This is a genomic window from Pseudomonas sp. AAC, assembly GCF_000725445.1.
Lineage (GTDB): Bacteria > Pseudomonadota > Gammaproteobacteria > Pseudomonadales > Pseudomonadaceae > Pseudomonas > Pseudomonas citronellolis.
This window is the reverse complement of sequence record NZ_KL647097.1, coordinates 458,925-684,376: the sequence shown is the minus strand read 5'-3', so window position 1 is coordinate 684,376 and position 225,452 is coordinate 458,925. Positions and strand designations below refer to the sequence as shown.

The window sequence follows — 225,452 nt, the reverse complement described above, 5'->3', positions numbered from 1 at the left end:
CACCTTGAACAGCCCATCCAGCGCCTGCTCGGTGACATAGCCCTCGACATTCGCATCCTTGGCATCGACCACGCCAAAGGCCGCGGCCTGGCTGGCGAAGGCGTTGTACTGCTTGGCCAGGCCGACCTTGTCGGTGGCCTGCTTGACGATCGGCAGGAAGCGCTGGCGCAGCTGATCGCGGCTGCTGCGTTCCAGGTACTGGGTGGCGGAATCGTCGCCGCCGGCGAGGATGCCCTTGGCGTCCTGCACGGTCATCTTCTTCACCGCATCCACCAGCAGCGCCTGGGCCTGCGGCACGGCGGTCTCGGCAGCCTGGTTCATACTGGCTTCCAGCTGGTCGACCTGGGCGCCCATGCCGAACTGCTTCATCACCTTGGCGGCCTTGCCCAGCTTGCCCGGCAGCTCGATGCGTACGGCCGGATCGTTAGTGAAGCCGCCGGGCTTGCCCAACTGCTTGACCGCGATCTGCGCTCCCTGGCTGAGGGCATCCTTGAGGCCGCCGCTGGCGTCGGTCTGGCTGAGATTGGCGAGGGACAGGGCGAAGGCATTGGCAGACAACAGAGCGCCGGCCAGCAGGGCGGTGAAACGCAGCATCGGGATTCCTTGTGGGGCAGGGCGGAACCTTCGCCGAGCGTCTCGGCGAAGGAAGAAGGGGCAAGCTTAGCGAGGCCGGGCCGGCAACGGAACCCGGCCAGAAGAGGAGGGAAGTATCAGCGCACCGCGTCGACGCGGATGCGCAGCGGCTGAGGATCGCTGCCGTCGAGCTTGACGCTGTGGCGTTCGGTGCTGATGAACAGCAGCTTCCCGGCATTCTCGATACGCGCGCTGACCGCATAGCTGTGGCCGGGCTGGACCCGCTGCGGGTCGTAATCGAGCTTGAAGGCCACCGGCACCTGCTGCCCGCCGGGCAGCGTCTGCGAAGCCAGCTCCACGGCCGGCGCATCGGCCAGGGAAATATCCTGCAGGCTCACCGAAACCTGCGCTCCCGGCGGCAACGCAATGCGCTGCAGGTAGAACACCTCGCCACTGAGCGAAGCGCTCTGCGAAGGCGAATTCGAAGCGCAGGCGGCAAGCACGCCGGTCATGAACAGGAGGGGGAGGGCGGTGAGCTTCATCGACGGATTCCTTCCGGATAGAACGGGCGTCATCCGACACAGCTTAGGCGCAAAGGTTGCGAGAGGGGTTGTAAGCGGAGGTTTCGCTGATCTGCAGCAAGCAGCCCCGCCGTTGCGGCGGGGCTGGGGGCTTACTCGGTGATCTTGCTGAAGCTGCCGTCGAACATATCGACGTTGCGCCCGTCGGTGAGGGTATACAGCGAGTAGCTGCGGCCCAGGCGGGCGCCACCGTCACGGGTCAGCGGGGCCCAGGCCAGGTTGGCACGGCGCATGGTCGAGCTGCTCATGATCTCGTCGAAGGGGATGGACACGTAGATGCCCTTGTCGAAGCTACCTTCGCCGTACTCTTCCTTGGAGGCGGTGGTGAGCGTCACCCAGCCACCGAAGCGCACGCCGTTGCTGAACTCGCGCGACAGGTCGATGGTGGTGCCCCAGTCGCGGGCCAGGTAGCGGCCCACGCTGACTGCGGCCAGCACGTCCTGGAAGTCGGTTTTCAGGTAACCGGTGACATGGCCGGTGAGCACCTTGTAGTCGCGCAGGCCGAAGTCCTGCTCGAAATCGCGCTGGCGCACGTAGTTGAGGTCGCCACCGATGGCCCAGCGTTCGCCCAGCGGGCGATACAGCAACTCGCCGCCGACGCCGGCGAACATCGACTCCAGGTAGCCGCCGTAGACCATGCCGTACATGTCCTCGTCCAGACGCTTGACCTTGTTCAACTGGAAGGTCGGCATGGTTACGTCGGAGGTGGTCCAGTACTCGCGCAGGTAGGTGCGCACGCGTGGCAGGTTGGACGGCGCGTCGTACTTGAACTTGTCGAAGTTGTTCAGCAGGTTGGCGCTGAGCGAACCGCTCCACCAGGTGTCCGGGGTGAAGCGGTACTCGCCGTTCAGGTCCGCGGTGAACTGGTAGAGCAGGAAGCCGTCGGGTCCGCCGACGTTCTGCTTGTAGCCCAGGCCGAGGCCGTAGCTGAACGGATCCGGCTTCTGTGTGTAAAGCACCTTCTCCTGGTGCGGCAGCGGCCAGTTGCTTTCGGTGCCACGGCGCAGGTCGTCCAGCGGGCGGTCGTTGTTCACCACCTCGCGGAAGGTCTCACGCGGCACGCTGGTCTCGGTGACCGGCATGTCGTAGCGCTTGTCCACCACGGTGAAGTACTTGATGTCGTCATCCACGCTGTTGTCGAGGATGCGCGCCGCGCGCCCTACCGCCTTGGGCGGGTAGAGGTAGCGGGTCTGCTCGCCGTAGACGACGATTTCCTTGTCGCGCTGGGTGATGCGCTCGACCTTGTAGCCGGCGTTGTTCTGCAGGCGCCTGGATACGTTCGCCCAGTCCACCTGATCCGGATGCAGGTCCGGCGCCTTGGCCGGCAGCGGCTCGGCCGGCGGGTCGAAAGTCTTGGCCGGTGCCGAGCGGGAAGCGAAGTTGGTATGCAGGGTGATGCCGAACATGGCGGTGTTGCCACGTTCCCAGCCGGCGGTCAGGTCTACGGAGTCGCTGGCTTTGAAGACGAAGCCGAGGTTGATCGGGGAGCTTTGGTCCTGGTTGTTGTCCTTGGGTTCTTTCTTGTAGTCGTTGCCGTCGTATTCCAGTTTCACCGACAGACGATCCCAGGGCGTTTGCCAGAGCACGCCGCCGAACAGCGACGGAGAACCGCGGAAATAGGAGCTGGTACTGAAGTCACCGGTGCCGGTGGCTTCCGGGCGGGTGTCGTACTTGTCGTCGATCCAGCCCAGCGGGTTGTCGAAGTCGCCCCGGTTGCCCAGGTAGCCCCAGGCTACGCCCAGGCTGAGATCGAAGTTGCCGAAGCGTTTGTTGCCAACGAAGTATTCGCTGGAGAACAGGCCGGTACCACCGATGTCCTGCGCACCCAGGGCCACTTCCGGCAACCAGCGGCTTTCCTGGAGCAGGCGGAGCTTGGCGTCGACCGCCTTGTCCTTGTAGCTCTGGTCGCCGCTGAGGCTTTCCGGGCCATAGTTGCGGTTGCTGATGGAGGTATAGCGGAACGAGGTTTCCAGCCAGTCGAAGGGCTGCAGCGAGAAGCTGTAGCGCGAATAGGGATCGACGCGGTTGGCCGTGATGGCGACCTCACCAGCTTTGGCCATGCGTGCGGTCGGTGTTTGCAACAAGCCCATCACGCCGAAGTCGTTGCGGCTGTAGTAAGGCTCCGCGTGGGCCATGGTCCATGGCAGCAGCAGGCAAAGGGAATAGCGGAGCTTCATTGCGCCACCTCGGACAACGGTTGGGTGGCGATGAACCTGGCCATTTCTTCATTCAACTGCGGGACGGGGCTATCCGGCCCGGCCGCCTTGATCGGTACCAGGATGGTCGCACCCGGCGCAGCGGGCTGGCCTTCCTGGAGGTTCCACAGGGCGATGCCGAGGCGAGTGACCTGGCCGTCCGGCTGGATCAGATAGACATAGTCGGGATCGGCTTCCGGCAGCGACGGGCACGCAGCGGAATAGTCGCGTGCCTGCTGCATCGGCACGTGGGTGAAGTAGCAGTCGGCCGCCACGGCACCCAGCACACGTACTGCACTCGGCCGGGCCGGGAAAATGAAAATGTCGCCAGGAAACACCAGGCTGTTCTGCGCCGGGGTGACTTCAACCTCGACAGGGTCCAGCAGGTGCAGGCGTCGACCGCTGACCGGCAGGCTGGCCACCTGGTCATAGAGGCGCTTGGCAAGGGTGGAAAGCGCGGGCTGATCGTCCAGCAGGGCTTTCTGTTGCAGCATGGACAGATCGAACAGAATGCCGGCCTTCAGGCGTTTCTGCTCCGGCACAAGCTTCGATTGCAGCCACGCGGCGCCCAGCCAATAACCTTCGGCATCGACCTGGGCGGCACGGAAGACGTCGCCAAGGCGAGTAGTCGCGGTAATGGCCACGGGACCGGACCTGGCAGCGTCGCCGCGAACTTCGACGGAATCGCCGGCCATGGCCGGGCCGGCCAGCAGCAGTGCGGCCAGGGCGAGAAGGCGAATGCTCATTTGCCTGCCCCCCGGTACGGACGCAACTGGGTGATCGCAACCTGCAGGTCGGGCGTGACCTGTTGCAGGCTCTGCATCACGAAGCCGTCCTTGGGGTCGACCCAGTATTTGTTCGTGGCGCTGAAGCCCAGCAGGGGAGCGCGGATGTCTTCATCGACGCGCAACAGGTCGTAGTCGCGCTCGAGGATGCTCACGCGCTCCAGGCCGACCTTGTGGAAACTGCTCTGCACCGGAATCCCCAGGCGATAGCCGCTCGCCAGATCGATCCAGCGCTCGCTGCGCTGCCCATCCGCCAACTTGTGCAGGCCGGTGTGGAAGGGCGAGTTGGTCCCAAGGCGCGTGCCGGCGAGGTTGTCACCGAAGCCGGTGGTGCGCACCACCAGGCCATCCCGCATCATCAGTACCTGATGGGTAGAGGCGAGCCAGAACTGCAGGTCGCCCTGCCGGCGTACCAGCGCCATCACGGCTTCGCCGCCCTGGGTCTGCAGCTTGATCTGGTAATAGGGCACCGCATCCACCTGGGCCTGGGTCAGCTCAAGCGGCTTCGGGCCCTGGGTGGCGGCGCGCAAGGTGTCCCACGACGCCTGCATCAGCGGGTTGCAGGCGGATAGCGACAAGGCCGCCCCGGCCAGGGCGGCGAATTGGAGGAGTTTCACGTCGGTTGACCTGAGCTCGGTGGGTTATTCGTCGTTCAGGTCGTTCTTGATGTTGGCACCCGTACCAAGGATGGTGGTGGACGGTACCAACTGGCTGATGAAGCGGTTCCAGCGGGTGACGCCAGCAGGACCGACATAGACCACGTCCTGCGGCTCCAGGTTGAAGCGCTGGGCGAGGATGAAGGCGGTGGGCGATTGGGCGTCCAGTTGGAAGACTTTGGCAGGTTCGCGCTCCAGGTCTTCAACGCCGCGAATCACGTAGACGGCCTTGCCGTTGGAACTGGCCTGGTTCAGGCCACCGACGCTGCCCAGGGCATCGGCCAGGTTCAGGTACTTGGTCTTGTAGGTGATGGCGCGTGGGCTGTTCACTTCACCCATCAGGTAGACCTTCTTGCGGTCGTTGTAGGGCAGGTAGATCTGGTCGCCATCCTTCAGGTAGACGCTGTAGAGCTGGCTCTGCTGCTGGTCGTTGAGTGCGTCCAGGTTGAGCTTGTACTCGCGGCCATCGCGCTTGAGGACCATGTTGGAGAGGTCGGCGGAGCCGGTGTTCACACCTGCGGTGCTGACCGCCTCCATCAGGCTGAGCGGGGTAGCGGTAATGGCCTGCGGGCCGGCTTTTCCGAAGGCGCCGCTGAGGATCACCTTCTGGCTGGAGAAACGCATGATCGCCAGGTCGACTTGTGGGCTTTCCACATACTGGGACAGGCGGCTGGATATCTCCGAGCGCACCTCCTCGATGGTCCGACCTGCGACCTTGACGGTGCCGATGTAGGGATAGAACAGGGTGCCGTCAGGACGAACCAGACGACCGTTGGCATCGATTTGCTGCTGCTGGCCGGAAGGCGCAGTCAGTTCCGGATGATCCCAGACGGTTATGTAGAGGACATCGGTCGGCCCGATGCGGTAGTCCTGTGGATGGTAGGCCAGCAATTCGGCCGGCACTTGGCTCCCAGTCTCCGTCGCGGCATTCACCGCCAGCAGCTTGGGGGTGATCTGCACCAGCTCGACGCGGCTGCTCTCGGCGGAGTCATCGCGAACGATGCGGCTGGTGTCCATATTCTGGCCAGGGGCGAACATGCAGCCCTGGAGCGAAAGAGCGGCGACAACGGCAACGGATAAAGAGCGAATCATGGGAAGGAACTACGCAGCAAGCCGAGACGGCAGCGCCCGGTGAGTCGGGAGCCGTGACGGAGTTGATAGGAAACGGAATGAGGTGAGCCCTGCCGCCACAATGGAGTAGCGACAGGGCTCAGCGGCTACAGACTGTTATCAGTTAGTGCCGGTGGTACCGGTGGTGCCGGTGGTACCAGTGGTGCCCGGGGTGCCGTCATGGCCACCGCCGCCGCCGCTATTGGAAGCGGCAACGCCAGCTGCCACTACGGCAGCACCGATACCAATGGCGCCACCTACGGTGACACCGCCGGCAACCGGGGTGGACAGGGTCAGCGGCTCGGAAGAAGCCGGCGCGTCGGCCGGTGCTTCTGCCGCCAACAGCGACGTGCTCAAGGTCGCCAGGGCGGCGAACGTCAGCAGTTTTTTCACGTTAAGACTCCTTGTGGGGTCGTTCCTTCAGAAAGAAGGAAGGTTAAGGCTGGCACGAGGCCAGTGCAAGCAGAAAAGCCCCCGGCTCCAATAGGTATTCCTGTATCCCTCGGCCGGTACCCAGTCCATCCCTTCCACTGGAGATGGAAAGGGATACGACTGATTACTTGAATACCTATGACGGAACTCCGGCACTTTTCAGCTTTTAGTGTTCTCAATAGGCGTTCTTGTGGACGAACCCTTTAAACACCGTGAGAAAGACGATCTTCAGGTCCAACCAGAGGGACCAGTTGTGGATGTAGGCGAGGTCGTGTTCTACCCGTTTTTGCATCTTGTCCAGAGTGTCGGTTTCGCCGCGCCAACCATTGATTTGGGCCCAGCCGGTAATACCAGGCTTTACTTTGTGGCGAAGCATGTAGCTATTAATTTGACCGCGATAATGCTCATTATGAGCAACTGCATGCGGCCGAGGGCCGACTATAGACATATCTCCCAAGAGCACGTTGATGAACTGAGGGAGTTCATCGAGTGACGTTTTTCGCAGGAACGCACCTACTGGCGTTATGCGGGCGTCACCGCGCGTAGCCTGCACAACATCGGCGCCATTCTCCATCACATGCATGCTTCGGAACTTCCATACTTCAATTGATCTGCCGTCAATACCGTAGCGTTTCTGGCGAAAGAATACGGGGCCGGGTGAGGTGAGTTTGATCATGGCAGATATGAGTAGCATGGGAAGGGCTATCAATCCTAAGATAAGCAGAGATAGTGTGATATCTTCGAGGCGTTTGACCATGATGTTTGCTCCTGTCATTGGGCTGTCGAAGATACTGATGGTTGGTACGCCGTTAATATTCTGGCTACGCGCATGTAGTAGTTCGAAGACGAATACATCAGGAACGATATAGACAGAGGTTGTAGTATCACTGAGTTGATTCACAAGCCACTTGATGCGTGCTTCACTACGCATGGGTAGTGTAATATATATGCGATCGATCTGGCCTGCCTTAGCTTGTTCCACAAGTGTATCAAGCGAACCAGAAACAGGCAGCCTGACTTTGCTATTAGCTAGCCGTATAGGGTCTTTCCGTTTGTCATCAAAAAAACCTAGTAGATCGAGCCCCATCCAAGGTGCGCTCGCTAGATTTCTTGCAAGTCTCTGTCCCAGTGGACCCGCGCCGGCGATAGCGACTGAGCGAGTATTAAAGCCTTTTCGACGAAGAGCGTTTAGGGAAATTCTTAAAAGAACACGGTATCCGCAGAGAAATAATAATGCCAAAGTAAACCATTCAAGCATGGCAGTGTCTTCAAGAGCTGGCAGGCTTATAAAAAAATATTCACATAGGAAGACACAAACGAAGCTGACGGCCCAGATTCCACTGATCTTACGAAGCTCTTCTCGAATTCGCTCTCCTCTCCAAGAACCATAGACTTGACCTAGGTCACTCAGGACATAAAAAACCACTAAAGCAAGAAGAGCTGCAATTAGGTGTTCCTCGAAGAGTGTGCTGTTTCTCCATGCAAAGACACATGCCATGCCTGCAAATATTACTAGTAGGTCGAGAAGTCTCTGCAGAACGGATATGCTGGCTTGGTGAGAACGGAGAATTCCGCGATCCATGCTGTTCATGCTTTCTCCTAGTGTAATATTTAGTTTGAGATGACTGAGCTGATGAGTTTGTTTAGCTTTTGTGTGAAGGTTTGCGGGGTATAGTTTCTAATATATGTGTCGAGTGCGCATTGACGAAGGCGTAAGAGTTCGAGGTTGGCGGCTTGAGTAATGGCACACTTCAGATTCTCTGCGGAAAGATCAAAGATAATTCCGTTAATGTTGTGTTGAACAATGTTTGGAAGGGCCCCACGATTACTTGCAATTACAGGGGTTGCGTTTCGAAATGCTTCAATGACGCAGATTCCAAATCCCTCATTCCTTGAAGGGACAACAAGGAAGTCGGCTTTAGCGTAAAACTCGTCTATATGGTCATTCCTGACCCACCCGTGAAAATTTATCTTGGGCTGTAAATCAATGGGGATAGGAGTTACAAGATCGTTTAATACAGCCTCCCCAATGACATCAATCACGAAATCCACCTCCCTCTCAGTGTTGAGAAGGCTAAGGGCTTTTATTAGTATGTCGAAACCTTTTGCCTTGTCGAAACGTCCTACATAGAGTAAGTGAAGTTTCTGTGGGGTTTGGCTCTTTCTGCGCCAAATAGCGTCAAGATTGAGTTTGGATTCTTCGGCGCAGTTTTCGATAAGATACATTTTCTGGCCAAATTTCATCTGGCGAGACTTGATATCTTCGTTCTTGGAAATATTGATGATGGCATCCGTTCGCTTAGAAAAGAGCCTCTCAATTGGTGTAATTATTCTCTTTTTCCAAGCTGCTTGGTCTCTCAAACTCGCCCAACCGTGGGAGCAATACATGAAAACGGGCTTGTGTCGCGTAATTTTCAACGCAATGGCAGTTGCGAGTCCTGCAAAAGTACTATGGGCAAAAATCAAGGGTGGATTGTATGTGTTGATGTGTTGCCTAATTGCTAGGACTAATTTGACGAAGCCCAATGGCTTGCGGCTTCCCTCATGAGTAAATATTTTTGTATTAGAGTTGGAGCGCAGTTCGCTCCGCTGGTGTTGAGGGATTAGATAAGTATTTTGAAACTCTAGGTTCTGGCTGTAGGATTCAAAAACATTTAAGTAGGTGGCTATTCCTCCCTTTATAGTTTCTGCAATATGGGTGACGCTAATGGCTGCTCTATTTTTTGTGATGGGTTCTTTTGTCATGGTAATTAAGTAAGAAAAGCAGAATTGGAAGTGTTGGTGTTAAATGTTTAACGTAGGAGCCGTAATCTGGTTCGAATATAGCTTGTACTGCCACTATTGCTAGTGCCAGAGAATAGCTGGATTGTAATTTTAATGAGCGACTAAATGAGTCGCTTTTTATTTGTTTTCTCAAGTTTTTTATTGTGATTATTGAAATGCTTGAAATAGCTGCGAAGGAGAGGAAGTGCAGTACTTTTCCGGTAATTGCTAATGGGGTAGGGAATAGGAATGTTATTAGCTGGATGAAAGTATTGATAGTGTCCAGCACCGGCCCGTCACCGGGGATTAGAGGAGTAATCAGTGTCTCCGCATCCATTGAGCCTATGCGATCTTCGTTGGCGGAAAGTCGATGTTGTCCAATTTCCTGGCCGTAAACTATTGGAAAAAGAATGGCTAGAATTATGTAAAGAATAAAGATTGCTGAGATTGCCAAAGAGAATCTTCTGGTTTTGCTAAGTATGATCAGGTTAGATATGAATAGGCAAATAGTGATAATCCAGTAAAGACGAAAATAGATGGCATACCCAATGGCGAGTAATAGCCAAAGAATGATGCCTTTTTTGGATCCGTTTAAAAGTAAAAAGCTGAGGGAAAGGAGTAGGACTATTGACTCTTTGCTGTATTGGGATAGATAGACGGCTGCACTTATGGATGAGTAGGCTGCGATTAATAAAATCCCTGTTGCATTTCCTGTTTTTAGTTTTCTTAAGATCAGAGCTATGGCTATTATATATATGGCTGGGAATAGGGTTTTATTGGTTGTCGATTTTTCGCTCAAGCCAAGTGACTTGTAAAAGAAGGCGGTGTTGTTGTAAGAGTCACCGATCTTCAGGCTGCTAGAACTATTCTTTGCACTGTCAATTGTTGTGCTGTCGTAAAAATATTTTTCGGGAAAGATATCTCGGGATAGGAGCGCCGTACTTAATGCTATTGCCAATACGGCTATTATTCCAAGAAATACTAACGTAGTCTTTATATTCAAGGAATTGTTCATGTCTCTGTCAGCCGCAGGCATATTTCATAGGTACGGCGCGAGGCTTGTCCGTCGTTGAATACGTGATATCTTCGGAAAAGTTCTGATGAACTCTGAAGGCCTTTTGGAGAAGAATATTTCTCAGTAACTAGAGTATCTATCAAAGACCGCCAGTCCGACGACCAGTTAGCACAGGTAAATGTGTCGTAACTTTCATACAGCCCCTGTTTTTGTACGTAGTCATCGGTATCCTGTGCTAAGAAGTAAATCGGGCGTTTGGTTATGCTGAAGTCAATGGCAATCGAGGAGTAATCAGTAATTAAAGAGCCAAATAGATAAAGATAGTTGTAAATATCTTGGTAATCTTTTTGTAAGAATTTTATGATACGCTCATGTTTAACTTTAAGAAGATGGTTATTTTCATCTCTAGGGTGTGGGCGTAAAATTAAATATTTATCATGGCACTCTAGAAAGTCAATTAAATGCAAAATTTCTTGTTGATTGGTTGTAGGAGGGTGCCCAGGGCGCCAAGTGGGCGCGTAAAGTATTAGCTTTTCTGGTCCCAGACTCTTTAATAACGATAGTGGTAAAGAGTTGTCGGAAGACGACTCTGTGATGCTGCTAAATATCTTATCAGTTCGAGGTTCACCTGTTATTTGGGCAACTCCAGTTCTAAGCCTAAAAGCTTTCTCTATGCGTTTTTTTGAAAGCTCTGATGAAACAGGAAAAAGCTGTATACGCTTGGTGAACAGGTGTTTGGCAATATTTTTTAGCTGGTTAAGACCCACCTTGCTACCCAGTTGAGGTGAGTCGAAGTATATAGTTTTAAGTGGTGTTCCATGCCAAACATTAATTATTTTTGAACGAAAAATTGCAGTTCCGTTTAGGTCATTAAATCCATAGGCGATGAACGCGAGGTTTGCCCGAAGGCAGTACCAGTAGCCTTTGATAGACTTCAGTTTGTAGTGTTCGTGACCGTAGGCTTCAAGAAGCGTCTTCTCACTTTTGGAACGATAGAGCCAAATATTCCGGGTTTTTTTCTCTCTATCAGCTATCTTGATTATGGCTGCGCACCCCTCTGCATAACCCCTGACACAACCAAATACCCATAGGTTTTTATCTTTAGGTATAAAGTGACAAAGTGATAGGAGGGCAGCTTGTTCAAACGCAACTTTTAGCTTGTTGAGCACTAGAATATAACTCACGGTCTTTCTCAAGAATTGATCTTCTGGTGTGCTGCTGATTTCAGGAAATATATTCGTAGCGTCAGGACCGTAGCCTCTGTTACCAAGATGGCAGCGGCAGTGCTAAGGGCGTTCAAGTTGTTGGTTGTATAGAGCCCCAGCAGAATCATAATGTTTAGGCCGGAAGCTATGATGACACTTGAGTTGGCCTTGTTTAGCGCACCAACCGCTGATAATGCAGGATAACCAAATGCAACAGCGAGGTAACTAAGTACTGTGGCCGCGAGAAAAACAATGAAGGTCATGCTCGCGCTGGTGAATTCGACACCAAAGATTGTTGTCAGTATCTCTGTGGAGTAAATGGATGCGACTAATGCAGATAGAGCTATTATCGAACCTGAAATTCCAGTGATCTTATAGAAAACCTTCCAGTTCCTGTTCTTGGCCATATATGGGTAAAGAACTTGATTTACTGGTAGAGCAGCACCTATTTTATATATTTGTTGGCATGCGTAGAATTGAGCTGCTTGTTGCTGGCCGGAGATGCCGACTAGTACTGCTGCCGCTGATGTATAGGTTGCGACTGCTATTCTTGATGCAAAAAAGGGAATAGCTTCGCGAAATTCGTTATAAACAGCATGCAGCCTTGGCCTTGAAAATTTGAATCCTCGTTTAAGGGCAGCCTTGATCGATAGAACAGCGGCCAGAGTTTGGGCCAGTCCCCACATCAGTATTACGATATAGGCATCTTCTTTGGAACGTACCAGCAGAATCACGGAGAGCAGGTAAGCGACCTTTGTGATGAGCATGTAAGATGTAATGGTCTTCATCTCCTCTAGGCCAAGAAATAACCAAGAGGTCTGATAGCTCTGTCCGATGATGGCTATTGCGGCGAGAGTGAAAAGCTCCCAGTGCTGCCTGTAGTCTGTTACAAGCAAAGGAAAGGCTGCGGTTATTCCAACGGCTAGTAAGGTAATGGGGATTTTTCCAATTACTACGCTACCTATTATTTTGTTTAAGGTGCAGGTGTCTTGCTTGTTTTGCGCAATTTTGTGAGTGGTGGAGAGTGTGTAGCCGAAGTCCGTAATGACCAGTGATAATTGAATGAGTGATAAGGCTACGGCAGTGGCTCCAAATGTTTCTATACCAAGTTTGGTGTTAAGGAAAGGAACGAGAAGTAAAGGGATGAAGTTTGATAGCTGCGTAACACCTGCCGCAAGCGTATTCAAGAATAGTCTGTGTCGAACGGTTCGAAGAATGATTTGATGCATTGGCGTCTCGAATCAGCCAAGGCTTTCGATGATTGAAGAGATTGTATCTAAAGAGTTTTTAATTTCTGATATGTGATTCTTGTTTAGTGCGGATAATGCATTCTTAATTTCAGTGCTGGAAACACCTTCTGTACGCGGTAGATATATAACTTCACATTTCGTCTTGAGGTGATCAAATTTTCCCTGCCAATCATGTCCCATGCCAAAAATTGTAGCCTTGTATCTTTCTATGTCGCTTTCCTTCTGCTCCCAACTTTTTTCGGCAAAAGCGAAGTCGACATGCTTTATAGAGCTGACAATCTCAAATCTGTCTTGAAATGGAATGATGGTTCGCTTTCCCTTAGCTTTGTTGAACTCGTCGGTAGAGACACCTACGACCAGACTGTCTCCCAGTTCTCTAAGTCTTTTTAGGAGTTTAAGGTGCCCGTTATGGAAGAGGTCAAAGGTTCCATAAGTAATTACTACACGTCGCATTAGGGCTTCCTTATTCAACAGATCTGCCTAGCAGCGTTTTGGCACGCTACCGCCCCAGGATTTTTGGTCGGATTTCCTGAGGACACAAAATGGCGGCGGGAAAGAGCATGCTCTGCTTTGCCTTTAACTGCAGAGATGCATAACAAAGGGATGTTTGCAGGGATTGCAGACCATCCGTGATTTCTAGTTTGACCTCTTTCTAGTATTTGTCCTCTTTGCTAGCTATCTACGGCATGAGTGTCAGCTAACTAAAAGTGCTTCCAAGATTATTAATTATTCGACAGTCTCGGGGGTCAGTATTTTTTGATAATTCTTTAGTTGATGGTCGCGGATCAGGCTTCTTTTTTTCTAAGTCGCTCAATAGGAAGGTTGATGGTGAGTTCTCTCTGCAAGATTTTGAGCAAAAGCAATACTCGATTATCGCCATCCTTACTCAGGAGTATAGCTTCCAGCTGTTGCAGGTTCGGATCATCTATCAGAACTTGGTCGCCCGGTGAAAGTGCAGGTAGCACTGATGCTTTTCTATTGACCAATTCGCTGATGACAATATCAGGTACCGGCGTAGGGTTTCCGCCGAAACTGACAATCTGATTCACTCCGCGGGTAGAGCGAATGGGCAACCAACTGTCTTCCACTTTATCCAGATGGATAAAGAGATAGCCCGGAAAAAGAGGTTCGCTAAGCTGCTGCAGCAGTCCTTTGTGCAGACGCTCGATCTGATGCATTGGGAGTAGGCACTCGTATCCCTGGCGTTCCAGATGCTCCAATGCTCTTGGGGCCTGGCGTGGCTTGCACTGCACCAGATACCAGCGTTTTCCGGTTGCGTCCGGCATGATTCCCTCGTTGCAGGACTGACTGCTCCTGCGGCATTCCAAAGTCCGTTATGCGGACGGATATATGGATAAGGCCTTCCCTGGCCTCTCCTCGATCAGGCTTTGTCCGACTTGTACTCGTAGTGGTAGTAGCCGTAGCCGCCATAGCCGTAATAGGCCGAGGCGCGCTTCTCCACACCATTGAAGATGGCGCCTTTGAGTTCAATACCGTTCTGCGCGAAGCGGCGGATGGTCAATTCGATCTCCCGCGCCGGGTTCAGGCCGAAGCGGGTGACGATCAGGCTGGTGCCGGACTGGCGGCCAACGATGGCAGCGTCGGTCACTGCAAGCAGCGGCGGGGTATCCAGGATCACCAGGTCGAACTGCCGGCTGGCTTCTTCGAGGAAGGCCGTGAAGTTGGGGTGCATCAGCAGTTCGGATGGGTTCGGCGGAATCTGGCCGCGCGGGATGAAGTGGAAGCCCTCGATTTCGGTGGTGCGTACGGCAGCGCTGAAGTCGCAACGCTTGACCAGGATGTCGGAGAGACCATTCTCTTCGCCGCTGTTGAGCACCTTGTGCAGGTAGCCCTTGCGCATATCCACGTCCACCAGCAGTACGCGCTGGCCGGTCTGGGCAATGACGGCTGCAAGGTTGGAGGAAACGAAGGTCTTGCCCACCGCCGGGCTGGGGCCGGAAATCATCAGGCGGTTGTTGCCGGCTTCCAGCATGGCGAAATGCAGGCTGGTGCGCAGGCTACGCAGGGATTCGATGGCGAGGTCGGTAGGGTGGCTCATGGCGAGCAGTGGAGCCGCTTTGGCGGCACGTCCACGGCCTTTATCCCGCTTGTCTTCCTCTGCCTTCTGCAGAACGCTGTAAGGAATCGAGGCATAGACCGGCAAACCAAGCTGCTCGATGGCATCCGGTGTTTCGATACCGCGATTCAGTGCCTTGCGTAGCAGGACCAGGCCGACGGCAAAGAACAGGCCCAGCAGCGTGGCTACCAGGACAATCATGGCTTTCTTGGGCTTGACCGGCTTGGTGATATCCACATCCGCAGTATCGATGATGCGCACGTTACCTACGGCGCCGGCACGCATCACGTCCAGTTCCTGTGCCTTGTTCAGCAGTTGCGTGTAGATGGCGGTACTGACTTGTACGTCGCGAGTCAGACGCAGCAGTTCCTGCTGGGTTTCCGGCAGGCCTTCTACCCTGTGCGACAGGCCATTCTGCTTGGAGGTAAGTTCACCGATCTGTTTCTGCAGGGCCTGGTAGGCCGGATGCTGGCGGGTGAACTTGCGGTCCATTTCTGCTTGCTGCAGCTTGAGCTCGGAAATGCTGGTATCCAGGGCGACTATCTGGTCGAGCAGAGCCTTGGTTTCCAGGCTTATGTCAGCCGACTTGGCGCGAGTCTGATAAGCGCTCAGGGCATCTTCGGCCCTTTCCAACTCGCGGCGCACATCGGGCAGTTGGCCGCGCAGGAATTCCAGGCTGGAGGCTGCTTCGGCAGAGGCGCGCTCAACGTTCTGCCGTACATAGAGCTTGCTGATCTCATCCAGAACCTGGAGGGCGCGCGCCGGCTCGTCGTTTTCCAGCGACAGGCTGATGATGCCGGACTCCTTGCCAGTCTCGGCGACGTTCAGGTTGTCCTGGTAGCGCAGGATGGTGGTCAGACGGCGCTCACGCACTACGTCGAAATGGGTGCCCGGATTGGCGTGCAGGGATTCGACCTGGATTTTCACGCCGTGCTGGTCATAGGCTTCACCCACCTTGCCTTCGACCAGAACATTGTCATCATCGTCCAGCAGGGTGTAGGAACCATTCTCGCCTGCGATCAGCGTGAGGTCCTTTTCCAGCAAAGCAGTCGGCACATCGAGCTGGAAGACCTTCAGTTCCTCACCACCCCAGCCGAAACGGCTCAGGCCGAACATCGGCGCCGCGACTTCATCCGGGGTTTCCGGACTGAAGTGTCGAGCCAGGAAGCCACCAATCAGCGGGAAGCGCGACGGCTCCACCACGATATTCAGCTTGAGGTTATCCACCGCCTTGCCGATGACCGCACGCGAAGTCAGCAGTTGAATCTCGGTAATAGCCTCCGACTGTGCCCCCAGCAAATCCCCCATATCCGACAACCCCGGAATGGTCGGCTTCTTCGGCTCCACCTGCACGATCGCATCCGATCGGTAGATCGGCGTCGCCAGCAGCGCATAAGCAACGCCCACGGCCATGAAGCCCGCGGTGATGCCGGCGATCAGCCATTTGTGGTCGATCAGGGTGCCGAGCAGACCTAGCAGGTCGATCTCGTCATCGTCTTTGTCGTGAATGGCTACCGCGGGTTGCTGTTGCATGGGGGCTTCTTTTACTTCTTTGTCAGTGAGGCTTAGCGGGTCGGGCGAATGCGTTTGGCCCAGGCGTCGACGCCTTGTTCGATCAGCGCGTAGGCGTGTTCGAACACGGCTGTGCTCTGGCGGTAGGGGTCGGGGATTTCGCGATCGTCCTGCCACTTGCCAAGCAGGAAGGTCTTGCCGCGGGCTTCCGGGGCGATCTGGCTGACGCCTTGCAGGTGGCGCTTTTCCATGACCAGGACGAGGTCGGATTCGCGCAGCAGGCTGGAGGTCAGTTGGCGGGCACGGTGTTCGTGCGGCTGCTCGCCGTGTTGCTGGAGGATGGCGAGAGCGTGGCTTTCGATGGGCTTGTCGACCAGGGCGCCGAGGCCGGCGGAGCTCACCTGGATATCGCTGCCGGCCAGGCGCTGGCGCAGCAGATGTTCTGCGGTAGGACTACGGCAAATGTTACCGACGCAGACGACCAATATCCTTTTGAACACGGGGAACTTTCCTTGATCCTACAGATGCGCATGTATGAAAGCGGGGAAATGTAAGAGTCGCGGCACCTTGAGTCAAGGCTCACAACCCTTCTGTGACGGGCTTCAGACTTTTGAAAATGGCGAATTGCCATGGGTACGCGGGTTTGGCGGGGGCCGACCGCTTGTCGTCTGGCGGCCCCGGGGATTGGAAGATCAGGGGGCGGGGGCTGGGGTTTCTTCCTGGGACGGGCGTTCGAGCGCGACCTGCCGAATCGACAACCGGATCTCCGCCGGCAGCACACGCTTGGCCGCGCCTTCGACCACTTCGCCCAGTTTCTCGTGGTAGCTCAGCTTGCCTTCTTCATCCTTGCGCAGCACACGCTGGTCGAGCAGGGCCTGGATGAAGTTGCGGAACAGTGTCTTGTCGAAGAACTCCGGGGCGTTCAGGCCGTGGAGGATGGACAGGCGCTGGGCCATGACGGTGCACAGGTTCTCCAGTTCCTCGGCGCTGAGCTGGCGTTGCCCGGCGTTGAGCAGCAGGGCGATGGCCATGTAGAAGCGCTGCAGGGTCTGGGTGATGGCGCGGGCGAGCAGGGTCAGCAGCACGTATTCGCGCGAGCTGGGCGCCGGGCGCACGTAGGCGTCGCCGTCCTGTTTCAGCAGGTTTTGTTCCACCAGCGCGGCCAGCCATTGGTCGACCACGGCGTCAAGCTGGTCCAGGTCCCAGCGGATGAACAGTTCCTGTTGCAGGAAGGGGTAGAGCGCGCGGGTGTAGGTGAGCAGTTGTTCGCGGCTGATCCGCGCGTTGCTCTGGAAGAAGCTGGCGATCAGCGCCGGCAGGGCGAATACATGCAGGACGTTGTTGCGGTAGTAGGTCATGAGGACGGCGTTCTGCTCGTCCAGGTAGAGGATGCGGCCCAGGGCGTCCTTCTGTTCGGCGAGCAGGTTCATGCTCTTCACGTATTCGATCAGCGCCTTGCCGTCGCCGTCGGGCAGGGTGGCGCTGGGCGAGTAGGGCACCTTGCGCAGCAGCGCCAGGTACAGGTCCAGCACGCGTTCCAGGGCGCGTTCGTCCAGGGCCAGGCGGCTGGTGGAGAGCAGCGCCAGGGCCACCAGGTTGACCGGGTTGATCGCCGCAGCGTCGTTGAGGTGACGGGCCACTTCGCGGGCCAGTTGGTTGGTGGCGTCCGGTAGCCAGGCCGGGCGGTATTCCGGGCCGAGTTCCTGCTTGCGCCAGCCGGGCTCGTGCTGTTCGAGGAAGCTGTCCAGGTGGATCGGCTCGCCGAAGTTCACCCACACCTGGCCGAAGCGCTGGCGCAGCGCGCCCACCACCTTGAACAGGTCGAAGATGGATTCCTTCTTCTTCGCCGCGCCGCGCAGCTCGCCCAGGTAGGTGCGGCCTTCCAGAACGCGTTCGTAGCCGATGTACACCGGCACGAAGACGATCGGCCGGCGCGAGTCGCGCAGGAAGCTGCGCAGGGTGATGGCGAGCATGCCGGTGCGCGGGTGCAGCATGCGCCCGGTGCGCGAGCGGCCGCCCTCGACGAAGTATTCGGTGGAGAAGCCGCGGCTGAACAGGGTGTGCAGGTATTCGTTGAACACCGCGGTGTACAGCTGGTTGCCCTTGAAGCTGCGGCGCATGAAGAAGGCCCCGCCGCGGCGCAGGATGGAGCCGACCACCGGCATGTTGAGGTTGATGCCGGCGGCGATGTGCGGCGGCGTCAGGCCGTTGCGGAACAGCAGGTAGGACAGCAGCAGGTAGTCTATGTGGCTGCGGTGGCAGGGCACGTAGACGATCTCGTGGCCCTGGGCGACGTCCTGCACGCGCTCGATGTGGTTGACCCGCACGCCTTCGTAGAGCTTGTTCCAGAACCAGGTGAGGGTGACTTCGAGGAAGCGGATCACCGGGTAGGACACGTCCGCGGCGATCTCGTTGGCGTAGCGCAGGGCCAGGGCCTCGGCCTTTTCCGTGGAGATGTGCTGTGTCTCGACCTCTTCCTGGATGGCCTGGCGCACCAGGGGCGCGCGCAGCAGGCCCTTGACCAGGGTGCGGCGGTGCGAGAGGTCCGGGCCGATGACCGCGGTCTTCTGGTTGCGGAAGTGCACCCGCAGGATGCGCTGGACCATGCGCTGGGTGCGCTCCTGGCCCTTGCCCTGGTCGACCAGCTCGCGCAGGTGGATGGGCGCGGAGAACTGCACGCGCGTCTTGCGCCCGAGGATGAGGATGCGCGCCAGCTTGCGCAGGCGCCCGGTCACCGCCCAGTTGTCGGCGAACAGCAGCTTCCAGGCGCTTTTCTCGCTGTCCGGCGACTGCCCCCAGAACACGCTGACCGGGACGATCTGCGCGTCGTCCACGCCGTTCTGGCCGATGGCCGCGAGCATGCGCATCAGCGCCGGCGGCGCGCCGCGCTTGTCCTGGCGGCCGAGCCAGTCGGGCTCCGGCGTCAGGTAGAAGAAGGCCGCCGGCTCGATGCTGCTGCCCACCGCCACCGGCATCACCGGGCGCGGCAGGCCGGCCTTGCGGCACTCCGTGTCGACTACCGCCAGGTCGCTCACCGAAGGCTGCTGCAGCACGTAGAGCACCGGCTTGCTGCGGTCGATCTTCAGGCTCAGGGACGACTGGTTGATGGTTTCCGAGCGCACCCAGAGGTAGAGCAGGCGGCGCAGGACGCCAAAGCCGAAGCGGCGGAACGGGTAACGGGGCATACGGGCTCGCAGGCAGTTGAACGGGGCTCGGCGGCGACCAAGCGGACGCTAGTGTGCCGCAACGCTACGGCAGGCAAAAGGGTGGGACGGCAGCCTGGAAGCATGCTATGACCTCCGCTCGGCTGCTTTCGATGTAGGAATAGGACCGCATTCCTAAATAAATTTTCATGCACGGCAGTGTACTTTTTCGTCACAGTCTCCACCTTGCACTGCCGTCCGTCGGTTCATATATTCCCGGCGGCATTTTGTGGGAGCTCGTCTGCCCCGTGTGTTCCGAGTTCGCGGCGGGCTCTTGGCGCAACGGTGAGAGAAATGATCGAAATAAGCAGACTCACGAAGCGATTCGCGCAGCACACCGCGGTGGACGACCTGTCGTTCAGTGTGCAACCGGGGGAAGTCCTGGGCTTTCTCGGCCCCAACGGCGCCGGCAAGTCCACCACCATGAAGATGCTCACCGGGTTCCTCGCGCCCACCTCGGGCACCGCGAGCATCCACGGTTTCGACATCCAGACGCAGACCCTCCAGGCCCAGCGCCTGATCGGCTACCTGCCCGAGGGCGCGCCCTGCTACGGCGACATGCGCGTGCGCGGCTTCCTCGAATTCATCGCCGAGGTGCGCGGCTACCGCGGCGCGCAGAAGCGCGAGCGGGTAGCGCGGGTGGTCGAGCAGCTGGAGCTGGAGAGTGTCCGCGAGCAGTCCATCGAGACCCTCTCCAAGGGCTTCAAGCGCCGCGTCGGCGTGGCCCAGGCGATCCTCCACGACCCGCGGGTGCTGATCCTCGACGAGCCCACCGACGGCCTGGACCCGAACCAGAAGCATCAGGTCCGCGAGCTGATCCGCGGCCTGGCCCGCGAGCGCATCGTCATCATCTCCACCCACATCCTCGAAGAGGTCACCGCGGTCTGCACCCGCGCGGTAGTGATCGCCAACGGCCGTCTGCTGGCCGACGGCACGCCCTTCGAGCTGGAAAGCCGCTCGCGCTACCACCAGGCGGTGACCCTGGTCGCCGACGGTGAGCTGGACCGCGCGGCCCTGGCCGCATTGCCGGGCGTGGCGGCGCTGGAAGAGAACCCGCTGGAGCACAGCCTGACGCTGCTGGCCAAGCCCGGCGAGGTGATCTTCCCGCAGGTGAATGCGCTGATCGCCGAGCGTGGCTGGCGCATCCGCGAACTGGATGTGGAGCGCGGCCGCCTCGACGAGGTGTTCCGCAGCTTGACCAGGGGGGAAGCGGCATGAAGCAGTTGCCGGTGGTCTTCAGGCGCGAGCTGGCGAGCTACTTCGCCACCCCGCTGGCCTACGTGTTCATCGTCATCTTCCTGGTGCTGTCCGGGGTTTTCACTTTCTACCTGGGCAATTTCTACGAGCGTAACCAGGCGGATCTGACGGCCTTCTTCAACTTCCATCCCTGGCTCTACCTGTTCCTCATCCCGGCGCTGGCCATGCGCCTGTGGGCCGAGGAGCGCAAGTCCGGCTCCATCGAGCTGCTGATGACCCTGCCGATCACCCGCTTCGAGGCGGTCACCGGCAAGTTCCTCGCCGCCTGGGTGTTCGCCGGCATCGCCCTGCTGCTGACCTTCCCCATGGTGCTCACGGTCAACTACCTGGGCGAGCCGGACAACGGCGCCATCCTCGCCGGCTACCTCGGCAGCTGGCTGCTGGCCGGCGGCTACCTGGCCATCGGCTCGTGCATGTCGGCGCTGGCGAAGAACCAGGTGATCGCCTTCATCCTCGCCGTGGTGATGTGCTTCGTGTTCATCGTCAGCGGCTTCCCCCTGGTGCTCGACGCCTTCAATGCCTGGGCGCCGCAGTGGCTGCTGGACGCGGTGGCCTCGATGAGCTTCCTGACGCGTTTCGATGCGATCAGCAAGGGCGTCATCGACCTGCGCGACCTGCTGTTCTTCGCCAGCCTGATCGTCGCCTGGCTCGCCGCCACGGCGGTGGTGGTCGACCTGAAGAAAGCCGATTGAGGAAGCCCGCATGAAGAAACTGATGTATTCCGCCGCCGGGCTGCTGGTCATCGCCTTGCTGTTCCTGGCTTTCAACCTGGTGTCCGGGCTGGCCTTCACCGGCGCGCGCCTGGACCTGACGCAGCAGAAGCTCTACACCATCTCCGATGGCACCAGGAAGGTGCTGGGCTCCATTGGCGAGCCGATCAACCTGTACTTCTTCTTCTCCGACAAGGGCAGCAAGGACCTGGTCCCGCTGCGCAACTACGCCAAGCGCGTGGAGGAACTGCTCAAGGCCTACGAGCGCGAGGCCGACGGCAAGATCCGCCTGCACGTCATCGACCCGCAGCCGTTCTCCGAGGAGGAGGACAAGGCCGCCGAGTTCGGCCTGCAGGCGGTGCCGCTGAACCAGGGCGGCGACACCCTGTACTTCGGCCTGGCCGGCACCGACGCGCTGGACAACATCCAGGTGATCCCGTTCTTCCAGCCGGACCACGAGGCGTTCCTGGAGTACGACCTCAGCCGCCTGGTCAACGCCCTGGCGCATCCCAAGCGGCCGGTGGTGGGCGTGCTCAGCACCCTGCAGATGACCGGCGGCTTCGACATGCAGACGCAGCAGCCCAGCTCGCCCTGGATGCTGCTCGACGAGGTGCGCCAGCAGTTCGACCTGAAGAGCCTCAAGCCCGACGTCGACGCCATTCCGGACGACGTCAGCGTGCTGCTGCTGGTGCACCCCAAGCACCTGCCGCAGCAGACGCTCTACGCCATCGACCAGTTCGTGCTGCGCGGCGGCAAGCTGCTGGCCTTCGTCGATCCCTTCAGCGAGGCCGACAAGTCCTCGCCCATGGCCGCGCTGGATGGCCCCGGCGACCAGGCCTCCGACCTCGAACCGCTGTTCAAGGCCTGGGGCGTGCAACTGCTGCCGGGCAAGGTGCTCGGCGACGCCAGCTACGCCATGTCGGTGAGCATGGGCCAGGGCCAGCGCGCGGCGCACCACCCGGCCTGGCTGAACCTCGACGCCAAGGCGCTGGACGCCAACGACGTGGCCACCGCCGGGCTGGAGAACCTGACCCTGGCCACCGCCGGCATCCTCGAACCGCTCAAGGACGCGAAGACGCACTTCACGCCGCTGATCCAGAGTTCGGCGCAGGCGATGCCCTTCGACGCCCAGCGCTTCGCCACCCTGCGCGACCCCGGCGAGCTGATGGCCCAGCTCAAGCCCACCGGCCAGCGTTACGTCATGGCCGCGCGCATCCAGGGCCCGGCGCAGAGCGCCTTTCCCAATGGCATCGAGGGCCGCAAGGACGGCCTGAAGAGCGCCAACAGCATCAACGTCATCGCCGTGGCCGACACCGACCTGCTCACCGACCGCATGTGGGTGCAGGTGCAGGACTTCTTCGGCCAGCGCGTGCCGCAGCCCTGGGCCGACAACGCCAGCTTCGTGATCAACGCGCTGGACAACCTGGCCGGCTCCGACGCGCTGATCAGCGTGCGCTCGCGCGGCCGCTTCAGCCGCCCGTTCACCGTGGTGGACGAACTGCAGCGCCAGGCCGAGACGCGCTTCCGCGAGAAGGCCGACGCGCTCAAGCAGCGCCTGGCCGACACCGAGCAGAAGCTCGCCGCGCTGCAGAATCCCGACCCGGGCAAGGCCCTGGAGCTGACGCCGGAGCAGCAGAGCGCGATGCAGCAGTTCATCCAGGAGCGCGTGCGCATCCGCAAGGAGCTGCGCGACGTGCAGTTCCAGCTCAACGCGGATATCGAGTCCCTCGGCCGCACCCTGAAGATCGTCAACATCGCCGCCGTGCCGCTGCTGCTGACCCTGGGCGTGCTCGCCCTGTGGTGGTGGCGCCGCCGGCGCCAGGCCTGAGGAGGCGGCCATGCAACGCAAGAGTCTGATCCTGCTGGTGGTCCTGGTGGTGGCGCTCGGCGGCCTCTTTGCCTGGCTGCAGCGCGAGCCAGCCCGCCTGGCGCCGCCGGCGGAGGTGCGCTATTTCCCGGGCCTGGATGTGCAGCAGGTGAGCGCGGTGACGGTACGCCGCCCCGGCCAGCCGGACATCCGCGTGGCGCGCCAGGACGGTCGCTGGGTGATGCCGGCCAAGGCCGGCTACCCGGCGGCCGGGCGCCTGGTCGGCGACCTGCTGCACGACCTGGCGCAGGCGCGCAAGGTCGAGGCCAAGACCCGCGAACCGGGCAACTTCGCCCAGCTTGGCGTCGCCGACCAGGGCGAGGGCGCCGGCGTGCGCCTGAGCCTGGAGCGCAGCGGCGGAGCGCCGCTGGAGCTGCTGGTGGGCAAGGCCGCGCAGCAGGGCGGGCGCCTGGTGCGCCAGCCCGGCGACGAGCAGGTCTGGCTGATCGACAAGGACCTGCGTCTGCCGCCCGACGAGTTGGACTGGCTGGACCGGCGTATCACCAGCATCCCCTTCGAGAAGGTCGCCGAGGTGTCGGTGAGCTACCCCGGCGGGGAAACCCTGACGGTGTTCCGCGACAAGGCCGGCGAGCCCAACCTGCGGGTACGCCAGCTGCCCAGGGACGCCAAGCTGGCCTACGAGTCCATCGCCAACGGCATGGCCACGCCCTTCGGCGCCCTGACCTTCAGCGAAACGGCGCCGCTGGACCAGGTGCAGTTCAAGGGGCCGGCGCGCCTGAGCCTGACGCTCAAGACCCTCGATGGCGCCAGCCTGAGCGGGCGCGTGCTGGAGCAGGGCGGGCAGAACTGGCTGCTGCTGGACCGCATCGAGGGCTTCGCCGACGGCCAGATCCAGGCGCGCAAGGGCTGGGCCTACCGCATCGAAGCCAACCAGTACGAGGCGCTTGCCCGGCACCTGGCGGATTTCACCGCGAAGAAACCTTGAGGTATTTCAAAGGCCGGCCGGGCGAAGTTCCGGTCGGCAACTTTCACCATGGGCGTGCGGAAATGTGCGCTACAGCACGCCGACAATGACAAAACTTACAACTCCGTTACATCGTCCAAGTGCACCAGAATGGCCTTGGAAGCCCCGTAAAATGGCACTTTGGCCGCATCGGTCACGGTGCTGGCACTGAGGCGAAAAAGTGCTTTCCAGCTGTAACTTTTGATTTATATACTCGGGAGCGCGGTCGTCATTGGGGCGTTATTCGAATTGCCCATCCAGCGGCTAAGGCCCTGGACGGTCAACGCGGACAACCCTCCGCCTGTCGAGCCGTTGCAGTCCTCATTCCCGGGGGCCACCCAAAAATAATAGCGAGTTGGAGAGTGTGGTAATGGCTGATCGTGAGGTCGGAACCGTCAAGTGGTTCAATGACGCCAAGGGTTATGGATTCATTCAACGCGACAGCGGTCCGGACGTTTTCGTCCACTACCGCGCCATTCGTGGCGAAGGTCACCGCTCCCTGGTCGAAGGCCAGAAAGTGGAGTTCTCGGTGATCCAGGGTCAGAAAGGCCTGCAGGCGGAAGACGTCTCCAAGGTCTGAGAACCCGTTTACGATCTGCTGCGCGTCGGCATAACTGCGTTGAAAACAGGCGAGTAATGCTCATTTAGCTAGCTAAACTGCGCTTCCTCGCCTGTTTGACTCGCTGCGCTCGCCCTTCGGGCCAGCCTTCGGCTGTTACTCCCGTTGGTCGTTGCGCCTTGTTCTGCTCTAGCTCGCGAGATCGTAAACAGGCTCTGAGCCCCCGAAGACAAAGGCCCGTCGCGAGACGGGCCTTCGTTTTCCAGCCGGCGCCTGGCGCCCGGCTCTTCAGCAACGACGCCGTGCATCGCGCCAGCGTCGTTTTCGTGCTTCAGGCGGTTCGCCAGGTGATCTCGGCGACGCCCTCGGCGGTCACCTTCAGCCAGCGGTCGGCGTCTTCCTCGCCCTGTTCTTCGCTCCAGCCACCCGGTGCGCAGCGCACCTCCACGCCCAGCGCGGCGTTGGCCGCCCTGGCGCAGGCCAGGTCGTCGTCCCAAGGCGTGGCGTCGCTGTCGATGAACAGGCTGTGCCACTTGCCCACCGCCTGCGGCAGCCAGGTCAGCGGGATCATCCCGTTCGGGCTGTCGGCCAGGCACTTGAAGGTCTCGCCCTGGCGCCGCCATTCGCTGCAGGGGCCCAGCGCCTCGGCCAGCCAGGCGCCGACGGCGGCCTGGTCGGCGTCCTTCAGGTAGATCTCGATATCCGGTTGGCGCATGGGCGTCCTCGTCAGGGTTTTTGGCGTTCCAGCCAATCGTAGCGCACCGCCACAGTGACCTCGAAGGGCTCGGCGAGGATGCGCTCGCGGCGCTGCGGGTTGACCCGCCAGCCGTGGGGCGTCATCGCCAGCAGGGTTTCGCGGGCTTCGCGGCTGTCCAGGGCCAGGCGGAAATTCAGGCTTTCCGTATGGGCCAGGGCCAGGCTTGGCGGCAGGTCGGCCAGGTGCTTGTCGTCGACGTACTCGCGCACCTCGTCGTACAGGCGCTGGCGCAGTTCCAGCAGGTGGTCGCGGCCCGGGCCCAGGCGCAGCACGCCGCCGCCGGGGGCCAGCAGGCGCGCGGCCTCGTTCCAGTCGATGGGGCTGAATACGCTGGCCAGCAACTGGCAACTGGCGTCTGCCAGCGGCACCCGGGCCATGCTGGCGACCATCCAGGTCAGCTGCGGGGCGCGGCGGCAGGCGGCTTTCACCGCCTCGCGGGAGATGTCCAGGGCGTAGCCGTCGCTGGCGGGCAGGGCCTCGGCGAGCTGGGCGGTGTAGTAGCCCTCGCCGCAGCCGATGTCGAGCCAGCGCGCCGGCGCGCGTTCGGCGGCCAGCTCGGCCAGGCGCCGGGCCAGCGGGGCGTAGTGGCCGGCGCCGAGGAACTGGCGGCGGGCCTCGACCATGGCGGCGTTGTCGCCCGGGTCGCGGCTTTTCTTGTGCTGCACGGGCAGCAGGTTCAGGTAGCCCTGGCGCGCGCGGTCGAAGCTGTGCCCGGCGGGGCACTTCACGCCGTTGTCGTGGCGCTCCAGGCTCGCCTGGCAGATCGGGCAGGTGAGCATCAGTCCTTGCGCTCCGTGCGCAGCGGGCTCAGCACGGTGAGCAGCGGCAGGCTGCGCTGGCGCAGGTTGAGCTGGTAGCTGCGCAGGGCGTAGCGCCGCTCGGCGGCCGGGGCCGGCGGTGGGATGTCGGGTTGGGTGGCGGCCAGGCAGAAGCCTTTCTTCACGTCTTTCATGCCAGCAGCCGCACCAGAGTCTGGTAGTAGATTTCGCTCAGCAGGTCGAGGTCGCTGGCCAGCACCCGCTCGTTGACCTGGTGGATGGTGGCGTTGACCGGGCCCAGCTCGACCACCTGGGTGCCCAGGGTGGCGATGAAGCGCCCGTCCGAGGTGCCGCCGGAGGTCGAGGGAGTGGTCTGCCGGCCGGTCACCGCCTGGATGCTGGCGGCCACGGCGTCGAGCAGCTCGCCCGGCTCGGTGAGGAACGGCAGGCCGGACAGCGCCCAGTCGATGTGCCAGTCCAGGCCGTGCTTGTCGAGGATGGCGGCGACGCGCTGCTGCAGCCCCTCCGGGGTGGACTCGGTGGAGAAGCGGAAGTTGAACACCACCACCAGCTCGCCGGGGATGACGTTGGTGGCGCCGGTGCCGCCGTTGATGTTGGAGATCTGGAAGCTGGTCGGCGGGAAGAAGGCGTTGCCGTCGTCCCAGTGCTCGGCGGCCAGCTCGGCCAGGGCCGGGGCGGCCAGGTGGATGGGGTTCTTCGCCAGGTGCGGGTAGGCCACGTGGCCCTGCACGCCGCGCACCTTGAGGGTGGCGCCGAGGGAGCCGCGGCGGCCGTTCTTGACCACGTCGCCGACCAGGGCGGTGCTCGACGGCTCGCCGACGATGCACCAGTCCAGGCGTTCGTTGCGCGCGCGCAGGCGCTCGACCACGGCCTTGGTGCCGTGCTGCGCCGGGCCTTCCTCGTCGCTGGTGATCAGGTAGGCGATGCTGCCGCGGTGGTCCGGGTGCTCGGCGACGAAGCGCTCGGTGGCGATGATCATGGCCGCCAGGCTGCCCTTCATGTCCGCCGCACCGCGCCCGCAGAGCATGCCGTCGACGTCGATCAGGGCGTCGAACGGCAGGTGCTGCCAGGCCTGCGCGGGGCCGGTGGGGACCACGTCGGTGTGCCCGGCGAAGCACAGCACCGGGCCTTCGCCGCCATCGCGGCCGGCGCGGCGGGCCCAGAAGTTGTCCACTTCTTCGATGCGCATCGGCTCCAGGTCGAAGCCGCAGGCGGCCAGGCGCTGCATCATCAACTGCTGGCAGTCGGCATCGACGGGGGTGACGGAGGGCCGGCGGATCAGCTCGCAGGCGAGGGCCAGGGTCGGCGACAGGGACATGGGCAAGGCATCCAGGGTGAAACGGAAAAGGCGCACATCTTAAAGCAAAAGCGCGGGGACAGCGCGTCGTCTGGTCGCAGCGGGGCGCGACTGTCTTGCCGACTGCGCCGGGGTGCTTTCGTAGGATGGGTTGAGCCTGCGAAACCCATGCTGCCGCGGTGATGGGTATCGCTTCGCTCAACCCATCCTACGTCAGGAGACTCCCGCGTGTCGGAAGCCACCTGTGTAGGATCTCATCCGCGAACTGCGCCGGGGTGTCCGGCTATCGCGGACAAGGTCCGCTCCTACCGTATGAGCGAGCATGGCTTTTCGTAGGATGGTGTTGAGCGAAGCGATACCCATCGCCATGACCGCATGGGTATCGCCAAGGCTCAACCCATCCTACGAAAAGCGCCTGGCCGTTCAGCCCACCTGCTCGGACCCGCTCAGCGCCTCTTCCTCGCGCGGGCGCGGCAGCGAAGAGAGCAGGGCCATTCCGAGCTCAACTGTAGGAGCGGGCCCTGCCCGCGATTTCGCGCGCAGGGCGCGCTCCTACAAGGAGCACGGTGCGTGGGATGGCGTAGGAGCGAGCATGGCTTTTCGTAGGATGGCGTTGAGCGAAGCGATACCCATCGCCATGACCGCATGGGTATCGCCAAGGCTCAACCCATCCTACGAAAGCCTGGCCGTTCAGCCCACCTGCTCGGAGCCGCTCAGCGCCTCTTCCTCGCGCGGGCGCGGCAGCGAGGAGAGCAGGGCCATGATCAGCGCCGCCAGGTACGGCAGTGACTGCACCAGCAGCATCACCACCCAGAACATCAGGTCCGGGCTGGGCACGCCCTGCACCAGCACGATGCCCAGGGCGGCGCCCCACAGCAGGAGCATGATGAAGACTTCCTCGCGGGCCTCCGCCAGGGCCACCAGCAGGCCGTGGCTGGAGCGCATTTTCGGCGTGCGGAAGAACGGGATGGAGCGGGTGACGAAGCCGTACAGCACCGCCTTGGCGATGGTGTGCGACAGCGACAGCCCGGCCAGCGCAGCGAACAGCGCGTCGCGCAGGTTCACGCCCACGGTGCGGCGGTAGAGGAAGAGGATCTTGCCGACCTTGAAGGCGAACAGCGTCAGCGGCAGGATCGCGAAGATCAGCAGCGGCGGGTCGACGCGCTTGGGCACGATGATCATCGCCGCCGACCAGAGCAGCGCGCCGAGGGTGAAGAAGATGTTCATGCCGTCGGCGATCCACGGCAGCCAGCCGGCGACGAAGTGGTAGCGCTGGCCGCCGGTCAGCTTGCTGCCGTCCGGGCCGCGGCCGCGCAGCAGGGCGTCGGTGTGGCGCTTCATGATCTGGATGGCGCCGTAGGCCCAGCGGAAGCGCTGCTTCTTGAAGTCGATGAAGGTGTCGGGCATCAGGCCCTTGCCGTAGCTGCGCTCGAAGTAGGCCGCCGAGAGGCCGCGCTCGAACACCCGCAGGCCCAGCTCGGCGTCCTCGGTGATGCACCATTCGGCCCACTTCAGCTCGTCCAGCACCTGGCGCCGGACCATGGTCATGGTGCCGTGCTCGATGATCGCGTCGCGGTCGTTGCGGGTGACCATGCCGATGTGGAAGAAGCCCTTGTACTCGGCGTAGCACAGGCGCTTGAAGGCGCTCTCGTGCTGGTCGCGGTAGTCCTGCGGCGACTGCACCACGGCGATCTGCGCGTCGGCGAAGTGCGGCACCATGTGCTTGAGCCAGTCCGGCTCGACGCAGTAGTCGGAGTCGATCACCGCGATGACTTCGGCGTCGGGCGCGACGAACTGCAGCGCGTAGTTCAGCGCGCCGCCCTTGAAGCCGGCCAGGGGCGCCACGTGGAAGAAGCGGAAGCGCGGGCCGAGCAGTTCGCAATGGGCTTGCACCGGCTCCCACACGGCCGGGTCCTTGGTGTTGTTGTCGATCACCAGGACTTCGAAGTCCGGGTAGTCGAGCCTGGCCAGGGCGTTCAGCGTCTCCTTGAGCATCTCCGGCGGCTCGTTGTAGCAGGGCACGTGGATGGAGACCTTGGGCCGGTAGGCGTCGGCCGCGGTGACCGGCAGGAACAGGCGGCGGCGCTTGCGCGTCCACACGGCCTCGGCCAGCTCGTGGGCCTCGGTGAACAGCACTATCACCACGCCTAGCGCGCCTATGCCCAGCAATACGCCGACGGTGATGCTGAACCAGGTGCTGTACTGCTGGCTGTAGTCGTAGCCGATCCACACCAGGATGGACGCGCAGACGAACGAGACCACGGCGAGGAAGGTCCGTCCGCGCTGGCGCAGGGCGCTGCTGTCGATCAGCAGCAGGGTGAAGGTGAGCAGCGCGAGCACCACCGAGGCGATGGCCAGCACGCGCCACTTGGGAATGGCCACCACCGGGCCCTGGAAGTTGAACTTGGGCTGGCGCGCGGCGTTGAACACGCCCCAGTAGGCGCCCACCGAGCCTTCGTCGGTGTACTTCCACGGCTGGTCGAAGGCCTCGACCACGAAGTAGTTGTAGCCCTTCTTGTTCAGCGCGTTGGTCAGTTCGCGCAGGTAGATGGCCTGGTCGGCCTGGGTGGCTGTGGCGCCGCCGCGCATGCGGCCATTGCTGGGCCAGCCGACCTCAGCCAGCAACAGCGGCTTTTTCGGAAACTTCAGGCGCAGGTCGCGGGCGCGCTCGAGGACGAACTGCACCGAGTCCTGCATGGGCACGAACTCCCAGTAGGGCAGCACGTGGGCGGCGATCAGGTCGACGTGCTGGGCCAGTTCCGGGTACTTCTCATAGATGTGCCACTGCTCGGCGGTGGTCACCGGCACCTTCACCGCGGCGCGGACGCGGTCGATGTAACCGATCAACTGGTCCTTGGTGACCTCGCGGCGGAACAGCGCCTCGTTGCCGACTATCACCCGCACCACGCTGCGCGAGCGGTTGGCGATCTCGATGCCGCGGGCGATCTCCGCCTCGTTCTCGGCCTCGTCGGCGCTGATCCAGATGCCCAGGCTGACGCGCATCCCGTACTCCTCGGCGAGGAAGGGGATGTCGGAAAGGCTGCCCTTGGTCGAGTAGGTGCGGATGTTCTCGGTCATCCGCGAGACCAGTTCCAGGTCCGAGCGGATCTGCTCGTCGCTGGGGAAGCGGCCGCTCTGCGGGCTCTGGTCCAGGCGGAAGGGCGAGAAGGAGAAGCCGGAGATGCTTTCCGGCCAGTCCGGCGCGCTCACCGGGCGGTTGTACAGGGCCCAGACGCCGGTGAGCAGGGCGGCCAGGGCGACCAGCACGACCAGGTTGAGGCCGAATTTGCGTGATGGCATGGAGCGATCGGGTTCCTGTCGGTGTTTCGGGGCCGGGAACGGGTCGGCGCGCATCCTACCCCGCACCCCCCTGGGTGTATAGCTCCCGTCCGACGCCGCGGGGGCGGCATAGAATGTCCCTGGTGGCCGGTTATGGCCTTGCCGGGCGTCAATTCGGCCGGCCCTGGCGCCCGCCTTCCTATAGAATACCGGGCGTTTTTTGCGGAGACACTGTGATGGTAGTGGACGATCAGCGTTTCGGTGGCATCGCCCGCCTGTACGGCACCCAGGGCCTGGAGCGCCTGGCCGCGGCCCACGTGGCGGTGGTCGGCATCGGCGGCGTCGGCTCCTGGGTGGCCGAGGCCCTGGCGCGCAGCGGCGTCGGCGAGATTTCCCTGTTCGACCTGGACGACGTCTGCGTGACCAACACCAACCGCCAGGTCCACGCCCTGGAAGGCGCCGTGGGCAAGCCCAAGGTAGAGGTGATGGCAGAGCGCATCCGCGCCATCAACCCGGCGTGCAAGGTCCACGCGGTGGCGGACTTCGTCACCCGCGAGAGCATGGCCGACTGCATCACCACCGACATGGACTTCGTCATCGACTGCATCGACAGCGTGCCGGCCAAGGCGGCGCTGATCGCCTGGTGCAAGCGGCGCAAGATCCAGATCGTCACCACCGGCGGCGCCGGTGGCCAGGTCGACCCGACGCAGGTGCAGGTGGCCGACCTGAACAAGACCTTCAACGACCCGCTGGCGGCCAAGGTGCGCTCGCTGCTGCGCCGCGACTACAACTTCTCGCGCACGCCGGGGCGGCATTACAGCGTGCCCTGCGTGTTCTCCACCGAGCAACTGCGTTACCCAAAGCCGGACGGCAGCGTGTGCCAGGCCAAGGGCTTCGTCGGCGAAGGGGTGAAGCTGGACTGCGCGGGTGGTTTCGGGGCGGTGATGATGGTTACGGCCACCTTTGGCATGGCTGCGGCGGCCAGGGCTGTGGATAAGTTGGTGGCGGGGGCGCGGCGGCCTTCGGAGCGTAGCGCGGCTGGGAATCCCTCTTAACGCGAACGGCGCTCACCTGTTATCGAGGTGTTTGCTGTTACTCCGCTCCCTCTCCCTAACCCTCTCCCTGAAGGGAGAGGGGACCGTTGGGCAGCGCTGGGTGTTCTGGAGTTAGCCGGCAACATCGAAGGTTTCCAGCTGAAACCATTCTTTCTCTCGGCACGGACTAGCCCCCTCTCCCTTCAGGGAGAGGGCTGGGGAGAGGGGGCGGACTTCGATATCGCTCCGGAGTTGAGCTTGACTCCGTTGTTCGCGAGCAAGCTCGCTCCTACGAAACGAGTTCGCGCATGCGTTGCAGCACCGCATTCAGACCATTGCTGCGCGAGGGCGACAACTGTCGGCCCAGGCCCAGGTCGTTGAACCACTGCCCCAGGTCCAGTTGCGCCAGTTCATCCCCCGGCAGCCCCTGCACCCGCACCAGCAGCAGCGCGATCAATCCGCGCAGCAGGCGTGCGTCGCTGGTGGCGCGGAAGTGCCAGGCGCCGTCGCGCTGTTCGGCCACCAGCCAGACCAGGCTTTCGCAGCCATGGATGCGGTTGGCCTCGCTGCGTTCCGACTCGTCCAGCGGCTCCAGCCTGTCGCCCCATTGCATCAGCAGGCGCGCGCGCTGTTCCCAGGAGGCTTGCCCGGCGAAGGCTTCCAGCGCCTGGCGGGCGGCTTCGGGCAGGCTCATCGCAGCAGTTCCAGGGCGCCGTCGAGGGCGCGGAAGAAGCGCTCCAGGTCGGCGCCGTCGTTGTACAGGGCCAGGGACACGCGGATGGCGCCGGGCAGGCCCAGGCGCTTGAGCAGCGGCATGGCGCAGTGGTGCCCGGCGCGCACCGCCACGCCCTGTTCGGTGAGCAGGTGGGCGAGGTCGGCGCTGTGCACGTCCCGCACCACGAAGCTGGCCAGCGCCGCCTGGGGTTCGCCCAGCAGGCGCACGCCGTCGCGGGCGCGCAGCCCGGCCAGCAGCTGTGCGTGCAGCAGGGCCTCGTGGGCGGCCATTTCCGCAGCGTCCTGGCGGGTCAGCCAGTCGAGGCTGGCGCCCAGGCCGATCACCGCGCCTATGGCCGGAGTGCCGGCTTCGAAGCCCAGCGGCGCCGGGCGGAAGTGGGCGCTCTGGTAATCGGCGTTCTGCACCATCTCGCCGCCGAACTGCCAGTGGCGCAGGCGCGTCAGCGCTTCCGCGCGGCCCCAGAGCAGGCCCAGGCCCTCGGGGCCGTAGAGCTTGTGGCTGGAGAACACGTAGAAATCGCAGCCCAGGGCGGACAGGCTGTGCCGGCCATGGACCACGCCCTGGGCGCCGTCCACCACGCTCAGCGCGCCTTGCGCGCGGGCCAGGGCCAGCAGCTCCGGCAGTGGCTGCCAGGTGCCGAGCACGTTGGACAACTGGCTCACGGCGAGCAGGCGGGTGCGCGGGCCGATCAGTTGCGTGGCGGCCTCCAGGCCGATGACCCCGCGGTCGTCCAGCGGCAGCACCACCAGCTTCGCTCCGCGGCGCAGCGCCAGTTGCTGCCAGGGCAATAGGTTGGCGTGGTGCTCCAGGGCGCTGATGGCGATCTCGTCGCCTTCGCCGAACAGCGGCTCCAGGCCGTAGGCCAGCAGGTTCAGGGCCTCGGTGGCGCCGTGGGTGAACACGAGCTGTTCCGGGCTGCCGGCGTCCAGCCATTGTGCCAGGCGTGTGCGTGTCGCCTCGAAGGCGCGGGTGGCGCGCTCGCCGGGCAGGTGCTGGGCACGATGGACGTTGGCCGCGCCGCTGGCGTAGTAGCCGGCCAGGGCGTCGAGCATGGCCTGGGGCTTCTGCGCGGTGGCGGCGCTGTCGAGGTAGGTCTGCTCCTCGGCTGCCAGCGCGGCGAGGGCAGGGAACGCGGAGCGCCAGGGGGAAAGAAGCATGGCTGTAAGCCTGAAGCTGGAAGCTGGAAGCTGGAAGTGCCTTGTGCAGCCCGCTTCCGGCTTTTGGCTTCCAGCTTCCAGCTCTGACTTAGTTATGCGCGTGCAGCGCTTCGTTCAGCTCGATGGCGGTCTTGTTGGTCTTGCATTCCACCGCACCGGTCTGCGAGTTGCGGCGGAACAGCAGGTCCGGCTGGCCGGCCAGGTCGCGGCCCTTGACCACCTTGACCAGGTTGTTCTGGTCGTCCAGCAGCGCCACCTTGGTGCCGGCGGTGACGTACAGGCCGGCTTCGACGATGTTGCGGTCGCCCAGCGGGATGCCGATGCCGGCGTTGGCGCCGATCAGGCAGCCTTCGCCGACGCTGATGACGATGTTGCCGCCGCCGGACAGGGTGCCCATGGTCGAGCAGCCGCCGCCCAGGTCCGAGCCCTTGCCGACGAACACGCCGGCGGAGACGCGGCCTTCGATCATGCCCGGGCCGGCGGTGCCGGCGTTGAAGTTGACGAAGCCTTCGTGCATCACGGTGGTGCCTTCGCCGATGTAGGCGCCCAGGCGCACGCGGGCGGTGTCGGCGATGCGCACGCCGGCCGGGACCACGTAGTCGGTCATTTTCGGGAACTTGTCCACCGAGAAGACTTCCAGCAGCTTGCCCTTCAGGCGCGCTTCGAGTTGCAGCTCGGCCAGCTCGGCCAGGTCGACGGCGCCGATGTTGGTCCAGGCCACGTTCGGCAGCAGCGGGAAGATGCCCGACAGGTTGACGCCATGGGGCTTGACCAGACGGTGCGAGAGCAGGTGCAGCTTCAGGTAGGCCTCGGGGGTGGAGGCGGGGGCGGCGTCTTCGGCCAGCAGGGTGGCGACCAGCGGCTTCTGGCTTTCGGCCAGGCGGTTGAGCAGGGCGGCCTGGGCCGGGGCGATGGTCTTCAGCGCGTCGGCCAGCTGGTAGGCCTGCTGGTTGCTGAAGGCGATGGCCTGGTTGCCGTTCTCGTAGCCGAGGATCGGCGCGACGGCGGCGACCAGCTCGGCGGCCGGGTTCAGCAGCGGTTGCGCGTAGAAGACTTCCAGCCAGGCGTCCTGGCGGTTCTGGGTGCCGACGCCGAAGGCCAGGCTGAACAGGGATTGGGACATGTGCGGTTCCTCGAAAAAACGGTGAAAAAGTGTCAGGCCAGCGCGGCGGCGTAGGCGTCGGGCTTGAAGCCGACCAGGGTGCGGTCGCCAAGGTCCAGCACCGGACGCTTGATCATCGACGGCTGGGCGAGCATCAGCTCGATCGCGCGGGACTCGTCGAGGTCGGCTTTCTGCGCCTCGTCGAGCTTGCGGAAGGTGGTGCCGGCGCGGTTCAGGACCGTCTGCCAGCCGTGCTCGGCACACCATTGCTCAAGGTGCGCGCGGTCTATTCCGCTAGTCTTGTAGTCGTGGAAGGCATAGTCGACGCCGTGTTCCTCAAGCCAGGTGCGGGCTTTCTTCATGGTGTCGCAGGCCTTGATTCCGTAGATGGTCCGCTGGGTCATGGGCGGCGCTCCTCGTCGTTCCTTTGGCAAGCGCGGGATTATGCCATTTTCCCGCGAACTTGCGGGGGCGGGGAGGGCGGGACGATTCTTTTGCGATTGCAATAGTCTATTGCTCGCCCGAGGGCTGATGGAGAGCGTCTCTGGATGTTCCAATGGGGCGCCGCGAACTGGCGACTGGGAGATCGTCGATGCAAACCGTGTATACCGTGCTCATCCTGCTGCTGGTGGTCGGGGGCACGCGCCTGCTGGCGCAATTGCTGCCCTTGCCGCTGCCGCTGATCCAGATCGCCTCGGGGGCGGTCCTGGCCTGGCCCAGCCTGGGGTTGCACGTGGCGCTGGACCCGGAGCTGTTCATGTTCCTGTTCATTCCGCCGCTGTTGTTCGCCGATGGCTGGCGCATGCCCAAGGGCGAGTTCTGGCAGATGCGCTGGCCGATCCTGACCATGGCCTTCGCCCTGGTGCTGTTCACCGTGGCTGGCGGTGGCGCCTTCATCCACCTGCTGATTCCCGAGATTCCCTGGGCCGCCGCCTTCGCCCTGGCCGCGGTGCTGTCGCCCACCGACGCCCTGGCGGTGTCGGCGATCGCCCAGAACCGCCTGCCGCGGCGGCTGATGCACGTGCTGCAGGGCGAGGCGCTGATGAACGACGCCTCGGGCCTGGTGGCCTTCAAGTTCGCCGTGGCCGCGGCCATGACCGGCGCCTTCTCGCTGCTCGACGCCAGCCTGAGCTTCCTCCTGGTGGCGATTGGCGGCCTGGCCTGCGGCGTGGTGCTGAGCTGGCTGCTGGGGCGCATCCGCGGCTGGATGATCCGCCGCGGCTGGGACGACCCGGCCACCCACGTGGTGCTCATGCTGCTGCTGCCCTTCGCCGTCTACATGGTCGCCGAGGAACTGGGCGTCTCCGGCATCCTCGCGGCGGTGGCGGCGGGCATGATGCAGAGCTGGACCGACCTGCTGCCGCGGCAGACCCACACCCGCGTGCTCAACCGCAGCGTCTGGTCGATGCTGGAGTTCGCCTTCAACGGCGTGGTGTTCCTGCTGCTGGGCCTGCAACTGCCGGACATCCTCAAGTCGGTGACGCACCATGCCGGCGACAGCCTGTGGCGGTCCTCGCTGCTGCTGTTCTACGTGCTGGCGGTGTACGCCGTGCTGATCCTGCTGCGCTTCGCCTGGGTCTGGTGCTACTGGAAGCTGTCGCTGCGCTTCGAGCGCTGGTGGGGCATCGAGCTGGGCGGCAAGCCCGGCGAGCCGGTGCTGCGGCTGTCGGCGATCTCGGCGCTGGGCGGGGTGCGCGGGGCGGTGACCCTGGCCGGCGTGCTGTCGGTGCCGCTGCTGCTGGGCAGCGGCAAGGCCTTCCCGCAGCGCGACCTGATCATCTTCATCGCCGCCGGGGTGATCCTGGTGTCGCTGCTGGCGGCCACCCTGGGCCTGCCGGCCTTGCTCAAGGGGCTGCCGGTGGCCAGCAACGACCAGTCCGAACTGGAGTACCGCTCGGTATGGCGGCGCACCGCGGTGGCGGCCATCCGCATGCTGGAGAAGGAGGAAATGCCGGCCGGCGAGAAGGTGGATGCCGAGGAGGCCGCGCGGCTGGCGGAGGTGAAGGCGCGGCTGATGGCCGAGTACCGCCAGCAGCTCGACCCGGCGCCGGACAGCGCCGAGGCGCGGGAGCGGGCGCGCAGCCTGGAACTGGCCGACCAGGCCCTGCGCATCAAGGCGCTGCGCACCCAGCGCCTGGAGCTGTACCAACTGCGCCGGGAGAACCTGGTGGACGACGAGACCATGCGCAAGGTGCTCGGCGACCTGGACTCCCAGGAGGCCTGGCTGACCAGCAAGGCGGGGCGGTGGGTGTAGAGCGGCTACAGGCGGCTCCGAGGTTGACCTCGGCGCGGGCTGAGGCCCAGGTGAAACGGCGGATAACCGCGAACGGTTATTCGCCCTACGTTGCTGGCGGGCTTGGTGTAGGGCGCATAACGCCTACGGCGTTATCCGCCGTTTGGTCTTGGCTGCAGGCGGCTCCGAGATTGATCTGGGCGTGGCTTTGGCCTGGGTGAAACGGCGGATAACCGCGAACGGTTATTCGCCCTACGTTGCCGGTGGGCTTGGCGTAGGGCGCATAACGCCTACGGCGTTATCCGCCGTTTGGCCTTGGCTGCAGGCGGCTCCGAGGTTGATCTGGGCGCGGGCTTTGGTCTGGGTGAAGCGGCGGATAACCGCGAACGGTTATTCGCCCTACGTCGCGGGTGGGCTTGGTGTAGGGCGCATAACGCCTACGGCGTTATCCGCCGTTTGGCCTTGGCTGCAGGCGGCTCCGAGGTTGATCTGGGCGCGGGCTTTGGCCTGGGTGAAGCGGCGGATAACCGCGAACGGTTATTCGCCCTACGTTGCCGGTGGGTTTGGTGTAGGGCGCATAACGCCTACGGCGTTATCCGCCGTTTGGCCTTGGCTACGGGCGGCTCCGGGTTTGATCTGGGCTGGCCTGGACGAAGCGCTTGATGCGTTCGGCCGCTTCCACGCATTCCGCCAGCGGCGCGACCAGGGCCATGCGCACGCGGTTGGCGCCGGGGTTCTCGCCGTTCACTTCGCGGGACAGGTAGGAGCCCGGCACCACGGTGACGTGCTGCTGGTCGAACAGGCTGCGGCAGAACTCGGTGTCGGCGATGGGCGTCTTCGCCCACAGGTAGAAGCTGCCGTCCGGGCGCTGCACGTCGAGCACGCCGGCGAGGATGTCCAGCACCGCGGCGAACTTCTCGCGGTACAGGTCGCGGTTGGCGCGCACATGGTCTTCATCCTGCCAGGCGGCGATGCTGGCCAGTTGGGTCTGCACCGGCATGGCGCAGCCGTGGTAGGTGCGGTACAGCAGGAATTTCTTCAGCACCTCGGCGTCGCCGGCGACGAAGCCCGAGCGCAGGCCCGGCAGGTTGGAGCGCTTGGACAGGCTGTGGAACACCACGCAACGCCTGAAGTCCGAGCGGCCCAGTTCGGCACAGGCGCTGAGCAGGCCGGGCGGCGGGTTCTGCTCGTCGAAGTACAGCTCGCTGTAGCACTCGTCGGCGGCGATCAGGAAGTCGTGCTTGTCGGCCAGGGCGATCAGCTTCTTCAATTCGGCGAGGGGGACAAGCGCGCCGGTGGGGTTGCCCGGGGAGCAGAGGAAAAGAATCTGGCAGCGCTGCCAGACGTCCGCCGGCACCGCGTCGAAGTCCGGATTGAAGCCGTTCCCGGCGCGGCAGGCCAGGTAGTGCGGCTGCGCGCCGGCCAGCAGGGCCGCGCCTTCGTAGATCTGGTAGAAGGGGTTGGGGCTGATCACCAGGCCGTTCTTGCTGCGGTCGACCACCGCCTGGGTGAAGGCGAACAGCGCCTCGCGGGTGCCGTTCACCGGCAGCACGTGGCGGGCGGCGTCCAGCCAGCCTGCGGGGACGCCGAAGCGGCGCTCGCACCAGGCGGCGATGGTTTCGCGCAGCGCCGGCAGGCCCAGGGTAGTCGGGTACACCGCCAGTTGGTCGAGGCTGTCGGCCAGGGCCTTGGCGACGAATTCCGGCGAGCGGTGCTTGGGCTCGCCGATGGACAGCGCGATGTGCGCAAGCCCGGCCGGCGGCTGGGCGCCGGCGAGCAGGGCGCGGAGCTTCTCGAAGGGGTAGGGCTGGAGCAGGTCGAGGTCTGGGTTCATGTGAATCGCTCGTCAGATGCTGATGCGGACCGGAACGGTTTCCTGGCCGTTGGCCTGTGAAAGCTGCTCGACCAGGGCCGCCTGCAGTCGCTTGCACAGGTCCGGGTCGGAGAGTGGCTGGTTGTGCGCGTCGGTGACGTAGAACACGTCTTCCACGCGCTCGCCGAGGGTGGCGATCTTGGCGTTGCGCACCGACAGGTCGAAGTCCAGGAACAGCCCGCCGATGCGCGCCAGCAGGCCCGGGCGGTCGGGGGCGATGACCTCGAGCACGCTGACCTGGCGCGAGGCGTCGGTGGAAATGGTCACCAGCGGCGCGAAGGCGAAGTGCTTGAGCTGCCGGGGCACGCGGCGCTGGATGATGTTCGGGTAGTCGTCGGGGTTCTTCAGCGCGTCCACCAGGCCCTGGCGGATTTCGGCGATGCGCTGGGGATTGTCGCCGATCGAGCCGCCATCGGCGTCGAGCACTATGTAGGTGTCGAGGGTGAACAGGCTGGTGGAGGTGATGATCCGCGCGTCCTGGATGTTCAGGTTGAGCTGGTCCATCGCCGCCACGGTCACGGCGAAGAAGTCGTGCTGGTCGGCGGCGTAGATGAAGATCTGCGTGCCGCCCTCGAACTCGCGCTGGGTGGTTTCCTTGATCAGCACCAGCGGCGTGCCGTCGTCCGGGTGCTGGAGGATGGCCTCGGTGTGCCAGGCCACGTCGGCGGCGCTGTGGCGCAGGAAGTAGTCGTCGCCCAGCTGGCTCCAGAGCTGCTCGGCGTCGTCCTGGTCGATGCCGTCGCGCACCAGGATGTCGATGGCCGCGCTCTGCGTCTGGCGGATCTGCTCCTCGCGGTCCAGCGGGTTCTCCAGGCCGCGGCGCAGGGCGCGCTTGGTCTCGGTGTAGAGCTGGCGCAGCAGGCTGGCGCGCCAGGAGTTCCACAGGCTCGGGTTGGTGGCGTTGATGTCGGCCACGGTGAGCACGTAGAGGTAGTCCAGGCGCGTCTGGTCGCCGACCAGTTGGGCGAAGTCGAAGATCACCTGCGGGTCGGAGAGGTCCTTGCGCTGCGCGGTGGTGGACATCACCAGGTGGTTCTGCACCAGCCAGCTGACCAGTTGGGTGTCCCACTGCGGCAACTGGTGGCGCTGGCAGAACAGCTCGGCGTCCACCGCGCCCAGCTCGGAATGGTCGCCGCCACGGCCCTTGGCGATGTCGTGGTAGAGCCCGGCGAGGTAGATCAGCTCCGGCTTGGGCAGGCGCTCCATGATCTTGCTGGCCAGCGGGTACTTCTCGGCCATGTCCGGGCGCTGCAGCTTGCGCAGGTGCTTGATCAGGTTGAGGGTGTGGGCGTCCACCGTATAGATGTGGAACAGGTCGTGCTGCATCTGCCCGATGATCAGGCCGAACTCCGGCAGGTAGCGGCCGAGGATGCCGTAGCGGTTCATCCGCCGCAGGTTGCGATGGATGCCTTCGCGGCACTTGAACAGCTCGATGAACAGGCTGGTGTTGCGGATGTCGTGGCGGAAGTCGTCGTCGATCAGGTGCCGGCTGTCGCGCAGCAGGCGGATGGTGTCGGCGCGCACGCCCTTGATCGCCGGGTGCTGGGCCATCAGCACGAAGATTTCCAGGAGGGCGAAGGGGGTACGCCTGAAGACGTTGGCGTTGGTCACTTCCAGGTAGCCGTCGCGGACCTGGAAGCGGCTGTTCAGCGGCGTCACCTGGCCGCCTTCGCCGGCGCGCAGGATGACTTCCTCGAAGTGCTGCATGATCAGGTCGTTCAGCTCGGAGACCGCCATCACCACCCGGTAGTACTTCTGCATGAAGCGCTCGACGGCCAGCTTGGCGTCGTTGTCCTGGTAGCCGAGCATCCCGGCGATGCGCCGCTGGTGGTCGAACAGCAGGCGGTCCTCGGCGCGCCCGGCGAGCATGTGCAGGGCGTAGCGGACCTTCCAGAGGAATTCCTGGCAGGAGGCCAGCACGCTGGACTCGCTTTCCACCAGGAAGCCTTCCTTGACCAGCGCGTGCAGGTTGAGGCTGCCGAAGTGGCGGCGGGCGACCCAGAGGATGGTCTGGATGTCGCGCAGCCCGCCTGGCGAGCCCTTCACGTTGGGCTCCAGGTTGTATTCGGTGTCGTTGTATTTGGTGTGGCGGTGGATCTGTTCCTTGCGCTTGGCCAGGAAGAACTGGCCGCTGGGCCACATCTGGCTGCTGGCCGTGGCTTCGAGCATGCGCTGGCGCAGGTGGTCGGGGCCGGAGATGGTCCGGCACTCCATCAGGTTGGTCACCACTGTCAGGTCGGCGCGCGCTTCCTCGGCGCACTCGGCCACCGAGCGCACGCTCTGGCCGACTTCCAGGCCGATGTCCCAGAGCAGGGTGAGGAAGCCCTCGATGGGCTCGCGGAAGACCTCCTGGTCCTCGCTGTCGAGCAGCACCAGGATGTCGATGTCCGAGTGCGGGTGCAGCTCGCCGCGGCCGTAGCCGCCCACCGCCACCAGGGCGATGTCGGCGTCCTCGCACCAGGCGAAGCGCTGCCAGGCCTGCTGCAGGATCTGGTCGACGAACCAGGCGCGGTCCTCGATCAGCCGGCGGATGTCACGGCCGCCGTTGAAGCGCGCGTCCAGCACCTCGTTGGCCTGGCGGATGGCCTTCTTGAAGGCGGGGATGGGGCTGGATTTGAGGGCCAGTTCCGCCTGGAACTGCCCAGGGTCGAACAACTCGGGATCCACCTGCGGCATGGCGGCCTTCCTGATTCTGGGATGGGGGAGGGCAGGGGCAAGTCATCGTCCGGGCCTGGGGCGCGTGGCGCCAGGCCCGGCGAGGGTGCCGGGCCGGGATTTCTATGTTCTACCCAGCCGTCGGCGAGATTGCAACGCCGCTCACGCGCCGGTGCGCGGGAAGCTCTCGTCGTTGCGCAGGGTGAGGATCTCGTAGCCGTCGGCGGTCACCAGCACGGTGTGCTCCCACTGGGCGGAGAGCTTGCGGTCCTTGGTGATGGCGGTCCAGCCGTCGCCCAGCAGGCGGGTTTCCGGGCGGCCCTGGTTGATCATCGGCTCGATGGTGAAGATCATCCCTTCCTTGAGTTCCAGGCCGGTGCCGGCGCGGCCGTAGTGCAGCACCTGGGGCTCCTCGTGGAACACCTTGCCGATGCCGTGGCCGCAGTACTCGCGGACCACCGAGAAGCCGTTCTTCTCGGCGTACTTCTGGATCACCTCGCCGATGTCGCCCAGGCGCGCGCCGGGCTTGACCACGGAAATGCCCTTGTACATGCATTCCTGGGTGATCTGGCACAGACGGTCGGCCCACTCCGGGGTCTTGCCCACCAGGAACATCTTGCTGGTGTCACCGTGGTAGCCGTCCTTGATGACGGTGATGTCGATGTTGACGATGTCGCCTTCCTTGAGCGGCTTCTCGTTGGGGATGCCGTGGCAGACGACGTGGTTGATCGAGGTGCAGATGGACTTGGGAAAACCCTTGTAGTTCAGGGGCGCGGGGATGGCCTGCTGGACGTTGACTATATAGTCGTGGCAGATGCGGTCCAGTTCGTCGGTGGTGACCCCGGGCTTGACGTGGTCGCCGATCATTTCCAGCACCTCGGCGGCCAGGCGGCCGGCGATGCGCATTTTCTCGATGTCTTCGGGCGTCTTGATGGTGACGGTCATAGAATTCTCGGACGCGGGCGGAAAAAGGCAATGGTAACAGTTTCGCAGGCGGCAGGCTGCCATGGAAGCTGGAAGCTGGAAGCTGGAAGCTGGAAGCTGGAAGCTGGAAGCTGGAGCGAAGAGCGGCGGTGCGTCGATCGCCTCTCGTCCGGCTTCCAGCTTCTAGCCTCCAGCGGCTTTGTGTGATATAAAGCGCCCCGCTTTTGCAGGCTATGGCCTGTTCAAGCCTAACCCACACATGCATCGACACGATGACCTGGGTGCCCTGCGACGCGTTCGGGGGTTGGTCATTGGGATGCATGGAGGCCCAACCCGACTTATCGAGGAACTATCATGTCCCAAGTCAACATGCGCGATATGCTGAAGGCCGGTGTGCACTTCGGCCACCAGACCCGTTACTGGAACCCGAAAATGGGCAAGTTCATTTTCGGCGCGCGCAACAAGATCCACATCATCAACCTGGAAAAGACCCTGCCGCTGTTCAACGAGGCCCTGACCTTCGTTGAGCGCCTGGCCCAGGGCAAGAACAAGATTCTGTTCGTCGGCACCAAGCGTTCCGCCGGCAAGATCGTTCGCGAAGAAGCCGCCCGTTGCGGCATGCCTTACGTCGACCACCGTTGGCTGGGCGGCATGCTCACCAACTACAAGACCATCCGCCAGTCGATCAAGCGCCTGCGCGAGCTGGAAACCCAGCAGCAGGACGGCACCTTCGACAAGCTGACCAAGAAAGAAGCCCTGATGCGCACCCGTGATCTGGAAAAACTGGATCGCAGCCTGGGCGGCATCAAGGACATGGGCGGCCTGCCGGACGCGCTGTTCGTGATCGACGTCGACCACGAGCGCATCGCCATCACCGAAGCCAACAAGCTGGGCATCCCGGTCATCGGCATCGTCGATACCAACAGCAGCCCGGACGGCGTCGACTACGTCATCCCCGGTAACGACGACGCCATCCGCGCCGTTCAGCTGTACCTGGGTTCGATGGCCGAAGCCGTACTGCGCGGCCGTCAGAACGCCCAGGGCGGTGCTGACGAGTTCGTCGAAGAAGCGCCGGCCGAATCCGCCGAAGGCTGATTCCGGGACGTCCAGACGTCCAGCGGTGCGCAAAAAGGGGGCCTGGCCCCCTTTTTGCCACTCCCGAATTCCGCCCGGCCCGCCGGGCGATCTGGTTTTGAGAACCAACTCAAGAGGATTTGCAAATGGCAGAGATCACTGCAGCACTGGTTAAAGAACTGCGCGAGCGTACCGGCCAGGGCATGATGGAGTGCAAGAAGGCCCTGGTTGCCGCCGAAGGCGACATCGAGAAGGCCATCGACGACATGCGCGCTTCGGGCGCCATCAAGGCTGCCAAGAAGGCCGGCAACATCGCCGCCGAAGGTTCCATCGCGGTGAAAGTGGCCGACGACGCCAAGGCCGCCACCATCATCGAAGTCAACTCGCAGACCGACTTCCTGGCCCTGCAGGACGACTTCAAGAACTTCGTCGCTGCCAGCCTGGACAAGGCTTTCGCCCAGAAGCTGAGCGACGCCGCTCCGCTGATCGCCGAGCAGGAGTCCGCCCGTGAGGCCCTGGTCGCCAAGTGCGGCGAGAACGTCAACATCCGTCGTCTGGCCCGCGCCGAAGGCGACGTGGTCGGCGCCTACCTGCACGGTCACCGCATCGGCGTACTGGTCACCCTGAAAGGCGGCAACGCCGAACTGGCCCGTGACATCGCCATGCACGTCGCCGCCAGCAACCCGCAGTTCCTGGATCCGTCGCAGGTTTCCGAAGAAGCCGTGGCCAAGGAAAAGGAAATCTTCCTGGCGCTGAACGCCGACAAGATCGCCGGCAAGCCGGAAAACATCGTCGAGAACATGGTCAAGGGCCGCATCAACAAGTTCCTCGCCGAAGCCAGCCTGGTCGAGCAGCCGTTCGTCAAGGATCCGGAAGTCAAGGTCGGTGAACTGGCCAAGAAAGCCGGCGCCGAGATCGTCTCCTTCGTTCGCTTCGAAGTGGGCGAGGGCATCGAGAAGGCCGAGGCCGACTTCGCTGCCGAGGTTGCTGCTCAAGTAGCTGCATCCAAGCAATAAGACGGTTTCCACCGTCGCCCCGGAAGAGGCTGCCCGCTCGCGCGTGCGGCCTCTTCGTCAAAGTGGGGAGACCATTCGGGGCGGTCTCCGCGGCTTCGCACCGTTCGTCGGTTCGCGGCGCTGCTAGCCTGGTAGGGCCAGGCTTCCCCGACAGGCGCCCGGTCAGGCGCCACGCATTCCACATCGCCGCAGGAGAAAAAGGTCATGGCTCAGCAGCTGAGCGCACGTCAACCTCGCTATAAACGCATTCTTCTAAAACTGAGCGGCGAAGCCCTGATGGGCAGCGAAGAGTTCGGTATCGACCCCAAGGTCCTGGACCGCATGGCCCTGGAGATCGGCCAACTGGTCGGCATCGGCGTGCAGGTCGGCCTGGTCATCGGCGGCGGCAACCTGTTCCGTGGCGCGGCCCTGTCGGCGGCCGGCATGGACCGCGTCACCGGCGACCACATGGGCATGCTGGCCACCGTGATGAACGGCCTGGCCATGCGCGACGCCCTGGAGCGCTCGAACATCACCGCCATCGTCATGTCGGCCATCAGCATGGTCGGCGTCACCGACCACTACGACCGCCGCAAGGCCATGCGCCACCTCGCCAGCGGCGAAGTGGTGATCTTCTCCGCCGGTACCGGCAACCCCTTCTTCACCACCGACTCGGCCGCCTGCCTGCGCGCCATCGAAATCGATGCCGACGTGGTGCTGAAGGCGACCAAGGTCGATGGTGTGTACACTGCCGATCCGTTCAAGGACCCGAACGCCGAGAAGTTCGAGCGCCTGACCTACGATGAAGTGCTCGACCGCAAGCTGGGCGTGATGGACCTGACTGCCATCTGCCTGTGCCGCGACCAGAAAATGCCGCTGCGGGTGTTCAACATGAACAAGCCGGGCGCGCTGCTGAATATTGTTGTTGGTGGTGCCGAGGGCACCCTGATCGAGGAGGATTGACATGATCAACGAGATCAAGAAAGAAGCGCAGGAGCGCATGGGCAAGACCCTGGAGGCCCTGGGCCATGCCTTCGCCAAGATCCGCACCGGCCGTGCGCACCCGAGCATCCTGGACAGCGTCATGGTGTCCTACTACGGCTCCGACACCCCGCTGCGCCAGGTCGCCAACGTCACCGTCGAGGATTCCCGCACCCTGGCCCTGAACGTGTTCGACAAGAGCATGATCCAGGCGGTCGAGAAGGCCATCATGACCTCCGACCTGGGCCTGAACCCGGCCACCGCCGGCACCACCATCCGCGTCCCCATGCCGGCCCTGACCGAGGAAACCCGCAAGGGCTTCACCAAGCAGGCCCGCGCCGAGGCCGAGCAGGCCCGCGTCTCCGTGCGCAACATCCGCCGCGACGCCCTGGCCCAGCTCAAGGACCTGCAGAAGGAAAAGGAAATCAGCGAGGACGAAGAGCGTCGCGCCGGGGACGAGGTGCAGAAGCTTACCGACAGGTTCGTCGCTGAGATCGACAAGGCCCTCGAGGCCAAGGAAGCGGATCTGATGGCCGTCTGACGGCCAGGTTGCAGTCATGGACAAGACCAAGCAGGTGGCCGCGGTGCCACGTCACGTGGCCATCATCATGGACGGCAACAACCGCTGGGCGAAGAAGCGCCTGCTGCCCGGCGTTGCCGGGCACAAGGCCGGCGTCAGCGCGGTGCGTGCGGTGGTCAAGACCTGCGCCGAGGCCGGTGTCGAGGTCCTGACGCTGTTCGCCTTCTCCAGCGAGAACTGGCAGCGCCCGGTCGACGAGGTCGGTGCGCTCATGGAGCTGTTCCTCATGGCCCTGCGCCGCGAGGTGCGCAAGCTCGACGAGAACGGCATCCGCCTGCGCATCATCGGTGATCGCAGCCGCTTCCAGGCGGAGCTGCAGGCCGCCATGCGCGAAGCGGAGAACCTCACCGCCGGCAACAAGGGGCTGCTGCTGCAGGTGGCGGCCAACTACGGCGGCCAGTGGGACATCACCCAGGCCGCCCAGCGCCTGGCCCGCGAAGTGCAGGCCGGGCACCTGGCGCCGGACGACATCACCCCCGAGCTGATCCAGGGTTGCCTGACCACCGGCGACCAGCCGTTGCCGGACCTGTGCATCCGCACCGGCGGCGAGCACCGCATCAGCAACTTCCTGTTGTGGCAGCTGGCCTACGCCGAGCTGTACTTCTCCGATCTCTACTGGCCGGACTTCAAGAGCGCGGCGATGCGCGAAGCGCTGGCCGACTATGCCACCCGCCAGCGTCGCTTCGGCAAGACCAGCGAGCAGGTGCAGGCCGAGGCCCCCCCGTCATGCTGAAACAACGGATCATCACGGCGCTGGTGCTGCTGCCCATAGCGCTGGGTGGTTTCTTCCTCCTCGATGGCCTCGCCTTCGCGCTGTTCATCGGCCTGGTGGTGACCCTCGGCGCCTGGGAATGGGCGCGCCTGGCCGGCTACAACGAGCAGCCGGCCCGCGTCGGCTATGCCGGTGTGGTCGCGCTGCTGATGCTGCTGCTGTACTGGCTGCCGCAGCTGGCCGGGGCCGTGCTGTTGCTGGCGGTGCTCTGGTGGCTGCTGGCGACCGTGATGGTGCTCACCTACCCGGACAGCGCCTCCAGCTGGGGCGGCCGCTGGCGCCGCTTGCTGATCGGCCTGCTGATCCTGCTGCCGGCCTGGCAGGGGTTGGTGGTGCTCAAGCAGTGGCCGCTGGCCAACTGGCTGATAGTCGCGGTCATGGTGCTGGTCTGGGCCGCCGACATCGGCGCCTATTTCTCCGGCAAGGCCTTCGGCAAGCGCAAGCTGGCGCCGCGGGTCAGCCCCGGCAAGAGCTGGGAAGGCTTCTACGGCGGCCTGGCGCTGAGCCTGGCGATCACCTTCGCGGTGGCCATCTACCGTGACTGGTCGGTGCGCGAACTGCTGCTGGCGCTGCCCTGCGCAGCCGTGGTGGTGGCGCTGTCGGTGGTCGGCGACCTGACCGAGAGCATGTTCAAGCGCGAGTCGGGCCTGAAGGACAGCAGCAACCTGCTGCCGGGCCATGGCGGCGTCCTCGACCGCATCGACAGCCTGACCGCGGCCATCCCGGTCTTCACCGTGCTGCTCTGGGCCACCGGCTGGGGCACGCCATGAGCGCGCCGCAGCAGGTCTGCGTGCTGGGGGCCACCGGCTCCATCGGCCTGAGCACCCTGGACGTCCTCGCGCGGCATCCGCAGCGCTACAGCGTCTTCGCCATCACCGGGCATTCCCGTCTCGCCGAGCTGGAGGCCCTGTGCCTGGTTCATCGGCCGCGTTTCGCGGTGGTCGCCAGCGACGAGCAGGCCCGCCATCTGCGGGGCGCCCTGCAGGCCGAAGGCCTGGCCACTCGCGTACTGGTGGGCGAGCCGGGGTTGTGCGAGGTCGCCGGCCATCCCGAAGTGGACGTGGTCATGGCCGCCATCGTCGGTGCCGCCGGCCTCAAGCCGACCCTGGCGGCGGTGCAGGCCGGCAAGCGCGTGCTGCTGGCCAACAAGGAGGCGCTGGTGATGTCCGGCGCCCTGTTCATGCACGAAGTGCAGGCCCATGGCGCGGTGCTGCTGCCGATCGACAGCGAGCACAATGCCATCTTCCAGTGCATGCCTGGCGACTACGCCCGGGGCCTGGGCCAGGTCGGCGTGCGACGCATCCTGCTGACCGCCTCCGGCGGCCCGTTCCGCGAGACGCCGCTGGATCAACTGTCGGAAGTTTCCCCGGAGCAGGCCTGTGCCCACCCCAACTGGTCCATGGGACGGAAGATTTCCGTCGACTCGGCCAGCATGATGAACAAGGGCCTGGAGCTGATCGAGGCCTGCTGGCTGTTCGATGCCCCGCCGTCGAAGGTGGAGGTGGTGATCCACCCGCAGAGCGTGATCCATTCCCTGGTCGACTACGTGGATGGCTCGGTGCTCGCCCAGCTGGGCAACCCCGACATGCGCACACCCATCGCCCACGCCCTGGCCTGGCCCGAGCGCATCGACTCCGGGGTATCGCCGCTGGACCTGTTCGGCATCGCCCGCCTGGACTTCCAGGCCCCCGACGAGCAGCGCTTCCCCTGCCTGCGCCTGGCGCGCCAGGCGGCCGAGGCGGGCGGCAGCGCGCCGGCGATGCTCAATGCCGCCAACGAGGTGGCGGTGGCCGCATTCCTCGAACGGCGCATCCGTTTCACCGAGATCGCGGTTATCATCGACGAGGTGCTGAACCGCGAGGCCGCCACGCCGGTCGAAAGCCTCGACGTGGTGCTGGAGGCCGACCGCCGTGCGCGCGAGGCCGCGCAGGCCTGGTTGCATGGGCGTGGTCGCTAGGCCCTGAGCCCTGGAGGTAGAGATGAGCGCACTTTACATGGTCGTCGGGCTGATCATCGCCCTTGGCGTCCTGGTGACATTCCACGAGTTCGGTCACTTCTGGGTGGCGCGCCGCTGTGGGGTCAGGGTGCTGCGCTTCTCGGTGGGCTTCGGCACGCCCCTGGTGCGCTGGCACGACCGCCACGGCACCGAATTCGTGGTGGCCGCCATTCCCCTGGGCGGCTACGTGAAGATGCTCGACGAGCGCGAGGGCGAGGTGCCCCTCGACCAGCTCGACCAGGCCTTCAACCGCAAGACGGTATTCCAGCGCATCGCCATAGTCGCGGCGGGCCCTGTGGCCAACTTCCTGCTGGCCATCCTGTTCTTCTGGATCCTCGCCATGCTGGGCACCCAGCAGGTGCGCCCGGTCATCGGCTCCATCGTGCCCGACAGCCCGGCGGCGCTGGGCGGCCTGGCCGCCGGCCAGGAAGTGCTGGCGGTGGATGGCGAGCCGGTGGACGGCTGGGCGGCGGTCAACCTGCGCCTGGTGCGGCGCCTGGGCGAGACCGGCGAGCTGAGCGTCAGCGTGCGCGAGCCGGGCTCCTCGGCGCAGAGCCTGCACCAGTTGCCGATCAAGGCCTGGCTGAAGAGCGCGGACAACCCCGATCCCATCGGCGGCCTGGGCATCCAGCCGTGGCGCCCGGCCATGCCGCCGGTTATCGCCGAGCTGGACCCGCAGGGCCCCGGCAAGGCCGCGGGCCTGGCCATCGGCGACCGGCTGCTGCGGGTGGACGGCCAGGCGGTGGACGACTGGCAGCAGGTGGTCGACAAGGTACGCGCCCGTCCGGAGCAGTCGGTGAGCATCGCCCTGCTGCGCGACGGCCAGGAGCGCGAGCTGACCCTGAAACTGGCGGCGAAAGGCGAGGGCAAGGCCCGTGCCGGTTACCTGGGGGCCGGTGTGGCCGGTGGCCAGTGGCCGGCGGAAATGCTCCGCGAAGTCAGCTTCGGTCCGGTCGCCGCGGTGGGCGAAGCGCTCTCCCGAACCTGGTCGATGAGTCTGCTAACCCTGGATTCTCTAAAGAAAATGGTGCTGGGCCAGCTCTCGGTAAAAAACTTGAGCGGGCCGATAACCATTGCTAAAGTGGCGGGCGCTTCGGCCCAGTCCGGCGTAGGGGATTTTCTGCATTTCCTCGCCTATCTGAGCATAAGTTTGGGGGTTCTCAACCTGTTGCCGATACCCGTCCTCGATGGCGGGCATCTGTTGTTCTACCTGGTCGAGTGGGTGCGTGGCCGCCCATTGTCAGAGCGGGTCCAGGCTTGGGGGATGCAGATCGGCATCAGCCTGGTCGTTGGGGTCATGTTGCTGGCCCTGGTCAACGATCTGAGTCGACTGTAGCTGCCATTGGGTTTCGGATCTGCCGCCTCACGCGGCAGATTCTTTATTTGTCAGTTGGAAAAAAAAGGACTCCATGAAACGCTTTCTGTTACCCGCGGCTCTTTCCGCGTTGATGATCGCCCAGGTTCACGCAGAGTCCTTCACAGTTTCCGACATCCGCGTCAACGGCCTGCAGCGCGTATCCGCGGGTAGCGTGTTCGCCGCCCTGCCGCTGAACGTCGGCGACCAGATCGATGACCGCCGTCTGGTCGAGGCGACCCGCTCGCTGTTCAAGACCGGCTTCTTCCAGGATATCCACCTCGGCCGCGATGGCAACGTACTGGTCATCGACGTGGTCGAGCGCCCGTCCATCTCCAGCATCGAGATCGAAGGCAACAAGGCCATCAGCACCGAAGACCTGATGAAGGGCCTCAAGCAGTCCGGCCTGGCCGAAGGCGAAATCTTCCAGCGCGCCACCCTCGAAGGCGTGCGCAACGAGCTGCAGCGCCAGTACGTGGCCCAGGGCCGCTACTCGGCCAACATCGAGACCCAGGTCACTCCGCAGCCGCGCAACCGCGTGGCGCTGAAGATCACCGTCAACGAAGGCACGGTCGCAGCTATCGCCCACGTCAACGTGGTCGGCAACACCGTGTTCTCCGACGAGGACCTGACCGGCCTGTTCGAGCTGAAGGAAACCAACTGGCTGTCCTTCTTCAAGAACGACGACAAGTATTCCCGCGAGAAGCTCTCCGGCGACCTGGAACGTCTGCGCTCCTACTACCTGGACCGCGGCTACATCCACATGGACATCGCTTCCACCCAGGTTTCCATCACGCCGGACAAGAAGCACGTCTACATCACCGTCAACATCAACGAGGGCGAGAAGTACAAGGTCCGCGACGTGAAGCTGACCGGCGACCTCAAGGTGCCGGAAGAGGAAATCAAGAAGCTGATGCTGGTCGAGCCGGGCCAGGTGTTCTCGCGCAAGGTGATGACCTCCACCTCCGACCTGATCACCCGCCGCCTGGGCAACGAGGGCTACACCTTCGCCAACGTCAACGGCGTGCCGGAAGCCCATGACGACGACAAGACCGTGTCCATCACCTACGTGGTCGACCCGGGCAAGCGCGCCTACGTCAACCGCATCAACTTCCGCGGCAACACCAAGACCGAAGACCAGGTGCTGCGCCGCGAGATGCGCCAGATGGAAGGCGGCTGGGCTTCCACCTACCTGATCGACCAGTCCAAGCAGCGCCTGGAGCGCCTGGGCTACTTCAAGACGGTCAACGTCGAGACCCCGGCCGTTCCGGGCACCGACGACCAGGTGGACGTCAACTACAGCGTGGAAGAGCAGCCCTCCGGCTCCATCACCGCCAGCATCGGCTTCGCCCAGGATGCCGGCCTGATCCTCGGCGGCTCGATCAGCCAGAACAACTTCCTGGGTACCGGCAACAAGGTCAGCATCGGCCTGACCAAGTCCGACTACCAGACCCGCTACAACTTCGGCTTCGTCGACCCCTACTGGACCGTCGACGGCGTGAGCCTGGGCTACAACGCCTTCTACCGCAAGACCGACTACGACAAGCTCGACGTCGACGTCTCCGACTACTCGGTGAACAGCCTCGGCGCCGGCGTCAGCATCGGCTACCCGATCAGCGAGACCTCGCGCCTGACCTACGGCCTGACCGTGCAGCGCGACACCATCGACACCGGCGCCTACACCGTCGACGAGATCTTCGACTTCCTCGAGAAGGAAGGCGACAACTTCACCAACTTCAAGGCCTCCATCGGCTGGTCCGAGTCCACCCTGAACAAGGGCGTGCTGGCCACCCGCGGCCACTCGCAAAGCCTGGTGCTGGAATCGACCATCCCCGGCAGCGACCTGTCGTTCTACAAGCTGGACTATCGCGGCCAGATCTTCGCGCCGCTGTCCGACACCTACACCATGCGCTTCCACACCGAGCTGGGCTACGGCGACGGCTACGGCTCCACCGAGCGCCTGCCGTTCTACGAGAACTACTACGCCGGCGGCTTCAACTCGGTGCGCGGCTTCAAGGACAGCTCCCTCGGCCCGCGCAGTACGCCGAGCCGTGTCGTTGACCCGGCCACTGGCGCCGTGGTATCCGGGCCCGACGGCAAGGGCCGCTACACCGACCCGGACCAGGACCCGCAGGCCTTCGGTGGTAACGTGATGATCACCGGCGGCGCCGAACTGCTGTTCCCGCTGCCCTTCGTCAAGGACCAGAGCCAGCTGCGTACCGTACTGTTCTGGGACGTGGGCAACGTGTTCGATTCCGACTGCCCGCTGTCCACCACCCAGGGTTGCGACGGTATCAAGCTGAACGACATGGCCATGTCCGTGGGTGTCGGTCTGACCTGGATCACCGCGCTCGGCCCGCTGAGCTTCAGCCTCGGTACCCCGATCAAGAAGCCGGACAACGCGGAAACCCAGATCTTCCAGTTCTCCCTGGGGCAGACCTTCTGATTCGCCATCTTGTTGTATAGACAACCTAGCTTTGTGCAGGAGTGCAATGTGCGTAAGTTGACCCAGTTCGTCCTGATCACCGCCGCCCTGATGGCGAGCCCCGCGTTCGCCGACATGAAGATCGCGGTGCTCAACTACCAGATGGCGCTCCTCGAGTCCGATGCGGCCAAGCAGTACGCCGTCGATGCCGAGAAGAAATTCGGCCCGCAGCTGAGCAAGCTGCGCGCCCTGGAAAGCGACGCCAAGGCCCTGCAGGACAAGCTGGTCAATGGCGGCAGCAAGCTGTCCAAGTCCGAGCGCGACAAGGCCGAGGACGACTTCAAGCAGAAGGCCCGCGACTTCCAGTTCCAGTCCAAGGAGCTGAACGAAGCCAAGGCCTCCGCCGACCGCGAAATGCTCAAGAAGCTCAAGCCGAAGCTGGACCAGGCCGTCGAGGAAACCATCAAGAAGGGCGGCTACGACCTGGTGGTCGAGCGCGGCGCGGTGGTCGACGTCAAACCCCAGTACGACATCACCCGCCAGGTCATCGAGCGGATGAACCAGCTGCGCTGATGATGAGCCCGCGGTCCCATACCCTCGCCGAACTGGCCGCTCAGCTCCAGGCGGAGCTGCGTGGCGACCCGGCCGTGGTCATCCACGGCCTGGCTACCCTGCAGGATGCCGGCCCGGAGCAACTGAGCTTCCTGGCCAACCCGCAGTACCGCAAGTTCCTGGCCGACAGCCGGGCCGGCGCGGTGCTGCTCACCGCCGCCGACGCCGAAGGCTTCACCGGCAACGCGCTGGTGGTGCCCGACCCCTACCTGGCCTACGCCGGGCTGTCGCACCAGTTCGATCCCAAGCCCAGGGCGCCTGCCGGCATCCATCCCACCGCGGTGGTCGATGCCAGCGCCAGCGTCGATCCCACGGCCAGCATCGGCCCCTACGTGGTGATCGAGGCCGGCGCGCAGATCGGCGCCGGCGTCACGCTCGGCGCCCACTGCTTCGTCGGTGCGCGCAGCGTGATCGGCGAGGGCGGCTGGCTGGCCCCGCGCGTGACCCTCTACCACGACGTGCGCATCGGCAAGCGCGTGGTGATCCAGTCCGGCGCGGTGCTCGGCGGCGAAGGCTTCGGCTTCGCCAAGCAGCAGGGCGCCTGGCAGAAGATCGCGCAGATCGGCGGCGTCACCATTGGCGACGACGTCGAGATCGGCGCCAACACCACCATCGACCGTGGTGCGCTGTCCGATACCCTGGTTGGCAACGGCGTCAAGCTGGACAACCAGATCATGATCGCGCACAACGTGCAGATCGGCGATCACACCGCCATGGCCGGCTGCTGCGGGATTTCCGGCAGCGCCAAGATCGGCAGGCATTGCATGCTCGCCGGCGGCGTCGGCCTGGTCGGGCACATCGAGATCTGCGACAACGTCTTCGTCACCGGCATGACCATGGTCACCCGCTCGATCACCGAGCCGGGCGCCTACTCATCCGGCACGGCCATGCAGCCCGCCGCTGAATGGAAGAAGAGCGCTGCCCGTATTCGCCAGTTGGACGACATGGCCCGTCGTCTGCAACAGCTGGAAAAGCGCCTGGCCGCCGTGACCCCGAGCGGAGACACTCCATCTGATGCGTGAGTCACGCATTTTTTGGCGTTTCCCTTTTCTGAACAGGCTCCCCTGAACATGATGGACATCAACGAGATTCGCGAATACCTGCCTCATCGCTACCCCTTCCTGCTGGTGGACCGGGTGGTAGAGCTGGACATCGAAGGCAAGCGCATTCGCGCCTACAAGAATGTCAGCATCAACGAGCCGTTCTTCAATGGCCACTTCCCGCAGCACCCGATCATGCCCGGCGTGCTGATCATCGAGGCCATGGCCCAGGCGGCCGGCATCCTCGGCTTCAAGATGCTCGACGTGAAGCCGGCCGACGGCACCCTGTACTACTTCGTCGGCTCCGACAAGCTGCGCTTCCGCCAGCCGGTGCTGCCGGGCGACCAGCTGAACTTGCATGCCCAGTTCATCAGCGTGAAGCGCGGCATCTGGAAGTTCGACTGCCACGCCACCGTCGATGACAAGCCGGTGTGCTCGGCCGAAATCATCTGTGCGGAACGCAAACTATGAGTTTGATCGATCCTCGCGCCATCATCGATCCGCGGGCAAAGCTGGCCGACGACGTAGAGGTGGGCCCCTGGTCCATCGTCGGGCCGGATGTGGAAATCGGCGAAGGTACGGTGATCGGTCCGCACGTGGTGCTCAAGGGCCCCACGAAGATCGGCAGACACAACCGGATTTTCCAGTTCTCCAGCGTCGGCGAGGACACTCCCGACCTGAAGTACAAGGGCGAGCCGACTCGCCTGGTGATCGGCGACCACAACGTGATCCGCGAGGGTGTGACCATCCACCGCGGCACCGTCCAGGACCGCTCGGAAACCACCATCGGCGACCACAACCTGTTCATGGCCTACGTTCACGTCGGCCATGACAGCGTGATCGGCAACCACTGCATCCTGGTCAACAACACCGCCCTGGCCGGCCACGTGCACGTGGACGACTGGGCGATCCTCTCCGGCTACACCCTGGTGCACCAGTTCTGCCGCATCGGCGCCCACAGCTTCTCCGGCATGGGCACCGCCATCGGCAAGGACGTGCCGGCCTACGTGACCGTCTTCGGCAACCCCGCCGAGGCGCGCAGCATGAACTTCGAGGGCATGCGCCGCCGCGGCTTCAGCGCCGAGGCCATCCACGCCCTGCGCCGGGCCTACAAGGTGGTGTACCGCCAGGGCCTGACAGTGGAAGAGGCGCTCGCCGAGCTGGCCGAATCCGCCGCGCAGTTCCCGGAAGTCGCGGTGTTCTGCGACTCCATCCAGAGCGCCACCCGCGGCATCACCCGCTGACCATGGCTGCGGGCACCGGCAAGCTGCGCGTCGCCCTGGTGGCGGGCGAGGCCTCGGGGGACATCCTTGGCGCCGGCCTGATGCAGGCCCTGCGCGAACGCCACCCCGAGGTCGAGTTCATCGGCGTGGGCGGTGCGCGCATGCAGGCCCAGGGCCTGGTCTCGGAATTCCCCATGGAGCGCCTGGCGGTCATGGGCCTGGTCGAGGTCCTCGGCCGCCTGCGCGAGCTGCTGCGCCGGCGCAAGGAGCTGATCCGCAACCTGATACTCGCGCGCCCCGACGTCTTCATCGGCATCGACGCGCCGGACTTCAACCTCGGGCTGGAGCTGCAACTGCGCCGCGCCGGCATCCGCACCGTGCACTACGTCAGCCCCTCGGTCTGGGCCTGGCGGCAGAAGCGCGTGCTGAAGATCAAGCAGGCCTGCGACCTGATGCTGGCGCTGTTCCCCTTCGAGGCGAAGTTCTACGAAGAGCACGGCGTGCCGGTGCGCTTCGTCGGCCATCCGCTGGCCAACACCATCCCCCTGGAAGCCGACCGCGCCGCCGCGCGCGCGCAGCTCGGCCTGCCGGCCGACGCCCAGGTGGTGGCGCTGCTGCCGGGCAGCCGCGGCGGCGAGGTGGGCAAGCTCGGCGCGCTGTTCCTGGATACCGCCGAACGCCTGCTGCAGCAGCGCCCGGGCCTGCGCTTCGTGCTGCCCTGCGCCAGCCCCGAGCGGCGCGCACAGCTGGAGCAGATGCTGCAGGGCCGCCAGTTGCCGCTGCAACTGCTCGACGGCCAGTCCCACGAGGCCCTGGCCGCCTGCGACGCGGTGCTGATCGCCTCCGGCACCGCGACCCTGGAGGCGCTGCTGTACAAGCGGCCGATGGTGGTCGCCTACAAGGTCGCGCCGCTGACCTATGCCATCCTCAAGCGCCTGGTGAAGAGCCCCTACATCTCGCTGCCGAACCTGCTCGCCGGGCGCCTGCTGGCCCCCGAGCTGATCCAGGACGCGGCGACCCCCGAGGCCCTGGCGCAACACCTGTTGCCGCTGCTGGACGACGGCAGCGCGCAGACCGAATCCTTCGACGCCATCCACCGCGCCCTGCGCCAGGATGCGTCCGCGCAGGCCGCCGAAGCGGTGCTCGCCCTGGTGGAGAAACGCTGATGCAGATGGGCCTGGATTTCGACCTGGTCGAGGAACTGGTGGCCGGGGTCGACGAGGTGGGCCGCGGCCCGCTCTGCGGCCCGGTGGTCACCGCCGCGGTGATCCTCGACCCGGCGCGGCCGATCATCGGCCTGAACGACTCGAAGAAGCTCAGCGAGGCGCGCCGCGAGGCGCTGTTCGACGAGATCCGCGAGAAGGCCCTGGCCTGGTTCATCGCCCGCGCCGAGGTCGAGGAGATCGACCGGCTGAACATCCTCCACGCCACCATGCTGGCCATGCAGCGCGCGGTGGAGGGCCTGAGCGTCACCCCGAAACTGGCGCTGATCGACGGCAACCGCTGCCCGAAACTCAGGGTGCCGGCGGCCCCGGTGGTGCAGGGCGATGCCAAGGTGCCGGCCATCGCCGCCGCCTCCATCCTGGCCAAGGTCTCCCGCGACCGCGAGATGCAGGAAATGGAAGCCCTCTACCCGGGCTACGGCATCGGCGGGCACAAGGGCTACCCGACCCCGGTGCACCTGGAAGCCCTCAAGCGCCTGGGCCCGACGCCCATCCACCGACGCTCCTTCGCCCCGGTGCGCGCGCTGCTGGAAAGCCCGTCCGGCATCCTCTGAGCGCCGCAGGGCGGCAGTGGCGATCTGAAGCCTGTAGCTTTGCGGAGCGGGCCGGTACAATCGGCCGCTTATCGTTTCCGCGTTGCATAGGACCACCATGACCGCCTCCTTCGTCCACCTGCGTCTGCACTCCGAGTACTCCCTGGTCGACGGCCTGGTCAGGGTCAAACCGTTGTGCAAGGCAGTGGCCGGCGCCGGCATGCCGGCGGTGGCGATCACCGACCAGAGCAACATGTGCTCGCTGGTGAAGTTCTACAAGACCGCCATGGGCGCCGGCATCAAGCCGATCTGCGGCGCCGACATCTGGCTGGCCAGCCGCGACGAGGACGGCCCGCTCAGCCGCCTGAGCCTGCTGGTGATGAACGCCAAGGGCTACCGCAACCTCACCGAGCTGATCTCCCGCGGCTGGCAGGAAGGCCAGCGCAACGGCGAGATCATCATCGAGCGCGACTGGGTGAAAGAGGCCGCCGAAGGCCTGATCGCGCTGTCCGCGGCCAAGGAAGGGGAGATCGGCCATGCCCTGCTCGACGGCGAGGACGCCCTGGCCGACTCGCTGCTGGCCGAGTGGATGGAAGTCTTCCCCGACCGTTTCTACCTGGAAGTGCAGCGCACCGCGCGGGTCAACGACGAGGAACACCTGCACGCCGCCGTGGCGCTGGCCGAGCGCAGCGGCGCGCCGCTGGTGGCCACCAACGACGTGCGCTTCATCAAGCAGGAAGACTTCGAGGCCCACGAGACCCGCGTGTGCATCGGCGAAGGCCGCGCCCTGGACGACCCGCGCCGCTCGCGCAACTACTCCGACCAGCAGTACCTGAAATCGCCGGCGGAAATGGCCGAGCTGTTCAGCGACCTGCCCGAGGCCCTGGAAAACACCGTCGAGATCGCCAAGCGCTGCAACATCGAAGTGCAGCTGGGCAAGTACTTCCTGCCCAACTTCCCGATTCCCATCGAAGGCATGGACATCAACGACTACCTGCGCCATGTCTCCTACGAAGGGCTGGAGGAGCGCCTGGCGGTGCTGCTGCCCAAGGACACGCCGAACTACGAGGAAAAGCGCCAGGTCTACGTCGATCGCCTGGAGTTCGAGTTGGGCACCATCATCCAGATGGGCTTCCCCGGCTACTTCCTGATCGTGATGGACTTCATCAAGTGGGCCAAGAACAACGGCGTGCCGGTGGGCCCCGGCCGGGGCTCGGGCGCAGGCAGCCTGGTTGCCTACGTGCTGAAGATCACCGACCTCGACCCGCTGGCCTACGACCTGCTGTTCGAACGCTTCCTCAACCCCGAACGTATCTCCATGCCCGACTTCGACGTGGACTTCTGCATGGAAGGCCGCGACCGGGTGATCGACTACGTGGCCGACGCCTACGGGCGCAACGCGGTGAGCCAGATCATCACCTTCGGCTCCATGGCCGCCAAGGCGGTGGTGCGCGACGTGGCGCGGGTGCAGGGCAAGTCCTACGGCCTGGCCGACAAGCTGTCGAAGATGATCCCCTTCGAAGTCGGCATGACCCTGGACAAGGCCTTCGAGCAGGAGGAAATGCTCCGCGACTTCCTTAAGTCCGACGAGGAAGCCCAGGAAATCTGGGACATGGCCCTGAAGCTGGAAGGCGTCACCCGCGGCACCGGCAAGCACGCCGGCGGCGTGGTGATCGCGCCGACCAAGCTCACCGACTTCTCGCCCATCGCCTGCGACGAAGAGGGCGGCGGCCTGGTGACCCAGTTCGACAAGGACGACGTGGAAGCCGCCGGCCTGGTGAAGTTCGACTTCCTCGGCCTGCGCACCCTGACCATCATCAAGTGGGCGATGGAGATCATCCATCGCATCCAGCGCAAGGCCGGCGACGAGAACCTGGTCGACATCGACCGCATCCCGCTGGACGACAAGAAGACCTACGACCTGTTGCAGAAGGCCGAGACCACCGCGGTGTTCCAGCTGGAATCGCGCGGCATGAAGGAGCTGATCAAGAAGCTCAAGCCGGACTGCCTGGAAGACCTCATCGCACTGGTGGCGCTGTTCCGCCCCGGCCCGCTGCAGTCGGGCATGGTGGACGACTTCATCAACCGTAAGCACGGCCGCGAGGAAATCTCCTACCCGCACCCGGACTACCAGTATGCGGGCCTGGAGCCGGTGCTCAAGCCCACCTACGGCATCATCCTGTACCAGGAACAGGTGATGCAGATCGCCCAGGTGATGGCCGGCTACACCCTCGGCGGCGCGGACATGCTGCGCCGCGCCATGGGCAAGAAGAAGCCCGAGGAGATGGCCAAGCAGCGCGGCGGCTTCATCGAAGGCTGCGCCAACAACGGCATCGACAAGGACCTGGCGGGCAACATCTTCGACCTGGTGGAAAAGTTCGCCGGCTACGGCTTCAACAAGTCGCACTCGGCCGCCTACGGCCTGGTCTCCTACCAGACCGCCTGGCTGAAGACGCACTGGGCCGCGCCCTTCATGGCCGCGGTACTCACCGCGGATATGCAGAACACCGACAAGGTGGTGACGCTGATCGAAGAATGCCGGCACATGAAGCTGCGCATCGTCGCCCCGGACGTGAACAACTCCGAGTTCCGTTTCACCGTCGACGACGACAACCAGATCGTCTACGGCCTGGGCGCGATCAAGGGTGTCGGCGAAGGCCCGGTGGAAGCCATCACCGAATGCCGCGCCGAGGGCGGGCCGTTCAAGGACCTGTTCGATTTCTGCGACCGCATCGACCTCAAGCGCATCAACAAGCGCACCCTCGATGCGCTGATCCGCGCCGGCGCGCTGGACCGTCTGGGCCCGTATTTCCACGAAGAGCCCAAGGCCTACCTGGCCGATATCGACCGCAACCGCGCGGTGCTGCTGGCGTCCATGGAGGAAGCCATCAAGGCCGCCGAGCAGACCTCGCGCAGCCATGACAGCGGCCACATGGACCTGTTCGGCGGGCTGTTCGCCGAGCCGGAGGCCGACGTTTACGCCAACCACCGCAAGGCCAAGGAACTGACCCTCAAGGAACGCCTGAAAGGCGAGAAGGATACCCTTGGCCTGTACCTCACCGGCCACCCGATCGACGAATACGAAGGCGAGGTGCGCCGCTTCGCCCGCCAGCGCATCGTCGAACTGAAGCCGGCGCGCGACACCCAGACCGTCGCCGGGCTGATCGTCAACCTGCGGGTGATGAAGAACAAGCGCGGTGACAAGATGGGCTTCGTCACCCTCGACGACCGCTCCGGGCGCATCGAGGCCTCGCTGTTCGCCGAGGCCTTCGCCGCCAACCAGGGCCTGCTGCAGACCGACGCCATGGTGGTGATCGAGGGCGAGGTCAGCCAGGACGACTTCTCCGGCGGCCTGCGCCTGCGCGCCAAGCGCGTGATGGGCCTGGAGGAGGCGCGCACCGCGCTGGCCGAGAGCCTGCGGCTGAAGGTCGCCGCGGATGCGCTCAAGGGCGACCGCCTGCGCTGGCTGGCCGAGCTGTGCGGCCGCCACCGCGGCAACTGCCCGGTCACCGTCGACTACAGTTCCAGCGACGCCCGCGCCCTGCTGCAGTTCGGCGAAGACTGGCGCATCGACCCGGCCGATGCGCTGATTCAGGCATTGCGTGACCAGTTCGGACGCGACAACGTCTTCCTCAACTACCGCTAGCGTGGCCGGTGGCCGAACGCCGCCCGCCCGCCAGTCTCGACCCTGGGCGCCCGATACCGTAAGGTAGGGCGCCATACGGACCAGGCCCTGCCGCCATTCAGCACGACGGATAGCCCATGAACCCGAACTTCCTCGATTTCGAACAGCCGATCGCCGACATGCAAGCCAAGATCGAAGAGCTGCGTCTGGTCGGCAACGACAACTCCATCAACATCAGCGATGAAATCGCCCGCCTGGAAGACAAGAGCCGCGCGCTGACCGAGAACATCTTCGGCAACCTGAGCAGCTGGCAGATCGCCCAGCTCGCGCGCCACCCGCGCCGGCCCTACACCCTGGACTACATCGAGCACATCTTCACCGAGTTCGAAGAACTGCACGGCGACCGCCACTTCGCCGACGACGCCGCCATCGTCGGCGGCGTCGCCCGCCTGGACGAGCAGCCGGTGATGGTCATCGGCCACCAGAAGGGCCGCGAAGTGCGCGAGAAGGTGCGCCGCAACTTCGGCATGCCGCGTCCGGAAGGCTACCGCAAGGCCTGCCGCCTGATGGAAATGGCCGAACGCTTCAAGATGCCGATCCTGACCTTCATCGACACTCCCGGCGCCTACCCGGGCATCGACGCCGAAGAGCGCGGCCAGAGCGAGGCCATCGCCTGGAACCTGCGCGTGATGGCGCGCCTGAAGACGCCGATCATCGCCACCGTCATCGGCGAGGGCGGCTCCGGCGGCGCCCTGGCCATCGGCGTCTGCGACAACCTGAACATGCTGCAGTACTCCACCTACGCGGTGATCTCCCCGGAAGGCTGCGCCTCGATCCTCTGGCGCACCGCCGAAAAGGCCCCGGAAGCCGCCGAAGCCATGGGCATCACCGCGGCGCGCCTGAAGGACCTGGGCATCGTCGACACCGTGATCCCCGAACCGCTGGGCAGCGCCCACCGCGACCCGGCCGCTGCAGCGGAAAGCATCCGCAACGCGCTCAAGTCGCAGCTGGGCATGCTCAAGGGCCTGAGCACCCAGGAGCTGCTGGCGCGCCGCTACGAGCGGCTGATGAGCTACGGGATCGCTTGAGGGCGGCTGGAAGCTGGAAGCTGGAAGCTGAAGGCAAGAGCGAAAAGCCCGCCTCCCTCACGCTCTTCGGCTTCCAGCTTCCAGCTTCCAGCCCCCTGTCCCCTCTATGCCCCTACCATCCCGCCTGCTCTCCGCCCTGGCCCCCTGGCGCCAGGCCCCGGCGTGGCGGGTAGGCTTCTCCGGTGGGTTGGATTCCTCCGTGCTGTTGCACCTGCTGGTACAACTGACCAAGACTGAATCCCTGCCGCCTCTGTCCGCCATCCATGTCCACCACGGCCTGCAGGCCGCGGCCGACGCCTGGCCGGCGCACTGCGAGGCGTTCTGCCGCGAGCTGGGCGTTCCTCTGCTGGTCGAACGGGTAACGGTACCGACGGGCGCGAGCCTGGAGCAGGCCGCGCGTCGTGCACGCTACGAGGCTTTTGCGAAACACCTGAAAACGGGCGACTGCCTGCTGGCCGCCCAGCACCGCGACGACCAGGCCGAGACCCTGCTGTTCCGCCTGCTGCGCGGCGCCGGTGTGCGTGGCCTGGCCGGCATTCCCGCAGCCCGGCCGCTGGGGCGAGGCATGCTGCTGCGGCCCTTGCTGGACGTCTCCCGCGCCGAACTCGAAGCCTACGCTCGCGAGCATGGCCTGCGCTGGATCGAAGACCCGTCCAACACCGATACCGCCTTCGCCCGCAACTACCTGCGCCAGCGCGTGCTGCCGCTGCTCGCCGAGCGCTGGCCGCGGGCTGTGGATAACATCGCCCGCAGCGCCGCGCACCTGGCCGAGGCCGAGGCGCTGCTGGCCGAACTGGCGCAGCAGGACCTGGCGGCGGCGCTGCCCGGCAACGACTTCGACTGGCTGCATGTACCTTCGCTGGCCCTCGCGCCGCTGCTGGCGCTTGGCGAAAGCCGCCAGCGCAACGCCCTGCGCCACTGGCTGGCGCCCTTCACGCCGATGCCGGACAGCGCCCACTGGGCCGGCTGGCAGGCCCTGCGCGATGCCGCCGGGGATGCCGCGCCGGTCTGGCGCCTGGGCGGCGGCGAGCTGCAGCGCAGCGGCGGGCGGCTCTGGTGGCTGTCGGGCGCCTGGCTGCAGGCGCCGGCGTGCGAGCTGCCCTGGGACGACCCGTCGCAGCCCCTGGCGCTGCCCGGCAATGGCCTTCTGCACCTGGAAGGTGCACCGCCCGTCGGGCCGCTGCGGGTGACCTGCCGGCGCGGCGGCGAGCAGCTGGAACTGGCCCAACGCGGCCACCGCGACCTCAAGCGGCTGCTCAACGAAAGCGCCGTGCCGGCCTTCGTCCGGCCGCGGCTGCCGCTGCTCTGGCGCGGCGGGCAACTGCTCGGCGTGGCCAACCTGCCGGCGCTGCGCCAGGCCGGCGAGACGGGCTGGCGCCTGCGCTGGACAGCCCCGACGAATGACCCGGGTTTGAGCTGAAAGGGCCTTTCCGGTAGACTACGCTCCCGTCTTGTACCGCTCCCGTCGATTCCCACGGAATCGGCGGGAGTTCGCTATTGAGCGCGGCATGCGCCGCGGTTTGGGCCGCGGCCCATTCATTCGCTTCCCCGGCGGCCCAGCCGCCTAAACGCTGACATTCAGGGCTTTTCATGACGCGCTACATCTTCGTCACGGGTGGTGTTGTTTCTTCATTGGGGAAAGGCATCGCCTCGGCTTCCTTGGCTGCCATTCTGGAAGCGCGTGGCTTGAAGATCACGATGCTCAAGCTGGACCCCTACATCAACGTCGATCCGGGCACCATGAGCCCGTTCCAGCACGGTGAGGTGTTCGTCACCCACGATGGCGCCGAGACCGACCTCGACCTGGGCCATTACGAGCGCTTCGTGCGCACCACCATGACCCAGAACAACAACTTCACCACCGGCCGCGTCTACATGGACGTGCTGCGCAAGGAGCGCCGCGGCGACTACCTGGGCGCCACCGTGCAGGTGATCCCGCACATCACCGACGAGATCAAGCGGCGCATCATCAAGGGCGCCGGCGATGCCGACGTGGCCCTGGTGGAAGTCGGCGGCACCGTCGGCGACATCGAGTCGCAGCCGTTCCTCGAGGCGATCCGCCAGCTGCGCGTGGAAATCGGCTCGCGCCGCGCCATGCTGATGCACCTGACACTGGTCCCGTACATCGCCACCGCCGGCGAGACCAAGACCAAGCCGACCCAGCACTCGGTCAAGGAGCTGCGCTCCATCGGCCTGCAGCCGGACGTGCTGGTCTGCCGCTCCGACCACCCGGTGGACGTCTCCTCGCGCCGCAAGATCGCCCTGTTCACCAACGTCGAAGAGCGCGCGGTCATCTCCCTGGAAGACGTCGACACCATCTACCGCATTCCGTCGGTGCTGCATGCCCAGGGCCTGGACGACATCGTCGTCGAGCGCTTCGGCCTGGAGTGCGGCCCGGCCGACCTGTCCGAGTGGGACCGGGTGGTCGACGCCAAGCTCAACCCCGAGCGTGAAGTCACCATCGCCATGGTCGGCAAGTACATGGAACTGCTCGACGCCTACAAGTCGCTGATCGAGGCCATGACCCACGCCGGCATCCAGAGCCGCACCAAGGTCAACCTGCGCTACATCGACTCCGAGGACATCGAGCAGCAGGGCACCGGCCTGCTCGACGGCGCCGACGCCATCCTGGTCCCGGGCGGCTTCGGCCTGCGCGGCGTGGAAGGCAAGATCACCGCCGTGCAGTACGCCCGCGAGAACAAGGTCCCCTACCTGGGCATCTGCCTGGGCATGCAGGTGGCGGTCATCGAATACGCCCGCAACGTGCTGGGCTGGAAGGACGCCAACTCCACCGAATTCGACAAGTCCAGCGGCCACCCGGTGGTCGGCCTGATCACCGAATGGCAGGACTCCACCGGCGCCACCGAAGTGCGCACCGAGGCCTCCGACCTGGGCGGCACCATGCGCCTGGGCGCCCAAGAATGCCAGCTCGAAGCCGGCACCCTGGTGCACGACTGCTACGGCAAGGACGTGATCGTCGAACGTCACCGCCACCGCTACGAAGTGAACAACAACCTGCTGCCGCAACTGCAGGAAGCCGGCCTGAAGATTTCCGGCCGCTCCGGCGACGGCGCCCTGGTGGAAGTGGTCGAGTCCCCGGACCATCCGTGGTTCGTCGCCTGCCAGTTCCACCCGGAGTTCACCTCCACTCCGCGTGATGGCCACCCGCTGTTCAGCGGCTTCGTCAACGCCGCCCTGAAGCAAGCCGGGAAGGCCTGAACATGAGCCAGAAGATCATCCGCGTCGGCGACATCCAGATCGGCAACGAGCTGCCCTTCGTGCTGTTCGGCGGCATGAACGTGCTGGAGTCGCGCGACCTGGCCATGCAGGTCTGCGAGGAATACGTGCGGGTCACCGAGAAGCTCGGCATCCCCTACGTGTTCAAGGCCAGCTTCGACAAGGCCAACCGCTCGTCCATCAACTCGTACCGCGGTCCGGGGCTGGAAGAGGGGCTGAAGATCTTCGAAGAGATCAAGAAGACCTTCAAGGTGCCGGTCATCACCGACGTCCACGAGCCCTTCCAGGCCGCCCCGGTGGCCGAGGTCTGCGACATCATCCAACTGCCGGCGTTCCTGTCCCGGCAGACCGACCTGGTGGTGGCCATGGCCAGGACCGGCGCGGTGATCAACATCAAGAAGGCCCAGTTCCTCGCGCCCCAGGAGATGAAACACATCCTGACCAAGTGCGAGGAAGCCGGTAACGACCAACTGATCCTCTGCGAGCGTGGCTCCTCCTTCGGTTACAACAACCTGGTGGTGGACATGCTCGGCTTCGGCATCATGAAGCAGTTCCAGTACCCGGTGTTCTTCGACGTGACCCACGCCCTGCAGATGCCGGGCGGCCGCGCCGACTCCGCCGGCGGCCGCCGCGCCCAGGTCACCGACCTGGCCAAGGCCGGCATGAGCCAGGGCCTGGCCGGCCTGTTCCTCGAGGCCCACCCGGACCCCGAGCACGCCAAGTGCGACGGCCCGTGCGCCCTGCGCTTGAACAAGCTCGAGCCTTTCCTGTCCCAGCTCAAGCAGCTGGACGACCTGGTGAAGAGTTTCCCCACCATCGAGACCGCCTGAGAACCTGACAATGTCTGCCTGCGCTTGCCCATGCTGCGTTGGAAACAATCGAAAAGATGCTCATTTACTCTATGTAAACTGCGCTTTTTCGCTTGCTTCCGCCTTGCCTGAGCTGCGCTCGGCGAGACCTTGAACAGGTTCTAAAGTCTCACCAGCCGCCCCGTTTATCTATCTTCGGAGTGTTATCAAGAATGGCAAAGATCGTCGACATCAAGGGCCGTGAGGTCCTGGACTCCCGCGGCAACCCGACCGTTGAAGCGGACGTGATCCTGGACAACGGCATCGTCGGCAGCGCCTGCGCCCCGTCCGGTGCTTCCACCGGTTCCCGCGAGGCACTCGAACTGCGCGATGGCGACAAGAGCCGTTACCTGGGCAAGGGCGTGCTGAAGGCCGTGGCCAACATCAACGGCCCGATCCGCGACCTGCTGCTGGGCAAGGACCCGGTCGAGCAGCGGGCGCTGGACCAGGCGATGATCGAACTCGACGGCACCGACAACAAGGCCAAGCTGGGCGCCAACGCCATCCTGGCCGTGTCCCTGGCCGCCGCCAAGGCCGCCGCGCAGGCCAAGGGCGTGCCGCTGTACGCGCACATCGCCGACCTGAACGGCACCCCGGGCGTGTACTCCATGCCGGTGCCGATGATGAACATCATCAACGGCGGCGAGCATGCCGACAACAACGTCGACATCCAGGAGTTCATGGTCCAGCCGGTAGGCGCCAAGACCTTCGCCGACGCGTTGCGCATGGGCGCCGAGATCTTCCACCACCTCAAGGCCGTGCTGAAGGCCCGTGGCCTGAGCACCTCGGTGGGCGACGAAGGCGGTTTCGCACCGAACCTGGCTTCCAACGAAGACGCCCTGGCCGCCATCGCCGAAGCCGTGGCCAACGCCGGCTACAAGCTGGGTGACGACGTGACCCTGGCCCTGGACTGCGCCTCCAGCGAATTCTTCAAGGACGGCAAGTACGACCTCGAAGGCGAAGGCAAGGTGTTCGACGCCGCCGGCTTCGCCGATTACCTGGCCGGCCTGGCCGAGCGCTTCCCGATCATCTCCATCGAAGACGGCATGGACGAGTCCGACTGGGCCGGCTGGAAAGTCCTCACCGACAAGATCGGCGGCAAGGTGCAACTGGTCGGCGACGACCTGTTCGTGACCAACACCAAGATCCTCAAGGAAGGCATCGAGAAGGGCATCGGCAACTCCATCCTGATCAAGTTCAACCAGATCGGCTCGCTGACCGAGACCCTCGAAGCCATCCAGATGGCCAAGGCTGCCGGCTACACCGCGGTGATCTCGCACCGCAGCGGCGAAACCGAGGACAGCACCATCGCCGACCTGGCCGTAGGCACCGCCGCCGGCCAGATCAAGACCGGTTCGCTGTGCCGTTCCGACCGCGTGTCCAAGTACAACCAGCTGCTGCGCATCGAAGAGCAGCTGGGCGCCAAGGCGCCGTACCGTGGCCGCGCGGAATTCCGCGGCTGAGGCTAGTCTGGTACGGTGAAGGGGTGGCGCGAGCCACCCCTTCGCACATGGAGTCCACAATTGCGTCTGAGTAAGCTGCGCAGCCCCTACTGGCTGTTCCTCGTCCTGCTCCTGGGCCTCGCCGGCCTGCAGTATCGCCTGTGGGTAGGGGACGGCAGCCTGGCGCAAGTGCGCGAGCTGGAGAAGCAGATCGCCGACCAGCAGGGCGAGAACCAGCGCCTGCTCGAGCGCAACCGCATCCTCGAGGCCGAGGTGGCGGAACTGAAGAAAGGCACCGAGACGGTCGAGGAGCGTGCCCGCCACGAACTCGGCATGGTCAAGGACAAGGAAACCCTCTACCAGCTGGCGCAATGAAATTCCGCGACATCTCCCTGCCGGCCTTCTGGGCCGTGATCCCCGCCGCGGGCATCGGTTCGCGGATGCGCGCCGACCGCCCCAAGCAATACCTCGACCTCGCCGGCCGCAGCATTCTCGAACATACCCTCGACTGCTTCCTCGGCCACCCCATGCTCAAGGGCCTGGTGGTCTGCCTGGCGCCTGACGATCCCTGGTGGCCGAACCTGCCCTGTGCCGCCGACCCGCGCATCCTGCGTGCCGAAGGCGGCCGCGAGCGCGCGGACTCCGTACTCAACGGCCTGCTGCTGCTCAACGAACGGGGCGCCGCCAGCGACGACTGGGTGCTGGTGCACGACGCGGCGCGACCGAACCTGAGCCGCGGCGACCTGGACCGGCTGCTCGGCGAACTGGACAACGACCCGGTGGGCGGCCTGCTCGGCGTGCCGGCGCGGGACACGCTCAAGCGCGTCGGCGCCGATGGCCGGGTGCTGGAAACCGTCGACCGCAGCGTGGTCTGGCAGGCCTACACGCCGCAGATGTTCCACCTCGGCGCCCTGCACCGCGCCCTGGCCGATGCCCTGGTGGCGGGGGCGGCGATCACCGACGAGGCCTCGGCGATGGAGTGGGCCGGCAACGCGCCGAAGATGGTCGAAGGCCGCGCCGACAACATCAAGGTCACCACCCCGGAAGACCTGCAGCGGCTGCAACGGACTTTCGGAAAACGCTGAAACCATGAAGCGCCTTGCGAGGTTCCTGCCCAGGCTCGAAGGCGACTTGCACCGCATCCTGCGCTGGGCCGGCGACGGCTGGCGCATGCCCTGGCTGTGCCTGGGCCTGGCGCTGCTGGGTACCTGCACCGCCGCCTACCCGATCACCTCTGTGGTGGTGCCGGCGGTCCTGGTGGCGCCACGGCGCTGGGGCGGCATAGCACTGAGCGCCGCCTTGGGCAGCGCGCTGGGGGCGCTGCTGCTGGTGATCGTCCTGCACCACATGGGCTGGGCCAGCCTGTACGCCCATTTCCCGCAATTGCTGCAGGACCCAAGCTGGGCGCAGGTGATGGACTGGACCCGCCGCTACGGCCTGCTGGCGCTGTTCCTGGTGTCCATCTCGCCGCTGCCGCAGACGCCGGCGTTGGTGGTGCTGTCCAACGTGCCGCTGCACTATCCCGGCGTGCTGCTGGCGATCTTCACCGGCAAGTTGCTCAAGTACCTGGCATTCGCCTGGGTCGGCTCGCGCTTCCCCGGGCACATCCACGATTTCCTGCACCGCCACGGCCGCAATACCGGCCGTGGCGATTCGGCCTAGGCGGGCCTTGCCCGCGATTTCGCGCGCAGGGCGCGCTCCTACAAGGTGGGGTTGTGCGTAGGAGCAATTGTTTATTGGGTTCCCGCGAACGCGGGAACCCAATAAACAACGTAGGAGCGGTGTGGGCGCTTTTCGTAGGAGCGAGCTTGCTCGCGAATGAGCCCGCAGCGGAGTCCGTTCGCGAGCAAGCTCGCTCCTACGAGAAACCCCGCCCGCATGGGGATCGCCAGGGCTCACCCCAACAACGGCACCTCGATGAGAAAACGGAACAGCGCCCCATGCTGTTCCACCGCCAGGCAGTTGTAACCGTGGCGCTTTGTATCCTCGGGGATGCCGTGCACCGACTGCGAGCAGTCGGTGACCACTTCCAGCAGGTCGCCCGGCTTCAGCGTCTCCAGGGTTTCCAGGGTGGCGATGGCGTTGTACGGGCAGTGCTCGCCGCGCAGGTCAAGCGACAGCGTCGGCGTCTTGTTCGCGCTCATTGGCGGGTTTCCTCGAATGGGTGAAACGGTTGGCGTTCAACTGTACCAGCAGCATGCACAGCGCCAGGCCGGCGAAGGTCAGCAGCAGGCCGCCGCCGGGACCGAACATCTGCAGCAGGTTGAGCTTGGGATAGGGTAGGGCCAGGGCGCTGCCCAGCGCATCCCAGTACACCGCCACCAGGGTGCCGCCGATGACGTTGCCGACGCCGACCACCCAGAAATGCACCTGGCCTTCCATCGAGCGGTACATCCAGCCGGTCTCGCAGCCGCCGGCGAGGACGATGCCGATGCCGAACAGCACGCCGCCGATCACCGCGTTGGGGCCCATCCAGAAGGTCTTCGGCGCCACGCCCAGGTGGATCGCCGCGAAGGTGCCGACGCAGGCCGCGGCCATGCCCAGCAGGATGCCGAAGGCGGCCTTGGTCCGGCCGGTGGTCCAGAGGTCGCGGGCGGCGCTGGTGAAGCAGATCTGCGCGCGTTCGATCAGGCCGCCGAACAGCAGGCCGAACAGGGTGGCCAGGCCCAGCACCAGCGACACCTCGAAGCGCCAGGCGGCGAACAGCGCGGCCACGGCCAGCACCGCCAGGCCCAGGCGCCACTGCACTTTCGCGCGGCGGGCGAGGCTGGCCGCGTCGGGCAGGCTGGCGGCCTTGCCGGTGACCTTCAGCGGCGTGCGCAGGAACGGCAGCAGGCTCAGCTTCACGCCGAACCAGGCGCCGATCACGGTGGAAAGCATGAAGGCCCAGGCATGCACCGAGAACATCGGGATGCCGGTGAAGAACGCCGCCAGGTTGCAGCCCATGGCCAGGCGCGCGCCGAAGCCGGCGATGATGCCGCCCACCAGGCCCTGCAGCAGGCGGCGTCGGCTGGTCGGCCAGCGCAGGCTGACGTTGCCGGCCCAGAGCGCGCAGCACAGCGCGCCGAGGAACATGCCGATGATCATCACCCCGTCGATGCGGTCCAGCGGCGTGCCCTGCAGGCCGATGATCTTGAAGTAGCTCCAGTCCTGCACCGGCACGCCGAACCAGGACAGCACGTGGCCGCCCCAGCGGGTGAACTCCCCGGTGACGGCCCAGAAGGTCCCGGTCAGGGCGAAGTAGTAGGCAGAGGCGACGCCGAGCGCGACCAGGGTCGGCAGCGGTGACCAGAAGCGCAGCAGGTAGCGCTCGCGGAAGGCAGAAAGAGCGGACATGGCGGCATCCTTGGCAGGGTAGCGTGGTAAACCGGTAATTCTAACCGAATCGCCGGAAACCACCCTGTTTCAGGACAACCCCGGATGCGTCCGCTGCAGGCCGTCCTTGAGGAAGTCCACCAGTTGCCGCACCTTCGGCGACAGATGCCGCTGCTGTGGGTACAGCGCCCAGACCGCGGTGTTCGGCGGCTGGTGTTCCTCCAGCAGGGAAACCAGCCGCCCGCTGCGCAGGTGCTCCAGCACGTAGTAGTCCGGCAACTGGCACAGGCCGAAGCCGCGCAGCGCGGCGTCGAGCACCGCCTGGCCGCTGTTGCAGCGCCAGTTGCCCTGCACGCGGTGCTGCGTCTCGCGGCTGTCCTCGAGGAAGGTCCAGATGTCGCTGCTGCCCACCAGGCAGTTGTGCTGCGCCAATTCTGCCGGCGAACGCGGCGCGCCGTGGCGCTCCAGGTAGCCGGGCGTGGCGCACAGGTACATCAGCCGCGGCGCCAGGCGCGTGGCCACCAGGCGCGAGTCGCTCAGGCGGCCGAGGCGGATGGCCAGGTCGAAGCCCTCGTGGAGCAGGTCGAGCTGGCGGTTGGACAGCTCGATGTCCACCCGCAGCTGCGGGTAGTCGGCCATGAAGGCGTTCACCAGCGGCACCACGAAGCGCTCGCCGTAGGCCACCGCGCAGGTCATGCGCAGCAGGCCCTTGGGCTCGGCGGAGAGGTCGCTGACCGCGCGCAGCGCCTCGTCGCGGGCGTCCTGCAGGCGCTGGCAGTGTTGCAGGAAGGTCTGCCCGGCTTCGCTCAGCGACACGCGGCGGGTGCTGCGGTAGAGCAGACGGGTCTGCAGGCGTTCCTCCAGGCGGGCGATCTGCCGGCTGACGTGGGAGGAGGACACGCCCAGGCGTTCGGCGGCGGCGGTGAACTGCCCGGTTTCCGCCACCGCGACGAATTCGTCGAGGCCTTCCCAGCGATTCATCTGGATTGTCCCTGTATGGCAATAAAGTTTTGATTATTGCCTGATTATTTCTTTCCAGGCACTTTTCTACACTTCCAAGGCTGTGCCCCGCGTTTTTCGCCGGGCCACCCGGTTTCCGCCGGCATCCATCGCCGGCCGCTTCCGCCCCGAAGGCGGAGGCCCATGCATCAACCCGCCAGGAGTTCCGAGATGATCAAGTCCCGTGCCGCCGTCGCCTTCGCCCCCAACCAGCCGCTGCAGGTGGTCGAGGTGGACGTGGCGCCGCCGAAGAAGGGCGAGGTGCTGGTACGCATCGTCGCCACCGGGGTCTGCCACACCGACGCCTACACCCTGTCCGGCGAGGATTCCGAAGGCGTCTTCCCGTGCATCCTCGGTCACGAGGGTGGCGGCATCGTCGAAGCGGTGGGCGAGGGCGTGACCTCGCTGCAGGTTGGCGACCACGTGATCCCGCTGTATACCGCCGAATGCCGCGAGTGCAAATTCTGCAAATCCGGCAAGACCAATCTCTGCCAGGCCGTGCGCGCCACCCAGGGCAAGGGCCTGATGCCCGACGGCACCAGCCGCTTCTCCTACAACGGCCAGCCGATCTACCACTACATGGGCTGCTCGACCTTCTCCGAGTACACCGTGCTGCCGGAAATCTCCCTGGCCAAGATTCCCAAGGACGCCCCGCTGGAGAAGGTCTGCCTGCTCGGCTGCGGCGTCACCACCGGCATCGGCGCCGTGCTCAACACCGCCAAGGTGGAAGAGGGCGCCACCGTGGCGATCTTCGGCCTGGGCGGCATTGGCCTGGCGGCGATCATCGGCGCCAGGATGGCCAAGGCCTCGCGGATCATCGCCGTCGACATCAACCCGGCCAAGTTCGACATCGCCAGGGAACTGGGCGCCACCGACTTCGTCAATCCGAAGGACCACCAGAAGCCGATCCAGGACGTCATCGTCGAGATGACCGACGGCGGCGTGGACTACTCCTTCGAGTGCGTCGGCAACGTGCAGCTGATGCGCGCGGCGCTGGAGTGCTGCCACAAGGGCTGGGGCGAGTCGACCATCATCGGCGTCGCCGGCGCCGGCCAGGAGATCAGCACCCGGCCGTTCCAGCTGGTCACCGGGCGCGTCTGGCGCGGTTCGGCGTTCGGCGGCGTGCGCGGCCGCACCGAGCTGCCCAGCTACGTGGAGAAGGCGCAGAAGGGCGAAATCCCGCTGGACACCTTCATCACCCACACCATGGGCCTGGACAAGATCAACGAGGCCTTCGACCTGATGCACGAAGGCAAGAGCATCCGCTCGGTCATCCATTACTGAAAAGCCGACGAGAGCGCTGGAGGCTGAAGGCTATACGTAGCGCTTTTTCGTCCAGCCTCCAGCGCTTTCCTCGTCCTTACACGGAGCTTTTTATGGAAATCGTCGAGGCCTTCGACCTGATGCACGAAGGCAAGAGCATCCACTTGGTCATCCATTACTGAAAAGCCGACGGGAGCGCTGGAGGCTGAAGGCTATACGTAGCGCTTTTTCGTCCAGCCTCCAGCGTTTTCCTCGTCCTTACACGGAGCTTTTTATGGAAATCGTCGAGGCCTTCGACCTGATGCACGAAGGCAAGAGCATCCACTTGGTCATCCATTACTGAAAAGCCGACGAGAGCGCTGGAGGCTGAAGGCTATACGTAGCGCTTTTTCGTCCAGCCTCCAGCGCTTTCCTCGTCTTTACACGGAGCTTTTTATGGAAATCGTCTCCAGCACCAAGAGCTTCGGCGGCTGGCACCAGCGCTACCGCCACCGTTCCCAGGCGCTCGGCTGCGACATGGTGTTCGCCATCTACCTGCCGCCCCAGGCCGAGCCCGAGGCCGGACTGCCGGTGCTCTACTGGCTGTCGGGGCTGACCTGCACCGACGAGAACTTCATGCAGAAGGCCGGCGCCCAGCGTCTGGCCGCCGAACTGGGCCTGGTGATAGTGGCGCCGGACACCAGCCCGCGTGGCGCGGACGTGCCGGGCGACCCGGAGGGCGCCTGGGACTTCGGCCTGGGCGCCGGCTTCTACCTCAACGCCACCCAGGAACCCTGGGCGCGCAACTACCGCATGCACGACTACGTGGTGCACGAGTTGCCGGCGCTGATCGAGGATAACTTCCCGGTCTCCAGCCGCCGCGGCATCGCCGGGCACTCCATGGGTGGCCACGGCGCGCTGGTCTGCGCGCTGCGCAATCCGGGGCGCTACCAGTCGCTGTCGGCCTTCGCGCCCATCGCTCATCCCAGCGACTGCCCCTGGGGGCAGAAGGCCTTCGGCCGCTACCTGGGCGAAGACCGCAGCGCCTGGGCCGAGTGGGATGCCTGCGAACTGCTGGCCAGCGCGAGCGAGCGCCTGCCGATCCTGGTCGACCAGGGCGAGCGCGACGACTTCCTCGCCACCCAGCTCAAGCCCGAGGCCCTGCGCCAGGCGGCGGAAGCGGCGGGGCACCCGCTGGAGCTGCGCCTGCACCCGGGCTACGACCACAGCTACTACTTCATCGCCAGCTTCATCGACGACCACCTGCGCCACCACGCGCGGGCGCTGTCCTGAAGGCGTCGCGGCTTTCCGGTAGAATCGACGCCCTGACTGACTCAGGGCGTTTTTCTATGCGTATCGGCCATGGCTACGACGTACACCGCTTCGGCGAGGGCGACTTCATCACCCTCGGCGGCGTGCGCATCCCCCACAAGTTCGGGCTCATCGCCCACTCCGACGGCGACGTGCTGCTGCACGCGCTGAGCGACGCGCTGCTCGGCGCCTGCGCCCTGGGGGACATCGGCAAGCACTTCCCCGATACCGATCCGCGTTTCAAGGGCGCCGACAGCCGCGCGCTGCTGCGCCACGTGGTGGCCCTGGTGCACGGGAAGGGCTACGTGATCGGCAACGTCGACGCCACCATCATCGCCCAGGCGCCGAAGATGGCGCCGCACATCGAAGCCATGCGCGGCAGCATCGCCGAGGACCTGCAGGTCGACCTCGACCAGGTCAACGTCAAGGCCACCACCACCGAGAAGCTCGGCTTCACCGGGCGCGAGGAAGGCATTGCGGTGCACGCCGTCGCCCTGCTGGCCCGCCCATGACCGAGCTGGAACTGCTGGGCCCGCGCGCCCATGGCGAACCCTGCGGGCAGGCGGTGCTCAAGGCGGTGGCCGAGGACTTCCAGGTCGACGAGGTGCTGGACATCCCGCTGTCTGGCGAAGGCGAACACCTCTGGCTATGGGTGGAGAAGCGCGGGCTGAACACCGAGGATGCCGCGCGCCGCCTGGCCCGTGCGGCTGGAGTGTCGCAGCGGCTGATCAGCTATGCCGGGCTCAAGGATCGCCAGGCCCTGACGCGCCAGTGGTTCAGCCTGCACCTGCCGGGCAAGGCCGACCCCGACCTGACCGCGGCCGAGGACGACGCCCTGCGCATCCTCAAGCGCACCCGCCACCAGCGCAAGCTGCAGCGTGGCGCCCACGCGGCCAACGGCTTCACCCTGCGCCTGACGCAACTGCAAGGCGAGCACCAGGCGCTCGACGAGCGGCTGCGACGTATCGCCGCCGAGGGCGTGCCCAACTATTTCGGCAGCCAGCGCTTCGGCTTCGACGGCGGCAACGTCGTGGACGCCCGCAGCTGTGCCGAGCGCGGCATCCTGCCGGAGCAGCGCAACCTGCGCTCGCGCCTGCTCTCGGCCGGACGCAGCTACCTGTTCAACCAGGTGCTGGCGCGGCGGGTGACGGACGGTAGCTGGAACCACGCCCAGGTCGGCGACCTGCTGGCCTTCACCGACAGCCGCAGTTTCTTCCCGGCGGGCGAGGCGGAATGCGCCGACCCGCGCCTGGCCGAACTCGACCTGCACCCCACCGGACCGCTCTGGGGCAAGGGCGCCTCGCCGGCCGGCGGCGCCAGCGGCGAGCTGGAAAATGCCGTGGGCGCCGCCGAAGTGGCGCTTTGCCAGTGGCTGGGCAATGCTGACCTGGCGCACGAACGGCGCATCCTGCGCCTCCCCATCCAGGCCCTGGCATGGCATTATCCGGCCCCTGACATTCTGCAACTGGAATTCGTCCTGCCGGCAGGCTGCTTCGCCACCGTCGTCGTGCGCGAGCTGGTCGAGCTGGTACCGGCAGGGCAGACGGAAAACCCATGCGCATACTGATTGCCAACGACGACGGGGTGAACGCACCCGGTATCGCCGCGCTTTACGACGCGCTGAGCGAACATGCCGAATGCGTGGTGGTCGCTCCCGAACAGGACCGCAGCGGCGCCAGCAGCTCGCTGACCCTGGACCGGCCGCTGCACGCGCAGCGCCTGAGCAATGGATTCATCGGCGTCGACGGTACGCCGACCGACTGCGTGCACCTGGGCCTCAACGGCCTGCTGGACACCTTGCCGGACATGGTCGTCTCGGGTATCAACCTGGGCGCCAACCTGGGCGATGACGTGCTCTATTCCGGCACCGTGGCCGCCGCCATCGAGGGCCGCTTCCTGGAGCGGCCGGCGTTCGCCTTCTCGCTGCTCTCGCGGCAGCCGGACAACCTCTACAGCGCCATGCACTTCGCCCGCCTGCTGGTGCAGAACCACGAGCGGCTCGAACTGCCGCCGCGCACCGTACTCAACGTCAACATCCCGAACCTGCCGCTGGAACGCATCCGCGGCGTCCAGCTGACCCGCCTGGGCCACCGCAAGCGCGCCGCGGCGCCGGTCAAGGTGGTCAATCCGCGCGGGCGCGAAGGCTACTGGATCGCGGCGGCGGGCGACGTCGAGGACGGCGGCGAGGGCACTGACTTCCATGCGGTGATGCAGGGCTACGTCTCGGTCACGCCGCTGCAACTGGACCGAACCTTCCGCGAGGCGTTCAATGGACTGCAGGACTGGATCGGAGGGCTGGACCATGGCCGATGAACTGAGCCGCCGCGGCATCGGCATGACCTCCCAGCGCACCCGCGAAAGGCTGATCCAGCGCCTGTACGAGGAAGGCCTATCCAACGCCCGGGTGCTCGAGGTGATCCGCCGCACGCCGCGCCACCTGTTCGTCGACGAGGCGCTGTCGCACCGCGCCTACGAGGACACCGCGCTGCCCATCGGCCACAATCAGACCATCTCGCAACCCTTCATGGTGGCGCGGATGACCGAGCTGCTGCTGGCCGCCGGCCCCCTGGACAAGGTGCTGGAGATCGGCACCGGCTCCGGCTACCAGACCGCGGTGCTGGCGCAACTGGTCGAGCGGGTGTTCTCCGTCGAGCGGATTCAGGCCCTGCAGGACCGCGCCAAGGAGCGCCTTGCGGAGCTAAACCTGAGAAATGTTGTCTTTCGCTGGGGGGATGGCTGGGAAGGCTGGTCGGCGCTGGCACCGTACAACGGTATCATCGTCACCGCGGCAGCCGCCGAGGTCCCGCAGGCGCTGCTCGACCAGTTGGCGCCGGGCGGGCGCCTGGTGATCCCGGTGGGCAGCGGCGAAGTGCAGCAACTGATGCTGATCGAGCGCACCGGCGACGGATTCGACCGGCGCGTGCTGGATTCGGTGCGCTTCGTTCCCCTGCTCAACGGCCCCCTGGGCTGAACGGCGGCGGGAGCGCCGTCGCGCGGCCAGGGGAAGCATAACGGCGAGATGCAGGGCACATATTCGATGGATAAGGGGGAAGGGGTGAGCCCTATCGCGGCCCAGAAGCAATGGATCTGGATTCGGAGCGGCGTTCGCTTGCTGCTGGCGGCAGCATTCTGTTCCCTGCTCGCGGCCTGCGCATCCTCCTCCGGGGGCAAGGTCAAGGTGGTCGACCGCAACCAGGCCGAGCGCACGCCGGCGACCACCAGCGGGCAGTACGTGGTGCGCCGCGGCGACACTCTGTACTCGATCGCCTTCCGCTACGGCTGGGACTGGAAGGCCTTGGCCGCGCACAACAACATCCCGCCGCCCTACACCATCCGCCCGGGGCAGGCCATTCGTTTCGGCGGCGCCGGCTCCAGCACGTCGGCACAGCCCGTCGTCGCCAAAACCACGCCGTCCGTCGCGCCGGTAGTGGTCGGCAAGCCCGCCGCCGGTTCTCCGGCACCGGCCAAGCCCGCTCCCGCGGCTACCGTCAGCAATTCGACACCCCCCGCCAGCACTGCCCCTTCGCAGGCTTCCGGCAAGGGTGTGGAGGGCTGGATGTGGCCGACCAGTGGCACTTTGATAGGCCGCTTTGCATCAAACGGGAGTTTGAATAAAGGGATTGATATAGCCGGGCAATTGGGCCAGCCTGTCCTGGCTGCGTCGAATGGCACGGTTGTGTACGCCGGTAGTGGTTTGCGGGGCTACGGCGAACTCGTGATCATCAAGCACAGCGATACCTACGTGAGTGCCTACGGCCACAACCGCAGGCTGCTCGTTCGGGAAGGGCAACAGGTCAAGGTCGGGCAGAGCATTGCCGAGATGGGCTCCACGGGCACGGACCGGGTGAAGCTGCACTTCGAGATTCGCCGTCAGGGCAAACCCGTGGACCCCTTGCAATACCTGCCTCCTCGTTGATCGACCGCCGCATCCCGCGTGGGTGAGCGGGCTTGGACGTCCCAAGGATATGGATTCGTCCGGGCTTGTTGTCGAACTCAGCAAGGGATAACGACATGGCACTCAAAAAAGAAGGGCCGGAGTTTGACGTGGATGACGAGCTGCTGTTGCTGGAGCCCGCCATCACATTCGACGAGTCACTTGCCGAAGAGCAGGTCTCACTTCAGGTCACCGGCAAGGCCAGCTCGCTGTCATCGAAGCAGCACAAGCACATCGATTACAGCCGAGCCCTGGATGCCACTCAGCTCTACCTCAACGAAATCGGTTTTTCCCCACTGCTGACTCCCGAGGAGGAGGTCCACTTCGCGCGGCTCGCGCAAAGGGGCGATCCCGCCGGGCGTCGGCGCATGATCGAAAGCAACCTGCGCCTGGTGGTGAAGATCGCCCGGCGCTACGTCAACCGCGGCCTGTCCCTGCTCGACCTGATCGAGGAAGGCAACCTGGGGTTGATCCGGGCGGTGGAGAAGTTCGATCCGGAACGGGGTTTCCGCTTCTCCACCTACGCGACATGGTGGATTCGCCAGACCATCGAACGGGCCATCATGAACCAGACCCGCACCATCCGCCTGCCGATCCACGTGGTCAAGGAACTCAACGTCTACCTGCGCGCGGCCCGCGAGCTGACGCACAAGCTGGACCACGAGCCGTCCCCCGAGGAAATCGCCAACCTGCTGGAGAAGCCGGTCGACGAGGTCAAGCGCATGCTCGGCCTCAACGAGCGGGTGACTTCGGTGGACGTGTCCCTCGGCCCGGATTCGGACAAGACGCTGCTCGACACCCTGACCGACGATCGTCCCACCGACCCCTGCGAACTGCTGCAGGATGACGATCTGAGCCAGAGCATCGACCAGTGGCTGTCCGAGTTGACCGACAAGCAGCGCGAGGTGGTGATCCGCCGCTTCGGCCTGCGCGGCCACGAAAGCAGCACCCTGGAAGAGGTCGGCCAGGAAATCGGCCTGACCCGCGAGCGGGTGCGGCAGATCCAGGTCGAGGCGCTCAAGCGCCTGCGGGAGATCCTGGAGAAGAACGGCCTGTCGAGCGACGCGCTGTTCCAGTAAGGCGCCGCCCGTAACGAAAAAGCCCGGAGCGTTGGTTGCCGGGCTTTTTTTCGCCTGTGCCAATTGTGGGAGCGGGCCTTGCCGCGAATGGGGTTTGCCGATGGTTGTTGTGCCGGGTTCCAAGAGCGCCCTCTCCCCAACCCTCTCCCGCAAGCGGGAGAGGGGGCCTTTCGTGCCACCGGGGCGTCCGGCGTGGTCGGTGTATCCAATCGCGGACATACAGGTAGCCGGGAAGCACGGCATTCCTCCCCCGTAGGAGCGGACCTTGTCCGCGATGGCCGGACGTATCGGCGCGATTCGCGGATGAGATCCGCTCCTACAGTTCCAGGAAAGCCCCGTAGGATGGGTTGAGCGAAGCGATACCCATCACCATGGCCCGATGGGTTTCGCAAGCTCAACCCATCCTACGCACCTCGACGCAGACAGTTGCTCCTACGCCCGAGCTTCGAGCTTGCGAAACCCATGCGGTTGCGCTGATGGGTATCGCTTCGCTCAACACCATCCTACGAAAAGCCATGCTCGCTCGTGCGGTAGGAGCGGACTCCCCGGCCGCTCGAACCAGGCGAGACAGCAGTTTTTGAGTTTGGTTTTGTAAGCCATCGCTTACACGTGCTGTGAGCCTTTGACGATTCGGCTTGCCGGCAAGGGGCCCTTTTCTTCAGTCTTTATAAATAACCAATTGAATTTAAAAGGCTTTATTTTCGACTGCACTAATCCTGGTCCTTCCGGGGTGCGACCCGCAGCCGCTTGCCGCTTTTGTACGGAAAGCTAATATCACTCTTGCGTACAGGGAATGACGCAGGCCGACAGGGATGCCGGTCAGGACGTCGCGGGATGCGATTCATCAGGATGATGGGGTAGGGAAAAAAGGGCGGGCCATCCCGCCCCTTTTTTTGCCCGCGAAAAAGTGCCGTCACAGATGGCACAAGGCCCGCGCGAGGCGGGCCTTGGAGCTTGGAGGATGCGATCAGCGCTCCAGGTGCTTGAGCTTGTCGGCGACGCCGTCCCACTCTTCCGCATCCGGCAACGGGTCCTTCTTCTCGGTGATGTTCGGCCAGACCTCGGCCAGATCCTTGTTCAGCTCGATGAACTCCTGCATGTTCTCCGGGACCTCGTCCTCGGAGAAGATCGCCTGTGCCGGGCATTCCGGTTCGCACAGGGCGCAGTCGATGCACTCATCCGGGTGAATCACCAGGAAGTTCGGGCCTTCGTAGAAGCAGTCCACCGGGCAGACTTCCACGCAGTCGGTGTATTTGCACTTGATGCAGTTGTCGGTGACGACGAAGGTCATTTTCTAATTCTCTCCTCAGGCGGGCGGCTAAGCGCGCGCGATTCTAGCAGCTTGTTCCGCTGTCCGTCAGATTCGCGTCTTCCATGCATATAACAAATCGAGCGCCTGGCGCGGTGTCAGGTCATCGGGTTTGATGCGTGCAAGCTCGTCGATCAGCGGGTGCGGCAGGCTGGCGAACAGGTCGCTCTGCATCGGCGCGGCGGGCTGGCCGGCCTCCTGGCGCGGCGCCTCGTGGGGCAGGCTGGTGGTTTCCAGGCGCGCCAGGTGCTCGCGGGCGCGCAGGATCACCGGGCCGGGCACGCCGGCCAGTTGCGCCACCGCCAGGCCGTAGCTCTGGCTCGCCGGGCCGGGCAGCACGTGGTGCAGGAAGACGATGCGCTCGTTGTGCTCGGTGGCGTTCAGGTGCACGTTGGCCACCACCGGTTCGCTTTCCGGCAGCACGGTCAGCTCGAAATAGTGGGTGGCGAACAGGGTGAAGGCGCGCAGGTGCGCCAGGTGCTCGGCGGCGGACCAGGCCAGCGACAGGCCGTCGAAGGTGCTGGTGCCGCGGCCCACTTCGTCCATCAGTACCAGGCTGCGGTCGGTGGCGTTGTGCAGGATGTTGGCGGTTTCGCTCATCTCCACCATGAAGGTGGAACGGCCGCCGGCGAGGTCGTCGGACGAGCCGATACGGGTGAAGATGCGGTCCACCAGCGACAACTCGCAGCGCGCCGCCGGGACGAAACTGCCGATGTGCGCCAGCAGCACGATCAGCGCCGTTTGCCGCATATAGGTAGATTTACCGCCCATGTTCGGGCCAGTAATCACCAGCATGCGGGTGTCTTCGTCGAGCTTCAGGTCGTTGGCCACGAAGGGCGTATCCAGCACCTGCTCCACCACCGGGTGGCGGCCCTGCTCGATGAGGATGCCCGACTCCTCGACGAAGCGCGGGCGGTTCAGGTCGAGGTTCAGCGCGCGCTCGGCCAGGTTCGCCAGCACGTCCAGCTCGGCCAGGGCGGCGGCGGTGTCCTGCAGCGGCGCCAACTGGGCGATCAGCAGCTCCACCAGCTCCTCGTAGAGCTGCTTCTCGCGGGCCAGGGCGCGGCTCTGGGCGGACAGCGCCTTGTCCTCGAAGGCCTTCAGCTCCGGGGTTATGAAGCGTTCGGCGCCCTTCAGCGTCTGGCGCCGCTGGTAATCGGCCGGCGCCTGCTCGGCCTGCATGCGCGGCAGCTCGATGTAGTAGCCATGGATGCGGTTGTAGCCGACCTTCAGACCCGACAGTCCGGTGCGTTCCTTCTCGCGGATCTCCAGGTCCATCAGGTACTGGCCGGCGTTCTCGCTGAGCGTCTGCAGTTCGTCCAGCTCGGCGTCGTAGCCGCGCTTGATGACGCCGCCGTCGCGGATCACCGCCGGCGGGTTGTCGATGATCGCGCGCGCCAGCAGGTCGGCCAGTTCCGGGTAGGTGCGGATGCTGGCGGCCAGTTCGCCCAGGTGCGGGGCTTCCAGCTCGGTCATGCCGCGTTGCAGCTCCGGCAGGGCGGCCAGGGCGTCGCGCAGGCGCGCCAGGTCGCGCGGGCGGGCGTTGCGCAGACCGATACGGGCGAGGATGCGCTCGACATCGCCGATTTCCTTCAGCTGTGGCTGAAGGTTCTCGAAACGGTAGCGCTCCAGCAGGCAGGCGATGGATTCCTGGCGGGCTTCCAGCACGGCGCGGTCGCGTAGCGGGCGGTTCAGCCAGCGTGTCAGCAGGCGGCTGCCCATGGCGGTCTGGCAGCGGTCCACCACCGATTGCAGGGTGTTGTCGCGGCCGCCGGAGAGGTTGGTGTCCAGCTCCAGGTTGCGGCGGCTGGCGCCGTCGAGGATGACGGTGTCGTCCAGGCGCTCGTGGCGCAGGCTGCGTAGGTGCGGCAGGGCGGTGCGCTGGGTTTCCTTGGCGTAGGCCAGCAGGCAGCCGGCGGCGCCGATGGCCAGGGTCAGGTCCTGGCAGCCGAAGCCCTTCAGGTCCTGGGTGGCGAACTGTTGGCAGAGGCTCTTGAACGCCGAGTCGCGGTCGAAGTCCCAGGGCGCGCGACGCCGCACGCCACGGCGCTTCTCCGCCGGCAGGCCGGCGGGCCAGTCATCGGGGATCAGCAGTTCCGCGGGGTTCAGGCGCTCCAGCTCGGCCAGCAGGGTTTCCCAGCCGCGGATTTCCTGGACGCTGAAGCGGCCGCTGGTGATGTCCAGCACCGCCAGGCCGAACAACCGCTCGTCGCCCAGCAGGGCGGCCAGCAGGTTGTCGCGGCGTTCGTCCAGCAGCGCCTCGTCGCTGACCGTGCCGGGGGTGAGGATGCGCACCACCTGGCGTTCCACCGGGCCCTTGCTGGTGGCCGGGTCGCCGATCTGCTCGCAGATCGCCACCGACTCGCCGAGCTTGACCAGCTTGGCCAGGTAGCCCTCCACGGCGTGGAAGGGAATGCCGGCCATGGGAATCGGCGTGCCGGCGGACTGGCCGCGGGTGGTGAGGGTGATGTCGAGCAGCTTGGCGGCCTTCTTCGCGTCCTCGTAGAACAGCTCGTAGAAGTCGCCCATGCGGTAGAACAGCAGTTGTTCCGGATGCTGTCTCTTCAGCTTCCAGTATTGCTGCATCATCGGGGTGTGGGCGGAAAGGTCGCTTTGGCTCATGACTTTGGGCGGTCCGTCTTCTATATGCAAAAGCGCCTAGTGTACGGTATCCGGCCTGGCGGCTTAAGCATCGGAGTACGCAATGAGCATCAGCGACGAGGGCATCACCGACCTGGCCGCGCGCCTGGGCGCGCAATTGCAGCGGCTTGGGGCGCGGGTCAGCACCGCCGAGTCCTGCACCGGCGGCGGCATCGCCGAGGCGATCACGCGGATCGCCGGCAGCTCGGCCTGGTTCGACGCCGGCTACGTCACCTATTCCAATGCGCAGAAGACCGCGCAGCTGGGCGTGCCTGACGAACTTTTCCCACAGGTTGGCGCAGTCAGCCGGGAAGTGGTCGAGGCCATGGCCCGCGGCGCACAGGCGCGCAGCGGCGCGCGTTTCACTGTGGCGGTCAGCGGCATCGCCGGTCCGGACGGTGGTTCGCCAGAGAAGCCTGTAGGAACCGTCTGGTTGTGCTGGGCCGATGGCGAACAATGCTACCCGCAGTGCTTCCATTTTCCCGGCGACCGCCTCGCGGTGCGCCGGCAGGCGGTGGCGACCGCTCTGGACGGGGTGTTGCGACTGGCCGTCGGGGAAAATCCCGTTCGGGGGTAGGCGAGCGCCTTGCCCTGTGAAATAATACTGTCTACTTATACAGTTGTTCGTGGCCCATCCCGGCCGCCTGACTTCGCGAGGACTTCAATGGACGACAACAAGAAGCGCGCCCTGGCCGCGGCCCTGGGACAGATCGAACGCCAATTCGGCAAGGGCGCGGTCATGCGCATGGGCGACCACGAGCGCCAGGCCATCCCGGCCATCTCCACCGGCTCCCTCGGCCTGGACATCGCCCTGGGCATCGGCGGCCTGCCGAAAGGCCGGATCGTCGAGATCTACGGCCCGGAATCCTCGGGCAAGACCACCCTGACCCTCTCGGTCATCGCCGAAGCCCAGCGCCAGGGCGCCACCTGTGCCTTCGTCGACGCCGAGCACGCGCTGGACCCGGACTACGCCGGCAAGCTGGGCGTCAACGTCGACGACCTGCTGGTCTCGCAGCCGGACACCGGCGAGCAGGCCCTGGAAATCACCGACATGCTGGTGCGCTCCAACGCGGTGGACGTGATCATCGTCGACTCCGTGGCGGCGCTGGTGCCCAAGGCCGAGATCGAAGGCGAGATGGGCGATGCCCACGTCGGCCTGCAGGCCCGCCTGATGTCCCAGGCGCTGCGCAAGATCACCGGCAACATCAAGAACGCCAACTGCCTGGTCATCTTCATCAACCAGATCCGCATGAAGATCGGCGTGATGTTCGGCAACCCGGAGACCACCACCGGCGGCAACGCCCTGAAGTTCTACGCCTCCGTGCGCCTGGACATCCGCCGTACCGGCGCGGTGAAGGAAGGCGACGAGGTGGTCGGCAGCGAAACCCGCGTCAAGGTGGTGAAGAACAAGGTCGCCCCGCCGTTCCGCCAGGCCGAGTTCCAGATCCTCTACGGCAAGGGCATCTACCGCACCGGCGAGATCATCGACCTGGGCGTGCAGCTGGGCCTGGTGGAGAAATCCGGCGCCTGGTACAGCTACCAGGGCAGCAAGATCGGCCAGGGCAAGGCCAACGCCGCCAAGTACCTGGAAGAGAACGGGGAAATCTGCGCGGTGCTGGACAAGGCCATCCGCGAGCAACTGCTGAACAACCAGCCGGCGCCGACCAAGGCCGAGCTGGCTGCAGCCGAAGCTGCCGAGGCCGCTGAAGCCGACCTCGACTACTGATCCCGCCGATGCCGACCGTGCTCGATACGCCCGTCGCCGTGCGGCGGGCCGCCATGGACCTCCTGGCGCGACGCGAGCACGGTCGCGCCGAGCTCGTCCGCAAGTTGCGCCAGCGCGGCGCGCCTGCGGAACTTATCGAGCCCGCCCTCGACCGCCTGGCCGAGGAAGGGCTGCTCAACGAATCCCGTTACCTGGAAGCCTTCATCGCCAGCAAGGCGCGCAGCGGCTATGGCCCCTTGCGCATCCGCGAGGAACTGAGCCAGCGCGGCCTGCCCCGTGGCGAGATCGAAAAGGCCCTGGGCGAGGCGGATGTCGATTGGCGAGCGCAATTGCAGGATGTGTGGCGACGCAAGTTCCCCCGCCTGCCCCAGGACGCCAGGGAGCGTGCCCAGCAGGGGCGTTTCCTCGCCTACCGGGGGTTTTCCATGGAAGCCATCAACCGCCTGTTCAGCGGGCGGGGCGGGGACGATTGAGTCCCGGGCCGGCACCAGTGACCGGCCTGTCGGCCGGATCGCGGACGGAGTCCGCTCCTACGCCATTCACATACCACGTTCCCCTGGCTGGTCCGCGATAGCTGGCGGTATCGGCGTGGTTCGTGGATAAGATCCGTTTGTACAGATGCGGGCACGGCTTATCGTAGGAGCGAGCTTGCTCGCGAATAAACCCTGCAGTGGAGTTTGTTCGCGAGCAAGCTCGCTCCTACAGAGAACACCCCGGCGTGGTTGGCAAGACAGTTGCCCCTACGCCATTCCATACACCGTTTTCCCGGAATCACGCGCCAGCGTTATTCGTCGATTCGGTGTCACGTCGGGCCAACGGCGTATAACCGCGAACGGTTATACGCCCTACGGTTGGACATGGGGGCCTTGTCCACCGCACCGAGGCGCTTTTCGTAGGATGGGTTGAGCTTGCGATACCCATCGGGCCATGGTGATGGGTATCGCTTCGTTCAACCCATCCCACGGGGGCCGGAGAGCGTAGGAGCGGACTCCGTCCGTGATAGCCGGACGTCCCGGCGCGGATCGCGGATAAGATCCGCGCCTACGCCACCCACCCGCGCCATCCCATGTAGGAGCGCGCCCTGCGCGCGAATCGCGGGCAGGGCCCGCTTACAGGTGCAGTGGCCTATGCCGGAACGGGGCAGGCTTCGGTCCAGTTCTGCTTGTCGTTGATGAAGTTCACCAGCTCGCGCAGGCGGCCGTGGTCGCGGCCGTTGAAGGCGAAGGCCAGGCGGGTGAGCTGGGTGAATTCCGGCTCGTCCTTTTCCAGTTCGCCGCAGGCCTGCTGGTGGAAGCCGTCGTGCAGGCAGAGGTTGCCGAACTCCTCGTGCAGGCGCTGCATGGCCTGGTCGCTGAGGCGGTGGTTGAGGCGGATGACGAAGTTGTCCTTGAGCCAGCGGCTGGAGTGGAAGTTGCTGTAGAAGTGGGCGATCTCCCCCACCGCGTCCTCCACCGAGCGGGCCAGTTTCATCAGGTGCATGTCGCTGGGCAGGATGTAGCGGTTGTCCAGCAGTTGCTCCTGCATGAACTGCAGCGCCTGCTCCCAGTAATGCCCGCCGGGCTGGTCGAGCAGCACCACCGGCACCAGCGGGCTCTTGCCGGTCTGGATCAGCGTCAGCACTTCCAGCGCCTCGTCCAGGGTGCCGAAGCCGCCGGGGCAGAGCACCAGGGCGTCGGCTTCCTTGACGAAGAACAGCTTGCGCAAGAAGAAGAAGTGGAACGACAGCAGGTTGTTGGTGCCGGCCACCGTGTGGTTGGCCTGCTGCTCGAAGGGCAGGGTGATGTTGAAGCCCAGGCTGTTCTCCAGCCCCGCGCCTTCGTGGGCGGCGGCCATGATACCGCCGCCGGCGCCGGTGACGACCATCAGGTCGTAGCGCGCCAGGGTGCGCCCCAGGTCCCGGGCCAGGGCGTACAGCGGGTGGTCCGGGGGCGTGCGCGCCGAGCCGAACACCGTGACCTTGCGCCGGCGCTTGAACTGCTCGAGGGTGGCGAAGGCGTGCTCCATCTCGCGCAACGTCTGCAGCATGATCTTGGCGTCCCAGCGGTTGCGGTCGGCCTGGGCCATGCGCGCCACGGTGAAGAGCATCTCGCGGTACAGCGGCAGGTTCGGGCTGTCGCCCGGCGCGGCGAGGGCGGCCAGCTCCTCGACCTTTTGCGTCAGGTCGGTGCCGCTGGTCTGGAAGTGCCGGGAAAGGTAGTCCTCGGGTTCATAGGGCATGGGGATACTCCTTGTTCTTCAACCCCTTGTCGTAGGCGTGCGCCAGTCTGACATGCCGCCGATGACAGTCGGCGATGACCCTGTTTCAGATTGCGATACGGTCCCCCTGTTCGGGAATGTTGGCTTTCCAGTCGAGGCGTTCGAGCAGTGCGGCCTGCAGGGCATCCATCTTTTCCCGCTCGCCATGTATCAGGTATAGCTCGGGTTTGTTCTCGAAGTGGCCAACCCACTGAATCAATTGCGATTGTCCGGCATGGGCGGAGAAGCCGCCGAGGGTGTGGACCTTCGCCCGCACGGCGATGCGCTGGCGTAGCACGCGCACGCTCTCGGCGCCGTCGACGATGGCGCGGCCCAGGGTGCCCTTGGCCTGGAAGCCGGGGAAGACGATGTGGCATTCCTCGCGCCAGAGGTTGTGCTTGAAGTGGTGAACGATGCGCCCGCCGGTGCACATGCCGCTGCCGGCGATGATGATGGCGCCGCTCTTGATGCGGTTGATCGCCATGGAGTCTTCCGGCGTCTGCGTGGTGCGCAGCAGCGGCAGCCATTCGGACAGCTTCACGGTGCCGGTGCCGCGGATGTATTCGCGGTCGCTGTCGGAGAACTCGCCGGAGTGGCGCAGGTAGATATCGTTGGCCCGCGCGGCCATGGGGCTGTCGAGAAAGACCATCTGCTGCGGCAGGCGGCCTTCCTGGTAGAAGCGCCCGAGGTAGAACAGCAGGTCCTGGGTGCGGCCGACGGCGAAGGCGGGGATCAGCACGTTGCCGCCGTCCTTCTGCGCCTGTTCGAGGATGTCCGCCAGTTCCAGCAGCGTCTCGTTGTTGTCGCGGTGGTCGCGGTCGCCGTAGGTGGATTCCAGCAGCACCACGTCGGCGCGGCTCAGTGGCGTCGGCGTGCGCATCAGCGGCGAGCAGGTGTTGCCCAGGTCGCCGGAGAACACCAGGCGGCGCGTCAGGCCCTGCTCGTGGATCTCGATCTCGACGATGGCCGAGCCGAGGATGTGCCCGGCGTTGTGGAAGGTCACGCGGATGCCGGGCGCCACTTCCACGGTGCTGCCGTAGCTGACGCTGCGGCGCAGCTTCAGGGCTTTCTCGGTGTCTTCCACGGTGTAGATCGGGGTGACCGGCGGCTTGTTCAGGCGGGCTCGCCACTTGCTCTCCCACTCGGCGTCCTTTTCCTGGATGTTGGCCGAATCCATCAGCATCAGTTCCAGCAGCTCGCAGCAGGACTCGGTGGCATAGATCGGCCCCTTGTAGCCTTCCTTCGCCAGGCGCGGCAGCAGCCCGCTGTGGTCGATGTGGGCATGGGAGATGACCACCGCGTTCAGGCTCTTCGGGTCGAAGGGGAAGGGCGTGCGGTTGCCGGCCTCGTTGTCGCGGGTGCTCTTGCCGTTGCTGCGGCCCTGGCGCATGCCGCACTCGAGCAGCACGCGCGCGCCGTCCCGGGTTTCCAGCAGGTAGCAGGAGCCGGTGACTTCCTGGGCTGCGCCGATGAAGGTGAGTAGGGCCATGGGGCCTCCTTAGCAGGATTCGGTATTTCAGACTCGCGTAGCTGGAACGAAATGGCGTTGATACAGGTCAGCGCCCCTCCCATCCGGCGACCTAGACTTCCCCCATAGCCCCAGGGAGAACGTCGAGCATGTCGCAGATACTGCCCAGTCCGGACGAACTGGCCGCGCACGCGGCGGAGCAGCCGGCATTCGCCGAATGGCTGAGCGGATACGGTCCGCTTGAGCATAGCGCGCTGACCCAGGCTGCGGTCTTCCGCGTGGCTCATCAATTGGTCCAGGCCGGCCTGCAGCCGGACCTGGCGAGCGTCTACCGGATGTTCCGCGCGCTGGACCGGCTGACCTGCGCCGGGCTCTGGCTGGTGGTGCACATGACCTACGCGCGCCGTGTGCACCTGGATGGTACGCCGCTGCAGGCCGAGGACTTCAAGGCCAGCCCCGAGGGCCACACCGGCGGCGCCCTGAACATGGTGCCGGCCTACGCCGGCTACCTGGCGCTCAATGCCCTGACCGGCACCACCCGCGGCTGGCTGATGGGGCAGGGGCACTGCGTGGCGGCCATCGAGGCGCTCAACGTGCTGACCGCCAACCTGCACCCCGAGCAGGCGCGGCGCTACAGCATCGACGCCGCCGGCCTGGAGCGCCTGGTGCAGGATTTCTACAGCTACGCCCAGGCGCCGGACGGCAGCGTTGCCGCGCCCCTGGGCAGCCACGTCAACCCGCATACCGCCGGCGGCATCGCCGAAGGCGGCTACCTGGGCTTCGCCGAACTGCAGTACGCGCACCTGCCGCTGCCCGGCGAGACCCTGGTGGCCTTCCTCTCCGACGGCGCCGCCGAGGAGCAGCGCGGCAGCGACTGGATGCCCCGCTGGTGGCGCGCCGAGGACTGCGGCGTGGCCCTGCCGGTGATGATCGCCAATGGCCGGCGCATCGAGCAGCGCACCCAACTGGGCACCCGCGAGGGTCTGGAGGGCTTCAAGCACCACCTGAGCGGCTGTGGCTTCGACCCGCTGAGTTTCGACGGCCGCGACCCGGCCGCCTTCGTCTGCGCCCTGTGGGAGATGGAGCAGCGCCTGGCGCATCGCGTGCACGAGAAGAACAGCGGCATCCTGCAGTACCCGCTGCCGATTCCCTACGGCATCGCCGAGACGGTCAAGGGCTTCGGCTTCTACGGCGCCGGCAGCAACGCCGCGCACAATCTGCCTCTGCCGGGCAACCCCCACGACGACGCGAACGCCCGTGAGCTGTTCAACCAGCATGCGGCGCGGCTGTGGGTGCCGGAAGCGGAGCTGGACGCCGCCTGCGCGCTGTTCACCGCGAGCCGCCAGGGGCGCCTGCTGGAGCGTGACAACCCGCTGGCGGTGCGGCGGCCCATCGAGCCCAGCCTGCCGGAGCTGCACTACCGCAACGACCAGTGTTCGCCGATGCTGGCGCTGGACCGCTTCTTCAGCGAGCTGTGCGCGGCGAACCCGGACCTGCGGGCCCGCGTCGGCAACCCCGACGAGCTGGCCAGCAACCGCCTGGGCGGCGTGCTCAAGGCGCTGAAGCACCGCGTCTGCCAGCCGGAGAACGTGCTGGAGGCCATCGACGGGCGGGTCATCACCGCGCTCAACGAGGAGGCCGTGGTCTCCGCCTGCCTGGCCAACCAGGGCGGGCTCAACCTGGTGGCCAGCTACGAGGCGTTCTGCGTGAAGATGCTCGGCGCGGTGCGCCAGACGCTGATCTTCGCCCGCCTGCAGAAGGAGGCCGGGCGCCCGGCCGGCTGGCTCGGCTGGCCGCTGGTGGCCACCTCGCACACCTGGGAGAACGGCAAGAACCAGCAATCGCACCAGGACACCACCTTCTGCGAAAGCCTGCTGGGCGAGATGAGCGACATGGTGCGGGTGCTGTTCCCCGCCGACCACAACAGCCTGCTGGCGCTGCTGCCGCAGATCTACCGCAGCCGTGGGCAGCTCGCCTGCGTAGTAGCGCCCAAGCGCGAGCGGCCGAACCTGTTCGACCGGGCCCAGGCGGAACAACTGGCGCGCGATGGCGCCATCGTGGTGGAAGAACATCCCGGCAGCGATCCGCTGCTGCTGATCGCCAACGGCAGCTACCAGCTCGGCGAGATGCGCCGCGCCGTGGAGCGCCTGGCCGAGGCCGGCTACCCGTACCGCCTGGTCTACCTGCAGGAGCCCGGGCGCTTCCGCGCGCCGAGGGACAACTGGGAACTGGCGGCGGTGGCCGACGAGACGCTGATCGAGCAACTGTTCCCGGACGCCTACGGGCGCCGCGTGCTGCTCACCCACATGCGCCCGGAAGTGGCGCGCGGGCATCTCTGGCCGATCCTGCCGGATGCGCTGCGCAGCTCGGTGCTGGGCTACCGCAACCGCGGCGGGACCCTCGACGAGCCCGGCATGCTGTTCGCCAACCGGGCCTGCTGGGGCGATGTGCTGGCAGCCTGCGCGCGCCTGCTGGAAGTACCGCGCAGCGCGCTGCTGACCGCCGAGGAGGTCGCGGCGCTGGCCGGCAAGGGGGACCCGCGGGTCCTGCGCTGAAACGCTGAGGCGCCTCAGCGCTTCAGCGGCTTGACCAGGGAATCCAGGCCCTCGACCTTCAGCTCCAGCACTATCTGCATCAGGCGGCCCAGCTCGCCCTTGGGAAAGCTGTCATTGCGCTGGAACCACAGCAGGTACTCTTCCGGCAGGTCCACCAGCATGCGCCCCTGGTACTTGCCGAAAGGCATCGGCGTGCGGGCGATCTTCAGCAGGTTGAGCTTTTCCGACTCCAGCATGGCGCCGGCTTCACTTCTGCAGCTTGATGCGGCAGCTGCCGGCATCGAAGCGCTCGACGGCCACCGGGGCGTTGCTGTGGTACTCGGTGAAGTCGTAGGTGAGCACCGCGCCCTGGGCCAGCAACTGGCGGTAGCCGGTGTTGCTGCACACGCTGTCGCCCAGTTGGCTGCGCACGCTCTCGGGGTTGGCGCGCATCTTCGCGGCGTGGCTGGCGCGCACGCTGAGGTGGTTGATCAACTGGTTGCCCTCGACGGTATAGCCCTGGTCGAGGATGTCCTCGTTGATCGCGCGCGGAGTGCCTTCGCTGCTTTCCTTGGCGACTTTCTCCAGTGTCTTGGCCAGTTCGAAGTCCTTGAGCGACGCGGCGTGGGCCGCGGGCAGGACGAGGCAGAGGGCGAGGGCGGTTAGGCGCAGCATGGGCTTCTCCTGAAACGGGTGCGTATTCGACCGCGCGACGCCGGCACGGTTCGCCGGCGCCGCAAATCCCCCATTGTCCCTGAAAACCGCCCGGCTGCCGAGCGGCCTTGGCGCGCAGGGGCTCTGTTACAATCGCCGCCCGCCGAGACTGCCCACCCGAGCCACCGATGTCGCCCGTCCATCCCGCCACCAAGAACCATGCCGTCGCCCGCCTGCGCGCCGAGCGCCTGGCCCGTTGCGTGAAGCCCTTCGTGGCCCGCGGCTCGCGTTCGCCGCGCTGCGCCGGCTGCCGCCTGCGCCCGGACTACTGCATGTGCGCCTGGCAGCCGCAGGTGCAGGCCAACGCCGGCATGTGCCTGGTGATGTTCGACACCGAGCCGCTGAAGCCGAGCAACACCGGCTGGCTGATCGCCGAGACGGTGCCGGACACCTGGGCCTTCGGCTGGTCGCGGATCGAGGTCGACCCGGCCCTGCTGGCGCTGCTGGACGATCCGCAGTGGCAGCCCTACGTGGTGTTTCCGGGGGAGTTCGTCGCCGCCGAGCGGGTGGTGGAGAAGGTCGCGCCGCAGCCCGGCAAGCGCCCGCTGTTCATCCTGCTGGACGCCACCTGGAACGAGGCGCGCAAGATGTTCCGCAAGAGCCCCTACCTGGACCGCTTCCCGGTGCTGAGCATCACCCCGGACGCGTTGTCGCGCTACCGCCTGCGCCGCTCCAAGTTCGACGAGCACCTGTGCACCGCGGAAGTGGCGGCGCTGTGCCTGGGCCTGTCTGGCGACCAGCGCGCGGGGGATGCGCTGGATGCCTACCTGGACGTGTTCAGCGAGCGCTACCTGGGCGCCAAGCACCAGCGCGGTCTGGACGAGCAGAGCCCGGCGCACCAGGCCCTGCGGCCCTACACCGCGCTCTAGGGTTCAGGCCGCCGCGGCCTTCTTCTGCGGCCACAGCTGGGCCACCAGCATGCCGGCGAGCATCAGCGCGCAGCCGAAGTAACCGCGCGCGTGCAGGCTCTCGTCGAGGAAGATCGCCCCGGCGATGGCGGCGAATACCGCTTCCAGCGAGAGGATGATCGCAGCGTGGGAGGCGATGGCGTGCTTCTGCGCGATCACCTGCAGGGTGAAGCCGGTGCCGACGCCGAGCAGGCCGCCGTAGAGCAGCGCCGGGCCGGCCTGGACGATGGCGTCCCAGTGGATTTCCTCGAACACCAGCGCCAGCGCCATGCTCACCACCGAGCAGGTGACGAACTGCAGGAAGGCCAGGCGGATGGCGTCGTAGCGGCTGGCGAACAGGCCCACCAGCAACACGTGGCAGCCCCACACCAGCGCGCCGGTCAGTTGCAGCCAGTCGCCGGAGGCCACCTTGAAGCCCGGGCCGATGCTCAGCATGGCCATGCCCACCACCGCCAGCGCCGCGCCGAGCCAGGTGCCCGTGCCGGTGCGGTGGCCCAGCAGCAGGCCCAGCAGCGGCACGATGATCACGTACAGGCCGGTGATGAAGCCGGAGTTGGTCACGCTGGTGAACAGCAGGCCGACCTGCTGCAGGTTGATGCCCAGGGTCAGCGCGGTGCCGATGGCCAGGCCCGCCAGCAGCAGGCCGCGGTTGAACGGCTGGGCCCCGCGCCTGGCCGACCAGGCCAGCAGCGGCAGCAGCATCAGCGCGCCGAGGGCGAAGCGCAGGCCGGTATAGAGGAAGGGTCCGATGGCATCCATCCCCAGGCGCTGCGCGACGAAGGACACGCCCCAGATCATGGCGGTGACCAGCATCAGGATATCGGCGCGCAGGGCATGGCTCTTCATGGTGTTCTCGGCAGGCAAAAAAAGAGCGCAACTCTGCCGCAAGCCGGGGACTTTGAAAAGCTGTCCATTCCGTCAGCGGGTGCGCCGGGAGTCGCCCGCATCTGCATTCTCGGCAGGCATCGGCCGATGCATTTGCGTACAATGCGCCAATCAGGTCACGACCTTTCCCATGCTGGCCCCGCCGTTATCCGCGGCCGGGATCGAGCCTGGCCATCAAGGAACTTACATGGCTTCCTATGAAATCCTGATCGCTGACGATCATCCGCTGTTCCGCAGTGCCCTGCACCAGGCCCTCACCTTGGGCCTGGGCCCCGAAGCGAAACTGGTGGAGGCGGCGAGCATCGCCGAGCTGGAAGCCAGGCTCAACGAGAAGGCCGACTGGGACCTGGTCCTGCTGGACCTGAACATGCCCGGCGCCTACGGCTTTTCCGGCCTGGTGCTGCTGCGCGGGCAGTACCCGCAGATCCCGGTGGTGATGATCTCGGCCCAGGAGGACGCCGCCGTGGTGCAGCGCTCCCGCGAGTTCGGCGCCAGCGGCTTCATCCCCAAGTCCAGCGAGATGGCCACCCTGCAGCAGGCGGTGCGCGCGGTGCTCGACGGCGACGTCTGGTGGCCGCCGCAGGCCGACGCGGTGACCGAGCTGAGCGAGGAAGTGCGCGCCGCCAGCGCCGGCCTGGCGAGCCTGACGCCGCAGCAGTTCCGCGTGCTGACCATGGTCTGCGAGGGCCTGCTGAACAAGCAGATCGCCTTCGAACTGAGCGTTTCCGAGGCCACCGTCAAAGCCCACGTCACGGCGATCTTCCGCAAGCTCAACGTGCGCACCCGCACCCAGGCGGCGCTGTTGCTGCAACAGATGGAAACGGTTCCGGGCGCCTGATCGGCCGCCCGTGACCTCGGTTTCACACTTTCCTACGGCACCTGGTTTAGAGTGCCGCGTCTTTTTTCGCAGAGAGCCCTTCGTGACTTCTTCCCCCTTCAAGGGCCAGACCGGCCTGAAGCGCATCCTCAACGCCGCCGGCTATTCCATGGCCGGTTTCGTCGCCGCCTTCCGTGGCGAGGCGGCCTTCCGCCAACTGGTGCTGATCAACGTCATCCTCGTCCCGCTGGCGTTCTTCTGCGACGTCAGCCGCGGCGAGCGCGCGCTGATGATCGCCGTGTGCCTGCTGGCGCTGATCGTCGAGCTGCTCAACTCGGCGGTGGAAGCGGTGGTCGACCGCGTCTCCCTGGAGCGCCACCCGCTGTCGAAGAACGCCAAGGACATGGGCAGCGCCGCGCAGTTCGTCGCGCTGAGCATCATCACCGTGACCTGGGCGGTGATCCTGCTGGGCTGAGCCCATGGGAGCAGGCGCGTAGGGCGTATGACCGTTCGCGGTCATACGCCGCTACACCGACCTCGTGCCCGGCTCCTTGGTCGAGCCCGGAGTGCCCTGAAACAGGCACTTCGTGGCCAAACCCGGAGCGCGCCTGAAGCCAAGGCCAAACGGCGGATAACGTCGAACGTTATCCGCCCTACGCTCTACAAAGTGCGGAGAAATGCCGTCGTAGGATGGGTTGAGCGAAGCGATACCCATCACCACGGCAGCATGGGTTTCGCAGGCTCAACCCATCCTACGAAGAGCGTCCCGGCGTGGTCGACAAGACCGCCTCAGGGAATCATCGGCAGCACGATCTCGTCGCTGCGGCTGATGCCCGCCGTCTCGCTGCGGCACAGGTCGAGGAATTCGCGCATGGTCGCGGTCTGGTACTTCTGCCGGTGCCAGATGAAGTAGAACTGCCGGCGCAGGTCCAGCTGCGGGGTGTCCACCGGCACCAGGCTGCCGCGGCGGAAGGCGTCGCGCAGGGCCAGGCGCGAGATGCAGCCGATGCCCAGGCCCGACTCCACGGCGCGCTTGATCGCCTCGGTGTGCTCCAGCTCCAGGCGGATGTTCAGCGGCTCGATGTGATGGCGCATGGCCTGGTCGAAGGTCAGGCGGGTGCCCGAACCCTGCTCGCGGAGAATCCAGGCCTCGCTGCTGAGCCGATGCAGGTCCACGGGCCCGGCGTTGGCCAGCGGGTGCTGCGGCGCGCAGAACACCACCAGCTCGTCCTCCATCCACGGCTGCACCTCGATGTCCGGGTGCTGGCAGTCGCCCTCGATCAGGCCCAGGTCCAGCTCGTAGTGGGCGATGCGCTGCACCACGTGGGCGGTGTTGTGCACGTGCAGGCGCACCCGGCAGTCCGGCTGGCGCTGCATGAAGGTGCCGATCAGCAGGGTGGCCAGGTAGTTGCCGATGGTCAGGGTGGCGCCCAGGTCCAGGGAGCCGAAGGCGCTCTTGCCGTTGAGCAGCGTCTCGATCTCGCTGCCGCGGTCCAGCAGCGCCACCGCCTGGGGCAGCAACTGGCGGCCCAGGGCGTTCAAGGTCAGGCGCTTGCCGGCGCGGTCGAACAGCTTGCAGTCGAACTGCCGCTCCAGCTCGCCCAGGGCCGTGCTGGTGGCCGACTGCGACATCGACAGCGCCTCGGCGGCGCGCGACACGCTTTCCTGCTGGGCCACGGCGACGAAGACTTCCATCTGGCGCAGGGTGAATTTCATCGGTTCGGGTGGCTCCGTGGCGGGCGAGGGGCGCGACATTCGGTCGCCCCAGGCGGGGCGGCAGGGGGCGTAAGCTGGCGCGCGCTGGCCGCCAGGCGTCCCTTATCTGCGTTTTGGATTAGCAATATCCAGATAATTTATTTTGCGGATATTCTCGCCCCCTATAAAATGTCGCGCAATCGCGCTACGTCCGGGATCTGCTGGGGTGCGCCACGAATCTCTAGGAGTCCTTGATGAGCAACCTGTACACCGAGCGCGTTCTCAGCGTGCACCACTGGAACGACACCCTCTTCAGCTTCAAGACCACCCGTAATCCGGGCCTGCGCTTCAAGACCGGCCAGTTCGTGATGATCGGCCTGGAGGTCAACGGCCGCCCGCTGATGCGCGCCTACTCCATCGCCAGCCCGAACTACGAGGAGCACCTGGAGTTCTTCAGCATCAAGGTCCCGGACGGCCCGCTGACCTCGCGCCTGCAGCACCTGAAGGAAGGCGACGAGCTGATGGTCAGCCGCAAGCCCACCGGCACCCTGGTGCTGGACGACCTCAAGCCCGGCAAACACCTGTACCTGCTGAGCACCGGTACCGGCATGGCGCCGTTCCTGAGCGTCATCCAGGACCCGGAAGTCTACGAGAAGTTCGACAAGGTCATCCTGGTCCACGGCGTGCGCTGGGTCAGCGAGCTGGCCTACGCCGACTTCATCACCAAGGTCCTGCCGGAGCACGAGTACTTTGGCGACATGGTGAAAGAGAAGCTGATCTACTACCCCCTGGTCACCCGTGAAGAGTTCCGCAACATGGGCCGCCAGACCGACCTGATGCGCAGCGGCAAGCTGTTCGCCGACATCGGCCTGCCGCCGATGAACCCGCAGGACGACCGCGCCATGATCTGCGGCAGCCCGAGCATGCTGGACGAGACCAGCGAAGTGCTGAACGGCTTCGGCCTGCAGATCTCCCCGCGCATGGGCGAGCCGGGCGACTACCTGATCGAGCGCGCCTTCGTCGAGAAATAAGCGCAGCCCGCTGAAAGAGCCCGCCACCCGGCGGGCTTTTTCGTTCATGGCGGACATGGGGAAATGCCGTGCGTAGGAGCGGGCCCTGCCCGCGAATCGCGCGCAGGGCGCGCTCCTACAAGGTGAGGTGGCGAAACGCTGGCGTAGGATGGGTTGAGCGAAGCGATACCCATCACCACGGTCCGATGGGTATCGCAAGCTCAACCCATCCTACGAAAAGCGCCTCGGCGCGCCGTACAAATTTATCCGCGATTAGAGGGGGCGGGTTGCACATCCAGTACCCGGATCACCCCCGCCTCGGGGTAATGCCAATGCACGTCCAGGTCCCACAGCCGCGCGCCGTAGCGGCGTTCCGGGGTGGGTTGCTGGTAGGCCGGGCGCGGGTCCTGGGCCAGGCACTGTTCGACCAGCTCGACCACCGGCTCGCCCAGGCGCAGGGCCTGCTCCCGGGCCTGGGCCAGGGCGGTGTCGCTCCACTGCACCGGGATCGGCGCCGGCGGCGCCTCGGCGATGGCGTTGCGCGCGTCGGCCACGGCGTCGGCATAGGGCACGTAGGGCTTGATGTCGAGCACCGGGGTGCCGTCCAGCAGGTCGATGCCGGACAACCACAGGCGCCCGGGCTCGACCTTCTCCAGGCGCACCACCGACTGGCCGATGCCGTTGGGCCGGTGCGTGGCGCGGGTGGCGAATACGCCCAGGGAGCGGTTGCCGCCCAGGCGCGGCGGGCGCACCTTGAGCCGCGGCTTGTCTTCCAGGGCCTGGTGGAAGAGGAACAGCAGCCAGACGTGGCTGACCTGCTCCAGGCCCTCCACCGCCTCGCCGCCGTCGAACGGCGGCAGCAGCTCCAGCACGCCGCGCGCCGCCGGGGCCAGCTGCGGCTGGCGCGGGATGGCGAACTTCTCCTTGAAGCAGGAACGGATATGGCCGATGGGGAAGACGGAGTAGGACATGGCGGCACGCGCATGGAGCAGGGGCCGCCATGTTACCCGATCGGCACTGCAAACCCCGCCGCTTGCGTCATCGCCGGCGCCTGCGCAGCAACAGCCAGCCGTAGAAGGTGTCCAGGTCTGGTTTCGCTCCTCACCCCAGTCCTCTCCCGGAGGGAGAGGGAGCCGTTCGTGCCACCGGGGCCTCCGGCGTGGCCGATGAATCCAATCGCGGACAAAGTCACGTTCCAGGAAGCACGGCTTTTCGTAGGATGGTGTTGAGCGAAGCGATACCCATCAGCGCCACCGCATGGGTTTCGCAAGCTCAACCCATCCTACGAAGGGCACCTCGGCGCAAGACAAGTGCGTGGGCAGCCAGATCCAGGGCATGGCCGCCCGCGGCTCAGCGCCTGTCGCGCCGGACCAGGCCCTTGAGGAAATTGCGCAGCAACTGGTCGCCACAGGGACGGTAGTTACTGTGGCCGGGGGCGCGGAACAGCGCGTTGAGTTCCCCCTTGGTCATCACCAGCCCGGCGTCGTCGAGGATCGCCAGCAGGTCGTGGTCGCGCAGTTCGAAGGCCACCCGCAACTTCTTCAACACCAGATTGTTGGTCAGCGGCAGTTCCAGCGGCGGCAGCGGCCGGCTGTCGTCGCGGCCGCGGCGGTGGATGATCAGGCCGTCGAGAAAGCGCGCCAGCACTTCGTCCGGGCACTCCCGGTAACCGGGTTCGTCCTCGCGGGCCAGCAGCGCGGCGACTTCGGCCTCGTCCAGCGCCAATCCGGCCAGGCCGGCGATGGCGGCGACCTCGCGGTCGGCGATGTCGAGGCTGTAGCGCAGGCTGCGCAGGATGTCGTTGTTGAGCATCGGTAGTGTCCCGGTTGAAAGAAAAAGCCCCGCAAGGCGGGGCTTTCGGCGACTCAGGCCAGCTCGGCCCAGAGATCGTACTCGTCGGCGTCGGTGATGCGCACGCGCACCTTGTCGCCCGGCTTCACGTCGAAGGTATCGATGTAGACGGCGCCGTCGATCTCCGGGGCGTCGGCCCAGGAACGGCCCACCGCGCCTTCGGCGTCCACTTCGTCGATCAGCACTTCGATTTCCTTGCCCACCTTCAGTTGCAGGCGCGCGGCGGAAATCGCCTGCTGGTGCTCCATGAAGCGCTCCCAGCGCTCCTGCTTGACGTCATCGGGCACCGACTCCAGGCCCAGGTCGTTGGCCGGGGCGCCTTCCACCGGGGAGTACTGGAAGCAGCCGACGCGGTCGAGCTGGGCTTCGGTCAGCCAGTCGAGCAGGTACTGGAAGTCTTCCTCGGTCTCGCCGGGGAAGCCGACGATGAAGGTCGAGCGGATGGTCAGCTCGGGGCAGAGCTCGCGCCACTTCTTGATGCGCGCCAGGGTCTTGTCCTCGAAGGCCGGGCGCTTCATGGACTTGAGCACTTTCGGGCTGGCGTGCTGGAAGGGGATGTCCAGGTAGGGCAGCAGCTTGCCCTGGGCCATCAGCGGGATGACGTCGTCGACGTTGGGGTAGGGGTAGACGTAGTGCAGGCGCACCCACACGCCCATGCTCGACAGCGCTTCGCACAGCTCCAGCATGCGCGTCTTCACCGGCTGGCCGTCCCAGAAGTCCAGCTTGTACTTCAGGTCCACGCCGTAGGCGCTGGTGTCCTGGGAGATCACCAGCAGTTCCTTGACGCCGGCCTTGACCAGGCGCTGGGCCTCGCTGAGCACGTCGCCCACCGGGCGGCTGACCAGCTTGCCGCGCATCGACGGGATGATGCAGAAGCTGCAGCTGTGGTTGCAGCCCTCGGAAATCTTCAGGTAGGCGTAGTGGCGCGGGGTGAGCTTGATGCCCTGCGGTGGCACCAGGTCGATCAGCGGGTTGTGCTCGGCCTTGGGCGGCACCACCTCGTGCACGGCGCTGACCACCTGTTCGTACTGCTGCGGACCGGTGACGGCCAGCACACTGGGGTGCACGTCGCGGATGCTGTCCTCGGCCACGCCCATGCAGCCGGTGACGATGACCTTGCCGTTCTCGGCGATGGCTTCGCCGATGGCGTCCAGGGATTCGGCCTTGGCGCTGTCGATGAAGCCGCAGGTGTTCACCACAACGACGTCGGCGTCCTCGTAGGTGGGCACGATCTCGTAGCCCTCCATGCGCAGCTGGGTGAGGATGCGTTCGGAGTCGACCGTTGCCTTGGGGCAACCGAGGCTGACGAAACCGACTTTGGGCGTTGCGGTGGACATGGGCGGCTAACCTCTAAGGGCGCGCTGGCGGCGCCTCTGATCAAAAAGTGCGCAATTCTAGCGGCAGCCCGCGCGCTTGACCAGCCTCCGTGAGACAAGCTGCCGCAGCGGCCGGCGAAAGCGCCGGCAGACACAGGGTAAGGGCGGCAAACACCTTCTATAGTCACTCAGATCAGGTTTTCGTGGCTCTTGCATCGCGGGGCCCGTCGGCGCAGGATGCGCCGAATTTTTCCTAGAGGAATTTTGTTACATGTCCAACGCCAGCGCTGGAACCGCGGAGCAGCAGGAAAACCATTCAAGCTCCGCCCTGGGCATGATGGTGGCCGCAGTGGGCGTCTGCTACGGCGACATCGGCACCAGCCCGCTGTACACGCTCAAGGAAGTCTTCGTCGGCGGCTACGGCGTGCAGGTGGGGCACGACGCCATCCTCGGCATCCTCTCGCTGATCTTCTGGTCGCTGGTCTGGGTGGTCTCGATCAAGTACGTGATCTTCGTCCTGCGCGCCGACAACCAGGGCGAGGGCGGGGTGATGGCGCTGACCGCGCTGGCGCGCCGCGCCGCCCACGACTATCCGCGGCTGAGCTCGGTGCTGGTGGTGCTGGGCCTGTTCGGCGCCTCGCTGTTCTATGGCGACAGCATGATCACCCCGGCGATCTCGGTGCTCTCGGCGATCGAGGGCCTGGAGATCGCCTTCGACGGCCTGGAGCACTGGGTGGTGCCGCTGGCGCTGGTCGTGCTGGTCGGCCTGTTCCTCATCCAGCGCCATGGCACGGCGCGCATAGGCATCCTGTTCGGCCCGGTGATGGTGATCTGGTTCGTGGTGCTGGGCGCGCTCGGCCTGTACGGCATCTACCAGCACCCGGTGGTGCTGAACGCGATGAACCCGTACTGGGCGGCGAACTTCTTCATCGTCCACCCGGGCATCGGCGTGGCCATCCTCGGCGCCACCGTGCTGGCGCTGACCGGCGCCGAGGCGCTGTACGCGGACATGGGCCACTTCGGCCGCAAGCCGATTTCCCGCGCCTGGTTCGCCCTGGTGCTGCCGGGCCTGGTGCTGAACTACTTCGGCCAGGGCGCGATGATCCTCTACAACCCGGAAGCCGCGCGCAACCCCTTCTACCTGCTGGCGCCGTCCTGGGCGCTGCTGCCGATGGTGGCGCTGTCCACCGTGGCCACGGTGATCGCCTCCCAGGCGGTGATTTCCGGGGCCTTCTCGCTGACCCGCCAGGCCATCCAGCTGGGCTTCGTGCCGCGCATGTTCGTGCAGCACACCTCCAGCCAGGAGCAGGGGCAGATCTACATCGCCGGGGTGAACTGGGCGCTGATGGTCGGCGTGGTGCTGCTGGTGCTGGGCTTCGAGTCCTCCGCGGCGCTGGCCTCGGCCTACGGCGTGGCGGTGACCGGGACCATGCTGGTGACCACCCTGCTGATGGGCGTGGTGCTCTGGCTGCACTGGAAGTGGCCGCTGTGGCTGGCCATTCCGTTCTTCTGCATGATGCTGCTGGTGGACGTGCTGTTCTTCTCGGCCAACCTGCCGAAGGTGGTGCAGGGCGGCGCCTTCCCGGTGGTGGCCGGTATTGCCCTGTTCATCCTGATGACCACCTGGAAGCGCGGCCGCCAGTTGCTGGTGGAGCGCCTGGACGAAGGCTCGCTGCCGCTGCCGCTGTTCATCGCCAGCATCCGCTCGCAGCCGCCGCACCGGGTGCAGGGCACCGCCGTGTTCCTCACCGCGCGCTCCGACGCCGTGCCCCACGCGCTGTTGCACAACCTGCTGCACAACCAGGTGCTGCACGAGCAGGTGGTGCTGCTCACGGTGGTCAACGAAGACAGCCCGCGGGTCGCCACCGACCGCCGCTTCGAGGTGGACGCCTATGGCGAGGGCTTCTTCCGCGTGCTGCTGCACTTCGGCTTCATGGAGGACCCGGACATCCCGGCGGCGCTGAAGTACTGCCACCTCAACGAGCTGGACTTCAGCCCCATGCGCACCACCTACTTCCTCAGCCGCGAGACGGTCATCCCGTCCCGGCGCATCGGCATGGCGCGCTGGCGCGAGGGGCTGTTCGCCTTCCTGCTGAAGAACGCCAACGGCAACCTGCGCTACTTCAACCTGCCGTTGAACCGGGTGATCGAGCTGGGGACGCAGGTGGAGATCTGACCGGCTTTATCGGGAAGACAAAGCGCGCCTTCGGGCGCGCTTTTTCGTTCTGGGGCCTCGCCAATCGACCGTGCATGGGATCGGCCGATCGCGGACGGAGTCCGCTGCTGCCGCATGAGCGAGCATGGCTTTTCGTAGGATGGTGTTGAGCGAAGCGATACCCATCAGCGCAACCGCATGGGTTTCGCAGGCTCAACCCATCCTACGGGACTCCGTCCGCGATTCGCGCGCAGGTGCGGGATGGCGCGGTTACTCCGGCCGCGCCTCGCCGGCGCCGGGCAGCATGCGCACCAGGGTGTTGTCGCGGCTGATGAAGTGATGGAACAGCGCGGCGATGGCGTGCAGGCCGATCAGGAAGTAGCCGATGTTGCCGACGGTCTCGTGCACGGCCTTGACCTGCTTGGCCAGGTCCGGGTTCTCCGCCACCAGCGGCGGCAGTTGCAGGCCCCAGAAGGGGATCGGCTTGCCGGCGGCGCTGAGGATGGTCCAGCCGGCCAGCGGCAGGCCGATCATCATCGCGTAGAGCGCCACGTGCACGGTCTTGGCCAGCAGCATCTGCCAGGCCGGCGGGGCGGGCACGATCGGCGGGGTGGGGTAGATGAAACGGCCGATCAGGCGCAGCCAGACCAGGCAGAACACGCTCAGGCCGAGCATGAAGTGCCACTGGCTGAGCAGGGCGCGGGTGTCGCTGCCCTTGGGGTAGTTGCCCTTGAGTTCGATGCAGGTGTAGACGCCGGCGATCAGCACCAGCATCAGCCAGTGCAGGGCGATGGACAGGCTGCCGTAGCGGCGCGGGTAGGGGGGCTGGCTCATGGAAACTCCTTCTCTTCAGGCTGTCCCGCTCGTGGCGGCGGGTCGGGGCAGCTTGCGTCCGCAGCCTGAAGCCAGGCTGAAGACGCAGCCAATGCCTGAAGTGTAAGCCAGCCTTCGGCTCAGGACTCGTTCGGCGGCACCTGGCGCGCGCGAATGGCGTTGACCAGGCGCTTGGCCAGGGCCGGGTAGTTCTCGTCGAAGTGATGGCCGCCGGGCAGTTCGAGGTTCTCGCCGATGGCCTGGGGCTGGGTGCAGCCGCTCTCGTCCTTCTCGTCGATGCCGTACACGCAGAGCACCTTGGGCCCGGGCATGCGCGCCAGTTCCGGGCCGGTGGCGGCTTCCTGGCCGGCCTTGCCCAGCCAGCCCTGCACTTCGATCTCGAAGCTGCCGCTGCGCGCCAGGGCCAGCAGCAGCACGGCGCTGACCTGCTGCTTGTCGGCCTCGGGCAGGCGATTGTAGATGGCCGGCAGCACGTCGGCGCCGAAGGAATAGCCGGCCAGCACGAAGTGGGTGGCGCCCCATTTCTCGCGGTAGTGCTGCATCAGCAGGGCGAGGTCGGCGGCGCTCTGCTCGGGGCTCTTGTGCTCCCAGAAGTAGCGCAGCGCGTCGATGCCCACCACCGGGTAGCCCAGCTCGGCCATCTGCCCGGCGACGTCGCGGTCCAGGTCGCGCCAGCCGCCGTCGCCGGAATAGAACAGGGTGACGGTGGGCGACGGCTTGGCGGCCGGCACCTCGACCACCGGGAAGTCGTCGCCGCTGCCCTGGATCAGGCGCTTGAGCTGGTCGTCGAGGACCACCGGCAGGCTGTCGTAGTAGTTGGCGATGACGGTCTCGGCGTTCTGCTGGCTGCGGGCGAAGCGCGCGGTCCCGTCGTCCGGGTTGTCGTTCCAGGCCGCGGTCCAGTGGCCGTGGGGGGCGCTCTGCGGCAGCTTGGGCGCGGCGCAGTCGGGCTTGTCGAGGGCGAAGCCGACCGACAGGGCCTTGGCCTTGTCGCTGTTCTGCCCGGCCAGCCAGCGCCAGGCCCAGGCGCCGCCCTGGTGCACGCCGGCGACCAGGGTGGGCTGGGCGTCGAGCAGGTTCAGTGCGGCCTGCACGCGGTGCTGCTGGGCCACGCAATCGTTGTCCGGGAAGAGGAACTGCACCACCCGGGCGCCGTTGTCGTGGGCCAGGGCCAGCAGCTGGGCGTCGTCCAGCTTGTTGTCCTGGGGCACCGCCAGCAGCACGGTGGCAGTTGGGTGGCGGGCGGGAATGGCCAGGCTCACCGGGCTACCGTCGGGCAGCTTGCCGTGCTCCAGGCGCGCCTGGGACAGCGGGTGGAACCACAGCGCCACGGCTGCGGCAGCAGCGACGACTATCAGCAGCAGGACGATGGCCAACAGGCGCCAGCGACGTTTCGACATATCAGCGTTTCACCAGTCCGGACAGGCCGCCCGCGATCAGGGCGGCGGTATCGGCCAGCGCCACCAGCGGATCCAGTCCGGCGGGCACGGCCAGGTAGCGGGGTTCCCAGTCGGGCTGGAACTTGTCCTTGAAGCGACGCAGCCCCTGGAAGTTGTAGAACTGTTCGCCGCGGTGGAACACCAGCGCGCCCAGGCGCTGGGCCAGCGGCGCGCCGCGGCGCGGCTGCAGCCCCGAGAGCGGCACCATGCCGAGGCTGAAGCGGGCGTAGCCGTGTTCCTTGTAGTGCAGGATCAGGCCGAGCATGAGGAATTCCATGGTCATCTTCGGCGCGTCCGGCACCACGCGCATCAGGTCCAGGCTGGCCAGCCCGTGGCTGGCGGTTTCCAGCAGGTTGACGAAGGCCACCGCGCGGCCCTGGTGGCGTACCACGGCGACGCGGAAGTAGCGCAGGTATTCGGGAGTGAAGCGGCCCAGGGAGAAGCCTTTCTCGCGGGTGGCCTTGCCGCCCAGCCAGGCGTCGGAAATCGCCCGCAGCTCGTCCAGCGGCGCCTGCCCGGCTTCGTGGAACTCGATGGCCAGGCCGTCGCGCTGGCCGCGGTTCCAGGTGTAGCGCAGGTCCTTCATGTCCTTGCCCTTGGCTTCCAGGTCGAAGCGCTGCAGGTCCACGCGCGCTTCCTCGCCGAGCTTGAGGGCGGTCAGGCCGATGTCCATGTAGAACGGCAGGTTCTCCGCGCGCACCTGGTAGAACACCGGGCGCGCGTGGTGCAGGTCGCAGAGGTCGCGGAACTGCCAGATCAGCTCGGCGCGGGCCTGGGTCGGGCCGATAGGGTCGTACAGCGCCACCAGGCTGCGGCCGCGGCGGGCGTACATGAGGAAGGCGTCCTGGCTGGGGTGGAACAGCAGGGCCTTGTCGCCGGAGAGCGCCAGGCCGCCGTCGGGCTGCTCGGAGCGGGCGAGGATGGCGGCGGCGCGGTCCAGTTCCTCGGCGCTCGGCTCGTGGATCGCTGGCGGCGAGGTGCGCAGCAGCCAGGTCAGGCCCACCGCGGCCAGCAGCAGGCAACTGCCCAGCAGGGCGCGCAGGCCGCGCGGGGCGTCGGCGTCGAGGGCGAACTGCCACCACAGCTCGTGGCTGTAGGGCACGTCCTGGTAGGCGAACAGGAACAGCCAGATGGAGCTGGCCAGCACGCAGCCGGCGGCGGCCAGGTACAGCGGTGAGAAGGGCACTTCCATCAGCCGGCTGCGGCGGTAGAAGGAGCGGCGGAAGATCGCCAGGAGCAAGGCGGTGACGCCGAGGATCGACGCTTCCTCCCAGTCCACGCCCTTGAGCAGCGACAGCACCGCGCCGCTGAGCAGCAGCACCAGGGTGATCGCCCAGGCCGCCGACAGGCGCCGGCGCAGGCCCTGGGCCAGCAGCAGGCAGAGCACGCCGATCAGGCTGGCGGCGAAGTGCGAGGCGTCCACCAGGCGGTGCGGGACCAGGAAGTCCAGCTCCTCCAGGCGGGTGTCGATGGACGGGGTGGCGCCGGAGAACAGCAGGACGATGCCGGAAATGAACACCAGCACCGCCAGCACCGGCGCGGCCAGGCCGGAGGCCACGCGCATCGCCTGGCGCGCCAGGAGCATGCGCCGCGCCTCGACCACCAGCAGCAGCAGGCAGGCCAGCAGCAGCGGCAGCACCACGTAGATCAGGCGGTACATCAGCAGCGCGGCGGCCAGCGGAGCGGCGCCGATCTGCCCGGAGAAGGCCGCCAGCAGGATCGCCTCGAACACCCCGACGCCACCGGGCACGTGGCTGAGCACGCCGGCGGCCAGGGCGATCATGTAGACCAGCAGGAAGGCGCCGAACGGCGGCGCCTCGGGCAGCAGCAGGTAGAGCACGGTGGCGGCGGCGGCCACGTCCAGCGCGGTGATCAGCAGCTGCAGCAGCGACAGGCGCAGGCCCGGCAGGCGCACCGAGCGGCGGCCGATGCGGATCAGCTGGCTGTCCGGCGACGGCTGTTCCGGCTCGCGGCGCCGCTCCATGCCGATCACCAGCAGCACGCAGAAGGCCAGGATCGCTACCGCCAGGGCCGCCACCAGCCACTGCGGCAGGCGTAGCGCCAGGGCCGCGTCGGGCAGGTCGCTGAGCGCCGCCATGGCCGCCAGCACCGGCAGCGCGCAGCCCAGGGACAGGCTGGCGAACAGCGTCATGCGCGCCACTTCCATGGCGTTCAGCCCGGCGCGGGCATACAGGCGGTAACGCACCGAGCCGCCGGAGAGCATCGACAGGCCCACCGCATTGCCGATGGCGAAGGCGCTGAAGCCGCCGGTGAGCAGCGTCGGCAGCGGCAGCTTCACCCCGGCGAAGCGGGTGGCCGACCATTCGTAGCCGAGCAGGCAGACGAAGCCGGCCACGGTGGCGGCCAGGGCGCCGAGCAGGGCGTTGCCGGGGATGTCCAGCAGGGCGTCGTGCAGGGAATAGGGGTCGATGTCGCGCAGCAGGTGGTAGCAGGCCACCAGCGCCAGGGCGAACAGCAACAGGGTGACGCCGACGCCGATGGCCTGGCGATGGGCGCCGAGCCGCTCGAACAGGCGGGAGCGGGAAGGAGCGCTGGCAGTTTCCGGAGTCTCAGGCGCGGTGGAGTCGACGCGCATCGGGCACCTCAATGGCTGTTGCGCGACAGGTGGGGGCACCCGCGCGAATTCCCAAGTCCATGGGAACAAATGACTGCAATTATGGGGGCCGCGGCCTGGATCAGGCTCGGTCTTTTTCCGCTGTAACGAAAAAAGCCACTCCGCAGAGTGGCTTTTTTCTATGTTGGTTGCGGGAGCTGGATTTGAACCAACGACCTTCGGGTTATGAGCCCGACGAGCTACCAGACTGCTCCATCCCGCGCCGGCCATTCTACTCGGGATGAACACCCTGTCAATCGATTTCTGCTTTCCGATCAATTATTTAAATTGAGCGCAAACGAAAAAGGCCACTCCGAAGAGTGGCCTTTTTCTATGTTGGTTGCGGGAGCTGGATTTGAACCAACGACCTTCGGGTTATGAGCCCGACGAGCTACCAGACTGCTCCATCCCGCGGCGGCCATTCTACTCAGGACGGCTACCCTGTCAACCGTTTTTTCAGAAAAACTGGTTTTTCTTCAGATGCTTAGCGAAGCGGGGCCGCAGCGGGCGGGCGGCGCAGGCGTTCGCGCCGTTTTGCATTACCATGGAAGCCTTCAGCTAATGCGCAGGAACGGACGGGGCATCCCCTCCGAGTTCCGGCGCTATCCCCTCCGAGCAGGTTCCGCGTTGAGTTCCCGGCAGCGAAAGATCATCCACATCGATTGCGACTGCTTCTATGCCGCCATCGAGATGCGCGACGACCCGAGCCTTGCGGGCAAGCCGCTGGCCGTGGGCGGCTCGCCGGACAAGCGCGGGGTGGTCGCCACCTGCAACTACGAGGCGCGCGTCTACGGCCTGCACTCGGCCATGGCCATGCGCACCGCGGTCAAGCTGTGCCCGGACCTGACCATCGTGCGCCCGCGCATGGACGTCTATAGAGGCGTGTCGCGGGAAATCCACGGGATCTTCCGCGACTACACCGACCTCATCGAGCCGCTGTCCCTGGACGAGGCCTACCTCGACGTCAGCGACTGCCAGCAGTTTTCCGGCAGCGCCACGCTGATCGCCCAGGACATCCGCCGGCGCGTCTGGTCGTCGCTGGGCATCACGGTGTCCGCCGGGGTGGCGCCGAACAAGTTCCTGGCCAAGATCGCCAGCGACTGGCGCAAGCCCAACGGCCTGTTCGTGGTCACCCCGGAGCAGGTCGAGGACTTCGTCGCCGAGCTGCCGGTGAAGAAGCTCCACGGCGTGGGCAAGGTCACCGCCGAGAAGCTGGCGCGCCTGGGCGTGCAGGACTGCCGGCAACTGCGCGACTGGTCGCGCCTGGCGCTGGTGCGCGAGTTCGGCGGCTTCGGCGAGCGTCTGTGGAACCTCGCCCGCGGCATTGACGAGCGCCCGGTGCAGGTGGATAGCCGGCGCCAGTCGATCAGCGTGGAGAACACCTTCGACCGCGACCTGCCCGACGTCGACGCCTGCCTGGCCGAGCTGCCCGGCCTGCTCGACGAACTGCAACGACGGATGCAGCGCCTGGACGCCAGCTACCGGCCGGGCAAGCCCTTCGTCAAACTGAAGTTCCACGACTTCACCCAGACCACCCTGGAGCAGGCCAACGCCAGCCGCGACCTGGACAGCTACCGGCTGCTGCTGGCCCAGGCCTTCCAGCGTGGCGAGCGGCCGGTGCGGCTGATCGGCGTGGGCGTGCGCCTGGTCGACCTGCGTGGCAGGGCCGAGCAGCTGAACCTGTTCTGAGCGTTGTCGGCGCCGGATAAAAGTCCGATCATGCGCAGCGCGTAGCCAGGGCCCCGAGCATGCGAATCCACGTCACCTTCACCGACCGCGTCGGCATCACCCAGGAAGTCCTGGCGCTGCTGGGCGCGCGCAACCTGAATCTGGACGCGGTGGAGATGGTGCCGCCGAACGTCTATATAGATGCCCCCGAGCTGCGCCAGGAAGTGCTCCACGAATTGCACGGCGCGTTGCTGCGGGTACGCGGCGTGCTCTCGGTGCAGATCGTCGACATGCTCCCCGGCCAGCGCCGCAGCCTGCACCTGGACGCGCTACTGGCGGCCATGGGCGACCCGGTGCTGGCGGTGGACGCCCAGGCCCGGGTGCTCCTCGCCAACCCGCGGCTCATCGACCTGTGCGGCCGCCAGCCGGCCGGCGAGTCGCTGTCCACCCTGTTCGACGAGCCGGGCCTGGCCGAGCACCTGATGGAGAAGGGCTTCCGCCTGCCGATGCACGAGGTCAGCCTCGGTGGCCAGCCGCTGCTGCTGGACGCCACGCCGATCCGCGGCACCGGCGATGCGCTGGATGGCGGCCTGCTGACGCTCTACCCGCCGAGCCGCATCGGCGAACGTCTGTCGCTGCTGCATCACGACCACGCCGAGGGCCTGCAGGGCCTGATCGGCCGTTCCGCGCCGCTGATGCAATTGAAGGCGCGGGTGCGCAAGGTCGCCGGGCTGGACGCGCCGCTGCTGATCCAGGGCGAGACCGGCACCGGCAAGGAACTGGTGGCGCGTGCCTGCCATGCCTTGAGCGCGCGCCGCGAGGAGCCCTTCCTGGCGCTGAACTGCGCGGCGCTGCCGGAAAGCCTGGCCGAGAGCGAGCTGTTCGGCTATGCCTCCGGAGCCTTCACCGGCGCCCAGCGCGGCGGCAAGCCGGGCCTGCTGGAGCTGGCCGACCGTGGCACTGTGTTCCTCGACGAAGTGGGCGAGATGTCGCCCTACCTGCAGGCCAAGCTGCTGCGCTTCCTCAGCGACGGTTGCTTCCGCCGCATCGGCGGCGAGCGCGAGGTGCGGGTGAATGTGCGGGTGCTCTGCGCCACCCACCGCAACCTGGCGAAGATGGTCGGCGAGGGCAGCTTCCGCGAAGACCTCTACTACCGCCTCAACGTGCTCAACCTGCAGGTGCCGCCGCTGCGCGAGCGCGGCCAGGACATCCTGCTGCTGGCCGAGCACTTCCTGCGCCTGGCCTGCACGCAGATCCAGCGCCCGCCGTGCCGCCTGGCGCCGGAAACCCATCCGCTGCTGCTGGGCAACCGCTGGGCCGGCAACGTGCGCCAGTTGCAGAACAAGATCTTCCGCGCCGCGGCCATCGGCGAGGGCGAGGTGATCGGCGTCGAGGACCTGGAAGTGGCCGGCACCGAGCTGGACACCCGCCAGGCCGCCGACGAGGAAGTCACCAGCCTGGAGGAGGCCGTACAGCAGTTCGAGAAGTCGCTGCTGCAACGGCTCTACGCGGCCTACCCCTCGACGCGTCAACTGGCCGCGCGGCTGCGCACCTCGCACACCGCCATCGGCCAGCGCCTGCGCAAGTACGGGATCGGCGAGCGCTGAGAGTGGAACGATTTCGCTCCGGTGGAGCGTTTTCGTTCCATTTGGCGGCGACCGCGCCAGCCGGGGCCCTGATGCGCTAAAGGCCAGGAGACTGGTTGGTTTTTGTGGAATGATTTCGTTCCAAAGGCTGGATCGCACCTGGCGGTTATATTAATCAACTAATTGATTTATAAGTGTTTTGTTGGTTTTGGCATCACCCTTGCTCTCGTGCCGGGAAAAATCGCGAGCCACCCGACGGCTCGATTCGAGACCAAGAGGACGACCCATGACCACCCTGCGCTTCACACCCGACCATGAATGGCTGCGCCTCGAAGCTTCCGGCGAAGTGACCGTCGGCGTCACCGACTATGCCCAGGAGGCCCTGGGCGACGTGGTCTACGTCCAGCTGCCGGAGCTCGGCCGCCATGAGCAGGGCGCCGAAGTGGCGGTGCTGGAGTCGGTGAAGGCCGCCAGCAACATCGTCATGCCGCTGGCCGGCGAGGTCACCGAGGTCAACCCCGCGCTGATCGACGGCCCGGAGCTGGTCAACCAGGCGCCGCTGGCCGACGGCTGGTTCTTCCGCATCCGCCTGGATGACGCCGCCGCCCTCGACACCCTGATGGACCAGGCCGGCTACGAAGCCTACCTGTCCGCCCGCGCCTGAACCGGGGAGCCCGCATGAGCAAGGTCCAACTGAGCACCCGCAACGAATTCATCGCCCGCCACATCGGCCCGCGCGAGGCCGACACCCAGGCCATGCTCGAACTGGTCGGCTACGCCAGCCTCGACGCCCTGACCGACAGCGTCATCCCCAACAGCATCAAGGGCACCAGCGTGCTCGACGGCAGCGCGGGGCAGGGCGAGGCCCAGGCCCTGGCCGACCTGCGCGCCATCGCCGCGCAGAACCAGCTGCTACGCAACCACATCGGCCAGGGCTACTACCCCTGCCACACCCCGGCGCCGATCCTGCGCAACCTCCTGGAAAACCCGGCCTGGTACACCGCCTACACCCCCTACCAGCCGGAAATCTCCCAGGGCCGCCTGGAAGCGCTGCTGAACTTCCAGACGCTGATCGGCGACCTCACCGGCATGCAGATCGCCAACGCCTCGCTGCTGGACGAAGCCACCGCCGCCGCCGAGGCCATGACCTTCTGCAAGCGCCTGTCGAAGAACAAGGCCGCCCAGGCCTTCTTCGCCTCCGCGCACTGCCACCCGCAGACCCTCGACGTGCTGCGCACCCGCGCCGAGCCGCTGGGCATCGAAGTGGTGGTCGGCGACGAAGCCGCGCTGCAGGACTTTTCCGCCTACTTCGGCGTGCTGCTGCAATACCCGGCCAGCACCGGCGCGGTCATCGACTACCGCGAGCTGATCGAGCGCGCCCACGCCGCCGGCACCCTGGTAGCCGTGGCCGCCGACCTGCTGGCGCTGACCCTGCTCACCCCGCCGGGCGAATTCGGCGCCGACGTGGTCCTCGGCAGCGCCCAGCGCTTCGGCGTGCCGCTGGGCTTCGGCGGCCCGCACGCGGCCTACTTCGCCACCCGCGACGCCTTCAAGCGCGACATGCCCGGCCGCCTGGTCGGCATCTCCATCGACCGCTTCGGCAACCCGGCGCTGCGCCTGGCCATGCAGACCCGCGAGCAGCACATCCGCCGCGAGAAGGCCACCAGCAACATCTGCACCGCCCAGGTGCTGCTGGCCAACATCGCCAGCATGTACGCGGTCTACCATGGCCCGCAGGGCCTGAGCGATATCGCCCGGCGCGTGCACCGGCTGACCGCCATCCTCGCCGCCGGCCTGGCGCAGCTGGGCCACAAGGTCGAGCAGGAATACTTCTTCGACACCCTGAGCGTCGCCACCGCGCGCCCGGCCGCCGAAGTCCACGCCGCCGCCCAGGCCGCCGGCATCAACCTGCGGGTGATCGACGACGGCCGCGTCGGCGTCTCACTCGACGAGACCTGCGAGCAGGCCGCCGTCGAAGCCCTGTGGGCGGTGTTCGCCGCCGGCCAGGCGCTGCCGGACTTCGCCGCCCTGGCCGCCAGTGTCGGCGACCAGCTGCCGCAAGCGCTGCTGCGCACCTCGGCCTTCCTGCGCCACGAAGTGTTCAACCGCTACCACTCGGAAACCGAGCTGATGCGCTACCTGCGCAAGCTGGCCGACAAGGACCTGGCGCTGGACCGCAGCATGATCCCGCTGGGCTCCTGCACCATGAAGCTGAACGCCGCCAGCGAGATGATCCCGATCACCTGGGCCGAGTTCGGCAACCTGCACCCCTTCGCCCCGGCCGAGCAGGCCGCCGGCTACCGGGCCATGACCGCGGAACTGGAGGCCATGCTCTGCGCCGCCACCGGCTACGACGCCGTGTCGCTGCAGCCCAACGCCGGCTCCCAGGGCGAATACGCCGGCCTGCTGGCCATCCGCGCCTACCACGCCAGCCGTGGCGAAGGGCACCGCGACATCTGCCTGATCCCGTCCTCGGCCCACGGCACCAACCCGGCCACCGCCCAGATGGCCGGCCTGCGCGTGGTGGTCACCGCCTGCGACGCGCGCGGCAACGTCGACCTGGCCGACCTCAAGGCCAAGGCCGAGGAACACCGCGAGCGCCTGGCGGCGATCATGATCACCTACCCGTCGACCCATGGCGTGTTCGAGGAAGCGGTGCGCGACATTTGCGCCATCGTCCACGACAACGGCGGCCAGGTGTACATCGACGGCGCCAACATGAACGCCATGGTCGGCCTGTGCGCGCCGGGCAGGTTCGGCGGCGACGTCTCGCACCTGAACCTGCACAAGACCTTCTGCATCCCCCACGGCGGCGGCGGCCCGGGCGTCGGCCCGATCGGCGTGAAGGCGCACCTGGCGCCCTTCCTGCCCGGCCACGGCGAGCAGCTGGAGCGCAAGCAGGGCGCGGTGAGCGCGGCGCCCTTCGGCAGCGCCAGCATCCTGCCGATCACCTGGATGTACATCCGCATGATGGGCGGGCAGGGCCTCAAGCGCGCGTCCCAGGCGGCCATCCTCGGCGCCAACTACATCGCCCGCCGCCTGGAAGAGCACTACCCGGTGCTCTATACCGGTGAGAACGGCCTGGTGGCCCACGAGTGCATCCTCGACCTGCGCCCGCTCAAGGAAACCAGCGGGATCAACGTCGACGACGTGGCCAAGCGCCTGATCGACTTCGGCTTCCACGCCCCGACCATGTCCTTCCCGGTGGCCGGCACGCTGATGGTGGAGCCCACCGAGAGCGAGTCGAAAGAGGAGCTGGACCGCTTCTGCGACGCCATGATCCGCATCCGCGAGGAAATCCGCGCGGTGGAACGCGGCGAGCTGGACAAGGACGACAACCCGCTGAAGAACGCTCCGCACACCGCGGCGGAGCTGGTTGGCGAGTGGTCGCACCCCTACAGCCGCGAGCAGGCGGTGTACCCGCTGGCGAGCCTGGTGGACGGCAAGTACTGGCCGCCGGTGGGCCGCGTGGACAACGTCTACGGCGACCGCAACCTGGCCTGCTCCTGCCCGTCGATCGCCGACTACCAGGACGCGTGAACCCTTAAGTCCCTGTGCCCGCTCCTGCGGGCGCCGTGGCCGCGGTGGGCGCCGGATGCGCCGGCGCGGCCTTTTTTTCGCCAAGGAGACGCCATGAGCCTCGCCAAGACGCCGCTGTACGACCTGCACCTGGAACTGGGTGCGAAGATGGTTCCCTTCGCCGGCTACGAGATGCCGGTGCAATATCCGCTGGGCGTGCTCAAGGAGCACCTGCACACCCGCGCCCGGGCCGGCCTGTTCGACGTGTCGCACATGGGCCAGCTGCGCCTGCGCGGCGCCGACGCCGCTGCTGCGCTGGAAAGCCTGGTGCCGGTGGACATCCTCGACCTGCCGCTCGGCCAGCAGCGCTACGCGCTGTTCACCAACGCCGAGGGCGGCATCCTCGACGACCTGATGGTGGCCAACGCCGGCGACCACCTGTTCCTGGTGGTCAACGCCGCCTGCAAGGACCAGGACCTGGCGCACCTGCGCCAGCACATCGGCGCGCGCTGCGAGATCGAGTCGCTGTTCGACAGCCACGCCCTGCTGGCCCTGCAAGGCCCGGCCGCGGCCGAGGTGCTGGCGCGCTTCGCCCCGGCGGTGAAGGACCTGACCTTCATGCAGGTGGCGAGCGTCGAGCTGCTGGGCGCGCAATGCAACGTCAGCCGCTCCGGCTACACCGGCGAGGACGGCTACGAGATTTCCGTGCCCGTGGCCCAGGCCGAAGCCCTGGCCCGCGCGCTGCTGGCCGAGGAAGAAGTGCAGCCGATCGGCCTTGGCGCGCGCGACTCGCTGCGCCTGGAAGCCGGCCTGTGCCTGTATGGCCACGACATGGACAGCGCCACCACCCCGGTGGAAGCGAGCCTGGGCTGGGCCATCTCCAAGGTGCGCCGCGCCGATGGCGAGCGTGCCGGTGGCTTCCCCGGCGCCGAGCGCATCTTCGCCCAGCAGCGCGAAGGCGTGGCCAGCAAGCGCGTCGGCCTGCTGCCGCAGGAGCGGGTGCCGGTGCGCGAGGGTGCGGAGATAGTCGACGCGCAAGGTGCGGTGATCGGCAAGGTCAGCAGCGGCGGCTTCGGCCCGAGCCTGGGCGCGCCGGTGGCCATGGGCTACGTGGCCAGCGCCCATGCCGCGCTGGACAGCGAAGTGTTCGCCATGGTGCGCGGCAAGCGCGTGCCGATGAAGGTGGCGCGCACGCCGTTCGTGCCGCAGCGGTATTACCGCGGTTGAGGAGCATTGCGGACGGAGTCCGCTCCTACGAAAAGCGGGGTAGGGCGTATGACCGTTCGCGGTTATACGCCGTAGTTCCGAGCGCCATGGTCATGCGGGTGCGAAATGAAGCGTCCGAACGGCGGATAACGCCGCAGGCGTTATGCGCCCTACGGTCGATGTGTCCGACCTCAAGGCTCTTTCGCGAAGATAAAAAAAGGCCGCTTTCCCCTGCCTGAGTTGAAGAAAGCGACCTGGAAGAACGGATGTTTCGGTGGGGTATTACATGAAGATCCGCGCGGAGCCTCTCAGCGCGCCGTGATCACCGATAGCTTGGTGATCCCGGCCTTTTCGATCGAGGCCATGGCCTTGGCCACCTGGCCGTAGTTCACGCCCTCGTCGGCCTGCAGCTGCACGCGCAGTTCAGGTTCCTTGGCCTTGGCGGCCTCCAGGCTGCCCTGCAGCAGCTCGGGCTGGATTTCGTCCTTGTTGATGAACCACTTGCCGGCGCCGTCGATGCTCACCACCAGCGGATCCTTCTGTTCCGGCGGGGCCACCGATTCGGTCTTGGGCAGGTTGATCGGGATGGCGTTGGTCAGCAGCGGCGCGGTGACGATGAACACCACCAGCAGCACCAGCATCACGTCCACCAGCGGGGTGACGTTGATCTCGGAAAGAACCTCGTCGCTGTCCTGGGTCGAGAAGGCCATGTCAGCTCGCCTCCTTCACGTTCTTGCCGGCCACCGGCTTGCGGGCCGTGGCGGGGTGCACGATGACGCGGAAGGCGCTCTTCTGGGCGAGGCTGTAGAAGTCGTGGGCGAAGTCGTCGAGGTCGGCCGCGGTGAGCTTCAGGCGGCGCAGGAAGTAGTTGTAGACCAGCACCGCGGGCACGGCGACGGCGATGCCCACGCCGGTGGCGATCAGTGCCGAGCCGATCGGGCCGGCCACGGTTTCCAGGCTCGCCGAGCCCGCGGCGCTGATGCCCTTGAGCGCTTCCATGATGCCCCACACGGTGCCGAACAGGCCGATGAAGGGCGAGGTGGAGCCGATCGAGGCGAGCACCGCCAAGCCCGATTCCAGGGAGCGGCGCTCGCGCTGGATCTGCTGGCGCAGGGCGCGTTCCAGGCGGTCCTGGTGGTTGATCGACTGGGCCAGGTCATGCTGGTTGCCGTCCGGCACCTGGATGGCGGCGAAGCCGGCCTGGGCCACGCGGGCGCCGGCGCCGGGCTGGCCGGCGGACTGCTCGCCGGCCGATTCGAGGCTGGTGGCGCCCCAGAACTGCTTCTGGAAGCGGCGGTCCTGGGACTTCTGCCGGCCGAACTGGATGCCCTTGACCAGGGCCAGGCTCCAGGTGAGGACGGAGAAGCCGGCCAGCAGCCAGATCACCGCGCCTTCGACGGATTCCACGGGGTTGAGGGGCAGACTCATGGGGTTCTCTCCTGTGCGAACGGGTCGCAGATCAATTCAGTTTGAAGTCGATGGGCACGCTGACCCAGCCGTCCTGGGCCACGTCGCCGCGTTTGGCGGGTACGAACTTCCAGCGCTGCACGGCCTTGATCGCCGCCTGGTCGAGGGCCTCGCGGCCGCTGGAGGTCTGCACCTGGATTTCGCTCGGGCCGCCGCTGGCCAGCACGTGGACGCGCAGCAGCACCGTGCCTTCCCAGCCGCGGCGCTGCGCCAGGGCCGGGTATTCCGGCGCCGGGTTGTGCAGGTAGCCGGCGTGGGCCGAGGGCGGCGTGACCGGGGCCGGCGCCGGTGGAGCCGGGGGCGCGGGCGGTGCCGGCGGGGTTTCCGCCTTGGGCGGCGCGGGCGGCTGTTCCACCGGCTTGGGTTTGGGCTTGGCCACCGGTTTCGGCTTGGGCTTGGGGATCGGCTTGGGCGGCGGCGGTTTCACCGCGTTCTCGTCCACCACGGGCGGCGGCGGTTCCTCCACCACCGGCGGCGTCGGCTCGGGTGGCGGCGGTTCCACCACCGGCGGGGTGGGAGCGCTGAATTCGATGGTCATGGGCGGTACCTGCGGCGGCACCTCGGGCAGCCTGGGCGTGGGCTGCTGGCTCAGCCAGTAGGCCACGGAGCCATGCAGGGTCAGGACCAGCAGGCCGAGCAGCAGCGCTTCGCGGCGGCCCAGCACACTGTGTTTCGCCGGCACGTGGCGCACCAGCTGCAGGGGCGGGCGCAGCGGCCGGCCCAGCTCGACCATATCGCCACCGGGCGCGTGGCGCAGGAGCGGGTCCTGCGCGACGGCGGGCTGGGGGTTGGCCATGGACGATCTCCTCGGGTTTCTAGCGAAAGCGCGGCACCGTGGAGGCACCGGGTACGGGCTGGATGATTGAGGGAACGCCTTAGCTATTAAAGTAATTGTTTGCCTTATTTAAATTTCCTTAAGGAATAAGTGATTCGTGCGGATCGCTGCAGGCGGCGTGGCACTAGGGCTTGGCCGATCCGCTGGAAGCCTTCATGCCTTTGCGGCATGAAAAATATGCCCGCAGGGCTGGGCGCCGAAGCCCGTTCCAGAGCCTTCGCGACAGGGCGTCGCCAGGTGCCCCGAAACCATCGCCGTTGCCGAGTTCCATACCCAGGCCCGCGCCAGCCCGCGGCCGCCTGGCGCTTGCCTCCCGGCGGCTTTCCCCGCAAGATCGCGCGCTCGCTTTCGCGGCGATGTAAAATCGCCCCCACAGCTGGTCGTACCCCCGCAGGTGCAGTGAAGACATGACGCAGATATCCGAACGCCTCCTGGTCCAGGCCCACCTCGCCGCCAAGCAGCCCCGTGTGCTGAGCGCGCAGGAAGAGGCCGAGTACCGCGCGGCCATCGCCGCCGAGCTGAAGGCGCAGAACGCCGTGCTGGTGGCGCACTACTATTGCGACCCGGTGATCCAGGCCCTGGCCGAGGAGACCGGCGGTTGCGTCTCCGACTCCCTGGAGATGGCCCGCTTCGGCAACCAGCACCCGGCGCAGACCGTGGTGGTGGCCGGAGTGCGCTTCATGGGCGAGACGGCGAAGATCCTCAACCCCGAGAAGCGCGTGCTGATGCCGACCCTCGAGGCCACCTGCTCGCTGGACCTGGGCTGCCCGGTGGAGGAGTTCTCGGCCTTCTGCGACCAGCACCCGGAACGCACCGTGGTGGTGTACGCGAACACCTCGGCGGCAGTGAAGGCGCGCGCCGACTGGGTGGTGACCTCCAGCTGCGCGGTGGAGATCGTCGAGCACCTGATGGACAACGGCGAGCCGATCCTCTGGGCCCCCGACCAGCACCTGGGCCGCTACATCCAGCGCGAGACCGGCGCCGACATGCTGCTCTGGGACGGCGCCTGCATCGTCCACGAGGAGTTCAAGGCCAAGCAGCTGGAAGACCTTAAGGCGCTGTACCCGGACGCGGCCATCCTGGTCCACCCGGAATCGCCTGAGGCGGTGGTAGAGCTGGCTGACGCGGTGGGTTCCACCAGCCAGTTGATCAAGGCCGCGCAGACCCTGCCGAACAAGCGCTTCATCGTCGCCACCGACCGCGGCATCTTCTACAAGATGCAGCAGCTGTGCCCGGACAAGGAGTTCATCGAGGCCCCCACCGCCGGCAACGGCGCGGCCTGCCGCAGCTGCGCGCACTGCCCGTGGATGGCCATGAACACCCTGGAGCGCACCCTGGCCTGCCTGAAGGAAGGCAGCGGCGAGATCTTCGTCGACCCGGCGCTGATCCCGCGGGCCATCCGCCCGCTCAAGCGCATGCTGGAGTTCACCCAGGCGGCGAGGCTGAAGGTGGCGGGCAACGCCTGAGCCTTCCAGCGGGAATGGCGCGGGTGGGGCGTAGGGCGAATAACCGTTCGCGGTTATCCGCCGTTGGCCGGAACATCGGTGCCCGAGGGCAATGGCGCGGGTGGGGTTGCGTAGGAGCGGATCTCATCCGCGAATCGCGCCGGGACCTCCGGCTATCGCGGACAAGGTCCGCTCCTACGACTGTGCTTTCCTGGAATCCCGTAGGATGGGTTGAGCGAAGCGATACCCATCACCCCGACCGCATGGGTTTCGTAAACTCAACCCATCCTACGAAGAGCACCTCGGCGCAGCCGGCAGACAGTAGCTCCTACGGTGCCAGGAAGCACAGCTTTTCGTAGGATGGCGTTGAGCGAAGCGATACCCATCATCCCGACCGCATGGGTTTCGCAAGCTCAACCCATCCTACGAAAAGCACATCGGCGCAGCCGGCAAGACAGTCGCTTCTCGGCCGCCAGGCCGGTTAACCGCGCATCATCTCCTTGAGGATCTTCTCCTGCTCGCGGAACGCCTGCTGGCGCGCGTCCAGCTTGGCGGCCAGGGTGAAGTTGCCGCCGGCGCGGCGCTTGGCGAAGTCCAGCTGCTCGATGGCCGAGGGGTAGTCGCCGGTCAGCGCCAGGTACTCGGCGCGGGCCTGGTGCACGCCGATGGCGTTGCCGTCGATGGTGCGGGCGTCGGCCAGGCGGCTCCAGACGTCCGGGTCCAGCGGGCGGTCCTGGGTCAGCTTGATCAGGATCTTCTCGGCGTCGGCGGCCTTGTTCTGCTTGAGCAGGATGTCGGCCTGGGCCTGGACCAGCGGGTAGTTGCCGGGGTACTGGCCGAGCAGGCGCTGGACCCGGGCGAGAGCGTCGCCGAGCTTGTTCGAGGTGATGTCCAGGTCGACCTGGGCCAGGTTGTAGGCCACGTCGTTGGGCGCCTTGGCCAGCAGCGGCTGGAGGGTGGCGCGGGCGTCGTTGAGCTGGCCGACGCGGATCTGCGACAGCGCCAGGCCGTAGCGCGCGGCGTCGAGCTTGGGATTGTCGTCGAGCATGGCGCGGAAGCGCTTGCCGGCGATGCCCGGGGTTTCCTCGAAGAGCAGCTGTACGCGGGCGCGCATCTGCTGGTAGCGCAGCGAGTCTTCCTTGCCGCCCTGCGGGTACTGCTCGGCGCGGTTGCGGGTGTCGGCGATACGCGAGTCGGTCACCGGGTGGGTGAGCAGGAACTCCGGCGGCCTGGCGTCGTAGCGGTACTGCCGCGCCAGGCGCTCGAACATGGTCGGCATGGAGCGCGGGTCGTAGCCGGCGCGGACCATGTTGGTCACCCCGACGCGGTCGGCTTCCTGTTCGTTCTGCCGGGAGAAGCGCAGCTGGTTCTGGATCGCCGCCGCCTGGGTCGAGGCGATGGCGGCGATGCCGGCATCCCCGGCGCCCGCCGCCGCGGCCACGATGCCGGCGAGCATCGCCGCCATCACCGGCAGCTGCATCTGCTTCTGCGCTTCCAGGCCGCGGGCGAAGTGGCGCTGGATCAGGTGGCCGAGTTCGTGGGCCAGCACCGCGGCGTACTCGCCTTCGGTCTGGGCGTAGAGGAACAGGCCGCCGTTGACGCCGATGACGCCGCCGGGGGCGGCGAAGGCGTTGATCTGCGGGTCCTTGATCAGGATGAAGGCCAGGCGGTGGTCCTGCAGGTCGCTGGTTTCCGCCAGGCGGTAGACACTGCTTTCGACGAAGTCCTTGAGCTGGGTGTCGTTGATCGAGTCGACCTGGTTGCGCAGCATGCTCAGCCAGGCGCGGCCGAGCTGGAACTCCTGTTCCGGCGAGACGATGGACGAGCTGGCGTCGCCCAGGGCGGGCAGGTCGTCGGCCAGGGTGGGCATGGCCAACAGGCAGGCAAGCGACAGCAGGGCGGGGCGCAGTACTTTCATGTACAGGGAGCTCGTTCCGGGAAAGGCTCTACTTTAGCCGCAGGTCGTCGCCCATGCCTAGGTCGGGGCGGCGCCCGGCGGCCGTCTGTGCGAAGGCCGTCCAACCCTTGTAGGCCGCGCGCCTGAAGGATCGCTTAAGGCCGCGTGCATGCCGGCCCCTGGCGGCTTTTCCAACGGATTCGGTATTCTTGGGCGCCCATCTCGGAGTGCGTCGCCATGCCACCTGTCTCGTCCGCCGAAATTCCTTGTGACGCGGAACTGGACGCCAGCGGTCTCAATTGTCCCTTGCCCCTGCTCAAGGCCAAGCTGGAGCTCAACCGCCTGGCCAGTGGCCAGGTGCTCAAGGTGACGGCCACCGATGCCGGCTCGCAGCGCGATTTCCGCGCCTTCGCCCAGCTGGCCGGGCACCAGTTGCTGCATGAAGAGGTCGAAGACGGCCTGTACCGCTACTGGTTGCGCAAGAAGTAACCCGCCCCCGGACGCCCGGGACGGCGTCCTCATCGATCGCAGGAACCCCGATGCTCAAAGTTCTGCAAGGCTGGATGCAGCGCTACTTTTCCGACGAGGAAGCAGTGGTGCTGGCGGTCATCCTGGCCCTTGGCTTCACCGTCATCCTGGCCTTCGGCAGCATGCTCGCGCCGGTGCTCGCGGCCATGGTCATCGCCTTCCTGATCAAGGGCCTGCAGGGCCACCTGGAGCGCCTGCGGGTGCCGCGGCTGTTCGCCCTGTGGCTGGTCTACGCGCTGTTCCTGGGCATGCTCGCGCTGTTCCTGCTGGTGCTGGTGCCGCTGATCTGGAAGCAGCTGTTCACCCTGCTCAACGAGTTGCCGCGGATGTTCGGCGAATGGCAGTCGGTGCTGCTGATGCTGCCCGAGCGCTACCCGGCGATGGTCACCGAGGAGCAGGTGCTGCGCCTGATCGAGACCGCGCGCAACGAACTCGGCCAGCTCGGCCAGTGGGCGCTGACCTTCTCCCTGTCGGGCCTGCCGGTGCTGGTCAACGTGATGATCTACCTGGTGCTGGTGCCGATCCTGGTGTTCTTCTTCCTCAAGGACCGCCGGCGCTTCTACAACTGGTTCCGCAGCTACCTGCCGCGCGAGCGCGGGCTGATGAAGCAGGTGTGGGCGGAGATGGACAAGCAGATCGCCAACTACATCCGCGGCAAGGTGATCGAGATCATCATCACCGGCGGCGTCACCTACGTGGCCTTCGTCGCCCTGGGGCTGAACTACGCGGCGCTGCTGGCCCTGCTGGTCGGCCTGTCGGTGGTGGTGCCCTACATAGGCGCGGTGGTGGTGACCGTGCCGGTGGCGCTGATCGCGCTGTTCCAGTGGGGCTGGAGCGACCAGTTCATCTACCTGATGGCTGCCCACGCGATCATCCAGGCGCTGGATGGCAACGTGCTGGTGCCGCTGCTGTTCTCCGAGGCGGTGAACCTGCATCCGGTAGCGATCATTTGCGCGGTGCTGCTGTTCGGCGGGCTGTGGGGGTTCTGGGGGGTGTTCTTCGCCATTCCCCTGGCCACCCTGGTCAAGGCGGTGCTCGATGCCTGGCCGCGGCAGCCGGAGGCGCAGCCTCAGGTCAGTCCGATGATGTGAGCGTTTGGCTGAGCGGGGGAGCCCAGGCCGCTCCGTCCTACATCGCGGACGGAGTCCGCTCCTACAGTTACAGGGAAGCGCGGGCGTAGGAGCGGATTCCGTCCGCGATTGGATTCTCCGGCCGTGCCGGCCGCCCCGGTGGCACGAACAGCTCCCTCTCCTGGTGTGGAGAGGGATTTCCTGGCAGCGGGCTCAGGCCTTGGCCAGCTCCTGGGCAGCGGCAAGAACCTCGTCGACATGGCCAGGCACCTTGACCCCGCGCCACTCACGACGCAGCACGCCCTTGGCGTCGATCAGGAAGGTGCTGCGGTCCACGCCCATGTATTCCTTGCCGTAGAGCTTCTTCAGCTTGATCACGTCGAACAGCTGGCACAGCGCCTCGTCCTTGTCGCTGATCAGCTCGAAGGGGAAGCACTGCTTGGCCTTGAAGTTCTCATGGGACTTCAGGCCGTCGCGGGAGACGCCGAAGATCACGGTGTTGGCCTTGGCGAAGGCCTCGATCTTGTCGCGGAAGCCCTGGCCTTCGGTGGTGCAGCCCGGGGTGCTGTCCTTGGGGTAGAAGTACAGCACCACCTGCTGGCCTTTCAGGGCCGAGAGTTGCACCTGCTGGCCACTGGTGGCCGGGGCCTGGAAATCGGCGACGGGTTTGTCGAGTTCGACGGCCATGGAGCTCTCCTTGGAAATATCGGCCTTGGAAATATCGGCCTTGGAAATACTGGCGACTTACGGGTGCTGCGGGCGCCAGGGTTCGATCAGCGCGTCCAGGTTCAGGGCGTCGGCGAAGTCGAGGAACTGGTCGCGCAGCCAGCTGATCTGGGTGCCGGCCGGCAGCGTCACGGTGATGGTGGCGTTGAGCATGCTGGTGTTGGTGTGCGGCGCCTGGTAGGTGTCGCAGGTCAGGTTCTCCAGCTCGATGTTGTGGTCGATGAAGAACTGGCACAGCTCGTTGAGGATGTCCGGGCGGTACACCGCGCTGACGTACGCCACGTAGGGCAGGGCCTGGGCGCGGGTGACGTGGGCGTTGCTGCGGGTCAGGCTGAGGGTGAAGGCATGGCGCTTGGCCAGCGCCGGCAGGCCGCCCTCGAGGCGGGCCAGGGCGTCCCAGCTGCCGGACACCTGGAGCACCAGCGCGCTGAACTCGCCGTGGCGGGTCAGGCGGCTGCTGACGACCGAGCAGCGGTTGTCCACGCAGGTGCGGCAGAGCACGCTGGTCAGCTCCATGGGGTTGGGCCCCAGGGCACTGATCAGCAGGAATTGTTCACGGGGGTGGGAGGCGGACATGCAGCTTTCCTGGGATGGGCGGCCAAGAGGGCCGCGTCGACAAAGGGGGAAGGGTAGCGAAAAGCGGCCGCCAGGGGAATGTCCGGCGTGCGCCGGGCGCCGCGCTCAGCTTGTGCAAGGCAGGTGGCACCAGTACCATTACGGCTTTCTTTTTCCGGCAGGAGCGGTTGCATGATTGCGGGCAGTATGGTGGCGCTGGTCACCCCCTTCGATGCTCAGGGTCGACTGGACTGGGACAGCCTCGCCAAGCTGGTGGACTTCCACCTGCAGGAAGGCACCAACGCCATAGTCGCCGTCGGCACCACCGGTGAATCGGCGACCCTCGACGTCGCCGAGCACCTGGAAGTCATCCGCCGCGTGGTCGACCAGGTCAAGGGCCGCATCCCGGTGATCGCCGGTACCGGCGCCAACTCCACTCGCGAGGCGGTCGAACTGACCGAAGCGGCCAAGAGCGGCGGCGCCGACGCTTGCCTGCTGGTCACCCCGTACTACAACAAGCCGACCCAGGAAGGCCTGTACCAGCACTTCCGCCACATCGCCGAAGCCGTGGCCATCCCGCAGATCCTCTACAACGTCCCCGGCCGCACCGCCTGCGACATGCTGCCGGAGACCATCGAGCGCCTGTCCAAGGTGCCGAACATCATCGGCATCAAGGAAGCCACCGGCGACCTGCAGCGCGGCAAGGAAGTGCTCGAGCGCGTCGGCAAGGACTTCCTGGTCTACTCCGGCGACGACGCCACCGCCGTCGAGCTGATGCTGATGGGCGGCAAGGGCAACATCTCGGTGACCGCCAACGTCGCCCCGCGCGCCATGAGCGAGCTGTGCGCCGCCGCCATGCGCGGTGACGCCGCCGCCGCGCGCGCCATCAATGACCGCCTGATGCCGCTGCACAAGGCGTTGTTCATCGAATCCAACCCCATTCCGGTGAAATGGGCCCTGCACGAGATGGGCCTGATCCCCGAGGGCATCCGCCTGCCCCTGACCTGGCTCAGCCCGCGTTGCCACGAGCCGCTGCGTCAGGCCATGCGCCAGACCGGCGTGCTGGCCTGAGGAGCATCGCATGAAGCGACTGGCAGGACTGACCGCGCTCGCCCTGGTCATCGGCAACACCTCCGGCTGCGGCTGGCTGTGGGGCAAGGATGGCTACTTCCGTGACCGCGGCACCGACTATCTGGATTCCCGGCAGACCGGGCCGATGAAGGTGCCCGAAGGGCTGCAGAGCAAGCAGCTCGACCCGCTGCTGCCGATTCCCATGAACATCGCCGACAGCCACGAGAAGGCGGGCGAGTTCGAAGTGCCGCGCCCGCTGCCCCTGGCCAACGCCGGCAGCTCCAGCGACTACAGCCTGCAGAAGAGCGGCGACTCGCGCTGGCTGATCGCTCAGCGCCCGCCGGCGGAAGTCTGGCCGGTGGCCCACCAGTTCTTCCAGGACAACGGCTTCTCCTTCGCCGACGAGCGTCCGCAGACCGGTGAGTTCTCCACCAACTGGCAGCCGCTGACGCAGCTCTCCGCGCCCCTGGCCCGCCGCCTGGGCAGCCGCGTCGCCGGCGTCGACCCCAGCAGCGAGGCGCGCGTGCGCGTGCGCATCGAGCCGGGCGTGCAGACCAACACCAGCGAAGTCTACGTCCTCAGCGAAACCCGTCCGGCCGGCAGCAGCGCCAGCGCCGACTGGCCGGGCAAGCCGGTGGTCCCGGCGCTGGACGCCGCGCTGCTCGACGAAATGCTCGCCAACATGTCCACCAGCGCCGAGAAGGGCGGTTCGGTGTCCCTGCTGGCCGCGCACTCCACCTACGACACCCCCGGCAGCGTGACCCTGGAGAAGGACGGTAACGGCAACCCGATGCTGACCCTCGACTCCGACTTCGACCGCGCCTGGGTCAGCGTCGGCCGCGCCCTGGAACGCGCCGACATCCGCGTCGACGACCTCAACCGCAGCCTGGGCGTTTACTACGTGAACGTCGCCGAGGGCGCGAAGAAGCTCGAGGAAGCGAAGAAGCCCGGCTTCTTCAGCCGCCTGTTCGGCGCCAGCGAAGAGAAGGCCAAGGCCGAGGAAGACGCCAAGGCGCAGCGCTACCAGGTGCGCCTGACCACCGTGAGCAACACGGTGCAGGTCACCCTCGACAAGGACATCAACACCTCCGCGCCGACCGACGTCGCGCAGAGCGTCCTGGAAAAACTTCAAGAGAGCATGCGCAATGCGTTTCGCGGTACTGGGGAGCGGAAGCCGGGGCAATTCGGCCTTGGTGAGCAGTTCTGACACCCGGGTACTGATCGATTGCGGCTTTGCGCTGCGTGAAACCATCAAGCGTCTGGCTCGCCTGGGTGTGCACCCCGGCGAGCTGGACGCCATCCTGGTGACCCACGAGCATTCCGATCATGTCCACGGCGTCGAGCTGCTGGCCCGGCACTACGGCATTCCCGTGTACCTCAGTGACGGCACCCTGCGCGGGCTGCGCAAGCCGCTGCAGCCGGCGGGCCTGCTCAAGGCCGGCCAGCGCCTGGAGCTGAAGGGCCTGGAAGTGACCGCGGTGGGCGTGGCCCACGATGCCCGCGAGCCCCTGCAATACGTGATTTCCGATGGCCGGCGGCGTTTCGGCCAGCTCACCGACCTGGGCAGCGTCACCGCCGAGGTGCTGGAATGCTATCGTGGCCTGGATGCCCTGGTAGTGGAGGCCAACCACGACAGCGACATGCTGGCGCGCGGCCCCTATCCCTACCCGCTGAAGGTCCGCGTGGGCGGCCAGTGGGGACACCTGAACAACCGTCAGTCCGCGCAGTTCGTCGCGGAACTGGGCTGGGAAGGGCTGCAGCACCTGGTGCTGGCCCACCTCAGCGAAAAGAACAACACGCCGCAGCTGGCCCGGCAATGTTTCGTCGACACCCTCGGGTGCGACCCGGACTGGCTGCAGGTAGCCGATCAGCATTCGGGGCTGGACTGGCGCGAAATCGCCTGACCCCCTACCAACCTAGCAAGCGGAGCCCATCATGGAAAAACGCGAAGAACTCTATCGCGGCAAGGCCAAATCGGTTTACACCACCGACGACCCCGACCGCCTCGTCCTGCTGTTCCGCAACGACACCTCGGCGTTCGACGGCAAGCGCATCGAACAGCTGGACCGCAAGGGCATGGTGAACAACAAGTTCAACGCCTTCATCATGCAGAAGCTGGAAGCGGCGGGCATCCCGACCCAGTTCGACAAGCTGCTGGCCGACAACGAAGTGCTGGTGAAGAAGCTGGCGATGATCCCGGTCGAGTGCGTGGTGCGCAACTACGCCGCCGGCAGCCTGGTGCGCCGCCTGGGCGTGGAAGAGGGCCTGCAGCTCAACCCGCCGACCTTCGAGCTGTTCCTGAAGAACGACGCCCTGGGCGACCCCTTCATCAACGAATCCCACGTCCAGGCCTTCGGCTGGGCGACCCTGGAACAGCTGGCGCAGATGAAGGCCTACTCCTTCAAGGTCAACGAAGTGCTGAGCAAGCTGTTCGACGACGCCGGCCTGCTGCTGGTGGACTTCAAGCTGGAATTCGGCGTGTTCCACGGCCAGATCGTCCTCGGCGACGAATTCAGCCCCGACGGCTGCCGCCTGTGGGACAAGGAAACCCGCAAGAAGATGGACAAGGACCGCTTCCGCCAGGGCCTGGGCGGTGTGATCGAGGCCTACGAGGAAGTGGCGCAGCGCCTGGGCGTACCGCTCTGACCTGTTCCAGGCGCGCAAGCATCTGATAGCACGCGAAAATTTCTCAAAAGAAGGCTTCGCGTTCGCCGATCAAGCTGATATGATGCGCGCCGCACGGAGAGATGCCGGAGTGGTCGAACGGGACGGATTCGAAATCCGTTGAGTCAGCAATGGCTCCTAGGGTTCAAATCCCTATCTCTCCGCCATTACAGATAGCCAAAGCCCCTGAAATGCCTAGCGTTTCAGGGGCTTTGTCTTTTCTGCGCCAGGGCAGTCGAAACCTCCGACGCAAGCCTGCTTCCGTTCCGTCAATGACTGCAGCAGAATGCCGGGAACATGGATGCCCGGGAAGCAGCGGATGCGTACCAACTACGTACTGATCGACTACGAAAGCATTCCAGTCCGGTCGCTCGACCTGCTGCAGGACGCGCATTTTCGCCTGCGGGTCTTTCTCGGCCCGAACAACTCCAGGCTGCCCACCGAACTGGTCGTCGCCATCCAGCGCCTGGGTGAGCGGGCGGACTACATCCAGCTCGAAGCCGCCGGCCCCAACGCCCTCGACTTCCATATCGCCTACTACCTGGGGCGCTTCGCCCTGGAGGATCCCACGGCTTTCTTCCACGTGATTTCGGCCGACAAGGGCTTCGATCCCCTGCTCAGGCACCTGAAGGGCAAGGGTATCTTCGCAATGCGTTCCGAAAGCATCGAGGCCATGCCCTGCTTCAAGGATTTGCCTGCACTGCAGGCGACGCTGGCAGCCAGCGCGGCAAGCGCGAACGATGCCAAGCCGGCCAGCCAGGCATCTTCCAAGCCTGCTTCCGAGAGCGATGCCCATCTGAAGACCGTCATGGCCGACCTTGTTCGTCGGAAGGCTTCGAAGCCGGCTTCGGTCAAGACGCTGACCAGCACGATTCGAGCGACGCTTGGCAAGGACACTCCACTGGCCGAGGCTGAGCGCGTTTACCAGCTCTTGTGCAAGCGTGGCCTTGTGAAGGTGAAAGGGCAGAAGGTCACCTATTCGCTGCCGGAGCGTGTCTAGGGATGGTTTCCATACACTGCGAATCTGGAGCTTGCGCATCCATGGGGATCAAGCCGAACGGGAGGGCGCTCTAGACGCTTGAGTTCTATGCGGGATGTAGGCGCCGCGATCAGGCAAAGCCCTGCAGATAGTCAAAGCTCCTGGAGCGCCCAGCGCTCCAGGAGCTTTGTCCTTTCTGCGTCTACCTCAATCCTGCCCCTTCCACGCCCCCGAAGTCGCCGCGGCGCGGAACTTGGCGCGATTGGCCGGGGTGTCGGCCGGTTCCGATTCGCCGAAGATCGCTTTCATCCAGTGGCCGTCGGTGGGGTTGGGGAAGAGGATGAAGCGCTCGCCGAACTGGGCGCGGTCCTCGTCGAGCAGGGCGGCGCGTTGCCTGGCGTCGTCGATGTAGTAGCGGCGTTTGAAGTCGTTGAGGTTGTCGCCCAGCATCAGCAGCACGTCGTAGCGTTCGGCGATGGCTTTCTGCGCGGGTTCCTTGTTGGAGCTTTCGCGCAGGATGGTGACGTGTTCCTTGTCGGCGAAAGGCACTTTCAGGCTGCGCAGGTTGTTCAGGGCGTATTCGTCGGTCCTGTCGCCCTGGTCGCGGCTGGAGACGTAGAAGATTTCCACGCCCCGGGACTTGGCGTAGTCGAGGAAGTCCAGCGCGCCGGGCGTCAGGGTGGGGCCGTTGGCGGCTACCCAGCGGTCCCAGAGGGCGTCGTCGAAGAAGTCCTTGCCCTGGCTGAGCAGGGCGCCCCAATAGCTGTTGCTGCTGAGGATGGTGTCGTCGAGGTCGCTGATGATCGCCGGTGGCCTGGCGCCGGGCTTGCGTTCGGCCAGGGCCTGGTCCAGGCGCAGCTTGGCCAGGTTGAAGCCCTGGTAGTAGAGGGCGCGGTATTCGGCGGCCGTCTGCCGCCAGGCGACGGCGGCGGTCAGCAGGTTGGGCGAGGCGGTGTCGGTTTTCGCAGTGTCGGCCAGTGCCAGTTGGAAGGGCGCGGCGAGGACGAGCAGGGCGGCAGCGATTGTCGTTCTTGGATTGGGCATGGGTGACGATCCTTGTGGCTTGTGTGCCATGGCGGCGGGGGTGGAGTTCTCATACCCCAGGCGGGGGCGGGCCTCAATCGGGGCGACGCATATCCGTAAGGAGTTGGCGTGCTTGCGGAAGGATCGGACCCGGTCGCGGGGGATGGCCTACAGACTCGTTCCGCCATGGGATTGGCGCTGTAGCCGGGCGATGGCGTGGGCGGGAGGTAATGTCGAATTGCCGCCAATCCGCGTAGGCGCTTTCCTGCCGATCTGCTAGCTTGCTCTATCGGATGCCTGGATCAGGATGATGTATGGGGGCTGTGGTCGGTAAGGGGTTGTCTTTCGCCAGGCGCATCTACGTGCCGCGCATGGTCGGGTTGGGCATCGGCTTCTTCTGCGTGGCGGCGGCGCTGGAGCCGTTGCAGCGGCCGGGTTGGGCCTGGGCTCTGCTGGTGGCCAACGGCTTTCTCTGGCCGCACCTGGCCTACCAGTTGGCGCGCCTGTCGCGGGCGCCGTACCAGGCGGAGCGGCGCAACCTGCTGCTGGATTCGCTGTTCGGCGGCTTCTGGGCCGGGGCCATGCAGCTCAACCCGCTGCCGAGCGTGACCATCCTGTCGATGATGGCGATGGACAACATCGCCGCCGGCGGCCTGCGCTTCTTCCTGCTGGGCAGCGTGGCGCAGCTGCTGGGCGTGCTTTCGGCATCGCCTTCACCGCCGTGGCCACGCCGCTGCAGGTGTATGCCTGCCTGCCGATGCTGGTGGTCTACCCGCTGGCGGTGGGCGGCGTGAGCTACAGCCTGGCCAGGCGCCTGTCCGAGCACAAGCAGGCGCTGCGCGCGGTCAGCCGCACCGACAGCCTCACCGGGCTGCTCAACCACGGTTCCTGGATGGACCAGCTGGAGAACGAATTCCAGAAGTGCCGCCAGCAGCACACCCGGGCCAGCGTGGCGCTGATCGACATCGACCACTTCAAGGGCATCAACGACCGCTTCGGCCATGTGCTGGGCGACATGGTTATCACCGAGCTCAGCCACCTGCTCACCCACTCGTTGCGTGAAACCGACACCCCGGGGCGCTATGGCGGCGACGAGTTCTGCGTGATCCTGCCCGGCACCACCCAGACGCTGGCGGTGGAGATCATGGAGCGCTTGCGCCAGAGCTTCGCGGAAAAGCACTACCAGTTGGCGACGGACCTGTCCGTCGGCCTGAGCATCGGCGTGGCGTCCTACAGCCCCTACCAGGTGGATGCCAGCGCCTGGCTGAGCGACGCGGACAAGGCGCTGTACCGGGCCAAGCACCAGGGCCGCAACCAGGTGGTGGGCGCCGGGCCTCAGCCGCAGTAGCCGTCCATCTTCAGCCGGTTCTTCTCGCTGGGGTCGGCCTGGTACTGCTGGCGCCAGAACTGGCAGGGCGCGCTGTTGAAGCGCTGTTCCCGCTCGCTCTGTTCGAGTTGCCGGCCCTGTTCGGCCTGGGCCTTGCGCTGGTTCTCCAGGTACTGCTGGAACATCGCCGCGTTGGCATCCGGGATGGGCGCCGGAGCGCTGGCCGGCGCCGGCGACAGGCCGGCGGGCAACGGCAGGGGCGCGCCGGGCCAGAAGCGCAGGAGCAGGACGCAGCTCAGGGCCACGGCGACGAAGCCCAGCCAGATGCCGGCGGCGATGCCGAGGGCGAGTTTGCAGAGACTGATGCTGGGCGAGGACATGGCGGCTCATCGTTGGGCGAAAATGCAATGGATAACCCAATTCCGCCGCCGGAGAAAGCCTGGGCGCGGCGCCCGGCGCCGCGCCTGAACACTCAGCCCTGCGGCTGTTCGAAGGCCTCTAGCGCGCGCAGCGAGTAGACGTAGGCGGCGCCGGCGTTCATGGCGATCGCCGTGGCCAGCGCCTGGGCTACTTCGGCCTCGCTGGCGCCGGCCTTGCGCGCAGCCTCGGCGTGCACGCCGATGCAGCCGTCGCAGCGGGTGGTGATGGCCACCGCCAGGGAGATCAGCTCGCGGGTCTTGGCGTCCAGCGCGTCGCCGTCCGCGGCGGCGGCATCCAGCGCCTGGTAGGCGGCGATCATCTTCGGATGTTTCTTACCCAATGAGCCGAAGGCCTTCTTCACCGCGGGAACGTATTCGGACCAGTTGAACAGCATGGCGGCATCTCCTTTTCGGGTTGACGGCCATGCAGCTTAGTCCGGGATTCGCCGGTCTGCGGGCGGGGCGCTCAGAGCGTCGCGACGATCTCGTAGGCCTGGCGCGCCGAGCCCAGGCCGACCTCGATCTCGTCGCCGGGGTGGCGGCCGAGCAGGGCGCCGCCCAACGGCGAGCGCGGGGTGATGACCAGGACCTCGTGGCCGTCCAGTTCGATCTTCAGACCGGCGGCGTCCGGACCCAGGAACAGCCAGCGACGGCGGTCCTCATGGTCTGCCAGTTCGACCAGGGCGCTGGTCTGGATGCCCAGGTCGGCGTCGAAGTCGCGCAGCACCAGCCCCTGGAACGAGGCGAGCGCCTGGCGGATCTCCTCCACCCGGCGCGATTGCCCGGCGGCCAGGTAGGCCGCTTCCAGGCCGAGGGTGTCGTACTTGTTCTCGGCGATGTTTTCCTCGTGGGTGGCGGCCTCGTGGGCGGTGCGCGCGGCGCGGACGGCGACATCGAGGTCGGCGTCGAGGCGCTGGAGGATCAACTGGTGGGCGCGTTGCTTGTCCATGGTGACGGCTGCCTGGGCATGAAGGGGCCTATCCTAGGGCCTTTGCCTGGCATCGGCGAATGGTCTTTCAAGTTTTTCCTACGGCAGTCGATAGAGCGGCAGAACACCCGGAAAAAGGAACCTCGGGCATGAACCTTTCCCTGACGCCCTCCAGCCAGACCTTCGCCGGCTCGTTGCGGATAGCGACCAGTGGCGATGCCAGCACGGCGGCCGATGCCGTCCAGGATGATGGTGCCGTAACCACCCGTGGCACGACGGCTGAAAACCAGGGCGCGGCCGGCGCCGGTGTCGAAAGCGGCGGCAGCTCCAGCGTCGCCGTCGAGCAGTTGCAGAAGCGCCTGCAGCAGTTGCAGAAGCAGTTGCAGCAGGAGCAGCAGGAACTGGCGGCCGCGCAGGAGCGGCAATATTCCTCGGAAAACGAGCGCACCGCGATCATCATGGCCCTGCAAAGCCGCATCGCCAGCACCAGCGCCGCCATGCAGGCCACGGCGGCGGCGCTGGCCGAGGCGATCCGCAATGGCGGCGGTGGCGCCGGTGCCTTGCTCAGCACCAGCGCCTGAGGCGCCTCAATAGCCGGCCAGGATGTTGACGATCACCCCGGTGGCGATGGCCACCAGCACGTAGTCGCCGTTGACGTACAGCCAGCGATGGTCGCGCGGCGGCGCGTAGAGGTGACGGGCGCGCCAGTCGGTGACCCAGTAGCGGTCGCTGCGGTAGACCGGCTGCACCACCACGCCGCGGCGCCATTCGCGATGCGGCACCGGCATGCCGGCCTGCGGGCGGAAGTGCGGGTCGCGGTAGTAGCGCGGATCGGCGTGGCCCGTGCGGCCCTGGTAGTGGCCGCCCTGGTGGCCTTTCTGCTGCTGGTATTGCTGGTGCTGCTGCGGGCGATTGTCCGGGCGGTTCGGGCCGTGGTCCGTGCCGGGGCCCGGCTGGGCGAAACTCGCCAGCGGGCTGCCGAGCATCAGGGCGGCACAGAGCAGGGCGACGGTCTTCTTCATGGTGTTCTCCTGGCGCGGCCGGCGGTTGCGGCGCGCGCTGCTATCGGTCGATCCCGGCACCGGGCGCAGCCGGTTCGGGTACTTCATGAGACCGTGCGTCCAGGTCAAGAAACGCCAATGTGGAGTAAAGGTCCGGTAAAGAATTCGTCGCTTTCGTCAGGGCGCTGATACATGGCCGCCCGAACCGCGTCCGGCGCTCTGCCGGAAAAGGGGAAGTGCTTTGTGCGGTTTTCACATTTGATGGTATGTTTGCATCAAATGCACGAAAGAGGTACGGCATGAGCGCACTGATCCGGGAAACTCCGTCGGCTGATCTGGTCCTGGCCAAGGCGGTACTGGCTGCCCGTGAGCAACTGGGCATGACGCAGCAGGAGCTGGCCGCCATCGTCGGCGTCGACCGCAGCGCGGTGAGCCGCTGGAAGAGCGGCGGCCTGCGGGTGGGCAGCAAGACCGGCGAGCTGGCGCTGCTGCTGGTGCGGGTATACCGCGCGCTCTTCGCCCTGTTCGGCGGCAACCTGGAGGACATGCGCCACTTCCTGCGCACCCCCAACCGCCACCTGAGCGGTGTGCCGCTGCAGCGGATGGAGCAGGTGCAGGGCCTGGTGCAGGTGGTCGAGTACCTCGACGCCATCCGGGGCAAGATCTGAATGGCCCTCGACGCCGGCGCCGAACTGTGGCGCGAATGCCGGGGCGAGCAGGTCATAGCCCCGCTGCGGGGCAAGCTGGTGCGCCTGGTGGAGAGCCAGGAGCAGGTCGCGACCCTGCAACTGGTGGATACCCTGGAGGAGCAGGCCCTGCTGGAAGAGCTGATCGAGACCAGCAAGCCGCACCTGCCGCCGTCCACCGAAACCCTGCACTACCTGCTCAAGACGCCGTTCCGCTACCCGCCGCTGCGCTGGGGCTCGCGCTTCGGCCGCCGCCACGAACCCAGCCTGTTCTACGCCGCGTTGCGCCTGGAGACGGCCATGGCCGAGGCGGCCTATTACCGCTTCGTGCTCTGGGAGGGGATGGCCAGCCCGCCGCCCAGCGGGCGCATCCTTTCCGAGCACGCTTCTTTCGAGGCGCGTTTCCAGGTGCAACGGGGCATACGCCTGCAGGCGCCGCCCTTCGACAGCTATGCCGAGCGCCTGCAGGACCCGCGGGACTACCGCCTGACCCAGGCGCTGGGCAGCGCCATGCGCGCTGCCGCGGTGGAGGCCTTCGAATACCGCTCGGCGCGCTGCCCGGAAGGTGGGCTGAATGCCGCGCTCTTCGTGCCTTCGGCCTTCGTCGACAAGCGCCCGCGCAACCTCATGCCCTGGCTGTGCGAGACCACCGCCGACTACGTGGCCTTCAAGCATGCCCAGGTGCCGGGGGCGCCGCGGCTGTTCCCGCGCGCGGGATTCCTGGTCGAGGGCGACCTGCCGCATCCGGCGTGACCGTCCGTCGTCCTGCCCGCGCGGGGTGGGGCGAACGCGCTAGCTTATTGCGCTGGCCAAGCAACGGAGTGCGCCATGGACATTCGCCTGGAAGCCCATCCCCATGACCGCCGCCAGTGGCGCGTCTACCTCAACCAGTACTTCTTCCAGTACCCCGACAAGCCCACCGCGCAACGCATGTACGAGCGCGTGCTGGAGTCGTTGGGCCAGGCCGCGCCTGTTGCCGGGGCGGGCAATATTCCTAGCCAGGAACGTCGGCGCAGAGCCCGCGAATGCGTCTGATTCGCTGCTGAAGCTTGCCTGAAAATCCCTTCGGATTGCCCTGAAATGAGGCGGTCCGCCCCTGTCCGGCGCGGACTTGTGCACAATGTTGGTGGCTGTTGTCAAGCACCGGAAACATTCCTCCGTAAGCGCTTGATTTTTCGTTGAGCGTTTGTAAATTATTGATTTTTAATGGCTTTATTTATTGGTGAAAAAAGCACCAATCTAAGCGGCAGCCCCAGCGGGCAAGGCGTATAAGACGTTTTCATCACCTTATCCACGCAGTTATCCACAGCTTCTGTGGATTGTCCCAAGCGCTTGCTTTCCTTCCGCGTTGTCAAGAGCCCTGACGGCAAAAGCCGCACTGAATTCCTATTCGCGGCTGCTACCATGGCGCGAATTTTCCTGCGACCACCCGCCCTGGAGCGCCCATGCCCGTCGACTTGCCCAACCTGCTGATCGGACTGCTGGCCGCCACGCTGCCGCTGGGCTGGTTGGCCTGGCACCTGCGCGAGCGCGCGGCGCGGCAGGAGAGCGAACTGGCGCTGTTGCGCGAACGCCTGACCACCGCGCAATTGGCCCAGGATGGCCTGGGCGCGCAACTGGAGGCCGAGCGCGAAGCCTTCCAGCGCCTGAGCGGCCGCCACGGCGAGCTGGCCGGCGAGGCCGCGGCCTTGCGCCGCGAGGTGGACCTGGGCCGCGCCGAGCGCGAGCGCCAGCAGCAGGCCGAGCGCAGTTGGCAGGCCGAGCGCGAGAGCCGCGAGGAGGAACTGCGCCGGCTGTCCGCCGAACGCGCCGCGCTGGCCGCCGAACTGCGCGAGCAGCAGGAAGGCCACCAGCAGCGCCTGGGCGACCTGCAGGCGGCGCGGGACGAGCTGCGCGCGCAGTTCGCCGAGCTGGCCGGGAAGATCTTCGAGGAGCGCGAGCAACGCTTCGCCGAGGCCAGCCAGCAGCGCCTGGGGCAGTTGCTCGACCCGCTGAAGGAGCGCATCCAGGCCTTCGAGAAACGCGTGGAAGAGAGTTATCAACAGGAAGCCCGCGAGCGCTTCTCCCTGGGCAAGGAACTGGAGCGCCTGCAGCAGCTCAACCTGCGCCTGGGCGAGGAGGCGACCAACCTGACCCGCGCGCTCAAGGGCCAGAAGACCCAGGGCAACTGGGGCGAGCTGGTGCTGGAGCGTGTGCTGGAACACGCCGGCCTGGAGAAGGGCCGCGAGTACGAGACCCAGGTCAGCCTGCGCGCGGCGGACGGCGAGCGCTTCCAGCCCGACGTGCTGATCCGCCTGCCCGGCGACAAGCAGGTCGTGGTGGATGCGAAGGTCAGCCTCACCGCCTACCAGCAGTTCGTCGCCAGTGACGACGAGGTGATCCGCCAGCAGGCGCTGAAGCAGCACGTGCTGTCCCTGCGCAACCACGTGAAGGGCCTCTCCGGCAAGGACTACCGGCGCCTGGAGGGCCTGCACAGCCTGGACTTCGTGCTGCTGTTCATGCCGGTGGAGGCGGCCTTCTCGGTGGCCCTGCAGGCCGAGCCGAACCTGTTCCAGGAGGCCTTCGAGCGCAACATCGTGATCGTCAGCCCGACCACCCTGCTGGCCACCCTGCGGGTGATCGACAGCCTCTGGCGTCAGGAGCGGCAGACGCAGAACGCCCGCGAGATCGCCGAGCGCGCCGGCGCGCTGTACGACAAGTTCGTGCTCTTCGTCCAGGACCTGGACGAGATGGGCTCGCGCCTGCAGCAGCTGGACAAGGCCTACGCGGCGGCGCGCAACAAGCTCTGCGAGGGCCGCGGCAACCTGATCAGCCGTGCGGAACAGGTCAAGCTGCTCGGCGCGCGGGCCAGCAAGAGCTTGCCGGGCGACTGGCTGGAGCGGGCGTTGGGTGATGAGCCGCAGGTTCTGGAAGAGGACAAATAGTCCTAGGCTGTGGCGCGGGGATTGAGTCCGCTCCCTCTCCCCAGCCCTCTCCCTGAAGGGAGAGGGGGCTAGTCCGTGCCGAGAGAAGGAATGGCTCCAGCCGGTAACCCTCGGTGTTGACGGCTAACTCCAGAACACCCAACTCTGCCCAACGGTCCCCTCTCCCTGAAGGGAGAGGGGGCTTGTCCGTGCCGAGAGAAGGAATGGCTCCAGCCGGTAACCCTCGGTGTTGACGGCTAACTCCAGAACACCCAACTCTGCCCAACGGTCCCCTCTCCCTTCAGGGAGAGGGTTAGGGAGAGGGTGCTCTTGCTCTTACCCGGAACTCCCCTCAACCCCGCGCCGCCCGACTCGCCGCCGGCGAGCGCGCCAGGTAGTCCAGGGCCTCCTGGGTGTTGGCCTCGTGGTCCGGGTGGTACCAGGGCTTGAAGTAGCGCAGGAAGCTTCCGGCCAGCGAGGCTCGCCGCGGCAGCAGGCCGCGCTTTTCGCTGTCGCGCCAGATGCGCCAGAAGGGCCGCGGCCTGCCCAGGCTCGGGTCCTGGCGGGCTAGGGTGCGGGTGCCGAAGGCGAACAGCCAGATGATCAGCGGCCAGACCACGAACATCCACAGCTGGCGGCTGATGAAGCTGCCGCCCAGGTGCACGTGCAGGTCGTGGGCGACGTTGCGGTGCTCCACTTCCTCGGCGCCGTGCCAGCGGAACAGGTCCAGCAGCACCGGGTCGGAGCCGGCGCGGTCCAGCGCCTCGGCTTCCAGCACCCATTTGCCAAGCACACAGGTGAAGTGCTCGACCGCCGCGACTATGGCGCAGCGCTGGCCGATCCACCAGCGGCGCAGCCAGGGCGTTCTGTTGAACAACTGCAGCCCCAGCGGGGTGTCGCTAAGCAACTGCTCGAACAGGTAGTCCATGGCCTTCAGGTAGCGGCTGGAGTCGATGCCGTGCACCGTCAGGTAGCGCTCCACGGCGCCGGAGTGGGCGCGGGCGTGCATCGCTTCCTGGCGGATGAAGCCCTGCACGTCGTCGCGCATGCGCGCGTCCTTCACGAAGGGCAGGGCCTTGTTGTACAGGCGGCAGAACCACAGCTCGCCGGCCGGCAGCATCATGTGGATGACGTTGATGACGTGGGAGGCCTCGGCCTGCCCGGGGATCCAGTGCAGCGGCGAGGCGCTGTAGTCGAACTGCACCTTGCGTTGCACCAGGCGGTGATGATGGTCGGTCATGGTTGGCCTCGGGAAGTCAGGTCGAAACGGGCGAACAGGCGCGACAGGCCGGGCAGCAGGCGCCACTGCCAGCGCGCCAGGTGCACCTCGGCGCCGGCGGCGACCACCGGTTGGTTGCGCTGCACGGCCTGGACGATCTTCTCGCCCACCCTGTCCGGGCTCAGCCGGCGCCGGCGGTAGAAGCGCTGCACCTTGGCGCGGCGGCGGGCCTGTTGCTCCTCGCTGAGGCCGGCGAAGCGGGTGGCCTGGACGATGCCGGTGTCGACGAAGCCGGGGCAGGCGGCGCTGACGCCGATGCCGTGCCCGGCCAGTTCGGCGCGCAGGCATTCGCTGAGCATCAGCACCGCCGCCTTGCTGGTGGCGTAGGCCGGGTAGTTGCGCGAGGGCGCGAAGGCCACGCCGGAGGCGACGTTGACCAGGTGCCCGGGCTTGCCGGCCTCGACCATCTGCCGGCCGAACAGGCGGCAGCCGTCGATGACGCTCCACAGGTTGACGCGCAGCAGGCGCTCCCAGTCCTGCGCGCTGGTGTCGAGCATGGCGCCGGCCAGGCCGATGCCGGCGTTGCTGACCACCACGTCGGGCACGCCCAGGCTGCTTTTCACCCAGGTGGCGAAGCGCTCCATGGCGGCGCTGTCGCCGACGTCCACGCAATAGCTGAAGGCCGTGGCGCCACGGCTGCGGGCCTGGGCGGCGCTGGCTTCGGCGGCGGCCGGGTCGATGTCCGCGGCGAGCACGCTGGCGCCCTGTTCGGCGAAGCGCAGTAGCGTGGAGCGGCCGATGCCGCCGCCGGCGCCGGTGACCACCACCAGCTTGCCGGCGAAGGGCCCGGCGCCGGGTTTCTGCTGGGCGCGCTGCAGCGGCTGGCTGGCCTCGCCGCCGTCGATGTGGCGGGCGAATTCGTCGATCCAGCCGGCCAGCTGTTCCGGCTCGGCGAGCAGTTGCCAGTGCCCGGCGGTCACCTCGCGGCGCCACAGCCGCGGCGCCCACAGCGAGAGCTGCTGGAACAGCTGCTGGCCGACGTAGCGGTCGCGGGTCGGCACCACCAGTTGCACCGGCACCTCGGTATGGCGCTTGCGCGGCTTGAAGATCGAACCGATGAAGTTGGCCCGGTACAGCTTCACGCCGTGCTCGCCGTCGCTGGCCTGGTGCGGGTTGCGCCCGGGGTTGCGGATGCCCTCGACCTTGCGCAGGTACTGCGGCCACAGGTGCGCGGCGCCCAGGCGCCAGGACAACGCCGGCAGCAGCGGCAGGTGGAAGTAGTAGATGTACCAGGAGTGCAGCAGCTGGCTGAGCATCTGCAGCAGCGCGGCCGGGCGCCTGCGTCGCAGGCGGTCGCGCATCCAGTGGCCGACGTGGTCCAGGCAGGGCCCGGAGATGCTGGTGTAGGAAGCGATGCGTTCGCGCAACGCCGGGTCGGTGACGCTCTCCCAGGTCTGGATCGAGCCCCAGTCGTGGGCCACCAGGTGCACCGCGCGTTCGGGGCTGACGGCGTCGAGCACGGCTTTCAGGTCCTGGCTGAGCAGTTCCAGGCGGTAGTCGCGGGTGCGCCGCGGCTTGTCCGAGGCGCCGGCGCCGCGCACGTCGTAGGCCACCACCTGGTAGCGGCCGAGCAGGCGGGCGATCAGCGGCAGCCAGACCTCGTGGTTGTCCGGGTAGCCGTGGACGAACAGCAGCATCGGCTTGTTCGCATCGCCCCAGCGGTACACCGCCAGGCGCACCGCGCCGGATTGCACGTCGAGGCGTTCGGCCGGCGGCAGGCCGGGGTTTTCGAGCATGGCGTTCATGCGGCCTCCCGTGCAGGCGGCGGGAGCGGATGGACGGACGGGGTGCCTCGGGGCATGACGTTCTCCAGGCCATTGTTGTTGTACGGAGCGACCATGACATTGGTCGATGTCACGATGGATGCTGACCCATTCGCCCCGCCCGCGCCATGCCCGGCGGCGCTGTTACCAATGCGGGCAGCGGCGCGCAGCCCAGTCGCCATGCGGGTTTGGCGGAAAGGGCAGGGTACGCGGGGCGATGAAGTCCCGCCTTTGGTTGGGCGTTGTGACGGGCTTCGCAAGCGCTTGGGTATCGATGCCTTGCGGTTGTGGCCGGCGCCGGGCGCTGGCTATGATCGCCGCCATGAGCACGCCCCTGAGCCTTCTGCAGCGCCTGCTCCAGCGCCCCGAGCAAAGCCCGGCGGAGATGGAGGACGAGCGCGAATTCAGCGTCGACGAGCTGGCCCGCGAGGCCGGCAGCACGGTGCGCAACATCCGCGCCTACCAGGACCGCGGCCTGCTGCCGCCGCCCGAGCGGCGCGGCCGCAGCGGCGTGTACTTCGCCAGCCACCTGCGCCGCCTGCGCCTGATCGGCGGCCTGCTGGAGCGCGGCTACGGCCTGTCGAACATCAAGGAGCTGCTGGAAAGCTGGGAGCGCGGCCACGACCTCGACCACGTGCTGGGCCTGGACCAGGCCATCCTCGGCGCCTGGAACCTGGAGACGCCGGGGCAGATCGGCTTCGACGAACTGCAGGCGATCTTCGGCGACGAACTCGACGACGAGGTCATCGACCGCGCCCTGCAGCAGGGCCTGCTGCAATTCGACGGCGAGCGCATCAGCATTCCCAGCCCGCGGTTGTTCAACGCCGGCGTCGAGCTGTACCGCTCGGGCATTCCCCTGGCCGCGCTGCTGGAGCACCTGGCGGTGCTGCGCGGCGACACCGAGCACCTGGCCGCCGGCATCGTGCGCCTGGTGGTCACCCACCTGGTGGACAAGCGCGGCGCCGAGCTGCTGCCCGGCGCGGCCGACCTGGAGCAACTGGCCGAGGTGTTCATGCGCCTGCGTCCGCTGGCCGAGCAGGTGGTGCTGGTGGAGCTGGCGCGGGGCCTGAAGCGGTCGGCCAACGAGATGCTCGGTGAGCGCGTGGGGGAGATCCTCCGCCAGTTCGAGCAGCCGCGCTGACGCCGCTTCTGCAAGGTGCTTTTCGTAGGATGGGTTGAGCTTGCGAAACCCATGCGGTCATGGCGATGGGTATCGCTTCGCTCCACCCATCCTACGGGCGTTGCATTGGCTCGTCTGATCTACACGAAGAGCAGCGTCAGCGCCCCCGCGGCGAGGCCGGCGACCATCACCGGTACGCAGCGCAGGGCCAGCCGGGCGCCGCCGACCAGGGCGATCAGGACGGCCTTGACCAGGCTGTTGCTGACCACGGCGAGGACGATGCCATGCCCGGCCACTTCGGCGTCCAGCCCGCCCAGGGCGTTGCTGGCCAGGGACAGGGTGATGGCGTCGACGTCGGCCAGGCCCGAGAGCAGCGCCACCAGGTACACGCCGACGTCGCCCAGGTAGCGGTGCCCGGCCTCGACCAGGAACAGGATCAGCGCCAGCAGGGCGGCGAAGCGCAGGGCCGGGCCCAGTTCGAAGGGGTTCTTCAGCGGCGGTTCGCTGGTGGCGGGCGTCTCGTCCCGGCTGGCGCGCTGCCAATACAGCAGCGCGCCGCCGGCATAGACCAGGGTGGCGACGATCAGCGGCGGCAGCAGGTCCGGCAGCAGCTCGACGTTGACCAGGCCGACCTCCAGGGCCACCCGCGGGAACATCAGCGCCGAGGTGGCCAGCAGGCCGGCGGCCAGCAGCGGTTGCAGGCGGCGTTGCCCGTGCATGCCGGCGAGGGTGAGGGTCATCGCCGTGGACGACACCAGGCCGCCGAGCAGCGCGGTGATCAGCAGGCCGTGGCGGGTGCCGGTGAGGCGCACGGCGACGTAGGCGGCGAAGCCCAGGCCGGCGATCAGCACCACCATCCACCAGCTGGCGTAGGGGTTGAACACCTGCCAGGGACCGTAGCCCTGGTTGGGCAGCACCGGCAGCATCACCACCGAGATGAACAGCAGCTTGAAGGCCGCCGAGAGTTCGCGGGCGTCCAGGTGCTTCAGCGCGGCATGCAGGGATTCCTTCAGGCTCAGCAGCAGAGCCACCACCACGCCGCCGCCGGCGGCCAGCAGGCGGCTGTCGGCCACCGCCAGGCTGCCCAGCAGGAAGGTGGCGAGCAGGGCGACCTCGCTGGTCATGCCCTGGTCGCCGCTGCGGCCCACGTCGGCCAGGTAGCCGGCCACCGCCAGCAGGCCCACCAGCAGCGCCATCACCGCCCAGGCCCAGACGCCGAAGTGCCCGGCCAGCAGCGCGCTCAAGCCGCCCAGCAGGCCGGCCAGGGTGAAGGTGCGGATGCCGGCGACCTGGCGGATGTCCTCGAAGTCGCGCTCGCGCCAGCCGCGCTCGGTGCCGACCAGCAGGCCGATGGCCAGGGCGGTGGTGAGGTCGAGGACGAGTTCCATGTGGTCCAGCATCGCGGGGCGGCTCCGTGCGGGGATGCTGGGAGTCTAGAAGCTGACGGCGTGGAGGGGATGTTCCAGGTCAAGGTGGGGGATTTCATTCGTGATTCGCGGCGGGACGTCCGGCTATCGCGGACAAGGTTCCGGTGGGCATGGCTCCTACGAAGAGCTTCGCGGTGTAGCCGGCAAGACAGTTGCTCCTACGTCATGCCACCTCCGGACCCATTTGTAGGAGCGGGCCCTGCCCGCGATTCGCGTGCAGGGCGCGCTCCTACAAGGGCGTGGCGCGGCTGGGGTGGCGTAGGCGGATCTCATCCGCGAATTGCGCCGGTGGTTCCGGCTATCGCGGACAAGGTCCTACCCCTCAGACAGGCACAAGACCCGTAGGATGGTGTTGAGCGAAGCGATACCCATCAGCGCAACCGCATGGGTTTCGCAAGCTCAACCCATCCTACGCAAAGCACTCTGGTGCGGCTTGCAAGACAGTTGCTCCTACGGGGGAGGAATACCGTGCCTCCCGGAACCGTAGGGCGGATAACCGTTCGCGGTTATCCGCCGATACGCCGGGGCCACAGCCAACGCCAAGGTCAACCCCGGAGCCGCCGGCAAGCAAGGCCAGGCGGCGGATAACGCCGTAGGCGTTATGCGCCCTACGACGTCGCCTCAGCGCAAGCTCAGGTGCCGGCTCAGCAGCGCCCGTAGCGCCGCCGGCTTCACCGGCTTGGCGAGGAATTCCAGGCCGGCGGCGTGGATCTGCGCCACCAGCTCGGGGCGGGCGTCGGCGCTGATCACCACGCCGGGCACCGGCTCGCCCAGTCGCGTGCGCAGCCAGGCCATCAGTTCGGCGCCGGTCTCGCCGTTGTCCAGGTGGTAGTCGATCAGCGCCAGTTCCGGGCGCGCGTCGCTGTCCAGCAGTTGCTCGCACTCGGCCTTGCTGCGCGCGGTGAGCACGCGGCAGCCCCAGCGGCTGAGCAGGCTGTTCATGCCGACCAGGATGCTGTCCTCGTTGTCCACGCACAGCACCTGGGCGCCGTTGAGCTCGGTGGGCACCTCGGCCTTGTGGCCGTTGAGCTCGGCCGGCGCCGGTTGCCGCGCCAGCGGCACGCTGACGCTGAACACGCTGCCCTTGCCCGGCCAGGAGCGCACCTGCAGGCGGTGGCCGAGCACCTTGCACAGCCGGTCGGCGATCGCAAGACCCAGGCCCAGGCCCTTCTCGGCGCGGGTCTGGTGGCTGTCCAGGCGCTTGAATTCCTCGAAGATCACGCTGAGCTTGTCCTCGGGGATGCCTGGGCCGCGGTCCCACACTTCCAGGCGTAGGTGCCCGTCCTCGCGGCGCACGCCCAGCAGCACGCGGCCCTTGGCGTAGCGGAAGGCGTTGGTCAGGAAGTTCTGCAGCACCCGACGCAGCAGCTTGATGTCGCTGTCCACCCGCAGCTTGCTGCCGCGCAGGTGGAAGTCGATGCCCTGTTCCTGGGCCAGGGCGCGGAACTCGGCGCCCAGCGGGTCGAGCAGGGCGCTGAGCGGGAAGGCCGCGCGCTCGGCGCTGACGCGGCCGCTTTCCAGGCGCGAGATGTCCAGCAGGTCGGTGATCAGGTCCTCGGCCGAACGCAGCGAGGAGTCCAGGTGGCGCACCAGGTCGCTGGCCTCGCCGGGCAGTTCGCTCTGCGCCAGCGCCGCGGAGAACAGCCGCGCGGCGTTCAGCGGCTGCATCAGGTCGTGGCTGACCGCGGCGAGGAAGCGCGTCTTCGACTGGTTGGCGGCCTCGGCGGTGCCCTTGGCCTCGGTCAGTGCCTGGTTCAGCTGGGAGAGTTCCTGGGTGCGTTCCTCGACGCGCTGCTCCAGGCTCTCGTTGGCTTCCTTGAGGCCGTGCTCGGCGTCGCGGAACGCGGTGATGTCGGTGAAGCTCATGACGAAGCCGCCGCCGGGCATGGGGTTGCCGATCAGCTCGATGACGCGGCCGTTGGGGAACAGCCGCTCTGAGGTGTGCGGGGTGCCCTGGCGCATCCAGTACAGGCGCTTGGCCACGTGCAGGTCGGGGTCGCCGGGCCCGCACAGGCCGCGCTCGGCGTTGTAGCGGATGATGTCGGCGATCGGCCGGCCGACGTGGATCAGCCCCTCGGGGTAGTCGAACAGCTCGATGTAGCGGTGGTTCCAGGCCACCAGGCGCAGCGACTGGTCGACCACGCTGATGCCCTGGGTGATGTTCTCGATGGCGCCCTGCAGCAGCGCGCGGTTGAATTGCAGCACCTCGGAGGCTTCGTCGGCGATCTTCACCACGTCCTCCACCTGCATCTCGCGGCCCTCGATGGCGGCCTTCACCACCGCGCGCGCCGAGGAGGCGCCGAGCACGCCGGCGAGCAGGCGCTCGGTGTGGGCGATCCACTCGTCGTTGGCGTTCTGGCTGGGCACGAAGCCCTTGCCCTGGCGGTAGGCGAAGCGGATGAAGCTCTGCCGCGCGCGCTCCTCGCCGACGAAGCGCGCGGCGAGCATCAGCAGGTCTTCCAGTTGCACCGCCAGCATCGAGCGCGAGCTGAGCCGCTGGGAGATTTCCTGGCCGATGAAGCGGCTGGCCTGCCAGTGCTCGGAGACGCGGGTGCGGGAGAACACCGAGACCAGGCCGAACAGGGCGAAGTTGCCGATCAACGAGAGCAGCACGCCGAGGGTCAGCGGCTCGATGTTGATGCCGAAGGGGTGGGTGGCCAGCCAGGTCAGCCCGGGGAAGTGCTCCAGCGGCCAGCCCAGGCTGCGGGCGATCACCGGCAGCACCAGGGTATAGGCCCAGAGCGCGGCGCCGGCGGCGAGGCCGGCGAACACGCCGCGGCGGTTGGCCTGCTTCCAGTACAGCGCGCCGATCATCGCCGGGCCCAGCTGGGCGATGGCGGCGAAGGCGATCTGGCCGATGGTCGCCAGGCTCGCGGTGGAGCCCAGCAGGCGGTAGCTGACGTAGGCCAGCAGGAGGATCAGCGCGATGCTCACCCGGCGCACGGTCAGCAGCCAGTGGCGGAACACCTCGAACGGCTGCTCGGCGTCGGTGCCCTTGCGGCGCAGCAGCCAGGGCAGCAGCATGTCGTTGGAGACCATGGTGGACAGCGCCACGCTGGCCACGATGACCATGCCGGTGGCCGCCGAGGCGCCGCCGATGAAGGCCAGCAGCGCCAGCGCCGGGTGCGCCTCGGCCAGCGGCAGGCTGATCACGAAGGAGTCGGGGATGACCCCGGCCGGCAGCTGCATCTGCCCGGCCAGGGCGATGGGCACCACGAACAGCGCGGCCAGCACCAGGTAGGCGGGGAACACCCAGCGCGCCAGGTTGAGGTCGCGCGGCTCGATGTTCTCCACCACCAGCACGTGGAACTGCCGCGGCAGGCACATGATGGCGGTCATGGCCACGCCGGTCTGCAGCAGCATGGCCGGCCAGTGCACGGTCTCCTGCCAGTATTCGGCCAGCTGCGGGGCTTCGCGGGCCTTGTCGAACAGGTCGCCGAAGCCGTCGTAGAGGCCGAAGGTGACGAAGATGCCGACGGCGAGGAAGGCGGTGAGCTTGACCAGCGACTCGAAGGCGATGGCCAGCACCATGCCGCGGTGGTGCTCGGTGACGTCAAGGCTGCGGGTGCCGAAGACGATGGTGAACAGCGCCAGCACCAGCGAGACGATCAGCGCCGTGTCCTGGGCGCGGCTGCCGCCGGAGTCGGCGCCGGCGCCGATCAGGAGGTTCACGCCCAGCACGATGCCCTTGAGCTGCAGGGCGATGTAGGGCAGCACGCAGACCACGCAGATCAGCGCCACCACCACCGCCAGGGCCTGGGACTTGCCGTAGCGCGCGGCGATGAAGTCGGCGATGGAGGTGATGTTCTCCTGCTTGCTGATCATGATCATCTTCTGCAGCACCCAGGGCGCGAAGAGCATCAGCAATACCGGGCCGAGGTAGATCGGCAGGAACGACCAGAGCTGGCCGGCGGCCTGGCCGACGGCGCCGAAGAAGGTCCAACTGGTGCAGTACACCGCCAGCGACAGGCTGTAGACCCAGGCGCGCAGGCGCGGCGACAGGGGCGCGCGGCGGCGGTCGCCATAGAAGGCGATGGCGAACAGGATGGCCATGTAGAGAAGGGCGACCGTGGCGATCAGCCCACTGGACAACGACATGCGAACTCCGACAAATCGACTCGCTCCCCCGCAGGAGCTGCTGGGATGCAGTTTCGCACCAAAGTCCGATGCTGTCAGAACCCCTGCGACCAAGGTCTCAGAGGCCGCTTGCCGCACTGGGAAAGCGCTGGTAGCTTTGCCGGCCTTTTCGCCCGGCCCCCGCCCGTCGCGCCCTGGCGCGGCTGTGGCACTATTGCCGGGCGCCGGGTTCCGATAGGAGCCGGCGGAAAGTCGAGGTACGAGGAGGGGCCATGTTCAGACCGTCACCCATCACCCTGCAGCGCGGTGCGCTGCGCCTGGAGCCCATGGTCGAGGCCGACGTGCCGGACTTGGTGGCGCTGGCCGAGGCCAATCGCGAGGCGCTGAAGTTCATGAGCGCGCCGCAGCGCCCGGACTGGTACCGCAACAGCCTCGCCGAGCAGCGCGAGGGCCGCGCCCTGCCGCTGGTGGTGCGCCTGGGCAACCAGTTGGTGGGCACCACCCGCTTCATGGATTTCCTTCCGGCGCTGCCGGCCTGCGAGATCGGTGGCACCTGGCTGGATGCGGCGCAGCACGGCACCGGGCTGAACGCCAGCATCAAGTACCTGATGCTGCGCCAGGCCTTCGACAACTGGAAGATGGTCCGCGTGCAGCTGAAGACCGCCGCCAGCAACCTGCGCTCGCAGCGCGCCATCGAGAAGCTCGGCGCGGTGCGCGAGGGCGTGCTGCGCAACCACCGGCGCCTGGCCGGCGGGCGCCTGGACGACAGCGTGCTCTACAGCATCACCGACCTGGAGTGGCCGCAGGTGAAGGCCGCCCTGGAAGCCGGCTTCATCGGCTGAGGCCCCGGCATGCCCCTCGACAGCGCCCAGGGCGAGCGCACGCGCTTCTGGCGGGCCCAGGAACTGGGCGGGCTGGAGTTGCTGCACGCGCGCTTCATCGAGCAGCGCTTCGCCCCCCACGTCCACGAAGGCTTCGCCCTGGTGCTGATCGAGCAGGGCGCCCAGCGCTTCCGCCACCGCGGCGCCGAGCACCTGGCGCCCAGCGGCAGCCTGGTGCTGATCAATCCCGACGAGGTGCACACCGGCTCCAAGGCCCACGAGGCGGGCTGGCTGTACCGTGGTTTCTATCCGGAGATCGGGCAGGTCGGCAGCGTGCTCGACGAGCTGGAACTGGGTGGCCGCGGCCTGCCAACCTTCGACGCCAGCGTGTTGCACGATCCCGAGCTGAGCCGTGCCTTCCTGCACGTGCACCGCCTGCTGGAGTCCAATGCCAGCAGCCTGGAGCGCCAGACCTGCTGGCGCGAGGCATTGCTGTTGCTGTTCCAGCGCCATGCGCGGGTGCCCGAGGCGCGGCCGGCCGGCCAGGAACCCCAGGCGGTGGCCCGCGCCCGCGAGCTGCTGGCGGCCCGGCTGGTCGAGCCGCCGTCGCTGGAAGAACTGGCGGCGGCGGTGAACCTGTCGCCCTTCCACTTCGCCCGGGTGTTCCGCAAGGCCACCGGCCTGCCGCCCCACGCCTGGATCAAGCAACGCCGCCTGGAACAGGCCCGCGCCCTGCTCAAGGGCGGCTGCGCGCCAGCCTCGGTGGCGGCGCAACTGGGCTACGCCGACCAGAGTCACCTGAGTCGCCAGTTCAAGCAGGCCTACGGCGTGGCGCCGGGCGAATACCGCCAGGCTTGCGGACGCTCCGGCCTGCCACCCGGCAACCTGTAGGAGCGGGCCCTGCCCGCGATTCGCGCGCAGGGCGCGCTCCTACATGGAATGGTGCGGGTGGGGCGGCGTAGGAGCGGATCTCATCCGCGAATCGCGCCGGTGGTTCCGGCTATCGCGGACAAGGTCCGCTCCTACGGGGGAGGAATACCGTGCAACCTGTAGGAGCGGGCCCTGCCCGCGATTCGCGCGCAGGGCGCGCTCCTACATGGGGCCGGTGTGGGTGGGGCAGCCCCGTAGGATGGGTTGAGCGAAGCGATACCCATCGCCATGACCGCATGGGTTTCGCAAGCTCAACCCATCCTACGAAGCGCACCTCGGTGCAGTCGGAAACAACGAGCGCACTCTGTCCGCGATTTCGCCCCGGCCTGTCCGGTCATGCGAGAGGCAATTCGGAATTTTTGCCCGTGGATGTGGCCAGAGGCATCGCAGTTGCAGTCAAATCTGCGACGGACGCCGCGGCGTTCTCCCGGCCCGCTTTCGGGGTCGCCTGACCAGGTACACACGGACGATGAGCCAACACTCGCAATTCGCCCTGCTGGGCTCCCGGCGCTTTTTGCCGTTCATCATCACCCAGTTGCTCGGCGCCTTCAACGACAACATCTTCAAGCAATCGCTGATCCTGGCTATCCTCTACCACCTGAGCGTCGGCGGTGACCGCAACCTGCTGGTCAACCTCTGCGCCCTGCTGTTCATCCTGCCGTTCTTCCTGTTCTCCGCCCTGGGCGGGCAGTTCGGCGAGAAGTTCAACAAGGACGCGCTGATGCGCGCCCTGAAGCTGGCCGAGGTGGTCATCATGCTGGTCGGCGCCGCGGGCTTCCTGCTCGGCAGCCTGCCGCTGCTGTTCCTCGCGCTGTTCGCCATGGGCACCCACTCGGCGCTGTTCGGCCCGGTGAAGTACTCGATCCTGCCGCAGCACCTGCGCGACGACGAGCTGGTCGGCGGCAACGCCCTGGTGGAGATGGGCACCTTCCTGGCCATCCTCGCCGGCACCATCGGCGCCGGCGTGCTGATGTCGCGCCAGGCCTACGCCCCGGCGGTGGGCATCGCCGTGGTGCTGGTGGCTATCTGCGGCTTCCTGGCCAGCCGCGGCATTCCCCGCGCCGCCGCCGCGCTGCCGCAGCTGCAGCTGGACTGGAACATCTTCAAGCAGTCCTGGGCCATCCTGCGCCTGGGCCTCGGCCAGCGCCCGGCGGTGTCGCGCTCGCTGGTGGGCAACTCCTGGTTCTGGTTCCTCGGCGCCGTCTACCTGACGCAGATCCCCACCTACGCCAAGGAGCTGCTGCACGGCGACGAGAGCGTGGTGACGCTGATCCTCACCGTATTCTCGGTGGGCATCGCCCTGGGCTCGATGCTTTGCGAGAAGCTCTCGGGCAAGAAGGTGGAGATCGGCCTGGTGCCCTTCGGCTCCATCGGCCTGAGCCTGTTCGGCATCCTGCTGTGGTGGCACAGCGGCGGCTTCCCCGTCGGCGCCGCGCCATTCACCTGGCTGGAAGTGCTGGAGCACCCGCAGAGCTGGGCGGTGCTCGGCGACATCCTCGGCATCGGCATCTTCGGCGGCTTCTACATAGTGCCGCTGTACGCCCTGATCCAGGCGCGCACCGAGGAGGACAAGCGGGCCCGGGTGATCGCCGCGAACAACATCCTCAACGCGCTGTTCATGGTGGTTGCCGCCGTCGTCTCGATCCTGCTGCTGTCGGTGGCCAGGCTGAGCATCCCGCAGCTGTTCCTGGTGCTGTCGCTGATGAACGTCGCGGTGAACGTGTACATCTTCAAGATCGTGCCCGAGTTCACCATGCGCTTCCTGGTCTGGCTGCTCAGCCACTCCATGTACCGCGTCGACCACCAGAACCTCGAGGCCATCCCCGACGAGGGGCCGGTGGTGCTGGTGTGCAACCACGTGTCCTTCGTCGACGCGCTGCTCATCGCCGGCTCCATCCGCCGCCCGGTGCGCTTCGTGATGTACTACAAGATCTTCCGCCTGCCGGTGCTCAACTTCATCTTCCGCACCGCCGGCGCCGTGCCCATCGCCGCGCGCCACGAGGACGAGCGCATCTACGAGGAGGCCTTCCGCCGCGTGGCGCAGTACCTGAAGGACGGCGAGGTGGTGTGCATCTTCCCCGAGGGCAAGCTGACCGCCGACGGCGAGATGAACGAGTTCCGCGGCGGGGTGGAGCGGATCATCGAGGAAACCCCGGTGCCGGTGATCCCCATGGCGCTGCAGGGCCTGTGGGGCAGCTTCTTCAGCCGCGACCCGGACAAGGGCTTCTTCCGCCGCTTCTGGTCGCGCGTGCGCCTGGTGGCGGGGCAGCCGCTGCCGCCGCAGGAGGCCGGGCGCCTGCACCTGCAGGCGCAGGTGGCGGACCTGCGCGGCAACGCCCGCTGAAACGAAAAAGCCCCGGCAGAGCCGGGGCTTTTTCACAGGGGCGCGAGGTTCAGATGACCTGAACTTCGTCCGCCTGCAGGCCTTTCTGGCCTTCTACAACGATGAAGGAGACCTTCTGGCCTTCCTGCAGCGACTTGAAGCCATTGCCCTGGATGGAACGGAAGTGAACGAACAGGTCGCCACCGTTTTCCTGGGTGATGAAGCCAAAGCCCTTGGCATCGTTGAACCATTTGACGGTGCCGGTCTGACGATTCGACATGGAGTTACACCTTGAACGTTGTGGTTTGCTGCACGGCGTTACCGCCGCCTGTTCTGAGTTGCAAGGTGTGGGCCGGGCCGAACGAAGAGCGTCGCCGCCTTCAGGTCATCAGCCGTGACGATCCTGGCAAGCACAGTTGCCGCAGCATACCGGGACTTTTCCGGGAAAGCGACAGGACGGACGTGCCGATTTCAATGGCTTAACTTCAGCCCGACCAGGCCGCAGAGGATCAGCGCGATGCTGAGCAGGCGCAGCGGGGCGACGGATTCGCCGAACAGCAGGATGCCGAGGGTCACCGTGCCCAGCGCGCCGATGCCGGTCCAGATGGCGTAGGCGGTGCCCAGCGGCAGGTGTTTCATGGCCAGGCCCAGCAGGCCTATGCTGGCGGCCATGGCCAGCGCGGTCAGCACGCTGGGCCACAGGCGGGTGAAACCTTCGGTGTATTTCAGACCGACGGCCCAGGCCACTTCGAACAGGCCGGCGAGGAAAAGGATGAACCAGGACATGGGGACCTCCGAGGGTAGTCGATGGCAGGGCCGTCCCCGTCGGTGCACCAGGCGGTGGTGAGGTCGTCCTCACGATGTGCAGTATTTTGCACAATCTGGCCCGGACGGCAACCTGTGCAGGCGCCGCCCGGGCCAGCAGGTTTCAGGAGGTCTGTTCGGGCTTGTCCGTCAAGCGGCGGAACCAGCTCGACAGGGTGGCCCCGGAGATGTTGTGCCAGACGCTGAACAACGCGCTGGGCACCGCCGCCAGCGGCGAGAAGTGCGCGCTGGCCAGGGCCGCGCCAAGCCCGGAGTTCTGCATGCCGACTTCCAGGGCCAGCGACTTGCGCTGCGCCAGGGGCAGGCCGAAGACGCGCCCGGCGAGGTAGCCGAGGAGGAAGCCGAAGCCGTTGTGCAGGATCACCACGGCCATGATCAGCAGGCCGGACTCGGCGATCTTCGCCTGGCTGGCCGCCACCACCGCCGCGACTATCACCACGATGCACACCACCGAGACCAGCGGCAGCACTTCCACCACCTTGCCCACCCGTGCGCCGAACAGGCGCTGGGCGACCACGCCGAGGGCGATGGGCAGCAGCACCACCTGCAGGATCGACCAGAACAGCTCGGCGAAGGACACCGGCAGCCAGGCCGAGGCCAGCAGCCAGATCAGCGCCGGCGTCAGCAGCGGGGCGAGCAGGGTGGTCACCGCGGCGATGGCCACCGACAGCGCCAGGTCGCCGCGGGCGAGCCAGGTCATGACGTTGGAGGCGGTGCCGCTGGGGCAGCAGCCGACCAGGATCACGCCCACGGCGATCTCCGGCGGCAGGTGCAGCAGCTGGCACAGCAGCCAGGCCACGCCGGGCATGATGACGAAGTGGGCGACCACGCCCAGGCACACGCGCCAGGGGTGCCGCGCCACTTCGGCGAAGTCTTCCAGCTTCAGCGTCAGGCCCATGCCGAACATGACGATGCCGAGCATCGGCACTATCGCCGGCGCCAGCGGGCGGAACCACTGCGGCGCGAGGAAGGCCAGCACGGCGAACAGCAGTACCCAGAGGGCGAAGGTGTTGCCGACGAAGCGGCTCAGCAAGGCGATGGCGCGCATGGACGGTGATCCTTGTCGTTATTGTCGGGCCGGCGCCATATAGGGCGCCGACCTTCTGAAGAACCTGTTCACGATCTCGCGAGCTAGAGCAGAACAAGGCGCAACGACCAACGGGAGTAACAGCCGAAGGCTGGCCCGAAGGGCGAGCGCAGCGAGTCAAACAGGCGAGGGAGGCACCGGGCTCGCGTTCGAGTTTAGTCCGCTAAATGAGCATCACTCGCCTGTTTTCAACGCAGTTATGCCGACGCGCAGCAGATCGTGGGCTGGTTCTTAGATGCCCTGGGGGATTTCCTCGCCACCGAGCGCTTCGAACAGCGCCGGCAGGAACTGGCCGAAGGTCAGCATCATCAGGATGAAGCTGGCGTCGAGCTGGCCGAGGGCGTCGTCGCCGCCGTCCTTCTCGGCCTGCTCCTGCAGCAGTTCCTCGAAGCGCAGGCGCTTGATCGCCAGCTTGTCGTCGAGCACGAAGCTGAGCTTGTCCGACCAGGCCAGCGCCAGCTGGGTGACCAGCTTGCCGGAGGACAGGTGCAGCTGGATCTCGTCGCTGGTCAGGTCCTGGCGCTTGCAGCGCACCACGCCGCCGTCCTCGTGGGTGTCGCGCAGTTCGCACTCGTCGAGCACGAAGAAGTCGCCGGCGGCCTCCTGGGTCTTCACCCAGTCGGTGAGGGTGGCGCTGGGCGCGACCTTGACGCTGAGCGGGCGCACCGGCAGCGAGCCGAGGGCCTCGCGCAGGGTGGAGAGCAGGTCCTCGGCCTTCTTCGCGCTGGCGGTATCGACCAGGATCAGGCCCAGCTCCGGGGCGATCGCCGCGAAGGTCGAGGAGCGGCGGATGAAGGCGCGCGGCAGCAGGCTCTGGACGATCTCGTCCTTGAGCTGGTCGCGTTCCTTCTTGTAGACCTTGCGCATCTGCGCGGTCTCGATTTCGTCCACCTTGTCCTTCAGCGCGTCGCGCACCACGCTGCCGGGGAGGATGCGTTCCTCCTTGCGCGCGCTGATCAGGTAGAAGCCCTGGCTGACGTGGGCCAGGGGCGCGTCGGGGCCCTTGCCGAAGGGCGCGGTGAAGCCGTAGGTGGTCAGTTCCTGGCTGGCGCAGGGGCGCGCCGGCTTGCTGGCCAGGGCTTTCTCGAGGGCATCGGCATCGATCTGCAGATCCTGGGTGAGGCGGTAGACGAGCAGGTTACGGAACCACATGAGGGTCAAACTCCCGGACACAAAGGACTGCATTATTCCCACAGCGGCGGTCCAGGCCAAGCCCATGGCGTTTCGCCGGCGTTTTCCTAAGCCTTTGGAACGGCAGAAAAAATTTTTCACGCGGGGGCTTGCCAGGGTGCGAATGCCTCCGTAGAATGCGCCCCACTTCGAGAGTGAAGGGTGATTAGCTCAGCTGGGAGAGCATCTGCCTTACAAGCAGAGGGTCGGCGGTTCGATCCCGTCATCACCCACCAAACTCGAGGTCCGACGCAGCGGTAGTTCAGTCGGTTAGAATACCGGCCTGTCACGCCGGGGGTCGCGGGTTCGAGTCCCGTCCGCTGCGCCATATTCCAAGCCCTCAGGCAGAAATGCCTGGGGGCTTTGTCTTTTCCGGCTCCGGAAACGACCCGCGTGCGACGCCGTTCGCAACGCCTATCCCGTTAATTTTTCTATAAGTTTGCCGTGGGAACTTATCCCCCGGCAGTGGTTCCTATTGCCCATAGCCATTGGCCGCGGCGCCCTGATAAGCTCGCGGTTTCATCGAAATGCCAGCATGGCAATCAGACAAGGAATCAGCATGAAACAACATCGGTTGGCGGCAGCGATCGCACTGGTCGGCCTGGTTCTCGCGGGCTGCGATCAGCAGGCTGCCAATGTGGAGCTCAAGACGTCGGCGCAGAAGGCCTCCTACGGCATCGGCCTGAACATGGGCAAGAGCCTGGCCCAGGAAGGCATGAACGATCTGGACTCCAAGGCCGTCGCCCAGGGCATCGAAGATGCCATCGGCAAGAAGCCGCAGCGCGTCACCGATGAAGAGCTGACCCAGGCGTTCACCGACCTGCAGAAGCGTTCCGAGGAGCGCATGGCCAAGCTGAGCGAGGAAACCCTCAAGGCCGGCAAGAAGTTCCTCGAGGACAACGGCAAGCGCGAAGGCGTGGTCACCACCAAGTCCGGCCTGCAGTACGAAGTGGTGAAGAAGGCCGACGGCCCGCAGCCCAAGGCCACCGACGTGGTCACCGTGCACTACGAGGGCAAGCTGACCGACGGCACCGTGTTCGACAGCTCCATCCAGCGCGGCAGCCCCATCGACCTGCCGGTCAACGGCGTGATCCCGGGCTGGGTCGAAGCCCTGCAACTGATGCACGTGGGCGAGAAGATCAAGCTGTTCATCCCCAGCGAACTGGCCTACGGCTCGCAGAGCCCGAGCCCGACCATCCCGGCCAACTCGGTGCTGGTGTTCGACCTGGAACTGCTGGGCATCAAGGATGCCAACCAGGCCGGCGGCGAGCAGCCGCAAGCCCCGGCGCAGAACTGAGTACATTCGTACCAAGAGGACGCCCCGCCCGTGCGGGGCGTTCCTGTTTCTGCAGGAAGATGGCGCTGCTCCGCGGCTGACCAGTCGGTCGGAAAGGGCGTAGTCTGGTGCGGGATGTTACCCTTATGCACATATATGTCGCAGCCGTGGTTACGGCCGGTGCTTGACAGCGAAGGGTGATATCGAATAGCCGCAACTGTATGATTTTTATAAGGTTTCCTGAGCTGAACAAAAAATCGCCGATCTGTCTGTAGGCCGCTGGCGACGGGCTTTCCGGCGTGGAGACCGGATACTTTCAACAGAGTTATCCACAGGAAAGGTGGATAACCCAAACGTCCCCCGGCGACACCGCCGGAACGAGGTGCCCGATGAAGAAACCCGCCGGTTTCGACCGTTATCTGGCCCTGGCCGAACGCTTTCTCGCCCGGGGCCGGGTACCGGCGCTGCTGTTCGCCGTGGCGCGCAAGAGCGCGCGCCTGAAGCTGGTCAAGGCCGACCTGCGCCTGCTGCAGGAACTCGCCCTGGCCACCGTGCGCGGGCAGTATCGCCAGCTCAACCCCAGGGCGCTGCTGGCCGTGGTGGCGGCGCTGCTGTATTTCCTCTCGCCGCTGGACATGATTCCCGACTGGCTGCCCGGCGTGGGCCTGCTGGACGACCTGGCGGTGCTGGCCTGGGTGGTGCGCCACTGGCAGGCCGAGCTGGATGCCTTCAAGCTCTGGCGCGACGCGCAGAGCCGCGAGACGCGCCAGTCCCTGGCGCTGCTGCCGGGGCCGGAGCGGCCGGCGCGCGGCTGAGTTGCCGTCCACGCGAACCGTGCGCGGCGTTGCGATGCCGTGCGCGATGATGCGCCCGATGAGGCCGAGCGGCGTTTCATGGGCGATACTGTGAAGGGTCGGAATGCCGGGCAGGCGCCAGTGGTTGCCGTCATTGCCCGTTGAAATGCCGGCATGCAAGGAGTGTTGTCGATGAATGTGCAAGTGATCACACGAGACGGCGAAGCGGAGTACGCCGTGCTTCCCTGGGCCGACTACCAGGCGCTGCTGGCCGCTGCCGGCGCCCGCGCCGCCCCGCCAGCGGCAGCCGTCGTCACGGCGGCGGCGCCGACCGCCTCCTGGCGCGAACTGCGCGAGGCGCGTGGCCTGTCCCTGGAGAGCGTGGCTCGCGAGGTGGGGATCAGCCCGTCCTACCTGGGGATGATCGAAAGCGGCGAGCGCGAGGTCAGCGAAGCCATCGAGCACGGCCTGCGTCGCGCACTGGGAGCGAAGTCGGAGTCGGCATCTTGAGCGTGCATATCAGCCGCAAGCATTGGCAGGGCTTGCTGGACGAGCTGGAAGACGCGCGCCGCCAGCGCCACCTGTTGACCTACCGGGCACTGATCGAGCGCCTGCAACTGCCGACCCCGGCGATGACCACCCTGACCGCGGCCCTGGAACACCTGGCGCAGCTCGATGCCCGCGCCGGCCGGCCGCTGCGTAGTTCGCTGGTGATCAGCCAGGGCGCCAGCCGCCTGCCGCGCACCGGGTTCTTCGAGTGCGTGGAGCGCCTGGGGCGCTTCTCCGGCGCTTCTGACGGCCCGGCGGCGGCGGGCTGGCATGCCGCCGAGGTGGTGCGGGTGTTCGAATTCGACTATCCGGAAGAGCCGTGAGCCGCGAGTTCGTCTGGCGCCTGCGCGCCCGCCTGTCCTACGCCATGGCGCGACGCCTGATGGGCTGGCCCTGGCTGGTCCGCCAGCCGCGCGCCTGGCAGTGGATGCAGGGGCAGTTCTCGCGCATGGCCAACCTCGGCGACGTGGCGGCGCAGAGCTTCTACGGCCACCTGCTGCTGTTCCGTGGCCAGGGCTTCGGCGCCCGCGAGGAGGGCCTGCGCTTGCTCGCCCTGGCGGCCGCCGGCGGTGATGCCAAGGCTGCCTACCAACTGGGCGTGCAGGCCCTGCAGGGCAGCGCGCAGCGGCAGCCGGACGGTGCCGCTGCTGCGCGTCATTGGGCCCAGGCCGCCGAGGCCGGTCATCCGCTGGCCGCGCGGCGCCTGGCCGAGCTCTATCGCGACGGGGCCGAAGGCCTCGCCGCCGATGCCGAGCAAGCCGAACGCTATCAGGCCCTGGCGGCGCGTCTCGGACTCTGAGCGGCTTCTATTCCAGTGTGATGACGTGTCGGCTGTAGCCGGGGATTTCCTTGGCGTGGCGCTTGGCCTCGGAGGCGATGCTCGCCAGTTGCGCCGCGTCCAGGCGTTCGCCGGCGCCGGGCTTGAGGTGCACCACGCCGATCGACAGCGACAGCAGCGGGAACTCCTGGCGCTGGCCGCGGCGGTTGTAGGCGACGAAGCAGCCGGCCTGCAGGTGCTCCTGGTTGTAGAAGCGCCGGCACTGGCCCTGGAAGTCCTCCAGCAACTGGTTGAGGCGGTTGCGCCAGTCCCCGGAGGTGAACACCAGCATGAAGTCGTCGCCGCCGATGTGGCCGACGAAGTCGCAGCCGGGGTCCACCCGGTCGCTCAGGCATTGCGCCAGGCACAGCAGTACTTCGTCGCCGCGGGCGTAGCCGTAGAGGTCGTTGAAGGGCTTGAAGCTGTCGATGTCGACGTAGCACACCGCGGCCTCGCGCTCCTGTTGCAGTAGACGGCCCAGGCACTGCTGGATGGGCACGTTGCCCGGCAGCAGGGTCAGCGGGTTGGCGTAGCGCGCCTGGCGGATCTTCAGTTCGGTGATCAGCTTGAGCACGTCGATCACCCGGCCCAGGCCGAGGTAGCGGCCGCCCTGGGTGATGATGAAGTCTTCCTCGATGCGCTGCCGCGCGCGGCTGGTGAGCAGGCGGCTGACTTGCTGCAGCGACTGGCTGCGCTCCACCGCGAGGAAGTCCTCGCTCATCAGCCGGCTGATCGGCTTGCGTGCGTACAGTTCGGTGCCGAAGGGCTTGAGCAGGGCATCGGAGAGCGCATGGCGGTGGACGATGCCCACCGGCTGCTGGTGCTCGTCGAGCACCGCCAGGGCGTTCAGGTTGGCCTGGGCGCGGAATGCTTCCAGCACTTCGGCGATCGGCGTGTCGCGGCTCACCGCCGGCTGTTCCAGCAACAGCGGGCGCAGGTCGGCCTGTTCCTCGCCGTGCAGGGCGTCCGTGCGGTCGAGGTCCGGCAGCAGGCCGCGGACCTCGCGCACCGGCTGTTCCTGCGGGCGGCCGATCAGGTAGCCCTGGACCAGGTCGACGCCCATCTCCGAGAGCACCGCCAGTTCCTCCGGCAATTCGATCCCCTCGGCTATCACCTGGGCGCGGGAGGCGTGGGCCATCTTCAGGATGGAGCCGACGAACTCGCGCTTGACGCCGTCCTGGTGGATGCCGTCGATGAAGTGGCGGTCGATCTTCACGTAGTCCGGGCGCAGCTCCGACCACAGGCGCAGGCTGGAGTAGCCGGCGCCTAGGTCGTCCAGGGCGATGCAGAAGCCCATGGCGCGGTAGTGGTGCAGCGCGGTGTCGAGCAGGCCGAAGTCCTCGATGGGCGCCTGCTCGGTCAGCTCGATGACCACGTCGCCCGGCGCTATGCCGAGGGTCTGCAGCAACTGCAGGGTACGGCCGGGCTGGTGGCTGGGGTCCAGCAGTGACTCGGGGGCGACGTTGAGGAACAGCTTGCCGCCCAGCCCCAGCTCGTGGAAGCGCTGGCAGGCGCGGCGCCGGCAGAGCACGTCCAGCTCGCTCAGGCGGCCGGCGTGGCGCGCGGTGCTGAACAGGGTGAGGGGGGAGTGCAGCGGGCTGTTGGAGGGGCCGCGGGTGAGGGCCTCGTAGCCCACCAGGCGCCGCTCGGAGAGCGACACTATGGGTTGGAACAGACAATGCAGGTCGCCGTGAGCGATGATCTGGGCCAGCGCGCTCAACTGCTCGGTGACGGTCATGACGGTTCTCTGTGGGTGAAAAGACGAAGGGCCGGTCTCCCGGCCCTTGCGCATTTCACTACTGAGTCATGACTGTTTCGTGACGACTCCGCTCTTTCAGTGCTTGGCCAGCGCCGAGCTGAGCGTCAGGTAGTCCAGCAGGATGTGCCCGGACTCGGTGAGGTAGGCGTCGTCCTGCGGCTTGGTCTTGTCGTCGTCCGGCAGGGCGTTGTCGTCCTCCTGCTTGAGCTCCTTCAGCGGCTCCTGGCCCTTGGATTTGCGCAGTGCGTTTTCCATGGCCAGTTGGCGGCCCTCGATGCTGCTCTGCTGGGCGCGGCGCTTGGCCTCGTTCAGGCTGACGGTCTTCTCCTTCATCAGTTCCTGGGCCAGGGCCAGGCGCTGGCGGGCGTAGACGAAGTCGGCATTGTTCGCGGTGCGCGCGTCGTGCTGGGTCTTCAGCTGGTCGAGGAACGGCTTGAAGGGGTCGCTCTGCGCCGACAGCACCGGGCGGATGGTGTCCCAGGGCATGGAGTCGGGCAGGGCGCTCTCGCCGATTTCCTTGTCGTCGACGATGGACGGGTAGGCGATGTCCGGGATCACGCCTTGGTGCTGGGTGCTCTGCCCGGAGACGCGGTAGAACTTGGCCAGGGTCAGCTTCAGCTCGCCGTGGTTGAGCGGCTGGATGGTCTGCACGGTGCCCTTGCCAAAGGTCTGGCCGCCGACGATGAGCGCGCGGTGGTAGTCCTGCATGGCGCCGGCGAAGATTTCCGAGGCCGAAGCGGACAGGCGGTTGACCAGCACGGTCATCGGCCCGGTGTAGAAGGCCTTGCCCTCGTCATCGTTGAGCACGTCGACGCGGCCGTCGCTGTTGCGCACCAGCACGGTCGGGCCCTGGTCGATGAACAGGCCGGTCAGCTCGGTGGCTTCCTGCAGGGAGCCGCCGCCGTTGTTGCGCAGGTCGATGACGATGCCGTCGACCTTGTCCTTCTGCAGCTCGCCGATGAGCTTCTTCACGTCGCGCGTGGTGCTCTTGTAGTTCGGGTCGCCGGCGCGGTAGGCCTTGAAGTCCAGGTAGAAGGCCGGCACGTCGATCACGCCGAGCTTGTAGTTGCGGCCGTCGTGGTCGAGGGTGATTTCCGACTTCTTCGCCGCCTGGTCTTCGAGCTTCACCGCCTCGCGGGTGATGGTGACGATCTTGCTGGTCTGGTCGTTCGGCGCGTTGCTCGCCGGGATGACTTCCAGGCGCACCTGCGAGCCTTTCGGCCCGCGGATCAGCTTGACCACCTCGTCCAGGCGCCAGCCGACCACGTCGACCATCTCGCCCTTGCCCTGGGCGACGCCGATGATCTTGTCCGAGGTGGCGATCTGCTTGCTCTTCTCCGCCGGGCCCGCCGGCACCAGGCGCACGACCTTGACGTAGTCGTTGTCGCTCTGCAGCACCGCGCCGATGCCCTCCAGGGAGAGGCTCATGTTGATGTCGAAGTTTTCCGCGCTGTCCGGCGACAGGTACTGGGTGTGCGGGTCGTAGGTCTGCGCGAAGGCGTTGATGTAGGCCTGGAAGATGTCTTCGCTGCGCGTCTGCTCCAGGCGCATCAGCTGGTTCTTGTAGCGCTTGGTCAGCTGTTCCTGGATGGCCTTGTCGTCCTTGCCGGCGATCTTCAGGCGCAGGACCTCGTCCTTGACCTTCTTGCGCCAGAGGTCGTCGAGCTCGGCGCCGTTCTTGGCCCAGGGCGCGTTCTCGCGGTCGATGGTCAGGCTCTCGTCGACCTTGAAGTCGATCTTGTCGACGCCCTTGCCGAGCATCGCCAGGGCGAAGTCCAGGCGCTCCTTGAGGCGGTCCAGGTGACGCTTGTAGATGGTGAAGCCGGGGTCCAGCTCGCCGCTCTTGAGGAAGTCGTCGAACTGGGTGCGCCAGGGCGCGAACTGGGCGATGTCGCCGGCGGTGAAGTACATCCGCGACGGGTCCAGGGCCTTGATGTAGGCGTCGTAGATCTTCGCCGAACGGTCGTCGTTGAGCGGCGGCTTGCTGTAGTGATGGCGCTTGAGCAGCTCGACGATGTTGAGGCTGGCGATCACCTGGTCACGGTCCGGCTGCAGGCCGTCCCAGGAGTTCTGGCCGGCGGAGGGCGCGGCGAACGAGGACAGGGCGCTGGCGCCGAGGACCAACAGCAGGGCGGTGCGGGGCAGAAATCGCTTCATGCTTAATCGACTGGGTGCGGAGTTATGACGCATATTAGGCCGTATCTGGCGTCGCCGGGTTCCAAGCTTGTCGAGATTGGGCTCTGGCGCGACGAGCGAAGAGGAAGGCCCGACCGACGTGGTGCGGGCCGTGCAAGCACTATGGAGGTAGCGTGAACGCATTGCAAGGTATCGAAGGGCGGGTGGAGTGGGCCGAGCGCGCCGCGCCGACCTGCGGGGCGGGGCAGGTGCGCATCCGCGTGGCCGCGGCCGGACTCAACCGCGCCGACCTGCTGCAGCGCGCCGGGCTCTACCCGCCGCCGCCGGGGGCCAGCGACGTGCTCGGCCTGGAATGCGCCGGGGTGATCAGCGAAGTGGGCGCCGGCGCCACCTGGCAGGTGGGCGACCGCGTCTGCGCGCTGCTGGCCGGCGGCGGCATGGCCGAGGATGTGGTGGTCGACGCCCGCCACGTGCTGCCGGTGCCCACCGGCCTGTCGCTGGCCGAGGCGGCGGGATTGCCGGAGGTGTACGCCACGGCCTGGCTCAACCTGTTCCAGCTGGCGGGCCTGCAGCCGGGCGAGAAGGTCCTGCTGCACGCCGGCGCCAGCGGCGTGGGCTCGGCCGCCATCCAACTGTGCAAGGCCTTCGGCAGCCCCTGTTGGGTCAGCGTCGGCTCCGCCGACCGCCTGGCCTACTGCGAGGCCTTGGGCGCCGAGGGCGGCGTTCTGCGCGGCGAGGGGCTGGAATCGCTGCGCGATTTCGCACCCTTCGACGTGATCCTCGATCCGGTGGGCGCCAACTACGCGGCGCTCAACCTGCAGGTGCTGCGCCAGGACGGCCGCTGGGTGGTCATCGGCCTGATGGGCGGGCGCAAGGCCGAGCTGGACCTGGCGCTGCTGCTGGGCAAGCGCATCCAGCTGACCGGCTCGACGCTGCGCAGCCGCGACGCCGACTTCAAGGCGCAACTGATCGCCGAGCTGGGCACCCGCGTCTGGCCGCTGTTCGCCAGCGGCCAGCTGCAGCCGCGGCTGGAACGCCAGTTCGCCGCCAAGGACGCCGAGCAGGCCTTCGAGGCCCTGGCCAGCAACCAGGTGCAGGGCAAGGTGGTGCTGCTGGTCGACGAGAGCCTGGCCTGACGGGCGGTTCCGCACGGTGTTTGTCCTGAATCTGTAGGCGCAACTGTCTTGCCGGCTGCGCCGAGGCGCTCTTCGTAGGATGGGTTGAGCCTTGGCGAAACCCATGCGGCCATCGGTGATGGGTATCGCTTCGCTCAACACCATCCTACGCGGCGTCGTGTTTGCCGGTGGGTAGCGGGCCCTGCCCGCGCTTTCGCGCGCAGGGCGCGCTCCTACAGGGGAATGGCGTTTCCTGGTGGGCTCAGCGCCAGGCGAGGATTTCCCAGCCGTGTTTTTCCGCCTCGGCGCGCAGCACCGGGTCGGGGTTGACCGTGTGCGGGTTGCCGACGCGGTGCAGCAGCGGCAGGTCGTTGCGCGAGTCGGAATAGAAGTGCGCGGCGGCCAGCGGGTTTTCGTCGCCACCCAGCCAGTCGAGCAGGCGGATGATCTTGCCGTCGCGGTAGGTCAGCACGCCCTGGGTGCGGCCGGTGTAGTGGCCGTCCACTACCTCCAGGTCGATGGCCAGGACGTCCTGGATACCGATGCGCTCGGCGATCGGCTGCACCAGGTGCACGCCGGAGGCGGAGATCACCAGTGGGCTGTCGCCGGCGGCGCGGTGGCGGGCCAGGGTGCGGCAGGCGTCGTTGTAGATCAGCGGTTCGATGACGTCCTCGACGTAGGCCTCCACCTCCCGCTCCACTTCCTCGACGCTGCGCCCGGCCATGGGCTCCAGGCTGAAGGCCATGTAGGCCTCCATCGACAGTTCGCCCAGGGCGTAGCGCGCCATCAGCTCGGTATCGCGGCGGATGAAGGATTCGCCGTCGACCCAGCCCAGCTCGGCCATGCGCCGGCTCCACAGGCTGGCGCAGTCGCCGTCGATGAGGGTTTCGTCAAGGTCGAAGATCACCAGGGCCATCAGGCCACCTCCCGGATGCTTTCATGATCGATCGCCAGCGCCAGTTGGCTGCCGGCCGGATAGAGACGTTCCGCGCTGCGGTTGAGCACGTCCACCGTGAGTTCGACGCCGTTGGCCCGCACCCGGTAACGGATGACGTTGCCCAGCAGGCTGTGGGACAGCACTTGGGCGGCGATGCCGTCGCCCGCGTCCAGGCTCAGGCGCAGGGATTCCGGGCGGATCGCCACCTGCCCGGTGAAGGGCCGGCCGAGCAGGCGGCCGGCCTGCTCGGCGTCGAGCAGGTTGTAGTTGCCGATGAAGCCGGCGGCGAAGGCGTCGGCCGGCGCGGTGTAGAGGGTTTCCGCGTCGCCGCTCTGGACGATGCGCCCGGCGTTCATCAGCACGATGCGGTCGGACAGCGTCAGCGCCTCCTCCTGGTCGTGGGTGACGAACACCGTGGTCAGCTGCAGCTCCTGCTGGATGCGCCGGATCTGCTCGCGCAGGTGCTTGCGGATGCGCGCGTCCAGCGCCGACAGCGGCTCGTCGAGCAGCAGCAGGCGCGGGCGGGTGACCAGCGAGCGGGCCAGGGCCACGCGCTGGCACTGGCCGCCGGAGAGCTGGTGCGGGTAGCGCGCGGCGTACTGGCCCAGCTCGACCATCTCCAGCACCTCGGCCACCCGGCTGGCGGCCTCCGCGGCCGGCACCTTGTGCATGCGCAGGCCGAAGGCGACGTTCTGCTGCACGGTCATGTTGGGGAACAGCGCGTAGCTCTGGAACACCATGGCGATGCCGCGCTTCTGCGGCGGCAGCGGCACCAGGTCCTGGCCGTCGACCAGGATGCGCCCGCTGTCCACCGCGGTGAGCCCGGCGATGCAGCGCAGCAGGGTGGACTTGCCGCAGCCGCTGGGGCCGAGCAGGGTGACGAACTCGCCGCGCCGGGCGGCGAAGTCGATGTCCTGGAAGACCTGGGTGTCCCCGAAGCTCTTGTCCAGGCGTTCGACGCTGAGGAAGCTCATGTGCGGTCCTTGTTCAGGCGGTTGGCGGCCCAGGTCAGCAGCAGGATGAAGAGGAAGTAGGAGACCACCACCGCGCTGGTGTAGTGGCCGCTGCTGTTGCGCATGTTGTTGAGGAAGACCTGCAGCGTCTCGTAGCGGGTGCCGACCAGCAGGTTGGCGAAGACGAACTCGCCGATGAGGAAGCTGAAGGACAGGAACAGCGCCACCATCAGGCCCTTGCGCAGGTTCGGCAGCACCACCAGCAGGGCCGCCTGCCAGGTGCTGGCGCCCAGTAGCTGGGCGGCGTCCATCAGGTCGTGCAGGTTGATCGCCTGCAGGTTGTTGCCGATGGCCCGGTACATGAACGGCAGGGCGATGGTGAAGTAGCAGCCGATGAGGATCCAGGGCGTGCCGGTCAGCGGCAGGGGGCCTGCGGCATACAGCTGCAGCAGGCCCACCGAGGAGACCACCGGCGGCACCGCGAAGGGCAGCAGGATGAGCACATTCATCAGCGCGTCCAGGCGCGGGAAGTGGTAGTGCACCACGAACATCAGCGGCAGGATCAGCAGCACGCTCAGCAGCAGCGCGCCGCAGCACACCAGCAGCGACTGGCCGAAGGCGGTGAGGAAGCGCGGGTCGGTCCACAGCGCCAGGTACCACTTCAGCGTCAGGCCGTCGGGCAGCACGCTGGCCGACCACTGGGTGGCCAGGGAGTAGAGCAGGGTGGCGGCCAGCGGCAGCAGCAGGATCAGGAACAGGGCCCAGACCACCAGCCGGTGGTACAGCGGGCTAGCGTTTCTGGACATGGTAGCTCCGCCGCAGCAGCCACTGGTGGGCCAGGGTGATGACGGTCATCAGCCCGACCAGGATCATCGCCAGGGCGCTGGCCATGTTCGGGTCGAGGAAGACGTCGCCGGAGACCAGGCCGGCGATGCGGATCGGCACCACGTTGAAGTTGCCGGTGGTCAGCGAGTAGACGGTGGCGTAGGCGCCCAGGGCGTTGGCCAGGAGGATGACGAAGGTGCCCAGCAGCGCCGGCGTCAGCACCGGGATGCCGATGTGCCGCCAGAACTGCCAGTGGTTGGCGCCCAGCAGCGCCGCCGATTCGCGCCAGTCCTCGCGCAGGGCGTCGAAGGCCGGGTAGAGCAGCATCACCCCCAGGGGAATCTGGAAGTAGGTGTAGAGGATGATCAGGCCGGTCTTGGAATAGAGGTTGAAGTCTTCGATCAGCCCGGCCTGCTTGAGCAGCAGGGTGATGGCGCCGTTGAAGCCGAGGATGATGATGAAGGCGAAGGCCAGCGGCACCCCGGCGAAGTTGCTGGTCATGTTGGCGAAGGCCATGACGAAGTCGCGCAGGCGGCTGTCCACCTGGCGCAGCGAATAGCTGCCGAGCACGGCGATGGCCAGGCCGATCAGGCTCGACCACAGGGAAATCTCCAGGCTGTAGCGGATCGCTTGCCGGTAGAAGGGCGAGGCGAATATCTCGGCGAAGTTGCCCAGGCCCCAGGCGTCCTCGCTGCGCAGGCTGTTGATCGCCACCCACAGCAGCGGGGCAATCTGGAAGGCGAAGAAGAACAGCGCGAAGGGCAGCAGGCAGAGCAGGGCCAGGCGCTTTCCGCGGTTCGCGCTCATGGCCGCAGCAGCCCTTGGCAGACCGGCTTGTCGTGGGGCGCGCCGAGGATTTCGCAGAGGCTGCCGCACAGCTCGACCTGGCGCGGGCGCACCTGGTCGTCGAGGCTGAAGGCCTCGCCGAAGACGAACAGCGGCACCTCGCGTTCCTCGGGGAGGATGCCGCCGTGGGTATGGTCGTCGTTCATGCCGTGGTCGGCGGTGACCATCACCTGGTAGCCGGCGGCCAGCCACTGGTGCAGGTATTCCGAGAGCAGCGCGTCGGCCTGGCGCGCGGCGTTGCGGTACTGGGCGCTGTTCAGGCCGTGGCGGTGGCCGGCGTCGTCGATGTTCATCGGGTGCGCCAGCAGCACGTCGGGCTTGTGGCGGCGGCGCAGGTGCTCGGCGTCGGCCAGCAGGTGCGAGTCGGGGTAGTGGTCGGTCCAGTAGAAGTGGCCGAACTGGATCGGCAGCGCCGCGTCCTCGGTGTGGCGGTCGCGGGCCGCATCGAAGGGCGAGCGGTTGTACAGCTCGCTGACCCAGTGGTAGGCCGCCGCCGCGGTGCTCAGGCCGGCGTCGCGGGCGTAGTGGAACAGGCTGCGCTCCTTCGACAGGCGCGACACCTGGTTGTGCAGGATGCCGCTGTCGATGGGCGCGACGCCGGTGAGCAGGCATTCGTAGAGCGGCCGCGACAGCGACGGCAGCTCGCACTGCAGGCGGTAGAGGCGGCCGCGGCCGGCGTTGCAGAGTGCCTGCAGGTGGCCCATGCAGTCATGGGCGACGCCGTAGTTGAGGCCGTCGAGAATGACCAGGATGACGGGACGGGACATCGTAGCTGCCTGTGTCGGGGAAACCGGGACGGGCGCCCCAGCCGTGGCCGGGGCGGCGCCGCGTTACTGCATGTTGATGATCACGTTTTCCTGCCACATGCGCGGCAGGCGCTTGGAGGTCGCTTCCCAGGCCTGGCCGTCCTTGATCGGCTGGGCCTTGGCGTACTGCTCGTTGGGCAGCAGCTTGGCCTTGACCTCGGCCGGCAGCTGCAGGTGCTCGGCGCGGATCGGCCGGGCGTTGCCCTTGGCCAGGTTGATCTGCCCGGCGTCGCTGAAGATGTACTCGCGGGCCAGCTTGGCGGCGTTGGGGTGCTTGGCGTACTTGTTGATGATGGTGGTGTAGCCGGAGATCACCGAGCCGTCGGAGGGGATCAGCACCTCGAAACGGCTGGGGTCGATCTGGTCGCGGTAGCTCAGGCCGTTGAAGTCCCAGACGATGCCGACTTCCACCTCGCCCTTCTCCAGGGTGTTGATCACCGGGTTGGTCAGTGACAGGCGGCCCTGCTTGGCCAACTGGGCGAAGAACTCCAGGCCCGGCTTGATGTTCTTCTCGTCGCCGCCGTTGGCGATGGCCGCGGCCAGCACGCCGTTGACCGCCTGGGCCGCGCTGCTGACGTCGCCGATGGTGACCTTGTACTTGCCCTTGAGCAGGTCGGCCCAGCTGCGTGGCACGTCCTTGACCAGTTGCTTGTTGACGATGAAGGCGATGGTCCCGGTGTAGGCCAGGGCCCAGTGGCCGTCCTTGTCCCTGGCCCAGTCCGGGACCTGGTCCCAGGTGCTCGGCTTGTAGGGCTGGCTGACGTCCTGTTGCACGGCGATGGGGCCGAAGGCGGCGCCGACGTCGCCGATGTCGGCGCTGGCGTTCTCGCCCTCGGCCTTGAACTTGGCCAGCTCCTGGGCCGAGCTCATGTCGGTGTCCATGTGCTTGAGCCCGTACTTGCTCTCCAGGTCCTTCCAGGTGTCCTTCCAGTTCGCCCAGCTGTCGGGCATGCCCACGCTGTTCACCTGGCCTTCCTTGCGCGCGGCCTGTTCCAGCGCCTGCAGGTCGGCCTCGGCGGCCATGGCGGTCGCGCTGCCCAGGGCAATCGCGGTTCCCAGCAGTGAAGCAAGCAAGCGTTTCATTCGGTGCTCCTTCGGTCATCGGGTTTGGCAGTCGGGCCCGCGCCCCGGCGAGGGCGCGGCGCATCGCTGGTCTAGATCAGCAAGACCCAGGCCAATCTACGAAGCGGGCATGACAATTTCGTGTCCGGGCGGCGGCCGGTCGTTCGGCAGGCAGCGCCCGGATACAGCCTAGACCATGCACAAGACCTTGATGCGCCGGGGCTATGCCGGGCCCGGGAGCTGGCATGGGGCCTGCTTGCCATGGCATTGTCACAGGACGGTCACCGGCGATTCCTACAGTGGAAGCTGCCGCCGGTTGCGGTGAAGTGCCCCAGGTTGGGGCTGGTCTAGTCCAAAAGAGGGAAACAGCATGCGCGACGAGGCGCTACCGACGGTGACGGCGATCTGCCGGGCGCTGCTGGAACAGATCGACAGCGGCCTGCTGCCGGCCGGCGGCAAGCTGCCAGCGGAGCGGCGCCTGAGCGAGCTGTTCGACACCACGCGCATCACCCTGCGCGAGGCGCTGACGCAGCTGGAGGCCCAGGGCCTGATCTACCGCGAGGAGCGCCGCGGCTGGTTCGTCTCGCCGCCGCGGCTGCTGTACAACCCGCTGGTGCGCAGCCACTTCCACGCGATGGTCGCCGGCCAGCAGCGGGTGCCGGCCACCGAGGTGCTGTCGGCGCGCCAACTGCCGGCCAGCCCGGCGATCTGCGCGCACCTGGAGCTGCCGGCGCTGTCCAGCGTCTACCAGATCCGCCGCGCACGGCGGGTGGACGGGCGCCTGGTGCTGTACGTGGAGCACTACCTGAACCCGGCCTACTTCCCCGGCATCCTCGACAACGACCTGCGCCAGTCGCTGACCGATCTCTACGCCAGCCGCTACGACATCCGCTACGGCCGCGTGCGCTTCGACATGGTGCCCACCGCCCTGCACGGTGAAGCCGCCAGCGCCCTGCGGGTGGCCGAAGGCAGCCCGGCGCTGCGCATCACCCGCATCAACCGCGACCAGCACGGCCGGGTGATCGACTGCGACCTGGAGTTCTGGCGGCACGATGCCATTCATGTGAGCGTGGAAGTGCCGGATTGAGGGCGTGGGGCTCTTCGTAGGAGCGAGCTTGCTCGCGAACCCGGGCCTTCGTGCGTTTGGTTGACCTTCGCCCCCTCTCCCCAGCCCTCGGCTGCGCGCCCCGCCCTGAAGGGAGAGGGGGCTTGTCCGTGCCGAGAAAGGTGATGGTTTCCGCCGGAAGCCACTGCGCTAGCCGGCTAACGCCATAACATCAAACCCTGCCCAACGGTCCCCTCTCCCTTCAGGGAGAGGGTTAGGGAGAGGGAACAGAGGCCACCCCGAACATCGGAGTGCCCGGGAAACGCCGTTCGCGAGCAAGCTCGCTCCTACGAAAAGCCGCAGCCTCAAGGCAGCTCGGCACTGCCGTAGAACGCCCCCAGCACCTTGGCCAGGTAGCGCAGGTCGTGGCTGCCGGCCAGTTCGCGGATGCTGTGCATGGCGAAGGTCGGCAGGCCGATGTCGACGGTGCGCACGCCCAGCTGGCTGGCGGTGATCGGGCCGATGGTGGAGCCGCAGCCCATGTCGCTGCGGGTCACGAAGCTCTGCACCGGCACTTCGTTTTCCAGGCACAGGTGGCGGAAGTAGCCGGCGGTCTCGCTGCTGGTGGCGTAGCGCTGGTTGCTGTTGACCTTGATCACCGGGCCGCCGTTGAGCAGCGGGCCGTGGTTGCCGTCGTGCTTGTCGGCGTAGTTGGGGTGCACGCCGTGGGCGTTGTCGGCGGAGACCAGCAGCGAGCGCTGGATCACCCGTACGAAGGCGTCGCCGTCGGGCAGCAGGCGGCGCAGCACCTGCTCCAGGAAGGGGCCGTCGGCGCCGCAGGCCGAGCAGGAGCCGACTTCCTCGTGGTCGGTGCAGACCAGCACCGCGCTCTGCTCGTCGCCGCTGGCCAGCAGGGCCTCCAGGCCGGCGTAGCAGGACAGCAGGTTGTCCAGGCGGGCGCCGGCGATGAACTCGCCGCCCAGGCCCACCACCGCGGCGCGCTGGGTGTCGTAGAAGCTCAGTTCGTAGTCGAGGATGGCGTCGGCGATGATGCCGTGCTCGTTCTGCAGCTGTTCGCCGAGCAGGTCGCGGAAGTCGCGGGTCTCGCCGGCGGCCAGTTGGGCGAGGATCGGCGGCAGTTCGGTCTGGGCGTTGATCGCCCAGCCCATGTTGGCCTCGCGGTTGAGGTGGATGGCCAGGTTGGGGATCACCGCGATGGGCGCGCGGAAGTCGATCAGGCGGCTTTCCACCTTGCCGGCCAGGCGGAAGGTGACGCGCCCGGCCAGGGACAGGTCGCGGTCGAACCAGGGGGCGAACAGCGCGCCGCCGTAGACCTCGACGCCCAGTTGCCAGTAGCCCTTGCGGGCCAGTTCCGGGTTCGGCTTGACGCGCAGGCAGGGGCTGTCGGTGTGCGCGCCGACCAGGCGCAGGCCGTGCTCCAGCGGGGCGTTGCGGCCGAGCTTGAAGGCGATCAGCGAGGAGTCGTTGCGCGTCACGTAGTAGCGCCCGCCGGCCTCGGTGCGCCAGGCGTCGCGCTCGTCGAGGCGCTGGTAACCGGCCTCCTCGAGGCGCCGGGCGAGGCTGGCGGTGGCGTGGAAAGGCGTCGGCGAGGCCGCGAGGAAATCGATCAGGCCCTGGTTGAGATCTGCACGCATGGGAAACTCCGGACAACGATGGGCGGAAGTTTATCGCAAATGGCGGGGGCGGCGGGGTTGTGGCTATGCCGGCGGGGATTCATCGCGGACTCCGTCCGCGATTCGCGCGCAGGGCGCGCTCCTACAGGGGAATGGTGTGGGTGGGGCGGCGTAGCGGATCTCATCCGCGAAACGCGCCGGGACGTCCGGCTATCGCGGACAAGGTCCGCTCCTACGGGGGAGGAACACCGTGCCCCCGGCGACCTGTAGGAGCGGATCACATCCGCGAATCGCGCCGGAACCTCCGGCTATCGCGGACAAGGTCCGCTCCTTGGGGGAGAGTGCCACGCCTCACGGCGACCTGTAGGAGCGGGCCCTGCCCGCGATTCGCGCGCAGGGCGCGCTCCTACAGGGGAATGGTGCGGGTGGGGCGGCGGATCTCATCCGCGAAACGCGCCGGGATGTCCGGCTTTCGCGGACAAGGTCCGCTCCTACGGGCGTCGTGCCACCACGGCGAAGATATGCCAGTGCTTGATGCCTCCGACGGCTGTCTTGCCTTGCCACTCGTGTTCTTCGAAGCGCAGCGTTTCCCAGCCCTGTAAAAGGGCTTGCGCGGCTTTGCGGGTGTGGAAGCTCATGCCGTCGCGCCCCTGCCACTGGTCGCGCTCGCCGAAGAAGTGCCCGGCGAACAGCCCGCCACGCTGCAGGGCAGCCTCGATGCTTTGCCACAGGCGCGGAAAATCGGCGGGCGGGCAGAAGGGCAGGGCGAAGCTGCTGTTGATCAGCTGCGCGTTGGGCAGGGCGGTGTCCTGGAAGCGTTCGCAGCGGGTTCGCAGGCGTTCGGCCTGGCCTGTGGATAAACCTTCCGTCAGGTGACGCAGGCCGGCGGCATTGCTGTCGATCGCCAGCACCCGCCAACCCTGGCGCAGCAGCTCATGGGTGTCGCGTCCCGAGCCGCAACCCAGGTCCAGGGCCAGGCCGGGCGCGCAGTGCCAATACTCCAGCGCTTGCATCAGCGACGGATGGGGCGGGGCGCCGCGGGTTGCCTGGTGGAAGTCTTGCCGGTCCATGGCGGTTCCCGCTCAGAACGGCGCCGGCGACTCGAAGCGCAGGCGTTCGCCGGTCTGCGGGTGGGTCAGGCACAGCAGGCTGGCGTGCAGGCACAGGCGGTCGCGCAGGGCCAGGGCTTCGCCTTCGGCGTAGAGGCGGTCGCCGAGCAGCGGGTGGCCGATGGACAGCATGTGTACGCGTAGCTGGTGCGAGCGGCCGGTGATCGGCGTCAGCTCGACTCTTGCGTACTGGCCGCAGCGTTCCACCACGCGCCAGAAGGTCAGGGCGTGGCGGCCGTGTTCGTGGTCGACGATGTGCCGCGGCTTGTTCTCCGGGTCGTAGCGCAGCGGCAGTTCGATGCGCCCGCTGTCCAGCTCCGGTTCGCCCCAGCACAGGGCGGTGTAGGCCTTTTCGGTCTCGCGGTCGTGGAACTGCCGGGATAGCTCGCGGTGGCTGTCGGGGTCGCGGGCCAGCACCATCAGGCCGGAGGTTTCCCAGTCCAGGCGGTGGACGATGCGTGCCTCCGGGTAGCCGTTTTCCTGCAAGCGGGTGACCAGGCAGTCCTTGTTGTCCTCGGCGCGGCCGGGCACCGAGAGCAGCAGGGTGGGCTTGTTCACCACCAGCAGGGCGGCGTCCTGGTGGACGATCTGGATGTTCGACAGCGGCATGGGGCCTCGACAGCGGCTAGAAATGACTGCGGCGGCCGAGGCCGCCGCAGTTCACTCCGGGAACGATCAACGTTCCGGCAGAGTGATGTTGAGTTCCAGGATCGAGCAGCTGCCCTGGTTGGCCAGTTCCACCTGGACCTGTTCCTGGTCGATCGGCACGTATTTGCGGATCACTTCCAGCAGGTCTTTCTGCAGCTGCGGGAGGTAATCCGGTTGCGAACGGTTGCCGCGCTCGTGGGCGACTATGATCTGGAGTCTTTCCTTCGCGATGGACGCGCTGTTCGGCGCTTTCCGGCTGCGAAAGAAGTCTAAAAGGCTCATTCACGTCCTCCGAACAGTCGTTGCAGGAATCCTTTCTTCTGCACATCGAGGAACCGATGTGGCATCTCTTTGCCCAGCAGGCGGTCGACCGCGTCGCTGTAGGCCTGGCCGGCGTCGCTCTGCTCGTCGAGGATGACCGGCACGCCCTGGTTCGAGGCCTTGAGCACGGCCTGCGACTCGGGGATCACGCCCAGCAGGCGGATCGCCAGGATTTCCTCGACGTCTTCCACGCCGAGCATCTCGCCCTTGGTGACGCGCTCGGGGTTGTAGCGGGTCAGCAGCAGGTGTTCCTTGATCGGCTCCTCGCCCTTCTCGGAACGCGCCGACTTGCTGGCCAGCAGGCCGAGCATGCGGTCGGAGTCGCGCACCGAGGAGACTTCCGGGTTGGTCACGACTATCGCCTCGTCGGCGAAGTACATGGCCAGGTGGGCACCCTTCTCGATGCCGGCCGGGGAGTCGCAGATGATGTATTCGAAGTTCTGCTTGAGTTCTTCCATGACCTTGCCGACGCCTTCCTGGGTCAGGGCGTCCTTGTCACGGGTCTGGCTGGCGGCCAGGACGAACAGGTTCTCGAGGCGCTTGTCCTTGATGAGGGCCTGGGTCAGCGTGGCTTCGCCGTTGATGACGTTGACGAAGTCATAAACCACGCGGCGTTCGCAGCCCATGATCAGGTCGAGGTTACGCAGGCCCACGTCGAAGTCGACGATGACGGTCTTGTGGCCGCGCAGGGCCAGGCCGGTGCCGATGGCGGCGCTGGTGGTGGTTTTACCGACGCCACCCTTACCGGATGTGACTACGAGGATCTTGGCCAAGGTGATTCACCCCAAAGAAAAAACGAAGAGTTCTGGTCCCTGAAATTCGCGGCAGTATCCGTTAAAGGCGGGTGATGTTCAACACGTCTCCCGACAGGCTGACGTGTACCGCCTGCCCCCATTGCGGACTGCGCCTAAGGTCTTCTGCCACCTTGTAATTCCCGGCGATCGAGACCAGTTCGGCGCCCAGTTGCTGACAGAAGATTCGCGCGCTGGTGTCGCCCTTGACGCCGGCCAGGGCACGACCGCGCATCGGACCGTATACGTGGATGTTGCCGTCGGCCAGAAGTTCCGCACCGGGGCTCACGGGGGCGAGCACGATGAGGTCGCCGCCGGCGGCGTAGATCTGCACGCCGCCGCGTACCGGGGTGGTCACCAGTTTAGTCGGACGGACGGCCGGGGCGGCGGGTTCGGCGGCCTTTTCAGAGGTCTTTTCAGGGGTTTTTTCAGGCGCCTTGTCCGTCGTCTTGTCGCTGGTCTTGTCGATGGCTTTTTCGACCACCGGTTCGGCCAGCTTCTCGCTGCGCGGGCGGCGCACTATGCCTTCGTTCGCCGGGGCGGCGACGGCGTCCCTGGGTTCCAGCGGACGGTCGCGGGAGCCGGAGGGCGGCAGCACCGGGATGTCCAGCATGGTCGCCAGGCGCAGGTCTTCCTCGCGGTTGGCGCGGATGGCCAGGGTGCGCAGGCCGTGGCGGCGGCAGATGTCCAGCACGCCCTGCAGGTCGAGCTGGCCCTCGCCGTCGGGGAGCTTGTCCAGGGCCAGCACCAGCGGGGTGTCGCGGAAGAAGTTGGGAGCCTGGGCGACCTTGTCGGCGAGCTGACGGTCCAGGCGCGACAGGTCGTTGTGCGCCAGTTCCAGCACGGTGACGGCGAGCATGCTGCCCTTGAGCTGGAAAACGGGATCTTGGTCGAGGAGGTCGGCTTGGCTCATGGTCGCACTGCATCGCTAAATGGCCTCGACTTATAGCGAACCCTCCCGGCAGCCGCAAGCCTGGCGCGGGGCCAGGTGCGATAGTGGCACCGGGGCGGCGGCGCAAAGGCGGCGCTCGCGGTAGAATGCCGCCTTTGCCCGTCATTTCGGAACCCTCCATGGATCGTCCCAGCTTTCGTCCCGCCTTCCTCCATCCGCGCTACTGGCCGCTGTGGCTGGGCCTGGGCGCGCTGTGGCTGGTGGTGCAGCTGCCCTATCCGGCGCTGCTGGCGCTGGGGCGCGGCCTGGGCGCGCTGATGTACCGCGTGGTCGGCAGCCGCCGGGCGATCGCCGCGCGCAACCTGGAGCTGTGCTTCCCCGAGCTGTCCGCCGCCGAGCGCATCCGGCTGCTCAAGGCCAACTTCGCCTCCACCGGCATCGCCTTCTTCGAGATGGCCATGAGCTGGTGGTGGCCCCGGGCGCGCCTGGCGAAGCTCGCCCATATAGAAGGCCTGGAGCACCTGCGCCAGGCCCAGGCCGAAGGCAAGGGCGTGATCCTCATGGCCATGCACTTCACCACCCTGGAGATAGGCGCGGCGCTGCTGGGCCAGGTGCAGACCATCGACGGCATGTACCGCGAGCACGACAACCCGGTGTTCGACTACGTGCAGCGCCGCGGCCGCGAGCGGCACAACCTGGACGCCAGCGCCATCGAGCGCGAGGACGTGCGTGCCATGCTCAAGGTGCTGCGCGCCGGGCGCGCCATCTGGTACGCCCCGGACCAGGACTACGGCGCCAAGCAGAGCCTGTTCGTGCCGCTGTTCGGCATCCAGGCCGCCACCGTCACCGCCACCACCAAGTTCGCCCGCCTGGGCCGCGCGCAGGTCATGCCCTTCACCCAGACGCGCCTGGCCGACGGTTCCGGCTACCGCCTGGTGGTGCACCCGCCGCTGCAGGACTTCCCCGGCGAGAGCGAGGAGGCCGACTGCCTGCGCATCAACCAGTGGGTGGAAGCCGAGATCCGCCAGCAGCCCGAGCAGTACCTCTGGGCCCACCGCCGTTTCAAGAGCCGCCCGGAAGGCGCGCCGAAGCTCTACGACAAGCGCTGAGCGCGGCGGCAGGCTTTACCGCGGCGAGCGGCGCTGCATACTCAAATGCAGGACGCATCCAGGACTCCGGTCGTGACTGAATCTGCCGTTCCCCCATCCCCCCAGGCCGTCACCGGCCTCATCCTCTCCGGCGGCGGCGCCCGCGCCGCCTACCAGGTGGGCGTGCTGGCGGCCATCGCCGAGCTGCTGCCGGAGGGCGCGGCCAATCCCTTCCCGGTCATCGTCGGCACCTCGGCCGGCGCCATCAACGCCGTGGGCCTGGCCTGCGGCGCGCTGTCCTTCCGCGAGGCCATCCACAGCCTGACGCGGGTGTGGAAGGGCTTCCACACCGGCCAGGTGTACCGCGCCGATTTCACCGGGGTGCTCGGCCAGGCCCTGCGCTTCCTCGGCCATAGCCTGCTGGGCCTGGGCCGGCGGCGGCCGGTGGCGCTGCTCGACAGCACGCCGCTGCGCCACCTGCTGGCCCGCGAGATGGACTTTTCCGGCATCAGCGCCGCCCTGCAGCAACGCAAGCTGCGCGCGGTGGCGGTGACCGCCTTCGGCTATGACTCCGGGCAGGCGGTGACCTTCTACCAGGGCCGCGCCACCATCGAGCCCTGGCTGCGCCACCGGCGCATCGGCGTGCCGACGCGGCTGTGCCTGGAGCACCTGCTGGCCAGCTCGGCGATCCCGCTGCTGTTCGCCCCCGTGCGCATCAAGCGCGAGTACTACGGCGATGGCGCGGTGCGCCAGCAGGCGCCGATCAGCCCGGCACTGCACCTGGGCGCCAACCGCGTGCTGGTGATCGGCGTCAGCGGCAACCCGATGCGCAACGACCCCAACGAAGGCGCCGGCCAGGCCAGCGGGCGGCCGCCGACCCTGGCGCAGATGGGCATCCACCTGCTCAACAGCACCTTCATCGATAGCCTGGAGGGCGATATCGAGGTGCTGCAGCGTGTCAATTACCTGGGCTCGCTGGTGCCCCAGGAGCGCCGCTGCCACGAGGCCGGGCTGCGCGAGGTGGAAGTGCTGCTGGTGTCGCCGTCGCGGCCGCTGGACGAGATCGCGGCCAAGCACCGCAAGGAACTGCCCTGGGCGGTGCGCCTGTTCCTGCGCGGCCCGGGCGCAACGCGGGCGAGCGGGGCGGGGGTGTTGAGCTACCTGTTGTTCGAGCGCGGCTATTGCCACGAGCTGATCCGCCTGGGCTACAAGGATGCGATGGACAAGCGCGCGGAGCTGGTGCGCTTTCTTGGGCTGGAGGAGCATTGCCTGTAGGGTGGGGCAGCGTAGGAGCGCGCCCTGCGCGCGAAATCGCGGGCAGGGCCCGCTCCTACAGGTTGCCGGGGGCGCGGTATTCCTCCCCCGTAGCGGACCTTGTCCGCGATAGCCGAAACCATCGGCGCGATTCGCGGATAAGATCCGCTCCTACGCTGCCTCACCCTCGCCGTATCCATGTGGGCGCGCCCTGCGCGCGATTTCGCGGGCAGGGCCGCGACGCCGGCGGCTCAGACCGCCAGCACGCCGTCCCGGTAATCGCGCAGGGCCTGTTCGATCTCCTCGCGGGTGTTCATCACGAAGGGCCCGTACTGCACGATCGGCTCGTTCAGCGGCTTGCCGGCCAGCAGCAGGACTCGCGCGCCCGTGTCGCTGTGCAGCTTCACCGCGTCGCCTTCGCCCAGGCGCGCCAGGCGGTTGGTGCCGACTTCGCCGCCGCGCTCGGCCTGCACCTGCAGGCTGCCTTCGTAGATGTACAGCAGCGCGCGGTGGCTGCTCGGCAGATGGATGCCGATGTCGGCGCCGGCCGGCAGCTTCAGGTCGTAGTAGTGCGGTTCGGTGTCCGGGCGCTGCACGGCGCCGTCGAGTTGCACCTGGCCGTCGTCGAAGCGCCCGGCGATCACGGTCGCTTCCACGCCGTTGGCGGTGGTGGTGCGCGGTACGTCTTGCGGCTCGATGTCGCGGTAGCCGGTCGGGCCGAGCTTGCTCTTGCCGGGCAGGTTCAGCCACAGCTGGAAGCCGCGCATGGCGCCTTGCTCCTGCTCGGGCATCTCGCTGTGGATGATGCCGTGGGCGGCGGTCATCCACTGCACGCCGCCGGGCTTGAGCAGGCCCTCGTTGCCCAGGTGGTCGCGGTGGCGCATGCGTCCTTCGAGCATGTAGGTCACTGTCTCGAAGCCGCGGTGCGGGTGGTCGGGGAAGCCGCCGATGTAGTCGTCGGGGTTCTGCGTGTCGAACTGGTCGAGCATCAGGAAGGGATCGAAGCGTTCGATGCCCGGGCCGCCGATCACGCGGGTCAGGCGCACGCCGGCGCCGTCGGAGGCGGGGCGGCCGATGTGCAGGTCGATCAGGTTGCGCAACTGGGTCATGGTGGACCTCCTCGTTCAGGCATGGAGGCCATGGTAGTCCCGCCGATTGAATGAATGGTTGCGAGTTTTGCGGGCCGAATATCGAATTTGTCGATATTCGGCCCGCCCACTCATTCGCCGATCTGCAGCTTGCGCGCCTCGGTATAGAAGTAGCGCAGCTTCTCGTACTCGAAGGGCGTGTTCATCTGCCCGTAGCGGAAGCTGTTGCTGTAGCGCCGGTCGATGATCTCCAGGGTGGGGATTTCCCAGTAGTCGCCGCTGGCGCTGGCCACGCCCAGGTAGTCCACCTGCTGGCCGGCGACGAAGTCGGTGACCAGCCCGCCGGTGTCGCGCAGGTTGGACGGGCCGAGGATCGGCAGCATCAGGTAGGGGCCGGCGGGCACGCCGTAGAAGCCGAGGGTCTGGCCGAAGTCCTCGGGTTGCCGCGGCAGGCCCATGCGGGTGGCCGGGTCCCACAGGCCGAGCACGCCGAAGGTGGTGTTGAACAGCAGCCGCGCGGTGGTGTTCATGGCCCGCTTGCCCTTGAACTGCAGCAGGCTGTTGAGCAGGCTCGGCACCTCGGCGATGTTGCTGAAGAAGTTGCTCACGCCGCTGCGCACGAAGCGCGGGGTGACGTACTCGTAGCCGTGCACCACGGGCAGGAACACCCACTCGTCGAAGCGGTAGTTGAAGTGGTAGACGCGGCGGTTCCACGACTCCCAGGGGTCGTAGACGTTGAGCGCGCTGAGGGTGGCGCGTTCGAACTCGCGCTGGTCCAGGCCGGGGTTGAACTTTAGCGCGTCCAGCGGGTGCTTGAAGCCGTCGGCGTCGGGCGTCAGCTGCACCTGCCTGGCGGCCGAGGGCGGCACGGCGGGCGCCGGGCCGAGGTCGGAGGCGTTGTCGGCGTGGGCCAGCGCGCTGCCCAGCAGCAGGGCCAGCAGCCAGGGGGATCGGCGGGTCATCTAGCGCTTTCCTGTGTCGGCGGCGGCCTGCAGCGTGGCGTCCTGGCCGCGGAAGAAGTCCAGCATGTCCTGGGCGTTGACCCGGTAGTTGAGGTTGCCGCAATGGCCGCCCAGCGGGTACAGCGTCAGCCGGTCGCCGAAGGTGCGGCGCAGGAAGCCGATGTCGCCGGGGCCGAGGATGACGTCGTCGGCGTTGTGCATCACGGCGATCTTCGGGCTGTCGTGCAGGTACTGCTGCAGGGCGTACAGGCTGGTCTGCTGGATCAGCTGCGGCAGGCTGCCGCCGCCATGGCGCTTGCGCCACATGGGGATCAGCTGTTCGACCATGTAGCAGTCGAAGTCGCATTGCAGCGCGCGCTTGAAGAAGGGTTCCAGGCTGGTGCCCTCGTTGATCGGGTAGTGCGGCGGGGTGACCAGCCCGCGCTGGTTGATCAGGTCCGAGGTGAAGGCGATGTCGGCGGACGAGAAGCGGAAGCTCGTGCCGATCAGCATGGCCATCTCTTCGTTGGTCAGGTGCTGCCTGGAGTGCTGGAAGTCGTAGAGGAAGGCATCGTTGAGGTCGATGTAGCCCTTCTGCTGGAAGTAGCGCGTCAGCTTGCCGAGCACCAGCTGGTAGTAGGTCCTGGAGTCGGTGATGCCTTTGACCTGGGTCTGCACCAGGCGGTCGAGGTTGCTCACCGAGGTGTAGAGGTTCACCGGCGGGTTGAGCAGCAGCACGCGCTTGAAGTTGAAGCTGCGGCGGGTTTCGTCGAGGTGGCTGACGAAGGCCGCGTGCAGCGCGCCGAGGCTGTAGCCGGTGAGGTAGTAGCCGGTGACCGGCAGGCTCGGGTGCTGGGCGCGCACCGCCTGCATCACCCGGTACAGGTCGTCGGCGTCGTCGGGGCTGTAGCCGGGGGTGGCGCGCATCGAGGCGCCGGCCATGAAGTCCCAACTGGTCGGCGAGGAAATCTGCACCACGTGGTAGCCGGCGCCGTAGAACAGGCGCTTGAGGTACTCCGGGGTGCTGCTGAGGTAGCTGGCGCCGGTGCCGGCGATGACGAACACCAGCGGCGCGGGGTGGTCCTGGCGGGCCAGGCGGTAGTGCAGCTTCTTCACCGGCCAGAAGTTGTCCGGCAGCTGGAACTCGCGCTCCGGACGCAGCTTGAGGGCGTAGTCGTGCTGGTCGATGTCGGCATCGTCCGGCAACTGCGGGCGCAGCTCCGCCGGGGTGGTGGCGATGGTCGCTTCGAAGGGGTTGCCCAGGGGGTAGCCGTAACTGGCCGGGTCGACATCCCTGGCGAGCGCCGGACCTGCGAAGCCCATGACGAGGCTGCCGAGCAGGGCAGCCACGCGCGTAAGCAGAGGCATGCGGTGGATTCCTTTCAGTAGGACGCGAAATGCAGTGAAACCGAGCACTGTGACAAGTGCAAGTTCTACAAGTGCTGTAGGACGCGTCCGGAATCCTCCAGGGTGGTCGTTCAGTCGCGCCGGCCGAGGCGGGCGAGGGCATCGCCGGCCAGGCGGTAGACGGTCCATTCGTCCAGGGGCACGGCGCCCAGGCTGCGGTAGAAGCCGATGGCCGGTTCGTTCCAGTCCAGCACCGACCACTCCAGGCGCCCGCACTTGCGTTCCACCGCCAGGCGCGCCAGTTCGCTCAGCAGCGCCTTGCCCAGGCCCAGGCCACGGGCGCTGGGGCGCACGTAGAGGTCTTCGAGGTAGATGCCGGGCTGGCTCAGCCAGGTGGAGTAGTTGTGGAAGAACAGCGCGAAGCCGGCGCCGACGCCGTCCACCTCGCCGATCAGCACCTCGGCGTAGGGGCGCGGGCCGAACAGGTGCTCATGCATGCGCCCGGCGTCGGCCTTGTTCTCGTGGGACAGGCGTTCGTACTCGGCCAGCTCGGCGATCAGTTCGAGAATCAGCGGGACATCGTCGGGGCGGGCGGGGCGCAGCTGGATGCGGGACATGGCGATCTCCTTGAAGCGGACCGCCGAGCATGCCGTGCCGGACCGGCGCTGGCAACCTCGGCGGTGGGTTATGCGCAACGGCTGCAGCCGCCCACGCCAGGGGGCCTGTGCCTCTTGCATCGGCCCCCGCGCTGGTTATGCTGGGCGCCCTTCGCCCGCGGAAGTGGCGCCATGCCCCCACGTTCATCGCTGATCCTGCTCTGCCTCGCCGCCCTCTGGCTGGCCGCCTGCTATGGCGTGCGCTTCGGCCTGCTGGAAAACGGCAGCTGGGTGGACGTGTGCGCCGACGATGCGGCGCTATGGGCGTGCCAGGCGCGCTCCGGGCTGGGCCTGCTGATCCATTTCGGGGTGTTCGGCCAGGCGGCGTTGGCGGCGTCCGTGCCGGCCTTTCTGCTGCCGGGGCGCATCGGCTGGTGGCTGGCGGCCCTGGCGCTGTTCGTCGGCCTGCTGGCGCTGGTGTTCTACAGCGTGAGCATGGCGGTGTTCGCCGTGGTGCTGGCCGGGCTGCGCCTGGTGCGCCAGCCGCGCCCGGCGCGGGCCTGAGTCAGGCGGTCGAGGCTGCGGCGGTCACGCACCTTTCCTGGCGCAGGCCGCGCCACAGGGCGCCGGCGAGCAGCAGGGCGATCCCCGCCCAGATCAGCGCCTGGCGGTTGCCCAGCCCTTCCAGCACGAGTTGCGGGACGATGCCCGCGGCGATCAGCAGCGCCAGCAGGCCGGCCTCGCGGCGCGGCGCGGTCGTTGGCCGGCAGAGGTAGACCAGCGCCGGGAACAGCAGCGCCGCATTGGGGAAGTTGCGGTAGCGCGCGTCGAACACCAGGGCCAGCATCCACACCGCGCCGGCGAAGCCGCTGGCCAGCAGCCACCAGCCGCCGCGGGCTTCCAGCCAGGCCAGCAGGCGCGCGCGCCAACCGGCCCCGGCGCCCAGCGCCAGGGAGAGGTGTGCCAGCACCAACAGGTTGAGCAGCACCAGGTAGGTCGCCCACAGCCATTCGTCGAGAAAGGTGCAGATCACCTGGGCCTGGGCGCCCCACAGGCCGACGCAGGCGGCGCCGAGGGCGGCGGCCAGTGGCTGCAGCAGGGCGTCACGGGCGTGGGCCGGGCGGCCGCCGAGCAGCAGCGCGGCGCCCCACAGCGCCAGCGACAAGGCCAGCCAGCGCGGCCAGTCCGGCTGGTTGGAAACCGGCCCGGCGAGCACGTTCTTGTCCTGCCGGTCGGCGTCGAACAGGCCCCAGTAGCCGCCCACGGCGCCTTCGATGCGGCGCTTCCACGGCTGGTCGAAGGCCTCGATCAGGTTGTAGCGCCAGCCGTGTTCCTCGGCCAGGCGCACGAAATCGCGGATGTAGCGCGCCTCGTTGACGCGGCTGGGCAGGGCGGTCTGGCGCTGGCGGCCCTCGCTGGGCCAGCCGGTCTCGCCGATCAGGATGGCCTTGCCGGGGAAGGCCTGGTCGAAGCGCTGGCGGATGTCCGCGACGTGCTCCAGGGCGCCGTCGATGCCGCTGGGCTGGTTGTCCCAGTAGGGCAGCAGGTGCAGGGTGATGAAGTCGACGCTGGCCGCCAATTGCGGGTGCTTGAGCCAGTATTCCCAGACCTCGGCGTAGGACACCGGCTGGCGCACCTGGCTTTTCACCCGCGCCAGCAGGCCTTCGAGGTACTTGCTGGTGACCTCCTGGCGCAGCAGCGTCTCGTTGCCGACGATTACCGCCTGGACCACGTCGGGGTAGGCGTTGGCCGCCGCTATCAGCTTCTGCACCTCGCGCTCGCTGTCGGCGGGGATGGCGTTGATCCAGGCGCCGAGGATCAGCTTCAGGCCATGCTTGCGGGCCAGCTCGGGAATGCCCTCCAGGCCGCTCATGGAATAGGTGCGCACGCAGGTGAAGCGCGTCGCCAGCAGCGCCAGGTCGGCGTCCATCTGCGCCGGGCGCAGGGTGAAGGGCTGGTCGAAGGGCGACTGGTCCTTGCCGAAGGGGCTGTAGGAGGCGCACTGCAGCTTGTGCGTGGGGCCAGCCGCGTCGGGCAGGACGATGGCGCGGCCTTGCAGGTACCAGGTGGCGCAGAGGGCAAGGGTGGCCAGGAGCAGACCGAGACAGTAGGCTGAAAAAGGATGGCGCTGGAATCTGGGCATGGGCGCGGTGCTTTCGAGCAGGTCGCGCATCTTAGCAATGCCCCGCCTCCGGCGTCTGTGCAGACGAGCGTGGGATGGCTCTCTGGCATCAGTGGGGGACACGAGCATGTCGTAAATGCTCCGTGGTTGTCGCAATTGGACAGTCGTTGTCGCGTACCGGCAGGTTGCGCGTCGTTCTCGGAGCAGCCCGCCAGCCCCTCGCGCAGATGATGGAGGGGCGGCCAAGACCGTCCCGGAGCGCTCGTTCCGGTGAACCTAGAACAAGGGGAGACTCTTATGCGAATGATGCGACGACTGATGGGCCTGGGTGCGGGGCTCGTGCTGTCGGCGGCAGCGGGCCTGGCCGGTGCGGCGGCCAAGCCGGAGATCACCATCGGCTATGTGGATGGCTGGTCGGACAGCGTGGCGACCACCCACGTGGCCGCCGAAGTGATCCGCGAGAAGCTCGGCTACCCGGTCAAGCTGATGCCGGTGGCGGCCGGGATCATGTGGCAGGGCGTGGCCCGCGGCAAGCTCGACGCCATGCTCTCGGCGTGGCTGCCGGTGACCCACGGCGCCTACTACGCGAAGATGAAGGACCAGGTGGTCGACCTGGGCGTCAACTACCCCGGGGCGAAGATCGGCCTGATCGTGCCGGAGTACGTCAAGGCCAACAGCATCGAAGACCTCAAGGCGATGAAGGACGACTTCGGCGGCCGCATCGTCGGCATCGACGCCGGCGCCGGGGTGATGCTCAAGACCGACCAGGCGATCAAGGACTACGGCCTGGACTACAAGCTGGTGGCCAGCTCCGGCAGCGGCATGATCGCCGAGCTGACCCGCGCCGAGAACGACAAGAAGGCGGTGGCGGTGACCGGCTGGATTCCGCACTGGATGTTCGCCAAGTGGAAGCTGAAGTTCCTCGATGATCCGAAGAAGGTCTACGGCGAGGAAGAGCACGTCGACAGCGTGGCCAACCCGGCGCTGGAGAAGAAGGCCCCGGAAGTCTGGGCGCTGCTGAAGAAGCTGCAGTGGAAGGACGGCGCGGAGATCGGCCAGGTGATGCTCGCCATCCAGGACGGCGCCAAGCCTGAGGAGGCGGCCAAGCAGTGGGTGGCCAGCCATCCGGATCGGGTGAAGGAGTGGACGCAGTAAGGCTTTGCCTGGCCTGGCGGTAGGTTGCTGCCGGGTCGGTGGAGGTTGTGCGGAGAGCCGCTTCCTTTTTGGGGGAAGCGGCTTTTTTGTTTGTTGGGGGCTGTTCGTGCCACCGGGGCGCCTGGCGTGGCCGGTGAATCCAATCGCGCGCAGGGCGCGCTCCTACATGGGAATGGTGCGGGTGGGCGGCGTAGGAGCGGCTCCTGCGAAGAGCCCCACGGCGTGGCCGCCAAGGCTCAACCCATCCTACGAAAATCATCCTGGCGCGGTCGGCAAATGACGGGAGTGGAGGAGGGTGCCGGACTGGCAAGCCACTCCGAACGGCCCCCTCTCCCTCTGGGAGAGGGCTGGGGTGAGGGCGCCCTTGAACCCAGCACCTGTCCGAAATTATTTGACCACCACAACCATAACTCCCGGCAAACCCCATTCGCGAGCAAGCTCGCTCCTACAGGTACCTCCGCCATTTCTGCGCCGAAGGCTCTAGAAAGCCACTCCCAGCCCGCTACGACTAAAGTCGTCTGGAGGCCTTGCACCAGAGTCCTAAAGTGGGGATCGACGACATCCGCGTCATCCCCCGCTGTGAGGACAAGAACAAAATGAACGACAGCATCTACCAGCGGATTGATACCAATCCGCGCTTCAAGGAACTGGTGGCCAAACGCGAGCGATTCGCCTGGCTGCTCTCACTGATCATGCTGGGCCTGTACGTGGCCTTCATCCTGCTGATCGCATTCGAACCGCAAGTGCTGGGCACCAAGGTGAGCCCCGATTCCTCGGTGACCTGGGGCATTCCCCTGGGCGTCGGGCTGATTCTGTCCGCCTTCGTCCTCACCGGCATCTACGTGCGCCGTGCCAATGGCGAGTTCGACCGCCTGAACCAGGAAGTCCTCAAGGAGGTCCAGCAATGATCGCCCGCCTGTTCGCGGCCCTCGGCCTGGCCGCCTTCGCCCCCGCCCTCTGGGCCGACGCCCTGACCGGCGACGTGCAGCGCCAGCCGATCAACGTCTCGGCGATCGTCATGTTCGTCGCCTTCGTCGGCTTCACCCTGTGCATCACCTACTGGGCCTCCAAGCGCAGCAAGTCGGCCGCCGACTTCTACACCGCAGGCGGCAGCATCACCGGCTTCCAGAACGGCCTGGCGATCGCCGGCGACTACATGTCCGCCGCGTCCTTCCTGGGGATTTCCGCGCTGGTGTTCACCTCCGGCTACGACGGCCTGATCTACTCCATCGGCTTCCTCGTGGGCTGGCCGATCATTCTCTTCCTGATCGCCGAGCGCCTGCGCAACCTCGGCAAGTACACCTTCGCCGACGTGGCCTCCTACCGCCTCAAGCAGAAGGACATCCGCACCCTGTCCGCCTGCGGCTCGCTGGTGGTGGTGGCCTTCTACCTGATCGCGCAGATGGTCGGCGCCGGCAAGCTGATCGAACTGCTGTTCGGCCTGAACTACCACGTCGCCGTGGTCATGGTCGGCATCCTGATGGTGCTCTACGTGCTGTTCGGCGGCATGCTGGCCACCACCTGGGTACAGATCATCAAGGCCGTGCTGCTGCTGTGCGGCGCTTCCTTCATGGCGATCATGGTGCTCAAGCACGTCAACTTCGACATCAGCGCGCTGTTCTCCGAAGCCATCAAGGTGCACCCCAAGGGCGAGGCCATCATGAGCCCCGGCGGCCTGGTGAAGGACCCGATCTCGGCCTTCTCCCTGGGCTTCGCGCTGATGTTCGGCACCGCCGGCCTGCCGCACATCCTGATGCGCTTCTTCACCGTCAGTGACGCCAAGGAAGCCCGCAAGTCGGTGTTCTTCGCCACCGGTTTCATCGGCTACTTCTACATCCTGACCTTCATCATCGGCTTCGGCGCCATCGTGCTGGTGAGCACCAACCCGGCCTTCAAGGACGCCGCCGGCGCCCTGATCGGCGGCAACAACATGGCCGCCGTGCACCTGGCCGACGCCGTGGGCGGCAGCCTGTTCCTGGGCTTCATCTCCGCGGTGGCCTTCGCCACCATCCTCGCGGTGGTCGCCGGCCTGACCCTGGCCGGTGCCTCGGCGGTGTCCCACGACCTGTACGCCAGCGTGATCAAGGGCGGCAAGGCCAACGAGAAGGACGAGCTGCGCGTGTCGAAGATCACCACCGTCGCCCTGGGCGTGGTCGCGATCGTCCTCGGCATCCTGTTCGAGAAGCAGAACATCGCCTTCATGGTCGGCCTGGCCTTCTCCATCGCCGCCAGCTGCAACTTCCCGGTGCTGCTGCTCTCGATGTACTGGAAGAAGCTGACCACCCGCGGCGCCATGATCGGCGGCTGGCTGGGCCTGATCACCGCGGTGGTGCTGATGATCCTCGGCCCGACCATCTGGGTGCAGATCCTCGGCCACGAGAAAGCCATCTACCCGTTCGAATACCCGGCGCTGTTCTCCATGGCCGTGGCCTTCATCGGCATCTGGTTCTTCTCCATCACCGACAAGTCGGCGGCGGCGGACGAGGAGCGCGCACGCTTCTTCCCGCAGTTCATCCGCTCGCAGACCGGCCTGGGCGCCAGTGGCGCAGTAGCCCACTGATGCCTCGCGGCTGACCCGACGAAGCCGGAGGCTCGCCTCCGGCTTCGCCTTTTACGCACTGCCACAAGGGGCTCGCGATGCCCGAGAGCTTCAACTTCTCCGCGCCGCCGTTCGACCAGCTGCGCTCGAGCGAGCGCCAGGCCTTCGCCGAGGCCCTGAGCGTCGCCTACTACACCAGTGGCGAGACCGTGCTCGAAGCCGGCGCGGCGGTGCCCTGCCTGTTCATCGTGCTCAAGGGCGTGGTGGAGGAACGCGGCGAGGACGGCCGTTTGTTCGCCCAGTACGCCGGCGACGACCTGTTCGACATCCGCGGGCTGTTCTCCGGCAGCAGCAAGCACGCCTACCGCGCGGTGGAGGAGAGCATCCTCTACGAACTGCCGGCCAGCACCTTCCACCAGCTGTGCGGCGACAATCCCGGCTTCGCCCGCTTCTTCCAGGCCGACCTCGCGGCCAAGCGCCAATTGGCGCGGCGCGACGGGCAGAACCTGGCCGAATTCATCCTCACCCGCATCGCCCGCGAGCACCTGCTGCCGGCCATCGAAGTGGACGCCGGGCTGCCCCTGGGCGACGCCGCGCGCCTGCAGCTCAGCCATGGCGCCGATGCCCTGCTGGTGCGCAGCGGCGGCGAGTTGGGCATCGTCACCCGCACCGACCTGATGCGCGCGCACTTCCGCGACGGTCGCGCCGAGGACGAGGCCATCGGCCCGCTCGCCCACGGCCCGCTGGCCAGTGTCGAGCTGGGCGACTTCCTGTTCGACGCCATGATCCTCATGACGCGCCTGCGCATCGAGCGCGTCGCGGTGCACGAGGACGGCGAAGTGGTCGGCCTACTGCACCTGACCCAGGTGCTCAGCCTGTTCTCCACCCATTCCCACGTCCTGGCGCTGCGCATCGCCCGCGCCGAGACCGAGGAGGAACTGCGCGGCGCCGCCGAGACGCTGCACACCCTGATCGCCACCCTGGCCGGCAACGGCATCCGCCTGCGCTTCATCATGCAGCTGGTCGGCGCGCTCAACGAGCAATTGCTCGAACGCCTCTTCGAACTCTTGATACCGGCGCCGCTGCGCAGCCGCTGCTGCCTGGTGGTGATGGGCAGCGAAGGCCGCGGCGAGCAACTGCTCAAGACCGACCAGGACAACGCCCTGATCCTCGCCGACGACTTCCCCCAGGAGCAGGCCCTGGCGCTGATGCAGCGCTTCAGCGAAGCACTGCTGGCCTGCGGCTACCCGCCGTGCCCCGGCGGCGTCATGGCCAGCCACGCGCAGTGGTGCAAGCCGCTGGCCGCCTGGCAGCGCGAGCTGAATGCCACGGCCCTGGAGGGGCGCCCGGAACAACTGCTGCGCCTGTCGATCCTCGCCGACGCCTGGCCGGTGGCCGGCAACCGCCAGCTGTTCGACGGCCTGCGCCAGGGCCTGCTGGGCTTCGCCGCGGACGGCGAGCGCTGGCTGGCGGACATCGCCGTGGCGGCCCTGCAGTTCGACACCCCGCTGACCTTCCTCGGCCAGCTGAAGACCCGCGAAGAACACCTGGACATCAAGCGCGGCGGCATTTTCCCCATCGTCCACGGCTGCCGCGTGCTGGCCCTGCGCGAGGGCCTGGAGGCGCGCGGCAGCCTGGCCCGGCTGGAAGCGCTGAAGGCGCGCGGCGTGCTCGACGAGGGCCTGGCGGAGAACCTCGCCGAGGCCTTCGAGCTGTTCCTGCAACTGCGCCTGGTCCAGCAACTGGCCGGCGAGCGCGACGGCCGCCAGCAGGGCCTGGACGTCGCCCGCCTGAGTCGCCACGAGCGCGACATGCTGCGCTTCGGGCTGCATGCGGTGAAGAAGTTCAAGCAGAGCCTGGAACGGCAGTTCCACCTGGAGAGCCGATGAACGCCCTGGTGAAGATTCCCGACCATCACTGGTCCGGCTGGCGCCGCCGGCTGTACTGGTGCCTGCATGCCCCGGAGGAGGCCGAGGAGATCGTCTCCCTGGACCTGGAGACCACCAGCCTCGACCCGCGCAAGGCGGACATCCTCAGCATTGGCGCGGTGCTCATCCGCCGCGGCAAGCTGGTGCTCGGCGAGCGCCTGGAGCTGCTGGTGGAGCCGCCGGCCAGCCTCGACGGCGAGTCGATCCGCATCCACAAGCTGCGCCGCGCCGACCTCGAAGGCCAGCTGCCGCTGGACGAGGCGCTGCGCCGGACGCTGGCCTTCATCGGCGACCGCCCGCTGCTGGGCTACTACCTGTCGTTCGATGTCGCCGTGCTGCGCCGCCACCTGCGCGAGCGCCTGGGCGAGGCCCTGGGCAATCCGCGCATCGAGGTCTCCGCGCTGTACCAGCGCAAGATGGCGCGGCGCTACCCGGACCTGCACCTGGACCTGCGCTTCGACACCCTGGCGCGCACCCTGGGCATTCCCGTGGAAGGCCGCCACACCGCGCTGGGCGATGCGCGCAGTGTGGCGCTGATGTTCCTGCGCCTGCGCAAGGGCTCGCTGCCCGACCTGCAGCACTGAGCCCGCGGCGCAGAAAAACTGAATCCCGGCGTTGCGGCGCCAGTCCCAATAGCAGGTGGGCAGCCCGTGCGCTGCCCGTTCCGCGGACGCGGGCCGGCATTGCCGGCGTGCCGTCCGACTGCCTACGGGAGGCGCACCATGGGAACCATTCTGCTGGTCATCCTCATCCTTCTGCTCATCGGCGGCCTGCCGGTGTATCCCTATTCGCGCAGCTGGGGCTACGGGCCCTCGGGGATCCTCGGCGTGGTCCTGGTGGTGCTGCTGGTCATGCTCCTGCTGGGCTACGTATAGCGTGAACCCTTTGCGGTTCGCCGCCGGCGCAAGGTGCGCAAAGTGATCCAGGACACAGCCCGCCGTCCGCCCACGCCCTACCATGATGGCCTTTTGCAGGACGGGGGAAAGGGAATGCTCGGAGTCGTACTGGTCGCCCTGGGCAGCCTGTGGCTGCTCGGCCAGTTGCTCAGTGGCCTGGTGGCGCTGCCGGCGGCGGACTGGCTGGCGCGGGAGAGCGATCCGCAACGCTACTGGCAGTTCGTCTATTTCGCCCCGGCCCTGCTGCTGGCGCTGGGCTTCTTCCTGTTGCGCTACCGCGTGCATTCGTTCGCCGGCCTGCGCCGCGAGAAGGTCAATTGCGCGGCCTTCGTGCTGATCTTCGCGGGCGTCGCACTGGTTCTCGGGAAGCTTTCCTGTCTGCTGCTTCCATTGTTCTGAAGGCCGCGCCTTACCTGGCTGTGGCGCCGGTTTGCCGGCGCCATTCAGCAGCCTGATTAAAGCGCAGCGCGGGCGGGGCCTTGGCTACACTGCCGGACAATTCCCCGGACAAGACAAGGCAACCCCCCTATGCAAAACCGCATGATGATCACCGGCGCCGGTTCCGGCCTGGGCCGTGAAATCGCCCTGCGCTGGGCCCGCGAAGGCTGGCGCCTGGCCCTGGCCGACATCAACGACGACGGCCTGGCCGAAACCCTGCGCCTGGTGCGCGAGGCCGGCGGCGACGGCTTCACCCAGCGCTGCGACGTGCGCGACTACAGCCAGTTGACGGCGCTGGCCCAGGCCTGCGAGGAGAAGCTCGGCGGCATCGACGTCATCGTCAACAATGCCGGCGTGGCCTCCGGCGGCTTCTTCGAGGAGCTGTCGCTGGAAGACTGGGACTGGCAGATCTCCATCAACCTGATGGGCGTGGTCAAGGGCTGCAAGGCCTTCCTGCCGCTGCTGGAGCGCAGCAAGGGGCGCATCGTCAACATCGCCTCCATGGCCGCGCTGATGCAGGGCCCGGCGATGAGCAACTACAACGTGGCCAAGGCCGGCGTGGTGGCCCTGTCGGAAAGCCTGCTGGCCGAGCTGAGCCTGGTGGACGTGAAGGTCCACGTGGTCTGCCCGTCGTTCTTCCAGACCAACCTGCTGGACTCCTTCCGCGGCCCCAGCCCGGACATGAAGAACCAGGTGGGCAAGCTGCTGGAAGGTTCGCCTATCAGCGCCGCCGACATCGCCGACTACATCCACCAGGAAGTCGAGCGCGGCAGCTTCATGATCCTGCCCCACGAGCAGGGCCGCCTGGCCTGGCAGGTCAAGCAGCAGAACCCGCAGGCGATCTACGACGAGATGACGCGCATGGCGCAGAAGATGAAGGCCAAGCAGCGCAGCCTGGCCTGAGTCTCTGCACCGCTTCGGTGCAAGCGAAAACAGCGCTTGCCCAGGGCGGTGCAAAAGCGTAGTTTTGCTTCACCGGCCTGCCTGCCGATGTAAGTTGGACCCCAGTGAAAGCCCCGCCTCCATCGCGGGGCTTTCGCTTTTCCGGGCCAGGCCACGCAACATTGCCGCCCGGCGCTTCCGTGGCGCCAGCGCCTGTGCTAGAAGGCAGCGTCGTCCAGAGGGAGTCTCACCGTCTTGCAGTCCGAATCCATCGTCTATGGTTGCATCCGCGACTGGCCCGGCGACTCCATGGAGCGGCGCCTGCGCCGCGCGGCCAACCGCAAGGTGCTGGACAGCCTGCCGGTGGGCGAGGCCTGGCCGTTCCTCGGCCGCGAGATGTTCAGCCGCTGCGAGCAGGAAGGCGCTGGCCTGTACCAGTCCCAGGTGATCCACTTCGGCGCCAGCTACCCGGCTATCGAATACGAGTGGAACCTGTGGGTGGAGCAGTTCGAGGCGCTGCTCAAGCGCCTGTACTGGGCCAGCGCGGTGGTGCACCTGGAAACCGAACTCAACGGCTGCCACACCTTCCGCTGGGAATCCGAACGCGGCTTCCACAGCCCCCAGGAAGGCGACCTGCGGGTACGCTGCGCCTGGGAACGCGAAGGCGGCCTGCGCGGCTGAGCCGCCAAGGAAAGCGAGATGCTCAACTACCTGTGGTTCCTCCTGGCCGCGTTCTGCGAGATCGCCGGTTGCTACGCCTTCTTCCTCTGGCTGCGCCTGGACCGCACGCCCCTGTGGATAATTCCCGGGCTGTTCAGCCTGCTGTGCTTCGCCCTGCTGCTGACCCGCGTCGAGGCGGCCTATGCCGGGCGCTCCTATGCGGCCTATGGCGGCATCTACGTGGCGGCGTCGCTGTTCTGGCTGGCGTATGTGGAGAAGAGCCGGCCGTTGTGGAGCGACTGGCTGGGCGTGGCGCTGTGCATCGTGGGGGCGAGCGTGGTGCTGCTGGGGCCGAAGTTGGCACCTTGATGGGGGGCTGGCTTTTCGTAGGAGCGAGCTTGCTCGCGAACAAGCTCCCCGGTGACTCCGCTGCCGGGCCCACCTCTGTTCCCTCTCCCTAACCCTCTCCCTGAAGGGAGAGGGGACCGTTCGGCGTGCTCGGGTATTTTGGAGTTAGCCGGCAACTCCGAAGGTTGCCGGCTGAAACCATTTCCTCTCTCGGCACGGACAAGCCCCCTCTCCCTTCAGGGCGGGGCGCGCAGCCGAGGGCTGGGGAGAGGGCGCTCCAAAGCCCAGCACCTAAAGTCCCCGACAAGCGCCATTCGCGAGCAAGCTCGCTCCTACGCGGCATCAGCCATGGCGTACCCCTGTAGGAGCGGGCCCTGCCCGCGATATCGCGCGCAGGGCGCGCTCCTACACCACCACACACCCCGTAGGATGGGTTGAGCGAAGCGAAACCCATGCGGCCGTGGCGATGGGTATCGCTCAGCTCTCCAGCCACTCCTTCGGCACTTCCGCCTTGAGCATCAGCTGGCACTGCTGGCTCTCCGGATCGAACACGATCACCGCCTCGCCGCGCCTGAGCGCGTGGCGGGCGCGTTCGACGCGGGTGGCCAGGGGCGTGTCGTCGCCGTTGTCGGTGCCTTCGCGGGTGACGAAGTCTTCCAGCAGGTTGTTGAGGGTCTCGGCTTCGAGCAGGTCGTAGGGAATCAGCATGGGCGGGCACTCGGCGGAACAGGCGGCGATTCTAGTCGCGCGCCGGCCCGCCGGCGAGTGCGGAGCGCCTCAGTGGTGCCCCTTTTCGTCGTCCTTGCCGTTGTCCAGCAACTCGCCCACCGGTTGCACGTGGGTGGTGCTCTCCATGTGCACCGGGTGTTCCAGTTGCTTGCTGAAGCGCTCGATGGCGCCTTCCTTGGGCTCGGCGTCGCTGTCGAACACCGGCGGGCTGAGCAGGTAGGCGCAGAGCAGGCGCGCCAGGTTGGCCAGGCTGTCGATGTGGGTGCGCTCGTAGCCGTGGGTGGCGTCGCAGCCGAAGGCCAGCAGCGCGGTGCGGATGTCGTGGCCGGCCTCGATCGCCGACTGCGCGTCGCTGTGGTAGTAGCGGAACAGGTCGCGGCGCACCGCCACCTCGTGGCGCTCGGCCAGGCGCAGCAGGTGCCGCGAGAGGTGGTAGTCGTAGGGCCCGCCGGAGTCCTGCAGGGCCACGCTGACTGCGTGTTCGCTGGAGTTCTGCCCCTCGGCCACCGGGGCGATGTCGATGCCGACGAACTCGCTCACGTCCCAGGGCAGGGCGCCGGCCGCGCCGGAGCCGATCTCCTCGGTGATGGTGAACAGCGGGTGGCAGTCGATCGGCGGCTCCTGGCCGCTTTCGACGATGGCCTTGAGCGCCGCCAGCAGCGCCGCCACGCCGGCCTTGTCGTCCAGGTGGCGGGCGCTGATGTGGCCGCTGTCGGTGAACTCCGGCAGCGGGTCGAAGGCCACGAAGTCGCCGATGGACACACCCAGCGAGGCGCTGTCGGCCGGGCTCACGGTGTAGGCGTCCAGGCGCAGCTCGACGTGGTCCCAGCTGATCGGCAGGCTGTCCACCGCGGTGTTGAAGGCGTGCCCCGAGGCCATCAGCGGCAGCACGCTGCCGCGCAGCACGCCGTTGTCGCAGAACACGGTGACGCGGCTGCCCTCGGCGAAGCGGCTCGACCAGCAGCCCACCGGGGCCAGCGCCAGGCGGCCGTTGGGCTTGATCTCGCGGACGATGGCGCCGATGGTGTCCAGGTGCGCCGAGACCGCGCGGTCCGGGCTGTTGCGGCGGCCGGCGAGGGTCGCGCGGATGGTCCCGCGGCGGGTCATCTCGAAGGGGATGCCGATCTCCTCCAGGCGCTCGGCGACGTAGCGCACGATGGTGTCGGTGAAGCCGGTGGGGCTGGGGATGGCGAGCATCTCCAGCAGCACCCGCTGCAGGTAGTTGAGGTCCGGTTGCGGCAGTCGGCTCATGCGGGCACCTCGCGGTCCAGGGGTTCGCGGCTGAGCGGGAAGAGCAGGTCGAGGAAGCGTTCGGCGGTGGGCTGCGGCTCGTGGTTGGCCAGGCCCGGGCGCTCGTTGGCTTCGATGATCACGTAGTCCTCGCCCTCCACGTCGGGCACCAGCAGGTCCAGCCCGGTGACCGGGATTTCCAGCGCTCGCGCGGCGCGGATGGCGGCCTCGCGCAGGGCCGGGTGGAGCTTGTCGGTGACGTCTTCCAGGGTGCCGCCGGTGTGCAGGTTGGCGGTGCCGCGCACGGCCAGGCGGCGGCCTTCGGGTAGCACGTCGTCGTAGCCGAAGCCGGCGGCCTGCAGGGTGCGCTCGGTCTCGCCGTCCAGCGGGATGCGGCTTTCGCCGCCGGTGGCGGCCTGGCGCCGGCGGCTCTGCACCTCGATCAGCTGGCGGATGCTGTGGCGGCCGTCGCCGATCACCGTGGCCGGGTGGCGCACCGCGGCGGCCACCACTTCGTAGCCGATCACCAGCACGCGAAGGTCCTGGCCGGGGTGGTAGCTCTCCAGCAGCACGCGGCCGTCGAACTGGCGGGCGTGTTCGATGGCGGCCTCGACCTCTTCGGCGCGCGTCAGGTTCACCGCCACGCCCTGGCCCTGCTCGCCGTCCACCGGCTTGACCACCAGCGCGCCGTGCTCGGCGAGGAAGGCGGCGTTGTCCGCGGCGCTGGCGGCCAGGCGCTGCTGCGGCTGCTTCAGCCCGGCGCGTTCCAGCGCCCGGTGGGTCAGGCGCTTGTCCTGGCAGAGGGTCATGCTCACCGCGCTGGTCAGGTCGCACAGCGACTCGCGGCAGCGGATGCGCCGGCCGCCCTGGGTCAGGCTGAAGATGCCGGCCTCGGCGTCCTGCACCTGCACTTCGATGCCGCGGCGATGGGCCTCGTCGACGATGATCCGGGCGTAGGGGTTCAGGCCCTGCTCGGGGCCGGGGCCGAGGAACAGCGGCTGGTTGATGCCGTTCTTGCGCTTGATGGCGAAGGTCGCCAGCTCGCGGAAGCCCAGCTTGCGGTACAGCGCCTTCGCCTGCTTGTTGCTGTGCAGCACCGACAGGTCGAGGTAGGCCAGTTCGCGGCTCATGAAGTGCTCGATCAGGTGGCGCACCAGCGCCTCGCCGACGCCCGGCCGGCTGCATTGCGGGTCCACCGCCAGGCACCAGAGGCTGGAGCCGCCTTCGGGGTCGTGGAAGGCCTTGGCGTGGTTCAGGCCCATGACCGCGCCGACCGCGTTGCCGGTCTCGCTGTCCTCGGCCAGCCAGTAGGTGGGCCCGCCCTGGTAGTGCGGGGTGAGCCGCTGCGCGTCCACCGGCAGCATGCCGCGGGCCAGGTACAGGCGGTTGACCGCCGCCCAGTCGTCCTCGCCGTGCACCCGGCGGATGCGGAAGCCGCGGAACGAGCGGCGCGCCGGGCGGTAGTCGGTGAACCACAGGCGCAGGGTGTCGGAGGGGTCGAGGAACAGCTGCTGCGGCGCATGGGCCAGCACCTGCTGCGGCGCCGCCACGTAGAGGGCGATATCGCGCTCGCCGGGGCGCTCGTTGAGCAGCTCGCCGGCCAGCGCGTCGGGTTCGGCGAAGGTGTGCCCGATCAGCAGCCGGCCCCAGCCGCAGTGCAGGCTGTGGGGCTCGCAGCCGGGCTGCTCGTGGTCCTCGGCGAAGCGCGCCTGCAGGCGCTGGTAGGTCGGCACCTGGCCGCGCAGCAGGCGCTGGTTGTGCGGATGGGGCAGGTTGAAATGGCTTTTCATGGTTCGCTCCCTGGGGGGCGGGCCGCCGGTACGGTGCCGGTGGCCCGTGCTGCTGGCTGGGTCAGAGTCCCTGTTCGGTCAGCCAGAGGTTGAGGGCGGCCAGCTGCCAGAGCTTGGAGCCGCGCAACGGGGTGAGGTCGTCCTGCGGGCTGCCGAGCAGGCGGTCGATCTGCGTCGGCTCGAACAGGCCGCGGTCCTGGCTCGGGTCCAGCAGCAGTTCGCTGACCCAGGCCCGGGTGTTGCCCTGCAGGTGCTTGAGGCCCGGCACCGGGAAGTAGCCCTTGGGCCGGTCGATCACCTCGGCCGGGATCACCCGCCGCGCCGCGGCCTTGAGCACCTGCTTGCCGCCGTCGCCGAGCTTGAAGCGCGCCGGGATGCGCGCCGAGAGTTCGGCCAGGCGGTAGTCGAGGAACGGCACGCGGGCCTCCAGGCCCCAGGCCATGGTCATGTTGTCGACGCGCTTGACCGGGTCGTCCACCAGCATGATGGTGCTGTCCAGGCGCAGCGCCTTGTCCACCGCGTCGCTGGCGCCGGGCATGGCGAAGTGCTCGGCGACGAAGGCCTGGGCTACGTCCTCGACGCGCATGGCCGGGCGCACCGTGGCCTCGTACTCGCCGTGGCTGCGGTCGAAGAAGGCCGCGCGGTAGGCGTGCAGCGGCGAGGCGGCGTCGACCATGGGCGGGTACCAGTGGTAGCCGGCGAACAGCTCGTCGGCGCCCTGGCCGCTCTGCACCACCTTGCAGTGCTTCGACACCTCGCGGGCGAGCAGGTAGAAGGCGATGCAGTCGTGGCTGACCATGGGTTCGCTCATGGCGCGGAAGGCCGCCGGCAGCTGCTCGATCACCTCGTTCTCGCCGATGCGCAGCTGGTGGTGGCGCGTGCCGTAGCGGCGGGCGATGAGGTCGGAGTAGCGGAACTCGTCGCCGCGCTCGCCGCCGGCATCCTCGAAGCCGATGGAGAAGGTCAGCAGGTCGTCCACCCCGGCCTCGTGCAGCAGGCCGACCAGCAGGCTGGAGTCCACCCCGCCGGAGAGCAGCACGCCCACCTCGCGGGCGGCGCGCTGGCGGATGGCCACGGCCTCGCGCAGGCTGTCCAGCACGCGGTCTTCCCAGTCCTCCAGGCGCAGTTCGCGCTCGTCCTCGCGGCAGCCGTATTCCAGGCGCCACCAGCAGTGCTGTTCGCTGCGGCCATCGGCGTCGATGCTCATCCAGGTCGCCGGCGGCAGTTTGCGCACGCCGTTGAGAATGGTGCGCGGCGCGGGCACCACGGCATGGAAGTTCAGGTAGAGGTTGAGCGCCTCGGCGTCCAGGCTGGTGTCGACGCCGCCGCCCTGCAGCAGCGCCGGCAGGCTGGAGGCGAAGCGCAGGCGCTTGTCGTCCCGGGCCAGGTACAGCGGCTTGATGCCCAGGCGGTCGCGGGCGATGAACAGCCGGCGGGCGTCGCGCTCCCAGATGGCGAAGGCGAACATGCCATTGAGCCTGGGCAACAGTTCCTTGCCCCAGGCGTGGTACCCCTTGAGCAGCACCTCGGTGTCGCCGCCGGAGAAGAAGCGGTAGCCGAGGGCTTCCAGCTCCTTGCGCAGCTCGGGGTAGTTGTAGATGGCGCCGTTGAACACCAGGGACAGGCCCAGGGTGGTGTCGATCATCGGCTGGCCGGAGGCTTCGGCCAGGTCCATGATTTTCAGCCGGCGGTGGCCGAGGGCCACTGGGCCTTCGCTATGGAAGCCCCAGGCGTCGGGTCCGCGGGGGGCGAGATGGTGGGTGATGCGTTCGACCGCCGCGAGGTCGGCCGGTTGATTGTCGAAGCGTAGTTCTCCTGCTAAGCCGCACATTTTCCTTACCGGTTCTCCGTTGGGGATGAATGGGGTTCAGGCCGGGGCCCTTTTTTTGTGTTAACAGAAAGACTCTTTCATGTGAAAGTAGTTCTATGATTTTTTTATGAATTACTGCGGTTTTTGAACGGACGATTGATTATGGTTGAAAGGAAAAATGCCTTGGAGGATGCCTATGCGCTGTCCATGTTCCAGGCCCTGCGGCGGCTGCAGCAGGGCAGCGAGGTGCATGCCAAGCGCCTGAGCCGCTTCGGCGGGCTGACGCCGCTGCAGTTGCTGATCCTGCAGGTGATGCTGGTGGAGCGGGAGATCACTGCCAGCCGCCTGGCCAAGCGCGTGAGCCTGTCCCAGGCTTCGCTCTCGGGCGTGCTCGACCGTCTGGAAAGCCGCGGCCTGCTGGCGCGTCGGCGCGACGAGCAGGACAGGCGCAAGCAGTGGTTGCTGCTGGAGGACGCTGGCCGCGATGCGCTGCAGTCGGCGCCGCCGCTGTTGCCGGAATATGTGCTGGCGCGCTTCGCCGAATTGCCCGAGTGGGAGCGGCATGCGGTGTTGGCGGGGTTGTTGCGGGCGGCGGAGTTGTTCGAGTTGCCGGAGGAGGAGGAAGAGGAGTGAGGGGGCCACGCAATACCAATCGCGGTACGACCGTGCCTCAGCGTAGGGCGAATAACCGTTCGCGGTTATCCGCCGATACACCGAAGCCACAGCCCACGCCAAGGTCAACCCAGACGCCGCCGGGAGCCAAGGCTAAACGGCGGATAACGCCGTAGGCGTTATGCGCCCTACATGGGTATCGCTTCGCTCAACACCATCCTACGGGGTGGTTTGCCGGCCACGCCGGACGCCCCGGTGACAATCCGTTCAGCCTTCAGCCTTCAGCCTTCTTCTGCCCCCGCACCAACTCGCGCAGGAAGAACCGGTTGGGATGGCAGGCCTCGGCCACGGCGCGGGGCAGGGGTAGCGGTTCGTCGTCCAGCCAGGCTGCCAGCAGTTCGCCGGACAGCGGCGCGCTGATCAGCCCGCGGGAACCGTGGGCGCTGTTCAGGTACAGGCCGTCGAGCCAGGGGCAGGGCGCTTCGGGCACCTGGCGGGCGTCCTTGGCCAACACGGCGTAGGCCTCGGCGAAGGCTTCGCGCGCGGCCAGCGGGCCGATCAGCGGCAGGTAGTCCGGGGTGGTGCAACGGAACGCGGCGCGGCCTTCGAGGGCTGCCGGGTCCTGCGGGCCCAGGCGCTGCAGCAGGTCCGGGGAGATTTCCCGCAGCAGCTCCAGGTTGCCCTGGTGTTCGGCGACGGTGGGCTGCAGGTCGTCGCTGTGAAAGTCGAAGCTGGCGCCCAGGGTGTGCTCGCCCAGGCGCGGCGGGGCGACGTAGCCCTCGGCGCAGACCACGGTACGCAGCGCCGCGCTGGCGTCGGTGGCCGGCAGGCGGCTGATCTGCCCGCGGATGCGCTTGAGCGGCAGGCTGGCCGCGCCGGGGAAGGCGCGTACCTCGGCCGCGATGGCCAGGACTGCCACCGGCGCCGAGGCCAGGCGCTGCTCGCCGTCGAGGGCATGCCACTGCCCGCCGTCGCGCTCCAGGCGCACCTCGTGGCCGCTCAGCAGCTCGATGTTCGGGTGTTCGGCCAGGGCCCGGCACAGCGCCGGCGGATGCGCCCAGCCGGCCTCGGGGAAGAACAGCCCGCCGGCCGGCAGGGCGATGCCGGCGGTGGCTTCGGCCTGTTCCCGCGAGAGCGCCTGCAGCAGGTCCTCGGGGAAGGCTTCGGCCAGCTTTGCCTGGCGTTTGCCCTCGGCTTCGTCGAAGGCCAGTTGCAGCACGCCGCAGGCGTCCCAGTCGCGGCCGCGTTGCAGGCGTTCCAGCAGCCGGCGGGTATGGCCGAAGCCGGCTACCACCAGGCGCGACAGCGCCGTGCCGTGGGCCGAGAGCTTGAGGTAGAGCACGCCCTGGGGGTTGCCCGAGGCCTCCGCGGCCAGTTCGCCATGGCGTTCCACCAGGCTTACCTTCCAGCCGCGCACAGCCAGGCTGGCGGCGGTGGCGCAGCCGGCCAGGCCGCCGCCGACGACCAGCGCGCGGCGCTCGCCCACGGGCGCCGGCGGGCGCGCATACCAGGGCTTGGCGGCGTCCTGCGGCTGGCCCTGGAACTCGCCCACCAGCATCTCGCGCTTCTGCCCGAAGCCCTTGACCCGCTGCATGGCGAAGCCGGCGGCGATCAGCCCGCGGCGGACGAAACCGGCGCTGGTGAAGGTGGCCAGCGTCGCGCCGGGGGCCGCCAGCCGCGCCAGTTCGGCGAACAGCGGCTCGGTCCACATCTCCGGGTTCTTCGCCGGCGAGAAGCCGTCGAGGAACCAGGCGTCGATACGCGCTTCCAGCTCCGGCAGGGTTTCCAGCACGTCGCCCACCAGCAGGGTGAGCACCACCCGGCCACCGTCGAACAGCAGGCGCTGGAAGCCGGGGTGGATGGCGTGGTACTGCGCCAGCAGCTGCTCGCTCCAGGGCCGCAGTTCATCCCACAGGGCCAGGGCGCGCGCCAGGTCGTCGCGGCGCAGCGGGTACTTCTCCACGCTGACGAAGTGCAGGCGCGCATCCGCCGGGGCCAGGGCTTGGAACTGGCGCCAGGCGCAGAGGAAGTTCAGGCCGGTGCCGAAGCCGGTCTCGCCGATGCACAGGCGCCCGCCCGCCGGCAGTGCGGCGAAGCGTCGCGGCAACTGGTTGCCGTCGAGGAACACGTGGTGGGTTTCCGCCAGGCCCGAGGCGCGGGAGAAGTACACGTCGCCGTAGGCGCGCGACAGGGGCTGGCCGTTTTCGTCCCAGTCGAGCTGGGCGCTGTGGTGGTCGGGCATGGGGCTACCGGCAGGAAAGCGAAGCGCGCATTTTAGCCGATCCCCCGCGCAGACAGCCTGCGTCACATCCGCTACCTTCAATGCAACCCGCAGTCAGGAGGCAGTGCATGTTCGAGTCCGCCGAGATCGGCCATTCCATCGACAAGGAAACCTACGAAAGGGAAGTCATAGAGCTGCGCGAAGCCTTGCTGGAGGCCCAGTACGAGCTCAAGCGGCAGGCGCGGTTCCCGGTGATCATCCTGATCAACGGCATCGAGGGGGCCGGCAAGGGCGAGACGGTCAAGCTGCTCAACGAGTGGATGGACCCGCGGCTGATCCAGGTGGACAGCTTCCTCTGGCCCACCGACGAGGAACTCGCGCGACCGCCGCAATGGCGCTTCTGGCGGCGCCTGCCGCCCAAGGGGCGCACGGCGATCTTCTTCGGCAACTGGTACAGCCAGATGCTCCACGCGCGGGTCAACGGCGACATCAAGAGCAGCCGCCTGGACGTGGCCATCGACGCCGCCGAGCGTTTCGAACGCATGCTCTGCGACGAGGGCGCGTTGATCTTCAAGTTCTGGTTCCACCTGTCCAAGAAGCAGCTCAAGGAGCGCCTGAAGACACTGGAGAAGGACCCCCAGCGCTCCTGGCAGCTGAGCGAGATCGACTGGCTGCAGAGCGAGGTCTACGACAAGTTCGTGCGCTACGGCGAGCGCGTGCTGCGCCGCACCAGCCGCGACTACGCGCCCTGGTACATAGTCGAAGGCGCGGACGAGCGCTACCGCAGCCTGACCGTCGGCCGCACCATCCTCGAAGGCCTGCAGGCGGCGCTCGACGTCAAGGACCGGCCGCGCCGGCAGCCCCATGCCGCGCCGCTGGTGGCCAGCCTGGACAACCGCGGCCTGCTCGACAGCCTCGACCTGAGCCTGGCGCTGAGCAAGGACCAGTACAAGACGCAACTGGCCCGGGAGCAGGCGCGCCTGGCCACGCTGATCCGCGACAAGCGCTTCCGCCAGCATTCGCTGCTGGCCGTGTTCGAGGGCAACGACGCCGCCGGCAAGGGCGGCGCCATCCGCCGCGTCACCGACGCCCTGGACCCGCGCCAGTACCACATCGTGCCCATTGCCGCGCCCACCGAGGAGGAGCGCGCCCAGCCCTACCTGTGGCGCTTCTGGCGGCACATGCCGGCGCGCCGGCAGTTCACCATCTTCGACCGTTCCTGGTACGGCCGGGTGCTGGTGGAGCGCGTCGAGGGCTTCTGCCCGCCGGCCGACTGGCTGCGCGCCTACTCGGAGATCAACGACTTCGAGGAGCAACTGGTGGAGTTCGGCATAGTGGTAGTGAAGTTCTGGCTGGCCATCGACAAGGACACCCAGTACGAGCGCTTCAAGGAGCGCGAGAGCATTCCCTTCAAGCGCTACAAGATCACCGAGGAAGACTGGCGCAACCGCGACAAGTGGGACCAGTACGTCGACGCGGTGGGCGACATGGTGGACCGCACCAGCACCGAAATCGCGCCCTGGACCCTGGTGGAGGCCAACGACAAGCGCTTCGCCCGGGTCAAGGTGCTGCGCACCCTCAACGATGCGCTGGAGGCGGCGTTCGACAAGGACAAGTGAAGGAGACGGCGATGGTCTACGTGCAGCGCGATGAGAACGGCCGCCTGGTGCGGGTCGAACGCGAACCCTTCGCCGGCGGCCAGGGCGCCCCGGCCGACGACCCCGAGGTGCTGGCCTGGATGAGCGGCGCCCTGGATGCGCGCCTGCAGTCCCTGCAGCGCTCGGACCTGGAGCTGGTGCGGGTGATCGAGGACCTGGTCGGCGTGCTGGTGGGCCGCGGCCTGATCCGCTACACCGACCTGCCCGAAGCGGCCCGGCGCAAGCTGGAGGACCGCGCCACCACCCGCGCGGGGCTGGATGGGTTGGGGGCTTTGGTCGAGGAGGAGGATGAGCGGTTGTTCTGAGGGTGGTGAATCCAATCGCGGACAGAGTCTCCTACAGCATGAACGAGCATGGCTTTTCGTAGGATGGTGTTGAGCGAAGCGATACCCATCAGCGCAACCGCATGGGTTTCGCAAGCTCAACCCATCCTACGAAGAGCGCCCTCGGCGCAGACAGTTGCTCCTACGTCCGTGCGCCCCTGTAACCGTAGGAGCGGACTCTGTCCGCGATTCGGCGCCCCTCTATCCCCTCTCACCCCAGGGCGCCGGCGTCCCGACCAACCGCCCCATCGCCCCCTTGATCCCCATCTCCCGCAACACCCGCAATTCCCCCTCGCTCTCCACCATCTCCGCGATCAGCGGCAGGTCGATGCTGTTGGTGGCGCGGAACACCGCCTCGATGAACAGGCGCTTGGCCTGGTCCTGGTCGATGGCGCGGATGTAGCTGCCGTCGAGCTTCAGGTAGGCCAGGCCCAGATGGGTGAGGTTGCCGATCAGGCTGAAGCGCCCGCCGAAGTGCTGCAGGCCGAGGCTGGCGCCGGTTTCGCGCACGGCCTGGCCGAGTTGTTCCAGTTCGGCCGGCGGCGGCAGGTAGCGCTCGTCCAGTTCCAGAGTCAGCAGGGCGGCCTGCTGCGGGTTGGCCTTGATGGCTTCGAGCAGTTGCCGCAGCGCCCGGGGCTCGCGCACGCTGGCGGCCGACAGGCTCAGCGCCACGGGTTCGGGGTGCCGGGCCAGGTGGGCCAGGGCGTGTTCGAGCATGGCCCGATCCAGGCGGGCCGCCCAGCCGAAGCGCTCCACCCAGGGCAGGAACTGTCCGGCGGCTACTGCCTGGCCCTGCGGGTCGAGCAGGCGCGCCAGCAGCTTCTGCTGCAGCAGGGCGCCGTCGGCGCAGGCGCGTACCGGTTGGAACCACAGTTGCAGCTGGCTCTTCTGCAGCGCGCTGTCGATCCAGGCGTGCCAGGCATGGCTGTCCTGGGCCGGCTGGCCATTGGATTCGTCGAGGCGTTGCCAGGGCCGTTCGGCATTGGCCTGGGCGCTGGCCAGGGCCTGGTCGGCGCGGGCCAGGACGCTGGCCGCCGCTTCCCCCGGGCGGAACGCGGCCAGGCCCAGGTGCGCCACCGGCTGGACGTCGCTGGCGCCGGTGCGCTGGAGGCTTTCCAACTGGTCGCTGAGGGCTTCGGCCAGGCGCTCGGCGCCGCTGCCGTCCAGCCCCGGGGCGAGCAGGGTGAATTCGCCGCCACGGCTGCGCGCCGCCAGCCAGTCGGGCTTGCCGTGCTGGGCCTGGGCGCCCTGCAGCAGGCCGGCGACTTCGCGGATCAGCGCGTCGGTGCGCTGGCCGCCCAGGCGCTGGTTGAGCCCGGCCAGGTCGTTCAGGCGCAGCAGCAGCAGGTAGCCGGCGGCGCTCTGCTCGCCGGGGGTCAGCTGGGCTTCCAGGCGGGCGTCGAACAGGCGCCGGTTGGCCAGGCCGGAGAGGCTGTCCTGGTAGGCCTCCTCGCGCAGCTTCTCGCTGCGCGAGGCCTCCTCGGCGAACAGCGCCTTGAGCTTCTCGACCATCTGGTTCATCGCCTGCACCACCCGGCGCAGTTCCGGGGTGCGCGGCTCGCGGGGCAGGGTGAGGAATTCGCGGCGGGTGATGGCCCGGGCCTGTTGCACCATCTGGTCCAGCGGGCGTAGCTGGGTGCGCAGCAGCCAGCCGCCGAGGATCGCGCTGACCACCCCGCAACCGAGCAGCCAGGCCAGGCTGCCCAGGGCGCTGTCCCACAGCCGCGCCAGGGCGAACTGCGGGTGGCTGACCACCTCGACCCGCGCCGCCTGCTCCCAGTCGCGCATGATCAGGGCGTCGCCGCCTTCGGCCTTGAGGTTGACCAGGCGGGCGAACCAGCCGGGCACCTCGCCGTTGCCCGGGGCGGCCTTGCGTTCCACCAGCACCTGGCCGTCGGCGATGCGCACCACGCGGATGCTGGCGAAGTAGCCGCTGTCGAAGATGGAGCTGACCATCAGCTCGATCATCGCCGGGTCGTCGACGTGGGGCGTCAGCGACAGGCCCAGGGCGGTGGCGGCGTCCTGGGCGTGGGAGCGCAACTGGCTTATGAGCTGCTCGCGGGAACTCTCCAGGCTGGTGGCGAAGCTGCCGGCGAAGGCCACCACCAGGAACAGGCAGATGGCCAGGAAGAGTTGCTTGAGTAGCGACATGCATGCCTCCTAGCGCGTCTCGTCGAGGATCAGCCCCTCGCCGCGCATCTTGGTCAACAGGTCCTGCCAGCGCGACAGCTGCTTGCTGCTGCCGCTGCGCTTGCCGCCGCCGGGGCCGGGCAGCCACAGCCCTTCGGCGTTGAAGGCGTAGACCGGGAGCAGGTCCTGGCGCTGCGAGGCGGGGCGGATCTGCGGGATGAGGTTGTCGAGCACCAGCGGTTCGGCGTCGGGGCTGGCGTACCAGGTCAGCACCATGTGCGCCTGGTTCAGGCGCAGCGCCTTGACGTAGGTGATGCGCAGCTTGTCGCTGGGGATGCCGAGCTGGCGCAGGGTGACGTACTTGGCGATGGCGTAGTCCTCGCAGTCGCCGGCGCCTTTGTACAGGGTCTCGACGGGCGTCGCCCAGTAGTCTTCCTGGCCCCACACGCTGCGGTCGTCGCGGAACGCCAGGCTGGCGTTGAAGAAGTCGTTGGCGGCCTTGAGCTTGCCGGCCTCGTCCTGGCCCCGGGCGCTTTGCAGCAGCTCGCCCCAGTCGCGGATGCGCTGGCGCGCCGGGCCCAGGTCGCCCCAGCGTTGCTCGGCCTTGCGCAGGATGGCGTCGAAGTCCCACTGCGCCTGGATGCCCAGGGCCAGGACGAGGAGCAGCGCCAGGCCGGCCCGGAGGTGGGGCAGGCAGACGAACAGCCGACGGGCTCCTCGCAATGGCTGCATCGCCAGTGCTCCAGGGGGGATGTGGCAAGTCTAGGCGCTGTTCGCCGGCTGTCGATGCCGCCTCAGAGACGGCGGGTCTTCACCTTCAGCAGGATGTACAGGCTGACCAGCACCGCGCTGGCGAGCATGAACACCCGGGCCCAGAGGTGTGGGACCAGGTAACAGGAGAAGCCGATGCTGATCCACATCAGCCCCACGGTGTAGAGTTTGCCCTTGAGCGGGATGCCGTTGCCTTCCAGGTAGTCGCCGATCCACGGGCCCAGCCTGGGGTGGCTCACCAGCCAGTCGTAGAAGCGCTGCGAACTGCGCATGAAGCAGGCCGCGGCGAGCAGCAGGAAGGGCGTGGTGGGCAGCAGCGGCAGGAAGATCCCCGCCACGCCGAGCGCCACGCTGAGCCAGCCGACGGCCAGCAGCAGGTAGCGCACCCAGGCGTGACGGCTACGGCGGATTTCCCGCGGTGCCATAGGCGCCGGATCAGTGTTGGCGGGGCTTGAGCAGCGCCGGCTTCTCTTCCGGGGCCTGGCAGAGCAGGAACAGGTTGGTCAGCAGCTCGGGGATCTGCGCGACCATGTCGTCCACCAGGTGGCGGTCGCGGGCGATCTCGTCGAACTCCGGCTGCTCGTCGAACAGCCCGGAACCGACCATGATCGGCAGCAGCAGCTCGCTGACTTCTTCCTCGGCCTGCTCGAACCACACGGCCTCGCGCAGGAACACGCCTTCCATGAAGCCGATGCACCAACCGCGGATATCGGAGTCGTCCGGCTCATCGCCCAGGTAGGGCTCGCAGGGCAGCTCCAGCTCCTCGTCGCCGGCCAGTTGGCGGGTGATGTGCGCCTTGAGCAGCAGCAGGGAGCCCTCGATTTCCTCGCGCTCGGCGTCGCTGCGATAGTGCGGCGGCTCGGCGAAGAGCGCATCGATCCACTCGCGGTCGGGCACCTGGTCGGGGCAGATCGCCAAGGCGGTCAGGTAGCCGTGGGCCGCGACATAGTCCAAGGCTTCCTCGTGCAGGTCGTCGGCATCGAGAAAGGCTTGCAGGCGGGCCAGTTGGTCGGCGAAGGACATCGGTTACTACCTCGGCGGGGATGCGGGCCTGAATTGTAGTCTTTCCGCGGCCCGCGGGCCAGCCACGGGGCTTGGTGGCCGGCGTGGGGTTCTGCTTTTCGTAGGAGCGGACCCTGTTCGCGATAGCCGGACATATCGGCGCGATTCGCGGGTGAGAGCCGCTCCTACGCCGCCCACCCGCACCATTCCCATGTAGGAGCGCGCCCTGCGCGCGAAATCGCGGGCAGGGCCCGCTCCTACAGTTCCGGGAAGGCCGGGCGTAGGAGGACTCTGTCCGCGATTGGATTCTCCGGCCACGCCGGACGCCCCGGCGGCACGAACGGCGCTCTCTTCCGTCAGGGAGAGGGCGCTCTAATAGAGCAGGTGCCTCCAATCCATTGCGACGGCTGACCCACCCCCATCGCCCCGCTTGCGTATAATGCCCGGCTCGAAACGGAGTCCCCCATGCTCGACCAGGCCCAGCGCATCCTCAAAGACGTATTCGGCTACGACGCCTTCCGTGGCAACCAGGCGCGCATCATCGAACGCGTGGCCAGCGGCGGCGACGCCCTGGTGCTGATGCCCACCGGCGGCGGCAAGTCGCTGTGCTTCCAGGTGCCGGCGCTGCTGCGCGAGGGCCTGACGGTGGTGGTCTCGCCGCTGATCGCGCTGATGGAGGACCAGGTCGCCACCCTCGACGAGCTGGGCGTGCCGGTCGCCGCGTTGAATTCCTCGCTCAGCCCCGAGGCGCAGCGGGACATCGCCGCGCGCCTGCAGCGCGGCGAGATCAAACTGCTCTACCTCGCCCCGGAGCGCCTGGTGCAGCCGCGCATGCTGGACTTCCTGCAGCGCCTGAACGTCGGCCTGTTCGCCATCGACGAGGCGCACTGCGTGTCGCAGTGGGGCCACGACTTCCGCCCGGAATACCTGCAGCTGGGCCAGCTCGCCGAGCTGTTCCCGGACGTGCCGCGCATCGCCCTGACCGCCACGGCGGACATGCGCACCCGCGAGGAGATGATCCAGCGCCTGCACCTGCAGAACGCCGAGCAGTTCCTCTCCAGCTTCGACCGGCCGAACATCTTCTACCGCATCGTGCCCAAGGAGCAGCCGCGCAAGCAGCTACTGGGCTTCCTCGCCGAGCGCCGCGGCGATGCCGGCATCGTCTACTGCCTGTCGCGCAAGAAGGTCGAGGAGGTCGCCGAGTTCCTCTCCAACCAGGGCTTCCCGGCGCTGCCTTACCACGCCGGGCTGTCCAACGAACTGCGCGCCTTCCACCAGAAGCGCTTCCTCAACGAGGAAGGGCTGATCATGGTGGCGACCATCGCCTTCGGCATGGGCATCGACAAGCCCAACGTGCGTTTCGTCGCCCACCTCGACCTGCCCAAGAGCCTGGAGGCCTACTACCAGGAAACCGGCCGCGCCGGCCGCGACGGCCTGCCGGCGGACGCCTGGATGGCCTACGGCCTGCAGGACGTGCTGCTGCTGCGGCAGATGATGCAGAACTCCGAGGGCGACGAGCGCCACAAGCGCGTCGAACGGCACAAGCTCGAAGCCATGCTGGCGCTGTGCGAGGAGCCGCGCTGCCGGCGCCAGGCGCTGCTGGCCTACTTCGACGAGGTCATGCCCAACCCCTGCGGGCATTGCGACAACTGCGTCGACGGCGTCGAGACCTGGGACGCCACCGAGCCCGCGCGCCAGGCGCTGTCGGCCATCTACCGCAGCGGCCAGCGCTACGGCGTCGGCCACCTGGTGGACATCCTGATGGGCAAGGAAACCGAGAAGGTGCGCAGCCTCGGCCACCAGCACCTGGCGGTGTTCGGCATCGGCAAGGGCCGCCCCGAGGACGAGTGGCGCACCCTGTTCCGCCAGTTGGTGGCGCGCGGCCTGGCCGACGTCGACCTCGACGGCTACGGCAGCCTGCGCCTGACCGAGGCCTGCCGGCCGCTGCTGCGTGGCGAGGAAACCCTGGCCCTGCGCCGCGATCCCAAGCCGCAGCGCAGCAAGTCCCCGTCCTCCGGCGGCGCCAGCCCGGCCAGCCAACTGGTGCGCCAGGAAGAGCGCGAGATGTGGGAAGCCCTGCGCACCCTGCGGCGCAAGCTGGCGCAGGAGCATTCGGTGCCGCCCTACGTCATCTTCCCCGACGCCACCCTGCTGGAAATGCTGCGCAGCCAGCCGACCACGCTCACCGCCATGGCCCAGGTCAGCGGCGTCGGCGCGCGCAAACTGGAGCGCTACGGCCAGGCCTTCCTCGACGTGCTCACCGAGTCCGCGGCGGCGCCCGCCACGCCGGCGCCGGTGGTCGACCTCAGCCACGAACTGGTCAGCCTGGCCCGCGCCGGCATGACCCCGGCGCAGATCGCCCGCCAGCTCGATTGCAGCGAGAAGAACGTCTACAACCTGCTGGCCGAGGCCATCGCCGCGCAGCAGCTGAGCCTGGAACAGGCCCTGGACTTGCCCGAGGAACTGCTGGCCGAAGTGCAGGACGCCTTCCTCGAAGAGGACGGCGAGCTGCCGCCGGTGGCGGCCCTGGCCGAACGCTTCGAGGGCCGCGTGCCGCAGGGCGTGCTGCATTGCGTGCGCGCCGCGCTGCAGGCCGAGCTGGAAGTCTGAGACCGGCGCCGGCCATGCTGGCGCTCTGATGGCTGACAGAAAAGTGGCGTTTCGAGGCGACAAACTTGTGACGCGCTTCGCAACGGGCTAAGGTGTGCCCAAGACCTCCACCAGAAGAGGCGGACGTGCCACACCATGCCTGGCTCGACGACGTGCGCGCCAACCCCTACGCCGAACAGCTCGCCCGCGGTTTCCGCCGCCTGCGCTTCGACGCGCCCGTGGAAGGCGAGTACCGCGCCTACCTGCTGGAAGACAACTTCGCCCTCAAGTGCAGCGCCCTCGGCTTCGCCGTGCTGGCCTGGCTGGCGCTGGCGGCCATCGACCTGCTGCTGATCCCGGGGCCGCAGCACTGGAACCTGCTCGCCGTGCGCGCCGCGGTGCTGGTGCTGCTGGTTGTCTGCGGCGGGCTGATCCTGCAACGGCGCTTCGTGCGCCTGGTGGTGCCGCTGAGCCTCGCCTGCATCCTCGCCGTGGGCATCGGCGCCGCCGTGGTGGTGGGCATCGCCCACCGCGTCGACCCCGGCTATCCCTATGAAGGCCTGCTGCTGGTCAGCATGGCCGCCTACTTCCTGGTCGGCCTGCGCTTCTCCGAGGCGCTGGGCTCGGCCTCGCTGATCCTCCTGGCCTACCTGGGCTGCGAGCTCTACGCCGGCCTGGCGCCGGCCAAGCTGCTGAACAACCTGGTGTTCCTGCTGCTGGGCAACCTGGTCGGCGCGGTGGGCTGCTACCTGCTGGAGTACAAGTCCCGCGAGCACTTCCTGGTCAGCCGGCTGATGCGTCAGATGGCCGACCACGACGCCCTCACCGGCCTGCACAACCGGCGCAGCTTCGACCGCCAACTGGAGCGCCTGTGGCGCCAGGCCCAGCGCGACGGCACGCCGCTGTCGCTGCTGCTCTGCGACGTCGACCACTTCAAGGCCTACAACGACCGCTACGGCCACCAGGCCGGCGACGAGGTGCTGCGCCGCATAGGCAAGGCCCTGGCGGCCAGCGCGCGGCGGCCGCTGGACATGGCCGTGCGCCTGGGCGGCGAGGAGTTCGCCGTGCTGCTCTATGGCACCGACCTGGACGAGGCCCGGCAGCGCGCCGAGGTGTTGCGCCAAGCGGTGCAGAGCCTGGGCATCAGCCACGAGGGGTCGAGCACCGCCGCGGAGGTGACGCTGTCCATCGGCGTTTCCTGCCTGCAGCCCGGCGCCGCCTCGGCCCTGCAGGCGATCTACGCCCATGCCGACCGCGCCCTCTACGAGGCCAAGGCGTTCGGCCGCAACCAGGTGGTGGCCTGACCCATTCGGTCCCCCGTCCTGGCGCCGCCGGTGACTGCGCCCGCCGGCACGCCGGTGCTAGGATGCCGCCGACCCCGCAGCCGAGCGCCCGCCATGCAGCGACTGATCCAGGCCAACGGCCAGCCCCACTACGGGGTGTTCGCCGAGACCCCGCAGGACGTCAACCACCGCGACTTCGACTACCGCTCGCCCATGGGGCGCAAGCTGGGCGCGCTGAGCAAGTGGCGCAATTTCCACCAGTTCCAGTACTTCGGCCTGATCAGCCCGCAGCTGATCGGCGGCTGCGCCCTGGCCGAACTGAGCCTGGTGGCCGTCGGCTTCGTCTACCTCTACGAGCCGCGCAGCGGGCGCATGCTCGAACGCCGCTTCAAATGCCCGCTGGGCCTGGGCACGCGCTTCTCGCAGCGCCCGGACGACGGCGCCTGCGAACTGCGCCAGGGGCGCAACCGGCTGCGCCTGGAGAACTCTGCCGGGCCGCTGCGCAAGCGCCTGCTGGTGGAACTGGACGATGGCACGCGCATCGACGCCTGTTTCGACGAGGCTGAACCGGCCTTCCAGCCCATGAGCCTGTGCACGCCCGCGGCGGTGAACGGCTGGGTATACGCACGCAAGGTCGCCGGGGTGCGCTGCGAGGGCCAGGTGCGCAGCGCCCTGGGCGATTTTGACCTGCGCGCCATCGACGCCTTCGCCCACCACGACTGGTCGGCCGGCTACATGCGCCGCGAGACCTTCTGGAACTGGGCCTGCCTGTCCGGCGAAGCGCAGGGGAGGCGGGTGGGGCTGAACCTGTCGTGCGGGGTCAACGAGACCAGCTTCACCGAGAACTGCTTCTGGCTCGACGGCAAGCTGTGCAAGGTCGACAGCGTACGTTTCGAGTTCGACCGCGACCGGGAGCTGGGCCCCTGGCACATCCGCTCCTTCGACGGCCAGGTGGACCTGACCTTCGAGGCCCGCGGCCTGCACCGCGAGCGCCTGAACCTGGGCCTGCTGGCGAGCAACTTCAAGCAGATATTCGGGCGCTTCCGCGGCGAGCTGCGCCCCCATGGCCGCGCGTCGCTGGTCATCGACGACCTCTGGGGCTTCGTCGAGGACCAGTACGCCAAATGGTGAACGGGTAAAGCCCTGCGACAAAATGTCATTGTACGGGCTTGATTAGCCGACTAATAATTAGCCAAATCAATTAGCCTGAAACTGCTGCAGCACAATGACAGATAAAGACAAGCACTACTTCGGCACCCAACTGGCCCAGGCCTCGCGTGCATGGCGCGCCGAACTCGACCGCCGCCTCAGCCACCTGGGGCTTTCCCAGGCCCGTTGGCTGGTGCTGTTGCACCTGGCGCGCAATTCCGGCATCCCCACCCAGCGCGAGCTCGCGCAATCGGTCGGCGTCGAAGGCCCGACCCTCGCGCGCCTGCTCGACGGCCTCGAATCCCAGGGCCTGGTGCGCCGCCAGGCGGTGGCCGAAGACCGCCGCGCCAAGCGCATCTGCCTGACGCCCAAGGCCGACGTGCTGATCGCCGACATCGAGAACATCGCCGCCAGCGTGCGCAATGACGTATTGACCGGCATCGACGAGTCGGACATTGCAATCTGTCAGAAAATCCTCTCCCGCATCCTCTCCAACCTGGAAAAGAACTGAGCGATTCTTCACACTTTTTCGAGTAGAATTGCCAAACTTCTGACGGCTCCTACGGGGGCCGTCATCCGTTCGGAGTGGTACCCAGACCTTTCGCCGGGTTTCCGACGAATTGTCTTGACCTAGACGGGGCCTGCGCCTAATCGTGATAGCAATGAGCCTTTATGGCGTTGCCGGGCCAACCCACGTCCCGGATGGGCGCCTATATTGCATGGACAGCACGACCGATCGCACAGCGAGGTCAAGGATGGCCTGCAGACCTGGACACAACTGGGATGGGACCTATGGCTCGACTCACTCGCTTGCCGCTGGCAATGGCCGTACTCTCGGCACTCATGACTTCCCAGGCCCATGCTCTGGGGCTCGGCGACATCACCGTGCGCTCGGCGCTGAACCAGCCGCTGGATGCGGAGATCGAACTGCTGCAGCCCGGCGACCTGAGCAGTGACGAACTCATCGCCCGCCTGGCCGACATGGCCACCTTCGAGCGCATGGGCGTGGACCGCACCGCCTTCCTGCAGAACCTGCGCTTCACCCCGGTGATCCGTAACGGTCGCGGTTACATCCGTGTGGTTTCCACCCAGCCGGTGCATGAGCCCTACCTGAATTTCCTCCTCGAACTGGAGCGTCCCAACGGCCGCCTGCTGCGCGAGTACACACTGCTGATCGACCCGCCGGGCTATGCCGGCGGCAGCTATGCCCAGAGCGCTCCCACGCGCGGTGCCGACAGCGGCCCGGCAGCCAGCCGCCCGGCCAAGCGCAGTGCGGCAGCGCGCCCGGCGCCCGTTCCAAGCGCGCCCATCGCCGCGGGCGAGGGGCGCTACACCACCGCGGCGGGCGACACCCTGTGGAGCATCTCCGGCCGCCTGGGCGCCAAGGGCGCCGCCCGCCAGGCGCTGATGACCCAGCTGCAGCAGCTCAACCCGCAGGCGTTCATCGGCGGCAACCCGCACCGCCTGCGCCTCGGTTACCAGTTGGTGCTGCCCGCCGGCCAGGCTGCGCCTGCGGCTGCCACGAACACCGCTGCTGCCGCCGCGCCGACCAGCGCCGCGCCTGCCGCGCCGGCGCCGAGCGAGGCGACGGTGGCCCAGGCCCAGGGGCAACTGGCCGACCTGACCGCCGAGCGCGAGCGTCTGAACCAGCGCATGGACACCCTGCAACAGCAGCTCGACACCCTGCAGAAGGCCCTGGAAAGCCGCGACCAGCAGGTGCAGAGCCTGCAGGCCGAGCTGGCCCGGCGCCAGGCCGAGCAAGCGGCTGCGCCGGCCAGCGCTCCGCTGCCTGAAGTCGCGCCTGCGGCACCCGTGGCTGCACCGGCTGCCGCGCCCGCGCCGACGGTGGAAGCCGCCAAGCCGGCGCCCCAGGCGCCTGCCGCGCAGGGCGAAGAAAACGCTTCCCTGAGCCGCTACTGGCCGTGGGCCGCCCTGGCAGCCCTGGTGCTGGCCTTGGGCCTGGTCTACAACCGCCGGCGCAAGCCCAGCGGCGACGAGCCGCCCCAGGCGCAGCCCGAGGCCGTCAGCCTGCCGCCGCTGGCGCCGGCCCGCCCGGCAGCACCGGCCAGGCCGGTGGTGGCTTCCGCCGTCGAGCCGCTGGCCAGCGTCAACGAAGCCTCCCTGGCACGGCTGCCGGCAGCCAGCAGCGACAGCCTGGAAGGGGCGAACATCTACATCGCCTACGGCCGCTTCGGCCAGGCCCGCGACATGCTGGTCAAGTCCGTCGCCGCCGAACCGCAGCGCCGCGACCTGCGCCTGAAGCTGCTGCTGGTGCTCGCCGAACTCGGCGACCGGGCCGCCTTCCGCGAGCAGGAGCGGGCGTTGCAGGCGATGGGCGGCGACCAGAAGCAGATCGACCAGCTCAAGGCCCGCTACCCCGCCATGCTCGAGCGTGAAGACGAGCAGGCCATCAGCGACGGCCTCGGCGAATGGGACGGGCTGGAGCTGGGCGACATCGGCGAGCACCCCGCGCCGGCACAGCCGCCGCTGAGCGACGCCGGCGACCTGAACCTGGGCGAACTGTCCCTGGACCTGGACTGGAACAGCCTGGACGCCTTCGATTCGCCCAAGGGTGCGTCGGCCAAGGGCGGCAAGGACGACACCGACGATCTGCTGAAGGACTTCCGCAGCAACCTGCGCGAGTTGCCCGAAGTCACCGAGTTCGACCTGGACGACGAACAGGCCGGCGCCTTCGGCCTGCCGAGCCGTTCCGGCGGCGAGCAGGACAAGTTGCTGGCCAGCCTCGACCAGGCCCGCGCCTGCATCGACCGCGGCGACCTCGACGAGGCCTACCGGATCCTCGAACAAGTGCTGCAGAAGGGCGACAAGCAGGAACAGGAAGAGGCCCGCGAGCTGTTGGCGCGGATTGCCTGAAGCATCCCCGATTCACTTGGAGCCCGGCCTTGCGCCGGGCTTTTTGTTGCCTGAAGCCGGGGAGAGTTGGTGTTGGGCTTTCCCCTCACCCCAGCCCTCTCCCGGAGGGAGAGGGGGCAGTACGTGCCGGCTGGGAGTGAGGTTTCAGCCGGAGAATCCTTACTCTCCGGCTAACTCCAATCTCCCCGAGTACGCCGAACGGTCCCTTCTCCCTCCGGGAGAGGGTTAGGGTGAGGGAGCCGCAGGCCTGCTCCCTCAATCCCGAGGGGAATGGCGCGGGGGAGCAACTGTCTTGCCGGCCACGCCGGAGGGCTCTTAGTAGGAGCCATGGCGTACCCCTGTAGGAGCGGGCCCTGCCCGCGATATCGCGCGCAGGGCGCGCTCCTACACCACCACACACCCCGTAGGATGGGTTGAGCGAAGCGATACCCATCACTGTGGCCGCATGGGTTTCGCAGGCTCAACCCATCCTACGAAGAGCGCCCTGGCGCAGTCGGCAAGACAGTCGCTCCTACACCCGCGTCCGACCGTAGGGCGAATAACCGTTCGCGGTTATCCGCCGCCAGCCAGAACACCTGCGCCCGAGGACGGCAGGGCTCCCTCAGAAATTCCGCCCCAGGTTCAGGTACACCGCATGCTCGTCGGCATCGTTGAGCCCGTAGCTGAACGACAGCGGCCCCAGCGGCGTCTCGAAGCCGAGCATGATGCTCATGGCGTTGATGTAGCCGGTGTCGTAGCTGTTGTCGTTGTTCCACACCCGCCCGCGTTCCAGGCTGCCGCCGAGGTAGAAGGGGAAGTCCAGGGGCAGGAACGAGCGTTCGGTCATGCGCCGGTAGTAGATCACCCGGCCGAGGCTGTAGTTCTGCCCGGCCAGGGCGTCCTGGCGGAAGCCGGAGAGCTCGCGCGCGCCGCCGAGCAGGAAGCTCGACACCACCACGTCGGCGTCGTCCAGGGTGCGCCCGTAGCCGCCGCCGAGCACCCAGGTGTTCGGCCCGCTGCTCAGCGCCTTGTCCAGGCGCAGTTCCCACTGGCGGTAGCGGTCGTCGTCGCCCAGCGACGGCGTGTGCTCGCGGTAGCTGGCCTGGATGTCCTCGCCCTCGCGGGGGAAGTCGACGTTGTCCATGGTATCGAAGGAGTACTTCAGCTCGGCATAGCCTTCGTTGAAGTGGAAGTCCGGCAGGTCCCGCTGGCCCACGCGCACGTCGGCCTTGCCGAAGGCCTGGGCCACGCCCAGGCGGATCTCGCCGTTGTTGGCGATCTGCCGGCCGAGGTTGAGGCCGTAGCCGTAGCGCTCCAGGCGGTATTCGGCGATGGGGTCGTCGTTGTCGGTGGCCTCGACGTTGCGCGCTTCGTTGAACAGGTAGGGCGCCACGAAGTATCGCGAGCCGGCGTCCAGCGGCTGGTAGAACTCGCTGTAGAGCTCCTGCTGGTCGCCGATCTGCAGGCGCGTCAGCCATTCCGCGCCGAGGCGGTTGATGCCGTTGACGCGGTAGCTGGCGCCGACGTTGAAGGTGCTGTCGCCGCGAAGGTCGTCCGACAGGTTCAGGCCCAGGCGCAGGTAGTCGGTGCCGCTGCGCTTGCCCAGGGCGTGGATGACCAGGGCGTTGCCGTCCTTCTCGCGGACCACGCGGTACTGCACCTGGTCGAAGTAGTCCAGGCCGTAGAGGGTGCTCATGTCGCTCTGCAGGCGCTCCAGGTCCAGCGGCTGGCCCAGCGGCTGGCGGATGTAGTGGCGGATCACCTCGTCGCCGACCTTGGAGTCGTTCTCCACGCGGATGCTGCCGATCACCGGGGTGCGCTCGTCCGGCGTGCGCGCCTCGGCCAGGGCCACGGCCTCCTGGTCGCGGGGCTTGCGCAGGGCCGCCAGGCGCGTGGCGAGGATGCTGGTGGCGCGGTAGCCGGCGTCGATCAGTTGCGGCACGCGGCCGAAGTCGGTGGAGCTGTAGCCGCTGAGCGGCGGCTGGATGAGCACGTCGTCGGGCTTGAGGGTGGCCAGCTGCGCCTCGGAATTCTTGCGCGTCATCAGGGTGACCGACTGGTTGAGCATGTCCACCACCGTCGTCAGTTGCTTGCGCTCCAGCAGCGGGTTGCCGATGTCGACCACGATGACCACGTCGACGCCCATCCTGCGCGCCACGTCCACCGGGATGTTGTCGACCATGCCGCCGTCCACCAGCAGCTTGCCGTCGACCTCCACCGGGGCGAACACCGCCGGGATCGACATGCTGGCGCGGATCGCCTGGGGCAGGTGGCCGCGGTCGAACACCACCTTCTCGCCGGTGGCGATGTCGGTGGCCACGGCGCGGAAGGGGATGGCCAGCTTGTCGAAGTCGCGGGTACCGCTGGTGTGCACCAGCAGGCTTTCCAGGAGCATGGTCAGGTTCTGCCCCTGGATGGCGCCCAGGGGCAGGCCGAGGGAGCCGTCGTCGCGGAAGCTGAGCTTCTGCTTGACCAGGAAGTCGCGGTCGTCCTGCTTGCGCCGGAAGGGCACGTCCACCCGCGGCGGCGAGTCGGACAGCGCCTGCTGCCAGTCCAGGCCGAGGGCGATGCGCTCCAGCTCCTTGGGCGTGTAGCCGGCGGCGTAGAGCCCGCCGACCACCGCGCCCATGCTGGTCCCGGCGATGGCGTCGATGTGGATGCCCTGTTCGTCCAGGGCCTTGAGCACGCCGATGTGGGCCAGGCCGCGGGCGGCGCCGCCGGACAGCACCAGGCCGATCTTCGGCGGGTGCCCGGCGGCGAGGGTGGACAGCGGAAGGAACAGCAGCAGGGCGAACAGCAGGCGGCGCATGGGGCGGGGTCCGATCGGGCTTCCAGGCGGCTATTATAGGCATCCCAGAGCAGGAGCCCGGTCGCCATGAGCCAGCCCAGAGCGGAAATCGTCATCACCTATTGCACCCAGTGCCAGTGGCTGCTGCGCGCCGCCTGGCTGGCCCAGGAACTGCTCAGCACCTTCGCCGACGACCTCGCCCGGGTGAGCCTGGAGCCCGGCACCGGCGGGGTGTTCCGCATCACCTGCGACGGCGAGCAGATCTGGGAGCGCAAGGCCGACGGCGGCTTCCCCGAGGCCAAGGTGCTCAAGCAGCGGGTCCGCGACCGCATCGACCCGCAGCGCGACCTGGGGCACAACGACCGGCCGTGAGTCGGGTATTTCGTTAGTGAGCTATCTTTCCCTGCCTTATATCAAAGGCTGCCGGCGGCGCGCGCAATAGCCTGTGGGCAACTCATTCTCCCCAGGGGAGGGTTGCCACATGAGCATCATCGTCACCGGGGCGGCCGGCTTCATCGGCAGCAACCTCGTCAAGGCGCTGAACCGGCGTGGTGAAACCGACATCATCGCGGTCGACGACCTGACCGAGGGCGACAAGGTCCGCAACCTGGCCGACTGCGACATCGCCGACTACCTGGACAAGCGCGACTTCGTCGAGCGCTACGCCCGCGGCGGCTTCGGCGTGGTCCGCGCGCTGTTCCACCAAGGCGCCTGCTCCAGCACCCTGGAAGGCGACGGGCGCTACCTGATGGACAACAACTACCGCTACAGCTGCGACCTGCTGGAAGCCAGCCTGAAGCTCGGCGTACCGTTCATCTACGCCTCCTCGGCGGCGGTGTATGGCGCCGGCCGCGACTTCCGCGAGCTGCGCGAGTACGAGCGGCCGCTGAACGCCTACGGCTACTCCAAGTTCCTCTTCGACCAGCGCGTGCGCCGCGCCCTGCCGCAGGCGCGCAGCCAGATCGTCGGGCTGCGCTACTTCAACGTCTACGGCCCGCGGGAGCAGCACAAGGGGCGCATGGCCTCAGTGGCCTTCCACTGCTTCGAGCAGTTCCGCGCCAGCGGCAAGGTGCAACTGTTCGGCGAATACGGCGACTACCCGGCCGGCGGCCACCTGCGCGACTTCGTCTACGTGGACGACGTGGCGCGGGTCAACCTGCACTTCCTCGACAACCCCGGCCGCAGCGGCATCTTCAACCTCGGCAGCGGCCGCGCCCAGCCCTTCAACGACGTGGCCCTGGCGGTGATCAACAGCCTGCGCGCGCAGCAGGACCAACCGCCGCTGGACCTGCAGCAGGCCATCGCCCAGGGGCTGCTGGAATACGTCGAATTCCCCGGCAGCCTGCGCGGCAAGTACCAGTGCTACACCTGCGCCGACATCGCCTTCCTCCGCGAGGCCGGCTACCGCGCGCCGATGCTGGGCGTGGAGGAGGGGGTGGAGCGTTATTGTCGGTGGTTGCTGGAACAGGAAGCGGCCTGAGCAGCCGAGCTCTTCGCATGAGAGCCTTCCATACGTGCGGATGTATCGGTTGTTTTACCCAGTCTTTACCAAGCGCTGACAACCGACAGGCCCCGGACGAGCGATGATAGGCACCATGAAAGGCGGGTGCTTGGGCGCTCGTGTCCGGAGGTGCAATCAAGATGTCGTCGCAAGCTGTGCTCAAGTCGATCGCCGCTGCCTTGGCCCTGAGCCTGTCGGCCGCCGCCGTGGCCGGGCCGCCCGGTTATGGTCCCGGCCCGGGGCATGGTTGGGGGCCGGGCCCCGGGCATGGCCATGGCCTGCCGGATTATGCGCGGTCGCTGTGGATCGGCAGTGCGCTCTATTTCGTCGCTGCGGGCACCTACTACCTGTGGAACGCCGACCGTCGCGAATACGTGGTGGTGGAGCCGCCGCCGGCGGTGCAGCAGGCGCCGGCGGGTGTGAGCTATGACGTGATCGCCTACCCGGCGCGCGGGCAGACGCCCGACCAGCAGAGCCGCGACCGCTACGAGTGCCACACCTGGGCCGTGGGCCAGAGCGGCTTCGACCCGGCCGCGGCCAGCCAGGCGCCGGCACCGGGCGTGGCGGATACCTACCGGCGGGCGCTGGGTGCCTGCCTGAATGGGCGGGGCTACAGCATCAACTGAAACAACCGGCCCCGGGCCGGACCGAACAGGCCGCTTCGCAGGCAATCGTGCGGTGATTCCTTGGCAATCCCTCCCCAGGGCAAGGAGTCGGGTTACGCATGCTGCGGGGCGGCCTTCTTATTTTTCCCGACGCTATTGGAGCGGAATCATGCCCTCACCCCAGCCCTCTCCCGGAGGGCTAGGGGGCCGTTCGGAGCGGGGCTGAGTCCGGAGTCATCCTGAAACGCCTACGGGGCTTTCCCGGAACCGTAGCGGACTCCGTCCGCGATTGGATTCACCGGCCACGCCGGACGTCCCGGCAGCACAGGCTAAGCGGCACTACGCGCACTGAGGAAGGTGGCGAAGATAATCAGCGCGCCACCGGCCAGCATCCGCAGGCTCGGCTGTTCGCCGAACAGCACGGCGGCGAAGGCGATGCCGTAGACCGGTTCCAGGGCGAAGATCACCGCCGCGGTGCGCGCCTTGATCAGTTGCAGGCTGGCGACGAACAGGCTGTGCGCCACGCCCGTGCACAGTACTCCCAGCAGCACCAGCCACAACCAGTCCAGCGCGCGCACCGCGGGCAGTTCGAACAGGGCCAGCGGCGCCAGGCAGAGGACGATGGTGAGGTTCTGCGCGAAGGCCGAGAGGATCGGGTCCAGCCCGCGCACGCTGGCGCGGTTGGCCAGCGACAGCAGGGCGAACAGCAGGCCGGAGGCGATGCCCCAGAACAGCCCGGCGGTGGCGCCCTGGCTGAAGTCCAGGTTCGGCGTCACCAGCACCAGGCCCAGGCACACCAGGCCCACCACCAGGTACTCGGCGTGGCGGATGCGTTCGCGGAACAGCAGCCCTTCCAGCAGCACGGTGAAGGCCGGGAAGCTGGCGAAACCCAAGGTGGCCACGGCGACGTTGCCCACCTTCACCGCGAGGAAGAAGGTCAGCCAGTGCGCGCACAGCAGCAGCCCGCTGCCGGCCAGCGCGGCGGCCTGGCGCGGGCTTGGCCGCGGTTGCGCCGCCAGGTGCCCGGCGAAGGCGCCGCCCAGCGCCGCCAGGCCGAACAGCGCGCGGCCGAAGACGATCACCAGCGGGGCGGCGAGGATGAGTTTGCCGAAGATGCCGCTCAGGCCGAACATCAGGGCGCCTACGTGCAGGCCGACCAGGGCCGAGCGGGGTGTCAGTCGGGGAACGCGCATTGCTTCTCTATCTATCGCGGGATCGCAGGTGCTCGATGAGCCAGTCGCCTGGCGGTTGAAGGCCTCAGGCCAGGCGCGCGCCGTTGGGCAGCGGCTTGTCGAAGCCGGCCAGCACCACTTTGTCGTCGCTGTCGTAGACGCCGGTGACCAGCACTTCCGAGCGCACCCCGGCGATGGACTTGGGGGCGAAGTTGCAGACGCACAGGACCTGGCGGCCGAGCAGTTCGTCGAGGGAATAGTGCGCGGTGATCTGCGCGCTGGAGGTCTTCAGCCCCATCGGACCGAGGTCGACCTGCAGGATGTACGCCGGCTTGCGCGCCTTGCTGTTGGGTTCGGCGTGGACGATGGTGCCCACGCGCAGTTCGACGCGCTCGAAATCCTGCCACTCGATGGTCTCTGCCGACATCGCCGATCTCCTCAGCTCATCTTCTCAATGATGGGGCGGCAGTCTAGGGCGTGGCGGGGCGTTTGTCTGTCGCGCGGCTAGCGGGAATTGTCGCGCGCCTCGCGGCGGATCTGCCGTGGCGTGCTGCCGAACTGGCGGACCAGGGCGGCGGTGAAGGCGCTCTGCGAGGCATAGCCGACCCGCGCGGCGATCTCGCCCACCGCCAGGTGCGTGGCGCAGAGCAGCTCGCGGCCCAGTTGCAGGCGGCGCTGGCGCACGTAGTCCATGGGCGTCTGCCCGGTTTCGGCGAGGAAGCGGGCGTGGAAGCGCGCCGCCGACAGCCCGGCCAGCCGCGCCAGGTCGGCGACCTGCAGCGGGTGCCCGGCGTGGCGGTCGACGTAGGCGTCCAGGCTGGCCAGCGGCAGGCGCGACGGTTCCTCGGCGGCGTGCATGCCGGCCAGGCTGGCGAGCAGCAGCAGGGCGCCCTGGCGGGCGATCACCGGGTCCTGCAGGGGGCTGGCGGCCAGCCAGTGCACCAGTTGCCCCTGGGCCGGGTTCAGGGCCAGGGCGGCGGGGCGTTCCAGCAGGCGGCGGATGCTCTGCGCGTGCTCGCCCAGGCCGCGCAGCAGCAGGTCCTCGTCCTCCAGGTCGAACACCAGGCACTGGCTGCCGCCGGGGGCGGCGCAGGCGTGGTGCGCGCCGCGCGGGACCACCGCGAAGTGCTGGCGGGTGACGCGGCTGCCCAGGCCGGCGACCTCGAACTCCAGGTCGCCGGACAGCCCCAGGACCAGTTGCGCGTGGTCGTGGCTGTGGGCGAGGTGCTCGTGGCTGTAGCGGCGCAGGGAGAGGATCTGGCTCATGGCGGGCTCCGGGGGCAGGCCCACAGTCTAGCGCGGCGCAGGTTGTCACGGGACTGTCGCGCGGCCGTCACGCGCGGGTCACCGCCGGGCCGGAAAATCGACTAAACCCCGCCGGAGGCCGCCCATGACCAGCGCCCAACGCCTGATGCCGACCAAGAAACAACGGGTGCGCACCCTGTGGATATCCGACGTCCACCTGGGCACGCGCGACTGCCAGGCCGAGCACCTGGCGGGCTTCCTCAAGCGCTACCACGCCGAGCGTATCTATCTGGTGGGCGACATCATCGACGGCTGGAAGCTGCGCGGCGGCATCTACTGGCCGCAGGCGCACACCAACGTGATCCGCCGCCTGCTGACCATGAGCAAGCGCGGCACCGAGGTGATCTACGTCACCGGCAACCACGACGAGTTCCTGCGCCGCTACTCCACGCTGCTGCTGGGCAACATCCGCCTGGTCGACGAGATCGAGCACACCACCGCCGACGGCCGCCGCCTGCTGGTGATCCACGGCGACCAGTTCGACGTCATCACCCGCTACCACCGCTGGCTGGCGTTCCTCGGCGACTCGGCCTACGAATTCACCCTGACCCTCAACCGCTGGCTGAACCACTGGCGCAGCCGCTACGGCTATGGCTACTGGTCGCTGTCGGCGTACCTGAAGCACAAGGTGAAGACCGCGGTGAACTTCATCAGCGACTTCGAGGAAGCCATCGCCCACGAAGTCCACAAGCGCGGGCTGAACGGCGTGGTCTGCGGGCACATCCACCACGCGGAGATCCGCCGGATCGGCGAGGTGGAGTACCTCAACTGCGGCGACTGGGTGGAGTCCTGCACGGCGCTGATCGAGCACTGGGACGGCAGCATCCAGCTCTACCGCCTGGCCGAGGAGCAGCTCCAGCACGCCAGCGAGGCCATCGTCGCCGAGCCGGCGGCATGAGGCTGCTGATCGTCAGCGACGCCTGGGCGCCGCAGGTGAACGGCGTGGTGACCAGCCTGCGTGCTCTGGTCGCCGAACTGGAGGCCATGGGGCACCAGGTACGCCTGCTGTCGCCGGCCGAGTTCCGCAGCCGGCCCTGCCCGAGCTACCCGGAAATCCCCCTGGCCTGGGACCTGTGGAAGGTCGGCCCGGCCATCGAGGCCTTCGCCCCGGACTGCGTGCACCTGGCCACCGAGGGCCCGTTGGGCTGGGCCGCGCGGCGCTGGCTGTTGCGCCGCGGCCTGGCCTTCACCACGGCGATCCACACGCGCTTCCCGGAATACCTGAACAACCGCTGGGCCTGGCTGCCGCTGGCGTTCGGCTATGCCGTGCTGCGCCGCTTCCACGCGCCCAGCGCGGCGGTGCTGGTGAGCAGCGAGCGCATGCGTGGCGCCTTCGCCGATTGGGGCGTACAGGCCCTGGAGTTGTGGCGCAAGGGTGTGGATACCACGCAATTCCAGATGGGACCGGGGCCTGTCGAGGGCCCGGTGTTCCTCTATGTCGGGCGCCTGGCGCCGGAGAAGAACCTGGAAGCCTTCCTCGACCTGGACCTGCCCGGGCTCAAGCGGGTGGTGGGCGACGGCCCGTCACGCGGCGAGCTGCAGGCGCGTTATCCCCAGGTGGAATTCCTCGGCTACCGCCATGGCGAGGCGCTGGCCGAGGCCTATCGCGCGGCCAACGTGCTGGTGTTCCCCTCGCGCACCGACACCCTCGGCCTGGTGATGTACGAAGCCCTGGCCTGCGGCACGCCGGTGGCCGCCTTCCCGGTGCCGGGCCCGCTGGACGTGCTGGAGGAGGGCGTCACTGGCGCCATCGATAGCGACCTGCGCAAGGCCTGCCTGCGCGCCCTGGCGCTGGACCGCCAGGCCTGCGCCGAGTGGGCCGCCGGGCAGTCCTGGCGGCTCTCGGCGCAGCAGTTCCTGGCCCTGCAGCGGCCGCTCGGCGAGCCGGGTGGCATGACCGAGGCCGAGGCCCTGGCCGACTGACGCCTAGTGGAACAGGTCGCGGTCGCTGTCCAGGCTCTGGTCCACCAGCCACTTGCCGTGGGCGATGGAGGCGTGCTGCGCGGCGTCCAGGTCGGCGAGGAAGGCCATCTTCGTCGGCAGCGGCTGGCGCCGCGTGCTGCGTCCGTCCGGGGCGATGATCTGGCAGCCGCCGGCATAGGGCGTGGGCAGCCCCGGGTGTTCGAAGACGCGGGCGATGATGGTGTAGTCGCGATGGGTGCATTGCAGGGTTTGCATGGCATGGACCTCGCTGTCGGGCCAGGGGGCGCCGCCTGCGCCATTGCCGGCGCCAGGCGCCGCGCCGCTCTGGCGTGGCTGTCCCGCCGGTGGCGGGGCCTGTGCTTTCGCGTATCCCCACCTTAGAACAGCGGGCCGGCCGTGCAAGGACGGGGCGACGAAGGGCGCCGCGGCACTTTTCTTCCGCCGCGCCCGGCGCCAGACTGTCGGCATGCCTATCCACAGACTTTCCCGCCTCGGCGACCTCGCGCCCAGCCAGTGGGACGCTCTGCTGCCGGACGCCCAGCCGTTCCTGCGCCACGCCTTCCTCGCCAGCCTGGAGGACAGCGGCAGCGTCACCGCGCGCACCGGCTGGCGCCCGGCGCACCATGTGCTGCTCGACGACGCCGGGCGGCTGCGCGCGGCGCTGCCGGCCTACGTGAAGGCGCATTCCTATGGCGAATACGTGTTCGACTGGGGCTGGGCGGACGCCTGCCAGCGTGCCGGTATCCGCTACTACCCCAAGCTGCTGGTGGGCGTGCCCTTCTCGCCGGTGAGCGGCGCGCGCCTGCTGGGCACGGACGAGGGCATCGCCGAATTGCTGGGCGTGCTGGCCGAGGGCACCGCGGAAGGCGTGTGGTCCGGCGTGCACGTGAACTTCACCGACCCGCGCGCCGACGGGCTGATCGCCGCGCAGGGCGGCTGGCTGGAACGCCTGGGCTGCCAGTACCACTGGTTCAACCGCGGCTACCGGGATTTCCAGGACTTCCTCGACGCCCTGGCCTCGCGCAAGCGCAAGCAACTGCGCAAGGAGCGCGAGCAGGTGGCCGGGCAGGGCATGGAGTTCCGCTGGATGGAGGGGCCCGAGCTGGCCGAGGCCGACTGGGACTTCGTCTACGCCTGCTACGCCAGCACCTACGAGGTGCGCGGCCAGGCGCCGTACCTGACGCGGGAGTTCTTCAGCCTGCTGGCCGAGCGTATGGGCGCGGCGATCCGCGTGGTCTTCGCCCGCCGCAACGGACGGCCGGTGGCCATGGCCTTCAGCCTGGTGGATGGCGACACCCTCTACGGGCGCTACTGGGGTTGTCTGGCGGAGTACGACCGCCTGCACTTCGAAACCTGCTTCTACCAGGGCCTGGACTACGCCCTGGCCGCCGGGCTGCGCCGTTTCGACGCCGGCGCCCAGGGCGAGCACAAGCTGATCCGCGGCTTCGAGCCGGTGCTCACGCGCTCCTGGCATCAGTTGGGGCACCCGGGCCTGCGCGCCGCGGTGGACGACTTCCTCGCCCAGGAACGCGCCGGCATCCGCGCCTACGCCGAGGAGGCGCGGGCGGCGCTGCCTTACCGGCAGGCGGAGTAAGGGGAAGTCGGGTAGAAGGTCGGCCCCCGGCCGCTACGACAGGCTCGCGGGGTGGCCAAGTCGGCCAGGGACCGAGACCGGGTGGGGCTCAGACGTGGCTCGCCTGGCCGCCCCATTCGAGGAAGCGCACGCGGTGCGTGGTGCCCTCGTGGTCCTGGTACACGAGGTAGGCGGGGACCATGCCCACCTTGTGCGAGTTGTCGGTACGGTGCAGCACCTTGTCGATGTCCAGCGGCATGCCGTAGTGGTATTCGACCGTCGGAAGGTCGGCGCCCGGCTCCTTGATGGCGTCCTGGGCGAAGACCATGGGCGCGAGGCTGGAAAGCACCGCCGATACGACAGAAGCAATCTTCATTCTGGTGGTCCTCATAGCGAAGGGGATGAAGCCCCGCCCTGGAGCACTGGCATCCGATGTCTGGCCGCGGGTCCGGGGCGGGCAGGGGGGCGATGCTTCAGGCGTCCACCGCGTGGCGGGGCGTGGAACAGATATGACCACCGAACCACCCCACGCGAGAAATTGATGTGCTTGCTAATGATCATCGACCGGGGTGATGCGGCGACTTGTCGCAGGGTTCGGGATGGAGGCTTAAGGCTTCATTAAGTGCCAGGCAATACGTTCGTTTTGCCGGCTGCGCCGAGGCGCTCTGCGTCACGGGCCTGCCCGTAATTAATGGGTAGGGCGGATAACCGTTCGCGGTTATCCGCCGATGGCATTGGCGCGGGAGCTCGGCGGCGCATAACGCCTGGGGCGTTATGCGCCCTACGCGTGGGCTCTGCGTAGGATGGGTTGAGCTTGCGAAACCCATCTGTCCATGGCGATGGGTATCGCTTCGCTCCACCCATCCTACGGTGGTGTTTATCCCGCGCGGAGCAG

General features: G+C 66.8%; 203 protein-coding genes, 5 tRNA genes and 1 pseudogene (1 of these 209 only partly in view). 108 read left to right on the top strand and 101 right to left on the bottom strand.

Annotation, left to right across the window (positions count from 1 at the left end; translation table 11 throughout):
* From FG99_RS16840 to plsB, 17 genes are all read right to left on the bottom strand, one after another.
* Positions 1–594: the 5' portion of a DUF4197 domain-containing protein gene (locus FG99_RS16840; RefSeq protein WP_043271245.1), read on the bottom strand. It extends 84 nt beyond the left edge of the window; the window shows 594 of its 678 coding nt (coding positions 1–594); the start codon lies at positions 592–594; its stop codon lies off the left edge, out of view.
* 116 nt (positions 595–710) lie between these two features.
* Positions 711–1,115, bottom strand: coding sequence for a YbaY family lipoprotein (locus tag FG99_RS16835; RefSeq protein WP_043271244.1), 405 nt, complete (start codon positions 1,113–1,115; stop codon positions 711–713).
* A 131-nt stretch (positions 1,116–1,246) separates the two neighbouring features.
* Positions 1,247–3,331, bottom strand: coding sequence for a YjbH domain-containing protein (locus FG99_RS16830; RefSeq protein ID WP_043271242.1), 2,085 nt, complete (start codon positions 3,329–3,331; stop codon positions 1,247–1,249).
* Positions 3,328–4,095: a capsule biosynthesis GfcC family protein gene (locus tag FG99_RS16825; RefSeq protein ID WP_043271240.1), complete on the bottom strand. Its 768-nt coding sequence runs from the start codon at positions 4,093–4,095 to the stop codon at positions 3,328–3,330. The genes FG99_RS16830 and FG99_RS16825 overlap by 4 nt, the downstream gene beginning before the upstream one ends.
* Positions 4,092–4,751, bottom strand: a complete 660-nt coding sequence (locus tag FG99_RS16820) for a YjbF family lipoprotein (protein ID WP_043271238.1) — start codon at positions 4,749–4,751, stop codon at positions 4,092–4,094. The genes FG99_RS16825 and FG99_RS16820 overlap by 4 nt, the downstream gene beginning before the upstream one ends.
* A 24-nt stretch (positions 4,752–4,775) precedes the next feature.
* Positions 4,776–5,882, bottom strand: coding sequence for a polysaccharide biosynthesis/export family protein (locus FG99_RS16815; protein WP_081884649.1), 1,107 nt, complete (start codon positions 5,880–5,882; stop codon positions 4,776–4,778).
* Between the two features lie 138 nt (positions 5,883–6,020).
* Positions 6,021–6,293 carry a hypothetical protein gene (locus FG99_RS31435; RefSeq protein ID WP_074985241.1) on the bottom strand — a complete coding sequence of 91 codons (273 nt, stop codon included), beginning with the start codon at positions 6,291–6,293 and terminating at the stop codon, positions 6,021–6,023.
* 214 nt (positions 6,294–6,507) lie between these two features.
* Positions 6,508–7,923 (bottom strand): undecaprenyl-phosphate glucose phosphotransferase, encoded by a 1,416-nt coding sequence (locus FG99_RS16810; protein WP_043271236.1) that lies wholly within the window; start codon positions 7,921–7,923, stop codon positions 6,508–6,510.
* 20 nt (positions 7,924–7,943) lie between these two features.
* On the bottom strand, positions 7,944–9,077 hold the full coding sequence (locus tag FG99_RS31430; RefSeq protein WP_081884648.1) for a glycosyltransferase: 1,134 nt from the start codon (positions 9,075–9,077) through the stop codon (positions 7,944–7,946).
* A complete protein-coding gene (locus tag FG99_RS32155) occupies positions 9,049–10,110 on the bottom strand; it encodes a hypothetical protein (protein ID WP_141766177.1) in 1,062 nt (353 codons plus the stop codon). The genes FG99_RS31430 and FG99_RS32155 overlap by 29 nt, the downstream gene beginning before the upstream one ends.
* Entirely contained in the window at positions 10,107–11,306 is a 1,200-nt protein-coding gene (locus FG99_RS31425; RefSeq protein ID WP_168187683.1) for a CDP-glycerol glycerophosphotransferase family protein, read from the bottom strand. Before FG99_RS31425 ends, FG99_RS32155 begins: the two co-directional genes overlap by 4 nt.
* Positions 11,303–12,544 (bottom strand): oligosaccharide flippase family protein, encoded by a 1,242-nt coding sequence (locus FG99_RS31420; RefSeq protein WP_081884646.1) that lies wholly within the window; start codon positions 12,542–12,544, stop codon positions 11,303–11,305. Before FG99_RS31420 ends, FG99_RS31425 begins: the two co-directional genes overlap by 4 nt.
* A 12-nt stretch (positions 12,545–12,556) precedes the next feature.
* Positions 12,557–13,018, bottom strand: a complete 462-nt coding sequence (locus FG99_RS30820) for an adenylyltransferase/cytidyltransferase family protein (protein WP_051878963.1) — start codon at positions 13,016–13,018, stop codon at positions 12,557–12,559.
* 332 nt (positions 13,019–13,350) lie between these two features.
* The gene (rfaH, locus tag FG99_RS30815) at positions 13,351–13,851 is read right to left on the bottom strand and encodes a transcription/translation regulatory transformer protein RfaH (protein ID WP_051878962.1); all 501 of its coding nucleotides are present in this window, start codon (positions 13,849–13,851) and stop codon (positions 13,351–13,353) included.
* A gap of 95 nt (positions 13,852–13,946) precedes the next feature.
* Positions 13,947–16,175: a polysaccharide biosynthesis tyrosine autokinase gene (locus FG99_RS16805; RefSeq protein ID WP_043271234.1), complete on the bottom strand. Its 2,229-nt coding sequence runs from the start codon at positions 16,173–16,175 to the stop codon at positions 13,947–13,949.
* A gap of 32 nt (positions 16,176–16,207) precedes the next feature.
* Complete coding sequence (locus tag FG99_RS16800; protein WP_043271232.1) at positions 16,208–16,654, bottom strand: low molecular weight protein-tyrosine-phosphatase; 447 nt, start codon at positions 16,652–16,654, stop codon at positions 16,208–16,210.
* Between the two features lie 192 nt (positions 16,655–16,846).
* Positions 16,847–19,339 carry a glycerol-3-phosphate 1-O-acyltransferase PlsB gene (gene plsB / locus FG99_RS16795; protein ID WP_043271230.1) on the bottom strand — a complete coding sequence of 831 codons (2,493 nt, stop codon included), beginning with the start codon at positions 19,337–19,339 and terminating at the stop codon, positions 16,847–16,849.
* Positions 19,340–19,651: 312 nt separating this feature from the next.
* Here plsB and FG99_RS16790 point away from each other — a divergent pair, with 312 nt between their 5' ends.
* The 5 genes from FG99_RS16790 (at position 19,652) to FG99_RS16770 (ending at position 24,735) form a co-directional block, all read left to right on the top strand.
* Positions 19,652–20,575: an ABC transporter ATP-binding protein gene (locus tag FG99_RS16790; protein WP_043271228.1), complete on the top strand. Its 924-nt coding sequence runs from the start codon at positions 19,652–19,654 to the stop codon at positions 20,573–20,575.
* Positions 20,572–21,306, top strand: a complete 735-nt coding sequence (locus FG99_RS16785) for an ABC transporter permease subunit (RefSeq protein ID WP_043271226.1) — start codon at positions 20,572–20,574, stop codon at positions 21,304–21,306. Before FG99_RS16790 ends, FG99_RS16785 begins: the two co-directional genes overlap by 4 nt.
* Before the next feature lie 10 nt (positions 21,307–21,316).
* The gene (locus FG99_RS16780; RefSeq protein ID WP_043271224.1) at positions 21,317–23,152 is read left to right on the top strand and encodes a GldG family protein; all 1,836 of its coding nucleotides are present in this window, start codon (positions 21,317–21,319) and stop codon (positions 23,150–23,152) included.
* A gap of 10 nt (positions 23,153–23,162) precedes the next feature.
* Positions 23,163–24,137 (top strand): DUF4340 domain-containing protein, encoded by a 975-nt coding sequence (locus tag FG99_RS16775; RefSeq protein ID WP_043271222.1) that lies wholly within the window; start codon positions 23,163–23,165, stop codon positions 24,135–24,137.
* Positions 24,138–24,525: 388 nt separating this feature from the next.
* The gene (locus FG99_RS16770; protein ID WP_003082372.1) at positions 24,526–24,735 is read left to right on the top strand and encodes a cold-shock protein; all 210 of its coding nucleotides are present in this window, start codon (positions 24,526–24,528) and stop codon (positions 24,733–24,735) included.
* A 310-nt stretch (positions 24,736–25,045) separates the two neighbouring features.
* On the opposite strand, the gene FG99_RS16765 is transcribed toward FG99_RS16770, so the two are convergent.
* The 5 genes from FG99_RS16765 to FG99_RS16750 form a co-directional block, all read right to left on the bottom strand.
* Positions 25,046–25,429: a hypothetical protein gene (locus FG99_RS16765; protein WP_043271220.1), complete on the bottom strand. Its 384-nt coding sequence runs from the start codon at positions 25,427–25,429 to the stop codon at positions 25,046–25,048.
* Between the two features lie 11 nt (positions 25,430–25,440).
* On the bottom strand, positions 25,441–26,250 hold the full coding sequence (locus FG99_RS16760; protein WP_043271218.1) for a putative RNA methyltransferase: 810 nt from the start codon (positions 26,248–26,250) through the stop codon (positions 25,441–25,443).
* Positions 26,250–26,423, bottom strand: coding sequence for a hypothetical protein (locus FG99_RS32500; RefSeq protein WP_167361010.1), 174 nt, complete (start codon positions 26,421–26,423; stop codon positions 26,250–26,252). Before FG99_RS32500 ends, FG99_RS16760 begins: the two co-directional genes overlap by 1 nt.
* Positions 26,420–27,568 carry a succinyl-diaminopimelate desuccinylase gene (dapE, locus tag FG99_RS16755; RefSeq protein WP_043271216.1) on the bottom strand — a complete coding sequence of 383 codons (1,149 nt, stop codon included), beginning with the start codon at positions 27,566–27,568 and terminating at the stop codon, positions 26,420–26,422. Before dapE ends, FG99_RS32500 begins: the two co-directional genes overlap by 4 nt.
* A gap of 669 nt (positions 27,569–28,237) precedes the next feature.
* Entirely contained in the window at positions 28,238–30,847 is a 2,610-nt protein-coding gene (locus FG99_RS16750; RefSeq protein ID WP_043271214.1) for a glycosyltransferase, read from the bottom strand.
* 215 nt (positions 30,848–31,062) lie between these two features.
* Between FG99_RS16750 and tcdA the strand changes: the two genes are divergently transcribed.
* A complete protein-coding gene (tcdA, locus tag FG99_RS16745) occupies positions 31,063–31,881 on the top strand; it encodes a tRNA cyclic N6-threonylcarbamoyladenosine(37) synthase TcdA (RefSeq protein WP_043271212.1) in 819 nt (272 codons plus the stop codon).
* A gap of 268 nt (positions 31,882–32,149) precedes the next feature.
* Here tcdA and FG99_RS16740 read toward each other — a convergent pair whose 3' ends face one another.
* The 4 genes from FG99_RS16740 to FG99_RS16725 form a co-directional block, all read right to left on the bottom strand.
* Entirely contained in the window at positions 32,150–32,554 is a 405-nt protein-coding gene (locus FG99_RS16740; RefSeq protein WP_043271210.1) for a SufE family protein, read from the bottom strand.
* On the bottom strand, positions 32,551–33,753 hold the full coding sequence (locus tag FG99_RS16735) for an aminotransferase class V-fold PLP-dependent enzyme (protein ID WP_043271208.1): 1,203 nt from the start codon (positions 33,751–33,753) through the stop codon (positions 32,551–32,553). Before FG99_RS16735 ends, FG99_RS16740 begins: the two co-directional genes overlap by 4 nt.
* Positions 33,754–33,841: 88 nt before the next feature.
* A complete protein-coding gene (gene dapD, locus FG99_RS16730) occupies positions 33,842–34,876 on the bottom strand; it encodes a 2,3,4,5-tetrahydropyridine-2,6-dicarboxylate N-succinyltransferase (RefSeq protein ID WP_043271206.1) in 1,035 nt (344 codons plus the stop codon).
* Positions 34,877–34,908: 32 nt separating this feature from the next.
* Entirely contained in the window at positions 34,909–35,259 is a 351-nt protein-coding gene (locus FG99_RS16725) for an ArsC family reductase (RefSeq protein WP_009616622.1), read from the bottom strand.
* A 188-nt stretch (positions 35,260–35,447) separates the two neighbouring features.
* Here FG99_RS16725 and FG99_RS16720 point away from each other — a divergent pair, with 188 nt between their 5' ends.
* Positions 35,448–37,109 (top strand): Na+/H+ antiporter, encoded by a 1,662-nt coding sequence (locus FG99_RS16720; protein WP_043271204.1) that lies wholly within the window; start codon positions 35,448–35,450, stop codon positions 37,107–37,109.
* Positions 37,110–37,701: 592 nt separating this feature from the next.
* Here the strand turns inward: FG99_RS16720 and dapC are convergent.
* From dapC to map, 3 genes are all read right to left on the bottom strand, one after another.
* On the bottom strand, positions 37,702–38,922 hold the full coding sequence (gene dapC / locus FG99_RS16715) for a succinyldiaminopimelate transaminase (RefSeq protein WP_043271202.1): 1,221 nt from the start codon (positions 38,920–38,922) through the stop codon (positions 37,702–37,704).
* A 12-nt stretch (positions 38,923–38,934) separates the two neighbouring features.
* Positions 38,935–41,637, bottom strand: a complete 2,703-nt coding sequence (locus FG99_RS16710) for a [protein-PII] uridylyltransferase (RefSeq protein WP_043271200.1) — start codon at positions 41,635–41,637, stop codon at positions 38,935–38,937.
* Between the two features lie 141 nt (positions 41,638–41,778).
* Positions 41,779–42,561, bottom strand: a complete 783-nt coding sequence (gene map, locus FG99_RS16705; protein WP_043271198.1) for a type I methionyl aminopeptidase — start codon at positions 42,559–42,561, stop codon at positions 41,779–41,781.
* Positions 42,562–42,894: 333 nt separating this feature from the next.
* On the opposite strand from map, the gene rpsB reads away from it, so the two are divergent.
* The 24 genes from rpsB (at position 42,895) to FG99_RS16585 (ending at position 69,250) form a co-directional block, all read left to right on the top strand.
* Positions 42,895–43,635 (top strand): 30S ribosomal protein S2, encoded by a 741-nt coding sequence (rpsB, locus tag FG99_RS16700; RefSeq protein ID WP_009616632.1) that lies wholly within the window; start codon positions 42,895–42,897, stop codon positions 43,633–43,635.
* Between the two features lie 125 nt (positions 43,636–43,760).
* On the top strand, positions 43,761–44,630 hold the full coding sequence (gene tsf, locus FG99_RS16695; RefSeq protein ID WP_043271196.1) for a translation elongation factor Ts: 870 nt from the start codon (positions 43,761–43,763) through the stop codon (positions 44,628–44,630).
* Between the two features lie 204 nt (positions 44,631–44,834).
* On the top strand, positions 44,835–45,572 hold the full coding sequence (gene pyrH, locus FG99_RS16690) for a UMP kinase (protein ID WP_009616635.1): 738 nt from the start codon (positions 44,835–44,837) through the stop codon (positions 45,570–45,572).
* A 1-nt stretch (position 45,573) separates the two neighbouring features.
* Complete coding sequence (gene frr, locus FG99_RS16685; RefSeq protein ID WP_043271194.1) at positions 45,574–46,131, top strand: ribosome recycling factor; 558 nt, start codon at positions 45,574–45,576, stop codon at positions 46,129–46,131.
* A gap of 16 nt (positions 46,132–46,147) precedes the next feature.
* Complete coding sequence (locus FG99_RS16680) at positions 46,148–46,903, top strand: isoprenyl transferase (protein WP_043271192.1); 756 nt, start codon at positions 46,148–46,150, stop codon at positions 46,901–46,903.
* Positions 46,897–47,712 (top strand): phosphatidate cytidylyltransferase, encoded by an 816-nt coding sequence (locus FG99_RS16675; RefSeq protein ID WP_043271190.1) that lies wholly within the window; start codon positions 46,897–46,899, stop codon positions 47,710–47,712. The genes FG99_RS16680 and FG99_RS16675 overlap by 7 nt, the downstream gene beginning before the upstream one ends.
* On the top strand, positions 47,709–48,899 hold the full coding sequence (gene ispC / locus FG99_RS16670; RefSeq protein WP_043271188.1) for a 1-deoxy-D-xylulose-5-phosphate reductoisomerase: 1,191 nt from the start codon (positions 47,709–47,711) through the stop codon (positions 48,897–48,899). Before FG99_RS16675 ends, ispC begins: the two co-directional genes overlap by 4 nt.
* Positions 48,900–48,921: 22 nt before the next feature.
* The gene (gene rseP, locus FG99_RS16665; protein ID WP_043271186.1) at positions 48,922–50,274 is read left to right on the top strand and encodes an RIP metalloprotease RseP; all 1,353 of its coding nucleotides are present in this window, start codon (positions 48,922–48,924) and stop codon (positions 50,272–50,274) included.
* 73 nt (positions 50,275–50,347) lie between these two features.
* Entirely contained in the window at positions 50,348–52,738 is a 2,391-nt protein-coding gene (gene bamA, locus FG99_RS16660; protein ID WP_043271184.1) for an outer membrane protein assembly factor BamA, read from the top strand.
* Positions 52,739–52,786: 48 nt separating this feature from the next.
* The gene (locus FG99_RS16655; protein WP_009616651.1) at positions 52,787–53,290 is read left to right on the top strand and encodes an OmpH/Skp family outer membrane protein; all 504 of its coding nucleotides are present in this window, start codon (positions 52,787–52,789) and stop codon (positions 53,288–53,290) included.
* The gene (gene lpxD, locus FG99_RS16650; RefSeq protein WP_043271182.1) at positions 53,290–54,351 is read left to right on the top strand and encodes a UDP-3-O-(3-hydroxymyristoyl)glucosamine N-acyltransferase; all 1,062 of its coding nucleotides are present in this window, start codon (positions 53,290–53,292) and stop codon (positions 54,349–54,351) included. Before FG99_RS16655 ends, lpxD begins: the two co-directional genes overlap by 1 nt.
* A 48-nt stretch (positions 54,352–54,399) precedes the next feature.
* Positions 54,400–54,840: a 3-hydroxyacyl-ACP dehydratase FabZ gene (gene fabZ, locus FG99_RS16645; protein ID WP_009616653.1), complete on the top strand. Its 441-nt coding sequence runs from the start codon at positions 54,400–54,402 to the stop codon at positions 54,838–54,840.
* A complete protein-coding gene (gene lpxA, locus FG99_RS16640; protein ID WP_043271180.1) occupies positions 54,837–55,613 on the top strand; it encodes an acyl-ACP--UDP-N-acetylglucosamine O-acyltransferase in 777 nt (258 codons plus the stop codon). The genes fabZ and lpxA overlap by 4 nt, the downstream gene beginning before the upstream one ends.
* Positions 55,614–55,615: 2 nt before the next feature.
* Positions 55,616–56,758, top strand: a complete 1,143-nt coding sequence (gene lpxB, locus FG99_RS16635) for a lipid-A-disaccharide synthase (RefSeq protein ID WP_043271178.1) — start codon at positions 55,616–55,618, stop codon at positions 56,756–56,758.
* Entirely contained in the window at positions 56,758–57,369 is a 612-nt protein-coding gene (gene rnhB, locus FG99_RS16630; RefSeq protein ID WP_043271176.1) for a ribonuclease HII, read from the top strand. The genes lpxB and rnhB overlap by 1 nt, the downstream gene beginning before the upstream one ends.
* 97 nt (positions 57,370–57,466) lie before the next feature.
* Positions 57,467–60,994, top strand: coding sequence for a DNA polymerase III subunit alpha (gene dnaE, locus FG99_RS16625; RefSeq protein ID WP_043271174.1), 3,528 nt, complete (start codon positions 57,467–57,469; stop codon positions 60,992–60,994).
* 116 nt (positions 60,995–61,110) lie between these two features.
* A complete protein-coding gene (gene accA, locus FG99_RS16620; RefSeq protein WP_043271172.1) occupies positions 61,111–62,061 on the top strand; it encodes an acetyl-CoA carboxylase carboxyl transferase subunit alpha in 951 nt (316 codons plus the stop codon).
* A 106-nt stretch (positions 62,062–62,167) separates the two neighbouring features.
* Complete coding sequence (gene tilS, locus FG99_RS16615) at positions 62,168–63,481, top strand: tRNA lysidine(34) synthetase TilS (RefSeq protein ID WP_043271170.1); 1,314 nt, start codon at positions 62,168–62,170, stop codon at positions 63,479–63,481.
* Between the two features lie 170 nt (positions 63,482–63,651).
* Complete coding sequence (locus FG99_RS16610) at positions 63,652–65,280, top strand: CTP synthase (RefSeq protein WP_009616672.1); 1,629 nt, start codon at positions 63,652–63,654, stop codon at positions 65,278–65,280.
* Between the two features lie 2 nt (positions 65,281–65,282).
* On the top strand, positions 65,283–66,128 hold the full coding sequence (kdsA, locus tag FG99_RS16605; protein ID WP_043271168.1) for a 3-deoxy-8-phosphooctulonate synthase: 846 nt from the start codon (positions 65,283–65,285) through the stop codon (positions 66,126–66,128).
* Positions 66,129–66,319: 191 nt separating this feature from the next.
* Positions 66,320–67,609, top strand: a complete 1,290-nt coding sequence (eno, locus tag FG99_RS16600; protein ID WP_009616677.1) for a phosphopyruvate hydratase — start codon at positions 66,320–66,322, stop codon at positions 67,607–67,609.
* A 75-nt stretch (positions 67,610–67,684) separates the two neighbouring features.
* The gene (gene ftsB, locus FG99_RS16595) at positions 67,685–67,963 is read left to right on the top strand and encodes a cell division protein FtsB (protein ID WP_024128518.1); all 279 of its coding nucleotides are present in this window, start codon (positions 67,685–67,687) and stop codon (positions 67,961–67,963) included.
* A complete protein-coding gene (gene ispD / locus FG99_RS16590) occupies positions 67,960–68,673 on the top strand; it encodes a 2-C-methyl-D-erythritol 4-phosphate cytidylyltransferase (protein ID WP_043271166.1) in 714 nt (237 codons plus the stop codon). The genes ftsB and ispD overlap by 4 nt, the downstream gene beginning before the upstream one ends.
* Before the next feature lie 4 nt (positions 68,674–68,677).
* The gene (locus FG99_RS16585; RefSeq protein WP_051878960.1) at positions 68,678–69,250 is read left to right on the top strand and encodes a glycosyltransferase family protein; all 573 of its coding nucleotides are present in this window, start codon (positions 68,678–68,680) and stop codon (positions 69,248–69,250) included.
* Between the two features lie 233 nt (positions 69,251–69,483).
* Here the strand turns inward: FG99_RS16585 and yedF are convergent, their stop codons facing one another.
* The 3 genes from yedF to FG99_RS16570 form a co-directional block, all read right to left on the bottom strand.
* A complete protein-coding gene (yedF, locus tag FG99_RS16580) occupies positions 69,484–69,732 on the bottom strand; it encodes a sulfurtransferase-like selenium metabolism protein YedF (protein ID WP_009616683.1) in 249 nt (82 codons plus the stop codon).
* Positions 69,698–70,924: a selenium metabolism membrane protein YedE/FdhT gene (gene yedE, locus FG99_RS16575; protein ID WP_051878958.1), complete on the bottom strand. Its 1,227-nt coding sequence runs from the start codon at positions 70,922–70,924 to the stop codon at positions 69,698–69,700. The genes yedF and yedE overlap by 35 nt, the downstream gene beginning before the upstream one ends.
* A 69-nt stretch (positions 70,925–70,993) precedes the next feature.
* The gene (locus FG99_RS16570) at positions 70,994–71,884 is read right to left on the bottom strand and encodes a LysR substrate-binding domain-containing protein (protein WP_009616686.1); all 891 of its coding nucleotides are present in this window, start codon (positions 71,882–71,884) and stop codon (positions 70,994–70,996) included.
* A 189-nt stretch (positions 71,885–72,073) separates the two neighbouring features.
* Here FG99_RS16570 and FG99_RS16565 point away from each other — a divergent pair, with 189 nt between their 5' ends.
* From FG99_RS16565 to rpoS, 8 genes are all read left to right on the top strand, one after another.
* The gene (locus FG99_RS16565; protein ID WP_043271164.1) at positions 72,074–73,186 is read left to right on the top strand and encodes an S-(hydroxymethyl)glutathione dehydrogenase/class III alcohol dehydrogenase; all 1,113 of its coding nucleotides are present in this window, start codon (positions 72,074–72,076) and stop codon (positions 73,184–73,186) included.
* Between the two features lie 414 nt (positions 73,187–73,600).
* A complete protein-coding gene (gene fghA, locus FG99_RS16560) occupies positions 73,601–74,437 on the top strand; it encodes an S-formylglutathione hydrolase (RefSeq protein ID WP_043271162.1) in 837 nt (278 codons plus the stop codon).
* Positions 74,438–74,493: 56 nt separating this feature from the next.
* The gene (ispF, locus tag FG99_RS16555; protein WP_043271160.1) at positions 74,494–74,967 is read left to right on the top strand and encodes a 2-C-methyl-D-erythritol 2,4-cyclodiphosphate synthase; all 474 of its coding nucleotides are present in this window, start codon (positions 74,494–74,496) and stop codon (positions 74,965–74,967) included.
* Positions 74,964–76,022: a tRNA pseudouridine(13) synthase TruD gene (truD, locus tag FG99_RS16550; protein ID WP_043271158.1), complete on the top strand. Its 1,059-nt coding sequence runs from the start codon at positions 74,964–74,966 to the stop codon at positions 76,020–76,022. The genes ispF and truD overlap by 4 nt, the downstream gene beginning before the upstream one ends.
* Positions 76,010–76,768: a 5'/3'-nucleotidase SurE gene (surE, locus tag FG99_RS16545; RefSeq protein ID WP_043271156.1), complete on the top strand. Its 759-nt coding sequence runs from the start codon at positions 76,010–76,012 to the stop codon at positions 76,766–76,768. The genes truD and surE overlap by 13 nt, the downstream gene beginning before the upstream one ends.
* 22 nt (positions 76,769–76,790) lie before the next feature.
* Positions 76,791–77,426 carry a protein-L-isoaspartate(D-aspartate) O-methyltransferase gene (locus FG99_RS16540; protein ID WP_099049128.1) on the top strand — a complete coding sequence of 212 codons (636 nt, stop codon included), beginning with the start codon at positions 76,791–76,793 and terminating at the stop codon, positions 77,424–77,426.
* Positions 77,427–77,492: 66 nt separating this feature from the next.
* Positions 77,493–78,371: a peptidoglycan DD-metalloendopeptidase family protein gene (locus FG99_RS16535; protein WP_051879000.1), complete on the top strand. Its 879-nt coding sequence runs from the start codon at positions 77,493–77,495 to the stop codon at positions 78,369–78,371.
* Positions 78,372–78,466: 95 nt separating this feature from the next.
* Positions 78,467–79,468, top strand: a complete 1,002-nt coding sequence (gene rpoS / locus FG99_RS16530) for an RNA polymerase sigma factor RpoS (RefSeq protein ID WP_009616703.1) — start codon at positions 78,467–78,469, stop codon at positions 79,466–79,468.
* Between the two features lie 967 nt (positions 79,469–80,435).
* Here the strand turns inward: rpoS and fdxA are convergent.
* Together fdxA and mutS are read right to left on the bottom strand one after the other, a co-directional pair.
* On the bottom strand, positions 80,436–80,759 hold the full coding sequence (fdxA, locus tag FG99_RS16525) for a ferredoxin FdxA (protein ID WP_009616706.1): 324 nt from the start codon (positions 80,757–80,759) through the stop codon (positions 80,436–80,438).
* 66 nt (positions 80,760–80,825) lie between these two features.
* Positions 80,826–83,399 carry a DNA mismatch repair protein MutS gene (gene mutS, locus FG99_RS16520; protein ID WP_177330910.1) on the bottom strand — a complete coding sequence of 858 codons (2,574 nt, stop codon included), beginning with the start codon at positions 83,397–83,399 and terminating at the stop codon, positions 80,826–80,828.
* Positions 83,400–83,481: 82 nt separating this feature from the next.
* Between mutS and FG99_RS16515 the strand changes: the two genes are divergently transcribed.
* The 3 genes from FG99_RS16515 to recX all read left to right on the top strand — a co-directional run bounded on the left by FG99_RS16515 (position 83,482) and on the right by recX (position 85,616).
* The gene (locus tag FG99_RS16515) at positions 83,482–83,994 is read left to right on the top strand and encodes a CinA family protein (protein ID WP_043271153.1); all 513 of its coding nucleotides are present in this window, start codon (positions 83,482–83,484) and stop codon (positions 83,992–83,994) included.
* A gap of 87 nt (positions 83,995–84,081) precedes the next feature.
* Positions 84,082–85,143, top strand: a complete 1,062-nt coding sequence (recA, locus tag FG99_RS16510; protein WP_043271151.1) for a recombinase RecA — start codon at positions 84,082–84,084, stop codon at positions 85,141–85,143.
* Positions 85,144–85,151: 8 nt separating this feature from the next.
* Entirely contained in the window at positions 85,152–85,616 is a 465-nt protein-coding gene (gene recX / locus FG99_RS16505) for a recombination regulator RecX (protein ID WP_043271149.1), read from the top strand.
* Between the two features lie 652 nt (positions 85,617–86,268).
* Here recX and FG99_RS16500 read toward each other — a convergent pair.
* Positions 86,269–87,360: an LOG family protein gene (locus FG99_RS16500; protein WP_009616844.1), complete on the bottom strand. Its 1,092-nt coding sequence runs from the start codon at positions 87,358–87,360 to the stop codon at positions 86,269–86,271.
* An 85-nt stretch (positions 87,361–87,445) separates the two neighbouring features.
* Complete coding sequence (locus FG99_RS16495) at positions 87,446–88,867, bottom strand: MBL fold metallo-hydrolase RNA specificity domain-containing protein (protein WP_043271148.1); 1,422 nt, start codon at positions 88,865–88,867, stop codon at positions 87,446–87,448.
* A gap of 128 nt (positions 88,868–88,995) precedes the next feature.
* Here FG99_RS16495 and FG99_RS16490 point away from each other — a divergent pair, with 128 nt between their 5' ends.
* Positions 88,996–91,401: a phosphoketolase family protein gene (locus FG99_RS16490; protein WP_043271146.1), complete on the top strand. Its 2,406-nt coding sequence runs from the start codon at positions 88,996–88,998 to the stop codon at positions 91,399–91,401.
* Between the two features lie 14 nt (positions 91,402–91,415).
* On the opposite strand, the gene FG99_RS16485 is transcribed toward FG99_RS16490, so the two are convergent.
* Positions 91,416–91,637 carry a DUF3820 family protein gene (locus FG99_RS16485; protein ID WP_009616847.1) on the bottom strand — a complete coding sequence of 74 codons (222 nt, stop codon included), beginning with the start codon at positions 91,635–91,637 and terminating at the stop codon, positions 91,416–91,418.
* A 10-nt stretch (positions 91,638–91,647) separates the two neighbouring features.
* A complete protein-coding gene (locus tag FG99_RS16480; protein ID WP_043271144.1) occupies positions 91,648–92,055 on the bottom strand; it encodes a quorum-sensing-regulated virulence factor family protein in 408 nt (135 codons plus the stop codon).
* Between the two features lie 167 nt (positions 92,056–92,222).
* On the opposite strand from FG99_RS16480, the gene FG99_RS16475 reads away from it, so the two are divergent.
* Positions 92,223–92,963, top strand: coding sequence for a tRNA-uridine aminocarboxypropyltransferase (locus FG99_RS16475; RefSeq protein ID WP_043271142.1), 741 nt, complete (start codon positions 92,223–92,225; stop codon positions 92,961–92,963).
* A gap of 3 nt (positions 92,964–92,966) precedes the next feature.
* Here FG99_RS16475 and FG99_RS16470 read toward each other — a convergent pair whose 3' ends face one another.
* A complete protein-coding gene (locus tag FG99_RS16470) occupies positions 92,967–93,848 on the bottom strand; it encodes a DMT family transporter (protein WP_009616850.1) in 882 nt (293 codons plus the stop codon).
* A 226-nt stretch (positions 93,849–94,074) separates the two neighbouring features.
* On the opposite strand from FG99_RS16470, the gene erdR reads away from it, so the two are divergent.
* Together erdR and FG99_RS16460 are read left to right on the top strand one after the other, a co-directional pair.
* Positions 94,075–94,725: a response regulator transcription factor ErdR gene (erdR, locus tag FG99_RS16465; protein WP_009616852.1), complete on the top strand. Its 651-nt coding sequence runs from the start codon at positions 94,075–94,077 to the stop codon at positions 94,723–94,725.
* Positions 94,726–94,807: 82 nt separating this feature from the next.
* Positions 94,808–95,179: a diacylglycerol kinase gene (locus tag FG99_RS16460; protein WP_009616854.1), complete on the top strand. Its 372-nt coding sequence runs from the start codon at positions 94,808–94,810 to the stop codon at positions 95,177–95,179.
* Positions 95,180–95,493: 314 nt separating this feature from the next.
* Here FG99_RS16460 and FG99_RS16455 read toward each other — a convergent pair whose 3' ends face one another.
* Positions 95,494–96,420, bottom strand: coding sequence for a LysR family transcriptional regulator (locus FG99_RS16455; protein WP_043271140.1), 927 nt, complete (start codon positions 96,418–96,420; stop codon positions 95,494–95,496).
* A 233-nt stretch (positions 96,421–96,653) separates the two neighbouring features.
* Between FG99_RS16455 and fpr the strand changes: the two genes are divergently transcribed.
* Positions 96,654–97,430, top strand: a complete 777-nt coding sequence (gene fpr / locus FG99_RS16450) for a ferredoxin-NADP reductase (protein WP_009616858.1) — start codon at positions 96,654–96,656, stop codon at positions 97,428–97,430.
* Between the two features lie 242 nt (positions 97,431–97,672).
* Here the strand turns inward: fpr and tsaA are convergent, their stop codons facing one another.
* The 3 genes from tsaA to rimO form a co-directional block, all read right to left on the bottom strand.
* Positions 97,673–98,380: a tRNA (N6-threonylcarbamoyladenosine(37)-N6)-methyltransferase TrmO gene (tsaA, locus tag FG99_RS16445; RefSeq protein ID WP_043271138.1), complete on the bottom strand. Its 708-nt coding sequence runs from the start codon at positions 98,378–98,380 to the stop codon at positions 97,673–97,675.
* A 379-nt stretch (positions 98,381–98,759) separates the two neighbouring features.
* The gene (locus tag FG99_RS16440) at positions 98,760–99,221 is read right to left on the bottom strand and encodes a YehS family protein (RefSeq protein ID WP_043271136.1); all 462 of its coding nucleotides are present in this window, start codon (positions 99,219–99,221) and stop codon (positions 98,760–98,762) included.
* 53 nt (positions 99,222–99,274) lie between these two features.
* The gene (gene rimO, locus FG99_RS16435) at positions 99,275–100,597 is read right to left on the bottom strand and encodes a 30S ribosomal protein S12 methylthiotransferase RimO (protein WP_043271134.1); all 1,323 of its coding nucleotides are present in this window, start codon (positions 100,595–100,597) and stop codon (positions 99,275–99,277) included.
* 250 nt (positions 100,598–100,847) lie between these two features.
* Here rimO and FG99_RS16430 point away from each other — a divergent pair, with 250 nt between their 5' ends.
* Complete coding sequence (locus tag FG99_RS16430) at positions 100,848–102,752, top strand: potassium transporter Kup (RefSeq protein WP_043271132.1); 1,905 nt, start codon at positions 100,848–100,850, stop codon at positions 102,750–102,752.
* Positions 102,753–103,001: 249 nt separating this feature from the next.
* On the opposite strand, the gene FG99_RS16425 is transcribed toward FG99_RS16430, so the two are convergent.
* The 5 genes from FG99_RS16425 to FG99_RS16405 form a co-directional block, all read right to left on the bottom strand.
* Entirely contained in the window at positions 103,002–103,565 is a 564-nt protein-coding gene (locus FG99_RS16425; protein ID WP_043271130.1) for a cytochrome b, read from the bottom strand.
* Between the two features lie 119 nt (positions 103,566–103,684).
* Positions 103,685–104,965, bottom strand: a complete 1,281-nt coding sequence (locus FG99_RS16420) for a virulence factor family protein (RefSeq protein ID WP_043271128.1) — start codon at positions 104,963–104,965, stop codon at positions 103,685–103,687.
* Position 104,966: 1 nt separating this feature from the next.
* Positions 104,967–107,600, bottom strand: coding sequence for a bifunctional lysylphosphatidylglycerol flippase/synthetase MprF (mprF, locus tag FG99_RS16415; RefSeq protein ID WP_043271126.1), 2,634 nt, complete (start codon positions 107,598–107,600; stop codon positions 104,967–104,969).
* 164 nt (positions 107,601–107,764) lie between these two features.
* Positions 107,765–107,841, bottom strand: a tRNA-Met gene (locus tag FG99_RS16410).
* 114 nt (positions 107,842–107,955) lie between these two features.
* A tRNA-Met gene (locus tag FG99_RS16405) sits at positions 107,956–108,032 on the bottom strand.
* 147 nt (positions 108,033–108,179) lie between these two features.
* On the opposite strand from FG99_RS16405, the gene dinB reads away from it, so the two are divergent.
* From dinB to gcvT, 5 genes are all read left to right on the top strand, one after another.
* A complete protein-coding gene (gene dinB, locus FG99_RS16400) occupies positions 108,180–109,307 on the top strand; it encodes a DNA polymerase IV (RefSeq protein WP_256204859.1) in 1,128 nt (375 codons plus the stop codon).
* Positions 109,308–109,366: 59 nt separating this feature from the next.
* Complete coding sequence (locus FG99_RS16395; RefSeq protein ID WP_043271122.1) at positions 109,367–110,893, top strand: sigma-54-dependent transcriptional regulator; 1,527 nt, start codon at positions 109,367–109,369, stop codon at positions 110,891–110,893.
* 265 nt (positions 110,894–111,158) lie between these two features.
* Entirely contained in the window at positions 111,159–111,536 is a 378-nt protein-coding gene (gcvH, locus tag FG99_RS16390; RefSeq protein WP_043271120.1) for a glycine cleavage system protein GcvH, read from the top strand.
* A 14-nt stretch (positions 111,537–111,550) separates the two neighbouring features.
* Positions 111,551–114,412 carry an aminomethyl-transferring glycine dehydrogenase gene (gene gcvP / locus FG99_RS16385; RefSeq protein WP_043271118.1) on the top strand — a complete coding sequence of 954 codons (2,862 nt, stop codon included), beginning with the start codon at positions 111,551–111,553 and terminating at the stop codon, positions 114,410–114,412.
* A 93-nt stretch (positions 114,413–114,505) separates the two neighbouring features.
* Entirely contained in the window at positions 114,506–115,618 is a 1,113-nt protein-coding gene (gcvT, locus tag FG99_RS16380; protein ID WP_043271116.1) for a glycine cleavage system aminomethyltransferase GcvT, read from the top strand.
* A 287-nt stretch (positions 115,619–115,905) separates the two neighbouring features.
* On the opposite strand, the gene FG99_RS16375 is transcribed toward gcvT, so the two are convergent.
* Genes FG99_RS16375 through FG99_RS16365 form a run of 3 tightly spaced genes read right to left on the bottom strand, consistent with a single transcriptional unit; the run spans position 115,906 to position 117,860 of the window.
* Complete coding sequence (locus FG99_RS16375; protein WP_009616955.1) at positions 115,906–116,307, bottom strand: ExbD/TolR family protein; 402 nt, start codon at positions 116,305–116,307, stop codon at positions 115,906–115,908.
* Between the two features lies 1 nt (position 116,308).
* A complete protein-coding gene (locus FG99_RS16370) occupies positions 116,309–117,025 on the bottom strand; it encodes a MotA/TolQ/ExbB proton channel family protein (RefSeq protein WP_043271114.1) in 717 nt (238 codons plus the stop codon).
* A gap of 31 nt (positions 117,026–117,056) precedes the next feature.
* Complete coding sequence (locus tag FG99_RS16365) at positions 117,057–117,860, bottom strand: energy transducer TonB (RefSeq protein WP_009616957.1); 804 nt, start codon at positions 117,858–117,860, stop codon at positions 117,057–117,059.
* A gap of 446 nt (positions 117,861–118,306) precedes the next feature.
* Between FG99_RS16365 and nadA the strand changes: the two genes are divergently transcribed.
* The gene (gene nadA / locus FG99_RS16360) at positions 118,307–119,365 is read left to right on the top strand and encodes a quinolinate synthase NadA (protein ID WP_009616958.1); all 1,059 of its coding nucleotides are present in this window, start codon (positions 118,307–118,309) and stop codon (positions 119,363–119,365) included.
* 460 nt (positions 119,366–119,825) lie between these two features.
* Here nadA and FG99_RS16355 read toward each other — a convergent pair whose 3' ends face one another.
* Positions 119,826–121,262, bottom strand: coding sequence for a M48 family metalloprotease (locus FG99_RS16355; protein WP_009620617.1), 1,437 nt, complete (start codon positions 121,260–121,262; stop codon positions 119,826–119,828).
* 216 nt (positions 121,263–121,478) lie between these two features.
* Between FG99_RS16355 and FG99_RS16350 the strand changes: the two genes are divergently transcribed.
* Both FG99_RS16350 and FG99_RS16345 read left to right on the top strand, forming a co-directional pair.
* Positions 121,479–121,730 carry a sulfurtransferase TusA family protein gene (locus tag FG99_RS16350; RefSeq protein WP_009620615.1) on the top strand — a complete coding sequence of 84 codons (252 nt, stop codon included), beginning with the start codon at positions 121,479–121,481 and terminating at the stop codon, positions 121,728–121,730.
* Positions 121,731–121,780: 50 nt separating this feature from the next.
* Positions 121,781–122,860, top strand: a complete 1,080-nt coding sequence (locus FG99_RS16345) for an AI-2E family transporter (protein ID WP_009620612.1) — start codon at positions 121,781–121,783, stop codon at positions 122,858–122,860.
* Positions 122,861–123,052: 192 nt separating this feature from the next.
* On the opposite strand, the gene FG99_RS16340 is transcribed toward FG99_RS16345, so the two are convergent.
* Both FG99_RS16340 and FG99_RS16335 read right to left on the bottom strand, forming a co-directional pair.
* On the bottom strand, positions 123,053–123,526 hold the full coding sequence (locus FG99_RS16340; protein ID WP_009620610.1) for a peroxiredoxin: 474 nt from the start codon (positions 123,524–123,526) through the stop codon (positions 123,053–123,055).
* Between the two features lie 57 nt (positions 123,527–123,583).
* Positions 123,584–124,141, bottom strand: coding sequence for a glycine cleavage system transcriptional repressor (locus FG99_RS16335; RefSeq protein WP_043271112.1), 558 nt, complete (start codon positions 124,139–124,141; stop codon positions 123,584–123,586).
* 171 nt (positions 124,142–124,312) lie between these two features.
* Between FG99_RS16335 and dapA the strand changes: the two genes are divergently transcribed.
* The 6 genes from dapA (at position 124,313) to FG99_RS16305 (ending at position 128,855) form a co-directional block, all read left to right on the top strand.
* On the top strand, positions 124,313–125,191 hold the full coding sequence (gene dapA, locus FG99_RS16330) for a 4-hydroxy-tetrahydrodipicolinate synthase (protein WP_043271110.1): 879 nt from the start codon (positions 124,313–124,315) through the stop codon (positions 125,189–125,191).
* Between the two features lie 10 nt (positions 125,192–125,201).
* The gene (gene bamC, locus FG99_RS16325) at positions 125,202–126,398 is read left to right on the top strand and encodes an outer membrane protein assembly factor BamC (protein WP_043271108.1); all 1,197 of its coding nucleotides are present in this window, start codon (positions 125,202–125,204) and stop codon (positions 126,396–126,398) included.
* Complete coding sequence (locus FG99_RS16320; RefSeq protein ID WP_043271106.1) at positions 126,337–127,095, top strand: MBL fold metallo-hydrolase; 759 nt, start codon at positions 126,337–126,339, stop codon at positions 127,093–127,095. The genes bamC and FG99_RS16320 overlap by 62 nt, the downstream gene beginning before the upstream one ends.
* 31 nt (positions 127,096–127,126) lie before the next feature.
* The gene (gene purC, locus FG99_RS16315) at positions 127,127–127,837 is read left to right on the top strand and encodes a phosphoribosylaminoimidazolesuccinocarboxamide synthase (protein ID WP_009620599.1); all 711 of its coding nucleotides are present in this window, start codon (positions 127,127–127,129) and stop codon (positions 127,835–127,837) included.
* Positions 127,838–127,932: 95 nt separating this feature from the next.
* Positions 127,933–128,022 (top strand) — tRNA-Ser (locus FG99_RS16310).
* A gap of 152 nt (positions 128,023–128,174) precedes the next feature.
* Positions 128,175–128,855 (top strand): PIN domain-containing protein, encoded by a 681-nt coding sequence (locus FG99_RS16305; protein ID WP_064583934.1) that lies wholly within the window; start codon positions 128,175–128,177, stop codon positions 128,853–128,855.
* Between the two features lie 186 nt (positions 128,856–129,041).
* Here the strand turns inward: FG99_RS16305 and FG99_RS16300 are convergent, their stop codons facing one another.
* Positions 129,042–129,878 carry a 5'-nucleotidase, lipoprotein e(P4) family gene (locus tag FG99_RS16300; protein ID WP_043271102.1) on the bottom strand — a complete coding sequence of 279 codons (837 nt, stop codon included), beginning with the start codon at positions 129,876–129,878 and terminating at the stop codon, positions 129,042–129,044.
* A 293-nt stretch (positions 129,879–130,171) separates the two neighbouring features.
* Between FG99_RS16300 and FG99_RS16295 the strand changes: the two are divergent.
* Positions 130,172–131,205 (top strand): annotated as a pseudogene (locus FG99_RS16295) (diguanylate cyclase).
* Here the strand turns inward: FG99_RS16295 and FG99_RS16290 are convergent.
* The 3 genes from FG99_RS16290 to FG99_RS16280 all read right to left on the bottom strand — a co-directional run bounded on the left by FG99_RS16290 (position 131,193) and on the right by FG99_RS16280 (position 132,552).
* The gene (locus FG99_RS16290; protein WP_043271100.1) at positions 131,193–131,564 is read right to left on the bottom strand and encodes a hypothetical protein; all 372 of its coding nucleotides are present in this window, start codon (positions 131,562–131,564) and stop codon (positions 131,193–131,195) included. The pseudogene FG99_RS16295 and the gene FG99_RS16290 overlap by 13 nt on opposite strands.
* Before the next feature lie 92 nt (positions 131,565–131,656).
* Entirely contained in the window at positions 131,657–131,998 is a 342-nt protein-coding gene (locus tag FG99_RS16285) for a carboxymuconolactone decarboxylase family protein (protein ID WP_009620588.1), read from the bottom strand.
* A gap of 71 nt (positions 131,999–132,069) precedes the next feature.
* Positions 132,070–132,552, bottom strand: coding sequence for a GreA/GreB family elongation factor (locus tag FG99_RS16280; protein ID WP_043271098.1), 483 nt, complete (start codon positions 132,550–132,552; stop codon positions 132,070–132,072).
* A 128-nt stretch (positions 132,553–132,680) separates the two neighbouring features.
* Here FG99_RS16280 and FG99_RS16275 point away from each other — a divergent pair, with 128 nt between their 5' ends.
* Positions 132,681–133,112 carry a hypothetical protein gene (locus FG99_RS16275; RefSeq protein WP_043271096.1) on the top strand — a complete coding sequence of 144 codons (432 nt, stop codon included), beginning with the start codon at positions 132,681–132,683 and terminating at the stop codon, positions 133,110–133,112.
* Positions 133,113–133,118: 6 nt separating this feature from the next.
* On the opposite strand, the gene FG99_RS16270 is transcribed toward FG99_RS16275, so the two are convergent.
* Positions 133,119–133,553 carry an RcnB family protein gene (locus tag FG99_RS16270; RefSeq protein ID WP_043271560.1) on the bottom strand — a complete coding sequence of 145 codons (435 nt, stop codon included), beginning with the start codon at positions 133,551–133,553 and terminating at the stop codon, positions 133,119–133,121.
* A 278-nt stretch (positions 133,554–133,831) separates the two neighbouring features.
* On the opposite strand from FG99_RS16270, the gene FG99_RS16265 reads away from it, so the two are divergent.
* The 4 genes from FG99_RS16265 (at position 133,832) to rmuC (ending at position 137,142) form a co-directional block, all read left to right on the top strand.
* Positions 133,832–134,200, top strand: coding sequence for an antitoxin Xre/MbcA/ParS toxin-binding domain-containing protein (locus FG99_RS16265; protein WP_043271094.1), 369 nt, complete (start codon positions 133,832–133,834; stop codon positions 134,198–134,200).
* On the top strand, positions 134,201–134,971 hold the full coding sequence (locus FG99_RS16260; protein WP_043271092.1) for an RES family NAD+ phosphorylase: 771 nt from the start codon (positions 134,201–134,203) through the stop codon (positions 134,969–134,971).
* Between the two features lie 75 nt (positions 134,972–135,046).
* Positions 135,047–135,253 carry a hypothetical protein gene (locus FG99_RS16255; protein WP_043271090.1) on the top strand — a complete coding sequence of 69 codons (207 nt, stop codon included), beginning with the start codon at positions 135,047–135,049 and terminating at the stop codon, positions 135,251–135,253.
* 524 nt (positions 135,254–135,777) lie between these two features.
* Entirely contained in the window at positions 135,778–137,142 is a 1,365-nt protein-coding gene (gene rmuC / locus FG99_RS16250) for a DNA recombination protein RmuC (RefSeq protein WP_162493543.1), read from the top strand.
* Positions 137,143–137,473: 331 nt separating this feature from the next.
* On the opposite strand, the gene FG99_RS16245 is transcribed toward rmuC, so the two are convergent.
* Positions 137,474–138,361 carry a metal-dependent hydrolase gene (locus FG99_RS16245; protein ID WP_043271086.1) on the bottom strand — a complete coding sequence of 296 codons (888 nt, stop codon included), beginning with the start codon at positions 138,359–138,361 and terminating at the stop codon, positions 137,474–137,476.
* The gene (locus FG99_RS16240) at positions 138,358–140,145 is read right to left on the bottom strand and encodes an SDR family oxidoreductase (RefSeq protein WP_043271084.1); all 1,788 of its coding nucleotides are present in this window, start codon (positions 140,143–140,145) and stop codon (positions 138,358–138,360) included. The genes FG99_RS16245 and FG99_RS16240 overlap by 4 nt, the downstream gene beginning before the upstream one ends.
* Positions 140,146–140,548: 403 nt before the next feature.
* On the opposite strand from FG99_RS16240, the gene FG99_RS16235 reads away from it, so the two are divergent.
* Positions 140,549–141,304 (top strand): MerR family transcriptional regulator, encoded by a 756-nt coding sequence (locus FG99_RS16235; RefSeq protein WP_134163506.1) that lies wholly within the window; start codon positions 140,549–140,551, stop codon positions 141,302–141,304.
* Between the two features lie 119 nt (positions 141,305–141,423).
* On the opposite strand, the gene FG99_RS16230 is transcribed toward FG99_RS16235, so the two are convergent.
* On the bottom strand, positions 141,424–142,683 hold the full coding sequence (locus FG99_RS16230; protein ID WP_009620567.1) for an MgtC/SapB family protein: 1,260 nt from the start codon (positions 142,681–142,683) through the stop codon (positions 141,424–141,426).
* A 648-nt stretch (positions 142,684–143,331) separates the two neighbouring features.
* The gene (locus FG99_RS16225) at positions 143,332–146,808 is read right to left on the bottom strand and encodes a PAS domain-containing hybrid sensor histidine kinase/response regulator (protein WP_043271082.1); all 3,477 of its coding nucleotides are present in this window, start codon (positions 146,806–146,808) and stop codon (positions 143,332–143,334) included.
* Between the two features lie 251 nt (positions 146,809–147,059).
* Here FG99_RS16225 and FG99_RS16220 point away from each other — a divergent pair, with 251 nt between their 5' ends.
* The 3 genes from FG99_RS16220 (at position 147,060) to FG99_RS16210 (ending at position 150,882) form a co-directional block, all read left to right on the top strand.
* Positions 147,060–147,629 carry a GNAT family N-acetyltransferase gene (locus FG99_RS16220; RefSeq protein WP_009620564.1) on the top strand — a complete coding sequence of 190 codons (570 nt, stop codon included), beginning with the start codon at positions 147,060–147,062 and terminating at the stop codon, positions 147,627–147,629.
* Positions 147,630–147,638: 9 nt separating this feature from the next.
* Positions 147,639–148,499 (top strand): AraC family transcriptional regulator, encoded by an 861-nt coding sequence (locus FG99_RS16215; RefSeq protein WP_043271080.1) that lies wholly within the window; start codon positions 147,639–147,641, stop codon positions 148,497–148,499.
* A 508-nt stretch (positions 148,500–149,007) separates the two neighbouring features.
* On the top strand, positions 149,008–150,882 hold the full coding sequence (locus FG99_RS16210) for an MFS transporter (RefSeq protein ID WP_043271078.1): 1,875 nt from the start codon (positions 149,008–149,010) through the stop codon (positions 150,880–150,882).
* Positions 150,883–150,931: 49 nt separating this feature from the next.
* Here FG99_RS16210 and FG99_RS16205 read toward each other — a convergent pair whose 3' ends face one another.
* From FG99_RS16205 to rdgC, 4 genes are all read right to left on the bottom strand, one after another.
* Positions 150,932–151,141 carry a cold-shock protein gene (locus FG99_RS16205; RefSeq protein WP_009620558.1) on the bottom strand — a complete coding sequence of 70 codons (210 nt, stop codon included), beginning with the start codon at positions 151,139–151,141 and terminating at the stop codon, positions 150,932–150,934.
* Between the two features lie 191 nt (positions 151,142–151,332).
* Positions 151,333–151,647 (bottom strand): quaternary ammonium compound efflux SMR transporter SugE, encoded by a 315-nt coding sequence (gene sugE / locus FG99_RS16200; protein WP_009620556.1) that lies wholly within the window; start codon positions 151,645–151,647, stop codon positions 151,333–151,335.
* A 142-nt stretch (positions 151,648–151,789) separates the two neighbouring features.
* Entirely contained in the window at positions 151,790–152,734 is a 945-nt protein-coding gene (locus FG99_RS16195; protein WP_043271076.1) for a bile acid:sodium symporter family protein, read from the bottom strand.
* A gap of 270 nt (positions 152,735–153,004) precedes the next feature.
* Positions 153,005–153,925, bottom strand: a complete 921-nt coding sequence (rdgC, locus tag FG99_RS16190) for a recombination-associated protein RdgC (RefSeq protein ID WP_009620552.1) — start codon at positions 153,923–153,925, stop codon at positions 153,005–153,007.
* Positions 153,926–154,103: 178 nt separating this feature from the next.
* Here rdgC and FG99_RS16185 point away from each other — a divergent pair.
* From FG99_RS16185 to FG99_RS16155, 7 genes are all read left to right on the top strand, one after another.
* Positions 154,104–154,179: transfer RNA gene (locus FG99_RS16185), tRNA-Val, on the top strand.
* A 15-nt stretch (positions 154,180–154,194) separates the two neighbouring features.
* Positions 154,195–154,271 (top strand) — tRNA-Asp (locus FG99_RS16180).
* Between the two features lie 231 nt (positions 154,272–154,502).
* Positions 154,503–155,240 (top strand): BamJ family beta-barrel-assembly machinery protein, encoded by a 738-nt coding sequence (locus FG99_RS16175; RefSeq protein WP_009620550.1) that lies wholly within the window; start codon positions 154,503–154,505, stop codon positions 155,238–155,240.
* Positions 155,241–155,608: 368 nt separating this feature from the next.
* Positions 155,609–156,034, top strand: a complete 426-nt coding sequence (locus tag FG99_RS16170; protein ID WP_009620548.1) for a YkvA family protein — start codon at positions 155,609–155,611, stop codon at positions 156,032–156,034.
* Between the two features lie 171 nt (positions 156,035–156,205).
* Positions 156,206–156,523, top strand: coding sequence for a helix-turn-helix domain-containing protein (locus FG99_RS16165; RefSeq protein ID WP_043271074.1), 318 nt, complete (start codon positions 156,206–156,208; stop codon positions 156,521–156,523).
* Positions 156,520–156,885, top strand: coding sequence for a hypothetical protein (locus FG99_RS16160; RefSeq protein WP_009620544.1), 366 nt, complete (start codon positions 156,520–156,522; stop codon positions 156,883–156,885). The genes FG99_RS16165 and FG99_RS16160 overlap by 4 nt, the downstream gene beginning before the upstream one ends.
* Positions 156,882–157,361 (top strand): hypothetical protein, encoded by a 480-nt coding sequence (locus FG99_RS16155; protein ID WP_043271072.1) that lies wholly within the window; start codon positions 156,882–156,884, stop codon positions 157,359–157,361. Before FG99_RS16160 ends, FG99_RS16155 begins: the two co-directional genes overlap by 4 nt.
* Before the next feature lie 7 nt (positions 157,362–157,368).
* On the opposite strand, the gene FG99_RS16150 is transcribed toward FG99_RS16155, so the two are convergent.
* Together FG99_RS16150 and FG99_RS16145 are read right to left on the bottom strand one after the other, a co-directional pair.
* Complete coding sequence (locus FG99_RS16150) at positions 157,369–159,117, bottom strand: GGDEF domain-containing protein (RefSeq protein WP_043271070.1); 1,749 nt, start codon at positions 159,115–159,117, stop codon at positions 157,369–157,371.
* 96 nt (positions 159,118–159,213) lie between these two features.
* Positions 159,214–161,295 (bottom strand): carboxy terminal-processing peptidase, encoded by a 2,082-nt coding sequence (locus FG99_RS16145; RefSeq protein ID WP_043271068.1) that lies wholly within the window; start codon positions 161,293–161,295, stop codon positions 159,214–159,216.
* Between the two features lie 152 nt (positions 161,296–161,447).
* Here FG99_RS16145 and FG99_RS16140 point away from each other — a divergent pair, with 152 nt between their 5' ends.
* Positions 161,448–162,410, top strand: coding sequence for an NAD(P)H-quinone oxidoreductase (locus FG99_RS16140; RefSeq protein ID WP_043271066.1), 963 nt, complete (start codon positions 161,448–161,450; stop codon positions 162,408–162,410).
* Positions 162,411–162,651: 241 nt separating this feature from the next.
* Here FG99_RS16140 and FG99_RS16135 read toward each other — a convergent pair whose 3' ends face one another.
* From FG99_RS16135 to FG99_RS16110, 6 genes are all read right to left on the bottom strand, one after another.
* Positions 162,652–163,305, bottom strand: a complete 654-nt coding sequence (locus tag FG99_RS16135; protein WP_043271064.1) for an HAD family hydrolase — start codon at positions 163,303–163,305, stop codon at positions 162,652–162,654.
* On the bottom strand, positions 163,305–164,300 hold the full coding sequence (locus FG99_RS16130) for an ABC transporter ATP-binding protein (protein ID WP_043271062.1): 996 nt from the start codon (positions 164,298–164,300) through the stop codon (positions 163,305–163,307). The genes FG99_RS16135 and FG99_RS16130 overlap by 1 nt, the downstream gene beginning before the upstream one ends.
* A complete protein-coding gene (locus FG99_RS16125) occupies positions 164,297–165,085 on the bottom strand; it encodes an ABC transporter permease (RefSeq protein WP_043271060.1) in 789 nt (262 codons plus the stop codon). Before FG99_RS16125 ends, FG99_RS16130 begins: the two co-directional genes overlap by 4 nt.
* Positions 165,069–165,911: an ABC transporter permease gene (locus tag FG99_RS16120; RefSeq protein ID WP_043271058.1), complete on the bottom strand. Its 843-nt coding sequence runs from the start codon at positions 165,909–165,911 to the stop codon at positions 165,069–165,071. Before FG99_RS16120 ends, FG99_RS16125 begins: the two co-directional genes overlap by 17 nt.
* Positions 165,908–166,717, bottom strand: a complete 810-nt coding sequence (locus FG99_RS16115) for an alkaline phosphatase family protein (protein WP_043271056.1) — start codon at positions 166,715–166,717, stop codon at positions 165,908–165,910. The genes FG99_RS16120 and FG99_RS16115 overlap by 4 nt, the downstream gene beginning before the upstream one ends.
* 63 nt (positions 166,718–166,780) lie before the next feature.
* Positions 166,781–167,839, bottom strand: a complete 1,059-nt coding sequence (locus FG99_RS16110) for an ABC transporter substrate-binding protein (protein WP_009620524.1) — start codon at positions 167,837–167,839, stop codon at positions 166,781–166,783.
* Positions 167,840–168,188: 349 nt separating this feature from the next.
* Between FG99_RS16110 and FG99_RS16105 the strand changes: the two genes are divergently transcribed.
* The gene (locus FG99_RS16105; protein ID WP_043271054.1) at positions 168,189–168,905 is read left to right on the top strand and encodes a UTRA domain-containing protein; all 717 of its coding nucleotides are present in this window, start codon (positions 168,189–168,191) and stop codon (positions 168,903–168,905) included.
* A 323-nt stretch (positions 168,906–169,228) separates the two neighbouring features.
* On the opposite strand, the gene FG99_RS16100 is transcribed toward FG99_RS16105, so the two are convergent.
* The 6 genes from FG99_RS16100 to minC all read right to left on the bottom strand — a co-directional run bounded on the left by FG99_RS16100 (position 169,229) and on the right by minC (position 174,279).
* On the bottom strand, positions 169,229–170,518 hold the full coding sequence (locus tag FG99_RS16100; protein WP_043271052.1) for a M18 family aminopeptidase: 1,290 nt from the start codon (positions 170,516–170,518) through the stop codon (positions 169,229–169,231).
* Between the two features lie 470 nt (positions 170,519–170,988).
* On the bottom strand, positions 170,989–171,567 hold the full coding sequence (locus tag FG99_RS16095) for a class I SAM-dependent methyltransferase (RefSeq protein WP_043271050.1): 579 nt from the start codon (positions 171,565–171,567) through the stop codon (positions 170,989–170,991).
* A gap of 12 nt (positions 171,568–171,579) precedes the next feature.
* Positions 171,580–172,215, bottom strand: coding sequence for an RluA family pseudouridine synthase (locus tag FG99_RS16090; protein WP_043271048.1), 636 nt, complete (start codon positions 172,213–172,215; stop codon positions 171,580–171,582).
* 66 nt (positions 172,216–172,281) lie between these two features.
* On the bottom strand, positions 172,282–172,536 hold the full coding sequence (gene minE / locus FG99_RS16085; RefSeq protein ID WP_009620516.1) for a cell division topological specificity factor MinE: 255 nt from the start codon (positions 172,534–172,536) through the stop codon (positions 172,282–172,284).
* Positions 172,533–173,348 carry a septum site-determining protein MinD gene (gene minD, locus FG99_RS16080; protein ID WP_009620514.1) on the bottom strand — a complete coding sequence of 272 codons (816 nt, stop codon included), beginning with the start codon at positions 173,346–173,348 and terminating at the stop codon, positions 172,533–172,535. Before minD ends, minE begins: the two co-directional genes overlap by 4 nt.
* Before the next feature lie 61 nt (positions 173,349–173,409).
* Positions 173,410–174,279, bottom strand: coding sequence for a septum site-determining protein MinC (gene minC, locus FG99_RS16075; protein WP_043271046.1), 870 nt, complete (start codon positions 174,277–174,279; stop codon positions 173,410–173,412).
* Between the two features lie 158 nt (positions 174,280–174,437).
* Between minC and FG99_RS16070 the strand changes: the two genes are divergently transcribed.
* Positions 174,438–175,367, top strand: a complete 930-nt coding sequence (locus FG99_RS16070; protein ID WP_043271044.1) for a lipid A biosynthesis lauroyl acyltransferase — start codon at positions 174,438–174,440, stop codon at positions 175,365–175,367.
* A gap of 72 nt (positions 175,368–175,439) precedes the next feature.
* The gene (locus FG99_RS16065) at positions 175,440–176,621 is read left to right on the top strand and encodes a patatin-like phospholipase family protein (RefSeq protein ID WP_043271042.1); all 1,182 of its coding nucleotides are present in this window, start codon (positions 175,440–175,442) and stop codon (positions 176,619–176,621) included.
* Between the two features lie 230 nt (positions 176,622–176,851).
* On the opposite strand, the gene FG99_RS16060 is transcribed toward FG99_RS16065, so the two are convergent.
* The 4 genes from FG99_RS16060 to FG99_RS16045 form a co-directional block, all read right to left on the bottom strand.
* Entirely contained in the window at positions 176,852–177,709 is an 858-nt protein-coding gene (locus FG99_RS16060; protein ID WP_043271040.1) for a pirin family protein, read from the bottom strand.
* A 110-nt stretch (positions 177,710–177,819) separates the two neighbouring features.
* Positions 177,820–178,650: an MlaA family lipoprotein gene (locus tag FG99_RS16055; protein WP_043271038.1), complete on the bottom strand. Its 831-nt coding sequence runs from the start codon at positions 178,648–178,650 to the stop codon at positions 177,820–177,822.
* A complete protein-coding gene (locus FG99_RS16050) occupies positions 178,651–179,997 on the bottom strand; it encodes an alpha/beta fold hydrolase family protein (RefSeq protein ID WP_043271037.1) in 1,347 nt (448 codons plus the stop codon).
* A 110-nt stretch (positions 179,998–180,107) separates the two neighbouring features.
* Positions 180,108–180,593, bottom strand: coding sequence for a GNAT family N-acetyltransferase (locus FG99_RS16045; RefSeq protein WP_043271035.1), 486 nt, complete (start codon positions 180,591–180,593; stop codon positions 180,108–180,110).
* 171 nt (positions 180,594–180,764) lie between these two features.
* Here FG99_RS16045 and FG99_RS16040 point away from each other — a divergent pair, with 171 nt between their 5' ends.
* Positions 180,765–181,136: a hypothetical protein gene (locus FG99_RS16040; RefSeq protein ID WP_043271033.1), complete on the top strand. Its 372-nt coding sequence runs from the start codon at positions 180,765–180,767 to the stop codon at positions 181,134–181,136.
* 1 nt (position 181,137) lies between these two features.
* On the opposite strand, the gene FG99_RS16035 is transcribed toward FG99_RS16040, so the two are convergent.
* The gene (locus FG99_RS16035) at positions 181,138–182,715 is read right to left on the bottom strand and encodes a glycoside hydrolase family 17 protein (RefSeq protein WP_043271557.1); all 1,578 of its coding nucleotides are present in this window, start codon (positions 182,713–182,715) and stop codon (positions 181,138–181,140) included.
* Between the two features lie 276 nt (positions 182,716–182,991).
* Between FG99_RS16035 and FG99_RS16030 the strand changes: the two genes are divergently transcribed.
* The 10 genes from FG99_RS16030 (at position 182,992) to FG99_RS15985 (ending at position 191,561) form a co-directional block, all read left to right on the top strand.
* On the top strand, positions 182,992–183,849 hold the full coding sequence (locus tag FG99_RS16030; protein WP_009620494.1) for a glycine betaine ABC transporter substrate-binding protein: 858 nt from the start codon (positions 182,992–182,994) through the stop codon (positions 183,847–183,849).
* Positions 183,850–184,445: 596 nt separating this feature from the next.
* Entirely contained in the window at positions 184,446–184,757 is a 312-nt protein-coding gene (locus FG99_RS16025) for a DUF485 domain-containing protein (RefSeq protein WP_024128557.1), read from the top strand.
* Complete coding sequence (locus FG99_RS16020) at positions 184,754–186,409, top strand: cation acetate symporter (protein WP_009620490.1); 1,656 nt, start codon at positions 184,754–184,756, stop codon at positions 186,407–186,409. Before FG99_RS16025 ends, FG99_RS16020 begins: the two co-directional genes overlap by 4 nt.
* Before the next feature lie 77 nt (positions 186,410–186,486).
* Complete coding sequence (locus tag FG99_RS16015; RefSeq protein WP_043271031.1) at positions 186,487–188,277, top strand: DUF294 nucleotidyltransferase-like domain-containing protein; 1,791 nt, start codon at positions 186,487–186,489, stop codon at positions 188,275–188,277.
* Positions 188,274–188,900 carry a 3'-5' exonuclease gene (locus FG99_RS16010; protein ID WP_009620486.1) on the top strand — a complete coding sequence of 209 codons (627 nt, stop codon included), beginning with the start codon at positions 188,274–188,276 and terminating at the stop codon, positions 188,898–188,900. The genes FG99_RS16015 and FG99_RS16010 overlap by 4 nt, the downstream gene beginning before the upstream one ends.
* Positions 188,901–189,038: 138 nt before the next feature.
* Positions 189,039–189,191 (top strand): DUF3309 family protein, encoded by a 153-nt coding sequence (locus tag FG99_RS31415; protein ID WP_009620484.1) that lies wholly within the window; start codon positions 189,039–189,041, stop codon positions 189,189–189,191.
* Positions 189,192–189,305: 114 nt separating this feature from the next.
* A complete protein-coding gene (locus tag FG99_RS16000; RefSeq protein ID WP_009620483.1) occupies positions 189,306–189,611 on the top strand; it encodes a hypothetical protein in 306 nt (101 codons plus the stop codon).
* Between the two features lie 129 nt (positions 189,612–189,740).
* Positions 189,741–190,553: an SDR family oxidoreductase gene (locus FG99_RS15995; protein ID WP_009620482.1), complete on the top strand. Its 813-nt coding sequence runs from the start codon at positions 189,741–189,743 to the stop codon at positions 190,551–190,553.
* A 234-nt stretch (positions 190,554–190,787) separates the two neighbouring features.
* Entirely contained in the window at positions 190,788–191,213 is a 426-nt protein-coding gene (locus FG99_RS15990) for a hypothetical protein (protein ID WP_043271029.1), read from the top strand.
* An 18-nt stretch (positions 191,214–191,231) separates the two neighbouring features.
* Positions 191,232–191,561, top strand: coding sequence for a YnfA family protein (locus tag FG99_RS15985; RefSeq protein ID WP_009620480.1), 330 nt, complete (start codon positions 191,232–191,234; stop codon positions 191,559–191,561).
* A 456-nt stretch (positions 191,562–192,017) separates the two neighbouring features.
* On the opposite strand, the gene FG99_RS15980 is transcribed toward FG99_RS15985, so the two are convergent.
* The 4 genes from FG99_RS15980 to FG99_RS15965 all read right to left on the bottom strand — a co-directional run bounded on the left by FG99_RS15980 (position 192,018) and on the right by FG99_RS15965 (position 197,120).
* Positions 192,018–192,248 carry a YheU family protein gene (locus FG99_RS15980; protein WP_043271026.1) on the bottom strand — a complete coding sequence of 77 codons (231 nt, stop codon included), beginning with the start codon at positions 192,246–192,248 and terminating at the stop codon, positions 192,018–192,020.
* A 69-nt stretch (positions 192,249–192,317) separates the two neighbouring features.
* A complete protein-coding gene (locus FG99_RS15975) occupies positions 192,318–193,520 on the bottom strand; it encodes an osmoprotectant NAGGN system M42 family peptidase (protein WP_009620478.1) in 1,203 nt (400 codons plus the stop codon).
* Positions 193,517–195,289 carry an N-acetylglutaminylglutamine synthetase gene (ngg, locus tag FG99_RS15970; RefSeq protein ID WP_043271024.1) on the bottom strand — a complete coding sequence of 591 codons (1,773 nt, stop codon included), beginning with the start codon at positions 195,287–195,289 and terminating at the stop codon, positions 193,517–193,519. Before ngg ends, FG99_RS15975 begins: the two co-directional genes overlap by 4 nt.
* A 61-nt stretch (positions 195,290–195,350) precedes the next feature.
* On the bottom strand, positions 195,351–197,120 hold the full coding sequence (locus FG99_RS15965) for an N-acetylglutaminylglutamine amidotransferase (protein WP_043271022.1): 1,770 nt from the start codon (positions 197,118–197,120) through the stop codon (positions 195,351–195,353).
* A 141-nt stretch (positions 197,121–197,261) separates the two neighbouring features.
* Between FG99_RS15965 and FG99_RS15960 the strand changes: the two genes are divergently transcribed.
* Positions 197,262–197,732 (top strand): MarR family winged helix-turn-helix transcriptional regulator, encoded by a 471-nt coding sequence (locus tag FG99_RS15960; RefSeq protein ID WP_043271020.1) that lies wholly within the window; start codon positions 197,262–197,264, stop codon positions 197,730–197,732.
* Positions 197,733–197,985: 253 nt separating this feature from the next.
* On the opposite strand, the gene mnmC is transcribed toward FG99_RS15960, so the two are convergent.
* Positions 197,986–199,953, bottom strand: coding sequence for a bifunctional tRNA (5-methylaminomethyl-2-thiouridine)(34)-methyltransferase MnmC2/FAD-dependent 5-carboxymethylaminomethyl-2-thiouridine(34) oxidoreductase MnmC1 (gene mnmC, locus FG99_RS15955; RefSeq protein ID WP_043271018.1), 1,968 nt, complete (start codon positions 199,951–199,953; stop codon positions 197,986–197,988).
* 107 nt (positions 199,954–200,060) lie between these two features.
* Between mnmC and pap the strand changes: the two genes are divergently transcribed.
* Positions 200,061–201,551 carry a polyphosphate:AMP phosphotransferase gene (gene pap, locus FG99_RS15950; protein WP_009620467.1) on the top strand — a complete coding sequence of 497 codons (1,491 nt, stop codon included), beginning with the start codon at positions 200,061–200,063 and terminating at the stop codon, positions 201,549–201,551.
* Between the two features lie 11 nt (positions 201,552–201,562).
* Entirely contained in the window at positions 201,563–201,895 is a 333-nt protein-coding gene (locus FG99_RS15945) for a hypothetical protein (RefSeq protein WP_043271016.1), read from the top strand.
* 219 nt (positions 201,896–202,114) lie between these two features.
* Here the strand turns inward: FG99_RS15945 and lapD are convergent, their stop codons facing one another.
* The 4 genes from lapD to FG99_RS15925 form a co-directional block, all read right to left on the bottom strand.
* On the bottom strand, positions 202,115–204,064 hold the full coding sequence (gene lapD, locus FG99_RS15940; protein ID WP_043271014.1) for a cyclic di-GMP receptor LapD: 1,950 nt from the start codon (positions 204,062–204,064) through the stop codon (positions 202,115–202,117).
* Positions 204,065–204,073: 9 nt separating this feature from the next.
* Positions 204,074–204,775, bottom strand: a complete 702-nt coding sequence (gene lapG, locus FG99_RS15935) for a cysteine protease LapG (protein ID WP_043271012.1) — start codon at positions 204,773–204,775, stop codon at positions 204,074–204,076.
* Between the two features lie 62 nt (positions 204,776–204,837).
* Entirely contained in the window at positions 204,838–205,239 is a 402-nt protein-coding gene (locus FG99_RS15930; RefSeq protein ID WP_043271010.1) for a YbaN family protein, read from the bottom strand.
* A gap of 10 nt (positions 205,240–205,249) precedes the next feature.
* Positions 205,250–205,837 carry a UPF0149 family protein gene (locus FG99_RS15925; protein ID WP_043271008.1) on the bottom strand — a complete coding sequence of 196 codons (588 nt, stop codon included), beginning with the start codon at positions 205,835–205,837 and terminating at the stop codon, positions 205,250–205,252.
* 444 nt (positions 205,838–206,281) lie between these two features.
* Here FG99_RS15925 and recQ point away from each other — a divergent pair, with 444 nt between their 5' ends.
* From recQ to FG99_RS15900, 5 genes are all read left to right on the top strand, one after another.
* Positions 206,282–208,426: a DNA helicase RecQ gene (recQ, locus tag FG99_RS15920; RefSeq protein ID WP_043271006.1), complete on the top strand. Its 2,145-nt coding sequence runs from the start codon at positions 206,282–206,284 to the stop codon at positions 208,424–208,426.
* 125 nt (positions 208,427–208,551) lie between these two features.
* Entirely contained in the window at positions 208,552–209,709 is a 1,158-nt protein-coding gene (locus FG99_RS15915) for a GGDEF domain-containing protein (protein ID WP_043271004.1), read from the top strand.
* Between the two features lie 93 nt (positions 209,710–209,802).
* Entirely contained in the window at positions 209,803–210,819 is a 1,017-nt protein-coding gene (locus FG99_RS15910; RefSeq protein WP_043271002.1) for a DUF2804 domain-containing protein, read from the top strand.
* A gap of 94 nt (positions 210,820–210,913) precedes the next feature.
* Positions 210,914–211,348 (top strand): transcriptional regulator SlyA, encoded by a 435-nt coding sequence (slyA, locus tag FG99_RS15905; RefSeq protein ID WP_043271000.1) that lies wholly within the window; start codon positions 210,914–210,916, stop codon positions 211,346–211,348.
* A 281-nt stretch (positions 211,349–211,629) separates the two neighbouring features.
* Positions 211,630–213,711, top strand: coding sequence for a motility hub landmark protein FimV (locus tag FG99_RS15900; RefSeq protein ID WP_051878956.1), 2,082 nt, complete (start codon positions 211,630–211,632; stop codon positions 213,709–213,711).
* 601 nt (positions 213,712–214,312) lie between these two features.
* Here FG99_RS15900 and FG99_RS15895 read toward each other — a convergent pair.
* Positions 214,313–216,499, bottom strand: coding sequence for a patatin-like phospholipase family protein (locus FG99_RS15895; protein ID WP_043270996.1), 2,187 nt, complete (start codon positions 216,497–216,499; stop codon positions 214,313–214,315).
* A gap of 66 nt (positions 216,500–216,565) precedes the next feature.
* On the opposite strand from FG99_RS15895, the gene FG99_RS15890 reads away from it, so the two are divergent.
* From FG99_RS15890 to FG99_RS15880, 3 genes are all read left to right on the top strand, one after another.
* The gene (locus tag FG99_RS15890; RefSeq protein WP_009620440.1) at positions 216,566–216,850 is read left to right on the top strand and encodes an Rdx family protein; all 285 of its coding nucleotides are present in this window, start codon (positions 216,566–216,568) and stop codon (positions 216,848–216,850) included.
* A 109-nt stretch (positions 216,851–216,959) separates the two neighbouring features.
* Entirely contained in the window at positions 216,960–217,958 is a 999-nt protein-coding gene (gene rfaD, locus FG99_RS15885) for an ADP-glyceromanno-heptose 6-epimerase (RefSeq protein ID WP_043270994.1), read from the top strand.
* A 161-nt stretch (positions 217,959–218,119) separates the two neighbouring features.
* Entirely contained in the window at positions 218,120–218,605 is a 486-nt protein-coding gene (locus tag FG99_RS15880) for a hypothetical protein (protein ID WP_043270992.1), read from the top strand.
* A gap of 308 nt (positions 218,606–218,913) precedes the next feature.
* Here FG99_RS15880 and FG99_RS15875 read toward each other — a convergent pair whose 3' ends face one another.
* The 3 genes from FG99_RS15875 to FG99_RS15865 form a co-directional block, all read right to left on the bottom strand.
* The gene (locus FG99_RS15875) at positions 218,914–219,777 is read right to left on the bottom strand and encodes a DMT family transporter (protein WP_081884644.1); all 864 of its coding nucleotides are present in this window, start codon (positions 219,775–219,777) and stop codon (positions 218,914–218,916) included.
* Positions 219,778–219,841: 64 nt separating this feature from the next.
* On the bottom strand, positions 219,842–220,183 hold the full coding sequence (locus FG99_RS15870; protein ID WP_043270991.1) for a tRNA-binding protein: 342 nt from the start codon (positions 220,181–220,183) through the stop codon (positions 219,842–219,844).
* Between the two features lie 77 nt (positions 220,184–220,260).
* Positions 220,261–221,022 carry a helix-turn-helix transcriptional regulator gene (locus tag FG99_RS15865; protein WP_043270989.1) on the bottom strand — a complete coding sequence of 254 codons (762 nt, stop codon included), beginning with the start codon at positions 221,020–221,022 and terminating at the stop codon, positions 220,261–220,263.
* 124 nt (positions 221,023–221,146) lie between these two features.
* On the opposite strand from FG99_RS15865, the gene FG99_RS15860 reads away from it, so the two are divergent.
* Together FG99_RS15860 and FG99_RS15855 are read left to right on the top strand one after the other, a co-directional pair.
* Entirely contained in the window at positions 221,147–221,959 is an 813-nt protein-coding gene (locus FG99_RS15860; protein ID WP_043270987.1) for a UDP-2,3-diacylglucosamine diphosphatase, read from the top strand.
* Complete coding sequence (locus tag FG99_RS15855; protein ID WP_043270985.1) at positions 221,956–222,984, top strand: glycosyltransferase family 4 protein; 1,029 nt, start codon at positions 221,956–221,958, stop codon at positions 222,982–222,984. Before FG99_RS15860 ends, FG99_RS15855 begins: the two co-directional genes overlap by 4 nt.
* Positions 222,985–222,987: 3 nt before the next feature.
* On the opposite strand, the gene FG99_RS15850 is transcribed toward FG99_RS15855, so the two are convergent.
* A complete protein-coding gene (locus tag FG99_RS15850; protein ID WP_009620418.1) occupies positions 222,988–223,239 on the bottom strand; it encodes a hypothetical protein in 252 nt (83 codons plus the stop codon).
* 211 nt (positions 223,240–223,450) lie between these two features.
* Between FG99_RS15850 and FG99_RS15845 the strand changes: the two genes are divergently transcribed.
* Entirely contained in the window at positions 223,451–224,578 is a 1,128-nt protein-coding gene (locus tag FG99_RS15845) for a GNAT family N-acetyltransferase (RefSeq protein WP_043270982.1), read from the top strand.
* Between the two features lie 88 nt (positions 224,579–224,666).
* Here the strand turns inward: FG99_RS15845 and FG99_RS15840 are convergent, their stop codons facing one another.
* Positions 224,667–224,933, bottom strand: coding sequence for a DUF2790 domain-containing protein (locus FG99_RS15840; protein ID WP_043270980.1), 267 nt, complete (start codon positions 224,931–224,933; stop codon positions 224,667–224,669).
* Positions 224,934–225,452 lie beyond the last annotated feature (519 nt).

Bases quoted from the DNA above. Each gene is read 5' to 3' on its own strand.
- FG99_RS16835 (WP_043271244.1), bottom strand. From the start codon at position 1,115: ATGAAGCTCACCGCCCTCCCCCTCCTGTTCATGACCGGCGTGCTTGCC.
- FG99_RS16830 (WP_043271242.1), bottom strand. From the start codon at position 3,331: ATGAAGCTCCGCTATTCCCTTTGCCTGCTGCTGCCATGGACCATGGCC.
- FG99_RS16825 (WP_043271240.1), bottom strand. From the start codon at position 4,095: ATGAGCATTCGCCTTCTCGCCCTGGCCGCACTGCTGCTGGCCGGCCCG.
- FG99_RS16815 (WP_081884649.1), bottom strand. From the start codon at position 5,882: ATGATTCGCTCTTTATCCGTTGCCGTTGTCGCCGCTCTTTCGCTCCAG.
- FG99_RS16810 (WP_043271236.1), bottom strand. From the start codon at position 7,923: ATGAACAGCATGGATCGCGGAATTCTCCGTTCTCACCAAGCCAGCATA.
- FG99_RS31430 (WP_081884648.1), bottom strand. From the start codon at position 9,077: ATGACAAAAGAACCCATCACAAAAAATAGAGCAGCCATTAGCGTCACC.
- FG99_RS32155 (WP_141766177.1), bottom strand. From the start codon at position 10,110: ATGAACAATTCCTTGAATATAAAGACTACGTTAGTATTTCTTGGAATA.
- FG99_RS31420 (WP_081884646.1), bottom strand. From the start codon at position 12,544: ATGCATCAAATCATTCTTCGAACCGTTCGACACAGACTATTCTTGAAT.
- FG99_RS30820 (WP_051878963.1), bottom strand. From the start codon at position 13,018: ATGCGACGTGTAGTAATTACTTATGGAACCTTTGACCTCTTCCATAAC.
- rfaH (WP_051878962.1), bottom strand. From the start codon at position 13,851: ATGCCGGACGCAACCGGAAAACGCTGGTATCTGGTGCAGTGCAAGCCA.
- FG99_RS16805 (WP_043271234.1), bottom strand. From the start codon at position 16,175: ATGCAACAGCAACCCGCGGTAGCCATTCACGACAAAGACGATGACGAG.
- plsB (WP_043271230.1), bottom strand. From the start codon at position 19,339: ATGCCCCGTTACCCGTTCCGCCGCTTCGGCTTTGGCGTCCTGCGCCGC.
- FG99_RS16790 (WP_043271228.1), top strand. From the start codon at position 19,652: ATGATCGAAATAAGCAGACTCACGAAGCGATTCGCGCAGCACACCGCG.
- FG99_RS16785 (WP_043271226.1), top strand. From the start codon at position 20,572: ATGAAGCAGTTGCCGGTGGTCTTCAGGCGCGAGCTGGCGAGCTACTTC.
- FG99_RS16780 (WP_043271224.1), top strand. From the start codon at position 21,317: ATGAAGAAACTGATGTATTCCGCCGCCGGGCTGCTGGTCATCGCCTTG.
- FG99_RS16775 (WP_043271222.1), top strand. From the start codon at position 23,163: ATGCAACGCAAGAGTCTGATCCTGCTGGTGGTCCTGGTGGTGGCGCTC.
- FG99_RS16770 (WP_003082372.1), top strand. From the start codon at position 24,526: ATGGCTGATCGTGAGGTCGGAACCGTCAAGTGGTTCAATGACGCCAAG.
- FG99_RS16765 (WP_043271220.1), bottom strand. From the start codon at position 25,429: ATGCGCCAACCGGATATCGAGATCTACCTGAAGGACGCCGACCAGGCC.
- FG99_RS16760 (WP_043271218.1), bottom strand. From the start codon at position 26,250: ATGCTCACCTGCCCGATCTGCCAGGCGAGCCTGGAGCGCCACGACAAC.
- FG99_RS32500 (WP_167361010.1), bottom strand. From the start codon at position 26,423: ATGAAAGACGTGAAGAAAGGCTTCTGCCTGGCCGCCACCCAACCCGAC.
- dapE (WP_043271216.1), bottom strand. From the start codon at position 27,568: ATGTCCCTGTCGCCGACCCTGGCCCTCGCCTGCGAGCTGATCCGCCGG.
- FG99_RS16750 (WP_043271214.1), bottom strand. From the start codon at position 30,847: ATGCCATCACGCAAATTCGGCCTCAACCTGGTCGTGCTGGTCGCCCTG.
- tcdA (WP_043271212.1), top strand. From the start codon at position 31,063: ATGGTAGTGGACGATCAGCGTTTCGGTGGCATCGCCCGCCTGTACGGC.
- FG99_RS16740 (WP_043271210.1), bottom strand. From the start codon at position 32,554: ATGAGCCTGCCCGAAGCCGCCCGCCAGGCGCTGGAAGCCTTCGCCGGG.
- FG99_RS16735 (WP_043271208.1), bottom strand. From the start codon at position 33,753: ATGCTTCTTTCCCCCTGGCGCTCCGCGTTCCCTGCCCTCGCCGCGCTG.
- dapD (WP_043271206.1), bottom strand. From the start codon at position 34,876: ATGTCCCAATCCCTGTTCAGCCTGGCCTTCGGCGTCGGCACCCAGAAC.
- FG99_RS16725 (WP_009616622.1), bottom strand. From the start codon at position 35,259: ATGACCCAGCGGACCATCTACGGAATCAAGGCCTGCGACACCATGAAG.
- FG99_RS16720 (WP_043271204.1), top strand. From the start codon at position 35,448: ATGCAAACCGTGTATACCGTGCTCATCCTGCTGCTGGTGGTCGGGGGC.
- dapC (WP_043271202.1), bottom strand. From the start codon at position 38,922: ATGAACCCAGACCTCGACCTGCTCCAGCCCTACCCCTTCGAGAAGCTC.
- FG99_RS16710 (WP_043271200.1), bottom strand. From the start codon at position 41,637: ATGCCGCAGGTGGATCCCGAGTTGTTCGACCCTGGGCAGTTCCAGGCG.
- map (WP_043271198.1), bottom strand. From the start codon at position 42,561: ATGACCGTCACCATCAAGACGCCCGAAGACATCGAGAAAATGCGCATC.
- rpsB (WP_009616632.1), top strand. From the start codon at position 42,895: ATGTCCCAAGTCAACATGCGCGATATGCTGAAGGCCGGTGTGCACTTC.
- tsf (WP_043271196.1), top strand. From the start codon at position 43,761: ATGGCAGAGATCACTGCAGCACTGGTTAAAGAACTGCGCGAGCGTACC.
- pyrH (WP_009616635.1), top strand. From the start codon at position 44,835: ATGGCTCAGCAGCTGAGCGCACGTCAACCTCGCTATAAACGCATTCTT.
- frr (WP_043271194.1), top strand. From the start codon at position 45,574: ATGATCAACGAGATCAAGAAAGAAGCGCAGGAGCGCATGGGCAAGACC.
- FG99_RS16680 (WP_043271192.1), top strand. From the start codon at position 46,148: ATGGACAAGACCAAGCAGGTGGCCGCGGTGCCACGTCACGTGGCCATC.
- FG99_RS16675 (WP_043271190.1), top strand. From the start codon at position 46,897: ATGCTGAAACAACGGATCATCACGGCGCTGGTGCTGCTGCCCATAGCG.
- ispC (WP_043271188.1), top strand. From the start codon at position 47,709: ATGAGCGCGCCGCAGCAGGTCTGCGTGCTGGGGGCCACCGGCTCCATC.
- rseP (WP_043271186.1), top strand. From the start codon at position 48,922: ATGAGCGCACTTTACATGGTCGTCGGGCTGATCATCGCCCTTGGCGTC.
- bamA (WP_043271184.1), top strand. From the start codon at position 50,348: ATGAAACGCTTTCTGTTACCCGCGGCTCTTTCCGCGTTGATGATCGCC.
- lpxD (WP_043271182.1), top strand. From the start codon at position 53,290: ATGATGAGCCCGCGGTCCCATACCCTCGCCGAACTGGCCGCTCAGCTC.
- fabZ (WP_009616653.1), top strand. From the start codon at position 54,400: ATGATGGACATCAACGAGATTCGCGAATACCTGCCTCATCGCTACCCC.
- lpxA (WP_043271180.1), top strand. From the start codon at position 54,837: ATGAGTTTGATCGATCCTCGCGCCATCATCGATCCGCGGGCAAAGCTG.
- lpxB (WP_043271178.1), top strand. From the start codon at position 55,616: ATGGCTGCGGGCACCGGCAAGCTGCGCGTCGCCCTGGTGGCGGGCGAG.
- rnhB (WP_043271176.1), top strand. From the start codon at position 56,758: ATGCAGATGGGCCTGGATTTCGACCTGGTCGAGGAACTGGTGGCCGGG.
- dnaE (WP_043271174.1), top strand. From the start codon at position 57,467: ATGACCGCCTCCTTCGTCCACCTGCGTCTGCACTCCGAGTACTCCCTG.
- accA (WP_043271172.1), top strand. From the start codon at position 61,111: ATGAACCCGAACTTCCTCGATTTCGAACAGCCGATCGCCGACATGCAA.
- tilS (WP_043271170.1), top strand. From the start codon at position 62,168: ATGCCCCTACCATCCCGCCTGCTCTCCGCCCTGGCCCCCTGGCGCCAG.
- FG99_RS16610 (WP_009616672.1), top strand. From the start codon at position 63,652: ATGACGCGCTACATCTTCGTCACGGGTGGTGTTGTTTCTTCATTGGGG.
- kdsA (WP_043271168.1), top strand. From the start codon at position 65,283: ATGAGCCAGAAGATCATCCGCGTCGGCGACATCCAGATCGGCAACGAG.
- eno (WP_009616677.1), top strand. From the start codon at position 66,320: ATGGCAAAGATCGTCGACATCAAGGGCCGTGAGGTCCTGGACTCCCGC.
- ispD (WP_043271166.1), top strand. From the start codon at position 67,960: ATGAAATTCCGCGACATCTCCCTGCCGGCCTTCTGGGCCGTGATCCCC.
- FG99_RS16585 (WP_051878960.1), top strand. From the start codon at position 68,678: ATGAAGCGCCTTGCGAGGTTCCTGCCCAGGCTCGAAGGCGACTTGCAC.
- yedF (WP_009616683.1), bottom strand. From the start codon at position 69,732: ATGAGCGCGAACAAGACGCCGACGCTGTCGCTTGACCTGCGCGGCGAG.
- yedE (WP_051878958.1), bottom strand. From the start codon at position 70,924: ATGTCCGCTCTTTCTGCCTTCCGCGAGCGCTACCTGCTGCGCTTCTGG.
- FG99_RS16570 (WP_009616686.1), bottom strand. From the start codon at position 71,884: ATGAATCGCTGGGAAGGCCTCGACGAATTCGTCGCGGTGGCGGAAACC.
- FG99_RS16565 (WP_043271164.1), top strand. From the start codon at position 72,074: ATGATCAAGTCCCGTGCCGCCGTCGCCTTCGCCCCCAACCAGCCGCTG.
- fghA (WP_043271162.1), top strand. From the start codon at position 73,601: ATGGAAATCGTCTCCAGCACCAAGAGCTTCGGCGGCTGGCACCAGCGC.
- ispF (WP_043271160.1), top strand. From the start codon at position 74,494: ATGCGTATCGGCCATGGCTACGACGTACACCGCTTCGGCGAGGGCGAC.
- truD (WP_043271158.1), top strand. From the start codon at position 74,964: ATGACCGAGCTGGAACTGCTGGGCCCGCGCGCCCATGGCGAACCCTGC.
- surE (WP_043271156.1), top strand. From the start codon at position 76,010: ATGCGCATACTGATTGCCAACGACGACGGGGTGAACGCACCCGGTATC.
- FG99_RS16540 (WP_099049128.1), top strand. From the start codon at position 76,791: ATGACCTCCCAGCGCACCCGCGAAAGGCTGATCCAGCGCCTGTACGAG.
- FG99_RS16535 (WP_051879000.1), top strand. From the start codon at position 77,493: ATGGATAAGGGGGAAGGGGTGAGCCCTATCGCGGCCCAGAAGCAATGG.
- rpoS (WP_009616703.1), top strand. From the start codon at position 78,467: ATGGCACTCAAAAAAGAAGGGCCGGAGTTTGACGTGGATGACGAGCTG.
- fdxA (WP_009616706.1), bottom strand. From the start codon at position 80,759: ATGACCTTCGTCGTCACCGACAACTGCATCAAGTGCAAATACACCGAC.
- mutS (WP_177330910.1), bottom strand. From the start codon at position 83,399: ATGAGCCAAAGCGACCTTTCCGCCCACACCCCGATGATGCAGCAATAC.
- FG99_RS16515 (WP_043271153.1), top strand. From the start codon at position 83,482: ATGAGCATCAGCGACGAGGGCATCACCGACCTGGCCGCGCGCCTGGGC.
- recA (WP_043271151.1), top strand. From the start codon at position 84,082: ATGGACGACAACAAGAAGCGCGCCCTGGCCGCGGCCCTGGGACAGATC.
- recX (WP_043271149.1), top strand. From the start codon at position 85,152: ATGCCGACCGTGCTCGATACGCCCGTCGCCGTGCGGCGGGCCGCCATG.
- FG99_RS16500 (WP_009616844.1), bottom strand. From the start codon at position 87,360: ATGCCCTATGAACCCGAGGACTACCTTTCCCGGCACTTCCAGACCAGC.
- FG99_RS16495 (WP_043271148.1), bottom strand. From the start codon at position 88,867: ATGGCCCTACTCACCTTCATCGGCGCAGCCCAGGAAGTCACCGGCTCC.
- FG99_RS16490 (WP_043271146.1), top strand. From the start codon at position 88,996: ATGTCGCAGATACTGCCCAGTCCGGACGAACTGGCCGCGCACGCGGCG.
- FG99_RS16485 (WP_009616847.1), bottom strand. From the start codon at position 91,637: ATGCTGGAGTCGGAAAAGCTCAACCTGCTGAAGATCGCCCGCACGCCG.
- FG99_RS16480 (WP_043271144.1), bottom strand. From the start codon at position 92,055: ATGCTGCGCCTAACCGCCCTCGCCCTCTGCCTCGTCCTGCCCGCGGCC.
- FG99_RS16475 (WP_043271142.1), top strand. From the start codon at position 92,223: ATGTCGCCCGTCCATCCCGCCACCAAGAACCATGCCGTCGCCCGCCTG.
- FG99_RS16470 (WP_009616850.1), bottom strand. From the start codon at position 93,848: ATGAAGAGCCATGCCCTGCGCGCCGATATCCTGATGCTGGTCACCGCC.
- erdR (WP_009616852.1), top strand. From the start codon at position 94,075: ATGGCTTCCTATGAAATCCTGATCGCTGACGATCATCCGCTGTTCCGC.
- FG99_RS16455 (WP_043271140.1), bottom strand. From the start codon at position 96,420: ATGAAATTCACCCTGCGCCAGATGGAAGTCTTCGTCGCCGTGGCCCAG.
- fpr (WP_009616858.1), top strand. From the start codon at position 96,654: ATGAGCAACCTGTACACCGAGCGCGTTCTCAGCGTGCACCACTGGAAC.
- tsaA (WP_043271138.1), bottom strand. From the start codon at position 98,380: ATGTCCTACTCCGTCTTCCCCATCGGCCATATCCGTTCCTGCTTCAAG.
- FG99_RS16440 (WP_043271136.1), bottom strand. From the start codon at position 99,221: ATGCTCAACAACGACATCCTGCGCAGCCTGCGCTACAGCCTCGACATC.
- rimO (WP_043271134.1), bottom strand. From the start codon at position 100,597: ATGTCCACCGCAACGCCCAAAGTCGGTTTCGTCAGCCTCGGTTGCCCC.
- FG99_RS16430 (WP_043271132.1), top strand. From the start codon at position 100,848: ATGTCCAACGCCAGCGCTGGAACCGCGGAGCAGCAGGAAAACCATTCA.
- FG99_RS16425 (WP_043271130.1), bottom strand. From the start codon at position 103,565: ATGAGCCAGCCCCCCTACCCGCGCCGCTACGGCAGCCTGTCCATCGCC.
- FG99_RS16420 (WP_043271128.1), bottom strand. From the start codon at position 104,965: ATGTCGAAACGTCGCTGGCGCCTGTTGGCCATCGTCCTGCTGCTGATA.
- mprF (WP_043271126.1), bottom strand. From the start codon at position 107,600: ATGCGCGTCGACTCCACCGCGCCTGAGACTCCGGAAACTGCCAGCGCT.
- dinB (WP_256204859.1), top strand. From the start codon at position 108,180: ATGCGCAGGAACGGACGGGGCATCCCCTCCGAGTTCCGGCGCTATCCC.
- FG99_RS16395 (WP_043271122.1), top strand. From the start codon at position 109,367: ATGCGAATCCACGTCACCTTCACCGACCGCGTCGGCATCACCCAGGAA.
- gcvH (WP_043271120.1), top strand. From the start codon at position 111,159: ATGACCACCCTGCGCTTCACACCCGACCATGAATGGCTGCGCCTCGAA.
- gcvP (WP_043271118.1), top strand. From the start codon at position 111,551: ATGAGCAAGGTCCAACTGAGCACCCGCAACGAATTCATCGCCCGCCAC.
- gcvT (WP_043271116.1), top strand. From the start codon at position 114,506: ATGAGCCTCGCCAAGACGCCGCTGTACGACCTGCACCTGGAACTGGGT.
- FG99_RS16375 (WP_009616955.1), bottom strand. From the start codon at position 116,307: ATGGCCTTCTCGACCCAGGACAGCGACGAGGTTCTTTCCGAGATCAAC.
- FG99_RS16370 (WP_043271114.1), bottom strand. From the start codon at position 117,025: ATGAGTCTGCCCCTCAACCCCGTGGAATCCGTCGAAGGCGCGGTGATC.
- FG99_RS16365 (WP_009616957.1), bottom strand. From the start codon at position 117,860: ATGGCCAACCCCCAGCCCGCCGTCGCGCAGGACCCGCTCCTGCGCCAC.
- nadA (WP_009616958.1), top strand. From the start codon at position 118,307: ATGACGCAGATATCCGAACGCCTCCTGGTCCAGGCCCACCTCGCCGCC.
- FG99_RS16355 (WP_009620617.1), bottom strand. From the start codon at position 121,262: ATGAAAGTACTGCGCCCCGCCCTGCTGTCGCTTGCCTGCCTGTTGGCC.
- FG99_RS16350 (WP_009620615.1), top strand. From the start codon at position 121,479: ATGCCACCTGTCTCGTCCGCCGAAATTCCTTGTGACGCGGAACTGGAC.
- FG99_RS16345 (WP_009620612.1), top strand. From the start codon at position 121,781: ATGCTCAAAGTTCTGCAAGGCTGGATGCAGCGCTACTTTTCCGACGAG.
- FG99_RS16340 (WP_009620610.1), bottom strand. From the start codon at position 123,526: ATGGCCGTCGAACTCGACAAACCCGTCGCCGATTTCCAGGCCCCGGCC.
- FG99_RS16335 (WP_043271112.1), bottom strand. From the start codon at position 124,141: ATGTCCGCCTCCCACCCCCGTGAACAATTCCTGCTGATCAGTGCCCTG.
- dapA (WP_043271110.1), top strand. From the start codon at position 124,313: ATGATTGCGGGCAGTATGGTGGCGCTGGTCACCCCCTTCGATGCTCAG.
- bamC (WP_043271108.1), top strand. From the start codon at position 125,202: ATGAAGCGACTGGCAGGACTGACCGCGCTCGCCCTGGTCATCGGCAAC.
- FG99_RS16320 (WP_043271106.1), top strand. From the start codon at position 126,337: ATGCGTTTCGCGGTACTGGGGAGCGGAAGCCGGGGCAATTCGGCCTTG.
- purC (WP_009620599.1), top strand. From the start codon at position 127,127: ATGGAAAAACGCGAAGAACTCTATCGCGGCAAGGCCAAATCGGTTTAC.
- FG99_RS16305 (WP_064583934.1), top strand. From the start codon at position 128,175: ATGCGTACCAACTACGTACTGATCGACTACGAAAGCATTCCAGTCCGG.
- FG99_RS16300 (WP_043271102.1), bottom strand. From the start codon at position 129,878: ATGCCCAATCCAAGAACGACAATCGCTGCCGCCCTGCTCGTCCTCGCC.
- FG99_RS16290 (WP_043271100.1), bottom strand. From the start codon at position 131,564: ATGTCCTCGCCCAGCATCAGTCTCTGCAAACTCGCCCTCGGCATCGCC.
- FG99_RS16285 (WP_009620588.1), bottom strand. From the start codon at position 131,998: ATGCTGTTCAACTGGTCCGAATACGTTCCCGCGGTGAAGAAGGCCTTC.
- FG99_RS16280 (WP_043271098.1), bottom strand. From the start codon at position 132,552: ATGGACAAGCAACGCGCCCACCAGTTGATCCTCCAGCGCCTCGACGCC.
- FG99_RS16275 (WP_043271096.1), top strand. From the start codon at position 132,681: ATGAACCTTTCCCTGACGCCCTCCAGCCAGACCTTCGCCGGCTCGTTG.
- FG99_RS16270 (WP_043271560.1), bottom strand. From the start codon at position 133,553: ATGAAGAAGACCGTCGCCCTGCTCTGTGCCGCCCTGATGCTCGGCAGC.
- FG99_RS16265 (WP_043271094.1), top strand. From the start codon at position 133,832: ATGAGCGCACTGATCCGGGAAACTCCGTCGGCTGATCTGGTCCTGGCC.
- FG99_RS16260 (WP_043271092.1), top strand. From the start codon at position 134,201: ATGGCCCTCGACGCCGGCGCCGAACTGTGGCGCGAATGCCGGGGCGAG.
- FG99_RS16255 (WP_043271090.1), top strand. From the start codon at position 135,047: ATGGACATTCGCCTGGAAGCCCATCCCCATGACCGCCGCCAGTGGCGC.
- FG99_RS16245 (WP_043271086.1), bottom strand. From the start codon at position 138,361: ATGACCGACCATCATCACCGCCTGGTGCAACGCAAGGTGCAGTTCGAC.
- FG99_RS16240 (WP_043271084.1), bottom strand. From the start codon at position 140,145: ATGAACGCCATGCTCGAAAACCCCGGCCTGCCGCCGGCCGAACGCCTC.
- FG99_RS16235 (WP_134163506.1), top strand. From the start codon at position 140,549: ATGGAGGACGAGCGCGAATTCAGCGTCGACGAGCTGGCCCGCGAGGCC.
- FG99_RS16230 (WP_009620567.1), bottom strand. From the start codon at position 142,683: ATGCTGGACCACATGGAACTCGTCCTCGACCTCACCACCGCCCTGGCC.
- FG99_RS16225 (WP_043271082.1), bottom strand. From the start codon at position 146,808: ATGTCGTTGTCCAGTGGGCTGATCGCCACGGTCGCCCTTCTCTACATG.
- FG99_RS16220 (WP_009620564.1), top strand. From the start codon at position 147,060: ATGTTCAGACCGTCACCCATCACCCTGCAGCGCGGTGCGCTGCGCCTG.
- FG99_RS16215 (WP_043271080.1), top strand. From the start codon at position 147,639: ATGCCCCTCGACAGCGCCCAGGGCGAGCGCACGCGCTTCTGGCGGGCC.
- FG99_RS16210 (WP_043271078.1), top strand. From the start codon at position 149,008: ATGAGCCAACACTCGCAATTCGCCCTGCTGGGCTCCCGGCGCTTTTTG.
- FG99_RS16205 (WP_009620558.1), bottom strand. From the start codon at position 151,141: ATGTCGAATCGTCAGACCGGCACCGTCAAATGGTTCAACGATGCCAAG.
- sugE (WP_009620556.1), bottom strand. From the start codon at position 151,647: ATGTCCTGGTTCATCCTTTTCCTCGCCGGCCTGTTCGAAGTGGCCTGG.
- FG99_RS16195 (WP_043271076.1), bottom strand. From the start codon at position 152,734: ATGCGCGCCATCGCCTTGCTGAGCCGCTTCGTCGGCAACACCTTCGCC.
- rdgC (WP_009620552.1), bottom strand. From the start codon at position 153,925: ATGTGGTTCCGTAACCTGCTCGTCTACCGCCTCACCCAGGATCTGCAG.
- FG99_RS16175 (WP_009620550.1), top strand. From the start codon at position 154,503: ATGAAACAACATCGGTTGGCGGCAGCGATCGCACTGGTCGGCCTGGTT.
- FG99_RS16170 (WP_009620548.1), top strand. From the start codon at position 155,609: ATGAAGAAACCCGCCGGTTTCGACCGTTATCTGGCCCTGGCCGAACGC.
- FG99_RS16165 (WP_043271074.1), top strand. From the start codon at position 156,206: ATGAATGTGCAAGTGATCACACGAGACGGCGAAGCGGAGTACGCCGTG.
- FG99_RS16150 (WP_043271070.1), bottom strand. From the start codon at position 159,117: ATGACCGTCACCGAGCAGTTGAGCGCGCTGGCCCAGATCATCGCTCAC.
- FG99_RS16145 (WP_043271068.1), bottom strand. From the start codon at position 161,295: ATGAAGCGATTTCTGCCCCGCACCGCCCTGCTGTTGGTCCTCGGCGCC.
- FG99_RS16135 (WP_043271064.1), bottom strand. From the start codon at position 163,305: ATGGCCCTGGTGATCTTCGACCTTGACGAAACCCTCATCGACGGCGAC.
- FG99_RS16130 (WP_043271062.1), bottom strand. From the start codon at position 164,300: ATGAGCTTCCTCAGCGTCGAACGCCTGGACAAGAGCTTCGGGGACACC.
- FG99_RS16125 (WP_043271060.1), bottom strand. From the start codon at position 165,085: ATGTCCAGAAACGCTAGCCCGCTGTACCACCGGCTGGTGGTCTGGGCC.
- FG99_RS16120 (WP_043271058.1), bottom strand. From the start codon at position 165,911: ATGAGCGCGAACCGCGGAAAGCGCCTGGCCCTGCTCTGCCTGCTGCCC.
- FG99_RS16115 (WP_043271056.1), bottom strand. From the start codon at position 166,717: ATGTCCCGTCCCGTCATCCTGGTCATTCTCGACGGCCTCAACTACGGC.
- FG99_RS16110 (WP_009620524.1), bottom strand. From the start codon at position 167,839: ATGAAACGCTTGCTTGCTTCACTGCTGGGAACCGCGATTGCCCTGGGC.
- FG99_RS16105 (WP_043271054.1), top strand. From the start codon at position 168,189: ATGCGCGACGAGGCGCTACCGACGGTGACGGCGATCTGCCGGGCGCTG.
- FG99_RS16100 (WP_043271052.1), bottom strand. From the start codon at position 170,518: ATGCGTGCAGATCTCAACCAGGGCCTGATCGATTTCCTCGCGGCCTCG.
- FG99_RS16095 (WP_043271050.1), bottom strand. From the start codon at position 171,567: ATGGACCGGCAAGACTTCCACCAGGCAACCCGCGGCGCCCCGCCCCAT.
- FG99_RS16090 (WP_043271048.1), bottom strand. From the start codon at position 172,215: ATGCCGCTGTCGAACATCCAGATCGTCCACCAGGACGCCGCCCTGCTG.
- minE (WP_009620516.1), bottom strand. From the start codon at position 172,536: ATGAGCCTTTTAGACTTCTTTCGCAGCCGGAAAGCGCCGAACAGCGCG.
- minC (WP_043271046.1), bottom strand. From the start codon at position 174,279: ATGAGCCAAGCCGACCTCCTCGACCAAGATCCCGTTTTCCAGCTCAAG.
- FG99_RS16070 (WP_043271044.1), top strand. From the start codon at position 174,438: ATGGATCGTCCCAGCTTTCGTCCCGCCTTCCTCCATCCGCGCTACTGG.
- FG99_RS16060 (WP_043271040.1), bottom strand. From the start codon at position 177,709: ATGACCCAGTTGCGCAACCTGATCGACCTGCACATCGGCCGCCCCGCC.
- FG99_RS16055 (WP_043271038.1), bottom strand. From the start codon at position 178,650: ATGACCCGCCGATCCCCCTGGCTGCTGGCCCTGCTGCTGGGCAGCGCG.
- FG99_RS16050 (WP_043271037.1), bottom strand. From the start codon at position 179,997: ATGCCTCTGCTTACGCGCGTGGCTGCCCTGCTCGGCAGCCTCGTCATG.
- FG99_RS16045 (WP_043271035.1), bottom strand. From the start codon at position 180,593: ATGTCCCGCATCCAGCTGCGCCCCGCCCGCCCCGACGATGTCCCGCTG.
- FG99_RS16040 (WP_043271033.1), top strand. From the start codon at position 180,765: ATGCCCCCACGTTCATCGCTGATCCTGCTCTGCCTCGCCGCCCTCTGG.
- FG99_RS16035 (WP_043271557.1), bottom strand. From the start codon at position 182,715: ATGCCCAGATTCCAGCGCCATCCTTTTTCAGCCTACTGTCTCGGTCTG.
- FG99_RS16030 (WP_009620494.1), top strand. From the start codon at position 182,992: ATGCGAATGATGCGACGACTGATGGGCCTGGGTGCGGGGCTCGTGCTG.
- FG99_RS16025 (WP_024128557.1), top strand. From the start codon at position 184,446: ATGAACGACAGCATCTACCAGCGGATTGATACCAATCCGCGCTTCAAG.
- FG99_RS16020 (WP_009620490.1), top strand. From the start codon at position 184,754: ATGATCGCCCGCCTGTTCGCGGCCCTCGGCCTGGCCGCCTTCGCCCCC.
- FG99_RS16015 (WP_043271031.1), top strand. From the start codon at position 186,487: ATGCCCGAGAGCTTCAACTTCTCCGCGCCGCCGTTCGACCAGCTGCGC.
- FG99_RS16010 (WP_009620486.1), top strand. From the start codon at position 188,274: ATGAACGCCCTGGTGAAGATTCCCGACCATCACTGGTCCGGCTGGCGC.
- FG99_RS31415 (WP_009620484.1), top strand. From the start codon at position 189,039: ATGGGAACCATTCTGCTGGTCATCCTCATCCTTCTGCTCATCGGCGGC.
- FG99_RS16000 (WP_009620483.1), top strand. From the start codon at position 189,306: ATGCTCGGAGTCGTACTGGTCGCCCTGGGCAGCCTGTGGCTGCTCGGC.
- FG99_RS15995 (WP_009620482.1), top strand. From the start codon at position 189,741: ATGCAAAACCGCATGATGATCACCGGCGCCGGTTCCGGCCTGGGCCGT.
- FG99_RS15985 (WP_009620480.1), top strand. From the start codon at position 191,232: ATGCTCAACTACCTGTGGTTCCTCCTGGCCGCGTTCTGCGAGATCGCC.
- FG99_RS15980 (WP_043271026.1), bottom strand. From the start codon at position 192,248: ATGCTGATTCCCTACGACCTGCTCGAAGCCGAGACCCTCAACAACCTG.
- FG99_RS15975 (WP_009620478.1), bottom strand. From the start codon at position 193,520: ATGAGCCGACTGCCGCAACCGGACCTCAACTACCTGCAGCGGGTGCTG.
- ngg (WP_043271024.1), bottom strand. From the start codon at position 195,289: ATGAAAAGCCATTTCAACCTGCCCCATCCGCACAACCAGCGCCTGCTG.
- FG99_RS15965 (WP_043271022.1), bottom strand. From the start codon at position 197,120: ATGTGCGGCTTAGCAGGAGAACTACGCTTCGACAATCAACCGGCCGAC.
- FG99_RS15960 (WP_043271020.1), top strand. From the start codon at position 197,262: ATGGTTGAAAGGAAAAATGCCTTGGAGGATGCCTATGCGCTGTCCATG.
- mnmC (WP_043271018.1), bottom strand. From the start codon at position 199,953: ATGCCCGACCACCACAGCGCCCAGCTCGACTGGGACGAAAACGGCCAG.
- pap (WP_009620467.1), top strand. From the start codon at position 200,061: ATGTTCGAGTCCGCCGAGATCGGCCATTCCATCGACAAGGAAACCTAC.
- FG99_RS15945 (WP_043271016.1), top strand. From the start codon at position 201,563: ATGGTCTACGTGCAGCGCGATGAGAACGGCCGCCTGGTGCGGGTCGAA.
- lapD (WP_043271014.1), bottom strand. From the start codon at position 204,064: ATGTCGCTACTCAAGCAACTCTTCCTGGCCATCTGCCTGTTCCTGGTG.
- lapG (WP_043271012.1), bottom strand. From the start codon at position 204,775: ATGCAGCCATTGCGAGGAGCCCGTCGGCTGTTCGTCTGCCTGCCCCAC.
- FG99_RS15930 (WP_043271010.1), bottom strand. From the start codon at position 205,239: ATGGCACCGCGGGAAATCCGCCGTAGCCGTCACGCCTGGGTGCGCTAC.
- FG99_RS15925 (WP_043271008.1), bottom strand. From the start codon at position 205,837: ATGTCCTTCGCCGACCAACTGGCCCGCCTGCAAGCCTTTCTCGATGCC.
- recQ (WP_043271006.1), top strand. From the start codon at position 206,282: ATGCTCGACCAGGCCCAGCGCATCCTCAAAGACGTATTCGGCTACGAC.
- FG99_RS15910 (WP_043271002.1), top strand. From the start codon at position 209,803: ATGCAGCGACTGATCCAGGCCAACGGCCAGCCCCACTACGGGGTGTTC.
- slyA (WP_043271000.1), top strand. From the start codon at position 210,914: ATGACAGATAAAGACAAGCACTACTTCGGCACCCAACTGGCCCAGGCC.
- FG99_RS15900 (WP_051878956.1), top strand. From the start codon at position 211,630: ATGGCTCGACTCACTCGCTTGCCGCTGGCAATGGCCGTACTCTCGGCA.
- FG99_RS15895 (WP_043270996.1), bottom strand. From the start codon at position 216,499: ATGCGCCGCCTGCTGTTCGCCCTGCTGCTGTTCCTTCCGCTGTCCACC.
- FG99_RS15890 (WP_009620440.1), top strand. From the start codon at position 216,566: ATGAGCCAGCCCAGAGCGGAAATCGTCATCACCTATTGCACCCAGTGC.
- rfaD (WP_043270994.1), top strand. From the start codon at position 216,960: ATGAGCATCATCGTCACCGGGGCGGCCGGCTTCATCGGCAGCAACCTC.
- FG99_RS15880 (WP_043270992.1), top strand. From the start codon at position 218,120: ATGTCGTCGCAAGCTGTGCTCAAGTCGATCGCCGCTGCCTTGGCCCTG.
- FG99_RS15875 (WP_081884644.1), bottom strand. From the start codon at position 219,777: ATGCGCGTTCCCCGACTGACACCCCGCTCGGCCCTGGTCGGCCTGCAC.
- FG99_RS15870 (WP_043270991.1), bottom strand. From the start codon at position 220,183: ATGTCGGCAGAGACCATCGAGTGGCAGGATTTCGAGCGCGTCGAACTG.
- FG99_RS15865 (WP_043270989.1), bottom strand. From the start codon at position 221,022: ATGAGCCAGATCCTCTCCCTGCGCCGCTACAGCCACGAGCACCTCGCC.
- FG99_RS15860 (WP_043270987.1), top strand. From the start codon at position 221,147: ATGACCAGCGCCCAACGCCTGATGCCGACCAAGAAACAACGGGTGCGC.
- FG99_RS15855 (WP_043270985.1), top strand. From the start codon at position 221,956: ATGAGGCTGCTGATCGTCAGCGACGCCTGGGCGCCGCAGGTGAACGGC.
- FG99_RS15850 (WP_009620418.1), bottom strand. From the start codon at position 223,239: ATGCAAACCCTGCAATGCACCCATCGCGACTACACCATCATCGCCCGC.
- FG99_RS15845 (WP_043270982.1), top strand. From the start codon at position 223,451: ATGCCTATCCACAGACTTTCCCGCCTCGGCGACCTCGCGCCCAGCCAG.
- FG99_RS15840 (WP_043270980.1), bottom strand. From the start codon at position 224,933: ATGAAGATTGCTTCTGTCGTATCGGCGGTGCTTTCCAGCCTCGCGCCC.